The sequence below is a fragment of the Thioalkalivibrio sp. ALMg3 genome (assembly GCF_000381225.1).
Classification (GTDB): Bacteria; Pseudomonadota; Gammaproteobacteria; order Ectothiorhodospirales; family Ectothiorhodospiraceae; genus Thioalkalivibrio; species Thioalkalivibrio versutus.
The window spans coordinates 169,151-397,106 of sequence record NZ_KB906219.1 but is presented as its reverse complement, the minus strand read 5'-3'; the positions used below and the strand labels follow the sequence as shown (position 1 = coordinate 397,106).

The following is a 227,956-nucleotide window of genomic DNA, read 5'->3' as shown; positions in this document are numbered from 1 at the left end:
CGGACGCGTCTGCTACTACTCGCGCTCGCGCCAGGCGTTGTGGCGCAAGGGCGAGCAGTCCGGGCAGGTGCAGCAGCTGCATTCGCTGCACCTGGACTGCGACGGCGACACCCTGCTGCTGAAGGTCGACCAGACCGGCCCGGCCTGCCATACCGGGCGGCGCAGCTGCTTCTACCTGCAGGTCGGACAGGACACCGTCGTGGTGACCAGCGATCCCGAGATCGCCCCCGAGACGCTGTACGGCAAGGACACCGGGCAATGAGCGCGGCCCGGACCCTCACCCTGCACAACACCCTGGGCGGGCGCGACGAGCCGTTCGTGCCCCAGGACCCGGAGCGGGTGACGCTCTACGTCTGCGGCCCCACCGTGTACAACCGCGTGCACATCGGCAATGGCCGGCCGGTGGTCGTGTTCGACGTGCTGTTCCGCGTGTTGCGCGAGCTCTACGGCCCGGATCACGTGGTCTACGCCCGCAACATCACCGACGTCGACGACAAGATCAACAAGGCCGCCGCCGACAACGGCGAGCCCATCGCCGCGCTGACCGAACGCTTCACCCGGGCCTTCCACGAGGACATCGCCGAACTCGGCACGCTCAAGCCGACCCTCGAGCCGCGCGCGACCGAACACATCCAGCCGATGATCGAGCTGATCGAACGCCTGATCGAACGCGGCCATGCCTACGTGGCCGACGACCACGTGCTGTTCGACGTGACCTCCTACCCGGACTACGGCGCCCTGTCCGGGCGCTCGCTGGCGGACATGCAGGCCGGCGCCCGGGTCGAGGTCGCCGACTACAAGCGCCACCCCGGCGACTTCGTGCTGTGGAAGCCGGCCGCGGCGGGCGAGCCCGGCTGGGAGAGCCCCTGGGGCACGGGCCGCCCCGGCTGGCACCTGGAATGCACGGCAATGATCCGCAGCCACCTGGGCCCGATGATCGACATCCACGGCGGCGGCCACGACCTGGTCTTCCCGCACCACGAAAACGAGATCGCCCAGGGCTGCGCGGCCGAGGGCTGCCACGAACACGGCACCCACTACGCCCGTTACTGGGTGCACAACGGACACCTGACCATCGACGGCGAGAAGATGTCCAAGTCACTGGGCAATTTTCAGCTGCTGCACGACCTGCTGCAGCACTACCCCGGCGAGGTCCTGCGCCTGGCGCTGCTGTCGCGCCACTACCGCGCCCCGCTGAACTTCTCGGAAGAGACCCTGACCCAGTCGCGCAACAGCCTGAATGGCCTGTACCGCGTACTGCGCGATGTGGCCGACATCGAGGCCGACGACATTGCTGCCTCCAACACGGCAGTGTTCACGGCGCTGCTGGATGACCTGAACACCCCCGCCGCGATCACCGCGCTGCACCGCATGACCGACGCCCTGGCAACAGCATCCGACGATGCCGAACGGGCCCGCCGCAAGGGTGAACTGCTGGCGGGCGCCGCCCTGCTGGGTCTGCTGCAACAGGACCCAGCCACGTGGTTTCAGGGCGACGCCGGGGACGATGACCTGGCCGCCTGGGTGGAGGAGCGCATCGCCGCACGCAAGGCCGCGCGCCAGGGCCGCGACTTCGCCAAGGCGGATGCCATCCGCGACGAACTCGTCGCGCGCGGCATCGAGCTGGAAGACACGCCGGATGGCACGCGCTGGCAGCGCGCCACCTGAAGCCGATGCATCTGCGCCCCTGGCTCATGCGATTGACGCTGGTTCTGGGTCTGCTCCTGCCGGCCGGCGCGCTCGCCCACCCGCATGCGTGGATCGACCTGCGCATGGGGCTGGTCTTCGACGATGCCGGCAACCTGGCGAGCATGGAGCAATCCTGGCGCATCGACCCGACCTACAGCCACATGCTGCTGGAAGACCTGACCCGGGACCTCGACGGTGCCACCGGCATCGATGCGGCGCTGGAACACGCCGCCGAACGCATGCTCGGAAACCTGGCTGCCTATGACTACTTCACCGAACTGAACCTGGGCGACGAGCGCCTGGACGTGCCGCAGGCCCGCAACGCGCGCCTGACCCTGGAGGACCGGCGCCTGCACCTGCGTTTCGAGCTGCCGCTGGACGAACACGACATCACCGCCGGTGACGCCTTCACCTACCGCGTCTTCGATCCGGAATACTGGATCGAGATCCGGCACGATCCGGACGACATCGTCTTCGTGGAGAATCGACCCGGTTGCGAGGTCGCCGTCACCGAGCCCCGACCGGACCCGCAGCTGATCCGCTACGCCGCCACCCTGGAACGTTCGGACCGCAGCCCGGTCAACGACCTGGGCCGTCACTTCGCGGAAACCGCCACGCTGGAATGCGACTGAGCCCGGTGCTGCCGCGCGATCGGACGCCACGCACACCACACCGCAGACTGAGTGTTATACAGTAACGCCATGCGCACCGACCAAGACCTGTTCCGAGGCCCTTCCCTCAACCTGCTACTTCTGTTGCTGGCCCTGCTGTTTGGCGGCTCCGGACTCGTGCAGGCCGAGACCGGCCACCCGCTGGGCGCCCCCACCGGGGCGCCCAGCGGCAATCAGGCGCCAACCCCACTGGTTGAGCCCCCGAGCCACCTGGAACGCCTGACCGGCTGGATGCTGCAGACCCAGCGGCAGTTGCACCGCAGCCTGACCGAGGGCCTGCACGCCCTGCGCGACGGTCCGACCACACAAACCGCCGGGGCGCTCATCCTGGTCAGCCTGCTCTACGGGATCTTCCACGCCGCCGGCCCCGGCCACGGCAAGGCGGTGATCAGCGCCTACCTGCTGACCCAGCCGCAGAACCTGCGGCGCGGCATCTTGCTATCCACCGCCTCCGCGCTGGCGCAGGGCGTCACCGCCATCGCCCTGGTCGGTGTGTTGATCGGCCTGTTCGGTTGGCTGGCCCGCGACACCCTGGGTCAGGTACGCACCCTGGAAATCGCCAGCTTCGCCCTTGTCGCGCTGCTCGGGCTGTGGCTGATGGTTCGTGCCCTGCGCCATGCCTGGCGGCTGCATCGCGCCCACCGCGCTCAAGCCCACGATCACGATCATGCGCACGAACACGACGCGCACTGCGGCTGCGGCACCCCGCACCACGTGGATCCCAACCAGCGTGGTACCTGGTGGGGCACAGTGCTGGCCGTCGGCATTCGCCCCTGTTCCGGCGCGGTGCTGATCATGGCGGTCTCCACCGCCCTGGGCCTGGCCTGGGCTGGCGTGGCCGCCGTGCTGGCGATGTCACTGGGCACGGCGGCGACGGTCTCGGTGCTGGCGACCCTCGCCGTCTCCGCGCGTGACTGGACCCGTCGCTGGCTGGGCCCGACGCGCATGGGCCGGCTCACCTACATTGGGCCGTCCCTGGGCCTCGCCGGGGGCGGCGTGATCGCCCTGATCGGTCTCAGCCTGGTCCTCGGCGCCATCGCCTACCAGCCCGTTGCCCACCCGCTGGGGATTCGCTAGGTTTGATCCCTCGACAGGTTGTCCACGGGGCCCCGCTTGCCCCGGATGGACGCCTCCTCTAACGTCCGGGTCATCGGACCCTAGCGCGCGAGGCCCTCATGTCGTCGACCACCATCACCCCGGAACAGGCCCCCACCCTGCCGGCGCTGTTCCGCACCCGGGTCTCCATGAGTCGGGATGCCCCGGCCTATCGCCACTTCAGCGCCGACGACCAGACCTGGAAGCAGACCACCTGGGGCGAAATGGCCGCGATGGTGGATCGCTGGCAGGCTGCGCTGGCGCGCGAAGGTTTCAAGCCCGGGGAACGCGTTGCGCTGATGCTCGGCAACTCGCGCGAGTGGGTCGCCCTCGACCAGGCCGCCAGCGAACTGGGGCTGATTACCGTGCCGCTGTACACCGACGACCGCCCCGACAACGTCGCCTACATCATTGGCCAGACTCAGGCCCGCCTGCTCTTGCTGGGCGAGAGCATGCACAACCGCCGCCTGTCCGAACACTTCGAAAACATGCCCTCGCTCAAGCGCATCGTCTGCCTGGGCCACACCGAAGGCGAGCCCGATGACTCGCGGGTGATGGACCTCGACCGCTGGCTGGAGCGCGGCGACCCCGACCACGTGCATCGCCCGGACCTGGACCCCCTGGGCCTGGCGACCATCGTGTTCACCTCCGGCACCACGGGGCGACCCAAAGGCGTGATGCTGTCGCATCGCAATATTCTCGACAACGCCCAGGCCTCTTCCACCGCCGGACCGCTGTCGGATACCGACCGCTTCCTCTCCTTCCTGCCCTTGTCCCACATGCTGGAACGCACCGGCGGCTATTACATGCCCATGCTGATCGGCGCCGAGGTCGCCTTCGCGCGCTCTATCCAGGGTCTGGGCGAGGATCTGATGTCCGTGCAGCCCACTGTGCTGATCTCGGTCCCGCGCATCTACGAACGTGTGCATGGCCGCATCCAGGCCGGCCTGAAGGAGAAATCCGCGATCGGCCGTGGCCTGTTCAAGGCCACGGTGGCCATTGGCTGGCGCCGCTTCGAATACCGGCAGGGCCGTGCATCCTGGTCCCCGGGCTTGTTGCTGTGGCCCCTGCTGGAGCGAATCGTGGCACAAAAGGTGCTGAATCGCCTGGGCGGCAAGCTGCGCTTCGCCGTATGCGGCGGCGCGCCGCTGCCGCCACCGATTGCCCGCTTCTTCATCGGCCTCGGCCTCCCGGTACTGCATGGCTACGGCATGACCGAATCCAGCCCGGTGGTCAGCGTCAACACCCCGGACGACAACCTGCCCGCCTCCATCGGCAAGCCCCTTCCGGGGGTCGAAGTAAAGATCGGCGAAATGGACGAGCTGCTTACCCGTTCCAGCAGCGTCATGCTTGGCTACTGGAAGAACGAAGAGGCCACCGCCTCCACGATCGACCAGGATCACTGGCTGCACAGCGGGGATCAGGCACGAATCGACGACGATGGCCGCATCTTCATCACCGGACGCCTGAAGGACATCCTCGTACTGACCAATGGCGAGAAGGTCCCACCGGCGGACATGGAGATGGCCATCGCCCTGGATGCCCTGTTCGATCAGGTCATGGTGGTCGGCGACGGCCACTCCTTCCTGAGCGCCCTGGTGGTCCCCGAACCCGAGGCCTGGGCGACCTTCGCCGAGGACCACGACCTCGACCCCAGTGCCGCCGGACGCCTGTCGCGTGCTACCGAGCGCGCCCTGCTCCAGCGCATGCAGTACCAGCTACGCGACTTTCCCGGCTACGCCAGGATCCGCCACGTCCACGTGGTGCACGAACCCTGGTCAGTGGACAACGGCATGCTGACCCCGACCATGAAGCTCAAGCGCCCGGTCATTACCAAGCACTACGCCAAAGCCATCGAGGCCATGTACGCCGGCCACGACTGATCTTTTTCTGTCGGTCGCCACGAAGCGCACGAAGGCACCCCAAAAACGAAAAAGGCCCCGCAGCGCAATGCCGCGGGGCCTTGAGGGGCGCGCCAGGCGCGCTGCCGGCTCAGATGAACAGGCAGATATCGGACTCGCCGGCGAACTCGAAGAACGCGGCGGCCCCGGCGTATTCCACGCCGTCGATGAATTCGCTGGTGTCCATGTCGAACAGGTCCACCGTCATCTGGCAGGCAATCATGCGTACCTCGGCCTCCAGGCACAGCTCGCGCAGGTCGCCCAGATCAGAGACGCCCTTCGCCGCCATCTTTTTCTTCATCATCACGGTCATCATCTTCTGCATGCCCGGCAGGGCCTGCAGAAGCACCGGCATCGGCATCGGCATCGGCATGCCCGGATTGCCCAGCGAGGTCACCTGCAGATCCAGTTTCTTGCGCAGCAGCTGCAGGCCGTAGAAGGTAAAGAACACCTCGCAGTCGTAGCCCAGAGCGGCCGCCGTGGAGGCGAGGATGAAGGGCGGATACCCCCAGTCCAGGCTACCCTTCGTGGCAATGATGGCCATCTTCTTTTGATCACTCATTTCTACTTTCTCCTCCAGTGGTAACAGGAATCGGATCCGCCACAGCCCCCTGCGCACGATCCGTCCCCAGTTGGTTAAAGCCCGTGGGTGTCGGGGCGGGAGAGCCTACTGCTCCGACGCCTGACGCCCCCTGCGCCAGTCTCGGATCAGTGCACACCCGGCACAAACCCCCAGCGCTGCCATGCTGGCCCATACCGAGATGGGCACCAGGATCATGGCCAGCGCGAACATAAGCCACGCCAGTATGGTCATCGTTCTCCTCCTGCACAACATTAGCGGCCGGTAATCGCACCCGCTGGTCGTGCTGCTTGCTGCGAGCCGGCGCAGGAGGAGGCATCATGCCTGCCCCTACCCCTAGCGCCTCTCCGGCGCCTCCGGCTCGGCGTAATCGCGGGGCGCATCCGTGCCCGGCGTCGGGTCAGGGACCGGGGCTTCCGGCTCCTTCGGGTTGTAGACATCGCTGGCCGAGGCCCGCCCGCCCTGGCGCGAGACCGGGCTGGCATCCACAAACTGGTTGTTCAGGCGCTGGATGTAGGCCTCGGCGCGGTCGCGCAGCTGATGCAGGCGGCCGATCATCCGCCGTCCCAGACCCAGCGGTGCTCGTCCCATCATCGGGCGCCAGGGACGCGTGTTCTTCTCGAAGGCCGCGCGCCAGTTACCGGCGGGGGTCTCGGTCGGCAGCGTCCGCGCGATGCGGCGCGCCAGCCAGCGGCGATTGAAGAAGTGAATCCCGCCGAGCACGATCGCCAGCACCACGATGCCAAAGACCGTCAGCAACGGGCGCTCGCCCATGGACTGCCAGACGCTGCCATCGGTCCACGGGGCCACACCACCAGTCCACTGGTAGCCAATCAGGCCCAGGATCACCGCGACCACCGCGAACATCCCGGCGTCGAACTGCATGACACGGCGGCGCCAGCGTGCGAGCGCACGTTGCAGCGCCGGCATGACGTCCATCTCGATGGATTCGGCGATCGCCTGCAGCGAGCCAAGGATCCGGTAGGAACGCGAGGAACTGATCTCCTGGATCTTGGCGTGGATCTCCTGACGGTCGCGCCGGGATTTTTCCTCGTAGCGCTCGCGCACCTGAGGATCGCCGATCTCGACCGCCGCACTCTCGTTGTACAGGCAATAGAAGCGCCCGGTGGCATTGCCCTGACGCACCACGGCGCGCTGCCAGGCGGAAACAACCTCTTCCAGGTTGTCCTCGCGCCAGGTGGTGTCGATCTGGTTAAGGATAAACACCAGTTTGGTGAAATCATTGCGTTCGGCGACGCGATTGACCAGGTGCTCCAGGGTGTCGCGCATCGCGCCCGGTTCCGGGTGGCGGGCATCGAAGAACACCAGTACCAGGTCGGACAGATCGATGATGTGGTCGGTCAGCTGCAGGATTGTCGCGCGCTGCTCGTCGGCATCGAACCCGGGAGAGTCGATGATGATGCGCCCGCGCAGATGCTCCGCGCGCGCGGTCTTCATCGCGAGGAAATGATCCACCGTACGCCCGCCACCGTCGGTGATGCGCTCGATCTCGTCGGATACGCGATAGAACGGGAAACGCGGATCGCCGTCCAGCGCGAGCCCCGGCAGCTCCTGCACGTGCTCGCTTCCGCCGTAGCTGATCACGGTGAACTTGTCGTCTACCGCCTGCGAACCGCTGCGCTGCACGGTGGTGCCCACGTATTCGTTGATGAAGGTGGACTTGCCGGCCGAGAACGTCCCCAGCATGGCGATCATCGGCCACCAGGAGATGGTGAAGGCGTAGGAGTCTTCGGTGGGATCCAGCAGACCGGCCGCATAGCCGACCCGGTCCAGATCACGGAAGGGGTCGACCACCCCCTTCAGGACCGGATTCTCTTCGGCAAGGCGGTCGCTGAGCAGCTTGAGCTGCTTGCGTACCCGAGGGCCAGGACGATTGAACATGCGGACTCCGTCAGTCGAAACGCATGATCAGCGCGGGTAATACGGCCCCGGCGAACCCCGGACCGGACCGCTCTGATCGGTGAATGGGTTGAACATGTTCATCATACCCATGGGCGCCCCCACATTGCGATTCAGACTCCACATGTCCTGTTGCATGCCCGTGATCGCGCCCGCCATCACGCTGGTATCGCGCGTCATCGAGCCGATATTGGCATCCATCGAGCGCGTATTGCCCGCGATCACCGCCACTTCCTCGTTCATTACCCGCATGGTGTTGTTGATGTCCGTCATCTGGTGGTCCATCGAGGCCATGTGCCCGGCGATGGTGGACATGTCGCGATCGACCACCTGGGTCATCTGGGCGATCTCCTGGGTCAGCTGGCTGACATCCCGCGTCAGGCTGGTGATCAGCCAGAACCCGTAGATGGCCAGGACCACGAAGGCCAGCAAGGCGGCGTACACAATCAGCTCCACACGCCGGGAGCGGGCATCCGCCTTGTCCGCCTCGTCGCGGACCCTGTTGAAATCACTGTTGCTCTCGTCGCTCATTGAACGCCCTTGGTCGATGCATGGAAACGGGTTCGATACCCCCGTCAGAAGGCGCCGACGGCGGCGCGGTCAATGATTTCCTCCAGTGATTCCTTCACAAAAATGGCCTGCTCGCGCAGATCCTCGGGCAGCGGCCGCCCTCCGTGGATCATCGGCTCCAGATCCAGCGTCATCAGCCACAGATTGCCCTCGGCATCTTCCTGCAGCACGATCCGGCACGGCAGATACGCAGCCATCGCCGGGCTGTGGCGAACCATCTGCGCGGCAATCGCCACATCACAGAACATATAGATCTTCAGGAACGGAAAGTCCTCCCCGGTAACGCTGCGTACCTCCTCCCCCATCGGCAATTCGCCGACGTTGCGGAGATTCAGCTCGTTGGCCACCAGCCGCAGAATATCCTCGACCTCGTCGACCGCCAGGCCCGCGTCCACCTTGCGCTTGTAGACCATGGCCTCCGCGGCGTCGCCGGTCTCCAGCACCGTGCGGGCCATCTGCGAATAGACCTTGGGCGCTTGAGAATCCAGCGAGCGGACCTGACCGAGGTAGGGCTCGAAAGCAAAAATGGCATACCCCACCCCAATCAGTGCCAGCAATCCGATCACGACCAACGCATTGCGTATGAAGCGCATGAAGCTCTCCTGCTCGGTGCCCGCCGTCCGGTGATCACCGGACGCGACACATTATTGTTTCTTGCGGCGGTTGCGCCCGAACAGGGCTACAGCCAGGGCATCCAGCTCGGCGGCGGCCTTGCCGCGGGGCTCCAGTTCGCGCACCGAGAGCCCTTCGCTGAAGGAACGGCGAAAGGCCATGCGCTGCTTCAGCCGCGGCTTCAGCAAGCGGACCCCCTCGATCTGCTGCAGCGCCTCGTGCGTCTCGTCGGTCTCGCGCACGGCCTGGTGCGTATCGGCACGATTGATGAATGCCAGGATCTCGGGACGATCACGCGACCCCCGTTGCTCCTGAATGCGCTGAACGAAGCGATAAGTCGACCAGACGTCCGCCTGGCTGGGCGGCACCGGGATCAGCACACGGTCGGCACCCTCCACCGCTGTCATCAGGGAGGCCATGTCCGACGCACCGACATCGATCAGCACCTCGTCGTAATCGCCCGCGCGGGAGCGGACCGCATCGAGATCACTGACCCCGTCCAGCGCGGGTTCGTAGCCTTCCTCGTGGCGCACCTCCAGCACATCGCTGAGGGTTCGCTGCGGATCCAGATCCACGGTCAGGGCGCGACGACGCCCCTCCAGCAACCACAGGGCCAGGTTAAAGGCCACGGTACTCTTGCCGGTACCACCTTTCAGATTGGCGACGACGGTCTGCATGGCGTCTCCTTCGAGCATTGCGGATTGGCGGCTACGCGCAACCCACCAATCCGCACGGCTCCGAAAAAAAGGGGCCTGCCCGACACCGGGCAGGCCCGAACAGCGACGGGCTTAGTTGCCCTGGCCCTGCTGCTGCGGCATCTGACCCTGCGGGCCATAGCCCCGCGGGCCGTAGCCCGGACCGTAGCCGTAGCCCGGGCCGTAGCCATAACCCGGATGGCCATAACCCTGACCATAACCCCGGCCGTAGCCATCCCCATAGCCATGACCGTAGCCGTGGCCGCGGCCACGACCGCTGGCGGAGAAGTCAAAGTTACCGTCACCCATCATGTCACCCATCATGTCGCCCATGCCGTAATTACGACCGGAGCCGTAACCGGGGCCACCGAAGAACGGCATGCTCGGGCCATAGCCGTAGCCCGGGCCATAGGCGCCGGGGCCATACCCGTAGCCGGGGCCGCCCCACTGGGCGGAGGCCATCATCGGGGCGGCCAGGCCACCCAGGGAAACGGCGAGAACTGCTGCTTTGACCAACTTGTTCATGGTGCTACCTCCTGAAGGAGTCATGCCCTCAATTTGAATGCGTGTACGCGGGGAGGGCTTCCCGAATGCACGCCTTACTGGTCAGGGGAACGGGAAACCGCCCATCCCCCAGGGGAAGACCGAAGACGGCCCGCCCATGCCCGGGTAACCGGACTGCCCCGGATACCCGTATGGATAGCCCCCCGGCATCCCGCCAGGGGGGTGGAACGACGGAGCACCCGGTGTGCCGTACGGGTGTTGCGGCCCGTAGCCGCGGTACGCCGGAGCGTGCTGCGGCGGGCCTGGCGCATCCCGCGATTCGCCCCGCCGTGACGGGTCGTAATCGCGGTCCGGAAAACGCCCGCGCGGGCGTTCCGGGGCCGACCGCTGCACCTCCGGCGTACCGGAGGCCCAGGGGTTGTGGCGATCACTCGCCGCCAGGTCGGCGGCCGGCAACAGAAACCCCGTGGCCAGCAATACCCCGAGTATCGGGGCGTTTCTGACCCGCCTGCGTTTCGGTTGACCGGACTGCCTGCCCTGCATGGCGAACTGCCTCCGTCTGGCTTCCACTCCGACGGGCACCAGCGCCCGTCGGCATGCGATCCCCGATCCGAAGATCAGTACTCGCCTTCTTCCTGCATGGATTCACGACGCTCCTGCATCATCTCCATGCGGCGCTCACGCTGGCGCTCCATCTCTTCCTCGTACGCCGCACGTCCGGCTTCCATCGCCTTTTGACGCGCTTCGCGCATGGCTTCCATCTCTTCCATGCGCTCCTGGCGCTCGGCGTGCTGGGCCTGGATGCGCTCACGCATCTCTTCTGGCATGTCTTCCGGCAGGTTGTCCGGATCGAACTGCTGCATCTGGCCGTAGCCCTGACGCTGCTGCATGCCATAGCCCGGCTGCATCATGCCCGGATGGCCGAAGCCGCCCTGCTGCGGACCGGGGCCGTAACCGGGGCCATACCCCGGGCCGTATCCCGGACCATAGCCCTGATGGCCGCGACCATAGCCCTGGCCGTACCCATCACCGTGACCGCGCCCGTAGCCATGACCCTGACTGCGCCCGGACATGCCGAAGCTGAAGTCACCGGAGCCTTCACGCTGCTGCATCATCCCGCCACCGGGGTGTGCGCCCATGCCGGAGCCGTACGGGGCATGCCCGTAGGGGCCGGGCACCGGGCCCTGCTGGCCCATCGCCGGACCCTGGCCGTAGCCCTGACCCTGGCCCTGTTCCTGGGCCTGGGCGACGCCCAGGGCCAGCACGGATGCCACGGCGGCACTGGCCAGCGTGGTACCAATCATTCGGGAATTGAAACGCTTCTTCATTGCGAACCTCCTCGAGGTCTTGCTTGCATGTTCACTTGAGTCGAATCCCACGTCGGGTGCGGCCCTTGCCGGGTGTACCCGACTTGCCGCTCCCCTTGGGGGTGCTGCCGCTGTCCTTGCGGCCGGTCTTGCTGCTCGTGGTGCCGGTCTTGCTTGTCCCGCCGGCCTTCTTGTTGGATGCCGTCGACGCGCGCTTGTTCGCGCTCGCGCTGCCCGTTTTCCGGGTTCCGGTGCCCTTGCTGGTGCTGCTTGCGCGTCCTTGCGTGGCGTCACCGGACACGGACGTGTCGCCGGGGGTCTTTCTCGCGGCTGCGGTGGACTTGTCCTTCGCGCTTACCGAGGTGCCCGCTGGCGACTTCTTCGTAGCCTTGGTCCCCGCGGTATCGCCAGCACCCCGCGTGGAGCCGGCTTTCCCGGCACGCGACCCGACCGGGGTAGTCGATGCGGTCGTCTTGCCTGCCCCGGCGCGGGACGTGGTCCTGGAGGTGGCCGCCTGTTTCGCAGTCCCCGCGTCGGGCTTCTCAGCCTGAGCGCGGCTGGACGGCACGGCACCGGCGTCCTGGGCTCCGGCATTCCCGGTGGCGGGGGTGGAAGCCGCTCGCTCTGGGGTGCCGGTCGCCTCAGGTGCCTGCGCAACAGGGCCCGACGGCTTCGAGTCCGCCGACGGGTTTTCCGAACGGGACTGCGGAGTCGCCGCAGCCCCGCCGGAACCCGTGCCCGACGCGCCACCGCTCCCCGGGGCACCGCCCGTCGGCCCGCCAGGCCCGGCGGAGGGACCGCCCGATCCGCCGCTGGGCGGCGGGGGGCCGCCATCGCCATTGCGGCGGCGTTCAATGAAAGACCGAATCAGGCGCCCCAGGGCGAGCGCCAGGTCGCGCAGGCCCTCGATGAAAGCCACGACCAGGCACTTGAGATAAAGCCCCGCGTATTGCACGACCTGGGTGACCGGCCCGCCCTCGCGCGGGCCGAACAGGTCATTCCCCTCGCCGGATGCCCCCGGAGACGCACCCTGGGTCGGGCTGGCCGTCACACCGGCATGCACAGCATGGCCATTGCCATTGCCACAGCCCGCCGTGGCCGCACCGTCCTCGTCCAGGCTGGTCGGGCAGAAGGCACGGCGGCCGGAGATACAGCCCAGCGGGATCACCACCAGGGTCAGCAGGGTGGCCACCACCGTGCCGAACATCAGCGAGATCGCCATGCCCTGGAAGATCGGATCGAACAGGATCACGCTGGAGCCGGCCAGCAGGGCCAGCGCGGTGATGATGATCGGACGGGTACGCGCCTGGCAGGCCAGGATCATCGCGTCGCGCACGTCGTGGCCCTCGTCCACCGCCTGGCGACCGAAGTCCACCAGCAGGATCGAGTTGCGGACAATAATCCCCGCGAGCGCGATGAAGCCGATCATCGAGGTCGCGGTGAATTCGGCGTTCATCAGCCAGTGGCCGGGAATAATGCCGATCAGGGTCAGCGGGATCGGGGCCATGATGATGCCCGGCAACACGAAGTTGCCGAACTCCCAGACCACCAGCATGTAGATCAGGATCAGCGCGATCGCGAAGGCGATCCCCATGTCGCGGAAGGTCACGTACGTCACCGTCCACTCGCCGGCCCATTCGAAGGCGGTCGACCCATCATTGGGCGGCGGCCCCAGCCAGTGCGGCTGCACCTGGCTGCCATCCGGAAGACGGTAGTCCTCCAGCTGTTCCTGGACCTCCAGCATGCCGTACACCGGCGCGGCCAGACGCCCGACCACCTCGCCGGTCACGTACTCCACCGGACGCAGGTTCTTGTGGTAAATCGGCTCGTCCTGCGGGCGCTGGACGAATTCGCCCAGCTCGGCCAGCGGGATCGACCCGCCCTGCCGGGTGGAGATCGGCAGCATCTCCAGCTGCCGGATGTCATTGCGCGTTGCCATCGGCAGACGCATCTCGATCAAATGCGGCTCGACCAGCGACTGCGCCTTTACATCGCCCAGGATCTGCCCGCCGATCGCGGTCTCCAGGGTTCGATTGATGGTGTCCACGGTCACACCGCGGCGCAGCGCCTTGTCGCGATCCACATCGAAGTGCCAGACGTTGTGTGGCGCCTGCAGGAAGCTGTCCACATCGGCCACGTGCTCGGCACCGGCGAACATGCCCTCGAGATCGCGGGCTACAACGCGGCGGGTGGCAGCATCAGGGCCGTAGATCTCGGCGACAATCGACTGCAGCACCGGCGGACCCGGCGGCATCTCGACCACCTGGATGCGCGCGCCGGCCGCCTCGGCCAGCGGGGTCAGGCGTTCGCGCGCCTCGGTGGCAATATCGTGCGAGGTCCGGCTGCGGTCGCCCTTGTCCACCAGCTGTACCTGGATGTCCCCCTGCCAGGGTTCGTTGCGCAGGTAGTAGTGCCGCACCAGGCCGTTGAAATTGAACGGCGACGCGGTCCCGACGTAGGACTGCAGAGCCACCACCTCGTCCATCTCGCGCAGGGCGCTGGCCATGTCGTGGCTCAGCGTCGCGGTCTCGGTCAGGGCCGTGCCCTCGGGGAAGTTCACCATCACCTGGAACTCGGGCTTGTTATCCAGGGGCAGCATCTTCACGCGGACGTCCGTGGTCATGAACAGGCTGACCATCAGGAAGAAGATCACGATGACCGCGATCAGAAAGGCGTAGCCGCGCACCCGGTTGTCGGCCAGCCCCGGGATTACCGTACGGTAGAACCGCCCCAGCTTTTCCGCCTGGCGATGTTCCTTGTCGGTGGCCTTTTCCAGATACGCCATGCTCGGGCGCAGGCGCTGGGTGAGCCACGGGGTGAATACAAACGCCGCCACCAACGAGAACAGCATGGCCACGGACCCCAGCACCGGGATCGGCTGCATGTACGGGCCCATCATCCCGGAGACGAAACCCATCGGCAGCAGGGCCGCGATGACCGTGAAGGTGGCCAGGATGGTCGGGTTGCCGACCTCGCGCACCGCATCCACCGTGGTCTCGGTATCGATGCCGCGCTTCATCAGCCAGCGTCGGTAGATGTTTTCCACCACCACGATGGCGTCATCGACCAGGATGCCGATGGAGAAGATCAGCGCAAACAGGCTGACGCGATCGATGGTGTAGCCCAGCAGCCACGCGCTGAACACAGTGAACAGGATCACCACCGGGATCACGATCAGCACCACGACCGCGGCACGAACCCCCAGGAACAGGCCCACCAGGATGGTCACTGCGAAGGTGGCGATGAACAGCTTGAAGAGCAGCTCGTTGACCTTCTCGTTGGCAGACTTGCCGTAGTTGCGCGAAACCGCCACCTCGACATTGTCCGGGATCACGCTGCCCTTCAGACGCTCCAGGCGCTCGAGCACGTCGTTGGCGACGGTCACCCCGTTGCTGCCGGGCTTCTTGGCAATGGCCAGCGTGACCGCCGCGGCGCCTTCCGGTGCCGCATCCGGTTGGGGTGCTGCCGGACCGGAGTAGTGGCGCACGAACCGCTCCAGCTCGCCCGGGCCGTACGTCACCTCGGCCACATCGCGCAGATAGACCGGCTGGCCGTCGCTGACCGCAACCAGGAGTTGCTCAAGATCGGCGGCGCCGGTGAAGAAACGCCCGGTGTACACCGCAGTACTCAGCCCCCCGCTCTCGATGCGTCCTGCCGCGCCCTCGACATTCGCGGACTGCACGGCCTGGGCGATCTGATCCAGGCTGATGTCGTAGCCCGCGAGGCGTTCCGGCAACACCTCGATGCGCAGGCGCTCCTCGCGTCCACTGACCACGAAGCTCTGGTTGGTGTCGGGGACCTCGTTCAGCTGCTGCTGTGCATCCAGTGCGATCTGGCGCAACAGGGCGTCGTCCACCTCATGCGACCAGAAGGTCAGGTTGAGCACCGGCACGTCGTCCGCGCCCTTGACCTTGACCATGGGCTCGCTGACGCCGGGCGGCATCAGGTCGCGATTGGCGATCAGCTTGTCGTGCACCTTGACGATGGACGACTCCATGTCCTCGCCAACGTCGAACTGCACGGTCACCATCGCCTCGCCTCGATGCGACGCGGAGTAGACGTTGTCCACCCCGGACAACTCGCTCATCAGCCGCTCCAGCGGCCGTGCCGCGAGGCTCGCCACCTGCTCGGAGGGCACGCCGGGGTAGGACACCATGATGTCCACCATCGGCACGGAGATCTGCGGGTCCTCCTGGCGCGGGGTGACCATCAGGCCGAGAATGCCGATCGCGATACTGGCAATCAGCAGCAGCGACGACAGCGGCGAATGAATAAAGGCCGCCGCCATGCGCCCGGCAATGCCGGGGTCACCGTGTTTCTGCCGGAAACCGGTCTCGGATTGTTTGTCGTCTTCGGCCATCGAGCTTGAACAGTCCTGTTGTCAGTCTGGCGTCCCGAGCACCGGTTCGGCCGGCGCGTCGCCACCGGTGCACCTGCCAGGGGGCAGCAACCGGCGCTGATAGTCCCGGCCTGCAGCCGGGTATGGATCCCTACATACGGCTCCAGGGGTCCGTGACACCGTCGCGGCGTCCGACGCCCGAATCCGGGGAACCGCGGCCCACGGGCTGGCCGGAACGCACACCCGCGCCCGGTCGGGCCAGGATCTGCATGCCCGGCTCCAGCCCGGAGGTCACCACCACCTGGTCGCCGCGTCCGCCACCCAGGCGCACCATGCGCACGCGGACGTGGCCCTCGCCATCAAGCACGGCCACGCGCGGCAAGGCACCGCCCGGGATCAATGCCGAACGCGGAATCACGACCCGGTTACCGGAAAGCTCGCCCTGCGGCAGATGCACCGCCGCATGCATGCCCGGGCCACCGCGCACGCCCTGCGGCAGGTCGAACTTGACCGTGACGGTGTGGCGCTGCGGGTCGGCCAGGGGGAAGATCCGGGCGACCCGGGCCTCCACTTCGTCACCGGTATCCAGCCGCACCTGTACGTAGTCGTCTTCCTGCAGGCTGCTCACCAGCCGCACCGGCACCTGCGCCTCGACGCGCAGGAATTCGACGTGGCCGAAGCTCACCAGCGGCTGACCGGGCTGGACGGTATCGCCCTCTTCCACGTGCTTGTGCATCACCAGGCCATCGAAGGGCGCCTCGGACCGGGTGTCGCGGATGGCCGCGTCCAGTTCGGTGACCCGGGCCCGGGCCTGCTCCCAGCGCGCCTGCGCCTGATCCACGCCGATGTAGCGGGAATAGAGATCCGTACGGCGATCCAGCGCGGGATCGCCCATGCCCATGACCTGGCCCATCGGCTGGGTGAACATCTGGTCGAACATCGACGGCACGCCCATGCCCGGCATCTGGCCAATGCTGCGCGACTGCGGCGAGACCATCTCGCGGCCGTACTGCATCTGGGCCTCGCGGATCGCGGCCTCGGCGGTGCGCATCTCGGCCTCGGCCGCCTGGCGCTGGGCGCGCAGCCGGTCGTCGCTGATGGCCACCAGCACCGCCCCCTGTTCGAAGCGGTCGCCCTCGGCGCCCGCCACATCCACCACGCGCCCCGCGGATTGCGCGGTCAGGGTGACTTCACGATAGGGGACCACGGTGCCACTAACGGTCTGGGTGGCCGCCTGATCCGGCTCCACCGTGAGGATCGGACCAGCGGCGTGGGCCGCCGAGATGCCGAACAGCGGCAGGGCCAGTGCGGTACCCAGGAGGGTGCGGGCCAGGAGGCGTCGGGAAACTCGCGCAAACATGATCGTCCTACCTCGCGCCGAATGTCGCGATGAAAGAAGGCGCCCGCACCCGGCGCACCTGCGCGCACGGGACCGAGGGCAGGGAATGGACCGCACTCGACCGGACGCCGGGGAAACTAGCGGCGAGGCCCGTCCGGCGACCCGGGTCAGCCGGCTGAAAACCGCAGTGGGTATCCATTACCCAGTATGTAGATGAACTCATGCCCGACTACAAGCAACGTATATGCCAATATATCTACATTCTTATAAAACAATCACTTAATTAGGATTTCCTGATATTCAAGCAATGACTGTTGCAACACCCCCGTTTCGCGCTATAACCGAGACAGGGATTGGCGAAACGGGCCATACCGGGGGTGTTGCAGGCGGCCCCGGGTGTTGCAACACTGCACCGTTTCCGCCGGGCCCTCCAACAAGAAAAGGAGGCGGGATGACCACAACCGAACTGGCCGAAATCTGCATCCGACACAGTCGCGACCCACACCTCATCAGCGACACCCGGGGCCGTGTCCTGTTCGCCAACCCGGCCTTTCACCAGACGCTGCAAATCCCCTCCGATGCCCGCCTCACCCTGGCGAACCTCGGACCACTGAATCTCGAACAACACCTGCAAGAGGCCGCCATTGCCGCCGGTGAGCACGATGCCGACGCCAACAGCACGCCGCACGCCCTGCACTTCTCGCTAATGGCGGAACTGGACGACGAGACCCTCCCGCTGGAGGTGATCAGCCAGCCACTGCGCCTGAACGATGACCAGCGCGCGCTGCGTCTGATCACCCTGCAACCGCAGCGCCGGCGAACAACCGCGGTGGAAACCGTCAGCGAGGACGGGCTCGAGGACAGCCACTTCCATTCCCACGACGCCAGCTGCCGGCCCACGCTGCAGTTCGCACGGCGCGTGGCCGCCAGCGACGTGCGCGTGATGCTCATGGGCGAATCCGGCACCGGCAAGACGCGCCTGGCCCGGGCCATCCACCAGTCTAGCCGCCGCATCCGGGCCCCGTTCGTCGAGATCAACTGCGCGGCGATCCCCGAGGAGCTGCTGGAATCCGAACTCTTCGGCCACGCCCGCGGGGCCTTCTCCGGGGCGGTCAACGACCGGGTCGGGCGCTTCGAGGCGGCCGACGGCGGCACCTTGTTCCTCGACGAAATCGGAGAGATGAGCCCGCGCCTGCAGGCCAAGCTGCTGCGCGCGGTCCAGGATGGCGCCTTCGAACGCGTCGGCGAGAACACCACCCGGCAAGTGGATGTGCGCATCCTTTCCGCGTCCAATCAGAACCTGCGCAGCCGCGTCGAGGCCGGCGCGTTCCGCACCGACCTGTTCTACCGCCTCGCGGTCGCCACGGTGGAAATCCCGCCGCTGCGCGAGCGTCCCCGGGATCTGGAAGCCACCCTGCAGGCCTACGAGGTGCACCACGGCATCCGCATCGCGCCGCATCTGAAGGAACGGCTGCAGGAGCACCCCTGGCCAGGCAACTTCCGCGAGCTGGAGAACGTCTTCGAGTGTCTGACCCTGCACGCCCGCAACGGTCAGGTGGACGACTTTCCCCTGCCCCAGCCGATCCGGATGGATGCCGATGCGGCGGACACGATCCATGCGCCGCGCACCAACCGCCATGACCCGGCCCACGTTCCCGACGGCCAACCGAACAACCGGGCGGGCCACCCGACCCGCGACGGCCAGCCCAGCGAGCATCCGGAGGCCCGGCGCCTGCGCGAGGCACTGGTCGCCCATGCCGGAAACCGCTCGCAGACCGCCCGCGCCCTGGGCATGGATCGCAGCACCCTGTGGCGCAAGCTGCACCGCTACCAGCTAGTCTGAACCTGCGGCTGGCAGACGACCGCCCCCACAAGAAAAGGCCCCGGAGGTGTACACCCCCGGGGCCTTTTCGGTTGCCCTGCCCGCGCCTTCCGCCGGCGCGAAAAGACCTAGCGGTACTGTCGCAGGTGGCGGGCGCCATCGCGGTGGTGGCGGTCATACACTGGCGCCAGGCGCTCGATCATCGAACGCCGCTCGCTCGTCGGCAACAGCCCCAGGGCGCTGTCCCAGGCCCGCATCGCGCCCGCGGCATCGTCAGCGGCATACAGGGCGTTGCCCAGCTCGCCGTAGAGGTCGGCACGCTGCGCCGAGGTGGCCGGAATGTCTTCCAGTGCCGTGCGCAGCACCTCGACCGCCTCCTCGGGTCCGCCCCGCCAGTAGGCGACACGCCCGGCCTCCAGCGCCTCCTGCACCTGCCGCGCGACCTCTTCTTCGCTCATCGGCTCGCCGGTGGCCCGGAGCTGCGCCTGTTGCTGCGGGTCCGGAATCGGGCGCTGTGCGCTGCCCTCGTCCTCACGCTCGTAGGCCTCGCCCGTCATCGGGTCCATGTCGCCCTCCGACAAACGCCCCTCACGCGGCGCTGTTTCGTCCGCTGGGGCCGGGGCATCCTCGGCGACCGCAACGGCCTCGACATCCGTGTCCTCCGGCACCGCATCGGCGCTGGGGGCCAGTACATCGCGCGCCGACCAGGCGATCAGCCACAGCACGATCACGATCAGGATCCAGTAGCGATTAACGAAACTTCTCTGCTTGTTGTCTGCCTGTTCCATGCCTCACCTTTTCCGGTTTTTCCATTGGCGGAGCGACTCGGGCAACACGGATGAATGCATTCATCAGCGCTACTCCGGGGTCTCCGTCAAGCGTTCATTCCATTACCTATTTCTATCCTGCACCGAAACGCCTTCCAGAGCGAACAGGATAATGGACAGCACATCGGCGCCAATTCTCCCTTGTAAGGGGATGCTGATTAAAACACCCGGGCGGCGTGGGTCAGCGCAAACCGAGCACATCCTGATGCCCGACGGTCAGCTCGACCTCGCCGCGGGCGAGCGCCACGGCGCGCGCCTCGCCCCAGGCACGCAGATCCGCCGCCCGGCCCGGGTCGATCGCGCTGGCCGCGGCCACCCAGCCGTCGATCAGGGCCACGCCCAGCGCTGCCTGATGCGCGTCAATCCGCCAGTCACTGGCGCAGGTTTCCACCCGGTACCCCAACCCCTCAAGCCGCGCCGCACAGGCCGGCGCGGCGGTCGGCCCCAGGGCCGGGCCGAACCCCTTGTCCGAGCGCTGGTGGCGATTGACCGCGTCCTCCAACTCGGCATCCAGGGCATGCGGCTGCGACCAGCGAATCCGTCCGTCATAACTCAGTGCGAACAACACCGCGGCGCCCTGTTCGGCGCAGGCCGCAAGCAACCGGTCCAGCCAGTCCTCCGAAACCAGATCCAGCAGCGCCGAACCCGTCACCAGCGATGATCCGCCCGCGAGGGCCGCAGCCGGATCGTCGGCCAGGTCGCTCACGCACCGCTCGAGCTCGATCCCGGCGCCCGGAGCGCCGGCGCGGCCCAGCAGCCCGGTATCGTGATCCACCAGCCGCCAGTGTTGCGGGGACGGCAATCGCGGCGCGAGGTAGCGCAGGTTGGAGCCGGTGCCGCTGCCCAGATCCGTCACCTCAAGGGGGCCGGCGACACGACGCCCAGCCAGATGCGCACGCAGGGATTCGACCAGGGCCTCCGGCCGGGCGGCATGATCGGCTGCCTCGCGCAGGGCCAGCCAGTCGGCGTCGAAGGATTCCGTCATTGCAGCCACGCCTCCAGCGTCTGTTCCAGTGCGGCCACCGCACCATCCCAGTCCGAACGTTCCGCCATCGCCTCGCGTGCCATCCGTCCCATCCGGTGGCGCGCTCCAGCATCGGTCAACAAGGCGTCAATGGCCTCGGCAAGCGCCCCGATATCTCCCGGCGGCACCAGCCGACCAGCCGCCTCCGGCACGGTCGCAGGGATCGCCCCACCGGTGGTACCGATCACCGGCAGGCCGCGCGCCATCGCCTCGGTATAGGCCATGCCGAAGCCCTCGTAAGCGCTGGGCAGGACAAACAGCGAGGCCCGCCCGTACCAGCCCTCCAGCGCCGCATCATCGCATTCGCCGGCCCACTCGATCCGGTCTCCAAGCCCGGCCTCGGTGATCGCCGCCTCCACCCGCTGCACATAGGCCGCGTCCCGCACCCGCGAACCCACCAAGACCGCCCGCCAGTCCGTGGTCCGGATGCACGCCAGGGCCTGCACCAGTTCCAGCTGGCCCTTGCGCGGCACGACCGAGCCCACACAGAGCAGCAGCGGCCGCTCGCCGGGACCGGGCCCCAACGCCTGCGGCCGCGGTTCGATCCCCGGCGGTATCGCCTGGAGCCGCCCGGAAGACACCCCCCAGGTGGCCACCTGCCCGGCGGTGAAGGCACTGGTGGCCAGCACGCCCTCGACCTGACCCACGGCGGCGCGTTCACGCGCCAGCAGGTCATTGGCCCGCGCCGGTTCCAGCCCGGTCTCCAGACCCAGCGGGTGATGCAGCAGATAGATCAGATGCAGGCGCTCGGCGTGGCGGGCCAGCACCCCGGGAAAGGCACCCGCCGCCAGGCCATCCAGCAGCACGGCCCGCCTATCGGGAAAGCCCGCAAGCGCGGCGTCCAGGGCCGACTCGGCCGCCAGATTCGGCCCGGGGAATGCCCCCTCCAGCTCGCGCACCGTCACCGTCCAGCCGCGCTCCCTCAAGCCCGCGACCATGCGCGCATCGTAGCGATACCCGCCGGTGCGCTGCTCCAGCGACCCCGGCACCACCAAGCCGAGCTCACGCATTCGGCTCAGGGTGCCGCCTCGTAGCTGGCCCAGGCGACGTGCGACTCGTTCAGCGTCACGCACACCGCGTCCAGCTCGCGGGCCGATTCGCCCAGCTCGCCGGCATGGATGGCGCGCGCCACGCGCTGGTGCAGTTCATGGGCGAGGAATTCGGTGGTGGTGTTCTGGCCGCGAAAATCCTCACATTCGTCCAGATTCTGGTAGTTCAGGTCGCCCAGGAGGACCTTGACCACCTCGCTGGCGCGGCCGATATCCACCACCAGCCCGTCGGCATCCAGGGCCTGGCGGCGGAAGGTCACGTCGACCACGTAGGTCGCGCCGTGGAGCTTCTGGGCCGGGCCGAAGGTCTCGCCGGCAAAGCTGTGGGCGATCATGAAATGATCACGGACGTTCAGGCTGTACATCGGGCAATTCCCCGCAGGTCGCGTTAATCGGAAAAGGGTCAATAACGGATACGGTGGCACAGCGTGCGTTCGGCCTCGGGCCCGGAGACACGCTGCATCGCCGTCGGCAGGTCGGCGAACGCATCCTCGCCACTGATCAGGGCATCCAGCGCCGGATCGGTCAGCAGCGACAGCGCCAGCGCCAGGCGGCGGCGATAGTCCCAGCGCGCCGCGCGCTCCGGCGGGATGCGTCCGACCTGCGAGCTGCGCAACGTCAGCCGCCGCGAGTGAAAGGCCTCGCCCAGCGGCGCCGGCACCGGCTGATCGCCGTACCAGCTCATCTCCACCACCCGGGCCTCGACCCCGGCGAGGGCCAGCGCCTGCTCCAGCCCGGCCGGGTTGCCGCTGGCATGCACGACCCCGTCCAGGCCCTGGAGGTCCGGATTCGCTTGCGCCGCGTCCGGGGTGCAATGGCTCAACCCCAGCCGGGCCGCCACAGCCTCGCGCTGGGGGTTGGGGTCAATCAACGTCACCTCGGTGCCGGGGATCGCCCGCAGCAGCCAGGCCACCAGCAGCCCGACCACCCCCGCCCCGATTACGGCGATGCGATCCCCCGGACCGGAGTGCGCATCCCAGACCGCGTTGATCGCCGTCTCCATGTTGGCCGCCAGCACCGCGCGCTCCGCGGGCACCGCATCCGGGATCGGGACCACCGCGGCCGCGGGAACGACGTAGGCGCTCTGGTGCGGATACAGACAGAACACCCGCTGCCCCAGCGGCACACCCCCTTCGCCCCCCGCCTCGACCGTTCCGACGCTGATGTATCCGTACTTGACCGGCCCGGGGAACTCGCCCGCCTGGAACGGCGCGCGCATCGCCTGATGCTGGCTCGCGGGGACCCGGCCATGAAAGACCAGCGCCTCGGTCCCGCGACTGATCGCGGAAAACTGCGTGCGCACCCGCACCTCCCCCGACACCGGCTCCGCCAGTGCCTCCGGACGCAGTTCGCCCGTGCCGGGACGGACGACCCAGAAGGCCTGTTCGGGAGCCGGCGTGTTCACCGGAGGCACTGCAAGGTCGGCATGCAAGGCGGCGTCATCATCCGCGCAGTGTGGGCGAAGCGCATTCCAAGCGGCAACTCCCGGCGCGCGGCGTGGTCGCAAGGCAAGGCCCCGGAGACCTCCCACGGAGGGCTACAATCCCCCCCATGGAATCATCCACCGCCAAACGTCGCTCCGCGGCACGGATACGGACCGGTCTCCGCGTCTGGGCGGCCGACGGGCTCGTCGCCGGCCTGCTGGGCCTGGTCGTCACGGCGGCGCTGATGCTGCACGCCGAACTGGGACCGCACGCAATCCTCGGCTTTGTCGTGCTCTGGTTCGTGCTCGGCGCCCTGCTCGCCACCACCACCCCCCCGGACGGACTGGCCCGGGACGGGCGTGGCCCCGGCCCGGCCAACCGGGTCACGCTCCTGCGCGCCGCCCTGACCGCACCCCTGGGGGCCCTGGTATTCGTCCCCCCTGCCACGGGTGACCCATTGCTGGCCCTCTGGGTGATTGCGCTGGCGGGCCTGGCCCTGCTGCTGGACGGGCTCGACGGGGCCGTCGCGCGGCGAACCGACAGCGCCACCGCATTCGGGGCCCGCTTCGACATGGAACTGGACGCAGCGATGATCCTGGCTTTGTCCGTGCTCGCCTGGCAGATGACCGCAGTCGGCCCCTGGGTGATCCTGATCGGGCTGATGCGCTATGCCTTCGTGCTGGCCGCCCGCCCCTGGCCCTGGCTGGCCGGGGCGCTGCCACCCAGCCGCCGCCGCCAGACCGTCTGCGTGCTGCAGACCGTGGTGCTGCTTCTGGTGCTGATCCCCGGCCTGCCCGCCATTGCCGCCATCACCATCGCCCTGGCCGGGCTACTGGCCCTCGGCCTGTCCTTTGCCGTGGATATCCACTGGCTCTACCGCCACCGACCGGAGGTGTGTCATGACTGACGCCCGCAACCACCGCTTTTCCAGCCGCCTGCGCTCCGCGCTCCTGACCTGCCTGCTGACCGCGACCTTCGCCCTGCCCGCTGCCGCCCTGGCCGATGCCGACCGCTGGGTCATCGACCCCGACCACTTCGCAGTCGGTTTCCTGGTCGATCACGCCGGCTACGCCAAGGTCATGGGCATGTTCCTGGAGGCCGAGGGCGAGTTCACCTTCGACCCGGACTCGGGCGAGCTGGAGGGCGGCTTCTTCGTCGTGCAAACGGACAGCGTGTTCACCAACCACGCCGAGCGCGACGACCACCTGCGCAACGAGGACTTCCTGCACGTCGAGGCGTACCCGGAGATGCGCTTCACCGCCACGCGCTACCAGCCCACCGGCGACAACACCGGGCGCCTGAGCGGCGGCCTGGAGCTGCTGGGCGAGACCCGCACCATCCATCTCGACGTGACCATCAACAAGGTCGGGCGCTACCCGTTCCCGCTGGGTGGCCTGTTCGGCCGCCCGTACGTGCTGGGGGCGTCGATGCGTGGCAGCTTCGATCGTTCCGATTTCGGCATGACCTACGGCCTGACCCGCGACATCGTTGGCGACGAGGTCGAACTGATGATCGAGTTCGAGGCGCAGCGGCAGTAACGGACGGCCGCCTGAATGGGTTCACCACGAAGCACTCAAAAAGACGAAGGAAACACCGGGGCGTGTAACCACAGAGGGCACCCAAGGCACGGTGCATGGCAGGCTCCCGGCCTGCCGCGCAGGGCGCGACGGCTCTGGATGGAAGACCGCGTGATCGCGGGGTACGGGGGCATCCGGACGCAGCGGATCCGACACCCGGGACTAGAACACTTCCGCGTCATCCCGGCCGTAGCGCAGAGCCGGGATCTCCAGCCCATGACACCCACGCCGCCGCGCACCCCCGCGAGATCCCGGATCACCGCTTCGCGGTTTCCGGGACGACGCGGGTCGAGATCGCTCCCGAGTGCGATTCGATGGCAAAACGAAAAGGCCCCGGGCAGTAACGCGCCGGGGCCTTGCAGGGCGAAAGGACTGGGGGGCGTCAGGCGGTCGTGTTGATGTTGGTGCCCACGTTTGCCGGCAGACCCTGTGTGGCGGCCTGCATCTCGCCAATGTCGGGCAGTGCCTCCAGCATCGACTGAGCGGCCATCTCCTGCGACTCCATCGCCTTCTTCTGCAGGGCCACATCTTTCTGCATGGCCAGCTGCTGCTGGCTTTGCTGGGTGGCCATTGCGGCAATCGCGCTTGCGTCCATCCTGGTACTCCCGAACTCTGAATGTACAGGCCCTCCTGCGCTCAGGACGACGGACCTGCCCCCGGTGACGGCCGCATCCCGCAAGACTTGAGCCTCCATGCACGATTTTTTCGCACGCGGGAGAATGCTCAACGCACAACCCCATGAACGGCGATCAGCACCGGAACTCCCTTCCCTGCTCCGTGCCCTCTAGGTCCGCTGTGGTGCAAGCCGCCCTTAGCCTTCTTCGAGCCTTCGTGCACTTCGTGGCGAACAAGGCTCTTGACCTTCAATTCCCTGCGTTGCGTCCGGCAGGACCTTCGGGCGCTCGGCAGACCCGCGCGGCAAAGCGCCGCATCACGCCACGGGCCACGCGATCCTCGGGTTCAATGCAGAACCCGGCCTGTTCCACCGCAGCCTCGGTGTCGCGATTCGGATGGCAACCGCCGGTGACGCAGGTCCAGGCCGGCTGCACCCGGTCCTGCGCCCGTCCCAGCAGCGGGCGGGTGTGGCGCACATGCTCCAGCATGCGCAGCGCGCCGCCGTCCGCCAGCACCCGGCGCACCTCGCCCAGGGCCCGCGGCGGGTCCTGGACGCTGCAGAAAACCAGACCGGAGACCACGCTATCGAACACCCCATCCGCAAATGGCAGCGCCTCGGCCTTCGCCACCACCAGCGGGACCGTCGGCGCACGGCGTCGCGCCCACCGCAGCGCGGCCAGGTCCGGATCCATGCCGATCACTTGCGTCGGATCCGCGTACAGCGGCAGATCGCGCCCGGTCCCGCAGCCGACCTCCAGCACCCGGCCTTCGGCGCCCTCGACCAGGCGCCGTCGCCAGCGGCGCAGCCCCAGACGATCGGCACCGGCCATCAGGCCGTCATACAGCCAGGGGATCTGTTCAAGACCGCGCATCGCGACTCCGTGGGTGCCAGGGGGGGGGGGGAGAAATGTGACGCATGCCACATTCTTTCGGCGGGTGGCAGGAACCTGTTTCCACAGTCCCTGTCCACTTATACAAGTTGCGGAAATCATCGGCTCGTGGCAACGGCAGCCGGTGATCCGCCGTTCGGACGCAAACCCTCCATCACACGGGTGTCCGAATGATCTTTGGCCCGGCGTCTTCGCCGGGCCATTTTTTTGCGTGGCCGCTCCGACCGGTACAGGCTGACGCGTTCGCGCCAGCACAGCGTCTCCCTCAGTTGCCGGTACGGCCGATCAGATTGAGGAATTCGCGCCGGGTGCGCCCGTCCTCGCGGAAGGCGCCCAGCATCACCGAGGTCGCCATCGAGGAGTGCTGCTTCTCCACCCCGCGCATGGTCATGCACATGTGCTTGGCATCCACCACCACGCCAACCCCCTTGGCCCCCGTCACCTGCATCAGCGCCTCGGCAATCTCGCGGGTCAGGCTCTCCTGGATCTGCAGCCGCGCGGCGAACATGTCCACGATGCGGGCAATCTTCGACAGGCCGATCACCTTGCCATCCGGCAGGTAGGCGACATGCACCTTGCCGATAATCGGCAGCAGGTGATGCTCGCACAGGGAGTACAGCTCGATATCGCGCAGCAGGACCATCTCGTCGTTATCGGACGAGAACAGCGCATCATTCACGATGGTGTCCAGGTCCTGCTGGTAGCCACGCGTCAGATACTGCATGGCCTTGGCCGCGCGCATCGGCGTGTCCCGCAGGCCCTCGCGTTGCGGATTCTCGCCGAGCCCGGCGAGAATCTCGCGGTAGTGCTCGGCGAGTTGTTCCGGGGCGGCCAGCGGCTGGCCCGAGGCAGGGGTGGCCGTCGGCTCGTCGGCCATGCGGGCATCTGCGTTCATCGATGGTTCCTTGTTCTCGTTCATTCTCGCGTTCTTCCTCTTTCCTGCTCAGGCCGCGATGGTGACCGCGAGGCCGGAGGCCAGGGCCAGCATCGCGCCCACGGTCAGCACCAGGCGCAGACCGAGATAGCCACGGGGCAATGCCCGCCGCTGCAGGCTCAGCCGGTCCACCCACCACACCCCAAGAAACAGCACGGCCAGCGTCATCAAGGCCTGCGGCAGCGGCTGCAGCACCGCCAGCCAGGCCAGGACGGACGGCACCACCGCCCACACCGGCGCCGAAAGCGGATCCACCCGGTGCTGCCGATCCGCCAGATAGATTCCCCAGTGGACCGCCCCCAGGAACGACAGGATCACCGCACCATAGAGCGCCAGGGCCTCCAGCGCGAAAACCTGCCATTCGGGCTGGGCCATCCAGGCCCCGATGCCGAAGAACGCGAAGGGTAGCAGCCCGGCGTACCCGAGCACCTGCAATGCCGGTGCCGGGGTATCCGGTCGCGCACCCTCCCCGCGCGCCTGCAGGGCCCGGTGGCCCAGGTACTCGCGCAGTTCAGGGAGGCCGCCGATCACCCCTTCGCGCGTCACAAACAGCGGCAGCATCGCGGCGCCGGTGGCCTGTTGCAACGCATGGAATTGCTCGCGGTTATGGGCCGAACCCATGCCCCACTCCAGCCGCTGCCAGCGCCCCGGGGCCGTCGCCTTCAGAAGCGCCTCGGCATCCCGGAAATCCGACAGCCCGGAGGTGATGCCCACGATCTCGTGGGTCGTCAGTGCATCGCGCACCTCTGCCGGCCACTCGGGGGCGCCCGCTTGCGCCTGGTTGTCTGTGTTCACGATCCGCGTCTCCCGCTGCACCTGTTTCGCGGTATACCGCCCTCCTATTGGAGGCCGGGGAACTTTTTACCGCCACCATTTACAAAGATTGTACAGTTATTGTATAAGATGTACATCGCCCTGCGGCCCGGAGATCCACCACCATGCAACGCTCGCGCATCGCCGTCATCGGCGGAGGCATCGCCGGCCTGTCCGCCGCCTGGATTCTGCAGACCCGGCACCAGGTCCAACTGTTCGAATCGGAACCGGAGCTCGGCGGCCATGCCCATACGGTGGAGGTACCCGACCCGCAGGGCCACACGGCCATCGATACCGGCTTCGTGGTCTACAACGAGCGCAACTACCCCCTGCTCACCCGCCTGTTCACGGAACTCGACGTCCCCACCCAGGATACGGACATGTCCTTCGGCTATTCACGCCAGCCCGCGGGCGTCGAGTATGCCGGCTCCGATCTGAACACCCTGTTCGCGCAGCGCCGCAACCTGGTGCGCCCGGCCTTCCTGCGCATGGCGAGCGATATCCTGCGCTTCAACCGCCTGGGCAAGGGCCTGTTCGAGCGTGGCGAAGGCCCGGAGGGCACCCTCGGCGCGTTTCTCGCCCGGCACCGACTGGGCCGCGGCTTCACCGAGGACTACCTGCTGCCGATGGCGGCCGCGATCTGGTCCTGCCCGCCCGAGGAGATCCGCGAGTTCCCGGCCGCCAGTTTCCTGCAGTTCTTCCACAACCACGGCCTGCTGGATCTGCGTGATCGCCCGCAGTGGCGCACGGTGGTCGGCGGCAGCCGCGAATACGTCCAGCGGCTCGCGGGGCGCCTGGAACCCGGCAGCGTGATTCACCAACCGGTGCGCGCAGTGATCCCCGAGGCCGACCGGTGGCGGGTCCTGACCCACGATCAGGCAGTGGGGTTCGACGCGGTCGTGTTCGCCTGCCACGCCAACACCGCGCGCTGGCTGCTGAACAAGGCCGACCCGGCCCGCGAGCGTCTGCTCGCCGCCTGCCGCTTCCAGCCCAACCGCGCGGTATTGCACACCGACCCGGCGCTGATGCCCCGCTCGCGACGCGTGTGGTCCTCCTGGAACTATCTCTCCGGGCGCTCCACCCAGGCGCGCGACAGCGTGTCGGTCTCCTACTGGATGAACCGCCTGCATCGCCTGGAACGGCGCCAGGACTACATCATCAGCCTGAACCCCTGGCGCGAGCCGCACCCGAACACCGTGCTCGGCGAACAGCACTGGGAACACCCGGTCATGGACACCGCGGCGGAGAAGGCGCGCCAGCGCCTCGCGGCCACCCAGGGCGAGAACAACCTGTACTTCGCCGGTGCCTGGATGGGCTACGGCTTCCACGAGGACGGGCTGCGCTCGGCGGTCGCCGTCGGCCAGGTCCTGGGCATCCAACCGCCGTGGTCGTACCCGGCGCAGCCCGCGGACGCCCCCGCTCACCCCGGGCGCGAACCGGAACCCGCGATCCATGGCGGCGGGACGGTACCGGTCCACGCGCCGGCCGCGCAATCCCGGAGCGCGTGAATGGACGCCGCCCTGGTCCATGGCACGGTGCTGCACCAGCGGTTCTTTCCGCAGCAATATCGCTTTCGCTACCCGGTAACCAGCGCGCTGTTCGATATCGATCGCCTGGCGGAGACCACCCGGCGCTGCCGTCTGTTCTCGCTGAATCGCTTCAACCTGTTCAGCCTGCGCACCCGGGACCACGGCCCACGCGACGGCCGCGCCTGGCGCCCGTGGATCGAGGCCCACCTGGCCGAACACGCCATCGACCTGGCCGGTGGCCCGATTCACCTGCTGACCATGCCGCGCGTCCTCGGACACGCCTTCAACCCGCTCAGTGTCTGGTACGCCCGGCATGCCGACGGCGACCTGCGCGCCATTCTGCTGGAGGTGCGCAATACCTTCGGCGAGCACCACCACTACCTGCTGCACGAGAACGGCGCCCCCATGGCCCTCCCCGTGCGCCAGGAAAAGAACAAGGCCTTCCACGTCTCACCGTTCATCGACATGCACGCGCGCTACGCCTTCACCCTGACGCCGCCGCGCCTGCAGTCCGGCGCATCGCTGCGCATCGCGATCAACGAATACCAGGACCAGGACCTGATGCTGGTGGCCTCGCAACACGGCCGCCTGCGCCCGTTCAGCGACCGCGCACTGCTGGCCGCCTTCCTGAAGAAACCCTGGATGACCCTCAAGATCCTGCCGCTGATCCACTGGCAGGCTCTCAGAATCTGGTGGCGCGGCGGGCGCTATCACCCACGGCCCGCACCCCCCGCACAGGAGATCGACTAATGGCCCTCGACCACCTCGACACCCCGCAGGAAGGCACGGCCCGGCCCGACTGGGCCCTGCGCCTGGTTGCCCGCGCCCTGAAAGACATCGACACCGGGCAGATCACCCTGATCGGTCCGTCCGGCGACCGCATCACCTTGCGCGGGCGCAAGGCCGGCGTCGAGGCGGTATGGCACTTCCGCCGCCCGTGGCGGGCCATCCTGCGCCTGCTGCGCCACGGCGATATCGGCTTCGCCGAAGGCTTCATCAGTGGCGACTGGATCACCCCCGACCTGCAGACGCTGCTGCGCTTCGCCACCGACAACGAACAGGCCCTGGCGCCGATGGCCGAGCGCCCGACATGGCAGCGTGCCATCGACCGCATGCGCCACTGGATGCACCGCAACAGTCGCCGCGGAAGCCGCGCCAATATTCGCTTCCACTACGATCTCGGCAACGACTTCTACAACCTGTGGCTGGACCGCACGATGAGCTATTCATCGGCACTGTTCACCCGCGGCGACGAGGCCCTGGAACAGGCCCAGGCGCAGAAGTACACCCGCCTGCTGGATCAGCTGAACGCCGAGCCCGGCGCACACATCCTCGAGATCGGCTGCGGCTGGGGCGGCTTTGCCGAGATGGCCGCGCAGCGTGGCTACCGCGTCACCGGCGTGACACTCTCGCAGGAGCAACTCGACTATGCCCGCGCCCGCATCGAACGCGCCGGCCTGAGCGACCGCGTGGAGCTGCGTCTGCAGGACTATCGCGACCTGCAGGGCACCTTTGATCACGTGGTCTCGATCGAGATGTTCGAGGCCGTGGGCGAACACTGGTGGCCGACCTTCTTCGCCAAGGTCCGCAGCTGCCTGCGCCCGGGCGGCCGCGCGGCGCTGCAGGTCATCACCATCGCGGAGGAGGCCTTCGAGTACTACCGCCGCAACGCGGACTTCATCCAGCTCTACATCTTCCCCGGTGGCATGCTGCCCTCGGTCCCGCGCTTCAACGCAGAGGCCGAGCGCGCCGGGCTCACGGTCGAGGACCAGGCCCTGTTCGGCGAGGACTACGCGCGCACGCTGCGCCACTGGCACCGGGAGGTCCGCCAGGCGGAGCCGGTCATCGAGGCGCTGGGCTACTCGCAGTCGTTCCTGCGCATGTGGCGCTACTACCTCGCCTATTGCGAGGTCGGCTTCGACACCGCCCGCGTGAACCTGATGCAGGCGGTTCTGCAAAGTCCCATCCAGCCCGCCGCGCCGGGCCATGACCCCGCGAACCAATGAGGTGAGCACCCTTCGCTGGCCGCGGCTGTTCGCCTACGGCGGGCTGGGCATGCCCCTGGCCGTCCTCGGCCTGCCGCTGTATGTCTTCCTGCCCGCGCACTACGCCGAGCACACCGGCCTGGGCGTCACCCTGGTGGGCGTCTTCCTGCTGCTGGCACGGCTGCTCGATGTCGTCACCGACCCGCTGATCGGCCATCTGTCCGACCGCATCCCCGGCGCCTGGCGGCGGCGCGCGGTAATGCTGGCGGGCGTCCCGTTGCTGCTGATCGCCGCGCCCTTCCTGTTCCGCCCGCCGGCGGATGCCGGCGCTTGGTATCTGCTGCTCTTCAGCAGCCTGGTCTACCTCGGCTGGACACTGGTCGCCCTGCCCTATGCCGCCTGGGGCGCCGAGCTCTCCGGCGACTACCACGAGCGCTCGCGCATCACCGCCGCGCGCGAGGGCTTCGTCGTCCTGGGCACGGTAACGGCCGCCGCGCTCCCCGCGGTCCTGGGCCTGCAGGACGATGCCGGCGCGGCGCTGGCCACCCTTGCAGTCCTGCTGTGGGTGCTGCTGCCGATCGCCTTCGCGGTCCTGCTCTGGCGGGTGCCGGAGCGCCCGGGGCGCCTGGCGCCGGTGCCCTGGCGCGCCGGCTGGACCCTGCTGCGGTCCAACCAGCCGTTCCGCCGCCTGGTCCTCGCCTGGGTCCTGAACGGCACCGCCAACGCCATCCCGGCCACCCTGTTCCTGCTGTTCATCACCCACGTGCTGGAGGCCCCCGGCCACGCCGGGCCACTGCTGCTGGTCTACTTCGCCACCGGCATCCTCGCGCTGCCCCTGTGGCTGCGCCTCGCCCGCCGGCTGCCCAAGCACCGGGTGTGGACGCTGTCGATGCTGCTCGCCTCGACCTTCTTTATCTGGGTTCCGTTCCTCGGTTCCGGCGACGTGCTCGCGTTCTACGCCATCACCGTATTGACCGGGCTCAGCCTCGGTGTGGACCTGGCGCTGCCGGCCGCGATGCAGGCCGACGTGATCGACCAGGACACCGCCGACGGCGGCGGCGAGCGCGCCGGACTCTTCTTCGGGCTGTGGGGCATGGCTACCAAGCTGGCCCTGGCCCTTGCGGTGGGTCTTAGCTTCCCGCTGCTGGGCCTGGCCGGCTTCTCCGCCGCCGGCGACAACGGTTCCACCGCCCTGCTCGTGCTGGCGCTGGCCTACGCCGGCCTCCCGGTGCTGTTCAAGCTCGCGGCGATGGCCCTGATCTGGCGCTTCCCCATCGACGCCGACGCCCAGCACGCCCTGCGCGAACGCATCCACGCGCGCGAACGCGCCGCGCCTTCAGCCCAGCCCGGAGGAACCACCCCATGAATAGCCAAGCCACCCGCCGCGGGACCCTGCTCGCATCCTTGCTGCTGCTTGCACTGTTCCTGACCGTCGCACCCGCCAGCGCCACGACCGAGATCGACGGCGTCCGCTTTGCCGACGCGGTCACGATCGACGACACGACCGTCCCGCTGCGCGCCGGGCGGCTCTATCGCTACACCATCTTTCGGGTCTACGTCGGCGCGCTCTACGTCCCGGAAAACGTCGCTCCGGACGATGTGCTGACGGCCGACGTGCCCAAGCGCCTGGAACTGGAGTACCTGCGCGCCATCAGCGCCGACGACTTCCGCAAGAGCGGCAACCGCCTGCTGGAAGACCAGCAGACCCCGGAAACCCTTGCGGCCCTGTCCGACCGACTCGAGACCTTCAACGCCGCCTACCGCGACATGGAGGCCAGCGACCGCTACGCCCTGGAATACCGCCCGGGCCACGGCACCCGCCTGCTGCAAAACGGCACACCGCTGGTCGAGGTCCCCGGCCACGACTTCGCCACCGCCTACTTCGGCATCTGGCTGCACCCGGACGAGCCCCTGTCCCGCCGCTTCCGCGACACCCTGATCGGCCAACGCTGAATCCGTCGCATCCCGGTTGCCCGCAGTTGCATTCGCGCAAGTGCAGCGCAGGCTCAAACCATGCGCCAAACGTTCACCCGTCATCGCGAGGCGCGAAGCGCCGTGGCGATCGCCCCGCCCTGCCACCCGCACGCGCCCATGGATGGCCGCGCGGCGCGCACAACGACAAAAGGCACCTCCGGTTCATGCACAGTGATTGGTTCGCGAGGCTCACGATCCGCTAACTAACTCACAGGAAGAATGCCCCAACGTAGACTAAACTTTTCCGTTCGGGGCCCAGGGCCAGGAAGGCCGGGGAGCCACTGATCCATCCGTCCGCTCGCGTACGGATCGGGGCTCTCCCTCACGGCGTCCCGACGGAGGATTGCCATGCAACACCGCATCGCCTTCCGGGAGGCCACCTGGCCTGCCGACGCCGAGGCCCTGTCCCAAGTTCGCTGCGAGGTCTTCGTCGAGGAACAGGGCGTGCCCGAACCACTGGAGTTCGACGGTCTGGACGCCGCCGCCCTGCACTGGCTGGCCACCGGGCCGGGGGAGGAACCGGTCGGCACCCTGCGCATGCTGCCCTCCGGCCAGATCGGCCGCATGGCCGTGCGCGAACCCTGGCGCGGACACGGCATCGGCTCGCGCCTGCTGGACTGCGCCGTCCACGCCGCTGCCCGCCACGGCTGGCGCGAGGTCTGGCTGAACGCCCAGAGCACCCGCATCGGCTTCTACGCCCGCCACGACTTCTTCGTCATCAGCGACACCTTCGAAGACGCCGGCATCCCCCACCGCCGCATGCTCCACCGCATCCACTCCCCGATCGCACGACCCAGCCAACCCTGGAGCCGTCCCAACCACGGCCTGGCCGCGCATCCGCTATAGCTCATTCCGGGGCCACGCTCCCCGTGATGCGATTCGCTGCGCTCATCCGCATCCTACGAGGGTCCTTGTGGGCGCCGACTCACCCGCGCGAATCGGCAGCACCCCCACCCCGCAACGCCCACAAACGTAGGGTGCGTTGAGCCCTGCGAAACGCACCACTCACCACGGGGCATACCCCACCCACGATGCGATTCGCTACGCTCTTCGGCATCCTACGAGGCATTCTGTGGGAGCGTGCCTGCACGCGAATCCCCGCCCCGAAACCAACGAATCCAGCCGGCCCCCGACGCCGCACGAAACCACCACCGTACCCAGAGATGCGAACACACCCGCACTCGCCTATGCTGAGAGAAGCACCCAGCACGCGAGCGAAACGCCGATGACCACCCCCGAACGCGACCCGACCCTGATCGACGCCGAGGCCCTGCTGGCCGAACTCCTGGCCGCCACCCGCCGGCGCCTCTGGCTGCATGCCCGCGTCGCGCTGCTGGCCGAGATCGCGGGTGCCGACCTCGGCGCCGAGCTGGCCGGCATCGCGCGCCGCCATCGCCATACCGATATCCGCCTGCTGGTGGACGACGATCTCGCCTTGAAGGAACAACTCCCAAGCCTGGTCGAGAGTATCAAGCGTCTACCCAGCGCCGTCTCGGTGCGCCGGCTGGAGGCCTCAGAGGAAAGCCCGCTCACCGTCACCGCCATCGCCGACCACAGCGGCTGGATGCAGCTCACCCAGGCCGGCGGACGCCGCATCCTGCGCGGCGACGTCGAGGACCGGCCCGGCACCCAGCGCGCAGTCCAGGACTTCGAGGCCAACTGGAGTCTCAGCGATGAAGCCGTCGAGCTCCGCCGCCTCCTCGTCTGACAAGCCCCGCATGGCGGATCGCCGACACTGGCTACGGGCAGCCCTCGCGCTAGCCGCTGGCACGCTCCTACCCTCAGCGGGTTTCGCACGCGACACCCACGCCGAGGTCGCCGTCCTGCCGCTGCAAAACCGCCCGGCCCACAGCCTGCTGCCCGAGCTCCAGGCCCTGTTCGGAGACGCGGCCACCCTGCGCGGCGACGGCTTCCGCCTGCTGGTGCGCGCCGACGCCCGCACCCTCCAGCAGATCCGCGAGGTCGTCACCGAACTCGACGCCCCGACCCAGGACCTCATCCTCTCCGTGCGCCGCCACAGCGACGCCCCGCGAACCGAACGCGGCACCGGCATCGATCTCGAGACCGGCCCGGCCGGCACCGAAGGCCGCGTAACGACCCAGCGCCTGCGCACCACCCGCCGCGACGACCAGACCCAGCACCTGCGCCTGCGCGAAGGCACCGAGGCGATCATCCTGGTCGGCGAGACCCGCACCGCCGGCTTCCGCATTGTCCACGGCCGCGCCGGCGTCGGCGTCGAACCCCTGCTCCAGGACACCGCCCGCGGCTTCCGCGTGCGCCCCCAGGTACAACCCGACGGCCATGTGCGCGTCGCCATTGCCCACCTCCACGAACGCCCCCTCGCGCGCGGCGCCGTGGACCGCGACGCCGTCGACACCCAGCTCACCCTGGAGCCGGGCGCCTGGCACACCCTCGGCGGCGTCCACAGCGAGAGCGCCACCGAGCAACACGGCCTCGCCTCCCGCCGCACCACCGGCGACCGCGACACCCTCACCCTCGAAATCCGCGTCGATCCCGTTCGCTAGCCAGCCCCCATGATGCGATTCGCTTCGCTCATCGGCATCCTACGGGATAGCACCGCCCCGTAGGGTGCGTTGAGCCCCGCGAAACGCACCTCCAACCGCGAGGCATCGACCACCCAACGGGCAGGCCCACGGTCTGGCGCACTTCCACACCGGGCTGATACAGCTGTTTAAACAATGTCTATACATCATGCGGATGCAGCCATGGCCGAGACACGACTGAACATCAAGCGCTGGGGCAACAATCTGGGGGTTCGCCTTCCAGCGGCCATCGCGCGCGCCGCACACCTGGAGGCGGACCAACCCGTCATCGTGTCCGTGGAGGGCAACCAGATCGTGATCCGTCCGGTAACCACTCAATCCATGACCCTCGACGAGCGGCTGGAAGGGTTTGACCCGGATATCCACGGCGGCGAGGTCATGCGCACTGACGTGATTGGCAATGAACGATGGTAAAACGCGCAGCACCCAAGGACTGGGTACCCCTGCGCCGTGATGTCATCTGGATTGACTGCAACCCTCAGGCAGGACGGGAGATGCGAGATATTCACCCCTTCCTGGTCCTGTCACCGACCCAATTCAACGCCCAAACCTCGCTGGTCCTGGGGCTCCCCATGACCACCGCCAACTACAATGCGACCAACCCCTTCGCCGTGGTGGCGGGCACGACGCCGGATGCAAAAACCAGCTACATCCTCTGCCACCAGGTAAAGTCCTTCGACTGGCGGCAACGCAACGCAACGCAAGCCCCCACCCGGCCGGCCAGGTGCCGATGCAGGCCTACCAGGAAGCCTGCGCCGTCCTCAACCAAATCCTCGAACTCTGCCCCGACCCGGCCTGACGCACGCTCGCCACGCGTGCCGACCGGCTCTACCTGCGGATTGCGCAGACCCTCTACGAGCCCCGATACCGTAGATCCCGGCTCTGCGTTGCGCTCCGGCCGGGATGACAACTAAGACCGGATCACCGAAGCCAGCCCAGTCCGTCTCGTAGGGTGCGTTGAGCCCCGCGAAACGCACCAACAACGGCGGGAGTCACCCCATCTACCAGACCTGCCATATGGCACGCCGCCACACCCAATCGTCATCCCGGAAACCGCAACGCGGTTATCCGGGATCCCCCCGCTCGCCATAACCCAGCCCTCCGGCAACAATGACCAGACGGATCCCGGCTCTCCGCTGCGCTCCGGCCGGGATGACAAGGGAGAGCAGGCCCCGCGCAGTGATACCCAAGCCAGTCTGTCTCACCTGACAGGCTGCATCGTGGCACGCAGAACGGGCCGCTCACTACGTGCTGGTCCGGCGTCGCGTGGTGCAATGCGTTCCGCTCAGCCTAGTCTCCCAATACGCAGGTGATGCCCGGACTCGAACCACCAGCCGCAAACGCAAAAAGGCCCCAACGGGGCCCGGTCACGCATAAAAAACGGGGCCCCTGGGGGCCCCGCAAAACAAGCTAAAAACTTGTTGTTATACCGCTTGGTAGCAGTGTCCGTTCTTAGAAGGACACCCGCATGCCGCCACCGACACCGGTGAACGAGATGTCTGAACCATTCATGTTACCAGCGCTATCCATACCCAGGTTGTCCTGGCTCGCGTAACCGACACCAGCGTACGCCATCACGCGGTTGCTGAAGTTATGCTTGACCGCAAGGGCTACATATTCGCGGTCATTGTTGTCATCGCGATCCATCATGCCAATGTTCAGCACGAAATCGTTACGGCCCATCGAGTAGGTACCCGAAAGGAAGACGGTCTGGAAGTCCTGGTTGTTGCCACCACGGTCGGCGTCTTCGAACTCGCCAACAACGCGGAACGGACCGCTTTTCCAGTCCGCACCGATCTTCGTGTTGGCGTAATCGCCACCGCTGACGTTGGGGCCGCTACCGTAGCCATCAGCATTCACGTGCGCGACGTACAGGTCCACCGCACCGAGATCGAAGTTCAGACGACCGGAGAAGGCGGTGTCGCTGTCGTTGCTATTGTCCAGGAACACGCCGAGGTCGAGGCTGACCATGCCGAAGCTGTTGCTGTAACGAATGCCACGATCGACGTAGGAGCCGTTACCGAAACCGCCGTCGCCACCCAGACGGGCGCCGTTGGCACGTGCCTGCATGAAGGTCGCGTTCAGCGGGTCCTTGCCAGCGGTGCTGTAGGAAGAGGACATACGACCGGCGATCACACGGCCGAAGTTGCCGTCCAGACCGACATAGATGTCACGGTTCCCGCTGTTGAAACCAGAGGTATCGTCCTCGCCACGACCAGTACCAGTCTGGAAGTCGCCCTCGAGCTTGGCGAGAGCAGTAAGACCGTTGCCCAGATCGTGGTTGACCATCACGCCCAGGCGGTTCGGGCCGCTGCCGTCAGCCGCGTTGCCCAGGCCACCGGCGTCGTGCTGGCGGAAACCGTCTTCGAAGGTACCAGCGTTCGAGCCGCTGTGGTGAACGATCTGCGTCTGCAGCTGGCCGAACAGGGTGACGTTGGAGTCGGCGGCGGCGAAGGCCGGGACTGCGAAGGCGCCGGCAACGGCGACTGCAAGAATCTGTTTTTTCATGGTGCGTATCTCCCAGGAGAGGTGTGTTGTTCGTTTCTTACGCTGCATCCACGGTCGATGCCGCGAATGACAGGTGTTTTATATACACCACGGTGTCTCTTTTCAACCCCTGGGCGGGAAAAAGTTGCCACAGTTGGGTGGCAAACGTGACGCAGGATGGGTTTCGGAAGATCAAACACTTGCGAGAACAGGCTACAGAAAGGTGCGAGATATCCGGCAACTCGCTGAATAGGGGGGATCATTAGGATCGCCTAACCTTTCTGGGAGCGAGCGAACGGGTGGCTTGATCAGGTTTTTCTTATTTTTTCGGGATTTGCTTCGCGAGGGGGTTTTGCAACGCTCGCAAGGCAGGTCAATGCGATGCAACGCCCGTTGTTTTTTTGCAACGAGGTCGTTTTCGGGTGACGGCGAGGAGGGTGTGTTGTGGAAATGCGACATATCCTTGGACTGTTGAAGTGTGGCCGGGAGTCGACACGTTTGCGCTGATCAGGCTTTGGCAGGGGCTTCGCGGCCGAGGCCGCTCCTACAGGGGCATGGTGGGCGGTTGAAGCGCGGGGGTTCATCCGGAGATCCCGGCTCTTCGCTTCGCTGCGGCCGGGATGACGGTGTGCAGGACTCGTCTCGGGCTCTCTTCGAACAAGACCTCGGCCACCCGCCGCCGTCATCCCGGAAACCGCGCAGCGGTTATCCGGGATCTCGCACGTTCGGGGAGCCCCAATCCCTTGAGGTCCCGGCCCTGCGCTGCGCTCCGGCCGATGACGGGTGGGGTGGACGTGTGGGCGGTATGCCGGGAGTTCGACGAACGGTCGGGGTGACCGGGCGAGGCGGATGGGCGGCGTCGCGGGGACATGGCAGCGTGCCAGGGATCGATGAGGAGGGGTTCCCGAGGCCATGATCCGGTTCGCTGCGCTCAGCGCATCCTACGGGATACCACGGCCCGCCATGCACAGGGTCCAGCGAGCGCTGCCGCACCCGATCCCGGCTCGGACTGCGGTTTAAAGCACTCGTAGGATGTGATGAGCGAAGCGAATCGCATCACCCCGGGCCGCGAACAGCCGGGGTCGCCTTAATCGAGCCCGAAGGCGCGGAGCGCGAGGCGGCGCTTGAGGGGGGTGGCCTGGTCGACCAGGCGAATGCCGAGACCGCGCAGTTCCGGGAGGCCGGCGGCGTGGGTGCCGAAGATCAGGCGGAAGCCGTCCATGGCGCGCTGCATGAAGGCGTTCTCGCTACGGCGGTCGCGGGTGTAGGCGCGCAGGACGGTCTCCGCGCCCGGGTCGCGGCGGGCGGGGCCGTGCAGGCGCTCGACCAGGGCGCGGGCGTCGGCCAGGCCGAGGTTCAGGCCCTGCCCCGCCAGCGGGTGGATGGTGTGCGCGGCATCCCCCGCCAGGGCGACACGACCTGCGTGGTAGTCGCGGGCGTGGCGGGCCACCAACGGGAAGCTGGCGCGCTTCGATGTGGCGGTGATCGCCCCGAGACGGTGGTCGATCACGGCCTCCAGCGCCCGGCAGAAGCCGGCATCGTCCAGCGCCAGCGTGTCGTCGGCCTGGTGTTCGGGCTGGGACCAGACGATGGAGCTGCGACCGTCCGCGAGCGGCAGGAAGGCGACGATCTGGTCGTCGACGAAGCGCTGCCAGGCGGTGTCCTCGTGCGGGCGCTCGGTGGTCACGGTCGCGACCACACCACGGGCGTGATAGTCCTGCTCGCGCACCGGGATGCCCATGCGGGTGCGAAGGGGCGATTGCGCGCCATCGGCCGCGACCACCAGACGGGCGGAGGCCAGCGGCGCATGTTGCGGGCCGTAGAGATCCACCCGATCCGGCCGAATATCGAGGCTCTTCCATTCCGTTTCCGGCCACAAGGCCACGCCGGCGGCCTCCAGCTCGGTCCACAGCACGGCCTCCAGGGCGGCGTGCTCCACGGTCCAGCCCAGTGCCGGCACGCCCAGCTCGTCGGCGTCGAAGCGGATATGCCCGGGTCCACGGGCATCCCACACGGCCATGCCGGAGAAGGCATGGGCGCGGCGCGCCTCGAGGGCGTCCTGCACCCCCAGACGGGCCAGGAACTCCATGGAGGCGATGTTGAGCGTGGCGACGCGCGTCACCGGGGTCGCGTCGCTGAAGGTGGGCGCGGCAGCGCGCTCCAGCAGCCCGACGCGCAGGCCCTGGCGGGCCGCGCCCAGCGCGATGGCACCACCAACCGCGCCGGCGCCCACCACCAGCAAGTCCAGCACGTCGCGGGAACCGGACGCGCTCATGCCCCGCCCCCTGCGTCCGGCCGGGCGAGATGGCGCGCAGTATGGCGCGGCAGCGGGCCAAGGCCCATCGCCGCCTGTGCCAGGCGATCGCGCGCCGGACGCAGGCGGTCGACGGCCATCATCCCGCTGCCCAGCGCGTGCCCGCGCAGGCCCGCCGCGTGCAGCATGCCGCGGGCAAGGAAGTCGGTCGCCGCCACCACACCGTTCACGTCACCGCGCCGGGCCCGGGCATAGACGGCAAGGGTTGCGGGTGCGCCGGGGTCGGCGACAAAACCGGGTGCCCCGCCCTGCCCGCGCCCCTCGCGCAGCGCCCCCAGCAGGGTCGCCACATCGCGCAGGGCAAGATTCAACCCCTGCCCCGCCACCGGGTGCACCGCGTGCGCGGCATTGCCCAGCAGCAGCGCGCGGTCCGCGACCGGCTCCGGGGCATGCAGCCGCTCCAGCGGGAAGCGCACCACGCGGCCCGCCGGGCGCAGCCGCCCCAGGGTCCAGCCGAAGCGGGCCTGCAGCTCGCGCAGGCGTTCGGCCTCGTCCAGTTCCAGGCGGCGCTCGCAGGTCTCCGGCGGGGCTACCCAGACCACGTTCATCCGCCCATCCGCCTGCGGCAGCAGCGCCAGCGGGCCCTCGTCGGTGAAGCGCTCGAAGGCCTGGCCATTGTGCGGCCGCGCGGGCAGGACATCGAAGACCAGGGCATCCGCCGCATAGCGCAGGCGGTTCACCGGCAGGCCCAGGGCCTTGCGGGCGGGCGACTGGATGCCGTCGGCGGCCAGGATCAGGCGCGCCGCCCAAGTGCTCTCGCCTTCGGCGCCGTGGATGCGCAGTGCGCGCTGGCCGTCCGTCACCTCGCCCACGCCCGCCAGCGTCGAGTGGTGGCGCACGTCCACGCCGGCGTCGCGGCAGGCCGCATCCAGCATCGGCTCCAGCGCGACGGCCGGCACCACCTGGCCGAGGGCGTGGCGGCCGTGATCGGCCGCGTTCAGGTGGACGCGCCCCAGGCCACCGCGGCGGCTGACGACAATGGAACGGATCGCGGTCGCCCGTTCGGCCAGCGGCGCCCAATAGCCCAGATCATCGAGGAACTGCACGGAGCCGGCCGCCAGGGCATAGCCGCGGGTGTCGTGCGCGTGGGCGTCCGGCGCCGGCGGTGCGCCGCGCTCGAACAGCGTGACCGCGTAGCCCGCCCGCGCCAGGGTGCAGGCGGCGAGGCCACCTACCGGCCCGCCACCGACGATGGCGATATCGGATCGTTGTTCGGTCATGTCAGCCAAATACCCCGTCGTTGCGAGGGCCCGCAGGGGCCGTGGCAACCTCTGGATGCCTGCACATTGGCGGGATCGGGTGGCAACGGAAGGCGATCGCCACGGCGCTGCGCGCTTCGCGATGACGGGAATGGTGGGTTCCCGTCCATTTGTAACCATGGCCATGCCGGCCGAAAAACACGCAGGCTCCTGATGGACCGTTGGCAAAATACCGCTGCGTAGGATGCGGATGAGCGCAGCGAATCGCATCACGGGGCGCGTGGCTCCGTGGTGAGCGGTGCGTTTCGCAGAGCTCAACGCACCCTACGGTTCCTGACGGGCGGAGCGGGATTGTCGCTCCCCCATTCGCCTGCAAGCAGGCTCCTACGGAGGTTCGTGCATCCTTCCCCCTGTAGGAGCCTGCTTGCAGGCGAAGAGCGCCGGACCGAATCCCCGGCCTTTGATTGCGACGGGCGACGTGGCGGGCGGGCACGTCAGTTCCAGCCCGGGAGGTCGCCGGCCATGCAGGCCTCGATGTCGGCGACGGTCTTGGGACAGTCCACGGTCAGGACCTCGTGGCCGTCGCGGGTGACGGCCACGTCGTCCTCGATGCGCACGCCGATGCCGCGCAGCTCCTTCGGGGCCTCGCTGTAGGGCCCGAAGTAGAGCCCGGGCTCGACGGTCAACACCATGCCCGGTTCCAGCTGGCGCCAGGCGTCGCCGACGCGATAGTCGCCGACGTCGTGCACGTCCAGCCCCAGCCAGTGGCCGGTGCGGTGCATGTAGAACGGACGGTAGGCCTGGTCGCGGATCAGCTTGTCCAGGCGGCCCTTGAGCACGCCCAGCTCCTTGAGCCCGCGGGTCAACTCGCGTACGGCGGCTACATGCGGGGTGTCCCAGTCGTTGCCGGGGCGGACCTGCTCGATCGCGGCGAGCTGGGCGGCCAGCACGCACTCGTAGACCTCGCGCTGGCGCTCGCCGAAGCGCCCGGAGACCGGGAAGGTACGGGTGATATCCGAGGCGTAGCCCTGCACCTCGCAGCCGGCGTCGATCAGGAGCAGGTCGCCGTCATTCAGCTCGGCGCGGTTCTCGATGTAATGCAGGATGCAGCCGTTCTCGCCACCGCCGACGATGGAGGGGTACGCGGTCTCGGTCCCGTAGCGGTGGAATTCGTGCAGCAGTTCCGCCTCCACCGCGAACTCGGTCAGGCCCGGCCGGCAGGCCTGCATCGCGCGCACATGCGCCTGGGTGGAGATGGCCGCGGCGTGGTGCATCAGCTTCAGCTCCGGTGCCTTCTTGAACAGCCGCTGCTCGTGCAGGTGGTGCTCCACCGCAACGAACTCGTGCGGCGCGCGCACGCCGTTGCGGGCCTTGGCCCGGACCTGGTTGACCCAGCCGAACAGGCGCTGGTCCAGGGGCTCGTCGCGTCCGAACGGCGCGGCCAGCACCGCGCGGTTCTCCATCAGCCCCGGCAGGATCTCGTCGATATCCTCGATCGGGAAGGCGCACTCGGCCCCGTACGTCTCCATCGCACCGTCCGGCCCCGCGCGTCGCCCTTGCCAGGTTTCCTGGGTGGGGTCGCGGTCGCGGCAGAACAGGATGTACTCGCCCGCCGGGCGCCCCGGCACCAGCACCGCCACCGCATCCGCCTCGGGGAAGCCGGTCAGGTAGAGGAAGTCGCTGTCCTGACGGAAGGGATATTCGACGTCCCGGTTGCGGGTACGCTCGTGGGCGGCCGGGACGACGATGATCGAGTCCGGCCCGATCGCCCGCATCAACCGCTGGCGGCGCCGGGCAAACTCGCCCTGCGGGATCTCCGGCATCCGGCCCGGCCGGGGGGCTTGTCGCGTTCGCGTCATTGCATCGGGATCCGTTTCGGGTCGTCCGGGGCCAGCTCGTCGGCGATCAGCAGCACGCCCACGCGCACGTATTCGTTGAGTTCCTCGAAGGCCGCCGCGTTGTCCTCGTCATCGTCCGGTTCCAGCTCGATGCGAGCAATCTCGGCGAAGTCACGCAGGATCTCGCTGGCCTCGGCCGAGGGCTTGAGCTTGGCCAGCCGCGGCGTCTGCCCCAGCCCGGCGATGAAGCCGTCCACCCACTCCGACAGGGCCTGAGCCTGCGCCTCGATGGCGTCGTCCTCCGGCAACAGCGGACCGAAACCCAGCTCCACGTCGTAGAGCTGCGCCAGCATCGCGCGGCGGATCGCCTCCACGGTCTTGTCGAAGCGCTCTCCTGCGCCTTCGGTCAGTGGCAGTGCCTCGCCCAGGCTGGCTTCCAGGGCATCCACGTCGGAACCCGGATCGGCTACCAGGCATCCGGTGAACAGCCCGTGGGCCGAGGCCGGCGTCTGCGCATAGCCCATGCTGCGCAGCCCGTGTTCGAGCTGCTCGCGCAGGGCCTCGGGGTCGCGCTCCAGACCGTCCAGGGACTTGGCGTTTCCGGTGCCCGGTGAATGCGTCATCAGAAGGACTCCAGCCGCGCTTCGTAGGGGAACAGCAGGAAGCGGTAGAGATCGTCCCCCACCTGCAGATGGGTGAACTGCGGCTCGCCCAGCTTGATCGCGCTGGAGCCGGTGGAGGACAGCATGTTGAGACCGAAGCGCTTGTCCTCGATCAAGGCGTTCAACAGCTGCTCCAGATCCGGACGCGGCACAGTGCCCGTATTGTCGACAATCCGGCACGGCTTTCCGTTATGGGCCGTACCCTCGATCACGGTAGCGTCGGGGCCGGGTTCGGGTGGCTGGGTCATGGGCGACAACACTTGATGGCTAGGGGATTGCACGTATTGTGGCCAGCGCGGGTGCCAGGCCGCAACAAACCCCGGAATGCCTGGTGCACGAACGCGTACATTGACCGGCGTCTCCCTGTGAGTCACGCAAGTTGACGCTTCGCTCGAACGCCTCCTAGACTCCAGAGATTAATCGACTCGCGGCGACAGCCGCACCTGCCACCCGGGGCCCGAGGCCATGCAGCCGAACGACGATTCAGCGATCGACCCGACCGAACGCCTGGAGGCCGCGATCGCACGCCTTCTGGAAGAGCATGCGGCCCTGCGCGAGGAGAACCACCTGCTGCAGGAGCAGATCCGTCAGCTCAAGGGCGAACGCGCGGCCTTCAAGGAACGCAACGAACAGGCCCGCCACCGGGTCGAGAACATGATCGCGCGCCTGCGCTCGATGGAGCACAGCGAATGAGCCAGTCCGAACCTGTCCGCGTCTCCATCATGGGCAAGGAGTACCAGATCGCCTGCCCACCGGAGGAACGCGCCGACCTGTTTGCCTCGGCGTCGCTGATCGACGAGCGCATGCGCGAGTTGCGCGATGGCGGGCGCATCGTGGGCGCCGAGCGCATCGCGGTGATGGTGGCGCTCAATCTGGCGCACGAGATGCTGGAGTGCCGGCAGCAGAAGGCCGGCGCGGACACCTCCGGAAGCTCGGAACGCCTGGTCGCCCTCGCCGACCGCATCGAGAAAAGCCTCGGCTCGTCGCGCTAACGCGCCTGGCGGCGTCCCGCCGTCTTTTCCCTCCTGCATTCCGCAATACCCGGGTGCGGCCAACCACCCTGATGGCTAGCCCCAGTTCAACATCCGATGTTTACGGTGCCTTCGGTCCGCCGCCTGCCTGGCTGTGGCTGGCCTTGGTTCGTCCTCCGGTGTTTACGGTGGCCTCGGTCTGCTTACTGCCAGGCGCTGACTCGCCAGCGCGCCCCGAGGTCCTTTCTTGCTTGTCCAAGAAAGGACCCAAAGAAGGACACCCGGATTCCGCCCGGGAACCTTGCTCCAGGGCCCTCGGGCCGGCGGCGCTGAACTCGCTACGCTGCGCTCCGCTCAGACATCCAGCGCCTTCTCCCGGCCCGAGGACCCTTCCGCAAGGGGCTCCATACGGGAGGCGAAGGTCAAAACCAACCCTATCCCCACGCCTCCGCCTAACCATAGGCATCGCCGCCCGAAAGCCCCCGGCGCCCGCCGCGCGGGCGCGGCACGCCATGGCCGAAGGCCGAGCGTGCCGAAGATGTCGGAATAGCCTGCCTTCGACTAATGGCGCAGGCCTTCGGATCACAATTGTCTTGACCTACCTCCCCGTTGTCGTCGCGCCGAGTGGAGAGGCTTTTCGCGGGAGAAAAGGCGCTGGATGTCTGAGCGAAGCGCAGCGTAGCGAGTTCAGCGCCGCCCGCGAAAAGCCTCGGAGCGAGGGAAACCCCGGCCCGCTCCGCGGGCCGGGGTCGCGGCAGTCGGGCGTGTTTCTTGGGTACTTCTTTGCACGAGCAAAGAAGTACCTCGCGGTGCGCTCGCGAGAGAGCGCTTGGCAGTAAGCGGACCGAGGCCACCGTAAACACCGAAGGACGAACCAAGGCCAGCCTCCACTGAGCGAAACATGCCCCAGGGCGGACGACACCTCAAACGGCAGCCAGGGAGCCGCGCGGCTTGGTGTACGTTAGCGCTTGACGGTGGCGCGGAGGGCCAGGCGTACCAGGGTCTCCACCGAGTCCGCCTGGTCGCGTACGGCGGCGACCATCTTCTCGGCGCTGGCGCGTTGATAGCCGAGCGACTCCAGCGCGGCCAGGGCCTCGGCTTCCATCGCGGCGGCGGGCGTCGGTTCGCTGCCGCCCGCTCCCCCGGCGGGCGCGCCGACAAAGCCCATCTCGGCAAGGCGTTCGCCCAGTTCCAGCACGATGCGCTCGGCGGTACGCTTGCCGATACCCGGCACCTTGGCCAGGCCGGTGACATCGCCGCCGCTGATCAGGCCCGCCAGCTCGTCGCCGGCGTAGGTAGAAAGCATGGCGAGCGCCAGCTTCGCGCCGATTCCGTTCACACGGATCAGACGCCGGAACAGGTCGCGATCGCGCTTGTTCAGGAAACCGAACAGCTGGTGGGCATCCTCGCGCACGACCAGATGGGTGGCCAGCACGACGGTCTCGCCCGGCTCCGGCAGGGCCGCCAGCGTGGACAAAGGGACGTCAACCTCGTAGCCAACCCCGCCGGCGTCGATCACGACGCCGTTAACCTCGCGGCTGATCAGCCGGCCTTCCAGCCGGGCGATCATGGGCGACCCCCGATCGAGCCGGAGGTGGCGGCCGCCAGACGCGCCTCGTGCTGCTGGGTGTGAGCGTGGCAAAGCGCGACGGCCAGGGCGTCGGCGGCATCGCTGCTGGCCGGTTCGGCCAGGCGTAACAATTGCTGCATCATGTGCTGGACCTGTTCCTTGTCCGCCCCGCCGATACCGACCACGGCCAGCTTGATCGCACGCGGGGCGTATTCGTGTACCGCAAGGCCGGCCTGGGTGGCGGCGCAGATGGCCGCGCCCCGGGCATGTCCCAGCTTGATCGCGGACTGGGCATTGCGCGCGACGAACACCGATTCGATGGCCAGCACGTCGGGCTTCAGTTCATCGATCACCTCGACCACGCCGGCAAAGATCTCGCCCAGGCGCTCGGGGAAGCCCTTGGCCTTGGGCCGGATCACACCGTGCCCGCAGGAGCGGCCGCGGCTGCGATCATACTCGACGACCGCGAAGCCGGTGATCCGGGAACCGGGGTCGATCCCGAGGATACGCACGCCGGTCACGCGGCGGCCGGATCAGTCACCGCTGACCTCGTCGGGGAAGTCGGCATTGGTGAAGACATTCTGCACGTCATCCAGGTCGTCGAGCATGTCCAGCAGCTTGAGGATCGACTCGGCGGTCTCCGCGTCCAGTGGCGCGAGCGTCTCCGGGCGCCAGGTGACCTCGGCATCCTCCGGCTGGAGTTCGCGTTCCGCCAGCGCGGCGCGGACGTCCTGATAGGTATCGGGTTCGGTGATGACCTCGATGGAACCGTCATCCTCGACCTGGACGTCTTCGGCTCCGCCCTCCAGCGCGGCCTCCATCACCACCTCTTCGTCCAGCCCGGGGGCGAAGCGGATCACGCCCTTGTTCTGGAACAGATAGGCCACCGAGCCGTCGGTACCCAGGTTGCCGCCCATCTTGGAGAAGGCGTGGCGCACCTCGGCGACCGTGCGGTTGCGATTGTCGGTCATGCAGTCGACCAGGATGGCCGCGCCGCCCGGACCGTAGCCCTCGTAGCGGATCTCCTCGACGTTGTCGCCGTCGCTCTCGCCCGCGCCGCGCTTGGCGGCACGCTCGATGGTGTCGCGGGTCATGTTGGCGCCCAGCGCCTTGTCGATCGCCAGGCGCAGGCGCGGGTTGGTCTCCGGGTCCGAGCCGCCCTGGCGCGCAGCGACGGTGATCTCGCGGATCAGCTTGGTGAAGAGTTTGCCGCGCTTGGCGTCCTGGGCATTCTTGCGATGCTGGATGTTCGCCCACTTGCTGTGGCCTGCCATTCGGTCACGACTCCTTCGATTGGGTTCGGTTGCAGCGGCCCCGGGATTCCACCGAGCCGCAGGACCCGCACAGTCTAATCGCTGGCGCGGCGGTAATCACGGATGCCTACGCAGTACTCACCCACACCGCCTCTTCCCTCCCCCGTCATTGCGAGGAGCAGAGCGACGAAGCAACCTCCGTCCGGAATCACCGCCGTCGGATAGAGAACGCATTGCCAGCCTTCAAAGATTGCTTCGTCGCTGCGCTCCTCGCAATGACGGGGGCGGCGGTGGGGTCGGGCCGGCTGGGGTTATGGGAGGAACTCGCCCGTTTCCAGGAAATGGAGGGTCTCCTGGACCAGGAGACGGTTGACCAGCATGCCGAAGTGGGAGACCGGCATGGTGAGGTGGCGCGAGACCTCCGGGCCGCGAGTCTCGTCCACCGCGACCGTGCCATCGTGCGGATCCGGTAGCGGCGCGACCCAGGGCCCCGGCCCGAACGGCTTACTGCCGGCGATCATGCCGACGTCGCGACCGCGCAGGACGGGACTGCCGCCGAGCAGGCCACGGTCCAGGGCGGCGCCCAGCCACCAGCGGCCAAGTCGGTTCTGCGCGAGGCGCGCGGCCACACGACTGCCCTGCAGCGGCGAACCCAGCATCACGATACGCCCAGGGCGCTGCACGGGCGCGACCTCGAACAGGTGGCGCACGATCACGCCGCCCAGGCTATGGGCAACCAGGTGCACGAGGTCGCCGGGGACATCCTCGAGAAACGCAGCCAGGGCTCGCGCGGCCTGCTCCGGCGTTTGCCGGCGCGAGGCATAGCGGAACCCGTGAACCTCGTGGCCGGCCGCGCGCAAACGGCGGCCCAGCAGGGCCATCTCCAGGCCCGGCATGTGCCAGCCATGGACCATGACCACACTGCTGCGCATGCCGGTCATGGCGTTCGGCCGGACAAGCGGTTACTCGGCCTGTTGCGTGGCGCTGGGACGCAGACGGATACCCAGCTCGCGCAGCTGCTTCTCGCCGACCGGGGCCGGGGCGTCGGTCAGCAGGCAGGCGGCGGTCTGGGTCTTGGGGAAGGCCATCACGTCGCGGATCGAGTGGGCACCGCTCATCAGCATCACCAGGCGGTCGAGGCCAAAGGCCAGGCCGCCGTGCGGCGGGGCACCGAAGTTCAGGGCATCCAGCAGGAAGCCGAACTTCTCGCGCGCCTCTTCCTCACCGATGCCCAGGGCCTCGAACGCGGCCTGCTGCATCTCGGGGTTGTGGATACGGATGGAGCCGCCGCCGACCTCGGTGCCGTTGAGCACCATGTCGTAGGCGCGGGACAGCGCCTCGCGCGGGTTGGCGCGCAGCGCCTCCGGACTGTCCACCGCCGGGGCAGTGAACGGGTGATGCAGGGCGTACAGGCGCTTGTCCTGATCGTCGTACTCGAACATCGGGAAGTCGACCACCCACAGCGGCTGCCAGCCTGCCTCGACCAGCTCCAGGTCGTGGCCGATCTTCACGCGCAGGGCGCCGATCGCCTCGTTGACCACCGAGGCCTTGTCCGCGCCGAAGAAGATCAGGTCGCCGGCGGCGGCCGCGGTCTTCTCCAGGATCTGCCGGGTCACGTCCTCCGGCAGGAACTTGAGGATCGGCGACTGCAAGCCGCCCGCGAGATCGGCCGGGTCGTTGACCTTGATGTAGGCCAGGCCCTTCGCGCCGTAGCGACCGACGTACTCGGTGTAGACGTCGATCTCCTTGCGCGTGAGCTTGGCACCACCCGGCACGAGCAGCGCGGCCACGCGACCCTCGGGGTCGTTCGCCGGGCCGTTGAAGACCTTGAACTCCACCGCCTGCATCACCTCGGTCAGCTCGGTGAACTCCAGCGGGATGCGCAGATCCGGCTTGTCCGAACCGAAGCGGGCCATCGCCTCGGCATAGGCCATCCGCGGGAACGGATCCGGCAGCTCCACGCCCTGGACCTCGCGGAACAGGTGGCGAATCAGGCCCTCGGTCACCTCCATCACGTCCGCCTCGTCGACGAACGCCATCTCCATGTCCAGCTGGGTGAACTCCGGCTGGCGATCGGCGCGCAGGTCCTCGTCACGGAAGCAGCGGGTGATCTGGTAGTAACGATCCATGCCGGACATCATCAACAGCTGCTTGAACAGCTGCGGCGACTGCGGCAGGGCAAAGAAGCTGCCCGGATGCGTGCGGCTGGGCACCAGGTAGTCACGCGCACCTTCCGGTGTGGCCTTGGTCAGCATCGGGGTCTCGAGGTCGAGGAACTCGCGCTCCTCGAGGAAGCGGCGCATGGCCGCGGAGACCTGCGCGCGCAGGCGCAGACGCTGCTGCATCAACGGGCGGCGCAGATCCATGTAGCGGTAGCGCAGGCGGGTGTCTTCGCCGACGTCTTCGTCGTCCAGCGGGAACGGCGGGGTCTTAGCGGCGTTCAGCACCTCCAGCTCAAGCCCGAGGATCTCCACGGCGCCGGTGGGCAGGTCGGGATTCTCGGTGCCCTCGGGGCGCCGGCGCACGCGGCCGGTCATGCGGATCACGTACTCGGTACGCAGCTGCTCGGCGCGCGCGAAGACCTCCTCGCGGTCGGGATCGAACACCACCTGGACCAGGCCCGCATGGTCGCGCAGGTCCACGAAGATCACCCCCCCGTGGTCCCGTCGGCGGTTCACCCAGCCGCAAAGGGTCACCTCCGAGTCGAGTTCGTTCTCGGTGACACGTCCACAAAGATGAGTTCGCATTGCGCTGTTCCAGCCGAAGGGCATGCCCGCCAGGGGCCTGCACGGTGAGTCGGGAAAACGGGACGAACATGGCGTTCGCACCCGCGAAAAGGCCGGAAATCTTACGATTTGCCCTGCCCCTGCGCAACCGGCGCCGGCGCTTCTTCAGGGCTTCTCATCGGTGTCACGACCCCCATGGACATCACGAACTTGAGACCATCCTCCACCGTCATGTCCAGTTCGATGGCTTCCTCGCGCGGGACCATGATCACGAAGCCGGAGGTGGGATTGGGCGTGGTCGGCACGAAAACGGTGATGACGTCACGCTCGGTGCGGTCCTGCACCTCGCCGACGGCGACACCGGTCATGAACCCCACCGACCACAGGCCGCGGCGCGGATACTCGATCAACATCACCTTGCGAAACGCCTGCCCGCCGTCGGACAGCACGGTCTCGGTGACCTGTTTGACGGCGCCGTAGATCGAACTGACCAGCGGGATGCGGCGGACGATCGATTCGCCCACCGACACCAGCTTGCGCCCAACGATATTGGCCACCACCACCCCGGTCACGAACACCACCACCACCGCCAGTACGATGCCGGCACCCGGGATGGAGAAGCCGAGAATCGCCTCCGGCCGCCAGGGCGGCGGCAGAAGGAGGATGGTGAAATCCAGCAGGTCGACCAGCAGCTTGATAATGAAGCCGGTGACGATCAGCGGCAGCCAGACCAGCAGCCCTGCAATCAGATAGCGGCGCAGGGAGACCAGCATTGATCAGGTTCCGGTCGCGGCGGTACCGGTCTTGGCGCTACCGGAAGATGCGGACTTTCCGGAGGCGTCCGACTTCGTTGAGCTACTGCCGCTGGAACTGGTGGCCGAGCTGCTGCCCTCTTTCAGGTTGCGCTTGCCGTCCTTCTTGAAGTCGGTCTCGTACCAGCCGCCGCCGGCCAGACGGAAGCCGGCCGCGGACACCTGCTTGGTCAGGGCCTCGGCACCACACTCCGGGCAAATGGTGGCCGGCGGATCGGAGATCTTCTGCAGGATCTCGGAGACCTCGCCGCAATCCTTGCACTGGTATTCGTAAATGGGCATGACTGGAATCCTCGGAATGCATCCGCGAAAACACGGGTTGAAGCGTATTATGCGGCCGTTTTCGGGGAATGAAAGGCCTACGCTTCCGACGAACCGTTTTGCTGATCCCGAACGGTATTTCCCAGGCACACGCAAGCAGCCGGCTCGCCTTGCACGCCATCAATGGCATCCCGGCCGACGGTCTGCGCAGAACCGGGATCTCCAGCGCCGTGGCAGTCCCGACCGGAGCGATCCCGGATCACCGCTACGCGGCGTCCGGGAGGACGACAGCGGGGGGCGTCTCTTGATGTCTCCCGTGATGTCTCCCGGCCAATCCGCGCTGGGGTTTGCGCCCAACAGCCGCAGCGCGGATCATTCACCCCCAACTCGACGATACGACCGCGCAAGGACCTGTCATGGCCGAAAAGATCGTGATCATGCTGCTGAACCTGGACCTGGACCGCCCTGGCACGCTGGGGGCGCCCTTCTTCCAGGCCACCGTCGCCGCCGCGATGGATCTCGAGGTGGAGATCTACTTCGCCGCCGGCACCACACGCCTGCTGCGTCAGGGCGTGGCGGAGACCATCTACCCCGGCGAGGCCAGGGAGAAATCCGTCTACAGCTTCATGCAGGACGCCCACGAGGCCGGCTGTGCCTTCTACGCCTGCGCCGGAGCGATGAGCGAGAACGGCCTGACGCTGGACAACGCCGTGCCGGAACTGGACGGGATGCGCGGCGGCGGCGCCTTCATCGGCGAGGTCGTCGAGGACGGCGTCGCCACCCTGACCTACTGAGCGCGCCGCCGTGAGTGACACTGCTTCCCGTGCGGTCCTGATTACCGGCTGCTCCAGCGGCATCGGGGCCTGTACCGCGCGCGTGCTGCGTGATCGCGGCTACCGCGTGTTCGCCACCGCCCGGCGCGGCGAGGATGTCGCCCGGCTGAAGAAGGACGGCTTCGAGGCCTTGCAGCTGGACCTGGACGACTCCGCCAGCATCCACAGCGCGGTCACCGAGATCCTGCACCGGACCGACGGCCATCTGTATGCCCTGTTCAACAACGGTGCCTACGGCCAGCCCGGCGCCGTGGAGGATCTGAACCGCGCCACGCTGCGCGCGCAGCTGGAGACCAACGTCCTCGGTTGGCTGGAACTGACCAACGCCGTCCTGCCCGCCATGCGCCGCGCCGGCGAGGGCCGCATCATCCAGAACAGCTCGGTCCTGGGCCTGGTCGCCCTGCGCCTGCGCGGGGCCTACGTGACCTCCAAGTTCGCGATCGAGGGCATGAGCGACACTCTGCGCCAGGAACTGCACGGCACCAGCATCCATGTCGCCCTGATCGAGCCGGGGCCGATCCGCAGCGCGTTCCGCGCCAACGCGCTGAAGGCCTTTCGCTACCACGTCCAGCGCGAACACGGCCCCTGGCAGGAGACCTACCGCGCCGCCGAGGCCCGCATGGCGAACGCCGAGGCCGATGCACCGTTCACGCTGGGGCCCGAGGCCGTCGCGCGCTGTGTCGTGCACGCCCTGGAGGCCCGCCGCCCGCGGGTGCGCTATCACGTGACCTTCCCCACGCGGCTGTTCGCCTTCCTCAAGTGGCTGCTACCGGCCCGCGCGATGGATGCCGTGCTGCGCGGTGTATCACGCGGGGAGAACCGCTGACCGTGGCACACTGCACCGCATGAACCTGATCTTTCTCGCGCTGATCGTGATCGCCGTGGCGACGGCCGCGATCCGCGAGATCCGCTCCACCGATCCCGACGAACAACCGATGCAGGCCCTGTCCGAGGGCGCGATCGAGGCCGCCGGTTCCGCGGTGGAGCTGGCGCTGGGGCTGGTCGGGGTGATGGCCCTGTTCCTGGGCCTGATGAAGATCGCCGAGGCCGGTGGCCTGCTCACCGTACTGGCGCGGCTGCTGCGCCCACTGATGGTGCGCCTGTTCCCGTCGGTGCCGCCCGAACACCCGGCGATGGGCGCGATGATCCTGAACTTCTCCGCGAACATCCTGGGCCTGGGCAACGCCGCCACGCCGTTCGGCATCCGCGCGATGCAGGAGCTGGAGAAGCTGAACCCGCACCCGGGCACCGCGACCAACGCGATGGCGCTGTTCCTGGCGATCAACACCTCCAGCATCACGCTGCTGCCCACCGGCGTGATCGCCCTGCGCGCCTCGCTGGGTTCCGAGGCCCCGGCCGCGATCCTGCCGACCACGCTGTTCGCGACCCTGTTCGCGACCATCGCCGGCATCGCCAGCGCGCTGATCCTGCAGCGCTACTTCCTGCCACCCCCGGCGACTCGCAGCATTGATCCGGACCAGACGTCCGCGGATGGCGCGAGCGAGCTGGACGACACCATGCGCGAGGCCGGCCGGGAGGCGACCGCCGAGCCGACCCAGGACGCCGACCCGACAGCGGACACGGCCAACCAGCAACCGATGAACATCGAGGTCCCCACCGAGGGCTATCCCGCGTGGGTCTCGCTGACCGTGCTGGCCGGAGTGCTCGCAATCATCCCGCTGACCATCCTCTACGGTCAGGCCATCGCCCCGTGGATCATCCCCGGGCTGGTCGTGGGTTTCCTGTCCTACGGCGTCATTCGCGGCGTACCGGTCTACGAGGTGTTCGTGGAGGGGGCGAAGGAGGGTTTCAATGTCGCGCTGCGCATCATCCCCTACCTGGTCGCGATCCTGGTCGCGGTGGGCATGCTGCGCGAGAGCGGGGCACTGGGGATGTTTGTCGGGCTGGTCGGGCCGTTGACCACGCCGTTCGGCCTGCCGGCCGAGGCGCTGCCGATGGCGCTGCTGCGCCCGCTGTCCGGCTCCGGCGCCTACGGCATCATGGCCGGCATCATGCAGGACCCGACCACCGGGCCGGACACGCATGTCGGCATCCTGGTCTCGACCCTGCAGGGCTCGACCGAGACCACATTCTACGTGCTCGCCGTGTACTTCGGCGCGATCGGCATCAAGCGCGTGCGCCATACCCTGGCCGCCGCGCTGACGGCGGATGCCGTCGCGGTGATCGCGGCGGTGGCAATCGTCGGCTTCCTCTTCCTGTAGGACGACGTGCGCGACGCACTCCCTCGCGGGGTCAACCGTCCGGGCGACTCGCGCGGCAGTGATCCAGCGCCCGCAGGAGGTCACTCGCACCGATCGGCTTGGTCAACAGGTCGTTGAAACCGGCCTGTTCGGCCCGCTGGCGCGTGGCATCCGTGGCATCGGCGGTCACCGCAATTACCGGGATCGCGGCCAGCTCCGGCTCGGCCCGCAACGCGCGCAGCACCTGAAACCCATCCATCACCGGCAGGTTCAGGTCCAGCAGGATCAGCTCGGGCGGATCCCGCAGGGCCATGTCGAGTCCCTCGGCGGCGGATTCCGCCATGCGGCAGTCGGCCGCGCCCTGCTGTTTGAGCATCTCGCGCATCAGACGCTGGTTGGCATCGTGGTCCTCAATGCAAAGCACGCGGCAGTCGCCCGGCGCGCCGGAGCCGCCGGGCAGTGCCGCATCGTCCCCGGTGCCGGACGGCATCCGGTCACGGGCCCGGGGCAGACGGAACCAGAAGGTACTGCCCTCTCCCGGCACGCTGTCGACCCCGATCTCGCCCCCCATCAGGTCGACCAGGTTGCGGGTAACCGCAAGCCCGACACCGCTGCCCTCGATCCCTTGCTCCTCCGCCGCCAGCCGTTCGAACGGCTGGAACAACCGCCGGCACTGCTCCTCGGTCAGGCCCGGCCCGCTGTCACGCACAGCGATCCGCACATCAGCGTCCCCCACCTCGCCACTCACACGCACGCTTTCGCCGGGCCGGTTGTACTTGATCGCATTGGAGAGCAGGTTCAGGAGCACCTGCTTTAGCCGCCGCGGATCGGCCTGCAACATCGCGGTCGGCAGGGCGTCCGGCTCAAGCTCCACGCGACACTCGCGTGCCATGGGCTCCAGCAGGGACAGACACTCCTCCAGGACGGGCCCCGGCGCCACCGGTTCCGGCTCGACCCGCATGCGACCGGCCTCGATTCGGGCCAGGTCCAGGATCTCGTTGATCAGGTCCAGCAGGTGCCGGCCCGCGCGCGTGATCTCCTCCAGGTGGCCACGCTGGTGTCCATCCAGCGCCGGATCGCTCTCCAGCAACTGGGCAAAGCCGAGAACGGCATTCATCGGTGTGCGCAGTTCGTGGCTCATGTTGGAAAGGAAGTCGGATTTGGCGCGGTTGGCCGCCTCGGCCGTCTCGCGGGCCCGATGGAGCTCCGAGCGACGGCGCAATTCGTCGGTAAAATCACTGAAGATGTTGAAGCCGTATTGCGGCTCCCCGCGGGCATCGCGCACCACGCCGATCGTGCTGGCCGTAATAAACACGGCCCCGTTGGCACAGCGCTGGGGCAGCTTGCCCGTCCAGGCCCCGCCCTCGGCCAGCACCTGGTCGATCTCTTGCTCCTCCTTTTTGTTCTCCGCCGGGATGATCCCCAGCTCGTGGAAATCCCGGCCCAGCAACTCCTCCGAACGGTAGCCCAGCATCTCCAGAGCAGCCAGATTGACGTAGACGAAGCGGCCTTCGCGATCCACCACTTCGATCCCCTGTTCGGAGGCTTCGAAGATGCGCTGGAACAACGCCAGGTGTTCCTGCGCCTGGTGCAGCTCGGTGATGTCCTGCAAGCTTCCGCCGACGTGCGTCAATCGGCCGTCGCTATCGAAGCGCCCGCTCGCGATCATGTGGACAAAGCGGATGCGTCCACCGGGCAGCTCCACCCGGTGGTTGATCTCGTGGTGCCGACTCTCGCCAACGCCAGCCAGGAAGCTCTCGACCTGATGGCGGTCCTCCGGGTGAACCAGGTTCAGGTAGTCGTCACGTTCGATTGGCGCGTCTTCGGCATCCAGCTCGAAGATCTCGCGGAGCACCCGGGACCAGGTGATCCGCCCATCAAGCGCATCCATCTCCCAGTTGCCGATACGCGCGAGCCGTTGCGACTCCAGCAGGCGGGTGGACAGGTCGGACAGCGCCAGCTCGGAATTCTTGCGCTTGGTGATGTCCTGCATCACGCCCAGCATGTACAGGATCTCGCCATCCTGGCCGCGCACCACGTCGCCACGTTCCAGCAGCCAGTGTTCCGACCCGTCCGGCCAGATCACCCGGTGTTCCAGCTCGAGGTAGGAACCGCGGCGCAGACTGCTGGCGATGGCGGTGCGTACCCGGGCGCGATCATCGGGATGCACGGCGTCCAAGAAATTGGAGACCGTCGGCTCCAGCCCGCCCTCGGGATAGCCCAGAAGCGGCGGGATGCGCTCCGACCAGCCCAGCGCCTCGCGGTTCGGCGCCCACTCCCAGGTCCCCATGTTGGCGAAGATCTGGCTGGAGCGCAGGCGATGCTCCTGATGCTTCACATGGGTGATTTCGGTGCGGATGGATACGTACTGATACGGCCGGCCGTTGCTTCCAAGATACGGGACTATCGTGGTCTCTACCCAGTACAGCGAGCCGTCGCGCGCGCGATTGCACATCTCGCCCTGCCAGACGCGGCCGGACGCAACGGTAGACCACAGTTCGGCGTAGAACTCCGGTGGATGCTGCCCGGACTTGAGAATGCGGTGGTTACGCCCCATCAGCTCGGACACGGCGTAACCACTGACCCGCGAGAACCGCTCGTTGGCGTAGATGATGTTGCCGGCGACATCGGCAATACTGACCAGGGCGTGTTCGTTGAGCGCGACGTGCTCGCGCTCGCGCTCGTACAGCGCATCGCGATAGGACTGACTGACCCCGTCGATCTGGCGCAACTGGCGCGCCCGAGCGGTGATCGCCGCCGCAACACGGGCCGGTTCCACCGGCTTCAGGAACACACCAGCGACCCCCGGGTGCAGGGTCATCAGGTGGTTCACCCGGCCCGGATCCTCGGTCAACAGAAGCAGCGGGATCGCGCCACCATTGTCCCGGGTGCGCAGCAACGCGACAAACGACTCCACCGGTTCGGCTAGCCCCTGCAGATCCAGGACGACCACATCCGCGCCGGCCTCGCGCAGATGACGTCGGACGACCTCCGGATCGGAGGCGGTGGCTACACCCAGACCGGCGCCAGTCAGGTACGACTCGAGGCCGCCGTCGGCCGCATCATTCTTGACCAGCAGCACGCGGTAGTCCGAATCGACGATCAGGCCGCCGATCTGCATCAACTGCTCGATCAGGGTGTCCGTGGCCAGCGGATGATCGAGACAACGCGCCACGCCTTGGCGCACGCATTCGAGCCGCGCCCCGGAACTCCAGCTGCGCGCAACAGCCAGCACCGGCAGGCCGCTACCCAACGCGGCCCCCAAGCCGGGCAACCCGCCACCGTCCGTGGCCACGGTATCGGCGCACAGCACCACGGCGGATAAAGGGGCGTCCTCAGGGGCACTATCGGTCCCAGTGCCACCCATTTCACCCCGCGTCACGCGAAAGCCCTGCTCGTCGAGCATGCGAGCGATCTCGTCGCCGGCCTCGCCACCGTCGTCGATCAGGCACACCCGCGTTTCGGCCGGGCGCCCGCCCAAGGGCTGCATGCGGGCCTGCGCGACCGGACGCGCACGCTGTCGGTAGGCCTCAACACTCATCGCGAGGCGCCGAACCCCGGCATGGATCAGGTCGCGATCCGGCCCGGCCGGGGCACGACGAACGCCGGCCAGGGCGGCACACAGCGATTCAGCCACCGCGCGAATCAAACCGATATCGAAAATCTGGGCGGCCTGCGCCAGGGTCTGGGCCTCGCGGTACAGCGTGGTCAGCCGGTCGCCATCCTGGGCCGAACCGTCGAGGGCCCGGGACAGCCGCTCCAGTTCCGCAACCCGCTGGGCCAGGGACTCGAGAAACTCGCCCCGCAAACGCGCCAGCCCCGGCGATGCCGGGGCCGGGTTCACGGCCGTTGGCTGTAACGAATGCAACGGGTCAGTTCGGCGGGCCGCCCGGGTTGATGTCCTTGTCTTTCACGATGAAGTAGACCCCGATGGCGGCCAGCCCCATCCACATGAGCAGCGCGAACACCCCGAGGACCTCCCAGAGCGTTACGAAGAAAAACAGCATGATGGCGGCAGCACCAAGGAAGATATTGCCGATCACGAAATTGGACGGCCGGCGGGAATCATTGTCGGGCATGGACGGCTCCGGTGCAGGCGCCTGGAGCGACGCCAGTGAACGCTACTGTTTCTTGTAGGGGGTAAAGTCGAATTCCCCGGCGGTCATGTCGTCCCACAGATCGCTCTGCAGTACGGCCAGCAGCTTGAACAGCTTGCGCAGTTCGGGGTCCTCCATGAAGCGCTGGTCCTCGCTGGCTTTCAGCACCTCGACCAGGGTGGCGCACTGCTCACGGCTGATCCCGAGGACATTCAGGCCGTTCTCTCCCATCTCGACATCCATCGAGCGACTCCCATTCGGTTAGATGGCGCCGATTGTAGCCGGTCGCGCACCGATGGCGAAAACGCCGGACTCCAGCCACGTCATTGCGAGGCCCCGAAGGGGCCGTGGCACAAAAGCGCGAAGCGCGTTGAACGGCCGCAGGCCGGCCCGAAGGGCGAGCGCAGCGAGTAATCTCCCAACGAAACCCCCGACGTCCGACCGGGCTGACGTCGGGGCCGCCCACGGAGATCGCCACGTCGCTGCGCTCCTCGCGATGACCGGTTTGGCTTAGGCCGTCTGGGCGCGGATCAGGTCGACCCGGGTGCGCACGTACAGGTAGTACAGCACCGGGATGATCACCAGCGTCAGCAGCGTGGAGACGAACACGCCGAAGATCAGCGAGATCGCCAGGCCGGAGAAGATCGGGTCGTCCAGGATGAACCCGGCCCCGACCATCGCCGCCAGGCCGGTCAGCACGATTGGCTTGGCGCGCACCGCGCCGGCGTGCACCACCGCCTCGATCACATCCACGCCGCGGCGAATCTCCTCGTTGATGAAGTCCACCAGCAGGATGGAGTTGCGCACGATGATCCCGGCCAGCGCGATCATCCCGATCATCGAGGTTGCGGTGAACTTGGCGTCCATGAAGAAGGCATCCATGAAGGCATGCCCCGGCATCACCCCGATTACGGTCAGCGGGATCGGCGCCATGATGATCAGCGGCACCATGTACGAGCGGAACTGCGCCACCACCAGCAGGTAGATCAGGAGCAGCCCCACCGAGTAGGCGATCCCCATGTCGCGGAAGGTCTCGTAGGTCACCTGCCACTCGCCATCCCACTTCAGCGAGAAGTTGTAGGGATTGTCCGGCTGACTGATAAACAGCTGCTCCAGCGGCTCGTCGTAGGCCATGGGCTGGTCGCGCAGGCCGAAGAACATGTCGAACATGCCGTACAGCGGGCTATCCAGCCCACCGGCCAGGTCGCCCATCACGTAGACCACCGGCAGCAGGTTCTTGTGGTGGATCGAGTGCTCGAGACTCGAGTCGACCACGTTGACGACCTCGGACAGCGGCACCAGCGTGCCGTCGCGCGAGCGCACCTTGAGCCCGAGCACCGGGTCCAGGCTGCCCTTCTCGGCCTGCTCGAACTCCAGGCGCACGGGCACCGCGTACTTTACGTTGGAGCCGTAGAGGTAGGTCACGTCCTCACCCGACAGGGCGGTCTCGATCGCCTGCACCACCGCCTGTTGCGACACACCCAGGCGCGCGGCGCGTTCGCGGTCGACCTGCAGGATCTTCTTCTGCCCGGGATACTCGACCGAGTCGTCGATATCGGTAAGGCCATCGGTGTTCTCGAAACGCTCGCGCACCTGCCGGGCGATCTCGATCTGGCCGTCGTAGTCCGGTCCGTAGATCTCGGCGACGATCGGCGACATCACCGGCGGCCCCGGCGGGACCTCGACCACCTTGACCGCCGCGCCATGCCGATCGGCGATCGCGTTGATCGCCTCGCGCACGCCGAGGGCCACCGCGTGGCTCTTGCGATCGCGCTCGTAGGAATCGACCAGGTTCACCTGAATGTCGCCGACGTGCGAGCCCTCGCGCAGGTAGTACTGACGCACCAGGCCGTTGAAGTTGATCGGCGCCGCGGTGCCCGCGTAGGTCTGCACGTTGTGCACCTCGGGGACCGTCTTCAGGTAGTCCCCCATCTCCGCCAGCACGCGGGAGGTGCGCTCCAGGCTGGTGCCTTCCGGCATGTCCAGCACCACCTGGAACTCCGACTTGTCGTCGAACGGCAGCATCTTCATGACCACCAGCTGGAAGTACGCCAGCGACACCGAGGCCAGAATCAGCACCAGGGTGCCCACCCACAGCGCCAGGCGGTTGACCTTCTTGCGTCCGCCAGCACCAAGGAAGGGCAGCAGCAGGGTGTTGAAGAGCTTCATCAGCCCGGCCGAGGCGCTCTCGCCCTCCGCGCCATGACCACCACTGGCCGGCGCGGCATGCTCGTGCTTCTCGGCCTGGCGACGCAGGACCTTGTAGGTCAGCCAGGGCGTGACTACGTAGGCCACCGCCAGCGAGATGATCATCCCCATCGAGGCGTTGATCGGGATCGGGCTCATGTACGGGCCCATCAGGCCGGTCACGAAGGCCATCGGCAACAGTGCCGCAATCACCGCAAAGGTCGCGAGGATCGTCGGTCCGCCCACCTCGTCCACCGCGAGCGGAATCGCCTCGATGAACTTTTTGCCGCCCTTGGCCATGTGCCGGTGGATGTTCTCGACCACGACGATGGCGTCATCCACCAGTATCCCGATGGAGAAGATCAGCGCGAACAGCGACACCCGGTTAAGTGTGAAGCCGTAGGCCCAGGAGGCAAACAGCGTGATCGCCAGGGTGATCACCACCGCCACGCCAACGATAAACGCCTCGCGCCAGCCCAGCGCGATCCACACCAGGATGACCACCGAGGCGGTTGCCAGGATCAGCTTCTGGATCAGCGTGTTGGCCTTGTCGTCCGCGGTCTGGCCGTAATTGCGGGTAATGGTCGTCTCGATGCCGTCCGGGATGTAGGTCCCGCGCAACTGCTCCAGCCGCTCGACCAGGGCATCGGCGATATCCGGGGCATTGGTCCCCGGCTGCTTCGCGATCGCCACCGTGACCGCCGGATGGCTATCACCCAGGCGCGCGCGATCCCCCGCGGCGGCGCCATGGGCAAAGCGCACATGCTCGGTGGCATAGGCCGGACCCTGTACCACCTCGGCAACATCCGACAGGTAGACCGGGCGATCCTCGTGCATCCCGACCACCAGGCTGGCGAACGCCTCGGGCTCGGTGATGAAGTCGCCGGCCTGGATCAGGATTTCCTCGTCGTCCTGGTACAGCCGGCCAGCATCGCGCGAGAAGTTCGAGGCCTGAAGGCTGTCGCGCAGGTCGTCCACCGACAGGTTGTGGGCCGCCAGGGTCTCCGGCTTGAAGCGCACATGCACCACGTGATCGGGTCCACCGACGGTGTAGATGTCGCGGGTGCCCGGCACCCGCTTGAGCTCGGCCTCGATGCCGTGCGCCACGCGCAGCAGGTCATGCCCGCCGCGCTCGGGGTCCTCGGTCCACAGGGTCACGTTGACGATCGGCACGTCGTCGATCCCCATCGGCTTGATGATCGGCTCGCCGACCCCCAGCCCCTGGGGCAGCCAGTCCTGGTTGGAGAACACCTGGTTGTACAGGCGCACCAGGGCCGCGGTGCGATCCTCGCCGACCTCGAACTGGATGGTGATCTGCGCCATGTTCGGGCGCGAGGTCGAATAGATGTCGTCGATGCCCTCGATCTCCGAGAGCACCTGTTCGGCCGGCGTGGCCACCAGCTGGGCCACCTCCTGCGCGCTCGCCCCCGGGAACGGGATGAACACATCGGCCATGGTCACGTTGATCTGCGGCTCTTCCTCGCGCGGCGTGACCAGGATCGCGAACAACCCCAGCAGCAGACCGATCAGGGCCAGCAGCGGGGTGATCTGGGTAGTCAGGAAGGCCTTGGCAATGCGCCCGGAGATCCCCATGCGCTCGGACGCCCCCTCCGTGCCGGCATCGCTCATCGGTTCACCTGCTGATGTTCCTTCAGATAGATCTGCGCATGCACCGGATCCAGCGCCACGCGTTCATCGTCGTCCAGACCGCCGAGGATCTCGATCATGCCGTCATGCTGGCGCCCGACCCGCACCTGGCGGAACGCGACCCGATCGTCCTCATCGACGACGTACACGGCAATAACCTCGCTGCGATAGACCACGGCCTCCACCGGCACCAGCAGGCGTTCAACGTCCTCCACCACGAAGGCGGTCTTCACGAACATGCCGGGGAACAGGCCCAGGTCCTGCTGCTCCGGCAGGTTCACGCGAATCCGGAAGGTGGAGCTGGCCGGGTCGGCATAGGGGAAGATAGTCAGGCTCTCGGCCGCCACCCGGTCCCCGTTCAGCAGGACCTCGGCACTGCGCCGCTCGCGCACGTTGTGGATCAGGCGCTGCGGCACATCCACGGCAACGCGCAACTGATCCAGGCTGATCCCGGACAGCAGCGGTGAACCCGGGCTGACCGATTCGCCGACCTCGACATGACGCTCGGTGACGATCCCGGAGTACGGCGCATACACCTCGGTGTAGCCGAGCTGCTCGCGGGCCTCCTCGACCCGGCCTTCGGCCGAGCGCAGGCGGGCACGCGCCGAACCCAGCGCGGCCTCGGCGCGGTCGAACTCGGAGCGCGAGACCACCCCCCGCTCGAACACATCCTCAATCCGGTCGAACTCCGAACGCGCCTCGTTGAAGCGGGCGCGGGCGTCGGCCAGATCGCCCTCTGCCTGGCTCACACGAGCCTGCTGCTCGGTATCGCTGACCCGAACCAGGAGCTCGTCGACCTCGACGAAGTCATCCACGTCCGCGTAGATCTCGCGGATGCGCCCGGACGTCTGGGCGGAGATCGTGGACCGCTGCACCGCCTCGACGCGGCCATCCAGGATGCGTTCCTGGGCAATCGTCTGGCGTTCCGCGGTGGCCGTGTCGAACGGCAGCTCCGCCTGGGCCGCAAACGGCAACAGCAGCAGGGCCCACAGGGTGTGGCGCATCCGGATTCGTGTCATGGGGTCTTTCCTTGCTTGGTGAGGTCGCCGGGGATGGGCCGTCTCGCACTCGTCCCGGCTCCATATATTAGCTTTTTCTAATTTATTATTTCCTGATGCTGAACGCAATCCGGGCGCATCCTCCCGCGACCGGTCCGCTCCCTCGCAGCGAGTATAGCCACCCTGACAAGGGTTTCACCCACCCCGGCGACTCGCCGGGACGCTGCAGCGCACCCGCGCTCCCCGTATCATGGCGACCGATCCGGGAACCACACAAGATCTGGAAGACGCCATGCCGCTGCTGCGAGTCGAGACCAATACCGCCCTGCCGGACGATGCCACCGGCCTCAGCCAGCGCCTGTCCGCGCAGGTCGCCGACTGGCTAGGCAAGCCCGAGGGCTACGTGATGGTGGCCTGCACGCATAATCCGGCCATGTGCTTTGGCGGCAGTACCGATGCGCTCGCCTACTGCGAGCTCAAGAGCATCGGCCTGCCCGAGGGCCTGACCCGCGAGCTGTCGCGCAAGCTGTGCGACGCCCTGCAGGCAGAGCTGGGTATCGAACCCGCCCGCGTGTACATCGAATTCGCCGACGCCCCGCGCCACTTCTGGGGCACCAACGGCACCACGTTCTGAACCCTTTCCAGCCATCAACCACGGACTGCCCCCGATGCGCGTCTCGCAATTCCCGCTGAACACCCTGAAGGAAACCCCGGCCGACGCCGAGATCATCTCCCATCAGCTGATGCTGCGTGCCGGCTACATCCGCCGGCTGGCCTCCGGGCTGTACACCTGGCTGCCACTGGGGCTGCGCGTGCTGCGCCGGGTCGAGGGCATCGTGCGCGAGGAGATGAACCGCGCCGGCGCGCTGGAGGTACTGATGCCGGCGGTGCAGCCCGCCGAGCTGTGGCAGGAATCCGGCCGCTGGGACTTCTACGGCGCCGAGCTGCTGCGCCTGAAGGACCGCCACGACCGCGACTTCTGCTTCGGCCCGACCCACGAGGAGGTCATCACCGACCTGGTACGCCGCGAGGTCCGCAGCTACCGCCAGCTGCCGATCAACTACTACCAGATCCAGACCAAGTTCCGCGACGAACGCCGCCCGCGCTTCGGGATCATGCGCGCGCGGGAATTCCTGATGAAGGACGCCTACTCGTTCCATATCGACAACGCCTCGCTGGCCGAGACCTACCGCCAGATGCACGCCGCCTACACCCGCATCTTCGAACGCTGCGGGCTAGACTTCCGCGCGGTGGAGGCCGACACCGGCGCCATCGGCGGCAATGCCTCGCACGAATTCCACGTCCTCGCCAGCTCCGGCGAGGACGCCATCGCCTTCTCCCCGGCCGGCTTCGCCGCCAACGTCGAACTGGCCCCCTGCCCGAAGCCAGACCCGGCCCCGGCACCCGGCGCGGAGATGGCGAAGATCGCCACGCCCGACGTGCACACCATTGACGAACTGGCGGGGTTCCTGAACATCCCGACCGAGCAGACGGTAAAGACCCTGGTGGTCGCCGCCTCCGACGAGATCGACGCCGACCTGGTCGCCATCGTGTTGCGCGGCGACCACGAGCTGAATGCGGTCAAGGCCGAGAAGCACCCGTGGATCGCGGAGCCGCTGCGCATGGCCGAGGCGGCCGAGATCCGCACCGCGTTCGGCGCCGACCCCGGCTCGCTGGGCCCGGTGGGCAGCCCGATCCCGGTGCTGGCCGACCAGGCGATGCTGGGCATGGCCGACTTCGTGGTCGGCGCCAACGAGGACGGCCATCACCTGACCGGCGTGAACTGGGGCCGTGACCTGCCGCAGCCGGAAACCGCCGACCTGCGCAACATCACCGAGGGCGAACCGGCCCCCGACGGCTCTGGTCCCATCGAGATCCGTCGCGGCATCGAGGTCGGCCACATCTTCCAGCTCGGCGACAAGTATTCCCAGGCCCTGGGCGCCCGGGTACTGGACGAGGACGGCCGCGAACAGGTCGTGACCATGGGCTGCTATGGCATCGGCGTCTCGCGCGTCGTGGCGGCGGCCATCGAGCAGAACTCCGACGAGCGCGGCATCTGCTGGCCCACCGCCATCGCGCCCTTCGATATCGCGTTGTGCCCAATCGGCGCGAAGAAATCCCAGCGCGTGCGCGAGGCAGCAGAGAAGCTCCACGACGACCTGCAGGCGGCCGGCTTCGAGGTCCTGCTGGACGACCGCGGACAGCGCCCTGGCGTGATGTTCGCCGACATGGAGCTGATCGGCATCCCGCACCGCATCGTCATCGGCGAGCGCGGCCTGGACGCCGGCGAACTCGAATACCAGGACCGCCGCGACCCCGAGGCCGAACACCTGCCACTCGACAACCTGATCGACGCCCTGCGCGAACGCCTGCGGGGCTAGGGTCGGCCAAAAATACGTGGGCCTTGCGGACTATTAACGCACCGCGTTAATGTCAATGCATGATCAGGAGCTACCGTGGCAAGGAAGCCGAACGCGTGGCGCAGGGCGAGTCATGTCGCCGAATACCGGCCGATATCGTACGCCGCGCGCGGATGCGGCTGGCCCGCATCCATGCCGCCACCCAACTGGACGACCTGAAGGTTCCGCCGTCGCACCACCTGGAACGGCTCAAGGGAAACCGGGGGGGCCAGTACAGCATCCGCATCAACGCGCAATGGCGGATCTGTTTTGAATGGCACGACGGTCATGCATACAACGTCGAGATCGTGGACTATCACCGATAGGCGGGACGCTGGAGGCGACCATGAATCATGAAAATTCGCATAACCCGATCCATCCAGGGGACCACTTGGCCGAATTCCTGGAAGAGACAGGGATCAGCCAATACCGCCTGGCGCTGGATATCAGCGTCCCACCCCGCCGGATCAACGAGATCGTTCGCGGCAAGCGCGCCATCACCGCCGACACAGCCCTTCGTCTGGGCCGATACTTCGGCACCTCGCCCGAGTTCTGGATGAATCTTCAGGACCACTACGAGCTGGCGTGCGCTCAACAGGCGCTGGGCAATCGGCTCGACCAGGAAGTTCGCCCGCACGTCGCCTGAGCGAAGGTAGCGGCCGCGCCATGCACTCCCATGAAACATTGAACAGGAACCGCGTCGTGCGCGGCGGTCGCTAACTGCAGTGGAAAACATAAGCTTCACGCTGGAGATGGGGATCGTGTTCGGCCTGCTGGGGCTGACGATCCTGCTGTTCGTGACCGAGGTGATCCGGATCGACCTCGCGGCGCTGAGTGTGCTGTTCCTGCTGGGGATGGTCGCGCTGGTGCCGGGGGTCGCGCCGATCGTCGAGGGCGAGGCGCTCTTCTCCGGCTTTGCCTCGAACGCGGTCATCGCGATCATCGCGGTGATGATCATCGGCACGGGGCTGGACCGCTCCGGAGTGATGAACCGCCTGGCGGACCTGATCCTGCGGTTTGGCGGGAAGACGGAACGCCGGGTGATGGCGACCACCTCGGGCGCCGTGGGCATCGTGACCAGCTTCATGCAGAACATCGGCGCAGCCGCGCTGTTCATGCCGGTGATCAACCGCATTGGTGCCGCCGCCCGCATCCCGCGCTCGCGCCTGCTGATGCCGATGGGTTTTGCCGCGATCGTCGGGGGCACACTCACGCTGGTCGCCTCCAGCCCGTTGATCCTGCTCAACGACCTGCTGCCCGGGGATGTCGAGGGCTTTGGCCTCTTCGACGTGACGCCCATCGGGCTGGCTCTGCTGGCCACCCTGATCCTGTACTTCGCGGTGCTCGGGAAATGGGTTCTGCCCGCCCGCGATCCGCAGACGGAAGACCCGGACGAGAGCCGGGTGCAAACCACCTCCGCCTGGTTCCGCGAGGTCTATGGCATGGACTTCGGCGTGCGCGAGGCGCGCCTGGGCGAGGACAGCTCGCTGGCCGGACGCACGGTGGGCGATTTCGAAGCGGCCTTTGGCGTACACGTCGTCGGCGTGACCAGCGATGACGAGACCCGCATCGAGCCCAACCGCGACGTGGAACTGAAGCGCGGGGCGCACCTGGCCATCCTCGGACCGGTCACCACCATCGAGAAGACCTGCGACAGTACCGGGACCGTCCTCAAGGACGAGCTGGATGTGTTTGCGCGCGTGCTGTCGGCCCGCCATGGCGGGATCGCCGAGGTCATCGTGCCGCCCGGCTCGGAGCTGATCGGACAGACCGTGCGCGACAAGGGCATGCGCCGCACCTACGGCATCTCGGTCCTGCGCATCCAGCGCGGCGACGACCTGATCATAGAAGAGGTCCCGGACACCCCGCTGAAGGCCGGTGACACGCTGGTGGTGCATACCCCATGGGAACACCTGCAGGCGCTGGAGGACAACCGCGACTTCGTGGTGGTGACCAGCCGCTATCCGCGGCGCAAGCAGGAGGCCTCGAAGACCCACCGGCCGCTGGCTGCGCTCGGGTCGCTCGCGCTGGGGCTGGGGCTCGTGCTGTTCACCGACCTGCCGCTGGCGCTGGCCCTGCTGGGCGGCGCACTGGGGATGATTTTCAGCGGCGTCATCAGCATGGACGAGGCCTATCGCGGCATCAGCTGGAAGACGGTGTTTCTGCTGGCCTCGCTGATCCCGCTGGGGCTTGCGGTGGAGAACTCCGGCGCCGGGGAGTGGATCGCGACCAACGGCATGCAGCAGCTGGAGGGGATGCCGGTCTGGGTATTGCAGGTCGCGGTCTTCCTGTTGACCACCTTCTTCACGCTGGTGATGTCGAATGTCGGCGCCACCGTGCTGCTGGTGCCGCTGGCGGTCAGCTTCGCGAGCGTCGCCCAGGGCATGGGCATCGACGCCGATCCGCGGGTCTTTGCACTGATCGTCGCGATCGCCGCCTCCAACTCGTTCATCCTGCCCACCCACCAGGTCAACGCCCTGATCATGGACCCCGGCGGCTACCGCGTGGCCGACTACCTGCGCGCCGGCTCCCTGATGACCGTGCTCTTCATGGTCGTCTCGCTGCTCGTGATCAACCTGATCTTCTGAGCCCGGTTCAGCCCCGATACAGCCTGGACGGAGAGACTGGCGGCAGCGCCCCTGCACCGGAACCCGATATGGCCGAAACCCTTCATCGAATGCTCCCCTTGGCAGCCGCATCCATGGTGCTGCTTCTGGCCGCCTGCAGCCCGCGGATCTACGGGGTAAGCGAGGAACAGTGGGGCACGATGGGCGAGGCCGAGCGTGTCGAGGCCATCCGCGCCTGGGAGTCGGTGCAGAAGGCGCGCGAGGCGCGCCTGCAGGCGGAGGCCGAGCAAGAGGCGGCGCTGGCGGCCGAACGGGCGGCGCAGGTCGCCGCGATCCGCAGCGGCGATGCGGGACTGCCGGGGGACCTGATCCGCGTCAGCCTGCGCGGCGGGACCCTGAGCATCGGCGGTCGCGAACGGGCGCTGGAGCCGACAAGCTTTACCCTTGCCAATGGCGAGACCCGCAGCATCGAGGTCCACGCCGAGCGCTATCGCAGCGAGCTCGACGTCGCCTATGAAGACGGCCTCTTGCTGATCGACCTGCCGCGCCATTCCCGCACCGGGGCCGCACGCGTCGCCTGGGACGGCGACTGGATGCAGGGGGCCGAGTCCCGCATTCGTTCGGACGGGCCACACCGGCTGCGCGACGTGCGTGCCTTCGTCCAGGTCATTCCGCCACCGGGCCGCCCGCTGCGGCGCTACTGACGCGCCATCGGGTCAACCGGTGGAGAAGTCTCCCGGCGCCGGGTCGGGCGGCGGCAACTCCTCGGCCTCAACCGCGTCGACCCGCGCCATACGCGGGCCGTCCGCCAGCCACTCCTCCAGCGCGTCCAGTGCCTTGCGCGGACCCACGGCCAGCACCTCGACGCTGCCGTCCGGTTCGTTGCGGGCATAACCGGTCAGGTGCAGGCGTTGCGCCTCGTCGCGGGTGGACGCGCGGAAGAACACGCCCTGTACCTGGCCGCTCACACGCCAGCGGCGGGCATGGTTATCATTGGTCTCCGTCATTTGTCGTCCTCCGGAGTGGATTCATGTCCGATGCCCCTACGCTGTACCACAACCCGCGCTGCAGCAAGTCGCGTGCGACCCTGGCGCTGCTGCGCGAACAGGGCGTGGAACCGCAGATCGTCGAATACCTGAAGACCCCGCCGGACGCGGCCACCCTGCGCGCGATCGTGGACAAGCTCGGCATTGCGCCACGCGACCTTCTGCGCACCGGCGAGGCGGAGTACCGCGAGCTGGGCCTGAAGGATGCCGAGATGGACGACGAGGCGCTGATCCAGACCATGGTCCAGCACCCGAAACTGATCGAGCGCCCCATCCTCGTCCACGGCGACGTCGCCCGTATCGGGCGCCCGCCGGAACAGGTCCTGGAGATCCTGTCGTGAGCGCCGCCCCCGAGATCCTCGTGCTGTACTACAGCCGTTATGGGGCGACGGCAGAACTGGCCCGCCACGTGGCCAGTGGCGTGGAGCGCGCCGGTGCGGTCGCCCGCGTGCGCACCGTACCGCCGGTGAGCACCAACATCACCGGCGACGCCCCGGCGGTCCCCGCCGACGGCCCGCCCTACGCGGAGACCCGCGACCTCGAAGAATGCGCCGGGCTGGTGATGGGGTCGCCCACTCGCTTCGGCAACATGGCCGCGCCGCTGAAACACTTCCTTGATGGCACCAGCGGTCTCTGGGCGAGCGGCGGGCTGGTGGATCGGCCGTTCGGGCTGTTCACCAGCACGGCTACCCAGCATGGCGGGCAGGAGACCACCCTGCTGACGATGGCCATGCCGCTGATCCACCAGGGGATGCTGTGGGTGGGCTTGCCCTACACCGTGCCGGAACTGAGCACCACCACGAGCGGCGGCTCGCCCTATGGCGCCAGCCACGTCGCGGGGGGGCAGGGCGAACACCCGGTCACGCGCGACGAGCAGCGCATTGCCGGCGCGCTGGGCGAACGCGTCGGCCGCATTGCCCTGCGGCTCCAGGCCGGAGACGACGCATGATCCTCGCGGCCCGCGCGCTGGCGCTGATCGCCTACTTCGGCCTGCTGGGCGTGATCCTGATCTGGACGACCTGGATCGACCCGCCGGAGATCGTGCCGATCGCCGTGGCGCTGGTCGTGCTGGTCCTGCCGCTGATGTTCCCGCTGCGCGGCATGCTGCACGGACGCCGCTACACCCACGCCTGGTCCAGCCTGCTGGCGCTGGCCTACATCACCCTCGGTATCACGCTGGCCGCCGCGGCGGACGCCCGACTCTACGGCGTGCTGATGACCACCGCCAGCCTCGCCTGGTTCGCCGGCTGCCTGCTCTACGTCAAGCTGGACGCCCGCCGCGCCCGTCAGATGGCTTCCTGACTTTTCCATCCACCACGAAGCGCACGCAGAAGGGCAAGGGCGTCTCACAGGAAATAAGGCGGTTCTGGATGGGGCGCCGCGGGCGCAAGGACCTTCAGGGCTGCCGCCTCCGTTGCCGGTCATCCCGGCGGCCGGAGCGCAGCGCAGAGCCGGGATCTCCGGCGCAGGACAACCAGATCCCGGATCACCGCTGCGCGGTGTCCGGGATGACGGACATGGGCGGGGCACTGCACACCGCGATGGCGTTCCGGGCGATCGACTCCAAGCAATAATTCCGTTCTTCTGCCCTTCCCTTCTGCCTGTGAATCGCCCTTGCCCTTCTGCGTGCGCTTCGGGGTGACGATCAGAAACGCGCGAGCTGGTCGCGGACGAAGGGGATGGTCAGGCGCCGCTGCTCGGCCAGGGCGGCCAGGTCCAGGCGGTCCAGCAGCTCCAGTAGCGCCACCAGGTCGCGGCGGTAGTGGCGCAGCAGGTATTCGGCCACCGCCTCCGGCAGCTCCAGCCCGCGCAGCACCGCGCGCTGGGCGAGGATGCGTTTGAGATCCTCCTCCTCCGGCGCCTGTATGCGGAACACCGGCCCCCAGGCGAGGCGCGAGGTCAGATCCGGCAGGCGACTGCCCAGCCCGTCCGGCGCGTGCGCGGCCGCCAGCAGCACCCGGCAGCCGCCATCGCGAAGTCGATTCAGCAGCCCGAACAGGGCCTCGTCCCAATCGCCCTGCCCGACCACCGCGTCGAGATCGTCCAGCGCAACCAGGCGGGCCCGCTCCAGCCCATCCAGCACCGCCAGCGGCGGCGCGGTCACCAGTTCGGCCAGCGGCAGATAGGCCACGGGTTCGCCGCGTTCGTGGCCCTGATGGCAGGCGGCCTGCAGCAGATGGGTCTTGCCCAGGCCCGCCGGGCCGTGCAACAGGATCTGTGGCTCGGTTATCCCGGTCCCGATCGAGAGGGCCTCCACCGCGTCCCGCGCGAGGCGGTTGCCGCCCGGATAGAAGCTGGCAAAGCGCGAGGCGTCGCGCAGGCGCAAATCCAGCGGGAGCTGGCGCTGCGGCGCAGCATTGCCGCCCTGCCGCCCCGTCGTCATGAGCCTCCGCCCCCTGTATCCGCATCCGCGGGCGCATCCCCCGCATTCAGCCGCCGGTAGTGCGCCAGGGTATGGCGCACACCCACGGCCAGGACCGCCGCCACCGGCAACGCCAGCAGCACGCCGAAGAACCCGAACAGCTGGCCGCCCGCCAGTACGGCAAAGATCACCGCGACCGGGTGCAGCCCGGTACGGTCCCCCACCAGCCAGGGCGTCAGGACCATGGACTCCAGCACCTGGGCAATGGCGAAGATCACCAGCACGATCAGCAGCAGGCTCCAGCCGTCGCCCTGCACCAGCGCCGCGGCGGTGGCCAGCAACACGCCAACGATCACGCCGACGTAGGGAATGAAGCTCACCAGCCCCGCGATCAGGCCGATCGCCAGCCCCATCTCCACGCCCACCACGGTCAAGGTGACGGCGTAGAACAGGCCAAGCGCCAGCATCACCAGCAACTGCCCGCGCAGGAAGGCCCCCAGGGTCTCGTCCGACTCCGCGGCGAAGGTCAGCACCGCCGGGCGCCAGGCCTGCGGCAGTAGATCCCGCAGGCCGTCCAGCAGCCGCGGCCAGTCGCGCAGCAGATAGAAGCTCACCACCGGGATCAGCACCACGTTAAGCACCCCCAGCACCAGCGCGCCGGTCGAGCTGCCGATCCATTGCAGCACGCCCCCGGCCAGCCCGCCGGCCTCGCGCCAGTGGTCGGCCACCAGCCCCTGCAGCGCGCTGGCATCCAGCGGCGGCAGGGAATCCCCGGCCAGATCCTCCAGCCGCGGGCGCACCTGATCGTCGAACCAGCCGAGGATTTGCGGCATCGCCAGCGTAAGCCGCTCGAACTGGGCGATCGCCAGCGGGATCAGGATCAGGATCAGCGCCGCCAACCCCAGCATCACCAGCAGGAAGATCACCACGGTCGCCAGGGTGCGCGAGCGCCCCGTGCGCGCAACCAGCCGGGTCACCAGCGGGTTGAACAGGTAGCCGATCAGCAGGGCTGCGACGAAGGGCGTGAGGATGGGCGCCAGCAGGTACAGCGCTCCGCCAAGGACCAGCAGCCCAACCAGGGCAGCCAGAGGGGCGGCCGAAAGCGGCCAGACATGGTCGCGGGTATCCGGATTCATGGCGTCCTCCCCGAGGTCCCTGCCGGATTCGTGTGTCCGTGCAGGTGACGCCAGGCATAAAACCCCCATTGCACGGTATAGGCCAGCCCGCTGGCCACGGTGGTGAAGGCCACGACGATCACCAGCAGTTGCACCCAGATCGGATCCAGCGCCAGCAGACCGACCTTCACGATGGCGACCAGTACCAGCGTGATCTGCAAAAAGGTGTTCACCTTGCTGATCAGCAGCGGCCGGATGGCCAGCGGGCCCACGAACACCCGATACAACGCGGAGCCCACGGTCAGCCAGACATCCCGCCCGACCACCAGCACCAGCAGCCACAACGGCAGTAGCCCGGACAGCGTCACCGCGACGTAGACCCCCAGCATCAGCAGCTTGTCCGCCGCCGGGTCCAGCCAGGCCCCGAGCCGCGTGTGCCAGCCGTAGCGCCGCACCAGCCAGCCATCCAGGGCATCACTCAGCCCGGCGATCGTCAGCAGCACCACCGCCACCACGTAGTACTCCAGCGCCAGCAACCACACGATCGGCGGAATCAGCGCGATCCGGCCAATGGTGACGGCGTTGGGGATCTGGTGGCGAGGGAACATTCGATGAAAGTGGGCGCGAACCGAGACCGGCGCGGATTAGCGCCGGTCCAGCCAGGCATCGGCACCGGCGGCGTCCTCGGGCGTCTCGGCCCGCGCGAAGCCGGAGCCACGCAGCAGATCGATCAGATCGTCCTGCTCGAGTCCAGTACGGACCTGCAGCACCACGCTATCGCCGGCCAGGGAATCCAGGCGCGCGGTCTCCACCGCCTGCAACCGCGTCAGCTCGGCGCGCAGGCGCTCGAAGGCCCCATAGCCCTGAACCCCGGCAAAGCCCAGACGCAGCCATTCCGGCTCGGCCGCCACCCGCGCCAGGCGTTCGGCCACCTGATCCAGCCCTCGCGCCACCGCGTCGTGCGCCGCAGTACCGGGATCCTCCCCGCTCGCCGCGCTGCGATATTCGCGGCCATCGTGCACGGCAATCGCCCGCGCCTCCGCCCCGCTCGTGGTCTCGCGCACATGCAGCAGCACGACGCCATCGGCGTCGTAGCGACGCGCCGCCTCCACCAGCGGCTCGGTCACGCCGCCGACAATGTCGGACGGCTGGGCCGCGCGGCGGTCCTGAAGGTCGCCCAGGGGGAACAAAAGCGGCATGTCGCGCGCCGCGGCCAGATCCCCCAGCGCGGAGAGAATGCCCGGACCGTCCACGGCATCCCCGAGCAGTTCGCGCTGCCCGCCCCGCTCGTGGACGGCCCACACCAGCAGCCCCGGACGCTCCCCGAGCACGGATGGCACCCCGGCATCGCGCAGCGCGGTGCGCAGACGGAAGCGGTCGAACTCCAGGCGGTAGGAATCGTCCTCGACCTGCTGCCGGCGTTCCAGGGCCGCGATCCAGCCCGCGTCGTCACGGGCGTCCAGCAACGCCTCGACCAGTTCCAGTACCGGCTCCGAGCGCAGCCCGGCCAGACGCACCAGCGCCTGTTCCAGGCCCTGCTCCAGGGCCGTGGACTCGTCCTCGGCCGTGACCGTCACCACCACCGGGCCACCGGCTGCGGCCGCCGGGGTCAGCACGAGGAGGAAAAGACCCAGCAGCATAGCCAGGCGCGAATGCGTTCGGGGGTGCAGTGACATGGTTGCGTTCAATTGTTCGACAAGCGCCACAAAATACCACAGGCCACCGCGCCGAAGTCCCTGAGGAAAGCGGCCCAATGCGGCCCGGGCCGGACCGTCTTCTTTGCACGCCCGCACCCGGCTCGCTACCATGCCGGGTTCTGCGAGACCGCCGCAGCGCGCGGTCATCAAACATCGGGGAACCCATGTCCGAATCCCGTTCAGGCCTGACCTACCGCGAGGCCGGTGTCGACATCGAGGCCGGTGCCGAACTGGTCGAACGCATCAAGCCGCACGCGGCGCGCACCCGGCGTCCCGGCGTCATGGCCGGACTGGGGGGCTTCGGCGCCCTGTTCGAGCTGCCGATGGATCGCTACAAGCAGCCGGTTCTGGTCTCCGGCACCGACGGCGTCGGCACCAAGCTGCGCCTGGCCCAGGAGACCGGTCGTCACGACAGCATCGGCATCGACCTGGTCGCGATGTGCGTGAACGACATCGTGGTCCAGGGCGCCGAGCCGCTGTTTTTCCTCGACTACTACGCCACCGGCCACCTGGACGTGGACATCGCCGCCGACGTGGTCACTGGCATCGCCGAGGGCTGCGAACAGGCCGGTTGTGCGCTGATCGGCGGCGAGACGGCCGAGATGCCCGGGATGTACCAGGGCGAGGACTACGACGTGGCCGGCTTCGCGGTCGGGATCGCCGAGAAGGCCGCCCTGATCGACGGCAGCCGGGTCACCGCGGGCGATGTGGTCCTGGGCCTGGAGGCCAGCGGGCCCCACTCCAACGGCTATTCCCTGATCCGCCGCGTGCTGGAACACTCCGGCGCCGGCCTGGACGCCCCGTTGCCGGGCGCCGACGGGGTCTCCCTCGGCGAGGCGCTGATGGCCCCCACCCGGATCTACGTACGCCCGCTGCTGGAGCTGCTGCAGCAGTTCCCGGTGCACGCGATGGCGCATATCACCGGCGGTGGTCTGACCGAGAATATTCCGCGCGTGCTGCCGGATACCCTGGGGGCGCGCATCGACCCGGACAGCTGGGCGCGCCCGCCGGTGTTCCAGTGGCTGCAGCAGGCCGGCGACATCGCCGACGAGGAGATGCTGCGCACCTTCAATTGCGGCATCGGCATGACCGTGATCCTCCCCGAGGACCGGGTCGAGGCCGCCAGCTCGCAGCTGGCCCGCGCCGGCATCCGCAGCTGGCCGATCGGCGTGATCCAGGAACGCGAGGACTACCAGCCAAGCGTCTCCTACGCCGCCGCATGAGCGTCCCCGCCGGGCAATCGGCCGCGACCCCGAAGCGCCTGGTGGTGCTGATCTCCGGGCGTGGCAGCAACCTCGGCGCACTGATCGAGGCCTGCGAGCAGGACCGCATCCCGGCGCAGGTCGTCGGCGTCATCAGCAACCGCCCGGATGCCGCCGGGCTGGGCTTTGCCGAACAGCATCACATCCCGCACCGGGTACTGAACCACCGCGACTACCCCTCGCGCGAGGCCTTTGACGCCGACCTGGCCACCGCCATCGAGGACTATGCCCCCGACCTGGTCATCCTGGCCGGCTTCATGCGCATCCTGACCCCCGGTTTTGTGGACCGCTTCACCGGTCGGATGCTGAACATTCACCCGTCGCTGTTGCCGAAGTACCGTGGTCTGGATACCCATGCCCGCGCCCTGGCCGATGGCGAGCCCGAACACGGCGCCAGCGTTCACTTTGTCACCCCGGAGCTGGACGGCGGCCCGGTCATCATGCAGGCCCGCGTGCCGGTCGACCCCAACGACACGCCCGACACCCTGGCCGCCCGCGTGCAACGGGCCGAGCACCGGCTGTACCCCGAGGCCGTGCGCCGGGTGTGTTCAGGTGAAATTCAGTGGTCCGGGCGGATCCTGCAGGCCGACGGCTCGCCGCTTGAGGCGCCGCTGCAACTCGACGAGGACACCCACGATGTTTCAGGCCCTGACGCCCGGAGCCGCCCACCGCACCCGGTCGGCTAGAACCCCCATGTTCCGACTCGCAATCGCCCTGCTGCTGGCACTGCTGGCCGCCCCCGCGGCTGCGGAGCGCGACCTGAGCCCGATCCCGCCGTACACCGCCAGTTACGAGGCGAACGCCATGGGCAACACGCTCAAGGCGCGCATCACCCTCAATCACGAAGACGTGCAGACCCGCATGGCGATGGACGCCCATGTCTCCGGCTTTCTGCGCATCCTCGGGCGTTTCGAGCTGAGCCGCGAGGCCCTGATGAACAACCGAAACGGCGATTTGCAGCTGGTGCAATCGCGCAGCCAGCAGATCACCCCGCGCCGCGAGCGCAAGGTCGAGACCCGCTTCGACTGGGAGACCAACCGCGCGATCGGCACCATCAACGGCGAACGCTTCGATCTCAAGGTGCCGCCGCAGACCCTGGACTTCCTGGGCTCGCTGTACCTGATGATGCAACGCCTGGAGAGTGGCGAGCTGTCCAGCGAAGGCGACCGCGAAACCATCCAGGCCCTGGAACGCGACCGCCTGCGCGAATACCGCTTCGAATACGCCGGGCGCGAGACCATGGACTCCCCGATCGGCCGGGTCGAGACCATCCGCATCGATCGCCGCACGGACGACAGCGATGTCGCCCTGTCCGCCTGGTTCGCCCGCGAGCTGCGCCATGTGCCGGTGCGCTTCGACTACGAGGCCGACGGCCGCGTGTTCGAGCTGAACCTCACGCAGCTGGAATGGCACGACCCGATCATTGATCTGACCGACGAGTAACCACCATGAGCGAAACCTTTGACCTGGCCATCATCGGCAGTGGCCCCGGGGGCTATCGTGCCGCCGTCCTGGGCGCCCTGCGCGGACTGAACGTCGTCATCATCGAAAAGGCCGACTGGGGCGGCTGCTGCCTCAACCGCGGCTGCGTGCCCAAGAAGGACTGGTACCACACCGCACGCACGGTTGCCGCCCAGCGCCACTTCGAGGCACGTGGCATCAGCGGCCGCCTCAGCGCCGACATGGGCAAGGCCTGGGACCATCAAAAGGACGTGGTGACCGAGGTGCGCAACTCCTACCTCGGCTACATGAAGCACCTGAAGATCCAGTACCGCCACGGAGCCGCGAGCTTCCGCGACGCCGAGACCCTGGAGGTCGTGACCGACGATGGCACCGAGACCGTGCAGGCCCGGCACACCATCATCGCCACCGGTGCCACCGCCAGCGTGCCCGCGCCCTTCGAGGCGGCGCCCGGCCGCGTCCTCACCACCGACATGCTGTTCGACGACAAGCCGCCGGCCGGTCAGCGCGTCGCCATCATCGGCTCCGGCGTGGTCGCCACCGAGTTCGCCTGGATCTTTCACCACCTCGGCAAGGACGTCACCTGGCTGAGCCGCTCGAAGCCGCTGTCCGGCCAGAAATTCAGCCCCCAGGCCCTGGGCACGCTGAAGGAACGCCTGGCCGAGGACGGCGTCGAGCCCACCCGCGTCAAGGGCTACGAGAAGGTCGAGATGTCCGACGACGGCGTCACCATCACCGACAGCGAAGGCAACACCTTCGAGGTCGACTGGGTCCTGCTCGGCACCGGACGCACCCCGCACACCGAAGGCCTGAACCTGGATGCGATCGGGGTGAAGACCGACCGCCGCGGCTTCGTCCAGCGCCGCCCCACCCTGCAGACCGACGTCGACAACATCTACGTCATCGGCGATGTCGCCAGCGAGTGGCAGACCGCCAACCACGCCCTGGCCGACGCGACCATCGCGGTCGAGAACATCCAGAACGGCAACACCCGCGAACAGGACGAGCGCTTCGTCCCGATCGCGATCTACTCGGCCGTCGAGATGGCGCGTCTGGGCATGGACGAGGACGACGCCGAGGACGATGAACTGGAACCCGCGGTCGGCTTCGCCGCCTTCGAGACCTCCCCGCGCGCCCTGGGCCAGGACGAGCCCGAGGGCTTCGTGCGCCTGATCGGCGACATGGATACCGGGGCCCTGCTGGGCGGCGAGGTGATCGGCGCCGAAGCCGGCGAGCTGATCCACATCCTGTCGCTGGCCCCGAACCGCGACACCGCGCTCGCCTGGATCGCCAAGGGCCAATGGAACCACCCGACCCGCGCCGAGGAGTTCCTCAACGCCACCGAGACCCTCGCATCCAAGTGGAACCTCAAGTCCGAGATCTTCGGTCTCTGACCCGGCCTTAAGCCACCCGGAAGTCCTGGGCTAGCGTTCAGCCCGGGTACGTTTGGCGGCCAGGAGCTCGGTATCCGCGCGGTGGACGAGGTGCTCGAGATGGGTGTCGTCGGCGAGAAAGCCGGCCGCGCCGACACTGATGGAGATGTCCGCCCGTTCCTGCACCCGCGCCTGCAGGCGCTCGGCCATCCGTCGGGCATCCGCCAACGGGGTATGCGGAAGCAGGACGACGAATTCGTCCCCGCCATAGCGTCCGAGGAGGTCCGCGTCGCGCAGGGTTGCCTGCGCGCTCGCGGTGACCCGCTTCAGCATGGCGTCGCCGGCCGCGTGTCCCACTTCGTCGTTGATCCGCTTGAAGCCGTCGAGATCGAACATCAACAGCGAAAGGGGGCTGCCGTGGCGGCGGGCGCGCTCCATCTCGCTCTCGGCCCGTGCCTGAAAGTGCCGGCGATTGCCAACCCCGGTGAGGGGGTCGCAGGACGCGAGTTTTTCCAGCCGCCGATTGGCCTCCTCGAACTCGCGGTTGGCCTGGTTCAGGGCCTGCGTGCGCTCCTCGACCACGGCCTCCAGGTTGTGGCTGTAGCGCTCCAGATCCTCACGCGCCAGGCGCAACTCGGTGACATCCTGGGAAATTCCGAACAAGTGCGTGATCGCGCCCTGCGTGTCATGCACGGGCAACAGCAGGGTGAGCCAGTGCCCTTCCTTTTCGACTCCATCGCCGTCGCGAAAGGCCGCATGTTCCTCGTAGCGCAGGGGCGCATCCTGGCGCAGGCAGTCGCGGTAATGTGCGACCACCTGCTCCGCGACCGGCCACGGCAGGATGTCGTGCAGGCGCCGACCGGTACAATCCTGCGCGAACAGCTGTTCCATCTTCGCGTTGGATGCCTCGACCACGAAATCCGGGCCTTCGACTCGAATCAGGAACATGTTCTCCGGAAAATGCTGCCAGATCTCCGCCAGCACGCTGGTCTGCGCCAACTCGTGCAGAAATCCTTCCCTCGCCGTTCTATCGTCCGTCATCGAATACCCTTCTGGTACGCCAGGGACACGCGGCCCCACATACGCGGTCGCCCTCGAGTCGATCTTTCGTGCTGACAAGGCGTGGTGAGCTCAGTGTAGCCGAGCTTTCGTCGCGAACCGCAACGCCGTCAGTGGGAACATTGGCCGAAGCCAGGCATTCAATGACTTGCGGCGTTGATGCCCCGCGTTCATCGATCCGGAGTTACGCACCACGGGTGGCAACCGGCCGGAAGAACCGCGTCCACCCTGCGCAACACATGGAGCGCCGACGCGGGCGTGGACAAGGGCCAGCGTCGCCCTAACGCATGTACCCGTAGCCCTCCTGCTGTTGCAGACGGACGATTTCGGCATCGGCCATCGGGACGACGCTCGCGAAGCCGTGGAAGTCCTCCGGGGCGTAGCCGCGACGAGCGGCGCCGGCCGGGCAGATGCGATAGTCGATCACGCCAGCCCGCGTTCCAGCGTTATCGGCGTCTCGTGCCCGGAAAGGTGCTCGCGAGGGCGCCTCTTCGGCGTGCACAGTGGCCATCGGACCGGCCAGCCGAATCGGTCTTGCATCCACGCAGCGACGCCGCCTCGGAACACAACATCACTCCAACCGCCCCATGGAGTGATCGTACGGCGCGCACGCCCAGGCCATTCTCCCCATCCACCGCGGTCCATGCATGCCAACCAGGGCGCGGATTGGTCGTAGAATGATCGGCAATGCTGCGCGCGGTCCAATACCCGAGCGCCCTCGTCCCTACCCTTCAAGCCGACGTTTACCGCATGCGCCGATCTCCGGTCCTGGTCCTAGTCCTGATACTTCTGCTCTGCGTGACGGCACACGCCAGCGAGGACATCGGCGCCGGGGAATCCGGTCAGCAGTGGCTGCACCAGACACGCGAGGGCACGCGCGACCTGACCTACTGGCTGGTCCGCAACGTGGATGGCTGGTTCGGTGACAAGCCGTTCGACGACAGCGGCGGCGAGGCGGGTGGTCGCATCCAGATCGGCGGGCTCCACCGCGAGGACAAGGGGTTCAAGGCCTCCACGCGGTTCCGGCTGGACGTGACCATGCCCAACGTGAACGAACGGGTCTATCTGTTCGTCGGCCGCGGCGCGGAGGACGAACTGGTGCAGGACCAGCCGGAGACTTTCTCGCGCGCGCAGCTCCTGCTGCCGGAGGACCGTGACGCGGACCAGACCTATTTCGGCGGGCTCGGCTATCACCTACGCGAACATGTCGACCTGCGTCTCGGCATCCGCGGCGGCTACAAGCCGTATGCCCAGGCCCGTTATCGCCGGATCTTCTGGCCGACCGACGCCACCACGCTGGATTTTCGCGAGACCCTGTTCGTGTCCACCGGCGACGGTATCGGGGCAACCAGCTCGCTCGACCTGGCCCATGCACTCACCGAGCGCCGCGCGTTTCGCTGGCGCAATTCCGCGACCGTCAGCTCGGAGACACGTGGAGCGGCCTGGTCCACCGCCATGGGGGTGTTCCAGACCTTCGGACCGGAGCGGGAGATCTCGCTGGAGGTGCTGGCGAATGGCGAAACCGCCCGACCGGTAAAGGTGCGTGAATATGGCCTGCGCGGGATCTATCGCCAGCCCGTCTACCGCGACTGGCTGATCGGCGAGGTCATACTCGGGCATTTCTGGCCCCGCGGCGATCGCGATCCGGACCGGCGCGAGGCCTGGGCCCTGGGCCTCGGGATCGAGATGATCTTCTGATCCGGGAGCCAACACGATCGCTTGCATTCATCGGCGTCTCGGAACCACGTCACGGGGGCTTCGTCACGCCAAACGGCGTATTAGGTGCACGCTCACTCGCGATTTGGAACCGCAGGGGACATCCCGCTCCGCGCGCCCTGATCGCAATCGAGCAGGAGGGGGAGTTGCCTCCCGCGTCCTCTCACACCACCGGGCAAACGGATCCGTACCACGGCGGTTCTTGCCTCCCATTATTGGGTTGAGCTTCGCTCCAATGAATTCCCCCGCCGCCTGTGTGCTGTGAGCGCTTCGACAGTCTTTGGGCTTCCGACCCGCCATACCGTTCCTCGCGACGGACACCCTAGCTGTTCAGCTAGCGGTTCCCACTATCAGGGTCCATAGGGGACTCTCACCCCGAGTCATCCAGCCAGCCACCACGGCTAGCCGGATAGCGCCTAAACGACGCTACGCGCCATGCCTGGCGCACCACAAAAAAAGCCCCGCACTAGGCGGGGCTCTCTCAACCTGGCGCTTGCGCGCCGGGGTTGTCTTACTGAGCTTCGACGTTCGCGGCGGCCGGGCCCTTCTGGCCCTGCTCGACGTCAAACGAGACGCTCTGGCCTTCTGCCAGCGACTTGAAGCCGCTACCCTGGATGGCGCTGTGATGGACGAAGACGTCCTTGGAGCCATCAGACGGGGTAATAAAGCCAAAGCCTTTTTCGTCGCTAAACCACTTCACTGTACCTGTAGCCATTTCGGTTACCTCTGCTTGTTCATAATAGATTGGGTTTTCGAGGGGAGGAGAGACTGGAGGGCAACCGAACGACGATGGAACTTGATCGTGATTCTACGCGGCCCCAAACCAACCGGGACCGGAACTGCGAATCTTAACGCCCCTTTCGGGGTGTCGCCTGGTGCTGCATGGAGCCTGTTACCGTTACCTCGCAGCTATTGTCCTCCCAAACCGCTCTCAATTGAAAGTGTTTTTTCGGATTTTCTTGATGTACGCCCGGAAAATCGTTTGTTATCCGTCGCTTGAATGGGAATTTAATTTGGATTCAGGCGCTTATTTCCCACGTGGAAGCGGTTTCAAGGCGTTACCGACCGGAACCGACACGCCTTGAGGGGCATCGGCCGCACCCTCATGCGCACGCCGCCCGCTACTCCAAACCATCAAACACCCCCTCCGATGCCAGCGGCAACGGGACGTGCAGCGACGCCGCCATCACTCGCAGCAGCTCAACCTCGGCCGGCACCACCTGCCCGCCATGGCTGACGGTGGTCACCATCGCCCGAATCAGCGGGTCCTTGTCGCGCATGCGCAGGGCATCCAGCTGTTCCATCACGCGGTCCAGCACATTCGCCCATGCGCGCGCACCGGCCGCCCCGGTCAGGGCCTCCGGGATCTCAACCGCCAGCGGCAGCGCCCCGTCCAGGCTGCCAATCCCGGCGGTCAGCGCGGCCCGCGCCGCCGCCGGGTCGTCCGGATGGCCATGGTGGGCCAGCACCGCCAGCAGGTAATGCGCGCTCTGCTTGTGGGCGTCCAGCGTGGCAGTCCCGGGGCGGGACGCCGCGGCAGGATCCTGCACATCCCGCAACTGGCAGCTCAGCATACGCCCAAGGGCATACTCGAATACCGCCACCCGGCCATCGGCATGAATCAGCCGCTCCACCAGCCCCTGCAGGCGCGCGCGCTCCTCGGCTGAAAGCCGCCGCAGCATCGGGAAGCCCAGCTCCAGAAGCGGCAGGCGCAGGTCCTCGCGCAGCGCAGGTTCCGCTACCTGTAGACGTCGTACAGCCTCTCCGCGCGCCTCGCCCAACGCCTCGGCAATCATTATCCGCTGCCGCTCGCGCACATCCGGGTCCGCATGCAACAGGAGATACAAGACCACCTCGATCGCCCGCGCATCCGAGCGCGCGGCCCAGGCCAGCGGCCCCGGAATCGCAGCAAGCAACCTGCCGGCACCGAGGATATGGGTCAGTGCCGGGTGGCCGCCGAGGGCATCCCCCACGGCCTCGGCGCCCGGCAGGCGCCCCTCGCGTTCGCGCTGCATGCCGTCCACCGCGCGCTCGTGCGCCCGCTGCCGCACCCGGGCATTGAGCTGGTCGCGCAGGCGCTGCAGATCCCGGGGCTCGAAATGCGGCTGCAAGGTGCGGATGCGATCCAGCAGGGGTGGATGGGTCTCGAAGATCTGGCCGATCGCGTCGCTGGCAAACAGCATGTGAGTGATCTCCTCGGTATTGCCATTCAGCCCGGCATAGCGGGCCGCGACCTTCTTCAGCGCACCGGCCAGGCCGTCCGGCTCGCGGGTGAACTGCACGGCATGGGCATCCGCGAGGTATTCGCGCTGACGCGAGATGCCGGCCCGGATCCAGCGCGCCAGGGCCAGCCCGGCATAGCCCACCGCGATCAGGGTGACGCTGAGCACGCCCACCCCGGTATCGGCCATATCGCCCTTGTGTCGACGCCGGCGTCGCGCCAGCCCGCCCTGCCCCAACAGCGCCAGAATCTCGATCCCGTAGAGGATGCCGATCAGGCGCATGTTGAGGCGCATGTCTCCATTGAGGATATGTCCGAACTCGTGCGCGACCACACCCTTCAGCTCGGCGCGCTCCAGGCTGTCCAGCGCACCGCGGGTCACGGCGATCACCGCATCGTTCGACGCAAAGCCGGCGGCGAAGGCGTTAATACCGAGGTCCTGCTCCAGCACGTAGATATCGGGCACCGGCACCCCGGAAGCAATTGCCATCTCCTCGACCACGTTGCGCAGCTGCCGCCGCTGCGGATCCGCCGGATTGCCATCCACCCGGATGCCGCCCATCTCCTGCGCGATCAGCCCACCGCCGCCGGCGCGCAGCCGCCAGCCCCGGTACAGACTCGCAAGGACGATCAGGCCCGCGGTGATCCCCATGGTCCAGGCGATGGCCTCGGTGCCGCCCCCCATGGCCCAGACAATCAGGCCCAGGGCCCCGACGATCACCAGCACGGCCAGGCCGAACAGGGCCAGTAGCCAGCGCGTCCTGCGCTGTGCCTGCTCTTGCTGCTCGAAGAAGTTCATGGCCGCTCCTCGCCACCGGGATACGACCGTATTGCGGAGGGCGGACGGTCGCGCGTCACGGGGCCATGCAGCCCTAGGGAGACGCTGATGTAATCGCGCGCTCGTTTAATCGCGCGCTCGCGCTCGAGTCGCTTTTGCGTGCGAACAAGGCGCGGTGACTGCCGTGCAGTCACTCTGCACAAAGGAACCGCAACGCTGTTCGCGCGCAAAAGCGGCCGAGCCCGCTCTTTCAATCACTTGTCGGGTTGGTGCCCCCTGTTCGCCGATCCTGCGTTGCGCCGCTTGCGGGTAGAACCACTACCCGCTGCACGACGCGCCTTGTCTCGGAAAACAGGGGGCACCAACGCGAGCGCGCGATTAAATCAGCGTCTCCCTAGGCGAGAGTAGCAGGGTGGGTGATGCGGGGAAACGGCCGGTCATGCCCGCACAGACAGACCGGAAAGAGCCGTTCAGTCGCCGGCCACCATCATGGATTCAACCAGGATGGAACCGGTGTGGATGTTGCCGCGGCGGTCGACATCGGTGCCCACGGCCGCCATCCGCTGGAACATGTCCTTCAGGTTACCGGCGATGGTGATCTCCTCCACCGGATACTGCAGCTCGCCGTTTTCCACCCAGAAGCCGGCGGCCCCGCGGGAATAGTCGCCGGTCACCGGGTTCACCCCCTGGCCGATCAGCTCGGTGACCAGGAAACCGGTCCCCATCTCGGCCAGCAGGGCGGCGAAGTCCTTGTCGCCCGGGGCCACGGTCACGTTGCGTGCACCCCCGGCGTTGCCAGTGGCCTCGAGGCCCAGACGTCGCGCGGCGTAGCTGTCGAGGGTATAGCTCTGCAGCACGCCGTCGGCAATCAACGGGCGATTGCGGGTGCGCACGCCCTCCCCGTCGAACGGGGCGCTACCCAGCGCGCGCGGGGTCTGCGGGCGTTCCTCGATCTGCATCCACCCGGGGAACACGTTCTCGCCGATGGCATTCAGCAGGAACGAGCTCTCGCGGTACTGGGACGGGCCGGCGATCGCACGGGTGAAACTGCCGATCAGGGTGCGCGCCATCTCCGGGGCAAACAGCACCGGGCAGTTGCGGGTCGACAGCTTGCGCCCGCCTAGCCGGCGCACGGTGCGCTCGGCGGCCTCGCGCCCGACCTGCTCGGCGGCGGTCAGGTCCCCCGCGTGGCGTGCGACGGAATAGGCGTAGTCGCGCTGCATGCCTGCTGCGTCGCGCGCGACCAGCGCGCAGGACAGGGAATGCCGGGTGCTGCGATAGCCGCCCATGAACCCCTGGCTGTCGCCGAGAAACGCAATGGCCCGCCGCGTGCTGACGCTGGCACCCTCGGAGTTCTCGATCCGTTCATCCGCCGCGAAGCCGGCGGCCTCGATGGTACGGGCCAGCTCGGTCGCCTCGGCGGCGCTGCAGCCCCAGGGGTGATCCAGGTCAAGGTCGTCCCACTCGCTCGCCTTGAACGCGGGATCGGGCATCCCGGCGTACGGGTCCGGCTCGGTGTAGCGGGCGATGCGGCAGGCCGCCTCGACGGTGTCGATCAGGGCCTGGTCACTGAAATCGGTGGTAGAGGCGGCCCCCTTGGACTGGCCGAAATAGACGATCAGCGAAAGACTCTGGTCACGCTCGTGCTCCAGGGTTTCGATCTCGCCCTTGCGCACCCCCAACTCCAGCCCGACGCTGTGACTGACCACGGCCTGGACGTCCGAGGCACCGCGCGCGCGCGCGGCCTCCAGCGTGCGCTGAACTCTCGTCTGCAGGGAGTCCGGCGAATGAGAAAGGGCCTGGACCCCGTCTTCCTGGGACACGGGTTCCGGGATGGCGCGTTCGGGAGATGTACTCATGCAGGGTTCCGCTACTCGATGACTGATCTGGGGGCGATACAAGGACACCCCGGGCCGGATGGCCCGGGGAAGGGATGACTAGTCGACCCGGGCGCCGTGCTTGTGGACCGCGCCGGCGTTACCCCAGCGCTCCAGGTCGTCGACGTGCACACCGACCCAGTAGAGCATGCCGACGCTGTCACGCGTCCAGCCGCCCACCAGGTCCTGCCCTTCGCTCAGCTCCACGTGGTGGGCGAACTGCTCGGCCTTGTCGCGCGCGCGAAAGACATGCCACTGGACGATCTTGTCGTGGCCATGCCCTTCCGGCAGGGAACGTTCCTGTTCGAGAAAATCGAGATTCATCTGTGCCTCCTTGGTTGCATCGGGCCCCGCAGCCCTCAGGCTGCCTGGGTACCGCCCACGGTCATGCCGTCAATACGCAGCGTGGGCTGTCCCACGCCGACCGGCACGCCCTGGCCCTCCTTGCCGCAGGTGCCGACGCCGGAATCGAGCTTCATGTCGTTCCCGATCATCGACACCCGGGTCAGGACATCCGGGCCATTGCCGATCAGGGTCGCACCCTTGACCGGGTACGTCACCTTGCCCTTCTCCACCCGGTAGGCCTCCGAGGCGGAGAACACGAACTTGCCGGAGGTGATATCCACCTGCCCGCCACCGAAGTTGACCGCATACAGGCCGTCGTCCACCGAGGCCAGGATCTCTTCCGGATCGGCGTCGCCACCGAGCATGTAGGTATTGGTCATGCGCGGCATCGGCAGCCGGGCGTAGGACTCGCGGCGGCCATTGCCGGTGGACTGCGTACCCATCAGGCGGGCATTCATCTCGTCCTGCATGTAGCCGCGCAGCACGCCATCCTCGATCAGCACGGTCTGCTGAGTCGGATTGCCTTCGTCGTCCACGTTCAACGAGCCGCGGCGGCCCTCCAGGGTGCCGTCGTCGACGATGGTGATGCCCTTGGCCGCCACCTGCTCGCCGATGCGTCCGGAGAAGGCCGAGGTCCCCTTGCGGTTGAAGTCGCCCTCCAACCCATGGCCGATCGCCTCGTGCAACAGGATGCCCGGCCAACCGGGCCCGAGCACCACCTTCATGCTGCCGGCCGGCGCGTCGCGCGCATCGAGATTCACCAGGGCCTGGCGCACCGCCTCGCGGGCATAACCGGCGGCGCGGCCATCCTCGCGGAAGTACTGGTAGCCGTGACGACCGCCGCCTCCGGAGGTGCCGGATTCGCGGCGCCCGCCCTGCTCGACGATCACCTGGACGTTCAGGCGCACCAGCGGGCGCACGTCAGTAGTCATCTCGCCGCGGGCATTCAGTACCAGCACCACCTCGTGCACCCCGGCCAGCGAACACATCACCTGGGTCACGCGGGAATCCTCGGCGCGGGCGACGGCATCCACCTCCTTCAGGAGGTCGATCTTGGCCTGCTCGCCCAGCGAATCGAGCGGATTGTCGGGGGCGTACAGCGCCGGCCGCGAGGACGCGCGCGAGGCAACCGCAATGCGCCCGCTCTGCCCGGCACTGGCAATGCTGCGCGCGGTCTTCGCGGCCTCCAGCATGGCCGGCATCGCGATGTCGTCGGAGTAGGCGAACCCGGTCTGCTCGCCGCGCACCACACGGATGCCAACGCCGCGTTCGATGTTGAAGCTGGCGGATTTCACGATGCCGTCCTCCAGCGACCAGCCCTCCTGGCTGGAGAACTGGAAGTAGCAGTCACCGCCATCGATACCGTGACCGAAGGTGGTGCCCAGAAGGGCGCTCAGCTCGCTTTCGCCAAGGCCGGCGGGGTCGAGCAGGGTCTGTTGCGCAAGGCGGTCGATCATGAAGTCCTCTCGGGTTCCGTAAATCCGCTGTTCCGTGTCCATCATGGGGGAGCAGCTGTCGGCCTTCAGTATGGAGCTTGGGGCACGCCGTTCGCTTTCAAGCGCGCGGCCGTTGCGGGTATATCGCCACCCTGACCCAGGCCAGGGTGCGGGGTCAGGTGGTTTTGGGGCACGGCAGGCGGCGGTGGTCCACTGCCGGGAAGCTGCTCCGGATGCGCGCGGCCTGGGTCGGGTCCAGATTCGCCAGCAGTACCCCGGGGTTGCGCTGCAACTGACCGACCACCCGACCCCAGGGGTCCACCAGCGCGCTATGGCCGTAGGTTTCGCGGCCGTTCACGTGGAAGCCGCCCTGGGCCGCCGAGAGCATGTAGTACTGGTTCTCGATTGCGCGCGCCCGCAGCAACACGTCCCAGTGCGCCTGCCCAGTCTGCGCGGTGAAGGCCGCCGGCAGGGCGACCCATTCCGCATTCTTGTCCAGCAGGGCCCGGAACAGTTCGGGGAAGCGCAGATCGTAGCAAATCGCCAGGCCCATGCGGCCGACCGGCGTATCGACGACCACCACCTGATCGCCCCGATCGAAGACCTTGGACTCGGTATAGGCCTCGGTGCTGTCCGGCAGGCACACGTCGAACAGGTGGATCTTGTCGTAGCGCGCCACCTGCTGCCCGCGGTCGTCGAACACCAGGCAAGCCGAACGCACCCGCTCGGAGTCCGGGGTCTGCAGCGGGATGGTCCCGCCAACAATCCACAACCCCAGGCGCCGGGCCTGCTCCGCGAGAAAGGCCTGCAGCGGGCCCGCGCCATCGGCGACCTCCGCGATCCCGAGGATGTCCGTCTCCTGCATGCCCATGAAGGCAAAGTTCTCCGGCAGGACGGCCAGGCGGGCGCCCTTGTCGGCGGCCTCCTGCAGCAGTCGTTTCGCCTCCAGAAGGTTCGCCTGGGGCTGGGGTCCGGAGGCCATCTGGATGGCCGCTACCTGAGTCATGTCGCTCCGATCATCTGGTTACCGGGGCCGGTTATGGCGCCCGTAACGCCGATCCCTGCCGGCGTTAGTCGTTATCAGTCCCTTCGGCACCTGCGGCCGGTTGCACCAGCACGCGCACCTGCGGGTCGTCCCAGGGGCCCGTCACCGAATATTCGACACGGGCCGCCTCTTCTATCTGATCCCCAATCCCCAGCACGCGTTCCGCAAGCAGCACCACGACCCCGGTCACCGGTCCGCCCACCAGCGCCCCGACAATCGGCAGCGCGGTACGCAGGCTGGGCACGACCACGATCTCGTGATCGTAGTCGCGCGCCACCAGCCCGGTGCGGCCACTCAGGCGCACGCGCGCCGAGGGACCCTCCATGCGCAGAGCCGGCACGTAGAGATCACCATCGCGCAGTGTCGCCTCCGCGGTCAGTTCGCTGAAGGTCAGGCCTTCGGTGAACACGTCGCGGAAATCCAGCCGCAGCCGCCGCGGCAACACGTCCAGGCTCACCAGGCCGAGCAGGCGGCCGGCGCCCGGCTCGACATCCGCCAGACGCCCGTCCTCCAGGGAGAGTTCCATGGAGCCCGCCAGCTGCGCGAGGCGCGGGGCATACAGCGGCCCCGGCCAGGTCAGCGACAGCGAACCGTCACCGCTCCCCCCGACCATCGCACGCGACAACCCCGCCGACTCGAGCGCCCGGCCCCAATCACCGCCGGAGAGGCTCACGTCCAGGCGTGTCTCCGGCAGACCACCGGTGGTCACCCGCCAGGCCCCGACGGCGTCTGCGTGCAGGTCACCTTCCGGGGTCCGCAGCTCCAGGTCCCGGACGACCAGTCCGTTCGGCTGCGGCTCCAGCCCCAGCTCGATGTCCGCGAAACGGTAATCCCCCAGCGCCAGGCTGTCGAGGGTCAAGTCCACGGCCGGCCACACGCGCGGGTCCTCGAAGCCCCCGACTGCGACAGGGTTCACCCCGGGATCGGGGTCCGGCTCGCCGTCCCACTCAAGATCCTCCAGGACCAGGTGGCGCACATGCGCCTCCCAGCGGTCGTGCCCGCCCGCACCCATCGGGCGCCAGCGTGCCTCGCCCGCCAGCCAGTCGGAAGTGGCCTCCAGATCCCAGCCCGCATCCCCGCGTCGACCGAGAAAGCGCACACCGGGAAGGTCCTGCTCGCCCCAGCGGATCCGGTCGCGGATATCCAGTTCCAGGCGGGTCAACGCGACCGCTCCCGCGGTTTCCCCGGCATTCTGGCTGGCCGCGCCCAGATCCACATCGCCGCCCCAGGGGGCCTCGCTCAGGGCCTTGAGCCAAGGGTCGACCGCCAACTCCGGCAGGCGCGCCCGCACCGAGACCCCCGCCCCCGGCAAGGCCAGGGCACTGGCGCGGGGCGCACCGATCTCCAGCGCCATGGCCTGCAACCCGATCCCGCGCGCGGCCGTACGCGGCTCGGCACCCCGTACGGCCGGGTCCTCGGGCGCGGCCGCCGGTGACAGGCGCAGGTGTGCGCGCAGGACCTGCCCCAGCGTCAGGTGGCCGATACCGGCGCCGTCATGCCCGAGCGGCAGTGCCAGCTCCAGCTCGCGGGCCGCCGCCGCGGACTTGCCGATCGGCTCCGGCCAGTCGATCGCGACCCCGACCAGGTCCGAGCGCAACTCCAGACGAACCCCGTCCACCGCCGGCCCCAAGCGCAGCTGGGCATCCCAGTGCGCCGCCCCGTCGAGATAGGGCGCAAGCTCCGGGAAATCCTCCAGCCACGGGGCCAGGGGTTGCGGACCGCGCGCCGTCAACCGCGCCGTCTCGCCATCCAGCGGCCAGTCCGCCCCCAGCGTCACCGTCTCGCCGTGGACCCGCGCGGTGACCCCATCGGCCGTCACGCGATCCCCGGTATCGAACTGGACCCGTCCCTCCACGGCCTCGAGAATGGTCGGCCAGCCCGAGACCTCGGCGCGGATACCCCGCAGGTCCAGCTCACCGGCGACGCGGGTCGCGGCCATTCGGCCCGCCTGCAGCGGGAGGTTCAGGGACAGACCCAGCCGGGTCGGCCCGTCCAGCCGCGCCTGGTCACGGAGTTCGGCCGCCTCCTCCAGCAACTCGGCCTGGCGCAGGTAGGCCAGAAGATCCGCCGCATCGCCCTCTGCCGTGCCTTCCAGTTCGAGGACCGCATGCTCCATGTCCTCGATCCCGATCCGGGTGTCGCGCACCTCGGTGTCCAGAATGCGCCCGCGCGCACCCTCGGCGCGGAAGCTCGCGTTGTGGAACAGGAGCCGGCCACTGAGGTCCTCGGCCCGCGGCCAGCCCTCCTGATAGTCGAGGATGCCCGCCTCGACATCCGCCCAGAGATCAAACACACCCTCGTCGCCGGCGAACGGGAAGTCTTTCCCGCGCCCGCGATAGGCCATGCCGCCGCCGGAGGACGTGCCCGTAACGATGCTGTCCACCAGCCACTGGTAGGTGTTGTCCGGCAGGTGGTAAAGCGGCAGGTAGCGCGCGGTGTGATCACCGTCGGCACGCAGAATGTCCATCGCAATATCGACCCGGGGTCCGGCCGCGTGACCATCCAGCAGTACCCGCAGGCGGCCGCGAACCGCGGCATGGGCATTGGCGGCATTCAGGCCCTCGCCCGCCAGGCGCCAGTGTCCGGCATCATCGCGCTCGGCACGCAGCCGTCCACGCACCGTATCCAGCGGCACCGGATCGGCCAGCACACGCGGCAGGTCGATCTGCAGGTCGCGGCTGTCCAGCAGCAATTCCACACCGCCACGGCGCCATTGCATATACCCCGAGGCACCCTGCACCCCAAGCCCGTGATCCCCCGCGCGCCAGCCAAGGTCGTGCACATCGGCCTCCGCCCAGACAGGCTGCAGACGGCCATCCGCGCGGCGGGCCTCCAGCCGGGCGAAGTCCAGGGTGCCGCGCGGATGCAGGTCCGCGATCCGCTCCGCCAACTCGGGCGCCGCATCCTGAAGCAGCGTGAGCAGCGGCGCGTAAGGTTCCACTTCGAGATCGCGCGCGGCCATTTCCACCGCGTCCACCACCAGCCCCTCCGGCTTGCCCTCCAGGCGGTAGGCAAGGCGCAGATCGCCGGACCCGGGCTGGGTCCCGCTCCAGGACGAGCGGTGGCGATCCTCCTGCACCCGCCAGTCGAAACGATGTCCGATGGCCGGGCCGACCGGTTCCCCGGCCAGATTGAGGGTGGTTTCGTGCTCCCCACGCAGCCAGGCCATGCGCCCCTCGTCGAGCGCGCCCCACAGACGCAGCGCGGCCGTGCCCTCGGGCGCGGGCCAGCCGAGGTAGGCCAGCCACGGCTGCCAGGCGGTCAGGTCGACCGCATCGGCCCGCAGGAAGAAGCGCGCATCACGCAAATCCGCTGCGGGGGCCTTCAGCCCCAATTCGAAGTGCCCGCCCGCGGCCTCGCCATCCAGCACCCCTTCGAGGTGCATCCGCAGCGACCCGTCATGCGCCGTGCGCAGGGCGGCCCGGTCCAGCCACGCATCGGACTCCAGGCCGGCGCTGCGATCGTCCCAGACCAACCGAATGGCCTCGGCCTCGACATCCGGCCACTGCTCCACGGGGAGCGTGAACAAGCGGCCCTCGCCCATGCCAAGCTCGCGACCGTGCAGGGAAAAGCGTCCGTCGGCGTGGCGTACCAGGCGCAGCTCGACGCCCCGAACGTGCACTGTGAAGGATGGATGGCGACTGCGCAGACTGGCCCCGACGCTCAGCGCGACCCCGAGGTGGTCGATGGCGACCGGTTCACCATCCGGCATCGCCACGCGGACATCGCGCGCCACCAGCGCCGGCGACCAGCCGGTCCAACCGAGCTCGATACCTGCGGCCGTGACCTCGCGCTCGAGCTGCTCGCTGGCGGTATCCTCCACCCAGGCGTGCAGACCATCCCAGTGCGGAAGCACCAGGCGCAGCAGCACGATCACGATGACCAGCGCCAGGAAGGCGCCCAGCGCCACCCTCAGGAGTTGTGACAGGCGTCTCATTTCTCCACCGGGAAGCCGCAATCCGACCCGCCCGGCCGACCGGGACCCGTATCCGTGCTGGGTCCGCACTGGCGATTCATCTTCGCGCCTCTTCCTCCCTGACGGAGACGGGGACCGGGTGCCTGTCTACTTAATCTACTTGTAGATCAGACGAAGACCACGTCGAACTGTTCCTGGGTGTACAGCGTCTCCACCTGGAAGCGGATCGGGATGCCGACAAAGCTCTGCAACTCGGCCAGGCTGGCAGATTCCTCGTCCAGCAACAGGTCGATCACGTTCTGCGAGGCCAGCACGCGCAGCTCGCGCGCATCGTACTGACGCACCTCGCGCAGGATCTCGCGGAACAGCTCGTAGCACACCGTCTCGGCCGACTTCAGATAGCCACGCCCGCTGCACACCTGGCAGGGCTCGCACATCTGGTGCTCCAGGCTCTCGCGGGTGCGCTTGCGGGTCATCTCCACCAGGCCCAGCGGCGACACGTCGCAGGTCTGGGTCTTCACATGATCGCGTTCCAGGGCCTTTTCCAGCGCGCGGATCACCTGGCGCTTGTGCTCGTCGTCCTGCATGTCGATGAAATCGATAATGATGATCCCGCCGAGATTGCGCAGGCGCAGCTGGCGACCGATCGCCTGCGCGGCCTCCAGATTGGTCTTGAAGATGGTCTCTTCGAGCTTGCGATGGCCGACGAAACCGCCGGTGTTGATGTCCACCGTGGTCATCGCCTCGGTCTGGTCGAAGATCAGGTAGCCACCGGATTTCAGTTCCACCTTGCGCTCCAGGGCACGGTGGATCTCCTCCTCGACGTTGAACAGGTCGAAGATCGGGCGCTCGCCCGGATAGTGTTCGATCCGGCCGATCAGCTCCGGCAGGTAGCGCTCGACGAAGCCGCAGACCTTCTGATAGGTCTCGCGCGAATCGATGCGGATACGCTCGATATCGCCCCCCACCATGTCGCGCAGGATGCGCTCCACCAGCGGCAGATCGGCGTAGACCTCGGTCCCCGGCGGGGCTCCGACAGCCTGCTCCTGCAGGGTATCCCAGACCTTCTTCAGGAACGCCGTGTCGTTATACATGGCCTCGTGGTCGGCCAGCTCTGCGGCCGTGCGCACGATAAAGCCGTGCTGCGGCGCCAGCTCGTCACGCAACTGCTCGATGGATGCACGCAGCCGTGCGCGCACGCCCTCGTCCTCGATGCGCGTACTCACACCGACATTGGACTGGTTCGGCATCAGCACCAGATTGCGCGACGGCAGGGTGATATAGGTGGTAAGCCGCGCGCCCTTGGAGCCCAGCGGGTCCTTGACTGCCTGCACCAGGACCTCCTGCCCCTCGCGCAGCAGCTCGCGGATACCCTCGCGCACCACCGGGGCCGGCGTGCCAGTGCCATTGCCGCCGGCCACGGGCGCCGCAGGGGCGTCGCTGGCAGACGGGCCGTTGCCATTGAGCTCCTCGCGCTCCACCGGGGCCACGTCGGAGGCATGCAGAAAGGCCGTGCGTTCCAGCCCGATATCGACGAAGGCCGCATCCATGCCCGGCAGTACCCGCACCACCCGGCCCTTGTAGATGTTCCCCACGATCCCGCGGCGGCGGGCGCGCTCCAGGTGCAGTTCGGTCAGGACGCCATTCTCCACCAGGGCCACTCGGCTCTCCTGGGGCGTCACGTTCATCAGGATCTCGGTTCCGGTCATGCGTTCTTCTTGTTCTTGATGTCACGGGCAGACCGCCGAACCCGCACACGGGCGGGCCGGCGATCAGGGATGTCGGGCTACTTGGTGGCGGCTTCGGCCGCGGCGGCCGCCGGCTCTCCAGAGGACTCCGGCGGCGGCCGCTGGGCGCGCGGCCAGGACTTGATCACCGCATGTACCAGCGTCGCCAGCGGGATGGCAAAGAATACCCCCCAAAGCCCCCAGATGCCGCCGAACACGAACACCGCGGCGATGATCGCCACCGGGTGCAGGTTGACGACCTCCGAAAACAGCAGCGGCACCAGCACGTTGCCGTCGATGAACTGGATCACCCCGTAGGCAATCAGTACCCAGGCGAACTCGGAGCTCAGACCGAACTGGAAGTATGCGACCGCCGCCACCGGGATGGTCACCACGGCCGCGCCGATGTACGGAATGATCACCGAGATGCCCACCATGAACGACAACAGCACGGCGTATTCCAGCCCGAACCAGTTGAAGGTAAGGAAGGTGACCGCCCAGACGATCACGATCTCGATGAATTTGCCGCGCACGTAGCTGGCGATCTTCAGATTCACCTCGGTCCAGACCTCGCTGGCCAGGTGGGTGTCCTGGGGCATGAAGCCGCGGATCCAGTTCAGGATCAGATCGCGGTCCTTCAACATGAAGAACACCATCAGCGGGACCACGATCAGGTAGATCACCACGTCCACCAGGTGCCGTGCCGAGGACAGCGAGAACGACACCACGCGTTGCCCCAGCAGGGTCGCCTCGGCGCGAATGGCCCCCATCAGCTCGAACACCTGATCGTCACTGATCAGTTGCGGGTAACGCTCGGGCAACTGCAACAGCAGGTTCTGGCCCTCGGAGATCATCCCCGGCAGCTCGCGCACCAGCTGGGTCACCTGGGCCGACATCAGCGGCACCACGCTGAACAGCGCCGCCACCGTCAGCGCCAGGAAGGCCAACAGCACAAGGGTGACCGCGAGGATGCGCGGGATGTGCAAAAAGACCAGCTTGCGCACCGCCCCCTCCAGCAGGTAGGCAATGATCAGCGAGGCCAGCAGCGGCGCCAGGATACGCCCGGCAAAGACGATGATCAGGAATCCCGCGAGCAGCAGAAACGCCAGGATCACCACCTGCGGGTCGGTGAAATGGCGCTGGTACCACTGGCGCAGGATATCGATCATCGCGAGGGTTCCCCCGACTCCCCTCCGTTATCGGGATTCGCCTGGCGGGCCGGATCCTGGACGACGGCCTTCTCGTAGTGGGCACGAAAGACCCCCTCCAGCTCGTCGATCACCTCCACCGCCGGGCGCCCCTGCATCACGTGCTGCCCCATCAGGGCCGAGGTCTCGTTCAGCAGCTTGGAGCGATCCAGCATGGGATAGGTCGCGGAAAGCCGGCGCATCGCCTTGATGACGGACTCGCTCTCCGGACGCGGGATCGGCTCCGGCTCGGGGACCGGTTCCGGCGCTGGGGCCGGCGACTCCTGCTCCAGAAAACGGGCGAATTTCAGCAGGCTGGCCTGATCCTCGGTCGACAGCCGCGCGGCGATCTCGGCGATCGCCTTGGCCGGGTCCTCCCGGCCCTTCTTGCGCGCACCGCCGAGCACCGACCCGAGATCGCCCCCGGACAGGCCCCCCTCGTTGCCCATGCCCAGGGGTGGGATCATCCCTCGTCCTCGATCTTCAGGCTGAACACCGGCATCTTGCGGCGTTCCTGCATCAGGCCCAGCGTCTTCACCAGGGCCACCAGCACGTCTTCGGTCACCTTCTGCATCTCGCCCCATTCCATGCGCGCCTCGCCCAGGAGCTCGCCCATGTTCGGCGGCGGATTGTGCCGCGCCTCCATGATGATGTCCTCGAGCATCCCGGGCTTCACCTCGGGTCGGAACAGCATGCCATAGGTCAGCTCGTCCGGCCGGATCGCCAGCCAGTCGCCGTCGTCGTCCACCAGGATCGGCTGCACGTCCTCCGGCAGGTCGACGCGGCCGTTGACCAGCTGCAGCACCCGCCGGCCATCCAGGGCCTCGGCCAGTGCGTCGCCTTCCCCGGCCGCGGTCTTGTGCGCGGTCACGAAGCGGGCGCGGTACATCGGGTCCTCGTGCGCCGTGCCACCGGCCTGCTCGGCCACCAGCAGCCCGCCCATACCGACGCCCACCACCGGACGCTTCGAGCGGCGGAAGATATCGATCAGCGACAGCTCGTCCGGGACCTGCGGATTCTCCTCGTGATCCGCCGTCGGCCAGGCGCCGCCCAGCAGCCACAGCCCGTCGAACTGGGCCGCGGAGCCCGGCAGGTCCTGACCCACGAACGGTCGGTAGTAGGAGAAGCCGATGTCGCGCTTCTCCAGCTGCGACTCGATCAGGCCGAGAAACTCGGAATAGGTATGCTGCACCACGCAGTAGTTCTTCATGTCACGTCAATCCTGTTTGAGTTCTGATGCGGGGGCGAGCGGACGCTGACCGGTGCAGTACCCGCGCAGGAACTGCATCAGCACCTCCAGCGTGGGTACGCGGAACTTCTGCCGCGCGTGCACCAGCGAGATCGGCCGTTCCAGCGGCGGCGACAGCGGCAACGCCACCAGCTCGCCAAGGGCCAGCTCCTTCGCCACCACCGCCTCGGACAGCACCGAGACCCCCATGCCGGCCACCACCGCGCCCTTGATCGCCTCCGGGCTGCCCAGTTCCATGCAGCCGCGCAGACTGCTGCGGTCGTATCCGGCGCGCCCAAGGTACTCCATGATGACCTCGCGGGTCCCGGAACCCTCCTCGCGGCATATGAATGGGCGTTCGATGAAGTCGGCGACGGTCACCGTGTCGCGCCGGGCCAGCTCGTGTTCCGGCGGCACGATCAGCCGCAGCTGGTCCACCAGACAGGGCTGGACCTGCAAGCTACGGTGGGTCACCGGGGCCTCGACGATGCCGAGATCGACACTGCCCTCCTCGACCATCACCACGACATTCTCGGTATTGCCCACCCGCAGGCGAATGCCGATATCCGGATGCTCGCGGCGGAATGCACCCAGCAGCGCCGGCAGCATGTATTCCGCCACCGTGGTACTGGCGCCGATCACCAACGCCCCGCCGTCCGCGCCCTTCAACTCGCGTAGCGCGGCCTCCATCTCGCCATAGGTGTCAAAGATGCGTTCGGCATATCGTTGTACCAGCCGTCCGGCATCAGTCAGGGTGACTCGATTGTGGTTGCGGTCGAACAGTCGGGTATCCAGCTGTTCCTCCAACTGGCGCACCTGAAAGGTGACCGCGGGCTGCGTCATATGCAGCACCTCGGCGGCGCGGGTGAAGGACAGCAACCGTGCCACCGTAAGAAAGACCTGCAAACGCCGATCGGCCATGCCGCTCCGCCAAGTAGAAGGTTCCAGACAATCAGGGAAACCCTGGTCGAGGAATGCTACCAAGCCCCCGCGACCGGCAACAGCGACCACTTCTCGCGACGCGGCGATTCCCGACCCTGCACGCAAACCGGCCCACTACGTCGATAACCGTGGCGGCACCCGAATGGCACAAACCGAAGGAACCGGAATGGCGCCGACCCCGTTTTCCACCTGGTCACATGCCCGCTCACAGGGGATCCCCGGAGGCTGGCGACTCGCCGGGGCCGCTGCCGTCCCGCTCCTGATGGCGCTGGTCGCGCTGATCGTATACGAGACCGGCGGCACCTCCACTGCCTACCTCAACTTCATCCTCATCCCGGTGCTGCTGGGGGCCGCCCTGTTCGGGCTGTGGGGCGGGCTGGCCTTCGGGCTGCTGGCGGGGTTGCTCCTGGGTCCGTTCATGCCCCTGGATACCGCCACCGGGGCGGCTCAACCCGCATTGAACTGGCTCACGCGCACCGGCATCTACATCGTCCTCGGGGGATTCTCCGGCTGGCTGTTCGACACCCTGCGCCGCCACTCGGAACGGCTTCTGGAACAGGCCTACAACAACCCCGTGACCGGCCTGCCCAATCGCGAGTCGCTCGAGCAGTATGCCCGGCAACTGATGACCCAGGCCGACGCCCCGCACGCCGCGGCCACCCGCGTGTTCGTCATCAGCCTGCAGATGGACAACTACCCGGACAGCATTGGCGCCCTGGGCTTCGCCGCCGAGCGCCCCCTGCTGCGGTCCATTGCCGAGCGCCTGCAGGCAGTGGCCGAGCCCGCCGGGGCGTCCGTGTTCCACATCCACGACGATCACTTCGCCCTGATCCTGCCCCACCGCAGCCGCAAAGAGACACTCGCCGTCACACGCGCCGCAATCGAATGCCTGCAAACACCTTTCGAGGTCTTCGAGATCCCGGTCTACCTCGGGGCCCACGCGGGCGTCTCCTCCTTCCCCTTTCACGAACAGGATGAACCCTCCCGACTGCTGACCAAGGCCTGGATGGCGATGCACGAGGCCAGTCACTCGGGGCGCCGCTATCGCAGCTACAACCGCCGCAGCAACGAGCACAGCCTGTACACCGTGGAACTCCTGGGCGAGTTGCAAAGCGCACTGGACGACGGCCAGCTAAGCCTGCACTACCAGCCGAAGGTCAATCTCGCGAGCGATCAGGTGATGGGCCTGGAGGCCCTGCTACGCTGGAAACACCCGGTTCGCGGCCGCATCGCTCCCGACCAGTTCATCCCGCCGGCCGAGCGCACCGGACTGATCCACAGCCTCACCGACCGGGTCCTTGATCTCGCACTGGCCGACATCGCCCGCCTGCGCGTCGAAGGCCTGGACATGCCGGTCAGCGTGAACATCTCGGCGCGCAACTTCCTCGACCCCGGATTTGCCGATCGCCTGCTGGAGAAGGTTCGCGTCTCGGGGCTTCCACCCTGCGCCCTGGAACTCGAGTTCACCGAGACCGCCCTGATGGCGGACCCGGACGAGGTGATCCGGGCCCTGCGTCGCCTGACCGAGTCCGGACTGGAACTCGCCATCGACGACTTCGGCACCGGCTATTCGTCGCTGGCATACCTCAAACGTATGCCGGTGACGACTCTCAAGATCGATCAGGCCTTTGTACGGCAAATGCTGGAGCACCCGGTCGACGAGCAGATTACCCGCGCCAGCATCAGCCTGGCCCGGGATCTGGGCCTCAAGGTGGTCGCCGAGGGGGCCGAGGACGCGGCCACCCTGGCGCGGCTGCGCGACTACGGATGCAACGCGGCTCAGGGCTACGGCATCGCCCGCCCGATGCCGCTGGAGGAGATTATCGCCTGGGCCCACGACCGAGGCCTCGTTCCCGGCCTGTGCCCGGAGACCGATGAGCGAGCGGCCCTCAAGCGAGCAAACAACCGCTAACCGGATCGTTCACGTTCACACTCGAACCGATTGGCCTTTCGGGACGCGGCGTCCTGCTCCAAAGCCGCCGCGAATGTTCCCGAATTGATCAGCGCCTCCCTTGCACCCGCCCCGGGGCTACGCTATAGTCCGCCGTCTTTCTGGTAGACCCAAATTCCGGAGTCCCCCGATGGCCCGAGTATGTCAGGTGACCGGCAAACGCCCGGCGACCGGTAACAACGTTTCTCACGCTCACCGCAAGACGCGGCGGCGCTTCCTGCCCAATCTGCATTTCCACCGTTTCTGGGTGGAGAGCGAGAACCGCTTCGTACGCCTGCGCCTTAGCTGCAAGGGCATGCGAATTATCGACAAGCGCGGCATCGACGCGGTCCTGGCGGACTGCCGTGCCCGCGGTGAAAAGGTCTAAGGAGGCTTCACGATGGCTGCCAAGTCCGCACGCGACAAGATCCGCCTGGTGTCCTCCGCCGGCACCGGGCACTTCTACACCACGTCCAAGAACAAGCGGAACATGCCCGAGAAGATGGAGATCAAGAAGTTTGATCCCGTCGTCCGCAAACACGTGATGTACAAAGAAGCCAAGATCAAGTAATCGCGCCCATCGGCTCGATTGCCTGACAACAGGCGAAAAAAGGCCCGGCCCGCCAACGCGGTTCCGGGCCTTTTTTGTGTTGGCGCGCGCGGTCCGTACCGGAAAACGCATTCGCGTTAACGCACCGTTTCCCACTTGCCACTCGGCTCATGGGGCTCGGCCACGCCTCGCTCAACGCGCCCGGTCGGCGCTCGAGATCATCTCGAGCGCGTCTGCATCCAGCCATATCCCCCGTTGACGCGGGCTCAGACCGGATCCGGCTGCCCGCCATCCCCTGGCGTCGCGGCCCCCTCGGCGGCGGTTTCTGCCCAGCGCGTCATCACGCGGCCCCAGCGGTGAGCCGTCGCCGGGTCCAGTTCGATCTTGGTATAACGCCCGCCATCGCGGATAATAACCCGCAGCAGCGGGACCCCCGAGTCGTGCAGGATCTGGCGCAACTCCACGACTTCTCCAAATGGCGCATCAATCGAATCCATGGTGCTTATGTCCCTCCCGAGCCGGCCTGCCGCACGCAGTCGTGGCCGCCCATCCGTTTTTGACCAAGGGAAACACTGATTAATGTACACGCTCGCGTTGGTACCCCAGGTTTTCCGAGACCCGGCGCGTCGTGCAGCGGGGAGTGACTCCACCCGCAAGCGGCGCAACGCAGGATCGGGGAACCTGGCGCGCCAACCCCGCAAGTTATTGAACGCCGAGGCTCGCACGCCCGTTGTTGACGAAAACGGGCGTGCGCACGGCGTTGCGGCTCCCTTGTGCAGAGTGACCGCACGGCAGTCGCCGCGTCTTGTTCGCACACCAAAGCGACTCGAGCGCGAGCGTGTACATTAATCAGTGTTTCCCTAGCGCAAGCATGCAACCAATTTTTGTCGGCCGGCAACCCATCTTTGACGATCAGGAGAATCTGGTCGGCTTCGAGCTCCTGTTTCGCGCTGGGCACCTGGATGCCGCTTCGGTCACCGACGGCGACCTGGCCACCTCCGATCTCCTGCGCAGCGCCTTCATCGACATCGGTCTCCAACACCTGGTCGGCGAACACCTGGCCTTCGTCAATCTCACCCGCGGCTTTCTCGAACACGAGGTCATCACCAGCCTGCCACCGGAACAGGTAGTGCTGGAGATCCTCGAGGATATCGAGATCGACGCCGAGGTCATCGCCGCGGTACGCCGACTGAAGGGCCGGGGCTTTCGCATCGCACTGGATGACTACCAGTTTCAGGAGAGCCATTCCGAGCTGGTCGAACTGGCGGATCTGGTCAAGCTCGATGTGCTCGCCCTGGGCGGCCAGCGCCTGGAACAGGAAGTCACCACCCTGGGCGCCTTCGACGTGGAACTGCTGGCCGAGAAGGTCGAAACGGCCGAGGCCTATGCTCGCTGCCAGGCCCTTGGCTTCAGCCTGTTCCAGGGCTTTCACCTGTCCTTCCCCCACGTGATCGAGGGGCAGCGCCTGGAGAGCCTGGAAGTGGCCCTGCTGCGCCTCCTGCGGGCGCTACAGGCGCCGGATCCGACGCCGGCCGAGCTGGAGGAACTGATCGCCGCCGAGCCCGGGCTCGCGATCCAGCTGCTGCGCATCGCCAACAGCCCGGCCTATCGCGGCTCTCGCCCGACCGATTCGCTCTACAACGCGATCCTGCGCCTGGGCCAGGGGCGCATCAAACGCCTGGCGATGCTGATGGTACTGCGTGGTACCGGCAATCCCACCCACGGGCTCGAGCAGGTCATGATCCGTGCCCGTATGGGCATGCTGATGGCGCGCGCCCTGGGCCTGCACCCCGAGGAGTGCGAACGCTACTTCACCCTCGGCATGCTCTCCGGGATGGATCGCGTGCTGGGGGTACCGCTGCGACACATCCTGGGCGAACTCCACCTGTCCACCGAAATGGAACAGGCCCTGATGGAAGGCGCAGGACCGCTGGCACCGCTGCTGGCGACCATCGCCGCCTTCGAAGGCCCGACACCCCCGCTGGACAACACGAATGCCCCGGTCCCGGCGCCGGTCTCCAGCCGCCTTTACCTGGAGGCCGTACGCTGGACCGAAGATTTGCTCGCCTCGCTGGCGGAGAACTAGATGCCCCCCCTTACCCTGCGCAGCCAGCTCATGCCGGAAGCCGCCGCCGGCCCCGAAACGGGAATGCACATCCGGCTGCGCGAACCCGCCGGGATCGACAGCGGGCCCGGCCACCTGGAGATCCGCCCGGGCCTGCGCCCCCTGGCGCCGGATCACTATGTCGAGTACTGGACCGCCAGCGGCACGCCAACGCCGATCCACGAGGGGCCCGTCCGCCTGCTGGAGCACAAGGACGTCCTCTTCGCGACCTGGAGCGGACCGGATAACGGCCTCCGGGAGCAGACCGAACACGCCTACCGCGCACTGCTGGCCGCCTGCCGAGCGCGCGGCTTCGAGCATTTGGCACGCGTATGGAACTACTTTGGCGACATCCATGCCGAGGAGGACGGGCTGGAACGCTATCAGGCCTTCTGCATGGGCCGCGCCACCGCGCTTGAGACCCTGGAGATCCCGCTGGCCAGCATGCCCGCCGCCACGGCCATCGGGAGCGACCAGCGCCAGCTGGTCATCTACCTGATCGCCACTCGCACCCCGGCCGAGTCCCTGGAGAACCCGCGTCAGGTCAGCGCCTATCATTACCCGGCGCGCTACAGCCCGAAGAGCCCGACCTTCGCCCGCGCGACCCGCCTGGAAACCGCGGACGGCCCACTCATCCTGCTCTCCGGCACCGCCAGCATCGTCGGCCACGAGAGCCGTCACCCCGACGACGTCGTCGCCCAGACACGCGAGACCCTGGCCAACTTGCGGTCCCTGCATGACACCGCCGGCCACGAACTGCCACGCCCGGCCTGGCTGCGCGTCTACCTGCGACATCCGGAAGACCGGCCCAAGGTCGCCGCGGTCCTCGCCGAGCACTACCACGACGCCCATCCGGGGCCGATCGTCCAGTGGGTCCGCGGCGACGTCTGCCGGCGCGAGCTGCTGCTGGAAATCGAGGGCGTGCATGCCTGAACTGCCCGAGGTCGAGACCACCCGGCGCGGGCTCGCCCCCCTGCTGGCCGGGCGCCGCATCACGGCCTTCGAGGTCCGCGAGCCGCGCCTGCGCTGGCCGGTGCCGCCGGAGCTGGTGCAGCAACTGGCCGGCGCCCGGGTCCGCAGCCTGACCCGGCGCGCCAAGTACCTGTTGCTGGAGACCGATCGTACGGGCCTCCTGCTGCATCTCGGGATGTCCGGGAGCCTGCGCCACTGCACGCCCGAGACGCCGCTGCGCCGGCACGATCACCTGACCCTGCACCTGGACAACGGCTACCAGGTTCGCCTGCACGACCCGCGCCGCTTCGGCTGTTGCCTGCCGCTCCCCGAGGGCGGCTTATCCCACACCTTGCTGGCCAACCTCGGCCCGGAGCCCCTGGACCCCGAATTTAACGGCGACTATCTGTCCCGCCGCAGCCGCGGCCGCCGGGGCCCGGTCAAAGCCTTCATCATGGACCAGGCCATCGTAGTGGGAGTAGGCAACATTTACGCCACCGAGGCCCTGTTCCTCGCCGGCGTTCGGCCCGGGCGCGCGGCCGGACGCGTCACGCGCGCCGAATACGAGCGCCTGGCAAGCCACATCAAGGCGGTGCTGGCGGCGGCCATTGAACAGGGCGGGACCACCCTGCGCGACTTCCTGCACGAGGACGGCACCCACGGCTACTTCCGCCAGTCGCTGCGCGTCTACGGCCGCGCCGGCGAGCCTTGCCCGGTCTGCGCCGAGGTATTGCGCACGCGCCGCATCGGCCAGCGCGCCAGTAGCTACTGCCCCGCCTGCCAGAAGTAGATCGACCCCACACGGGTCAGCAGAGCGGAAAGGCCGTTGTTCACCGCACAGGGCACGGAACACACGCAGAGAACACCAGGAAAGGATTCGCTACGGTAAGCGACCCGCAACCGCCAGACGGCGGCCATGCACCGCACAGCGCGGGCGGGCTTACAGATAACGCGAGACGCGCGGCACGGCATCCAGCAGGTGGCGGGTGTAGTCGGCCTGCGGATTGGCCAGCACCTCGGCGGTAGCGCCGATCTCCTCCATGCGCCCGTCGTGCATCACCAGCATGCGGTCGGAGAAGTACTCGACCACGCCCATGTCGTGGGTGATGAAGATCATCGCCAGACGTCGCTCCGCGCGTAGCCGGCCCAGGATCTGCAGCACCTCTGCCTGGACGGATACGTCCAGCGCGCTGGTCACCTCGTCGCAGATGATTACGTCCGGGTCCAGCACCAGGGCCCGCGCGATCGCGATACGCTGGCGCTGACCACCGGAGAACTCGTGCGGATAGCGCCACAGGGTGTCCTCCGGCAACGCCACCTGATCCAGCACCTTCCCGGCCAGGGCGATTCGCTCGTCCTGATTGGCGCCGATGCCATGCACCGCCATCGGCTCGGTCAGCAGCGTCAGCACGTTCAGGCGCGGGTTCAGCGACGAGGCCGGGTCCTGGAACACCACCTGCAGGTGCCGCCGCAGCCGGCGCAACGGCTTGCGTGCCATGTGGGTCAACGACTCGCCCCGGTAGCGGATCTCGCCACCGGTCGGCTCGATCAGGCGCAGGATCGCGCGGCCCAGGGTGGTCTTGCCACAGCCGGACTCCCCCACCACGGCCAGCACCTCGCCATTCTCCAGCTCGAAACTGACGTCATCCACCGCCCGCACCACATCCACCTGGCGACGCATTAGGCCCTTCAGCACCGGGAAGTGCACCTGCAGGCCGGACACCTGCAACAGCGCTTCGCGCCCCGCGCCCGGCACCGGCGGCAGCGGTGGCAGGTTCTCCGGCAGCGCCTGGATCAGCTTGCGGGTGTAGGCGTCCTGCGGAGCGCGCAACAGCGGCAGGCACTCCCCCTGCTCCACCAGGCGCCCCTGGCGCATCACCGCCACGCGATCAGCCACCGAGGCCACCACGCCGAAGTCGTGGGTGATCAGCAGGACCGCCATGCCGTTCTTCTCGCGCAGGTGGTCGATCAGCTTCAGGATCTCGGCCTGAATGGTTACGTCCAGCGCGGTGGTCGGCTCGTCCGCGATCAGCAGATCCGGTTCGGCGACCAGGGCCATGGCAATCATCACCCGCTGGCGCTGGCCGCCGGAGAGCTTGTGCGGGTACTCGTCGCGGCGCTGTTCGGGGTTCGGCAACTGCACCTCGCTCAAGACCTCGAGGGTGCGCGCCGCGCGCTGCTCCGGACTCATCTGCGGGCGATGCAGGCGCAGCACCTCCTCGATCTGATCGCCCACCTTCAGCACCGGGTTCAGGGAGGTCATCGGCTCCTGGAAGATCATGCCGACGCGGTCGCCGCGCACATGCTGCATCACCGCGCTGGGAAGCCCCAGCAACTCCTGGCGGCCTTCGCGTCCGGCCAGCCAGGCCTCGCCCGAGGGCCTTTCGAAGCCCGCATCCAGCAGACGCATGATGGCCAGCGCCGTGATCGACTTGCCGGAGCCCGACTCCCCGACCAGGGCAAACAGCTCGCCCTCGCGGATGGCGAAGCTCACATCCTCCACCAGCGCCGCCTCGCCGTCGCGGTGGCGAATCTGCAGATTGCGCACCTCCAGCATGGTCAACGCACCCCGCCACTGGTGGCGCTGGTGGCACCGGCCGCCGGGCGTGCACCATCATCGCGATTGGCGGTGCGCGCCGCGGAGCGGGCATGCGGGTCCACTGCGTCACGCAGGGCCTCGCCGATGAGGTTGTAGGCGAACACGGTCAGGAAGATCGCGCCCCCGGGGAAGGCCGCCATCCACCAGTTGAAGGTGGAGCTCTGCACCGCCTGGTTCAGCATCTGGCCCCAGGAGGGGTCATCCACCAGTCCGAGGCCGAGGAACGACAGGGTCGCCTCGGCGAGGATCGCGGAGGCGACGCCAAAACTGGCCGCGACCAGGATCGGGGCGATGCCGTTCGGCAGCATGTGCCGGAACAGGATGGACGGCAGCGACAGCCCCGAGGCGATGGCCCCCTGCACGAAGTCCTGCTGGCGCAGGCGCAGGAACTCGGCACGCACATAACGGGCGTAGCCGGACCATGAGGTCAGGCCGATGATCAGCATCATCAGGTACAGCGAACGGCCGAAGAAGGCGACGAAGGTCAACAGCAGGAACAGCGTCGGGATGGCCTCGAAGATCTCCACCAGGCGCATCCCGATCATGTCCACGATCCCCGAGAAATAGCCCATCAGCCCACCCAGGATCACCCCGATCCCCAGCGCAATCCCGGTCGCGATGAAGCCTATGGACAGCGCGATGCGCGTGGCGTGGATCATGCGCGAGAGCACGTCGGCGCCGGTATCGTCCGTACCGAACCAGTGCACCCGATCCGGGGACTCGCGCGGGGCCTCCAGCCCGGTATCGGCGTAATCGCGCAGGTAGTCGCGCGGCGAGTACGGGATCGGCGCACGGATTACCCGCTGATACTCGCCCATCACCTCGGCCTCGCGGTACTGCTCGTGAATCACCAGCGACGGCGGCGACACCGTCTGCCAGGCCACCACGCCCAGCACCGCGCCCAGCACCGCCCAGAGACCGAAGCGCCGCCACGGCCGCCCAGGCAGACGCCAGAAGATCAGAGCCAGCACCAGCAAACCAAACAGGGTGACGTCCGCCGCCGTCAGGTAGCGCAGAAACGGCAGCGCCCACGTGCCGTCGGCGGTCTGCACCAGCAGCGGGTGGGAATTCGCCAGCACTGGCGCAAGGACCGCGACCAGGGTCAGCAGCGCGATCCAGCCAATCCCGAGGCGGGCACCCCAGCGCAGCAGGATCTCGCCCACCACGCGCCGGGCCCAGGAACGGCTGCGGCGATCCGCCTGCTGCGCGTTGTGCGCGGTCTCAGTCATAGCTCACCCGCGGATCGACGATGGCGTAGGCCAGATCCGCCAGCAGATAGCCCACCAGGGTCAGCACGCCCGAGATCAGGGTAATCGACAGCACCAGCTCGCGGTCGCGCGTCTGCACGGCCTCCACCGCCAGCTTGCCCATGCCATCAATGGAGAAGATCGCCTCCACGATCACCGAGCCGGCCAGCAGCGAGGGCAGCAGCGTGGCCGACACGGTGATCAGGGGCAGCAGGGAATTGCGGAACACGTGACGCCACAGCACGTCGTGCTCGGCCACCCCCTTGGCGCGCGCCGTACGCGCGTAATCCGAGGTCAGGTTCTCCAGCACCGCCGAACGCGAAAGCTTGGCCAGGAATGCCAGCCCGCCGTAGGACAGGCACAGCACTGGCAACACCAGGTGCCAGGCCCGGTCCAGCAGGAAGCCCGGCACCATATGGCCCGGCGCCAGGCCCAGCGCCAGCGCCAGCCCGGCACCCAGCCCCAGGGTGCCCAGATAAAACCCGCGCAGGACGCCCCAATCACTGTGCGCCATCATCCAGCCCACTCCGCCCCCGAGAAGCACGGCCACTGCGGTACTGACCATCCCGGCCGGTGCCAGATCGCGGAACATCAGCCAGCCGCAGACGGCCCCGAGTGCTGCCCCGACCCCGCCGCGGATACGGGCGGGCAGGTAGCGCGCAAGGTAGATCCCCAGCGCCACCCCCAGAAACGGCAGTATCAGCAACAACGGCAACGCCCAGACCACCTCCACCGTGGGCAGGAAAGTCATGTCCAGCGCCGCGCGCTGGCTGAGCCCCCCGGTGGGGAACCACTGCCAGAACTGGTCGGAGGCAAAGAAGCCGATCAGCAACACGCCGGCCAGCATGGTCGGCACCGACCACAGGGCCAGCAGCACGACGCCAGACTGCGAATCGAAGGCCTGGCCATGCTGGGTGGCCGCGCGCACCCCCACCGCAACCGCGACGATGTAGATCAGCGGGATGGAGAGCACGTTCAGCAGCAACGTGATCGGCAAGCGTTCGGCCACCAGATCGATCACCGGCCGGCCATAGCGGAAACTGGTGCCCAGATTGGGGACCTTGAAGTGTGGCCAGCCGGTGAGCGAGCCGTCCGCGTCCTGGGCAAATCCGATCGGCGAGATGTTGTTCAGCCAGCGCCCGAACTGCACCGGGGCCGGCTGATCCAGCCCGTAGAGCTGGTTGTAGTAGTCCTCCATCGCCTTCTGTGCCTGGGGCTCCAGGCCCTGGCCTTCGACCAGCGTCAGGGCGCTGATCCCACCGGGTGCGGCCGCCATCACCGCAAACACGACCACGGTGATCCCGAACAGGGTCGGCACCATCAGCAGCATGCGGCGCAGGATGTAGGTCAGCATCGCGTGCGGCGCTCCCCTGCCGCTTCAGCTTCCATGGGCATCGCCGGCTACTGCCCGTACCGTTGCGATTCGAACGGGACGTAGATCTCCAGCGGCACCGCCCCCAGGTTGAGCCCCAGCGCGGTCTGCTCCAGGTTCTGGATGCGTCGGTCGATGAAGGCCAGGGTCTGGCGCCGCATCAGGAAGGTATACGGCTGGTCCTCGTGCAGGATGCGCTCGGCCTCGCGCCAAAGCTCCATGCGCGCGGGCTCGTCCACCTCGCCACGCGCCGCCTCGATCACCGCATCCAGCTCGGGATTCTGGTAGTGGATGAAGTTGTCGCCACCGGAAACCACCTGACTGGAGTGGAACATCTGGTAGATATCCACCTCCACACCGCTGGTCCAGCCCAGGGTGATGGCATCGAAATCCTGGCGGGTGAGTTGTTCCAGCATCACCGACCACTCGGTCGGCGACGGGCGCATCTCGATCCCGGCCCGCGCAAAGAGGTCGCGCAGGAACAGCGCGATGCGGCGGGTGTCCTCGTTGTCCTGGAAATACGACAACTCGAAGGAGAACGGCTCGCCGTCCTCGTTGACCAGAACGCCATCGCGATTGCGTTCGCGGAAGCCGGCCTCGGCCAGCAGCTCCAGGGCGCGCTCGACATCATAGGGGATCGGATCGAGATCCGGATTGTGCTGATCGCTGCGCGGTGAAAACGGGGAGATCGCGCGCTCCGCATACCCCAGCATGACCTCCTCGATCAGCCGGTCAACGTCGGTCAGGTAGCTCATCGCCTGGCGCACCCGCGGATCGGCGAAACGCGTCGGCTCGCCATCGCGCTGCTGGTTCCAGGCAATGTACGAATAGCCGGCCGTGGGGCTCATGTACTCGTGGGTATCCGCGCGCTCGCGCAGGGCCTCGTCGTCGCGCAACCGGGCATACTCGCGCGGGCGCGCCCCGTAGACGTCGATATCCCGATTGCGGAAGGTGGTCAGACGCGCACTGTCATTCTGAATGACCCGCCACACCAAACGATCCAGCGGCGGCTCCACCGGCCCCCAGTAACGCGGGTTGCGCTCCAGTTCGATACGGCCGGCATCCGGGGTCCAGCCGGTCGGATCCTCCATGCGGTAGGGTCCGGACCCCAGCAGGATGCCGCGCGACTCGTTGAAGGTCTCCGGATCCTCCAGGTAGCGCCCATAGAAGTGTTCCGGCAGGACATCCAGGCCACCCGCCACCCGCATGGCGTCGAAGTATGGCTCCTCGAACACGAACCGCACCGTGCGCTCGTCGACGGCCTCGACCGCCTCGATCTTCTCCAGGAAGGCCCTCGCCCTCGGCACCGCGATGGCGTCGGTCATCAGGAAATCGAAGGTGAAGCGGATATCCTCGGCCGTCAGCGGCTCCCCATCGGAGAACTGCAGCCCCGGGCGCAGGCGGAAGGTCAGCTCGGTACCGGTATCGTCGAACTCCCAGGATTCGGCCAGCAACCCCTGCCACTCCAGCGTCTCCGGGTCGCGCACCACCAGCGACTCCAGCACGTAGTTCTGCACCTCGGAGGCATAGGCATCGGAGGAGACATACGGCGTGATGGTCGCCAGGCCCGTGCCAAAGGCCTGCACCAGCCAGTCACCCTCGGCGTAGTCCTCCTGCTCGGCCGCCCGCGCCGCTCGCCGGAACGCCGAGGGGACATCGTCCGCCCGCGCGGCACGCTCGCCATCCATCCCGGCGAAGCGCCCGGAGGCAAGGTCGGATTCCAGGCCCTGCAGGCTGCGCCGCAATGCACGGAGATCCCGGGCCTGCTCGGTCATGGTGCTCTGCATGGAGGCCATGCGTTGCCACTGGCGGTCGATCTGGACCATCACCAGCAACAGCAGGATACCCAGCACGATCAGGGTCACGATCCAACCAAAATGACGACTCACAAGGCCTCCGGGTTGCTGCGGTGGCAGTCCGGCAGGCCCGATTCCGGGGCGCCGGGTGGGCGGCCCTGAAGACCGCAAGTGTTCGCACTATAGCAAGCCGCTCCCTCCGGCTCATCGGGTGCTGGCCGCACTTGCGGCACATCGGTATGATCCCGAAGACAGTCGCGTCCGTCCCCGGTTCCGCTCGCGGTCGGGCGCCGTCGAGACGACCCGCCCGGGTGCGTCGGCACGGATCAGAATCAAGGAGTTTTACATGGGTTTTCTCAAGGGCAAACGCGCACTGATCGTCGGCGTGGCCAGCAACCGTTCCATCGCCTACGGCATTGCCGCGGCCATGCATCGCGAGGGCGCCGAACTCGCCTTCACCTACCAGAACGAACGCCTGCGCGATCGCGTCGAGAAGCTGGTTGCGGATTTCGATTCCGACATCCTCGTGCCCTGTAACGTCGAGGACGATCGCGAGATCGAACAGGTCTTCGAGCACCTGGACAATTACTGGGACGGCGTCGACATCCTGGTGCACTCGGTCGCTTTCGCGCCCAAGGAGCAGCTGGAGGGGGACTTCCTCGACAACATGACCCGCGACGGCTTCCGCATCGCGCACGATGTCAGCTCGTACAGCCTGGCCGCGCTGGCCAAGGCCGGGCGCGGCATGATGAAGGACCGCGACGCCTCCATCCTCACCCTCAGCTATCTGGGTGCCGAGCGCTCGATGCCCAACTACAACGTGATGGGCCTGGCCAAGGCGAGCCTGGAGGCCAATGTGCGTTACCTGGCCTACACCCTGGGGCCGGAAAGCACCCGGGTGAACGCGATCTCCGCGGGTCCGATCCGCACCCTGGCGGCCTCCGGCATCGGCGACTTCAAGCGCATCCTGGATCACGTCCAGGCCAACGCGCCGCTGCGCCGTAACGTCACCACGGATCAGGTCGGCAACGCCGGCGCCTTCCTCTGCTCCGACCTTGCCTCCGGGATCACCGGCGAAGTGATGTACGTCGACTCCGGCTACAACACGGTCGGCCTGGGCGCCGCCGAGATCGGCCTCGAAACATAAGGCGACCCTGCGGTACCCGGGCGATCCCGGGTACCAGAAAAAAGCCCGGCACCGCGCAAGCGGGCCGGGCTTTTTCGTGGTCGGGAGCGCACCAAGCGCCCCCTCACGGTTCTGCGGCGACTAGTCCAGCGCGTCGGGGAAGCGCTTGATCTCCGCCTGCTCTTCCAGCCATGCGAGATAGGACCGGAATTCGGCACTCCCGTAGGCGTTGCCAATCTGGTCGCGCGCCTGCTGGCGCGCCGCGGCATCCACTGCGTCCTCGCCCATGCGTACGGCTTCCAGCACGGTCACCGCGAAGTCACCATCCCCGACCCGGGCGCCGGCAATCTCCACCGCGCCCTCGCCTGGCGCCGGCAGCCGGAACAGGTGGTCCTGCAACCCGGTTGGCAGATCGCCCGTCCGTTCACGGGTGATCTCGACCGACCGACTCCATTCTCCGTTCTCCACGGCCTCGGCGGTCCAGTCATCGGCTTCGCGCAGTTGCTCGATCAGGGCCTCTCCCGCCTCACGCGCGGCATCCGCGGCGGCCTGACGCTGCAGGCGCTCGCGGATCTCGTCCTCCACCTCCGCCAGCGGGCGCACCTCGGCCGGCTCGTGCTCATCGACACGCAGGATCACGGTGGAACGGTCCTGCAGGTCGATCGCCTCGCTGTTGTTGCCGTCTTCCAGTACCCGCGGGTCAAACGCCGCATCGCGGATGGAACGATGGCGGGCGATGCCATCGCCCGAGCCGCGGGAGAACCAGTCGCTGGTCTGGACCTCCAGGCCCGTTGCGTCGGCGGCCGGCTCCAGAGTGTCCGGAAACTCGATTGCCAGTGCCATCAGGTCGTCCAGAGCGTCGATCTGCAGCTGTTCGGCCGTCCGGTCGCGCAGATCCTGCTCGACCTCCTCGCGCACCTCTTCGAACGGCTGCGCCCGGGATTCCTGGATCGCGGTCACCTCAAGGATGAACCAGCCACGATCCGTTCGTACCGGCTGACTGATGAGGTCCTTCGGCAGGGTGAAAATGACGGTCTCCAGGGTGGAATCCAGATCGCCCCGGGCGACCTCGCCCAGGCTGCCACCACGGTCGGCCGTCAGGCTGTCTTCGGAGTATTCCTCCGCCAGGTCGCCGAAGTCCTCGCCATCATCCAGGCGACTACGCAGTTCACGGATACGCGCCTCGCCATCCTCGTCGGTATCCTGGATGCGGATCTGGCGCACCTCGCGCAGTTCCGGCTCTTCGTAGCGACTGCGATTGACCCGGTAGTGTTCGCGCACCTGATCCTCGGTGACATCGACCCCGGCCTCCAGGCCTTCCGGGTCCAGGCGCAGATAGCTCACCCGCACCCGTTCCGTGGTCGTGAAGTCTTCCGGATTGGCGTCGTAGTAGTCGCGGATCGCGTCGTCATCCACCACATCCGGACGATCAAAGTCGTCTGCGGCGAAGACCTTCCAGCTCGCAACCCGCGTCTGGTTGCGCAGGCGGCTGTAATCCTCCACCAGGGCTTCCGGCACCACGCCCGTGGCCTGGATGCCACGCTGAATTTGCGACATCACAATACTGCGGGCGATGTCCTGCTCGAAGTCGGCCGGGCTGATGCGCTGGGCATTCAACAACTGGCTGTAGCGTTCGCGGCTGAAGCGGCCCTCCTCCTGAAACACCGGCATGCCGCGGATCTCGCGCAACACGCTGTCGCCCGCCGCCTTGAAGCCGGCGGAATCGGCCGCCTGGCGCAGCAGTTCCTGGCGGATCAGGGTCTCCATCGCCTGCAGGCGGATGCCCTGCTCGTCCAGGACGTCATCCGGGATCTCGCCGCCAAACATGCGCGCCATCTCGTCGCGCTGGGCGCGGGCCTCCTGGTGCACGTCGCGCACCGCGATATCCGTGCCGTTCACCTCGGCGGCGACCAGCGGGCCCGCCCCGCCGAAATACTCGCCCAGGCCCCACAGGGCAAAGGGGATGGTGATCAGGCCAATGATCACATAGGCGAGCCAGCCGCTCGCCCGGTCACGAATCGCTTGCAACATGATGGTCTCTGCTCACTCCGGCAATTAGGAGGAAAACGGGAATCAGCGGCCGATGGTAGCAGGCACGCCCGCGCGCGTCTGCGCCTGGGCTCGGGTGTCTGCCACGCAGCGCGCGCTGGCAAGAAGAAGGGCCCGACCAAGAGCGTCTACCGGAAGATCAGAAGACTCGATGGGAGGCGGGGCGAAACTGGACTGGTCTCCTCGCATGAAGCCTTGCGCACTCTCGTGCCGGCGCCGATCGCTGGGGACATACCTCGGAGCCGTCGGCCCGGAGGATCGGACCTCGCATTCGATGCGCTCGCGCGATGACAGTGCCCGGCCCCGGACTCCCGGAAATGCCTCTCGGGCTTTGTTCCGCCCTTCCCACGTTCCGATCGACTACTGTGGACCTTGGTCTGGCCCAAAGACGTGGCTTCGAGCGCTCCGTGGTAGCCAACAAAGAAAAAGGCGCCACAAGGGCGCCTTTCTCAAAGATGGCGGAGCGGACGGGACTCGAACCCGCGACCCCCGGCGTGACAGGCCGGTATTCTAACCAGCTGAACTACCGCTCCGTATTCGTGCAGCGCAACCAGGGTCAGGGTTGCACTTGGTGGGTGCTGACGGGTTCGAACCGCCGACATTCGCCGTGTAAAGGCGACGCTCTACCAACTGAGCTAAGCACCCCATAAAGCGCGCTAGTTTACTCGATCCTTGAGCGCTTTACCAGCCTTGAACGAAGGCGTTTTCGACGCGGCAATCTGAATGCTCTCACCGGTACGCGGGTTACGGCCGGTGCGGGCTTCGCGCTCGCGCACCAGGAAGGTACCAAAGCCCACGAGGGAGACCTGGTCACCCTTGGCGAGGGTATCGCCGACCACACTCACCAAGGCATCCACGATGTTGCCGGCCTGGGCCTTGGGAACATCGGCTTCCGCCGCGATCGCGTCGATCAATTCGGATTTATTCATGAAGCGCTTCCTTATCTCAGTGGTGACTCAGGCTTTCTGCCGGACGGGGCCTAGCTTACACCAGCCGGGGACCTTTTCTCCATGGCCCCGCGACTGCCCTCGGCACGAAATCAGATGATGCGCATGGGGTTATAGCAAGCCCCCCGAAAAAGTGTCAAACGCCCGCCCGGCGGGGCCCTCGGGCCGGCTTGAACCAACACACAAAAAACCGCGGGCGCCGATGAATCCAGCGGCCGCGGTTTCGCACCAATTACAGATGCTTAGTGATGCCGGACCCGACGGCGACCGGATTCCTTGGCCGGCTTGACGACTTCCTCGACCTTCTCCGGCGTTTCCCCGGCCTTGCCTTCCGGCATGTGGGTCAGCGCGAGCTCGAGGACCTCGTCGATCCAGCGCACCGGACGAATATCCAGCTTCTGCTTGATGTTCTTCGGGATGTCGACCAGATCCTTCTCGTTCTCTTCCGGGATCAGGACGGTGCGAATCCCTCCGCGGTGGGCGGCCAGCAACTTCTCCTTCAGGCCCCCGATCGGAAGAACCTGGCCACGCAGCGTGATCTCGCCGGTCATCGCGACATCCGCACGCACCGGGATACCGGTCAGTGCCGAGACGATCGCGGTGCACATGCCGATGCCCGCGGACGGGCCATCCTTCGGCGTCGCGCCCTCCGGCACGTGGATGTGCAGGTCCTTCTTCTCGTGGAAGTTCTCCTCCAGGCCCAGGGCCTCGGCGCGCGAGCGAACCACGGTCAGGGCGGCGTGGATGGACTCCTGCATTACATCGCCGAGCTTGCCGGTCTGCTGGGTCTTACCCTTGCCCGGGACCACGCTGGCTTCGATGGTCAGCAGCTCGCCGCCGACCTCGGTCCAGGCGAGGCCCGTGACCTGACCGACCTGATCGTTTTCCTCGGCCAGGCCGAAGCGGAAGCGACGCACGCCGAGATATTTCTCCAGCGTCTTGGGTGTGACCGAGGTGGTGCGTGCCCGCTCCTTGTCGCTGGCCAGCAGACGCTGCTTGGCCACCTTGCGGCAGACCTTGGCAATCTCGCGCTCCAGCGAGCGCACGCCCGCCTCGCGGGTGTAGTAACGCACCATGTCGCGCACCGCCGAATCGGAGATCTGGATCTCGGCCGGCTTCAGGCCGTTGGCCTTGATCTGCTTGGTCAGCAGGTAATTGTGCGCGATGTGGACCTTCTCGTCCTCGGTGTAGCCGGACAGGCGGATGACCTCCATGCGGTCCAGCAACGGCCCGGGGATGTGCATGCTGTTGGCCGTGGCCACGAACATCACGTCCGACAGGTCGAAATCGACCTCCAGGTAGTGGTCGCTAAACGTGTGGTTCTGTTCCGGATCCAGCACCTCGAGCATCGCCGAGGCCGGGTCACCGCGGAAGTCCATCGCCATCTTGTCGATTTCGTCCAGCAGGAACAGCGGGTTGCGCACACCGACCTTGGCCAGGTTCTGGATGATCTTGCCCGGCAGCGAGCCAATGTAGGTCCGGCGATGGCCGCGGATCTCGGCCTCGTCGCGCACGCCGCCCAGCGCCATGCGCATGAACTTGCGATTGGTCGCACGCGCGATGGACTGCCCCAGCGAGGTCTTGCCAACCCCGGGCGGGCCGACCAGGCACAGGATCGGGCCCTTCAGCTTGCGCACGCGGGACTGCACCGCGAGATACTCGAGGATGCGTTCCTTGACCTCTTCCAGGCCGTAGTGGTCCTCGTTGAGGATCTTCTCGGCGCGCGTCAGGTCCTTGCTGACGCGGGTCTTTTTCTTCCACGGGACGTTGACCAGCCAGTCGATGTAACTGCGCACGACGGTGGCCTCGGCCGACATCGGAGACATCATCTTCAGCTTGTTCAGCTCGGCGGTGGCCTTCTTCTTGGCCTCCTCCGGCATCCCCGCCTTCTCGATCTTGTCGGCCAGGTCTTCCTGCTCGTTCGGCGCGTCCTCGAGATCCCCCAGCTCCTTCTGAATGGCCTTCATCTGCTCATTCAGGTAGTACTCGCGCTGGGATTTCTCCATCTGCTGCTTCACGCGGCCACGGATCTTCTTCTCGATCTGCAGCACATCCATCTCGCCCTCGATCTTGGCGACCAGGTGCTCCAGACGCGCGCGCACATTGGCGATCTCGAGGACTTCCTGCTTTTCCTCCAGCTTCAGCGACATGTGCGCGGCAATGGTGTCGGCCAGGCGCGAGGTGTCGTCGATCCCGGCCAGCGAGGTCAGGATCTCCGGCGGGACCTTCTTGTTCAGCTTGATGTACTGCTCGAACTGATTCAGCGCGGAGCGGCCGAGGATCTCCAGCTCCTTGTCCTCGGTGTCGTATTCCTCGTCGATCAGCCGGATGTCGGAGACGAAGTAGTCCTCTTCCTTCTCGACATTGCCGGTAGTGGAGATATCCATCACATGGGCGCGCTGGGCGCCCTCCACCAGCACCTTGATGGTGCCGTCGGGCAGGCGCAGCAGCTGCAGGATATTGCCCAGGGTGCCAATCTGATGCAGATCGCCGGCCTCTGGCTCGTCGACCTCCGCGCTCTTCTGCGCGACCAGCAGCACCTGCTTGTTCTCGGCCATGGCCGAATCCAGCGCCCGGATCGACTTCTCGCGACCCACGAACAGCGGGATGACCATGTGGGGATAGACCACGACATCGCGCAGCGGCAGCACCGCGACGCGCTTGACGGGGGAGTCCACCTCGTTCTGGGAGGAGTGGGTATCGGTCATGTTGCCCCCTAAGGGCTGGACGAATGTACAGGAGGAAGTGGGGGCGGCGGCGCCCGTTTCAAGGGCGCCGCGACACTTCCGCTCAGGAATCCGCGGCAGCCTGCTTCTTGGCGAACGAGTCGTTCTCGTAGACCAGGTACGGCTCGGCATCGCCACGGATCACCGCCTCGTCGATCACCACCTTGCTGACCCCCTCCATGGAAGGCAGCTCGTACATGGTGTCGAGCAGGATGTTCTCCATGATGGTGCGCAGACCGCGCGCACCGGTCTTGCGGGCCATCGCCTTGTGGGCGATCGCGGACAGGGCATCGTCGCGGAACTCGAGCTCCACGCCCTCCATCTCGAACAGACGCGCATACTGCTTGATCAGGGCGTTCTTCGGCTGGGTCAGGATCGTGATCAGTGCGTCCTCGTCCAGCTCGTCCAGCGTCGCCTGCACCGGCAGACGGCCGACGAACTCGGGGATCAGGCCATAGCGCACCAGGTCATCGGCCTCCAGCTGCTTCAACCACTGGCCACCGGACTTGGCCGCCTCGGTGGTGCGCAGCTCGGCGCCAAAGCCGATCCCGCCCTTCTCGGCGCGCTGCTGGATCACCTTCTCCAGCCCGGAGAAAGCACCGCCACAGATGAACAGGATATTGCTGGTATCGACCTGCAGGAATTCCTGCTGCGGGTGCTTGCGCCCGCCCTGCGGCGGCACCGAGGCGGTGGTGCCCTCGATCAGCTTCAGCAGGGCCTGCTGCACGCCCTCGCCCGAGACGTCACGGGTGATGGACGGGTTGTCCGACTTGCGCGAGACCTTGTCGATCTCGTCGATGTAGACAATGCCGTTCTCGGCCTTCTCGACGTCGTAGTCGCACTTCTGCAACAGCTTCTGGATGATGTTCTCGACATCCTCGCCCACGTAGCCGGCCTCGGTCAGCGTGGTGGCATCGGCGATGGTGAACGGGACATTCAGCACCCGCGCCAGGGTCTCGGCCAGCAGCGTCTTGCCGGAGCCGGTCGGTCCGATGAGCATGATGTTCGACTTGGACAGCTCGACATCGTCCTTGCCGGCCCGGGCCTGCAGGCGCTTGTAATGGTTGTAAACCGCGACCGAGAGGATCTTCTTCGCGGAGTTCTGGCCGATCACGTAGTCGTCGAGGATCGCGCGGATCTCGTGCGGGGTCGGCAGGGAATCACGCTCGGCGTGACCCACTTCCTGCATCTCCTCACGGATGATGTCGTTGCACAGCTCGACGCACTCGTCGCAGATGAATACGGATGGCCCGGCGATCAGCTTGCGCACCTCGTGCTGGCTCTTTCCGCAGAAAGAACAGTACAGGAGCTTGCCGTCGGCGGGGGGGGTGGTTTCGTCGCTCATCCGTTTGCCTCGGTTGCGATTTCAGTGTTCTTCAGAACATGCCCCGTTTGCCTGGCAGTTGCAAACGAGCCAAGCGGAAGTCCGGTATTGACGCCCCCGCCCCGAAACGGTGCTCGGGGGCGGGCTTGCGAACAACGCGGACTCAATCGCTCGCGGAGTCGCGATGGGTCAGCACGTGGTCGATCAGGCCATATTCCTTCGCGTCGACCGCGGTCAGGAAACGGTCACGATCGGTGTCCTCCGCGATCTTGTCGATCGACTGGCCGGTATGATGGGCCAGCACGCGGTTCAGCTCATCGCGGATCTTCAGGATCTCGCGAGCGTGGATGTCGATATCCGAGGCCTGGCCCTGGAAGCCGCCCAGCGGCTGATGGATCATCACGCGCGAATGCGGCAGGGCATGCCGCTTGCCGGCGGCACCGCCCGCCAGCAGCAACGCGCCCATGCTGGCCGCCTGGCCGACACACAGGGTGCTGACCTCGGGCTTGATGAACTGCATGGTGTCGTAGATCGCCATGCCGGCGGTCACCGCGCCACCCGGAGAGTTGATGTACAGGCTGATTTCCTTGTCCGGGTTTTCCGACTCGAGGAACAGCAGCTGGGCCACGATCACGTTGGCCATATAGTCCTCGACCGGACCCACGCAGAAGATCACTCGATCCTTCAGCAGGCGGGAGTAGATGTCGTAGGCGCGCTCGCCGCGGGCGGTCTGCTCGACCACCATCGGTACCAGGTTCAGCCCCTGGGCGTGTTGTGCGCCCTGGTCGGCCATATCGTGGCTCATTCAGTCGACTCCTTGTTCGGATTCATCACGTCCTGGAAGCTGGTTTCCTTCTCGGTGACCTTGCCCTGCTCGAGCACCCAGTCAACCACCTGATCTTCCAGCACCAGTGACTCCAGGTTGCTCTTCGCCTGGGGATTGGAGCGGTAATACTGCTTCACCTCTTCCGGATCCTCGTAGGTCGCCGCCATCTCCTCGAGATCGCGTTCGACCCGCTCGGCGTCCACCTCGAACCCCTTCTGTTCGATGATGGCACGCAGCGCCAGACCCAGACGCACGCGACGCTTCGCCTCTTCCTCGAACAGGCTGTCCGGCAGCGGCTGCGTCTGCTCGGCGCCGCCGAAGCGCTTCTCGGCCTCTTCGCGCAGGCGGTTGACCTCCGACTTCACCAGGGCATCCGGAAGATCGAAGTCGTGCTTGTCGACCACGGCCTCCAGTACCTGCTGCTTGACCCGGCCCTTCAGGGCCTGGCGCAGTTCCCGCTCCATATTGGACCGCACATCGGCGCGAAGTTTCTCGACCGAGCCGTCCTCGATCCCGAATTTCTTGGCGAACTCCTCATCCACCTCCGGCAGCTTCGGCCCCTCGACCTGCTTGATGGTCAGCGCGAACTGCGCGGTCTGGCCCTTCAGGTTCTCCGCCGGGTAGTCATCGGGGAAGGTCACATCAATGGTCGGCTCCTCGCCGGCCTTCACGCCCGTGAGCTGCTTCTCGAAGCCCTCGATCAGGCGCCCGGCGCCGAGCTCGATCTGGAAGTCTTCGGCCTTGCCGCCCTCGAACTCCTCGCCGTTCAGGCTGCCGACGAAGTCCAGCGTCACCCGGTCGCCTTTCTTGGCCTTGCGCTTGACCTCGGCCCACTCCTTGTTCTGCTCGCGCAGGGAGTCGATCACGCGATCGATGTCCTCGTCCCCGACCTCGGCCACCGGGCGTTCGATCTCGACGCCGCTGAAGTCAGCCACGGCCACTTCCGGGAACACCTGAAAGCTGGCGGTGAACTCGATCGCGTCGTCGCCTTCCAGATTGGTCGGCTCGATGCTCGGGTTACCGGCCGGCTCCAGGCCCTCCTGCTGCACCGCCTCGCGGTAGCTTTCCTGCAGGACCTCGCTCATCACCTCCTGGTACACCCCGGAGCCGTAGCGCTGGCGCACGACCTTCAGCGGGACCTTGCCCGGGCGGAAGCCGTCCAGCTTGACCCTTTTGGCGAGGGACTTCAGGCGATTGTCGACCTCGGTATCGATCCGCTCGGAGGGGACCTGGATGGTCATCTTGCGTTCCAGGTTGCCGGTGGCTTCAACAGAAACTTGCATGGAGGGCCTCGTCATAGTTCGGTAATCGGTCATCCCTGCCGATCGCAGTGGTAACCTTCATGGCTGGTCGGAATGCAGACAGTGGTGCGAAAGGAGAGACTCGAACTCTCACGGGTTTTACCCCACTGGGACCTAAACCCAGCGCGTCTACCAGTTCCGCCACTTTCGCGATCTTGCAGAAAACTCTTGTTGCGTTCGCGCGTTAGCCGCGCATTCTAGCGTGTTCCCCACCCACAAACACAAAGAGCCCGTATAGACGGGCCCTTGTGCCGGTGCGGGGACCGGAGAAAATGGTGGGTCGTGTAGGATTCGAACCTACGACCAATTGGTTAAAAGCCAACTGCTCTACCAACTGAGCTAACGACCCTTTTCGGTTCGGCCCGGAGCGAACATCTGGATCACCCTGGCCGTTGCAAAGTCGAAGGCCCGGGATCGCCGGGCCTCCAGTGCCGCGTAGTTTACGGCGCGACGGGGAAAACGCAAGACGCGCCCCCGTCGCTATGCCATCAGATGGCTTCCAGCTTGCGCATGCCGCCCGGCAGCAGCTTCATGTCCACCAGCGAGGTGATCAGCGCCTTGCCGAAGCTGGCCTCGTCTTCGTAGACCATCTTGTAGTACTGGATCTTCATGGTCAGCGCCGCGCCGAAGACGATCATGACGAACGTCAGGAAGCCGCCCAGGGCCAGCGTGGAGATCCCGGTGATGCCCTGGCCGATGGTGCAGCCCATCGCCAGAACGCCGCCGAAGCCCATCAGGATCCCGCCGATGAAGTGGTTCACGAAGTCGCGCACCGAAGCGAACCACTCGAAGCGGAAGGCACGCGTGACCAGGGCCCAGAAGAAGGAACCCAGGATCACGCCGGCCAGCGCCATCACGCCGAAGTACAGGACGGTGCTGTCGAAGCCGGTCGACACGTAGCGCAAGCTCTGTCCCATCGGGTTAATGAAGGTGAACGACTGGTTGGCCCAGGGGGCACTCTCGGCCGGGCGCTCACCCGCGTCGGCATCCGCCACGAAGTCCCAGTCCGAGACATAGGCTTGCGGGGTGTAGGTGTCCATGCCGTCGTCGACCTGGATGTTGCTGGTCAGCCACCAGGCGCCCAGCACCACCAGACCGATCACCAGCCCCCCCAGGATATTGTCAAAGCTGCGACGGAAGTCCGCGGCCTTGAAGATCAGGGCCAGCAGCAGCACGCCGATCACGAGACCCAGCACCAGGCGCGCGGTCAGGCCGTTCTCTTCACCGGCCACCAGCGTGCCCAGATCCTGGCCCGCCGGGGTGGAGATCGCCAGCGCGGTGGTCCAGTCCATGAACAGCAGGGAGTACAGGGTGTCGGAGGTACCCGGCAGCGGGCGAACCATGTAGAAGGCGATGATCGCGATCACGATCAGTACCATCAGCGACTTGATGTTGCCGCCGCCCACGCGCACCAGGGTCTTGTTACCGCAGCCGGAGGCATAGGTCATGCCGATCCCGAACAGGAAGCCGCCCAAGGCGTGCTCGACCCACTGGAATTCGGTCATGCGATAGTTGGGGAAGGAGCCATCCGCGCTCAGCACGCCGAAGAACTCGAGGATCGCCACGCCCAGCATGGCCACGGCAATCGCCAGCAACCAGGAACGCATGCGTCCGGTATCGCCCATGTTCACCCAGTCGGACACGGCGCCCATGGTGCAGAAGTTGGTCTTGTTCGCCACGGCTCCCATGATGAAGGCGAGGATGAACGCCCCACCCAGGAACGCCATTGCGGCAGTCGAAAAACTGGAGAATTCCATCACGTATCCTCTCGATGAAAGATTTCAGGGCACGCCTGCACCCATGGGGTGCGCAGCATACATCGGACGCTAGACGAGATCGAGCCCGCTTTCATTCCTGCCCGAGGCATTCCGGGGCCGCGGCTCAGTCGGGGACATAGCGAGTCGGGTCGGGGACACCGGCGGCCGCGAAGCCCTCGCGGCGGATGCGGCAGCTGTCGCAGCGCCCGCATGCGCGGCCGTCGGCGTCGGCCTGGTAGCAGCTGACCGTCTGGCTGTAGTCGACCCCGAGGCGGACCCCGGCCTGGATGATCTCGGCCTTGGACCAGTGCATCAGCGGCGCCCGCACCTCCCAGGGCGTGCCCTCCACCCCGCTGCGGGTCGCCACCCGGGCGAGGTCGCGGAAGGCCTCGATGAAGGCCGGACGACAATCCGGGTAGCCGGAGTAGTCCACCGCATTGGCCCCCACATACAGCAGGCGCGCGTCCAGGGTCTCGGCAAACCCCAGGGCGAGCGCCAGAAACACCGTGTTGCGTGCCGGCACGTAGGTCACGGGGATGCCCTCGGTCGGTGCCGTGGGCACGGCGATCGCGGCGTCCGTCAGTGCGGACCCACCAATCGCGCTCAGATCCACCGCCACTACGCGGTGATCCGTCACGCCCTGGGCGGCGGCTACGCGCCGCGCAGCGTCCAGCTCCGTGTGATGGCGTTGACCGTAGTCGATCGACAGGGCGTGACAGTCCAGCCCCTCGGCGCGGGCCATGGCCAGGCAAGTCGCCGAGTCAAGCCCGCCCGAGAGCAGCACCACGGCCTTCTCCGCGCGCTCACTCATGTCAGCGCCCCGGCTGGTCGCCCCAGAGGAGCTTGTGCAGCTGCATCTGAAAGCGAACCGGGAGACGTTCCGCGATGATCCAGTCGGCCAGGGCCCTCGGTTCCAGTTCGCCGTACACCGGCGAGAACAGGACCTCGACCTCCGGGGCCAGCCCCAGACGCTCCAGCTCGGCTCGCGCCCAGTCAAAGTCCTCGCGCCCGGCCAGCACGAACTTCAGCTGGTCGCCGGCCCTCAGTCGAGGGATGTTCTCGGGGTGGTTGCGAGCGGATTCCTGCGACGCTGGCGCCTTCCAGTCCATCACGATGGCCACCCGCGGATCGACACCCGCGATCGCCATCGCCCCGCTGGTCTCCAGCGAAACGCTGAAACCGGCATCGCACAGGCCCTCCAGCAGCGGCAGGCAGCCCGGCTGCGCGAGCGGCTCGCCGCCCGTCACGCAGACATGCCGAACCCCGGCGCGCCCGACCCAGTCGAGGATCGTCGCCAGCATCAGGGCCTCGCCACCCTCGAAGGCGTATTCGCTGTCACACCAGCGACAGCGCAGCGGGCAACCGGTCAGGCGCACGAAGGCGGTGGGCCAGCCCACCTGCGCCGCCTCCCCCTGCAGGGAGACGAACATCTCGGTGATCCTCAGCCGCACCGCGGCCGGATCGATCACCCCGGCGCCCCGGGCATCGCGCAGCGTGTCCGTGGTCATTGGCTGTCTTCGATCCGCCGCAGGCGCTCACGGGCCAGGCGATCCAGGGTGGTCCCGCCGTAGTCGGCCCGTACCGCCTCCAGCGCCTCGCGCGCCGCGTCGAAGTTCTGCAGTTCGTAGTGGGCGTAGCCAATCTTCAGCAGGGCATCGCCACCCTTGTCGCTTTCGGGGAAATCCTCGCGCAGCCGCTCGAAATCCTCCAGCGCTGCTTCGAACTCGCCGCTGGCGTATTTCGCCTCGGCCAGCCAGTACCAGGCATTGGCGGTGAAGTTGCCCTCGGGGTAGTCCTCGATGAACTGTTCCAGCTTGCGCATGGCCGTGGTGTAATCCCCGGCCATCAGGTCGTCAAACGCCGACTGATAGGCGGCCTGCTCGTCCGCTTCCGGCAGGTCCAGTTCAACCACCTCCTCCCGCGGCGCGGCATCCGTGGCTACCGCCCCGCTCTCGAACGCGCCCACCCGCTCATCCAGGTGACGGAACTGATCACGCTGGCGGGTGCTGAGACGGTTCACCTCGTGGCGCAGGGTTTCCACCTCGCCGCGCAGTTCGCGCAGATCCCGACTCAGCGACTCGGAGACCTGCAACAATTCGTTCATCGCACTGGAATCCAGCACCCGCTCGACGCGCTCGAGGCGGCGTTCGAGCTGGCGGATCTGCGACTGGGTGGCGAACACCGTACCGTCCTGGGCCCCGGCCGTGCCCGGCACCAGGGCCAGCGGGGCCAGGGCAAAGGTTACGGCCAGAATGGCGCCAAGAAGAAGGCCCGGACGTCCCGGGCACCGAAACAGAAATGCCCCCGAGGGGGCATTTCCGCAAGACTTGTCGAGCTTTGATTGCATCTGGCTTCCCGTCGCTTAGCGCCGGGATTCGTAGACCAGCTCGACCCGGCGATTCTTGGCCCAGGCCTCCTCGTTCTGCTGGAAGGCCACCGGCATCTCTTCACCATAACTGATGACCTCGAGCTGGTCATCCGAGGCGCCGTTCAGATTCAGCACCCGGCGCACCGACTGCGCCCGGCGTTCGCCCAGAGCCAGGTTGTACTCGCGCGTACCGCGCTCGTCGGTATGCCCTTCCAGACGCAGGCGCGCACCCGAATTCTGCGAGAGGTAGGCGGCATGCGCCTCCAGCATCGGCATGTATTCGGACTTGACCTCGTCGCGGTCGAACTCGAAATACACCAGGCGTTCGGCCAGCGGGCTTTCCGGGTCGTCCAGGGCCGCCGCGTCGAAATCGCGATCTCGACCCAGGCCGCGGGCCTCGGCGGCCTCGCGTTCGGCACGCGCCTGTTCGGCGGCCGCCTCGCGCTCGGCGGCTCGTTCGGCATCCTCGGCATCGCGCGTTGGTGTGGCACAGGCCGACAGGGCCGCAATGACGACAGCCGCAAGGGCCAGGCGAAACAGGTTATTCATGGCTTTCGTTTCCTCGAAAAAGGGACAGTAAATAGGTCCGGGGACATCAGTTCAGGGGCGACCAGGCAGGTTCGCGCACCTCGCCTTCGCGGGCGGCCAACCGCTGGTGCACCTGGCCGTCGCGACTGACCGAGCCGAGCACGCCTCGCCCCCCATCCGTCATGGCATACAGGATCATGCTGCCATTGGGTGCAAAGCTTGGCGACTCTGCATCGCGCCCGTCCGTGAGGCGCGTCACACGGCGATCATCCAGATCGAGACGCGCCAGCTGAAATCCGCCATCGCCCCCATGGACGTACACCAATGAGCGGCCATCCGGGGAAATCGTGGCCGCCGCCGCGTAGCCGCTCTCGAAGGTGAGACGGCGCGCATTGCCACCGCTGGCCGGCTGGGCATAGATTTGCGGCGCGCCCGCACGATCCGAGGTGAAGTAGATGGTGTCGCCGTCGGGCGACCAGACCGGCTCGGTCTCGATCGCGCTGGAGCGCGTCAGTTGACGCAGATCGCCTGAGGCCAGATCCATCACGTAGATATTCGGCGAGCCGTCGCGCGAAAGGCTCAGCGCCAGCTGGCGGCCGTCCGGGGACCAGGCCGGGGCGCTGTTAATGCCGGTAAAACTCGCGATCCGGTTGCGCTCGCCGGTCTCCACATTCTGACGGAACACCTCGGAGCGGCGATTCTCAAAGGAGACGTAGACCAGCTCACGACCGTCCGGCGACCAGTCCGGCGACATGATCGGATCCTCAGACCGGAACAGGGTACGCGGATTGGCGCCGTCGGAGTCCGCGACCTCCAGGCGAAACTCGCGCGAGTCGTTGCGGCGCTCGACGCTGACAAACGCGATACGCGCACTGAAGGCACCCGGGTCTCCGGTGATCTGCTCGTAGACGATATCCGACACGCGATGCGCGCCGCGGCGCAGCATGTCCGCCGGCACCGGGATACGCCAGCCGCCCAGGCGTTCCTCGGCCAGCACGTCGAACACGTGGAACTCGACCATCACGTTGTCGCCGTCGGGGCGCATCGAGCCGACCACCAGATACTCCAGACCCGCCTCGGCCCAGGGCTGAGCAAGGAAGTCGGCTGGGCCCGAGGGTGCTTGGGGCAAACCGTCGCGTTCGACGTCAAACAGCCCGCTCCGGGTCAGGTTCGCGGCCAGGATCTGGTCCACATCCTCGCCCGGACGCCCGTCGCCATCCCAGGTGAACGGAGCCACGGCCACCGGGATCGCACCCGTCACCCCCTCGGTTACCGTCACTTCCAGTACCGCCTGGGCCTGCGCCGACCAAAGCAGCGCCAACCCCAGCAGCATCGTATGAATCATTCGTTGCATGTGTTTCCTCGTGGACCGGCTTGCGCCGGCCCGGTCAGTCGGGCTCGAAGCGGATGAGCACCCCGCCGCGCACGGCATCCGCATCCGGTGGGCGCGGCAGCGACGACAGGCGATCCATGGTCTGACGGACCGAGTCGCAGAAGGCGGGCCCGCCGGAGCAGCTCTCGATGTCGAAATTGATGATACGCCCGGTCTCGTTGACGCGCACGAGAACGATGGCACGATCCGAGGCATCCAGCCCCGATGGCTGGCGCCAGCGTCGCTGCACCACTGACTGCACCTGCGCGCGCCATTCGTTCAGCTCGCGATCCGCCTGTGCCTGGCGTTCCGCGGCCTCGCGCCGGGCCTGCGCCTCGGCCATGCGCTCCTGCTCGCGCTCCATCGCCTCGCGGCGGCGCTGCTCTTCCAGTTCGCGCTCCTGCTCGGCGCGACGCTCGGCCTCTTCCCGTTCGCGGCGTTCGGCCGCCTCGCGCTCGCGGCGCTCCGCCTCTTCCTGCGCCTGACGCTCCGCTTCCTCGCGCTCCCGCCGTTCCGCCGCCTCACGCTCGCGCGCCTCCTCGGCCTCACGCCGGGCCTGTTCCGCAGCCTCGCGCTCCTGGCGGATACGCTCGCGTTCGGCCTCGGCCTCCTCGCGCGCCTGGCGCCGCTCCTCCTCGGCCTCGCGGCGGGCCTGTTCGGCATCCTCCAGGGCCTGCTGGCGCGCGCGCTCCTGTTCCTCGCGGCGGCGTTGCTCCTCGGCCTGGCGGCGCTCTTCCTCGCGCCGGGCCTGTTCCTCGGCGCGGCGGCGTTCCTCTTCGGCGCGCAGCTGTTCGGCGACCTGCTCCTGCTCGGCGACTTCGCGCTGGTGTTCGATACGATCGAAGGTCTCGGCATCCACCGCGACCGCGTCGATCACCTCGATATCCTCCTGCACCGCGATCTCGACAGCGGCACGGGTGGAGGTCGGCGAGACGAGGCTGACATTCAGCAACAACGCCGCGAACAACACGCCATGCAGAAGCAGGACGAGGACCAGGCTCAAGGGATGACGGCGCAGGAGCTCGAACACGGCGGGGCGGCTCAGTCCTGGTTGTCGCGCGGCGGCTCGGTGATCAGCCCGACCCGGCCGCCTCCGGCACGCTGCAGGGCAACCATGGCATCGATCACGCGGCCGTAATCGACATTGCGGTCACCGCGCACGAAGGTCTGGGTACCCGGATTCTCGGCGAGGAACTCGCGCACGATCTCGGTCATCTCCTGCGGCGCCAGCGGCTCGTTCACATAGGGCCCCTGGTTCAGGCTCATGGCGCCGCCGGCATCCACCGTGACCACCAGCGGCTCGGCCGCCTGCGGGTCCTCTTCCATGGCCTCGGCATCGGCCTCCGGGAGGTCGACCTCCACGCCCTGCTGCAGCATGGGCGCGGTGATCATGAAGATGATCAGCAGAACGAGCATCACGTCGATGAACGGCACGACGTTGATCTGCGACATGGGCCGCCGCAGGCGGCGACTGTTGCGACGCGACTCGGCCATGGCTTAGGCCGGCGCCCCGGCGGCACCCTCGGCAGGCTTGCCCGCCCCCTGGCGATTCAGCAGGGCTACGAACTCGTCGCCGAAGTTCTCCAGGCGCGAGGCCACGCGGTCAACATCCCCGGCGAAGCGATTGTAGGCGATCACCGCCGGGATGGCGGCGAACAGGCCAAGCGCGGTCGCGATCAGGGCCTCGGCAATCCCGGGGGCCACCATCGCCAGTGTGGCCTGCTGCACCCCGGACAGCCCCAGGAAGGCATGCATGATGCCCCACACCGTCCCGAACAGGCCGATGTACGGGCTGGTCGAACCGACCGTGGCGAGGAACTGCAGGTAGCGCTCCATCTCGTCGGTCTCGCGCGCGATGGCCACACGCATCGCGCGGTGCGCGGGCTCGCCGGGCGCCATGCCGTGCTGGCGGGCCCGCAGGAATTCCTTGAAGCCCGAGGAGAAGACATGCTCCATGCCGGACATCTCCGACTTGCGCCGCACCCCCTCGTACAGATGCGACAGATCGGCGCCGGACCAGAAGCGCTCCTCGAATTCATCGCTGGCGCGGTGGGCCGCGTTGAGGGAACGCGCCTTGATGATAATCACCAGCCAGGAGAGCACCGAGGCGACCACCAGGATCACCATGACCAGCTGCACGATCAGACTCGCGTCCATGATCAGCTGGTACATTGAAAAGTCGACTGTCACTTGTCCATCTCCCGTTATGCCTTTGTTCCATCCGCCGCACGCAGCGCGTGCGTCACTTCATCGGGGATTGCCACCGGCGCCTGCCGGGCCACGTCCACACAGGCAATGCCGACCTCGCCGGTCACCAGCACCGCCGCGTCACGCTGCACCGCCTGCGCGAATTCGATGCTGGCGCGGCGCAGACGCTGCACCCGGCAGGTCACCGTCAGGGCCTCGTTGAAATGGGCGGGGCGCTGCATCTCCACAGACAGACGCCGCACGGCGAACACAATTCCGTACTCGGCGCGCAGCCGGTCCTGCTCGAAGCCCAGCGCACGCAGCCATTCGGTCCGCGCGCGCTCCATGAATTTCAGATAATTCGCGTGGTAGACCACGCCACCGGCATCGGTGTCCTCGTAATACACCCGCACCGGCCATGCGAAATCCGTCGTCATGGCTGGCGCGCGCCCTCGGCCATCGGCGTCAGCAGGTCACCCTCCTCCGTGCGCGCCAGACCAAACATGGCCAGCGTGCGGCGAGTCGCCTGGCGCCCGCGCGGGGTGCGCTGCAGATAGCCCTGCTGGATCAGGAACGGCTCGACCACATCCTCCAGCGTGCCGCGGTCCTCGTTCATCGCGGTGGCCAGACTCTCGACCCCGACCGGGCCGCCATCAAACTTCTCCACCAGCACCTCCAGCAGACGGCGATCCTGGGCATCCAGCCCCGAGGCATCGATCGCCAGCAGGTCCAGCGCCTGCGCGGCCACATCGAGCGTCACCACGCCATCGGCCCGCACCTGGGCGAAATCGCGCACCCGCCGCAACAGACGATTGGCCAGACGCGGCGTGCCGCGCCCGCGGCGCGCGATCTCGGTCGCGCCCTCGGCCTCGATCCCCACGCCCAGCAAGCCGGCGGCGCGATTCACGATATGCGCGAGATCGGGGACAGTGTAATGATCGAGGCGCTGGACGATACCGAACCGGTCACGTAACGGGGCCGAGAGCAGCCCGGCGCGGGTGGTGGCCCCCACCAGCGTGAACGGCGGCAGGTCCACCTTGATTGAACGCGCGGCCGGACCCTCGCCGATCACGATATCCAGCTGGCCATCCTCCAGGGCGGGATACAGGATCTCTTCCACCACCGTCGGCAGGCGGTGGATCTCGTCGACGAACAGGACATCGCGCGGCTCCAGCGCGGTGAGGATCGCCGCCAGGTCGCCGGCGCGCTCCAGCACCGGGCCGGAGGTCTGACGCAGGCCCACCCCCAGTTCGTTGGCAATGATATGCGCGAGGGTCGTCTTGCCCAGCCCGGGCGGGCCGGCGACCAGCGTATGGTCCAGGGCCTCGTCACGCCCGCGGGCGGCCTCGATGAACAGCCCCAGCTGCTCGACCACGCGCGGCTGACCGGTGTAGTCCGCGAGCCGTTTCGGGCGCAGGCTGACCTCCGCCCGCTCTTCCTCGGACCGACTCTGCATATCCACCAGACGTGATTCCATAGCCTCGCAGTATGCATCGCCACCGGCGCCGTTTACAGGGCCTGCTGCCGGGTTTTCGGACCGGGGTCCGGGCGCGGGTCGGCGTGGTCAGGCGCTGGCGGGCAAGTCGCGGGCGTAGACCAGGAACACGCCATGCCCGCCGGCCTCGAACTCCAGCCAGATCATTGGCAGGTCCGGGAAGGCCGCCTCCACCGCGGCCTGGCTGTTGCCGACCTCCACGATCAGCGCGCCGTCCTCGGTCAGGTGCTCGCGGGCCCCGTCCAGGATGCGGCGCACGATATCCAGCCCGTCGCCCCCGGCAGCCAGTCCCAATGCCGGCTCGTGGCGGTACTCCTCCGGCAAGGCCGCCATGTCCTCGGCATCCACGTACGGCGGATTGGACACGATCAGGTCATAGCGGTCACCGGCTTGCAGCCCATCGAACACGTCGGACTGCAATGCGCGGACTTGTTCGCTCATCTGGTGGCGCTCGATGTTGATCCGAGCCACCGCCAGCGCATCCGGCGAGACATCCGCCAGGTCCACCTGCGCCTGCGGCAGGGCCAGCGCCATCGCGATACCGATGCAGCCACCCCCGGTGCAAAGATCCAGGGCCCGAGTCACCCCATCGGGATCCAGCCACGGCTCGAAGCCCGCGGCGATCAACTCCGCCAGGGGCGAGCGCGGCACCAGCACGCGCTCGTCGACATAGAACGGCAACCCGGCAAACCAGGCCTCGCGGGTCAGGTACGCCGCCGGCTTGCGGGTGGCGATGCGCTCGCGCAACACCGCCACGACCCGCGTGCGCTCGGCCTCGCTCAGGCGCGAATCCCACCACGACTCGGGTAGATCCAGCGGCAGGTGGAGGGTGTGCAGCACCAGCCAGGCCGCCTCGTCAAAGGCGTTGTCGGTGCCATGGCCGAAGGTCAGCCCGGCGCCGCGAAACTGGCTGGCGCCGAAGCGAATGAAGTCGCGCAAGGTGCGCAATCCGGTGGTTGAATCCATGCCCGGTCTTTCCGTTGCGTGCGGGGGCGGTCATCATACCGCCTCGATGTCACTGTGTACGCCCGAACGAGATCCCGCATGAGCAAGATCGACCCCTGGCTGGCGCGCCTGTCGCACCTGCTGCCACAGCACGCCCTGTCGCGCGTGGTGCATCGTCTGGCGCGCATCGAGTCGCCGCAGCTGCAACCGCTGCTGCGCGCCTTCGTGCGCCGCTTCGGCCTGAACATGGACGAGGCCGCGGAACCGGACCTGACCACCTACCCCAGCTTCAACGCGCTGTTCACCCGCGCCCTGCGCGAGGACGCACGGCCACTGGAGGGGGACGCAAATACCCTGGTCAGCCCGGCCGATTCCCGGGTCAGCGCCGCCGGGCGCATCGAGGGCGGGCAGATCTTCCAGGCCAAGGGACATCACTACACGGTCCGGGAACTGCTGGGCGGGGAGGACGAGCTCGCGGAGGCCTTCCGTCACGGGCACTTCGTGACCCTGTATCTGTCACCGCGTCACTACCACCGACTGCACATGCCGCTGACCGGCACCCTGACCCACATGATCCATGTGCCCGGACGGCTGTTCTCGGTCGCCCCGCGCATCGTGCGTCACGTGCCGCGGCTGTACGCGCGCAACGAACGGGTGATCGCCTTTTTCGACACCCCGGTGGGGCCGATGGCCATGGCCTTGATCGGCGCCCAGAACGTCGGTTCCATCGAGACCGTATGGGCTGGCGAGGTTACCCCGCCCCATGGTCGCGAGATCAGCGTCAGCGAGTATCCGGACCGTGCCGTCACCCTGGAGCGCGGCGCGGAGATGGGTCGCTTCAACCTGGGCTCATCGGTCGTGCTGCTACTGCCCGATCACCCACTAAAACTCGCGGAACACCTGACGCCCGAGACCGAAGTCCAGGTCCGCGCGGCGCTCGGCCAGTTCTACTGAGTTTTCAGTACGAAGCACACGCAGACAGGAAGAAGTTCAAGGGCGATTCACAGGAAGACGGGAAATCAGAAGAGTTCTTGAACGCTCACACCCAGCCCCAGTGCCTGGCGCGACGCTGTCGTCCGCAGTTCTCCTCAATGCCCCCGGAGCAAAAACGCCCCGCCTTCCCGCCGACCTGGAAAGGCTTTTCGCTTTGGACCTGGCCCTTCTTCATGTCTTCGTGCGCGTGGTGGTGAACAAGGCACCTCAGGCCTGGGCGTGGGCCCCGCCCTGCTGATTGAAGTAGGCGGCCTTCCAGCTTTCGTAGTCGGCGACGAGCCGCTCGACATCGGCGGCATCGAACGCGCGCAGCCCGCTCAGCACGAGGTGCTTGCTGCCGTCGGCAACCACCGACTGGTCGATGACCAGTTCGTAGTCCAGGCGAATCTCTCCGCGCTTGCCATTGACCGTCATCACCGCATCCTTCAGACGGGGCTCCGGCACCCCGGCGCTGGCTGCCAGCGGCTCGGGCAGATGAAAACCCATGCGCTCATACATCACCAGTGGGCGCTTGGGGTTCACCATCACGCCGTGCTCCTCCATCAGCGGCACCAGCACGTGCGGGAAATTCTGCCCGGAAAAGCCGACATAGCTGCGGATCAGGGATCCGATCGCACTGGGCTCGTCGATCACCGCCCCCGAACGCTCGACCTCGATTACGCTCTTGCCACTCTCGTCGGTAATGGCAAAGGCCGCGCCCGGGTTTTCCGGAAAGATCAGGGGCACATTGCCTCCCACCATGCCGGTGAAACGGAAGAGCATGTCCGCGCTCGCGCCGTAGGTGTCCAGCACCAGGGCAAACAGTAGATCCCCCGGGACACAGAAGCGCCGGTTGTCGGCATCGTGGATCGGATTGAAGTCGCCCGCGAGGGTCTTGGCGAAGTCGCTGCCCTGCTCCGGGGTTACGACCAGCTGACCGTCGCGAAGGCGGTAGAAATCCTCAAGGAAGCGGGTATCGGTCACGCGGTCTCCCCGAACGCATCATTTGGTGTGGTTTTTCGCACCACTATAGCCCGAAATGCCCCTCGATGGCCTTGATAAAGGCATCGCCGTAGCGTTCCAGCTTGTGCTGCCCGACCCCGGAGATCCCGGCCATCTCGTCATGGGTGCGCGGCGCGGCCGCCACCATCTCCAGCAATGTGGCATCGCTGAAGATCACGTAGGGCGGCACCCCCTGATCCCGCGCCAGCTCGGTACGCAGGCCCCTCAGCGCCTCCCACAGGGAGCGATCCTCGGTGTCCATCGCCGCGACTGTACGGGCCGTATCACGCCGTGCCGGGCTGGCGCTACGTGCCCCCTTCTCCGGACGGGCCGCCTCCTCGCGCAGGTGAATCCCCTCCTCGCCGCGCAGAACCGGGCGGCAGGCCGGATCCAGCTTCAGTCCGCCGTAGCCCTCGTCATCCAGGCGCAGCAGCCCACGCGCCAGCAACTGCCGGACCACGCCGCGCCACTGCGCCTTGTCGAGTTCCTTGCCAATGCCGAAGGTGCTCAGACGATCGTGCCCCAGACGGGTCAGGCGCTCACTGGCCGAGCCGCGCAGCACGTCGATCACATGCCCGGCGCCGAAGCGCTCGCCGGTTCGATAGATGCAGGACAGGAGCTTTTGCACCGGCACGCTGGCATCCCAGGTCGCCGGCGGCTCCAGACAGTTGTCGCAGGCCCCGCAGGGTTCCGGCATGTGCTCGTCGAAATATCCCAGCAGGGCCTGGCGGCGGCAGCTGGTGATCTCGCAGAAGCCCAGCATGGCCTCCAGCTTTTGCTGTTCGACGCGCTGACGCTCGGCCCCGGCCTGCGACCCCTCCAGCATCTGGCGCAAGGTCACGACATCCTGCAACCCAAAGACCATCCAGGCATTGGCCGGCAGGCCATCGCGGCCGGCGCGGCCGGTCTCCTGATAGTAGCCCTCCAGACTCTTCGGCAGGTTCAGGTGGGCGACAAAGCGCACATTCGGCTTGTCGATGCCCATGCCGAAGGCGATGGTGGCGACCATCACCACCCCCTCCTCGCGCAGGAAGCGGGTCTGGTTCGCCGCGCGGGTCGCGGCCGGCAGGCCGGCGTGATACGGCAGGGCGGTGACACCCTGCTCCGCCAGCCATTCGGCCACGGCGTCCACCTTCTTGCGTGACAGGCAATACACGATCCCCGCCTCCCCGGCGTGTTCCTCGCGGATGAAGCGCAGCAGCCGATCACGTGCCGAGCCGCCCCGGCCGCCGTCTGCCTGGGCGATGCGGTAGCGGATATTGGGGCGGTCGAAGGAACTGACGAAGGCGCGCGCCTGATCGAGGCACAGCCGTTCGCGGATCTCCTGGCGGGTCGGGCCGTCGGCGGTCGCGGTCAGGGCCAGGCGCGGCACCTGTGGAAAACGCTCGGCCAGCACCGCCAGTTGACTGTATTCGGGGCGGAAGTCATGCCCCCACTGCGAGACGCAGTGCGCCTCGTCAATCGCGAACAGGGCAAGGTCGATGCCTTCCAGGCGTTCCAGCATGCCCGAGGCAAACAGCCGCTCTGGCGACATGTACAGGAGGTCCAGTTCGCCGGCGTGCAGGGCCGCCAGCACGGAACGCGCCTCGTCCGCCTTCTGGCCGGAGTCGAGACTGGCCGCGGCCACGCCGTTCTGGCGCAGGGCGGCGACCTGGTCCTGCATCAACGCGATCAGGGGCGAGATCACGATGCCGCAGCCGGGCCGTGCCAGCGCCGGGATCTGGTAGCAGAGCGACTTGCCGCCGCCGGTGGGCATCAGCACCACCGCGTCGCCACCACCGGTCACGTGTTCGACGATCGCCTGCTGCTGGCCGCGAAATTCCGTATAGCCGAAGGTCTCGCGCAGGATCTCCAGTAGCGCCGCCGCCGGAGCGCTTCCCTGCGCTTCTCCAGCTGCAAGACCCGAGGGTTCCAATGGATACACTCCAAACAATATGACAGGCGGGCAAGACTGCCGAATGCCCGGCACCGCTGCAAGCGACAGGCGTCGGAATCACCCTGCGCCGCCCGCAACCGACACCTGCAAGAAGACGCTGATTCGGGCTTTTGCGCCTTTCCGCGATAACACTCGCCACGCTAAACTGCCGATCCAGCCCTCCTTTTCCGGAATCCCAATGCCGACATCCACCCGCCTCCTGCCCGTTGTCTGTCTCGCGCTCCTGACGCTCGCCGCCTGCTCCGAGGCCCCGGATTCGGACACCGGGGACGCGGCCGCGCAGGCACCCGCCAGCGAGTCGAACGCGGCCTCGGGCTCCACGGCCCAGCTCGACTACAGCCTGCCGCCGGAGGGTTTCGCCGCTGACCCCGAAGCCGGGCGCTCGCTGTTCCGGTCCAACTGCATGGAGTGCCACGGCGAGGATGCCCGCGGCACCGACCAGGGGCCGCCGCTGATCCACCGCATCTACGAGCCCTCGCACCACCCGGACATCACCTTCCATCGCGCGGTGGCCCTGGGCGTGCACCAGCATCACTGGGAGTTCGGCGACATGCCGCCGGTGGCGGGCGTCACCGGCGAGGAGACCGCCCACATCATCGCCTGGATCCGCCAGGAACAGCGCGCCGTCGGCATCGACTGAGCGGAGCCGGCACATGCATCCCCTCGCTCGGATGCGGTCCGCCAGACGGTGCGCGCCTGCCTGGACGCCAGGCTGCGCCACCACGACCTCGAGCAGGACCGGGGCGGGTTACCGTATCCATCGCTGATAGTTCCGGCGACGTAGCAGATCCCGCCGGGGCCGGAAGCCGCTACCGAACGCGCGCCCACGTGCGAAGCCAGCGGCAAGCCTCTAAGGTAGGCGACCTACCCAGCCCCGGATTCCCCCATGCGCGGTCATTCCAGCGTGCACGATGCGCCCGACGAGGCGATTAACTGGCGCATCGTTCGCTCCCTGTTCCCCTATCTCGCGGAGTTCCGCGGGCGGCTGTTCCTCGCCCTCGGGCTGATGGGCCTGGCCAAGCTGGCGACCGTGCTGGTCCCGCTGGCACTGAAATACATCGTCGATCACTTCGAGGATTCCGGCACCGACGCGCTGGTGGCAGTACCGGTGGCACTGGTGGTGGCCTATGGCCTGTTGCGCTTTGGCGGCACCCTGTTCGGGGAGTTGCGCGACGCGGTCTTCGTGCGGGTGGCCGAGCGCGCCATGCGGCGCGCGGCCCTGCGCGTGTTCGAACATCTGCATCGGCTGGAGCTGAGCTTTCATCTGGCGCGCGAGACCGGCGGCCTGGCCCGGGACATCGAGCGCGGCACCAGCGGTATCAGCTTCCTGCTGCGCTTCATGGTGTTCAACATCCTGCCGACGATCATCGAGATCGCGATGGTCGCGGTCATCCTGCTGATCGCGGTGGGCCCGGTATTCACCCTGACGGTGATCATCGCGGTGGCGGCCTACATTGCCTGGTCGGTGTGGATTACCGAGTGGCGCACCCGCTTCGTGCGCGAGGCGAATCAACGCGACAACGAGTCCAACACCCGCGCGATCGACAGCCTGCTGAACTACGAGACGGTCAAGTACTTCGGCAACGAGGGCTTCGAGGCCCGGCGCTACGACGAGGGCCTGGCCACCTGGGAACAGGCGCGCACCAAGAACGTGCTGTCGCTGGTGCTGCTGAACTCGGGGCAGGCCCTGATCATCGCCGGCGCGATCACCGTGATGATGCTGCTGGCCGCCAGCCGCGTGGCCTCGGGGCAGATGTCGCTGGGCGACCTGGTCATGGTCAACGCCTACATGATCCAGCTGTTCATGCCGTTGAACTTCCTCGGCTTCGTCTATCGCGAGATCCGCCAGTCGCTGGCGAACATCGAGCGCCTGTTCGGGCTGCTGGAGAAGCCCGTGCAGGTCGAGGACCGCCCGGACGCACCGGATCTCGAGGTCACCAGCGGGCAGGTGCGCTTCGAACAGGTCGCCTTCCACTACCAGCCGGAGCGCCCGATCCTCGCGGACGTCTCGCTCGAGATCCCCGCCGGGCACAAGCTCGCGGTGGTCGGGCCCAGCGGGGCCGGCAAGTCGACGCTCGCCCGGCTGCTGTTCCGCTTCTTTGACGTGACCGACGGGCGCATCACCATCGACGGACAGGACATCCGCGAGGTGACCCAGCAGAGCCTGCGCCGCGCGATCGGTGTGGTCCCGCAGGACACCGTGCTGTTCAACTCCAGCATTCGCTACAACATCGCCTACGGGGACCCGGAAGCGTCCGAAGAGGCGATCTTGCGCGCGGCCCACCTGGCGCACCTGGACGACTTCATCGAGCGCCTGCCGGACGGCCTGGACACGGTGGTCGGCGAACGCGGGCTCAAGGTCTCCGGCGGCGAGAAACAGCGCATCGCCATCGCCCGCATGCTGCTGAAGGACCCGCCGATCCTAGTGTTCGACGAGGCCACCTCGTCACTGGATTCGGGCTCAGAAAAGGCCATCCTGCAGGCCCTGAACGAGGTCTCGGCGCGGCGCACCACGCTGGTCATTGCCCACCGCCTGTCCACCGTGAAGGACGCCGAGCAGATCGTGGTGCTGGACCAGGGCCGCGTGGTCGAACGTGGCACCCATCGCGAACTCCTCGCCAGGAACGGCGCCTACGCCCGCCTGTGGCAACACCAGCAGGAACACGAACCCACCACCGCCAACGCAAGCCCGAACGCCGGGGACTAAACCCTTGTTCACCACGGAGGGGGCAGAGAAAACAGGGAAGTGGGAGTGAGATACGGGTATTGATTGCAGCCTGGGTTACTGCCGGTTAACCGCCGCTGCTTCGTGCGCTTGGCGGCACCCCGCACCCTTGACGGATCGTTCACATCAGAGCCTTTCGAATTTCTCCGTGTCCTCCGTGCTGAATACGCCCTTGAATTCCGTCATTTCTTCGTGCGCTTCGTGGTAAACCGAAAAGTGAATCAGTCCGGGTCGACGCGGCCGCGCAGGGCCTTCTTGCGGCCGCGCTGGGTCTTGCCCTCCAGGCGGCGCAGCTTGGAGGCGCGGGTCGGCCGCGTGGCCTTGCGCGCCTTGATCGGGCGGCCGGCCTCGCGCAGCAGCTCCGCCAGGCGTTCGAGCGCGTCCTCGCGATTGGCCTCCTGGGTACGGTACTGCTGCGCCTTGATGACGATCACGCCCTCCTTGCTGATGCGCTGATCGCGGCGGCGCAGCAGGCGTTCCTTGTAGACATCGGGCAGGCCGGAGGCGCGGATATCGAAGCGCAGGTGAATGGCCGAGGCGACCTTGTTGACGTTCTGGCCGCCAGCCCCCTGGGCACGGATCGGAATCAGCTCGATCTCGTGCTCGGGGACGCTCACGCTGTTGGAGATTTGCAGCATCGCGGGATCAGCGAAACTCGCCGCCACGGATACGATTTTCGTCGTCCAGATCGGCGAAGAACCGGCTGTGATCGGTGCGGTATTCCTGGGTCACGATGTCGCCGGGCAGCACCAGCATCACGTCGGGGTAGACGCGCCCGAATTCCGCGGGTGTCGGGCGGCTCTCGAGAAAATGCAGGAACGGGTTCATCTGCTCGACCGTGCCCGGACGCGGCTCGGGCCCATCACCCCGGGTCTCGGTCTTGTGCACCGAACAGGCACCAACGCCCAGCGCCAGCACTACAACCACCAGGGCCGGGGTCCATCGGAAATTCAACGCCATGCAAACCTCCTGCGCAGGCCAGATGCAACGTCATTGCGAGGCGCCGAAGGCGCCGCGGCACCCTCCAGAAGCTCGCACCCCAGCTAGATCCGATAGCCCACGGGAGATTGCTTCGTCGCTTCGCTCCGCGCAATGACGGGCCAATGTCCCGCGCGCCGAGGGAGTAGTTAGGAGTAGTCAGGAGCGCAGAGGTTACTCCGTCGGTTGGCCGTGCTCGCGGGTCGACTGGAAGCGGATCTCCGGCCACTTCTCCTGCGCCATCTGCAGGTTCACCCGGGTCGGGGCGATATAGACCAGATCGCCGCCGTGGTCGATGGCCAGGTTGGTCGCCGCCTTCTCCTTGAACTCGTCGAATTTCTTCGGATCATCGCTTTCGACCCAGCGCGCCGTTTGGACGTTCACGTTCTCGAACTGTGCCTCCACCTTGTACTCGGTGCGCAGGCGTTCGGCGACCACCTCGAACTGCAGCACGCCGACCGCCCCCAGGATCAGGTCGTTGTTGGTCAACGGGCGATAGAGCTGGGTTGCGCCCTCCTCGCACAGCTCCTGCAGCCCCTTGGCGAGCTGCTTCATCTTCAGCGGGTCCTTCAACTGCGCGCGGCGGAACAGCTCCGGGGCGAAGTTCGGCACGCCAGTGAAGGTGAGGTCCTCGCCCTGGGTGAAGGTATCCCCGATGCGGATGGTGCCGTGGTTGTGGATGCCGATGATGTCGCCGGGATAGGCGGTCTCCACATGCTCGCGGTCGGAGGCCAGGAAGGTCAGCGCGTCCGGGATCTTCACGTCGCGCCCGATGCGCACGTGGCGCAGCTTGGCGCCCTTGTCGAAGGTGCCCGAGCAGATGCGCATGAACGCGATGCGGTCGCGGTGGTTCGGGTCCATGTTCGCCTGGATCTTGAACACGAAGCCGGTGAACTTCTCCTCGGTCGGCTCTACCTTGCGCGAGTGGGTCGGGCGCGGCAGCGGGCCGGGAGCGTACTCGACGAAGTCGTCCAGCAGCTCCTCGATCCCGAAGTTGTTGATCGCCGAGCCGAAAAACACCGGGGTCTGCGCACCGCTCAGGTAGGCCTCCGGGTCAAATGCGTGCGAGGCGCCCTGCACCAGCTCCAGTTCCTCGCGCAGCTCCCCGGCCTGCGGCCCCAGCACCTCGTCCAGGCGCGGGTTGTCCAGGCCCTCGATGATCTCGCCGGTGGACTTCTTGCCACCCTCTTCGGGGTCGTAAAGATGCACCGCGTCGCGGCGGAGGTGATAGACGCCACGGAAGCGCTTTCCCGAGCCGATCGGCCAGGTGATCGGGGCGCACTGGATCTTCAGCACTTCCTCGACCTCGTCCAGCAACTCGATCGGATCGCGGCCCTCGCGGTCCATCTTGTTCACAAAGGTCATGATCGGCGTATCGCGCAGCCGGCAGACCTCCATCAGCTTGATGGTCCGTTCCTCGACACCCTTGGCGGCGTCGATCACCATCAGCGCGGAGTCCACTGCGGTCAGCGTGCGATAGGTGTCCTCGGAGAAGTCCGCGTGTCCCGGGGTGTCCAGCAGGTTCACCATGCGGCCCTTGTACGGGTACTGCATGACGGAAGAAGTGACCGAAATGCCACGCGATTTCTCCATCTCCATCCAGTCGGAGGTGGCATGGCGCGCTGACTTGCGCCCCTTGACCGTACCGGCGAGCTGGATCGCGCCGCCGTACAGCAGGAGCTTTTCGGTCATGGTGGTCTTACCGGCGTCCGGGTGCGAAATGATCGCGAAGGTCCGGCGTCGGCGGGTTTCCTCGATAAAGGACATGAATACGGGCCGCTTGAATCAGCCCGTAAGTTTAACGCGAAAGCGCGGGTCCGGTTCATCTTTCCGGGGGCCCAACATGCAAACGGCCCCGAAAAACGGGGCCGTTTGCATGGGTTCCGGCGCTGCCCGATCAGCGCGCCGAGGCCGCCTGAAGCGCGGCGTTCTGTTCCTTGAGGCGCCCCTGGGCAGTCACCAGGTCACGGTTGTTCATGCGGGTCTCCAGCGAGGCCAGGCGTTCCCGGTCGTCCGCCATGCTGTACCAGACATGCGCCTGCACCAGATCACGTTCGACCCCGCGACCGTTCTGGTGCAGGCGACCCAGCCCGATCTGGGCATGCCGGTAGCCCTGCTCCGCTGCAGCGGTATACCAGCGCGCGGCGGCGGCCGGATCACGCGTGGTGCCCTGACCATTCTCGTGCATCAGCCCCACATAATACTGCGCGGCAGGCAGTCCCTGATCTGCCGCCTTGCCCAGCCACTCGAGTGCGGCGGCCGGATCCTGCTCGCCATTGGCCAGATGGCTGCCCAGCCAGTACTGGGCATCGGCATGACCCAGTTCCGCCGCGCGTGAGTAATGTTCGTGACTGCGTTCGGCGTCGGCCGAGGTGCCCTTGCCGGTCGCGAAGAGGTAACCCAGATAGTAATGCGCACTGGCGTGGTCGGCATCCGCAGCGCGAGCAAACCAGCGCAGGGCCTGATCGTAGTCCACCGCCGTGCCGCGCCCGGCGTAGTTCGCCATGCCCACGTCGAACATCGCCGCCGTATTGCCCTTCTGTGCGTTGCTTTCACGGATCTCGTACCAGACTTCCAGCAGCTCCTGCTGGCGCTCGGCCTCGTCGTAGCCGAAGGCCTGCTGGGCATGGGCAAGCCCTCCGGTAGCCAGGAGCGGCAGCGCCAGGGGGAGCGAAACAAACAATGCACGTAGGGATCGGGACATGGGTTACCTCATCCGGAGTCGGGGCCAATACCGAGTTCGATCATAGACCCGGGGGGTGACCGTCACAACGCGGAGGTCCCGGGACGAGAACCCAAGGCGGCAAAACCCGACCGGGTTACGGATTTTGCACCCGACGCTGTGACTGACTTCACACTCCGGCGCTGAACCGACGAGTCAAGACCCGGCGGGCGCGGCGCAGCGACGCGTCAGCACCCAGGCATCCTCGCGGCCGCTGGGGAGCGGGTAATAGCGCGGACGGGTGCCGATATGCTCAAAACCCTCGGAGCGGTAGAGCTGCACCGCCGCCACATTGGATGGGCGCACCTCGAGGAACAACGCCTCTGCGTCCTGACTGCACACATAGTCAAACAGGCGACGGACCATGAAACGGCCAAGCCCGTTGCCCTGCCAGCGCGGGTCCACCGTAAGGTTGAGCAGGTGGGCCTCGCCGGCGGCCACCGTCAGCACACTATGCCCCACCTGGCGACCATCCACCGCCAGCACCCAGCAGTCGTAACCCACCCGCAGGCAGTCCTCGAAGATGCGGGCGGTCCAGGGGTACACATAGGCCTCGCGCTCCACGCGCATCACGCCTTCCACATCGGCCACCTGCATGCGGCGCAACTCGGGCTGGACGCGGGGTTCGGCACTCATGACGCAGGCTTCTCCAGCAGCAGTGAAGGAAAGGACGGGGCGAGGTGTCGTTGGTTCGGAACCCGGCGACTCGGCCAAGGTTCCCAATCCCTCAATCAGTGAGCGGTTCTGACAGACAGGTCCGGGCGCGCTGCAGGTCCTGCCAGGCACGGGCCTTGTCACCCGGCTTTCGCAGCAGGTAGGCCGGATGGTAGGTCACGATCAGAGGAACGCCCTGGTAGCGCTGCTCCGTGCCACGCAGCCGACCGAGAGGCTCGTCCGTCGCCAGCAAGGCGTGGGCCGCTACACGCCCCAGCGCCACAATGACCTCCGGCTGGATCAGTTCGATCTGGCGATCGAGAAACCCGCGGCAGGCCGCGGACTCCTGGGGTTTCGGGTCACGGTTTCCGGGCGGGCGGCACTTCAGCAGATTAGCGATGAAGACATCGCGGCTCCGGTCCAGGCCCAGCGCCAGCAGCATGTTGTCCAGCAGCTGCCCCGCACGACCCACGAAGGGCTCGCCACGGCGGTCCTCTTCCGCACCCGGGGCCTCGCCGACGAACAGCCAGCGCGCGCGCGGGTCGCCCACCCCGAACACGGTCTGCGTGCGTTCGCGGGCCAGCTCGACGCAGGCATGGCAGCCACGCACCCGCGCCTCCAGGGCCTCCCAGTCCAGGGTATCGACCGCGGCGCCCGGCGCCCCGGCATCCACGACCTCGGCGTGCTCGCCCGCCACAAGGGCGGATTCCGCCGGAAGCGCCGCGGCCTCGGTCTTGTCCTCCAGCGCGATGCGCGAGCGCCACACCGGAATGCCCATGTCCGCGAGGATGCGGCGCTGGCGCACCGACAGCAACACGCGGCTACTCCCCCGACGGCGCCCGGCGACGATGCCGGCGCCAGCGCTCCAGGGTCAGCAACGGTCCGGACAGGGCATAGATGACGAAGGCCGCCAGCAGGACCTTGGGCGGATCCAGGGCCAGCAGCATCAGCGCCAGCACCACCCCGACAATCGCCAGGAAAGGCACCCGGTGCTTGAAGTCCATGTCCTTGAAGCTGAAGTAGGTCAGGTTGCTGACCATTGCCGCCCCGGCGAGCACGGTGACCACCAGGATGCCCACCAGATAGGGGTCGGCCAGCTCCGCCGGGATGCCCCAGTCCTCCAGCACCCAGACCATGCCCACCAGGATCGCGGCGCTGGCGGGGCTTGGCAGCCCCTGGAAAAAACGCTTGTCGCTGACCGCGAGCCGGCTGTTGAAGCGCGCCAGCCGTAGCGCCGCGGCGGTGGCAAAGAAGAACGCCGCCACCCAGCCGAAGTTGCCGAGGTCGTGCAGTTGCCAGAGGTAGACCACCAGCGCCGGGGCCACACCGAAGGACACCAGATCCGACAGCGAGTCGTACTGCGCGCCGAACTCGCTCTGGGTATCGGTCATGCGCGCGACGCGGCCATCCAGGGTGTCCAGCACCATGGCCACGAAAATCGCGATGGCGGCGGTGATGTATTCGCCGTTGATCGCGGAGACGATGGCGAAGAACCCGGAGAACAGCACCCCGGTGGTGAACAGGTTGGGCAGCAGATACACCCCGCGCCGGCGCCGGCGATGGGGCGGCTGGTCGTCAGCGACGGTATCCTCGCCCTCGATGTAGTCCGGCTCGGGATCCGTCCGTCGGTCGCCTTCGTCCCCTGCACTCATTGCAGCACCTCCGCCGCGCTCTCGTCGTCCCCGGTCGCCTCGGATTCGGGTAACCCGCCGAGCAAGGCCGAACCCGCCAGGACCCGCTGCCCCGGCTCGACCATCACCTGCGCGCCGACCGGCAGCCAGACCTCGAAGGTACCACCAAAGCCGGCGAAGCCCATGCGCTTGCCGCGTCCCAGGCGGTTGCCAGGGACGTTGTTCTGCATGCGCACCATGCGGGGCCAGTGATCGACGCTGAGTGCCAGGGTCAGCCGGGTGCCCTCGTCGGTCTCCAGCGCATAGGCCAGACGCCCCTCCAACTGGGCATCCGGCGCCTCGTCGGTCTCCTTGCCGGGCCAGACCCGTTCGCGAATTTCGGCCTCCTGCGGGGCGTGCACGTTGTATTCGCCCAGGCGGCGCTGACGCAGGCGGATGCAGACCGCCGGCTTTTTCGTAAACGGATCCCGGGTCTCGGTAATCGACTCGATGGTGCCATCGGCCGGGGCGATCACGCCCAGGGCCGGTGCCGGGGCCTTGCGCCGCACGTTCCGGAACAGCCCCATCAGGGCCACGGTGAGGATCACCATGAACAGGCCCAGCTCCGCCTCCCCGACCAGCAGCGTAATCACCGTCATCCACGCGGCGATGATGACGAACAGACGGCCTTCGGGAGCTAGCGGAAACAGCATCGGGTGCTCGAGAGAGAGGACGCCCTGCGACAGACCGGAATGTCCATCGCAGGGCCTCGCATCAGTTGCGGGACTTGTCGACCAGCTGGTTGGCCGTGATCCACGGCATCATGGACCGCAGACGCTCGCCGACCTGCTCGATCTCGTGGGCGGCGTTCAGGCGTCGGTTGGCGGTCATCGACGGGTAGTTCATCGCGCCTTCCAGGATGAACTGCTTGGCGTACTCGCCGTTCTGGATGTTGCGCAGGGCCTCGCGCATGGCCCAGCGCGACTCTTCGTTGATCACCTTCGGGCCGGTCACGTACTCGCCATATTCGGCATTGTTGGAGATCGAGTAGTTCATGTTGGCGATGCCGCCCTCGTACATCAGGTCGACGATCAGCTTGAGCTCGTGCAGGCACTCGAAGTAGGCCATCTCCGGTGCATACCCCGCCTCGGTCAGGGTCTCGAAGCCCGCCTTGACCAGTTCCACGGCACCCCCACACAGCACGGCCTGCTCGCCGAACAGGTCGGTTTCGGTCTCGTCCTTGAAGCTGGTCTCGATGATGCCAGTACGCCCGCCGCCGATCGCCGAGGCGTAGGACATCGCGATATCGCGCGCCTTGCCGGAGGCGTCCTGCTGGATGGCGATCAGATCGGGGATGCCGCCGCCACGCACGAACTCGGAACGCACGGTGTGGCCCGGGGCCTTGGGCGCGATCATGATCACGTCCAGGTCCTTGCGCGGCTCGATCTGGTTGTAGTGGATCGCGAAGCCGTGGGCGAAGGCCAGGGTCGCGCCCTGCTTCAGGTTCGGCTCCAGCACATCGCGGTACAGCGCGGCCTGGTACTCGTCCGGGGCCAGCACCATGATTAGGTCGGCGCCGGCGGTCGCGACATCGACATCGGCCACCGTCAGGCCGGCCTCTTCGGCCTTGGCGCGCGAGCTGGAGCCTTCGCGCAGGCCGACGGTCACGTCCACGCCGGAGTCCTTCAGGTTGTTCGCATGGGCGTGGCCCTGCGAACCGTAGCCGATGATGGCCACCTTCATGCCCTTGATGATGGAGAGATCGGCGTCTTTGTCGTAGTAAAGATTCATCGCAATTTCCTTGATATCAGCCCCCAGCGGGGCCCATGGCAAACAAACGGGCCCCGCCCCCGCAACGGGGGCCGGGCCCGGGGATTCAGATTTGCAGGGCGACGTCGCCCCGGGCGATGCCCATCACGCCGGAGCGCACGACCTCCAGGACAGTAAACGCGTCGAGGGCCACGAGGAAGGCGTCCAGCTTGGAGCCCTCGCCGGTGATCTCGATCACGTAGCTGTCATGGGCCACGTCGATGATCCGGCCGCGGAAGATATCCGCCAGGCGCTTGACCTCCTCGCGCTCGGCGGCCTCCGGCACACGCACCTTGACCAGCGCCATCTCGCGCTCGATGTGCGGATAGGCGGTCATGTCCAGCAGCTTGATCACGTCGATCAGCTTGTTCAGCTGCTTGGTGATCTGCTCGACGATCTCGTCGGAACCGCTGGTGACGATGGTCATGCGCGACAGCGACGGGTCGTCGGTCGGCGCGACAGTCAGTGATTCGATGTTGTAACCCCGTGCGGAGAACAGCCCGGCCACCCGCGAGAGGGCACCGGATTCGTTTTCCAGCAGGACACTAATGATATGACGCATACGGCTCTTCCCTGTACCCGGCTCAGACCAGGATCATTTCGTTCTGGCCGGCACCGGCCGGGATCATCGGATACACGTTCTCGGACTGGTCGGTAATGAAGTCCATGAACACCAGGCGGTCCTTCTGCGCCAGGGCCTCCTTGATCGCGCCCTCGACGTCGCCCGGCTGGGTGATCTGGATACCGACGTGGCCATAGGCCTCGGCCAGCTTCACGAAGTCCGGCAGCGCATCCATGTAGGACATGGCGTAGCGGCCCTGATAGAAGAACTCCTGCCACTGCCGGACCATGCCCAGGTAGCGGTTGTTCAGGTTCAGGATCTTCAGCGGCAGCTGGTACTGGAAGCAGGTCGACAGCTCCTGGATACACATCTGGATGCTGGCCTCGCCGGTAATGCAGCCCACCGTCGCCTCCGGATGCGCGAACTGCACGCCCATCGCAAACGGCAGACCCACGCCCATCGTGCCCAGGCCACCAGAGTTGATCCAGCGATTGGGCTTGTCGAAGCGATAGAACTGCGCCGCCCACATCTGGTGCTGGCCGACATCGGAGGTCACGTAGGCATCGCCCTCGGTCAGCTCCCAGAACTTCTGCACCACGTACTGCGGCTTGATCAGCCCGGAGGTCTGGTCGTACTTCAGGCAGTCCTGCGCCTGCCATTCCGCGATCTGTTTCCACCAGGTGGCCAGGGCCTCGGCGTCCGGCTTGCTGCCGGCCTCGTTCAGGCCCTTGATCAGTTCGCGCAGCACCGGCTCCACCTCGCCGACGATCGGCACATCCACCTTCACGTTCTTGGAGATGGAGGACGGATCGACGTCCACATGCACGATCTTCGCATGCGGACAGAACTTCTCGATGTTGCCGGTCACGCGGTCATCGAAGCGCGCGCCAATGGCGATCAGCACATCCGCGTGGTGCATGGCCATGTTGGCCTCGTAGGTGCCGTGCATGCCCAGCATGCCCAGGAACTGCTTGTCCGACGCCGGATAGCCACCCAGCCCCATCAGGGTGTTGGTGATCGGATAGCCAAGCTGGCGGGTGAACTCGGTCAGGGCCTCGGAGCCACGCCCCAGGATCACGCCGCCGCCGGTGTAGATCATCGGCTGCTTGGCCGACAGGATCAGGTCCACCGCCTTGCGGATCTGGCCGGTATGCCCCTTCGTGGTCGGGTTGTAGGAGCGCATGTGGATGCTCTCCGGGTACTCGAACACGCAGGTATCGGCCGTCACGTCCTTCGGGATATCGACCACCACCGGGCCGGGGCGCCCGGTGGTCGCCACGTAGAAGGCCTTCTTGATCGTGGTCGCCAAGTCCTTCACGTCCTTGACCAGGAAGTTGTGCTTCACGCAGGGACGCGTGATCCCCACGGTATCCACTTCCTGGAAGGCGTCGTTGCCGATCATGCTGGTCGGCACCTGGCCGGTGAACACCACCAGCGGAACCGAATCCATGTAGGCATCGGCAATCCCGGTAATCGCGTTGGTCGCGCCGGGGCCCGAGGTGACCAGGGCCACGCCCGGCTTGTAGGAGGACTTGGCATAGCCCTCGGCCGCGTGCACCGCACCCTGCTCGTGGCGCACCAGCACGTGGGAGACCTTGTCCTGCCGGTACAGCGCATCATAGATGTGCAGTACCGCACCACCGGGATACCCGAATACGACTTCGACGCCCTCGGCCTGGAGGCTGCGACAGAAGATTTCGGCGCCGGTGATGGCGGTGGCGGAGCTTGCGGACTCGGACATGGTGGTCGACTTCCTTACCGGGGGCTTGTGCACGATCGTCGGGTGATCACGCACCACAAATCAAAATAGCCCACCATCCTAATATGAAATCGCCCCCATTTCACGCCATAAAGCGGATGGGCACGCGGCAGACGTCGCGAGGAGCCAGCGATGTAGCCACCTGCAAACGGGGCTGGCTGACCCCGCCGGCCTGCCGGTCCCGCGAGATTGCCACGGCCCCTGGCGGGGCCTCGCAATGACGGGGTTGCGAGCACCGTCATCGCGAGGAGCGCAGCGACGTGGCGATCTTTTTGGGCGGCCCCGACGTCAAACCGAGCGGGCGCGGCAAGGTCAGCTGTGCTCGCCCCCGGCCTGCGCGGTGGGCAGCTCGGCGAAATGCTCGCGGGCCCGCGCCACCAGCTGCGGTGGCAGGCCGTTCTTCTCGGCGATGGTCAACCCGAAGGAGACCCCCGGCTCGCCGATCAGCAACCGATAGGTGGGCGAGAGGGTCTCCGCGTCGAACTGCATCGAGGCATTCACGATGCCCGCATGCTGCGCCGCGTAGTCCTTCAGCGGTGCCAGGTGGGTATTCACGATCCCGCGCGTACCGCGGGCGCGCAGCTCGTCCAGCATCGCCATGGCGAGGGCTGCACCTTCGTCGGGGTCGGTACCGGTACCCAGCTCGTCCAGCAGGATCAGGCTTTCGGAGCCAGCATGGTCGAGGATCCGCTTGAGCACCTCCACATGCCCGGCGAAGGTCGACAGATGGTGGAACAGGCTCTGGTGGTCACCGACATCGACCATGACCCGATCAAAACGGCCGATGCGGCAGTCCTGCTCGGCCGGGATATGCAGCCCGCACCAGGCCATGGTGACCAGCAGGCCCAGGGTCTTCAGCGCGACCGTCTTGCCGCCGGTGTTCGGCCCGGTAATCAGCAACAGCGGCTGTTCGCCATCCAGCCGGATCGACAGGGGAACCGGCTGCGGGCCGTTCCCCTCGGCGAACTGCAACAGCAGCAGCGGGTGGTAGGCCTCGATCAGCTCCACGCCGGCCTCGGGCTCCAGCCTCGGGGCGTGGGCATTCATCTGCGCCGAAAGCTGTGCGGCGGCCGAGGCCAGATCAATCCAGGTCAGCGCGGTCAGCATCAGGTCCAACGGCTCGCCATGCTGGCGCACCCCATCGGTCAGCTCGCGCAACAGACGCTGCTGTTCGGTGTTGATCTGACTGTTGACCGTATCGAGCTGGTTGTTCAACGGGACCGCCTCGATCGGCTCCACGATCTGGTCGCGCCCACCCATCGCGGTGCCCCGACGCACACCCTTGACCGCCCCGGCCGCGTCGCCGCGCAGCACCATGACTGCGCGCTCCTGGTGCCACTGCACCTTCAGCGCATCCTCGCCCTTCTGCGCAAGATCGGAGTCCGCCAGGCGCTTTTTCACCACCGCCTCGACCTCGTCACGCAGCCGCCCGCGCTGCCCGAAGGCCTCGACCAGCTCGGCGCTGGCGTCTTCGCGCAGCGAGCCGCCGGGGTTCAGGCAGGCAGCCAGGCGCTGTTCCAGCGCCTCGGGTGGGTACAGCTTGTTCAGATCCGCCGGATAGATCTCCGGGGTGTCGGCCAACTGATCCGCCAGTTCACGAGCCTGGCGCATGATGACCTGGAGATTGTGCAGGGCCTGTACCGGCAAGGCCGAACCGGGGTTGGCCGCCTGGCGCAGCGCGGCACGCACATCCGGCAGCTGGCCCAGCCGGGGCAGCGTGCCGGCATCCAGACGCTGGCGTGCGACGGTCACCGCCTTTTGCAGCGCCCGCGCCGCATCCAGATTCGGCGCCGGTTCCAGCCCGCGCGCGGCGTCGGCGCCATAGGGCGTGGCAGTCAGGCGCTCCAGCAGACGCTGGATCGCGGGGAATTCGAGGGCCTTCAGATCAACCTGCATGGCATACCCTTGTACATGAAATCTCTGCCGGAACCTTGTGGGAACCGGCTTTCCGGCGAAGCCCCTGCCCGCATCCGGCTTTGGCAGGGGCTTCGCGTGCAAGCACGCTCCTACAAGGAAGGGCGAGGATCCTGGTTACTCCTCGGCCTTCTTGAACATGCCGAGATAGGCCTTCTTGTCCATCATCGGCTCGCGCATCACCGCCAGCATGTCGTCCAGGTGTTCCGGCGTGCTCATGCCGACCAGCGAGGTGCCCAGACCCGGCGTGGAGCGGTTGAACTGCAACGCGCGCTGCGCCGGGTTGGGCAGGCTCGCCAGTTGCTGCTCGACCACCTCCACCGACTGTTTCGCCAGATGCCCCTTCAGCATGGAATGCGAGGCGATCATGTACACCTCCAGCTGGTGCGCGGCCTGCAGCGGGCTGGCCACATTGCCCTGCCCGGTCGCGGTGTTGAAGCGGGTAAAGCCTTCCAGCATCACCTGGTTGAACGGCAGCATGGCGATCTTGAAGTGGTGCCGCGCATGGTCGTCGCCGGTCACCGTCTGCGCGGCGCGTTCGGCCAGGCCCTGCATGGAGGTGAGCGACTGGAACACCGCCGCGTCGGTCTCCTCGCGGAAGCCCTCGAAGGTGGAGATGCCGTAGGTGCGGATCTTCTTTTCGAGTACCGCCCGCTCCAGCATCTCGAACACGGGCTCCAGCTTGCGGTTGGTCGGCTCCTTGCCGATCTCGTGGATGTGCACCTCGGGCTGGTCGATCAGGAACGCGTCCAGCGTCTCCACCCCCATCAGCGAGCGTGACAGCTCCATCTGGTAGTGGAGGTATTCCGGCGTCAGCAGATGCGCGCCCTTGGCCAGATCATCCTTCGTGCCCATGCCCTGGGCCTCGATCTCGCGCTGGAACCAGGCCTCCATGTCCTCCGGAGGCCCACCGCGCAGGGTCAGGAAGCCGCCCTTGGAGATCAGGAACATCGCCTCGCGCGGAACCCCGGCCTCCAGCGCGGTACGCACGCCAGCCCCCACCGCGGCCAGCGACCGGCCGTAGCGGTAGTGCGCGCCGGTATCGACCACGTTGACGCCCTCGGCCAGGCCACGCGCAACGATCGCGGAGATCTGCGCGTCGACCTCGGCGGTGGCTGCCCCGCCGAAGGTGCCGATCCCGAGGCTCGACAGGCGCATCTTCGCGCGCGAGAACTCGCTGTAATGCCCCTCGGCGGCCTTGCCCTCGGACACGAACTGCTCTGCGTAACGACGCGTCGCCTTGGCATTGGCGTATCCGGGTATCAGTTTCTGCACGGGCTGCATGCGTCTCCTCGATTGGTCGCGGGTCCCTGGTGACGGACTCAGGGAAGCCCCGAACCCTCACCCACCCGATGAGGGGGAGAATCGTACGTCAGCGGACGGGATTTGCGAAAACCCGCAACGCGAGCGGGCCACTACCGGCGGCATTGTACGGCCGCACAAACAGCCGCGCCCTGGCATGTGCCAGGGCGCGGGGCAGAGGCCGACCCGAGCCGGAAGCCAGGGGGCGGCAGAGGAAAGCAGCGGAGGCTACAGGCCCGGGGCCGAATGCCGATAGCGGCGGAAGGCCCCCAGCATCACGAGCCCAAGCCCGATCAACCAGACCGGCCCAGGGAGCGGAACCTCGGTCGTGGTGGCGAACCGACCGCTGAGATAAAGCTCCTCGAAGCCATTGTTCAGGTCGTCCATAAAGAAATCGATCCCGAACAGATAGCCTTCGCCGGAGAACAGGCCGAGATCCATGGTCGGGGCAAACACGATGTAGTCCAGCTTGCCGCTTCCCTTGTTGGCATCGGCCTCGTACACCTCGCCCGAATCGCCAATCACCTCGACCTCGCCGGGCGAGAGAACCGGGCCGCCATTGCCGTCGTCAAAGATCCAGCGAGCCACGCGTTCCCCGGTGACGGGGTCGTAGATAAAGACCTCGGCCTGGACCCACAGATCGGGGGCTGAGCCTGTCTGGTTGTGATCGAAGATGAACGTGGGGATTGTGGCCCCCGGGTTAATCGCATCCAGGTACGCCAGGAGGTTGTCCACCAGCACAGGCCCGTTGGCCTGGGTGCCCAGCCCCCAGTCACCAGTGAAGTCGGTCGTACCGCCACCCGGCAAGGGCATGGGGTCCTCGAAATTGTAGCTGCCGCCGGGCCCGATACCCTGGTTATCCGCGCCACCAGCACCCGTGCCCACAATCAGATCCAGCGTGCCGGTGCCCTGCCCGGTAAACTGGTCATTGGACAGGAAACCCCACTGGTTCAGCAACGAGCCGGAGTAAGAATAGAAATCGTTGTACTGAATGGCGACCGGGATCCCGTCATAGGTCTCGTCGACGTCCGGAAGCTCGATAATGGCCGCGTTCGCCACCGAGCCTGCGAGCATTACGCCCGCTAGCACCACCACCTGTTTACTCCACCACTTGCGCATCACACTCACCTCCGGCTCCCGGCCTGTTGACCGCTCAGGGCGCCTTTCGCCCTCTCGAGCAACTACGAAGCAAGACACGCGCCAAAGCCGCTAAAGACCTGTTTGATCGCGAGTTTTTCGCAAACCCGATTCGCCGCGAAGGACCTCGTGTAAACCATTCCGACATTTTTCGGGAAACCGGCCCGAAACCCCGTCGGAAAGCTTTACACCCGATGGGCGCCCCAGGAGACGCGGAGCCACAATCCAGGCTCGGTATCGTCTGTGCCCGCAGTCACGGGCCGGTGATGGGTCAGCGTCTCTTCACTACCCGCGCAACAGCGGGTGTGTATGGAAAAGCCGCTCCAGGCGGTCCTCGAGTTCGGGGCGCACGGGGCCGGAACGGTCGGCGTCCAGGCGGGAGACGAACAGGTTCGCGTACCACGCCTCTTCCTCGTCCATGTCCCAGTCGACCTCGCGCAGCAAGGCCTGGCCGGCCGCGGGGATCGCGGCGGGGAGGTCGCGACCGGTCAGCAGGGCCCAGACGCCGGTCCAGCAGCGGGCGAGCGCGAGGGGGTGATAGCCGCCACCGCCGAGGACCAGCAGCTTCGGCGTGCCATCGGCGTGGCGCGGGCTGGTTTCGATCACGTCGTCGATACAGGCAAGGAAGCACTGGGTGGAGATCCCGAACTTGCCGAGCGGATCCGGCAGCAGGGCATCGGTGCCCGCCTGGACGACGATCACGTCCGGCTGCCAGCGATCACGTACCGCGTCCCAGACCCGGGTGAAGGCAGCGCGGAACTCCGTGTCGTTGGTCTCCTTCGGCAGTGGCACATTCACCGCATTGCCGAGCGGGCCCGTGTCCTCGATGCGCCCGCCCTGGAAGGGGTAGCCGTATTCGGTGTCCATGTGCAGGGAGACGGTGAGGACATCCGGGTCGTCGGTGAACGCGGCCTCGACGCCATCACCGTGGTGGGCGTCGATGTCGAGATAGAGCACCCGCTGGCCGGCCTGGCGCAGGCGCAGGATCGCGAGCGCGGGGTCGTTGAAGTAGCAGAACCCGCGCGCCTGGTCGGGAGCGGCGTGGTGCATGCCGCCAGCCGGATTAAAGGCCATCTGCCCGCCCAGCACGACCTCGGCGCCCTGGATGGAGCCAAAGGTGGCAGTGGCCGGGGTGGCGAAGAAGCCGGCGAAGAACGGGTTCTCGAAGTTGCCGATGTTGTGGCGGTCGCGGTAGCGCTGGAAGACCTTGCCCAGCGCCTCGGCGCGCTGCATCGCGGAGACGTACTCGCGGGTGTGGAACCATTCGAGCTCGGCCGGCTGCGCACGGCGCGTGACGGCCATCTCCCCGGGGGTGATCGCGTCATAGGCCTCGATCAGGTCAATGGTCAGCGAGACACGCGGGATACCGAGGGGATGGTTGTCGCCGTAGCTGTGCCCGCGATAGCGCGGCGCATGCAGCAGGGTCGCGTGGCGACGGGCCGGGGCGCGCTCCGACCCCGGGGCTGTGGCGGCCGGAGCGATGGCTTCGGGGGTGGCATTCACTGGCGCAGCCTCAGGTAGATCTCGGGCAGACGGCGCGGCAGCTCGTCCACGTGGTCGATGATGGTGTAGTGCCCGGGGCCGAAGATGGCCGGCAGGTACTCGGACCCGGACGGGTCCAGGGTGATGCAGAAGGGGTGAATACCGGCATCCACCGCCTCCTTCATCGCCATGCGGGTGTCTTCGTGCAGATAGCGCTGGTCACCGCCATCGTCGTAGTCGGCCGGGCGCCCATCGGTGAGGATCAGCAACAGGCGGCGCTGGCTGGAGTTGCGCTTGAACGCCTCCAGCGAGTGACGGATGCCCGCCCCCATGCGCGAGGCCAGGCGCCCGGACACCCCGGCGATGCGGGCGCGCACGGTGTCGTTCAAGTCCTCGTTGAAATCCTTCAACCAGTAGTAGTTGACCTGGTCGCGCTGCTTGGAGGCAAAGCCGGCGAGCGCGTAGGGGTCGCCGACCTTTTCGATGGCCTCGGCGAACAGCATCATCCCTTCGCGCACACGGTCGACGATCTTGCCCTGCCCGCTTGGGTGGCGCGCCATGATGGAGGTGGACATGTCCGCCAGCATCAGTACCGAAGTGTCGCGATGCTGCACCGCGCGGCGGCGGTAGATGAAGGCCTTGGGCGAGAGCCCGGCCTTCTTGTCGGCGATGTAGTCGATCACCGCTTCGGTATCCAGCTCGTCGCCGTCCAGCTGCTTGCGCTGCGGCGCCAGGCGCATCGGGCGCTGCATCTCCAGGCCGCGGGTCAGACGCTTCAGGGTGTCCGCGTTCTCGGACAGGATGGTCGCCGCCAGCTCCGGGTTCTCGTCGTCCAGCACGCGCTCGTAGAGGTTCACCCACTCGGAGATGTAGCGCTGCTCGCGGTAGTCCCACTCCGGATACGGGATGCCGTCCTTCCGCGGGGTGTAGGGCGCGGCGCGTTTGGCCACCTGGGCCGGCTGCGGGATGCCGGTGCCGATGCGCCCGCCGGTGCCGGAGGTCTCCTGCTGCGGGGTCTGGATATCCGCGTCCGGGTCCTTCTGTGCCTGCTCCGGGGCCTGCTGCGGCTGTTCTTCCTGCTTCTGGTGCTCGAGCTTGTGCTCGTCGTGCGCCTCGTGGTCGCGGAAATCAGCCAGGCTGCCGTCGCGCTTGCGCTGCGGGTAGACGGGCAGCGACTGGTTCAGCGACAGCCCGGGCAGATAGGCCTCGGCGCGCTCCTCGATGGTGATCTCGGGGAAGGCCTCGTCGGCGAACAGCTCCTCGCCCACGGACCAGGCAGTGACGATATCGGCGTCCGGCTCCAGCATCCGCGCCAGGCGCGGGTCCTGCGGCTCGCCCCGTAGCAGGGCCTGGTGGGCGCGCAGGGCGAAATCGTAGTAGCTGCCGGCCGCACCCTCCGGACGCTCGTGGGCCCGGGCAAGCTCCACCAGGCGCGGCAGGAAATTCGGGATGCGCGGGGCCAGGCGCGCGTTCACGCGCAGGTCTTCGGCCAGGTCGAACAGCACCTGGAAGCGGAACATGCGCGCCTCGAATGGCGCGAACAGCGGGCGCCAGGTGATGCGCGACTTGTCGTCCAGCGGCGGATGCTCGGCGCCCGCGCGCTCGAACAGCCGTTCGACGTCGGTGTGCGCATAGGTGTCGAAGGCCAGATGCGCGGCCGCGTGCTGGGTGGCGACGATGGCCTCCTCGCGGGAATCCATCACCGCCGGCATGAACAGGCGCCGGCCATCGGTCTCCAGCATCGGGCGGCCCTCGCCCGGCTTCCAGCTGGAGTCCGCCAGCGGGATGTCGGCGTCCAGCCAGGCCATCAGCACCAGGCGCAGGAAGCGCCCGTGCATGCGCGGGCGAAAGCCCGGCAACGCCTCCAGCAGCAGCTTCAGGCTCTCGTCGCTCTCCAGGCGAAAGTACGCCTCGCCGCGCGAGCGCCCGGCCTTCAGCAGGTCCGCGCCGCGCCGCGCCCACGACAGCAGGCCCTGGTCGCCGACCAGGTTGCGGGCGATCGGGGCGCCCTCGAGGTAGGCGTCCAGAGTCAGGCCGCGTTCGTCGAACAGGGTCTCGGCCGGCTCGATCAGCGCGCGCAGGCCGTCGATGCCACGCCCGCCGGCGAGCTTCTCGAAGTCGGTCTCGAAATAGGCCCGGGCATCGGGCAGGCTGCGTGCGCACCAGCGCAGGCCGATCTCGGCCCACTCGCGTTCGCCGGCCTCGCCCCAGGCGCCGTACACGCGATCGGCCTGGGCCATGAAGCCTTCCAGCGCATAGTTGGAATTGACCCACTCCTTGAAGCGGGCCGCCTGCTCCAGCCACAGCTCCACCGTCTGCATGTGCTCGGCGAGTCGCGCCGAGTGGCGCATAAAACTCTTGCCCGACTCGCGGTCATGGAAGAACAGGTCGCGCGCGGTCTCGATCCAGCGCCGCGCGATGGTGGCACCGAACGGCCGGATGGTCGGCAGGGCCTCCTTGGTGTCGCGATGGGCGACGAAGCTGATGTCCTCCAGGTGCTGGAGGATCTCCTCGATCTCGACGAGCTCTTCCGCCTCCGGTTTCGCGCCGCCGTTGGTTGCGGTATCGCTCACGCGGCTTCGGACTCGGGGAAGTGGGCGTCGAAGATCTCCTCCAGTGCCTGGATCAGCTCGGGGTCATCGGTGATGGGGGCGATCATCGCGGCGCGGCAGGCGACACGCGGGCTCAAGCCCGCCTGCATCAGTTCGCCGGCGTAGGCCAGCGCACGGGTGGAGGTGGCCTCTTCCAGACCGTGATCCTTCAGCGCGCGCGCCTTGCGCCCGGCGGCGACCAGCTTCTCCACGCGATCGGCGTCCAGCCCACCGGATTCCTTGGCCACGATCTCGCGCTCGACGTCCTCCTCCGGGTAGTCGAAGTGGATACCGACGAAGCGCTGCTTGGTCGAGGGCTTCAGGTCCTTCAGTACGGTCTGATAGCCCGGGTTGTAGGAGATCACCAGCATGAAGTCTTCGTGCGCATCGATGATCTGCGACTTCTTGTCCAGCGGGAGCTGGCGGCGGTGGTCAGTCAGCGGGTGGATCACCACGGTGGTGTCGGTGCGCGCCTCGACGATTTCGTCGAGGTAGCAGATCGCACCCTCCTTGACCGAGCGCGTCAGCGGGCCGTCCTGCCAGACGGTTTCCTCGCCCTCCAGCAGGAAGCGCCCGACCAGGTCGGAGCTGGTCAGGTCCTCGTGGCAGGACACCGTCACCAGCGGCTGGCCCAGGACGTGGGCGATGTGCTCCAGGAAGCGGGTCTTGCCGCAACCGGTCGGCCCCTTGAGCATCACCGGCAGGCGCTTCGAGTAGGCCGCCTTGAAGATCTCGATCTCGTCGCGCTGGGGCTTGTAGAACGGGGCGTCACCCGCGTCCCCCGGTTTCTCGATGACGTCGCGTTCCACACCGCGGATGCGGTTGATCAGGTTCTTCATGGGATCTCCGATGTCGACCGCGGGGTCGGGACTGACCGCGGGGCCGGGACTGGTGTATGCGCGGGGGCGGCGTTACCCTGCTGCGCGTTGGGCGGGCCGCCAATCGTGTTCCCGCAGGCTTTGTTGTATCATTCTCTGTTTCTATTCTATCGAACCTGCGCACTTGCATGAACCAAACGCCCCACGGCAGCGGGGTTGGTCTTGCGGATGCGCCCGTCACTCGGATTCAGCGCTTCAATAGAGGACCCGGTATGAAACTTGTCAAGCTCGTCAAGCTGAACAACCTGCAGTACAACCCGAACCGCGACCCGAACTTCTACCGCCGTCCGGTCAACGAGGAATTCCGGCTGCAGGCCGTGCTGAACGGCTCCGGCAGCGCCCAGTGCTCGTTCTCCGTGGAAGGCGAGACCCTGTGCGAGGGCAGCGTGTCCCTGCCGGGCACCTTCGACTGCAAGTTCAGCTACGACACCGCCGGCACCCGCATTGGCGACCTGGTGATCGAGGGCAATGGCGAGACCTTCCACGAGAAGGTCCGCATCGACGTGCTGGAACACGCCTGGATCGGCTGATCCAGTCCGGCCAGCGCGGCCCCGCTCCATCGGGGACGGCAACAGCGAAAGGCCCCGCGGCAACCTGCCCGGGGCCTTTCGCGTTTCGGGTCCAGCCACAACCGTCCATTGCCATCTCCTGCCGCACGCCCCCGTCATCCCCGGCCGCACGCCCCTCGTCATCCCCGGCCGCATACCCCCTCGTCATCCCGGCCGCAGCGAAGCGGAGAGCCGGGATCTCCCGGGCGAGCCCCGGACGTCCGGGTGATCTCCAGCAGTGGCGATCCCGGATAACCGCTGCGCGGTTTCCGGGATGCCGAGGGAGGGGCGTCTTCATGGTGACCGGAGAATGCCGACAAGGTGTTCCGATCGACCCGTCGCTCGCCCCCGAATCGGGCTTCTGCGTACTGTTTGTGTCCTCCGTGGTGCAACCGCCTTGGCCCTTCTTCGTATCTTCGTGCGCTTCGTGGTTAACAATGGAGTCGGGGCCCCAGACGAAGAAAGCCCCGCCGGAGCGGGGCTTTCGGGCATGGCCATGGCCTGCGGTGATCAGTCGATCACACCGGTCACCCAGTACTGCACGTACTTCGGGTTGTCCTCGATAAAGCGATCCACGGCCTCCGCGTAGGAGTTTTCCTGGGCGTAAAACATCGCGTCTTCCAGGACCTCGAGATCCAGGTGCATACGCGAGATCATCATCGCCACGTCGTGGTACTCCTCGGCGAAGCCTTCACGAGCCAGGGCATGGATCCGTTCGAAGCTGCCCAGGGCACCTTCCGGGTCTTCGAGGTAACGCAGATCATGGGCGCCGAATTTCCAGTGCGGGCTCCAGCCGGTCACCACGATCCACTCGTCACGACGGATGGCGCGTTCCAGCGCGGAGGTCATACCCGCCCCGGAGGAGATCTGCAGGTTGTAGCCATCCAGGCCGTAGGTCTCCATGGCCTCTTCCGACAACCGCGTCAGGCCCGCGCCCGGGTCGATCCCGGTGATGCGGCCATTCAGCTTGTCCCGTACGGAGTCCTTCTTCAGGTCCTCGATGGAGCCAAGCTCGTCCTCGGGGATATAGTCCGGCACCACCCAGCCGAGGCGGGCGTTGCCATACAGCGGCCCCAGGTTCACCACGTCCTGACCCACACGATCCATGTAGTCGGCGTGGGTCCCTGGCAGCCAGGCCATCAGCATCATGTCGATGTCGCCGGAGGCCAGACCCTGGTACTGCGGGGCGATATCGGTCTGGATCAGCTCCACCGAGTAACCCATCTCGTCCTCGATGACGCGCTCGGCCAGCCGGGTCACGAATTCGGCATCGGACCATGCAGTCCAGCCAATCTGGATATCGTCGGCCTGGGCCGTGGAGAGGCCCATGGAGGCGGCCAGCACGCCGCCCAGCAGGGTTGAAGTCAGTGTCTTGTTCATCGTGCTACTCCTTCCTTCGAGTGAAACGGATAGCGCGACGCGAGGGCCGGTCAACTGCTCGCCTTGCGCCGCAGTCCTACGCTCTGAGTGATCCGGTCGAGCAGGATGGCGAGGATCACGACCCCCAGGCCGCCCTCGAACCCCAGCCCGACATCGAGCCGCTGGATACCGGTGAGCACGGTGTTGCCAAGCCCGCCGGCACCGATCATCGACGCGATCACCACCATGGAGAGCGCCAGCATGATGGTCTGGTTGATGCCGGCCATGATCGACGGCATCGCCAGAGGCAACTGAATCTTGGTCAGGAGTTGGCGCCGATTGCAACCGAAGGCCAGCCCGGCCTCGATCTGCTCGCGGTTTACCTGGCGGATGCCGAGATTGGTCAGACGCACCACCGGCGGCATACAGAACACCACCGTGGCGATCGCGCCGGGCACCGTGCCCAGCCCGAAGAAGATTGCGGCGGGGATCAAGTAGACAAACGGAGGCATGGTCTGCATCAGATCCAGCACCGGACGAATCGAGGCCTCGAGCCAGTCGCTGCGCGCCATCGCGACCCCGACCGGCATGCCGATCGCCAGCGCCACGGCGGTGGCCGCCAGCACCAGCGACAACGTCTTGATGGTGGGCTCCCACAGGTCCATCCCGAGGATCAGGCCCAGCGCCACGATAGCGAAGATGCCGAAGCGCCAGCTGACCCGCCACCAGCTAAGCCCCACCAGCACCAGCACCAGCAGCCAGGCGGGGATCGCGAGCAAGGCCCCCTCGAAGGAATTGGTCAGTAGCCCCAGGAACCAGGCAATACCGTCCAGCGCCGGCTCCAGGTTATCGAGGATCCAGTCGACTCCGCTCTCGATCCAGTCGCCCACCGGGATATTGATGCGCCCTTCCATGTCAGTAATCTCCGTTCGCGGCGGCCGCGTTGCGGCTGCGGTCCAGGGCCTCGACCAGGCGCTGCAGGGTCACCAGGCCGCGGAACCGGCCCTCGCCATCCACCACCGGGATGGATACCGGGCTCTGCGCGGCCCGCCGCGGCAGGTCGGCCAGCGCCGTATCCTCGGGGACCGGCTCCACCTCCACCGCGACCTCGCTGGCGGCGCGATCCAAGGTAAGCTCGCCCAGACGCTTGGCCTGGACGACGGACTGGAAGCGCCCGCCGGCATCGACGATCACGGCCTCGTTACCCGGCACGTGGGCAATGCGGTTGCGCGCCTCACCGGCCGTGGTATCGGCATCCAGTACCGGGATGTTCTCGCTGTCCATGATGTCGCAGGCCTGGAATACCTGGGTGATGTCCACGCCGTGGAAGAACGAGCGCACGTATTCGTTGGCTGGGTGCGTGATGATTTCCTTCGGCGTACCGACCTGCACTACCTCGCCACCCTGCATGATGGCGATGCGATCCCCGATCCGGATCGCCTCGTCGAGATCGTGGGAGATGAACACGACCGTACGTCGGTGTTCGCGCTGCAGGTCCAGCAGGCGGTCCTGCATCTCGGTGCGGATCAACGGGTCCAGCGCCGAGAAGGCCTCGTCCATCAGCATGATCGAGGGGTCGGTGGCCAGCGCACGGGCCAGGCCCACACGCTGCTGCATGCCGCCGGAAAGTTCATCCGGATAGCTGCGGGCATGGGCCTTGAGACCCACCTGGTCCAGCGCCTCCTGGGCACGTTCACGGCGCCGGGTGCGGCCGACCCCGGCGATCTCCAGACCCAGCGCGGCGTTGTCGATCACGGTCTTGTGCGGCATCAGGGCGAAAGACTGGAACACCATCGCCAGGTCCTCGCTGCGCAACCGGATCAGATCGCGCTGGCTCATACGCGTGACGTCACGCCCACGGACCTCCACGGTGCCGGCAGTGGGCTCGATCAGGCGGTTAAGCAGACGCACCAGGGTGGACTTGCCCGATCCGGACAGCCCCATCACCACGAAGATCTCACCCTCGGCGATATCGAGGTTGCAGTCCTTCACGCCCACCGTGTTGCCGGTGCGCTCGAAGATGGTGTCCTTGTCCAGGCCGTCCTCGATCAGGCGCAGGCCTTCCTGCGGGTTCGGCCCGAAGACCTTGTACAGCTCGCGCACCCGGATGATGGGTTCCATGCCACGATCTCCCTGTAACGCTGCGTCCGACCCTCGGGCCGGACCGGGGTCCGTTACCAGTCGTACTGGCGAATGAACTCGGGAAGCTTGTCGATCATTTCGTCGCGCCCGAAGAAACGATCGGCGCGAGCCAGGCGCATCTCGTCCTGGATGTCCTGATCCCCGCCGAAGCAGAATACCGGAAGATTGATCTGGTATTCCATGCGCAGCATCCGGATCACGTCCAGCGGGTCGAAGGCCTCGATCTCGTCGAGATCCAGCAGCAGGAAGCGATACAGCAGGATCTCGTTCCACGGACCGAGCTCATCCAGGTCGGTCACCCGGTGCAACTGCCAGCCCTGCGGCAGTTGGGCCTGCATGCGCTCGGTCAAGCCGGCATCCTGCGTCATCAGGATGACGCGTTTCTCCAGGCGGCGTTCGATCGTCGGTTCGGACATACGGCATCTCCGGCGTTCGTGGGTAACGAAATGGGCGGGTCAGGCCGCCGCGATTCCGCGATAGAGCCCGTCGATGCGGGCACTGATCTCGTCGACCATGCGGGCATCGAGCTGGCCGTTCAGGCGCGAGCGCACGCGCAGGCGCTCCGGGGACTCGCCAATCAGGTGCTCCTCGAGGATGGCGGTGGTCGCCGGGTCCTCGCACCAGACCCGTGCGATGTGCGAGCCCTCGACGTGCAGACGCAGGCGCCCACAGGCCCCGCGGGTCTCGAACACGTGGTTGTCGCGGTTCACGCGGATCCCGTCGCGCACCGCAGGCGCCCCCTGCCCGTCGGCCAGATCCTCGAGCTCCTCGCGCCCGGCCGCCAGCCACTGTTCGATGGTGTCTCTGTCCGGCTCGATCACCCGCACCGGCACGCCGAAACGGCGCTCCAGGACCGCGCGCAGGGCGGCCTCGACCTGCGCGGGCTCGGGCGGCTCCGGGCACTGACGGGCGCAATCCGTCATGCCGGTCTCCAGCGCCGGGCGCAGCCAGTCGCGGTAGCCCTCGCTAGGGGCATGGACACAGGCGAGAAAACGCTCGACCGGGAAGTGCCGCAGGAAGCTGGCCCCGAACACGCAGCCCTCGTCGAGCGTGGCCGCGCCGGTGCCCATGATCTTGCGCCCCTGGACCCAGACATCCTGACCCCGCGCCTCCACGCCCTCCAGCCCAACCTCACGCAGGACATCCATCGCAATGCCCAGGCCCATGGCGAACAAGTGGCGATGCCCCCGAGCGAGGACATGACGCGGCTGGATCAGGAAGAAACAGGCCTGATCGGCATCCACCCAGACCGAGCCACCGCCCAGCGGGCGTCGCACCACCGGGACGCCCTGCTCCGCACAGGCCGCAAGGTCCAGATCGGACGCGGCATCCTGGCTGGCGCCGACCGATATATGTGGCTCGCGGGCGTGCGTCCAGAGTACGCGCGGGGGGGCGTCCGGCGAGGTCATGCTCGCCAGCCCCGCATACAGCGCGTGGAGTTCCTCGGCGGAGCGAGCCCCGGCGTCGATCCACTCCGGGGTCACCGTCGATGCGACCAAGTGTCAGCCCTCGGTCTTGTCCTGGCCGGCAGCGGGATCGTCCGCCTTGTCCTCCTGGCCGGGCTGGTAGAAGTAACGGAAATAGAAGTCGCTGCGCGAGAGATCCTCGTACAGCTTGGCACGTTCCTCGACCCCACTGCGCATGATCTCGACCATGGCCATGGCCTGCTCGCCGTCGATGATATGGATGCCGCCGGACAGCTCCTGGTCGGTGTCGAGAAAGTGCGCGGCCAGCTCTTCCGGCTCCTGGATGTAGACCAGGAAGGACTTGCACTCGGCATCCTCCAGATCCAGCGGCTGCATCACGATCTTGCCGAGCCAGGCCAGGCGCGCGACCTGGTTGAACTGATGGATATCGAGCTTCTTGCCCTTCTTGTACTTGTTGAGTTCGTTGCGGATCTCGCCAATATTGGCGATCTTCATCGATTTCATGGATGTGCATCCTGCCGCGAGTGTTGCGGGAGCATAAAACAACTGCGTGCCCGGGCCGTAAAAAAACCCCGGCAGACCGGGGTTCTTGAGTGGGGTACGCGGGAATTCCGCCACCCCTTGCGCCATTCCATGGCGCGAACGGATTATAGCGGGGTTACCACTCGAATCCGCTATCTTCCTGCTCCTGGTGGCCGGCGACCGCCTTCAGGGTCTCCTCCAGCGCGCCGGGCGAGCTGCGCAGACGCATGAAGCTGTTGTCCCCCAGCATCCGCAGATCCGGGAAATGCAGCGCCTTGCGGAAGCGCATGTGCAGCGCCTCCACCTCGCCCCCGCGGACCATGATCTCCAGCGGCACGGTCGCGGTATGGCGGAACTCGCCCACATCCACGATGCCGAGCTGGTGCAGGTCGGCCGAGTCCTGGTCGGCCCCGTCGGCCTCGCGCACGGCCACGCCGATCACGGTGACGTCCTGCCCCGGGATGTCCACCCGGTAGACCTCGCTGACCCCGGCGACACGGGATGCGAGATTGCCATCCAGCTCGTTCAGCGCCGCCCGCCGGGAGCCATGACTCGCCAGCTCGTACGGGGCATCAAAGCGCTCCATGCCAAAGGTATAGCGATAACGGCTGAGATCACGTTCGCTCAGCCCGTCCTCGGAACCGTACTCGCGTTCGGCACCCAGAGTGCTGGACAGGCGGTTGGCAACACCCGTTACCGGACGATCCAGGCGATAGGCGTGACGGAAGTACTCCAGGTTGTTGTAGCTCACCTGCAGCTCGCCATCGACCGCGGTTACGGCCACGCGGATCGGGGCGATATAACCACCCCGCTCCTCCGAGCCGGCGACGGACAGCAGGTCATCGTGGGTGACCACGACCACGTGTCGGTCATTGCTGACGGGGTATTCGCCCAGAAACCGGAAATCGGCCCCCTCCAGGCGTTCCCGCACACTGGCAGCCTCGCCGGAGACATCGGTCCCCGATTCGGTGTAGGCCAGTACAAACGGGCGATAGGTATCGGCCGCCACGGTCTGGCTCGCCGCGAACAGCGCAACCGCCGCGACCATGCCGACCGCACGGACGCTCCCGCGCAAGGCGTGGATTGCTCGCATGGCATCCTCCTTTGAATTCACTAATAGGTTCGAGCGGAATGCTCGGCAGGAAGAAGGGCCCGGAATGCACCCCCCGGTGCGTCACGAACTCCAGAATCACCCGCCCTCCCTGGCGGATCCGGCCTTCCCCTCAAGACCGGCGCGCCCCTCCCAGGCGCGCAATACCAAAGCCCCGCGGCGGTCAGGCGACCGCCCCGGGCCTCCCGATCAGAACCGGTACGCGTACCCGATCTCGAGCTCGTACTGCTTCATCTCGATCTTGATGTCCTGCGCCGGGTTCATCATGTTCGGGCCAGTCACACTCTGGCTTGGGGCGTACATGGCTGCAAAACTCAGCTCATGCTGCTCGCCAAAGGCCTTGGTAAAGCCAAGCGTATAGTGGTGTTTCATAACGGCTGGCGCAATCACGTTAAAAGTCACGTCGCTCGATCGAATCGGATTCTGACCTCGGTTGTAGCCCACACGCCAGGTCCAGTCATTGCCTGTTTCAAACTGCGCACCGAGCTTAAAGACATTGATGTCGCGCCAGCCGAAACCTGCCCCATTGCTTGCACCAAGTGCACCCTCTGGCCCCAAGGAGAGGTTGGATCCCGGATTTGAAATAGCATCGACATCAGAGTAATTGATGCGCTGGTAATCGGCCGATACGGTGATGGCGGGAGTCACATCTACCGAAACGCCCAGCCCGTAGGTAGAGGGGATATCGAACTCTCCACCATTGGCGAAAAGCCCTCGATAGTCGTCAAAATCGCCATTACGGATCTTGGAACGATAGTTCGCCCCGACGGTAACACCGTCCGCAACGTCCGCCTGGAAGCCGACCTGACCTCCATATCCCCAAGTCGAATCCGTACCGTTGTCGCTAACGTACTCCGGTGCAACGCTGAAGCCAGCGAAATCACCCAGTCCCTCAGCTTTGAAACGTTGATAACTGATGATCGGGCTCACCCCGACTCGAACGCGCCCCTCGGCAAAACTCTGGGCGTAGGTCGGAATGATGGCGAGCTGCTCAAGATTGACACCGGTCGTTGCCCCCGGCGGGTTACCGCTCTGGTTGAAGATCGGCTGGGGATAGTCGGTATTCATCCCCCCATTGCCCAACAACGTGATGCCCCAAGACCGGGTCTCATCAATCTGCTGAACATAACCGAGGGACGGGATGAAGAAATTCTTGCTCCCACTGTCGATCGTCGGTTGACCTTCGAAAGTCACAGAACGCTCGGGACGGAAGTAGGTGAGGGAGCCGTCGATGCGGGTCTCCATGCCGGCGATGCCGGCGGGGTTGATGCCCGGGGCGTAGGAATCCTGGGAGATCGCCATGCCGACGCCCCCCATGCCCTTGGCCTTGGTGCCGTAGCCGTGGGCGAAGTAGCCGTTGGTGGCGTGCGCGACGCCGGCGGAGCCCATGGCCAGGCCGACCGCGATCGTCACCAGGCTGCGGCGAATGAAGCGTGCTTCCATCTTTTATCTCCTTTGGTGGTCTTCTTGTTGTGTTGTGCGAACACCCCGGTTCCGCGCGGCCCCCTTGTATCGCCGCCGGTCCGGTCTTGGTGGTGTTCCCACGGCCCGCGCCACGGTGACCGACTGTGGCGCGAGTTTTTCGGCAGGTGTGTTCAAGGGCACTCGGGCGAATGGCCTTGATAACCCTGCTCGAAACCTGAATATTCAAAAAGTCTTATTGATCCCCTGACGTGCGAAAGCCCCGGGGGTGCCGGGGCTTTCGCTGGATACTACCACTATCGTTTTCAGGCTGTCTTCTCGTCTTCTGTCTCGTCGGCGTCGAAGTCGAAGGTGCCGACATCCTCCCCGGCCATTTGCCGCTGGACGAACCCGACATCGGTCGAGTTGAGAGCAAACGGGAAGGACAGGATGTCCGTCGGGCTGGAATCGCCGTACGGGCGGTTACAGGCCGAGACCTCCTCGTCCGACTTGCCGGGGCAGCCGGAGGTCTGGAACGGCTTGCCGGAGGCGATCAGTTCCTCGACCTCCGACTGCGGCAGACCGAAGTCCACCACCTGGCCATCATTGTTGAACTTCATGTCGTCGATACGGCCACCGGCGTAGTCGATCACGAAGCGGCCCAGCTGCACGCGGCGCCACTGGTCGCGCGGGACCGGGTTCCAGTCTTCCATCAGCGAGCCCTCTTCCGGGAAGAAGGCGAACATGTGGTTGTGGCCGCCCAGGTCGCGGATACGCTGGCAGACCTGCAGGATCTCTTCCTCGGTCTCGCCCATGCCGCAGATCAGGTGCGCGCCGAACTTTTCCGGCCCGAAGATCTCGGCGGCCCACTCGATGGACTGCCAGTACTTGTCCCAGGTGTGCGGGCTCTCCACCGACTTGCCGCGGGTGCGCTCGAAGATCTCCGGGGTCACCGCGTCCAGCGCGACGGTGAAGATGTCCGCGCCCTTGTCGCGCAGGAGCTGGAGGTCTTCATAGCTCATGGTGGTCGGATTGGACAGGATCGACACCGGGATATGGTTGACCTCGGCGACCCAGCGCTCCAGCAGCTCGACGGTGTCGGCGTCGGAGTTCGGGTGGGTGATCATGGAGATGCACATGCGCTCGAACTGGCCGGCGTCGGCATGGTTCTTCACGCGCTCGATCACCTCGTCGTACTTGGCGGTGGGCCAGTCGACGCGGATGAAGTTGCGGTCGGCGTAGTCGCGCGATTCCTCGCGGTGGCGGGCCAGGCCGCAGTAGGAACAGTTGGCGCGGCAGCCTTCCGGGTAGGTCACCAGGAGGTTCAGGCAGTGCGTGCAGGACGTGCGATGCATGGTGCCCGGCACTAGGCCCAGCGTGATCGCGGCCGCGGTGGACATCTGCACGTACTCCGGCGAACGCATGTCCGGGGTCTTGATGTGATAGTCGGGCCGGTAAAAGTTGATCGGCGCGACCATCTCCTCTGCACTTGCACTCATGGAATTCCTCCAGCGTTGTCTCGGGGATGCCAGGCATCCGTCGACCGGGTCCGATTACGCGGCCCGGTCACCATCGTTGAAATACTCGGAAAATGCAATCCATCCGCGGCGCTGAGTGGCATCTTCCTGCGCCCGCGGGGTTCGCCAGTGTTCGTTGAGGAAGGCGCGCCGCTCGCAGGCGCGATCCAGCGCCGGCCCGTACTGGTCGCGCATGTCCTCGTCGTAGTCGGCCAAGGCCTCGGCGTCGCCTTCCAGGTGGCCGATCGCGGCCTCGCCGGCGGCCTCGCCCGAAACCACCGCTGCGGCAATACCGGCCCCGGTAATCGGGTGCGTCAGGCCACCCGCGTCGCCGACGAACAGCACGTCGCCGGCCACCAGCGACTCCCGAAGGCCGCCGACCGGGATCGCCCCACCGGTGCGGTAGCGGATCTCCTCGCCCAGCAGGCCCTGATCGACCAGCTGGGCATGCAGGGACTCCAGCGGCGCCTTGAGATCACCGGCAATGCGCTTGTCCGCGCCCAGGCCAAGATTGGCCCATTGGCCCTTGGGGAACAGCCAGGCGTAACCGCCCGGGTAGTCATCGGACAACCAGACATCGGTGGCGGTGTAGGGCTTGTTCAGCGGCACGGTGTACTGGCGGGTCTGCACCGTCGGCAGGGCCGGCAGGCCCAGCGATTCGGCGACCGGCGAATGCGGCCCATCGGCCGCGATCAGCACGCGGTAGCCGATCTCGTGTTCGTCACCGGCGTGTTTCACCCGGGCGGTATGACGTTCCGCGTCCACCGCCACCAGCGGAGTCGAGGTCACCAGCTGCGCCCCGTTCGCCTCGGCGGCACGGATGATGGCGCGATCAAACTCGCCGCGATCCACCATCAGGCCCGGGAAGTCGGAATGTTCCACCGCGCCGGAGGGCAGGAAGCTCTGCATCGCGTCGATCCGCTGCAGCAACACGCCGTCGGGCTGCGCGTACGCGCCCATCGGGTTGGGAATGAACTCGGCGCACTGCACCGGCTCGCCGAAGGCCTTGTTACGCTCGACCGCGAGCACCGACAGCCCGGCCTCGGCACACACACGCGCGGCCGAGGCCCCGCCCGGGCCCAGACCAACGACCAGCACATCCACCGCGGCGGGCAGCATTAGCGAAAACCTCGCGTTCCGTTCATCATTCCGCGACCGCTTCGACCTCGGCCTGCGCCAGCGCCGACTGGATAGCGGCGATGAAGTCATCCGCGCTCAGCTGGAGCATCTCGACGTCGCGCTCGGCGAAGAAGGCGCGCACGCGCTCTTCCATCTCCGCCTGCGGCGTATCCCGCAGGGCTGCCTCGAGATCGGCGATCGTGCGGGCCGGTTTCACGAAGATGTCCCCGGTAATCCACAGCTGCTTCAGACGCTTGCGCTCCGGGTCCAGCGCCACGCCCACCCGCATCAGCCCGCCATCGGACTTGGAGATACTCTCGAACATCGGGGCATCGGTCGCCGGACGGTTGCGCTGATACACCCACTCTTCGGTATCGATGTCCGCCAGCGCCTCGTCGAAGGCGCGGCGCTCTTCCGGGAGTACGTCGGCGGCTTCGGTGCGCACCCCGAACTCCTCGGCGAAGGCGCGCGCAATGGCCTCCTTGACCACGTCCAGTGCGGGCATCTCGTCGAGCAGCGTGGCGAGGTTCACCACCCGGTCGCGCGCGGACTCGATGGCCTTGTTGGAAAGCTTCTCCGCCGGTATGCGCAGGATGCGCAGCATGTCCTCGACATCGAACTCGATCAGCAACGTGCCCTGGTACATGATCGAATCGCCGTCAAAGGCGCCGCCGGTACCGGAGATCTTGCGACCATCCACTTCGATATCGTTGCGCGGGCGGAACTGCGCGTCCACGCCCAACGAACGCATGCCGGCCGCCGCTGCGTTACAGATGCGCGCGGCAATCTGACCCATGTCGGCCGAACCGAGAAAGCGTTTGTCCAGATACAGTTCCCAACCGAGCTGGGTGGCATCGAAATAGATCGCACCACCGCCGGTGATCCGGCGCTGGATGGCGATGCCGTTCTCCTGGCAGTACTCGGTGTTGATCTCCTGGTCCACGTTCTGGTGGAACCCCACCAGGGCACAGGGCTGGAACTGCAAAAAGCGCAGGGTATGCGGCGATGCACCTTCCTGATGACATTCCAGCAGGGCGCGGTTGAACGCCATGTTCTCGGCGGCCGGGCGCAGCCCGGTATCGAGGATGCGCAGGGTCGTCTGGTCGCGCTCAGGCATGACAACCACCTCCGGCTGCAACCTCGCCCCCCTCGGTGACGATGCGAATGCCGCCCAGCCCCTGGCGCGCCTTGCGCTCCTGCTCGCGACGGCGGGCTTCCTCGGCCACGATGGTGTCCAGGTCCAGTTCGACGCCACTGGCGGCGCCGGCGTCTTCGGCCATCACCTCGTCCCCGACAGCGATCGAGCAACAGGCCGGAGTCACGCGCACCTTCTTGCCCAGGCGCGCGGCGAGTTCCACCACCCCTTCCGCCGGGTGGGCGATCCCGGACAGGCCCGCCATCACGGCGTAGCTGTCGATCTGGCTCTTGGCCTCGCCCGGTGGACGGGCGCAGCCCAGCAGCAGCGAGGTATCACCCAGGCGCGCGCGGGCGTCGTGGAAGAAGCGTCCCACCGCATGCACATCCGGGGTCTCGAACGGGCGACTGGCCGGCGCGTAGAACGGCATGACCACCACCAGCACCACGGCATCCGGCAGGTGGCGCGCCAGCATCTCGAGCGCATTCCATTCGCCCAGCAGCTTGCCGTAGTGCAAGCCGATCACGATATGCGGGACCACCTTCATGTTGGTGTTCACCAGGCTCTCGAGCGTGCGCTCGAAGTCGTCCACGCTGCGCCGCAGGTGATAGACCTGCGTGATGGTGTCCTGGGCACCGATGACGTCCATCATCGCCGCATCGATTCCCGCCTGCTCCATGGACAGCGCAATGTCGTCGTCCACCAGTGCGGTATGCATGGCAATGCGGAATTCGGGGAACTCGTCCTTGATGCGCCGGATGGTGGAGTAATACGGGTCGTATTCGACCTCGTTGCGATGATTCGAGCCACCGGTCAGGAGCATGCCCTGGGCGCCGGACTCGATCACACCATTCACCTGGCGCCAGAGATCCTCCGGGGTGCGGACGGGGATCATCGGGTCCAGGATCTTCGCCTTGCAGTGGTCACAGGCCAGCTTGCAATCACCACCGGTGATGGACATCGCAGGCCATGCACTCTTGCCACAATCGGCCAGCTCGCTGGACTGGTAGGACTTGAAGGTCGGGGTATAAAAGTGCACCGAACCCGGATCCCCGGCGTGTTGCAGGCTATGCTGGAGGTCATCAACCAGCAACGGATCGACGGGGACGTCCTCGAGGGGCTCTACCCGCTGGATTACATCGTTCCAGCTTGTCATCGGCGGTCTCCGGGTCGGCGCATTTCTTGAAGGTTTTACTCGGGTATTACCGAAAAAAAGAGGCCGCCAACCGCAACGGGTCAGCGGCCCGGACCGGATCGGGGCTTAGCAGCCGCCGAAACCGTCCGCTTCCATCTTGGCTTCGAAGGCCGCATGGGCGTCGGAACCGGTCTTCAGATCGCCGATTTCGCCATCCCAGTCTTCCGGCTTCAGCTTGATCAGCCAGCCTTCCCCGTAGGGATCTTCGTTGATCAGGCCCGGGTTACCCGCAACCTTGTCGTTGGTCTCGGTGACTTCACCGGTGACCGGGGTCTTGGCCGGACCCACCCACTTGCCGGATTCGACGGTGGTGCAGGACTTGTCCTTCTTGACCGTCTTGCCGACCTTCTTCGGGGTGTAGGACACAATCGTGCCCGCCAGCGAACAGGCGTAGGACGTCAGACCGACGGTGGCGGTACCGTCGCTTTCCTTGCGCACCCAAACGTTGTTTTCAACGTTGTACATCAGATCTTCCGGAATATCACAACCCCGAACTGCACCCATGTCTTCCTCCAGGAATATTCAAATAAAGCGGGAAAATTAAAACGTTATCGTTTTATCACTGCGTAGTATCAGGTCGGCTAACTCGCTCGCCCGATTCACTTCATCGACATCGTCGATGAGATCCGAAGACGCGTCGATTCTATACCCCGGCAGAGCGGGCTGGCAAACGTGCAAGCGCACGCCTGCGCGTTTTGCGTCCTGGATAAAGTCCTTGATCAACTTGCCGTCTTCCATGGCCCGCAGATCATCCGCTACACCCTGCTCCATCAAGCGCACGCCCTCCATGGTGAAGAAGATGTGCACGTCCACATCCATCGAGGCCATGACCGCGCCGAGATAGAACGGCGTGGCGCAACGGCCGGGCGTCGACGGGCCCGAGGTCATGATGATCACGACCGTCTGCTCGTCGTTGTCCAGGTAATAATCGTCGTCGATATCAGCCATGGTCCCGCTCACCGCAGCTTTCGCTGGCACTGGATGTCATCGTCCTTGGCCCGCTTGCAGTAGCCTTCCTCGGCCTTGTCCCCGGTCAGGAACACCTCCAGCGCGGACTCGATCCCGTTGGTGGGCTCGACTCGGGCAATCCAGGCATTGTAGGGATCCGAATTCAGCAGCACCGGGTTCTCCAGCACCTCCTCGTTCCCCTCCACGATCTTGCAGTCGATGAAGTTGGGGATCGGACCCGCCCACTTTCCACTTTCGATCGTGGCAACCGGCTTGCCCGGCGGTCGCCGCGTACCCGGCCGCCGCACCCGCACGTGGATGATCTTGCCCGCAATCGTCTGCGACAGGTCGGTCATGCCCACGGTCAGGGTGTCGTCGTCCTCGCGCCGAAGCCAGATCTGGAATTCGTCGTCGTAGAACAGTTCAGGGTGAAACTCGCAGCCGTTGCAATCCATGTTTCGCCTCATTCCCGGGACCGCGGGGACCCGTGCCTACACAAAAAAACGGGCGCCAGGCGCCCGTCTTCCAAAGTCTTCGATGGGCCATGCCGGGCATGGGTCCAGGGATCAAATGACCCCCTTCTCCTTCAGCAGGCCAATCGAGTCACTCACGTTCTCGTGAATGCCCAGTTTCCGCGCGGACAGGCCCATGGCCAGACCCAGCAACTGGGTGAAGTACAGCACCTTCACATCGGTCTTGATGCCGAACTCGGTCTCGGCACGAACCTGGTGCATCTCCAGACCGGAGTGACAGGTCGGGCACTCGGTGGCGATCACTTCCGCACCGGAGTCTTCCGCCGACTGCAGCAGGTTCAGCACCAGCTGGGTCGAGGTATCGGAATCGGACAACGTGTGCGCACCACCGCAGCAGGACGTCTTCAACGGATATTCGACGTTCACGGCACCCGCGGCGCCCAGAAGGTCATCCATGAAGTGCGGCTGATAGCTGGAGTCGGAGCCCGGGCCATTGTCCTTCTCCGGGAAGATCTGGCGCGGACGGGTGTACATGCAGCCGTAGTAGTTCGCGACCTTGATGCCGTTCAGGCTCTTGGTCATCTTCTGCTTGATGCCTTCCGGACCGAGTTCTTCCATCAGCCACTCGAGCAGATGCAGGGTGCGAACGTCGCCGCTGTAGACCGGGTCATCCGACTGACGCGCAAGATCCTGCACGGTGTTCATCGCGTCTTCCGACGTGGCAGTTTCGAACTCGGCTTTCTTCAGGTTGTGATAGCAGCCGTTACAGGGGGCCATCACGGTGTCCATGCCCATCTGCTCGGAGGCGATCGCCATGTTCCGTGCGGACAGGTAGGTCTGCAGCATGGGGTGAACGTTCTTCACCTCCATCGCGCCACAGCAGTTCCAGTCGCGCAGGTTCTCCATCTCGAGCCCCAGCGCCTTCACCAGCACGCGGGTGGAGCGATCGTACGGCCCACCGGAGCCCTCAAGTGCGCAACCCGGATAGTAAGCAACCTTAGCCATGAGCGGCCTCCTTCTGTTCGCGCACGTAACTCTTCAGCACGTCCCCGGTCTTGCCCCAGGACTTGGTGCGCGGCGTATGAATCGTGTTGAAGCCCATCGCCATCAGGTGTTTCACCGGGAGGTGCTTCATCATGCGGAAGACGAACACCTTCAGCCATTCCTGCAGAAGCGGCTGGCCGGTCTTCTTGAAGAAGTTCTGCATGACCTTGCCGTCTTCGATGCGGCCGGTCTTGTAGATCTGATCGGCGAACTCTTCATCGAAGATGCTGGACGGGGTCTTTTCGGTGATCCCTTCCTCTTCCATCCAGTGCGCCAGCGCCTTCATCACGCCTTCCGGCTTCACGTCCTTCGGGCAGATGTTCGTGCATTTGTTGCAAGAAACGCACTGCCAGATGATGTCCTTGTCCTTGACCAGCTCTTCCTTCATGCCAAGCCGGGTCAGGTAGATCCAGTAGCGCGGATTGAACTGCACATTCTGCGCGTACATCGTGCAGGAGTTGGTGCAGGACCCGCACTGCCAGCAGCGGTGCACGTTCTCCGCACCCGTGTAGGTCTGGATCTTCGCCTCGAAATCGTCGTCGTAATCGCGAACCGTGCGCGGGGCAATCATGGTGTTCCAGTGACCGGAAACATCCACCCCGTCGACCACCAGCTCGTCGTGCTGCTGGAGTCGTTCGTCCTCGATCAGTGCTTTTTCATGTATTGCCATGACGTCTCTCCGAAAACCTGTCTTGCCAGGCTCAAGTTCGTTCCGTTATTCAATGCAGCGACGCATCGGTTCCTTTCAGGCGACCTTCCGGGGAATCGATCCCCAGCATCTTCACCGCCAGCTCGAGCGGATCCTGCTTGCCACCAAACTGGTTGTCGATCATCCCTAAACTCATCGACAGCGATCGGGCGTAGTCCGAATAGGCCTGGACCCAGACCAGATCCGTTACAAACGGCAGGTCACGGTAAAAGCCCTCTTCCGCCAGCGCCTCGTAAAACCAGCGCCGTGCCCCCTCGATCGCACCGACTGACTCCCCGATCGGGATTGACCGAAGCGTGTCGTTGGCGCGAATGAACTCGCGCAACGACCCAGTCGTGGTCGACGTATCCCAGACCCAGCGGCAAGCCAGTGGCACAGCCTCGGGATCTGCAAAATGCAGGATCTCGGCACCGAAGTCCCAGATCGCCCGGCGCAGTTTCTTGTCATCTGCCGCCAGGTCCGCGAATGCGGCGAGGCGGTCGTTGACATCAACATCCGGGTGGACCAGGGCACGCACCCCGTCCACCAGGGCCCCTTGCCGTTCCGCCATCAGGGTGACCAGCTTCCGGCGAACCGAAAAGACCAGCCCCCCAAGGGCCCGAACATCCTCTGCATCGATCTCGTCGCCCTTGGCCACGATCGCCGCAAAGACTTCGTGCTTCGAACGCAAGGCCTCGATGAACGTCTCCAACCCATCGACACCGCCCGCTTCGGCGATAGCCCCTTTCAGGGTGGAGAGCTTGGACGCGAGGATCTCCTTGTCAAAGGTAACCTCAAGCGGCTCCGGGGCGAGCCCCGAAGCCGCCTCGTCGCTGACGACCTCAGCCGGCTTTCTGAACCAGCGCATGCAGATCCGCAACCGCGCGGCCACCGGCGGCGGCACCCTGGGCGATCGAGTCGTCGATCGTCTCGGGACCGTAGGCCGCACCGCAGGAGTAGATTCCCTTGCGGGTGGTGCCACAGGTGTTGGTGTACTGCTCGGCCTTCTCGATGAAGCCGTGCTTCTCGAGGCCGATACCGAACACCTGGGAAAGCTCGGGGTTATCGGCGTTCGGATCCATGCCAATGGCATGCACGACGATATCGAACGGGATGATGATCGGGCGCTTGACCAGGGTATCTTCACCCTTGACCAGCAGGCGACCATCGCCCGAGGCCGTCACTTCCGCGATACGGGCCTTGACGAACTTGGTTTTGAACTCTTCCTGGGACTTCCAGTAGAACTTGTCTTCGTACAGGCCGAAGGTCCGGATGTCCATGTAGTAGATGAACACGTCGGTTTCCGGTGAGATCTCCTTGATCTCCATCGCCAGGTTGGCGGAGACGGTGCAGCAGATCTTGGAGCACCATTCGCGACCGATCTGACGGTCACGGGAGCCCACGCACAGCAGGATGCAGACACGCTCCGGCACACGGCCGTCGGACGGGCAGGCGATCTTGCCACTGCCCACCATCTGTTCCATCTGGGTGGTGGTCAGCACGTCTTCATACGTGCCAAAACCCCACTCCGGCTTGTTGATGGAGTCAAAATGGGTGAAGCCGGTTGCCAGGACCACGGCGCCCGCCTGGACGGATTCGCCGTTGGTCAGCGTGGCGGTGAAGTTACCCGCCTCGCCTTCCAGCTTCTCGACCTTGGCGCTCTTGTGCACGGTCGAGTTGGCGTCGTCTTCCACGCGCTTGACCATGCGACCAATGGCGTCCTTGGCCCACTCGCCGGAAGGCACCAGCTTGGCGTAACCCGACAGGATCGGGGCGCCGCCGAGGACGTCTTCCTTCTCGACCACCACGGCCTTGTAGCCGGCCGAGTTGACATTGGCGGCAGCGGCCAGACCGGCCGGCCCACCACCCACTACTAGAACGGTATCTTGCTGCATCAGACCTTGCCCCCGTAAGCGAGTTCAGGATTGTAGAGGTATTCGATATTGCCGGCTTCGACTTCCTTCAGGTACTCCTGGAAGGTCTTCTTGGCCTCGGACCAGGACATGCCCATCTTCTCGACCAGGTCCTCGCAGGGCGACGCGTGCCACTGCAGCTGGACGATCTTGAACGGGTCCGCACCGCAGGCCAGGGCCGCGAACTGGACTTCCGCCATGATCGGGATCTGGAAGTTCTGGTTATGTGCCTTGCCGATCCACTGGTTCTTGTCCATGGTCGTGACACAGCCGGTATCGTTGGCCAGCATCACGTCGGCGTTGGCTTCCTCGCGGGCCACGCGGATCTTGCGATCCATCGTGAACGAGCGAGTGAATTCGCGCTCGGAGATGATGTGGCGGAAGCCGAAGCCGCAGCAGTCGTACCAGGTCGAATAGTCAATCACCTGCGCACCCAGAGCCTGGGCGGTGGAGGTAATGATCGCGGTACGGTTGCCGCCCAGCACGGTGGGATCGTACACCGCGTCCTCGTGGACCATCTTGTAGTAATGGCAGGCCACGTGGGCGGTGGTGCGGATGTTGGAGACGTCGATGGTCTGCAGCTCGGAGGCGATACGGTTACGCATCACGTGCACCCACTCGGAGTAGTGGATGATCTCTTCCGGGATGACCAGCTTGCCGTCGACCAGGCGACCCAGCTTGCCGAGGATCTTGGTGACCTTCTCGCGCAGTTCGGCGGACTCGACCAGATACTTGCGGATCTCCTTGTAGTTACCGAAGGAGGTGCCGCAATGGACCAGCGGGTAGAAATGACCCAGCTCGTGGCCGTGCTGCTTGCCGGAGACGTAGGCCTGGTGGAAGTTGCGCAGGAACACCGCAGCGAGCGACTCGACGTTCCCGATACCGGAGCCGTGGTAGTTCCACGCGGTGCAGGAAGTCTGGTCGGTTTCGTCGAGGTAGTCCTTGCCCGGCTCGAAGCCGAACTTGTTCATGAACCACAGCAGCGAGGTCGGGTAGCCAGGAATGTTCCCGCACTGGCCACAGGACTTGTGGTGCCACAGCTGCTTGGTCGGGACCTTCTTGTCCCAGCCGAACAGGGTCTTCACCGACATCGGCTCGTGTTCATCGTTGATGCGATGAATGATGATCTGGCCGTCCTTCTCGAGCTCGTACATGTGCTCGCGGACGTCGTCCATGCGGTCGCCAAGGTCGACGGTGCGGCGGTCGACGTGCTTGCGCACCCAGTCGGTGGCCTTGACTGCGTCTTCCTTCGACAGATCGGTCGACTGGAAGAACGAACCGTGACCGGCGATGCCCTGCCCGTCAGTGTTGTGGGAACCGGGCTTCATGGTGCCGGCGCCAGCGCCTTCACCATTCTGGTTGTGATTGCCTGGGGTCTGTTCACTCATAACGCTTCTCCTGATGTCTTGGATGCGGGAATCGGTGGACGACTTACTCGTCGTCTTCCTCTTCCTGCTCCTCGAGCCAGTCTTCGTAGTCCTCGCGCTTCTCGTCGATGAAGTCTTCGATCACGTCGAAGAGATTCTCGTCCATCAGCTCGAGGGACTTCAGGACTCCGGTCATTTCCCAGATGGTGTACATCTCCACCGAGGTCTTCAGGGACACTTCCCAGGCGGTCTCGACCGTCTGCAGCGTCTTCACCGGAATCGCCTTGCGCAGGATGCGCAGATCACCTTCCACCTTCTGGATGTTGGGGCCCCAGTCAGGGAAGTGATCGGGCTGGATCATATCGGGAGACAGCTGGTTCCCCGTGGTGATCAGCTTGAGCATGACGCGGCCGAACGGACGAAGCACGTCCTTGGCGGACTGCATCTCGTGCTTGATGGCCACTTCGCGCATGATCGCGACCAGGCCACCGGGGGAGTTCTTGAACGGGCAGCGCGCCGCACAGGTCATGCACTGGGCGCAGGCCCAGATCTTTTCCTGCATCGCGTCGTAGATCTGCTCGACGTTCTCGGTCCAGAGCAGCTGCACGATCTCGCGCGGCGAGTAATCGTAGAACTGGGCGGACGGACACGTGGCCGTGCAGATGCCGCAGTTCAGGCAGCCGTTAAGCTCGTGGTCGTAGCGAAAATCTCCACGAATATCGTCGAAGATTTGCTGCATCTCAGCGTATGTCGCCATATCTCACACCTCTTCGCTTTAGGCGATGCAGGTTTCTTGTGAACCTTGCGCAGCCAGCCTAGACCTCGTCCAGGCACCAATCCAGTTACCGCATGGCAACCATCGTTATTCAGGATTCGGGGCGGCAACCCTTGCGAATTGCCGCCCCGAATCAAGCACTTGAAGCGCCTTAGCCCTTCTTGATCAGGAAGTAGAACTTGCCGCCTTCTTCCTTGTGCTCCATCAGCTCGTTGCCGGTCTGCTTGGAAAACGCCTGGAAGTCCTTCACGGCGCCCGGGTCGGTCGCGATGATGTGCAGAACCTGGCCGGCGTCCATCGCGGCCAGCGCCTTCTTGGCGCGCAGGATCGGCAGCGGGCAGTTCAGGCCGGAAGCATCGAGTTCTTGGTCAAAGTTGGCCATCGTTTCTCTCCTTTGAGTGCGTTTTATCAGTCGTGTACTGCGGTTCGGTTGGGCCCCGTGCGCTGCAGCCATTACCGAACGGTAATCAACCGAATTCCCCCTTATAGGCGAATCGGCATCGGAATACAACCGAATTCTAATCCGGGCTTACCACCGGTTTTCCGGTCTGGGCCCACCCGACAATGCCGCCGCGCAGGCTGCTTGCACAGTCCACGCCCTGTTGGGCGAGAAAGGCGCAGGCCTGGGCGGAACGCGCCCCACTCTGACAGTAAATGACCACCGGCGCATCGCTACCGGTGAACTCGTCCTTGCGCAGCGGCAAAGTGGCCAGCGGGACAAGCTCTGCCCCCGGGATAACGCCGCGACCGGTCTCGCCCGGCGAGCGCACATCCAGCAAACGAAAGCTCTTGCCCTCGTTGCGCCACTGCTCCAGTTCGTCCGGGGTGATCTCGGTAAATCCGTACACGCTGCGCTCCGGGTCTTTCACTTGCGGGGGATGCCGTACTCGTCGCGCGAGCTCTGACCGGCGGCCGCTCTACGCAAGGAGTGGGCGCGGAGCATAGCGAAACCGATCGGAAATGCAAACAAGACCAAGCGAGGAGAGGTGGATGGTCGCCCGGGACGAAAAGTTCTGCTATCGTCGCCCACGCTTAAGAAAACGCTGATGCAGAGTCATCAGCTTCATTGCTTCGCGGAGGATATCCCGGTGGACAAGAGCGAATTCCAGGTCGACGGCCACTATGCCGTCACGCTGAAAGACGAGAACGGCAAGCTGCGCCCTGCCAACATCTACGTGCACGACATGCAGGACAACTACATGATCGCGCGGCGCACCTCCGGCGGCGACGTGGGCCTGCTGTTCAAGATGGACTATGACGACGTGATCAAGCTCGTCCGCACCCACAAGGTGCTGGACCGCAAGAAGTTCATGGTGCCTGCGGCGATGCTCAAGCCGAAGCTGTGGGAAACCCGCGACAGCATGCGCACCTATTCGTCGGCCCCGGGGCTTGGCAAGTAACGACCGCCCCCGGCATGCCCACACCAGAGGGCCGGCGCCCGCCGGCCCTCGCGGCATGCCTTCTATTGTCCATTTCCTGCTCGCCGCCCTTCTGGTGGTGGCGAGCCTGGCGGTACCACCCGCCCACTCCAGTGGCGTTTCCCTGCCCGACTTGGGCGAGGCCTCCGGCGGCGTACTGACCCCGGCGGAAGAACGCGAGCTCGGCCGCTCCCTGCTGCGCGAGGTCCGCCGCAGCGCCCCCCTGGTGACCGATCCCGAGATCGTCTTTTATGTCGACTCCCTGGGACGCCAGTTGTTGGCCAACGCACCCAGCGCCGATGGGCCGTTCTACTTCCTGACCATCGACAACAGCCAGGTGAACGCCTTCGCGATGCCCGGGGGCATTATCGGCATCCATGCGGGTCTGATGCTGGAGGTCCGCGACGAGGCCGAACTGGCCGCCGTGGTCGCACACGAAATCGCCCACGTTACCCAACGGCACCTCGCGCGCATGTTCGCGCGCGGGCGCGACGTCAATTTCACCACCGGCCTCGCCATCCTGGCGGGCATCCTTGCCTCGGCGGTGGACCCCACCCTGGGCTCGGCCATCATTACCGGGGGTGTGGCCGGCGGCATCCAGCAACAGATCAATTTCACCCGCGCAAACGAGGCCGAGGCGGATCGTGCCGGGATGCAGATCCTGCAAGGCACCGGCTTCGACCCCAATGCGATGGCCGATTTCTTCGAACGCCTGCAAGAGCTCTCGCGCGGGGTAGGCGACCAGGTGCCGGAGTACCTGCGCACGCACCCGGTCACCCTCGACCGGATCACCGACGCCCGCAACCGCGCAAACCAGATGGCTGCCAGCGACACCCGCAACCGCGGCCCCGAATTCCAGTGGATGCAGGCGCGCATGCAGGCGCTGCAGGATCCACGGCGAACCCTGGAACGCTTCCGCGCAACGGACACCCCCTCGCCCCAGCAGCGCTACGGGGCGGCGGTCGCCTATCTCGAACGTGGAGAACCCGGCCGCGCCCGCGAACAGCTCGAACGCCTCGATGCGGCGGACGCCCCCGGACTGACCCTCGAACTCGCGTTCGCAGCACTGCTGCGCGAGGAAGGCGAACACAGCGCGGCGCTGGAACGGCTGGAAGATCTGGACGCGGTGTATCCCGGCCACCCGGTGATCCGCGAACGCCTGGCCCGGGTCCACCGCGACCTCGGGCAGCCCGACCGCGCCATTCGCATCCTGTCCGACATGATCCGCCGCGAGGCGGCCCCCAATCCGGAGCTCCTGCGCCTGCAGGCGGACATCGCGGACGCGGCCGGGTATATTGCAATCAGCCGCGAGGCCATGGCCGAATACTTCTTTCATCGCGCCCAGTACGAGGAGGCCGTGCGCCAGTTCGAGGCGGGAATGGACGCCTCGGATGCCAGCGAGCGCGACCGTCAACGCATCGAAGACAAGCGCGACACGGCCCGAGAGACCGCACGCGAGGCGCGCGAGGACCGGCGATAGAAACCGCGTACGCGGGGAATGTTCCCGCAGGACCATTCGTCTACCGACAGTCATAAGAACTGCCCGAAAACCCACCACCAATACACCCGGACAAGAGAGGTAGAACTCCTCATGCACATCTCACGCCGAGAATTCATGCAGTTACTGGCCGCCGCCAGCGCCGCCGGTTTCCCCCTGGGCACCGCCGCCTGCAGCAACAACAAGGGCGGCACTGCGGGTGATCCCTACGACACCCTGGATCGCTTCGGCAATGTGCACCTGCTGCACTACACCGACTGCCACGCCCAGCTGAAGCCGGTGTACTTCCGCGAGCCAAACGTCAACCTCGGCGTGGCGGACATGCGTAACCGTCCGCCGCACATCGTAAGCGAGCACTTCCTCAAGCATTACGACATCGAACGCGACAGCATCTACGCCCACGCCTATACCAACCTGAACTTCATGGAAGCGGCCGAACAGTACGGTCGCGTAGGCGGCTTTGCGCATCTGAAGACGCTGATCAACAAGCTACGTGACTCGCGACCGAACGCCCTCCTGCTGGACGGCGGCGACACCTGGGGCGGCGGCTCCGGCTCCGCGCTGTGGACCAACGCGCAGGACATGGTCGATGCACAGAAACTGCTGGGCATCGACGTCATGACCGGTCACTGGGAATTCACCTACGGCGCGGACCGTGTGGAAGAGGTCGTGAACGGCGACTTCGCCGATGCCGGCATCGACTTCGTCGCCCAGAACGTCCGCGACGTGGACTGGGGTGACCGCATCTTCAAGCCCTACGTGATCCGCGAGATGAACGGCGTGAACGTGGCGGTGGTGGGCCAGGCCTTCCCCTACACCCCGATCGCCAACCCGCGCTGGATGGTCGAACAGTGGTCCTTCGGCATCCGTCCGGACGACATGCAGGAGACCGTCAACGACGCGCGTGCCGAAGGCGCCGAGATCGTCGTTGCCCTGTCGCACAACGGCATGGACGTGGACATCAAGATGGCCGGCATGGTCGAGGGTCTGGACGCCATCATGGGCGGCCATACCCATGACGCCGTGCCGCAGCCGATGCCAATCGAGCGCCCCGACGGCGGAACCTGCCTGGTCACCAATGCCGGCTCCAACGCCAAGTTCGTCGGCGTGCTGGACTTCGATTTCCGGGACGGCGCAATCAAGGACTGGGAATACCGCCTGGTGCCGGTGTTCGCCGAGATGCTGCCGGAAGACCCGGCAATGGCGACGTACATCCACAACATGCGCAACAGCGAGGTCACCTGGAAGGGCGAGACCTTCAACATGGAGGAGAAGCTGTCCGAGGAACTGGCGGTCACCGAGGACCTGCTGTTCCGCCGCGGCAACTTCAACGGCACCTTCGACCAGCTGATCTGCGATGGCCTGATTGAATACAACGATGCGCAGATCTCGTTCTCCCCGGGCTTCCGCTGGGGCACCACCGTGCTGCCGGGCATGCCGATCACCTTCGAGCACGTGATGGACCAGACCGGTCTCACCTACCCGGAGATGACCCGCAACGCCTTTACCGGGGCCCAGATCAAGGACATCCTGGAAGACGTGGCCGACAACCTGTACAACGCCGATCCGTTCTACCAGCAGGGTGGCGACATGGTCCGTGTCGGCGGCCTGAAGTACGCCATCGACCCGAGCGCCAGTGCCGGCAACCGGATCTCCGAAATGGAACTGGACGGCAGGAAGCTGGACGCCGACAAGGAATACGTCGTCGCCGGCTGGGCCAGCGTGCAGCAGAGCGTGCCCGGCGGTGTCGGGGTCGACATCTGGGACGGCGTCGCCGACTACCTGCGCAGCCAGGACGGCAATGTGCGCATTAGCGACCTCAACGAACCGAAGGTCAAGGGCATCGGCGAGGACAACCTCGGCTACGTCCCGACCACCGAGGACATGTACCGCAGGTCCTGATCGGTTCGCGCCCCCTTCCGGGGCCAACCCCGGAACGAGAAAGCCCCGCTCATGCGGGGCTTTTTTATGGCCGTCTTCCGGGTGACCCGTCTCGGGACAAGTCGCCCGGGGCACTGGGGCTCTCTCTAAACATCCACCCAGCGCCCGCTGGCATCACGGCAGGCCGTGCCGTTAATCGTTTCGGGGTAGCCGTCCATGGTGGCCTGCACCTGGTACTCGCGGCAGTCCTGCCCCGAGGAGCGGTAGGTCCGGGTCGGTGTGGCGTGGTACTGATGCCCGGTATTCGGGTTGCGCCAGGTCGAGCTCTGGCGATCCGGGACCGTCTCCAGCGTACGCGACACGCGCATCCGGTCCACGTCATCCATGCTCCGCCCCACCGAACCGCCAACCGCCGCACCCGCCAGGGTCCCGGCAATAATCGCCGCAGTACGCCCGCGCCCGCCGCCGATCTGACTGCCGATGACACCGCCGGCCGCACCCCCGATCAGGGCCCCGGTCTGCTGCTTGCTCACCGTCTGGCACCCCGCCAGGAGGGCCACCAAACCCGCCAGCATCAGGATCATTAAAATTCTGCCTGTCATCTTTCCAGCCTCCCGACGGCACAAACCGCACTGATACACGAACACGCAAACAGACTACGCCCGCGCATCTGAACGGAAGGTGAAAGACCTGGAGATATGCCGCCCCATCCTTCGCCACACCGAAAACGGCAAAGGGATCCGCTACACGCCTGCGGCGCTATTTGAGATCAATCGGGAAAAGCGGGAAAGAAAATGGTGGGCCGTGTAGGAATCGAACCTACAACCAATGGATTAAGAGTCCACTGCTCTACCAATTGAGCTAACGGCCCCCGGAACAAAAAAGGGGGTGGGGTGACCGATGGGACTCGAACCCACGACAACCGGAGTCACAATCCGGGACTCTACCAACTGAGCTACGGTCACCACCGTGTCACTGTACAGCTACTTGCGCGAAGGGCGGCCCTGGCGCGCCCGGCAGGACTCGAACCTGCAACCGTCGGCTTAGAAGGCCGATGCTCTATCCGGTTGAGCTACGAGCGCGTTACCGCCGAGCATTGAGGCCATGGCGCCTGATCCGAGCCTGCCGGAAAACCGTGGCCGGGAGCCATGGTCGGGGTAGAGGGATTCGAACCCCCGACATCCTGCTCCCAAAGCAGGCGCGCTACCAGACTGCGCTATACCCCGTCGAGCCGTCCCCGCTAAAGGGCCTACACAGCGAGCGCAGGATGGTAGCCCCGCGAGGGGTTCGCGGTCAACATTCATCAACAGATTCCGCCTGCAATGCCCTCCCCTCGGGCGCGGCCCCGTGCTAACGTCGGCTCGGGACGTTCGCAGGGTCGCGAGCGCGGAGGGGACGGATGCTCGACTGGGTAGCCAACACAGCCATTGTATTGGGGGCAAGCGGCCTCCTGTATGCCCAATGGACACTCGCCCGGCTGCTGCGCGAGCTCCCCGAGAGCCGAGTCCGCACCGGCTGGAAGATGATGTTCTTTCTGGTCCCGGTCTTTATCCTCGGCTATTTCGGCTACATCCCGCTGAACTGGGGGCTCTACGAGGGCCTGCCCGACCTCCTGGTGCCAGCCATCTTCCTCCTCGGGGGCTGTTTCGTCTGCACCGTGGTCGGTCTGACCCATAGCTCGGTGGAGAAGATCCGCCACATTACTCGGCTGGAACACGAATCCATCACCGACCCGCTGACCGGCCTGTTCAACCGCCGGCACATGGATCGCCGGCTGGACGAGGAAGTATCCCGCGCCCGGCGCTACGGCCAGCCATTGTCCGTCGTGATGCTGGATATCGACCAGTTCAAGCCGATCAATGACCGCCTGGGCCACCTGATCGGGGACTACATCCTGACGACCCTGGCCGAACGCATGCAGCAAGTCCTGCGGCGCTCCGACCTTGCCGCGCGCTTCGGCGGGGAGGAGTTCGTCGTCGTCGCCCCGCATACCGACCTCAAGGCAGCCATGGCGCTGGGCGAGAAGCTGCGCGAAGCCATATCCGGCCACCCGATCACCCTGACCGGGCACCAGGCCGCCCCGCCCTGCGCACCGGACACCCTGACGGTCACGGTCAGCGTCGGCATCGCCAGCCTCGACGCGAACCCGAAATCCAGGGACACCGCCGAGACCCTGATTGCCCGTGCCGACGACGCGCTCTATCGCGCCAAACAGGACGGGCGCAACCGCTGCGAGGCCAGCGCGCCCGCAAGCGGCCTCTCGGCGGCCCTGTAGCCAGGCACCTCCGCTGGCCGAGGCATCCGCCTCGCCCCCATGCAGATTCCGCCCGGCAAATCGCTTGAGCCCCCGCGCCCGCCATGGGAAGATCGCGGGCGTTCCCCCGGAGGCGAGACCCCATGACGGCCCAGATCATCGATGGACGCGCGATTGGCCAGACCCACCGCGCAAGAATCGCGACCGAGATCGAATCCATGACCGCCCGCGACCTGCGTCCGCCGGGCCTCGCCGTGGTGCTGGTCGGGACCAACCCGGCCTCCGAGGTCTATGTGCGCAACAAGCGCAAGGCCTGCGAACAGGTGGGTGTGGTCTCGCACTCCTATGACCTGCCCGCGGGCACGCCGCAGACCGATCTGCTGGCGCTGATCGACCAGCTCAATGCCGACCGCACCATCGACGGCATCCTGGTCCAGCTGCCGCTGCCGGATCACATTGACCCCGAGACGGTGATCGAGCGCATCTCCCCGGCCAAGGACGTGGACGGCTTCCACCCGTACAACGTCGGCCGCCTGGTGGCGCGCGTGCCGCGCCTGCGCCCCTGCACCCCCTGGGGCGTCATCCAGCTGCTGCGGCATATCGAGGAACCGTTCAAGGGCCGCACGGCCTGCGTGATCGGCGCCTCCAATATCGTCGGCCGACCCATGGCCCTGGAACTGCTGCTGGCCGGTGCGACCCCGACCATCTGCCATCGCTTCACCCCGGATACCGCCGCCATTGCACGGCACTCCGACATCGTGGTCGCCGCGGTCGGCAAGCCCGGCCTGGTCAAGGGTGACTGGATCAAGCCGGGCGCCACGGTGATCGACATCGGCATCAACCGCCGCGACGACGGCACCCTGACCGGCGACGTGGAGTTCGACGCCGCCGCCGAGAAGGCCGCCTGGATCACGCCCGTGCCGGGCGGGGTCGGCCCGATGACCGTGGCGATGCTGCTGGACAACACCCTGCGCGCCCGCGCCTTCGGGACCCACGAAGCGGCCTGAACGATGGCGCCCGCCGCCCGCCTGCGGGCGGGCGCTTCCTCCTCGCGGATTCAGCCCGCTGCGTGACGACGCGCGGCCTCCAGGCGCAGACGCACGCGCTCGCGCCCCAGATACTCCCAGATACGCGGCAGCTCCGGCCCAAAGGTCTGCCCGGACAACGCCGCCCGCAACGGCATGAACAGCTTGCGCCCCTTGCGTTCGGTGGCCTGCCCCACCGCCTTGGCCAGCGCGGGAAAATCCTCGGCCGCATCCAGCGCCTCCAGCCCCGCGCTAAAGAACTCCGCGCCGGCGGCCGTCAGTTCCTCGCGCGCGGCCGCGCTGTACGGCGCCGGATCGGCGGCGAACGCCGCGACCCACAGGGGCGCCTCATCGGCGCGGGTGATGTTGTCGCGCAGCAGCCGCGCCAACGCCGGGCGCTGCTCGGCGGCCACCGCCTCCAGCACCCCCGCCGCCTCCAGGTAGGCCTGCATCTCGGCATCCGAAAGGCTGCGCAGGGCCTCTGACTGCCAGTGATCCAGCTGCTGCGGATCATGCCGCGCCGCGCTGTGACCAATACGCTCGGGGCTGAATCCGGCCGCCAGCTCCGTGGGCGACAGCAGGGCATCGCTCTCGTAGCGATGCCCAAGACGCGCCAGGTGGTTCAGGATCGCGACCGGCAGATAGCCCTTCGTCCGCAACTCCTCGACGCTCGCGGAACCATTGCGCTTGGACAGCGGCGCCCCGTCCTGCCCCATCACCAGCGGCAGGTGGTGATACGCGGGTGCCGCGAGGCCCAGCGCCTCCAGCAGCAGCATCTGCCGCGGCGTGTTGGCGATATGGTCCTCGCCGCGCACCACGTCGGTCACGCCCATCAGGGCATCATCGATCGCGTTGGAGAAGAAGAAGGCCGGCGTGCCATCGGAGCGGCGAATCACGAAATCACCGATCTCGTCGGTACGGAAGCTGACCGGCCCACGCACCCCGTCCTCGAAGCGGATGGTCCGGCCCAGTGGCACACGAAAACGCAGCGTGGGCTTTTGCCCCTCGGCCTCGCGCCGGCCGACCTCCTCCGCACTCAGATGGGCACAGGTCCCGGGATAGCGCGGCGGCTTGCCCTGGGCACGCATGCGCTTGCGTCCGCGTTCCAGTTCTTCCGGCGAGCAGAAACAGGGATAGGCGAGCCCCTGATCGATCAGCTGGCGGTAATAGCCCGCGTAGAGTTCGCCGCGCTCGGACTGCGCGTAGGGGCCGGCATCGCCTCCGGCACCAAAGCCTTCGTCCCAGTCCAGCCCGAGCCAGCGCAGATCGCGCTGCAGCGCGTCAACGAACTCCGGGCGCGAGCGCTCGGCGTCGGTGTCCTCGATGCGCAGCAGGAAATGCCCTCCGCGCGAACGGGCCCGCAGGGCGCTGAACAGCGCCGTGCGTACATTGCCCAGGTGCAACAGGCCGGTGGGACTGGGGGCGAAGCGGGTTCGGATTATCGAGTTCGTCATCGCGCGCATGGTAGCGGAGCGTCCACCGGCTCACCAGCGCCTCGCCCTCACGCCCACACACACTTCCGGCATGCTGGCAGGCCTTGCCAGTGGCGGGTACCATTGCCGGTCTTATCTTCCGGAGGTCAGTCCAATGCAACGCATCCGCACCCGGCTCGGCGTCGTGCTGGCCACCCTGCTGATCACCCTCTTCACCTCAGGAGCCCTCATGGCCGACACCCATCCGCAGGTCGCAATCGAAACCAACCACGGCCGCATCGTGCTGGAACTCAACGCCGAAGCCGCCCCGGAGACGGTCGCCAACTTCCTCTCCTACGTGGATGATGGCTTCTTCGACGGCACGATCTTTCACCGCGTGATCCCGGGCTTCATGGTCCAGGGCGGCGGCTTCGACAAGGATATGAACCAGAAGTCCGCGGGCGAGCCGATCCGCAACGAAGCGGACAATGGTCTGAAGAACGAGGTCGGTGCGATCTCCATGGCGCGTACCCAGGACCCGCATTCCGCCACCGCCCAGTTCTTCATCAACGTGAACGACAACGACTTCCTGAACCACACGGCCCCGAACGCGCAGGGCTGGGGCTATGCCGTGTTCGGCAAGGTCTCCGAGGGCATGGACGTGGTGCGCAAGATCGAGGCCCTTCCCACCGGCCGCGCCGGCATGCACCAGGACGTACCGCAGGAGCCGGTCGTGATGGAAAGCGTCAAGCGCGTCGAGGACTAACCTCTTCGTGAGTGCCCGCGCGCCGGCCCTGGTCATCTCCGACCTGCATCTGGATCGCGAACCCGGCCCCCTGCTCGAGGCCACGCTCGCCTTCCTCGAAGGGCCGGCGCGCGCGGCATCCTCTCTGTACATCCTCGGCGACCTGTTCGAGTACTGGGTCGGCGACGACGCCGGCTTTCCCGCTGCCGAACGGCTCGCCGCAGGCCTGAAGACCCTGGACATCCCGGTGGCCTTTATCCATGGCAATCGGGATTTTCTCGTGGGCGAGGCCTACGCCGCGCGCGCGGGGATGCAGTTGGCTCCCGACCCCCTGCATGCGGCACTGCCCTGCGGCCCCGCCGTGCTCCTGCACGGTGACTCCCTGTGCACGGACGACACCGAGCACATGGCGTTTCGTCAGCAAGTACGCAGTGGAGAATGGCAACGGGCGTTTCTCGCCCATCCGCTGGAAGAACGCATCCGCCAGGCCGAAGCCATGCGCGCCGCCAGCCGCGACAGCGGCCAGATGAAGGCCGCCGCGATCATGGACGTCAATGCCGAGGCAGTCGCCGACACCTTCCGCGACGCCGACGTCCCGCTGATGATCCACGGCCACACCCATCGCCCGGCGATCCACAAGCTGACCGTCGACGGCCAGCCACGCCAGCGCTGCGTCCTGCCCGCCTGGGACGAACACCCGGGATACCTGGAGATCGACGCGACGGGCCCCGTCCTGCGCCAACTCGACGGCTCGCCCTACCCCGAACACCTCCTCTGCACCTAAGCGAATCCGACACAGCGAGTGTTGTGGGAGCGGGCTTGCCCGCGAACGCCCCCACCAAGCCCTGACAGAAAGCCCGCAGGGTCCCGATGAGCACAGCGAATCGTTTCGACGCATCGATAACCCCGCATATTGAGGCTGGTCCTGGATCGGCATCCGGTGTTTACGTGCCTCCGGTCCGCCGCCTGCCCGGCGCTCTCTCGCGAGCGCACCGCGAGGTACTTCTTTGCTCGTGCAAAGAAGCACCCAAGACACACGCCCGACTGCCGCGACCCCGGCCCGCTGCGCGGGCCGGGGTTTCCCTCGCTCCGAGGCTTTTCGCGGGCGGCGCTGAACTCGCTACGCCTTCGGCTTCGCTCAGACATCCAGCGCCTCTTCTCCCGAGAAAAGCCTCTCCACTCGGCGCGACGACAACGGGGAGGAAGGTCAAGACAACAGCGGTCCCGACCATATTGCTCATGGATGGAGGCTAGGTCTTCGAACATCTCGGGCACGCTCGGCCTTTGGCCATGGCGTGCCGCACCCGCGAAGCGGGTGCCGGGGGGCGTAGGATGTGATGAGCGCAGCGAATCGCATCAGGGTTTCGCACGGCGCGGGGAATGGTGCGTTTCGCTGCGCTCAACGGCACCCTACGGGGTACCGTTTGTTTTGACCTTCTCCCCCGTATGGAGCCCCTCGCGGAGGGCGTGATGGGCCGGGAGAAGGCGCTGGATGTCTGAGCGGAGCCGAAGGCGTAGCGAGTTCAGCGCCGCCGGCCCAGCGCGTCCGGAGCGAGGTTCCCGGGCGAAATCCGGGGGCCCTTCTTTGGGTACTTTCTTGGGCAAGCAAGAAAGTACCTCGCGGCGCGCTCGCGAGAGAGCGCGTGGCAGGCGGCGGACCGAAGGCACCGTAAATACCGGAGGACGAACCAGGGCCAGCCTTAGTGCGCAAGAGAACGCTCGGTATTGATGCGATTCGCTGCGCTCATCGGCATCCTACAGCGAGGTCGGGGCGGCCTGGGCCTCCAGTTGGGCCATCTCGGATTCGGTGAAGCCGGCGGCGCGGCGTGCCGCGTGCGCGAATGGTGGGCGCACGCGGCCGGGCATGTATTCGGCCAGCAGGTCGAGGAACAGCGGCTCGGGATCGAGACCGCGTGCCCGGGCCAGCTCGCGGAACCAGTGCGTACCGATCGCCACGTGCGCGACCTCCTCGCGCTGGATGATCTCCAAAAGACCTACGGTCGCGTGATCGCCCGCCGCGGTCAGGCGCTCGATCATCCCGGGCGTCACGTCCAGCCCGCGCGCCTCCAGCACCCGCGGCACCAACGCCATGCGCACCATCACGTCGTGGCCGGTCGCCAGCGCCGCCTCCCACAAGCCGTTGTGGGCGGGCAGATCGCCATAGTCGGCACCCAGCTCGAGGAGACGCTCCCGCAGCAACCGGAAGTGCCGCGCCTCCTCTGCCGCGACCTGCAGCCAGTCGCTGACGAACGGCGCCGGCATGTCGCGGAAGCGGTACACGGCATCCAGCGCCAGGTTGATCGCATTGAACTCGATATGCGCCACCGCATGCACCAGCGCGACCCGCCCGGCGGTGGTGTGCAGCCCACGCCGCGGCAGCTCCTTCGGATGCACCAGCACGGGCCGCTCAGGCCGCCCCGGCACCTCCATGCGTTGCGGCGCGGGGGCATCCGCGCCCTCCAGCTCATCCGCCCACCAGGCGCGCGCCAGCTCCAGCACACGCTCGCACTTGCGCTCCGGGTCGCGCTCTCGCAGCGCGACCTCGGCCTCACGGTAGACGGCCGGGTGCGGCCGCGGCTTTTCGGTCATGCCGTTCCTTCCCTTGTCATCGCGGCCCGTCAGGCCCGGACGCGCACATTCACCATCATGTTGTTGTCCTCGTGCTCCAGATTGTGACAGTGAAACACGTAGAGCTGATCGCCATCGTAGTGATGGGTGAAGTCGATCGCGATGCGCACGGTCTCGCCCGGCCACAGCAGGACCGTGTCCTTCCAGCCCAGGTCCGTGACGGTCAGGCCTTCATCGTTCACGGCCTGCTGGCGCACGAAGTCCGGACCGCCCGAACGTGACAGCACCTGGAACGAGAAGCCATGGATATGCATCGGGTGCGGCATGCTGCGGTCCGCATTGCGGATGGTCCAGACCTCCCGGGTGTTGGCATCCACCTCGATCGGCACCCGGTCAGGAGCGTACGTCTCTCCGTTGATGCGCCACTGCATCGGCGCCATGTCCAGACGGATATCCCGCTGGCCGGCATCCGTCACGTCGATGGGCTCAATCCGCGACAAACGCTCGGGCACCTCGGCGGTGACCGCCTCGCCCTCGCGGACCACGAATTCGAGCAATGCGAGCGGATCGCCATCGTGCATGCCGCCACCCATCATGCGACCCATGCCACCGCCCATGCCACGCCCCATCATTCCGCCGCCCATGCCGCCACCGGCCATCGGGTCGAATTCCAGGCTGTGCAGCTCGACCCGGTCGCCTCCGGCAAACGCGGCGAAGTCGACCAGGACCTCCAGGCGTTCTCCCGGCGACAGGAAGGCCTCCCGGGCCTCCCGGGGCGAGTCCAGCAGGCCCGCGTCCGTGCCAATCACCCGGAACGGGACCGCCTCGCCGTCCACTCGCAGGGCCAGGCGGTAGATCCTGGCGGTCGATCCGTTCAGCAGGCGCAGGCGATGCAGGCGCCGCGCCACTTCATGGGTCGCCGACGGTGTCATGTTCACCAGCACCTCGTCGCCGAGATAGCCCATCATCCGCTGCATCGGGTTCGGCTGGTACACCAGATGGCCGAGCCGGTCGAAGCGCTTGTCCTGCAGTACCAGCGGCAGGTCGGTCGTGCCGAGTTCCAGCCCCAGCGCCTCGTTCAGCGCGTCGTTGTCGTCATCGCTCACCAGCAGGAAGCTCGCCAGCCCCTGGTGGGCCTGGCGCGCGGTCCGGTGATGGGCATGGGTGTGATACCAGTAGGTACCGCCACGGTTGGTCACTTTAAACCGGTATTCGTACTGCTCACCGGGGTCGACCGTCTGCATCGGATGCCCGTCCACCCGGCCCGGAACATGCAGGCCATGCCAGTGGATGATCGTGCCCTCGTCGAGCTGATTGTCCAGGGTCACGTCCAGTTCATCGCCGGTGCGCAACAAGAGGATCGGATTCTGGTATTCATGGCCGTTCATCTGCGTCCGGTACCAGAGGAACGGGGTCTCCTCGCGCCCCGGCACCGGCAACCACCCCTGCTCCGCGACCAGAGTGAACGGCTCGTTGGGTGCGAGCACCGCAAACGGGCCGTCCGCGCCGGGCAGAAACAGGGCATTGTCGAACCGGGGGGCAGACACCGCGTGGTTGAACAGGCTCCAGCCGCCGAATGTGGTGATCACGGGAAGTGCCACGGCCAGCCCCAGAAACTGACGTCGTTTCATCATTACTTTTCTCCAGTACGGGATGCCGGCATGCTCCGGCGCAGCAGAATGGAATTGCCGATCACCGAGAGCGAGCTGGCGGTCATCGCGACCACACCGATCATCGGGTGCAGCAGCCCGGCCGCGGCGATCGGGATCGCGGCGCTGTTGTAGCCCCAGGCCCAGAACAGGTTCTGCACGATCTTGCGGAACGTCAGCCGCGACAGCTGGACGGCCTCGACGACCTTGGTCAGCTCCCCGCGCACCAGGGTCACGTCCGCGGCCTCGATCGCGACGTCGGCGCCGGCCCCGATCGCGATCCCGACATTCGCCTGCTGCAGGGCCGGGGCGTCGTTGATGCCGTCGCCGACCATCGCCACGTGCTCGCCGTACTCCTTTTGCAACTCGCGGATGGCCTCGACCTTGCCCTCCGGCAGCACCCCGGCACGAACCTCGTCGATCCCCACCTGGGCGGCCACCGCATTCGCGGTGCGCTCGTTGTCGCCGGTGACCATCACGCAGCGGATACCGAGGTCATGCAGTTGTTCGATCGCGGCCTGCGACTCTTCCTTGAGCGTGTCGGCGACCGCGACAATGCCGGCCGCCTGGTCGCCAATGGCCACCAGCATCGCGGTCTTGCCGGCATCCTCCAGTTCCCGCAACGAACCCAGTAGAGACGACGGGTCCAGCCCCTGCTCCTCCAGCAGGCGCTGGCTGCCCACCAGCACCCGCTCGCCGTCCAGGTGGGCCTCCACTCCACGAGCGGTATGCGACTGGAACTGCTCGACCTCGGCGACCTCCAGCTCCCTGTCGCGCGCCCCTTGCACAATGGCATCGGCCAGTGGGTGTGCGGAACCGGCCTCGACGGCCGCCGCCGCCCGCAGCACTCGGGACTCGTCGAAGCCCTCGGCCGGGATGACATCGGTCAGCGCCGGCTTCCCCCGCGTGATAGTGCCGGTCTTGTCGAGCACGATCACCGCAATGTCCTTGAGCGTCTGGATCGCGGAGCCCGAGCGGATCAGCACGCCGCGCTCGGCCCCCATGCCGGAGCCGACCATCAGCGCAGTGGGCGTGGCCAGCCCCAGCGCACAGGGGCAGGCAATGACCAGAACGGCGATCGCCGCCAGGATCGCCAGCACCAGCGGCGGACGTTCGGAATCGACCCAGGGCAGAAAGCCCTCGCCCCAGATCAGGATCGGCTGCAACGCCCCGGAGAACGCCAGCCAGGCCGCGAAAGCGGCCAGCGCGATGACCAGTACGGCCGGCACGAAGCGTGCGGTGATGCGATCCGCCAGTTCCTGCACCGGCACGCGCGAGCCCTGCGCCTCGTTGACCAGGCGGATCACCTGCGACAGGAAGGTATCGGCCCCGACGCGGGTGGCGCGCACCTTCAGCCGGCCCTGCTGGTTCAGGGTGGCGCCAAGCACGGTGTCGCCCTCGCCCTTGTCCACCGGGACCGACTCGCCGGTGGCAATGGACTCGTCCACGGTGCTCTCGCCGGCCACCACCTCGCCATCGGTCGGCACCTTCTCGCCCGGGCGCACGATCATCACGTCGCCCACCTGGAGCGACTTGACCGACACCTCGACCTCCTCGCCATCACGCTCGACCCGGGCGGTCTTCGCACCCAGATCCAGCAGCTTGCGGATCGCCGAAGACGCCTCGCCCTTCGCGCGGTACTCCAGATAGCGCCCAAGCATGTGGAAGGCCATGATGGTCGCGGCCATCTCGATGAACGAGGTCATCGGATAGACGAAACCAACCAGCCCGATCAGGTAGGGCGGCAGCGAGCCCATGGAGATCAGCACGTCCATGTTCAGATTGCCGCTTTTCAGCGAACGCCAGGCGGAGCGATGCGTGGCCGCGCCCCCCGCCAGGAACACCACCGGGAAGGCCAGCAACGCAATGATCAGCAGATAGCCGGGGATCGGCTGCCAGAACATGTGCGGCATCATCAGGACCATGATCGCGATGGTCGGCACCATCGCGAACCACAGACGGTTCCAGGCCTGCTTCACGTAGGCGGCGTCGATCGCCGCGTCGTCCGCCTCGCTGGCGGCGTCGTCGGTCTCCACCGCCGCCACGTCGTAGCCGGCCCCCTCCACAGCCGCGCGCAGGGCCTCGCCATCGGGCCCGTCCGGCGTCACCTCCACCGTCACCCGGTGGTCCGAGATGTTGGTGCGTATGGATTCGATCCCGGCGAGCTTCTCGATCGCCGCGCGCACGATGCCGGCGCAGTGATCCGAGCCCATGCCCGGCACCACCAGCCGCACCGAACCGGATCCCCCGGCCCCGCCCTCGACCTGCGCGACGTCGTAGCCGGCGCCTTCCACCGCGGCGCGCAGCCCCTGCGGGTCGACCTGGTCGGGGTCATACCCCACCGTCACCCGGTGCCGGGCGATATTGGTCCCCACCGAGGTCACCCCCGGGGTCTTTTCCAGCGCCGCGCGCACGATGCCCCCGCAGTGGTCCGACCCCATGCCGGGGACGATGACCACCGCCTCGCGGGCGGTCGCCGGCTTCGTTTCTGACGTCGTCATCGCGTGACTCCTTACCGGCCACCGAACAAATACTTGATCAACGCGGCGATCGCGAGGATCAGCAGTACCAGGACCAGAAGCCCGATCAGGCCTCCGCCCAGACCCATACCGCCCAGCCAGCCAAAACCTTGTTCATTCATCATGATGGAGTCCTCCCAAGGACTTAAATTCAACGGCGATACGCGGTTTCGCGTATCGAGGGGGCGATCCGCAATCGCCCGGGGCCGGGCGGACGCCCGGCCAGGGAGGACTCAGAGAGGGGGACGCAGATCCGGGCCCGAACGGGCGCCGGGACCCATGGCCACGGCCCCCGGAACGGGGCGGGACAGCGATGCTGTGACCGGCTTGGTCACGGAGGAAGGCAAGGCGGAGACCCCACAGATACCGCAAACCGCGCACGGCATCTCGCAGCCCGAGAAGTCCGCCTGAACCGCGGGGTCCAAAGGCAGGGGGTCCGAGGGCGAGGTGGCGCCTTGATCCGGACAGTGGCCCGGCGTGGCGATTGCCGCCCCGTGATCCCCATGCATCATGCCCGCACCGGCGATCGGCGCCAGCAACAGCGCGGCGGCAATCAGCAGAGTCAGCAGATGGGACAGGGCTCGCGACACGGGCAGGCCTCGAAAGAGCATTCTTTTTACAAGTCTAGCAGCGTCGCGGACCGTTCACATGAGATAGATCAAGCAGGGAAGCACAAGAACATTACAGCACCGGCGCCAGCAGGTAGGCGGCACGCGCGGCCACGCGGCGCCAGAGCGGAAGATCGTTCACGTCCTGCGGAGTCATCTCGCGGGAACGGGCAAAGTCGGCCTCGAACATGCGCGCCGTCTCGCGCGCGAAGGCCGGGTCCAGCACCAGTGCCGTGACCTCGAAGTTCAGCCGGAAGGAACGGTTGTCCAGGTTCACGGTACCCACGGCCGCGCCCATGTCGTCCACCACGAACGCCTTGCCGTGCAGGAAGCCTTCCTCGTAACGATAGATGCGCACGCCGGCGTCCAGCAGCGGCCCCAGGAAGGCGTAGGCCGCATGCGTGGTCAGCGGGTTGTCGGTGACCTCGGGAATCAGCACGCGCACGTCGACGCCGCTCAAGGCGGCCAGCTTGAGCATGCCCTGCACGCCCTCGTCGGGCACGAAGTACGGGCTGGCGATCCAGATGCGCCGGTCCGCCGCGTGGATCGCCTGCTGCATCATCAGGCTGGCGGTCTCGAATTCGTCGGCCGGACCGGAGGGCAGGATCAGCACCGGCACCCCGTCCTCCGCCATGGTCGCCGGCTTCCATTCCAGCTCCGGGACCGCCTCGGTGGCCCAGTGCCAGTCCTCCAGGAACACCGACTGCAACGCGAGGGCGGACGGCCCCGCAATGCGCAGGTGGGTGTCGCGCCAGGCACCGATTGCCGGATCGCGGCCCAGGTACTCGTCGCCCACGTTCAGCCCGCCGACCCACGCCTGTTCGCCATCGGCGACCACGATCTTGCGATGATTACGGAAGTTCAGCTGGAAGCGATTGCCGCGTCCGCGGGTGGAGTGAAAGTGCTGCACATGGACGCCCGCCTCACGCAGGGTGTCCAGGTAGCTCCCGGGCAGGCGGTAGCTCCCGATCTCGTCATACAGGAAATAGACCTCGATACCGGCCTCGGCACGCTCCACCAGCCGGCGCTGGAGTTCGCGCCCGATCGCGTCGTCACGCACGATATAGAACTGCACCAGCAGGTAGCGTTCGGCCTGCTCGATGCCGCGAAAGATGCTGTCGAAGGTCGCCTCGCCGTCCACCAGCAGCTCGACCTCGTTGCCGTGGAGAAACGGCCAGCGGGCGAGCTGCTGTACGCCATCCAGGTGCTTGCTCGGTTCCTGCGCGACGTACTGGTGCGACCACAGCTCCTCGGTCTTCGGCTGCAGCGCGCGGGCCAGGCTGGAGTCCTCGTCGCGGCGCGCCACGACATAGCCGCGAAACTCGCTGGCGCCGAACACCCAATAGGCCGGGACAGCCACATACGGCACGGTGTTGAGTGAAACGATCCAGGCCACCGCGCCCTGCGATGTGCGGGTGGACATCAGCGCATCCAGCGAGGACAGGAAGCCCAGCAGGTGGAACGCAATGACCACAGTCAGCAGGACGCGCCAGCGCGGGCGCCGCCGGCGCGGCTGCGAACGGGCCTCCCCGCTGGAAGCCGACATACCCGTCTCAGCCCAGGGCGTCGAGGCCGCGCGCCAGATCGCGCTGGATATCGGCGACGGCCTCGAGCCCGACCGCGACCCGCACCAGGGCCTCGGTAATGCCCTGGGCCTCGCGCTTCTCCGGGTCCACGCGACCGTGGGTGGTGGTGGCCGGATGGGTAATGGTGGTCTTGGCATCCCCCAGGTTCGCGGTGATCGACAGGAACTGCGTGGCGTCGATCACCGACCAGGCGGCGTCGCGTCCGCCGGCGACCTCGAAACTCAGCACCCCGCCGAAGCCACTTTGTTGCTGCTTCGCGATCGCGTGCTGCGGGTGATCTTCGAGGCCGGGGTAATGCACGGCCGTGACCGCGGGGTGGGATTGGAGCCACTGCGCCAGATTGAGCGCGTTATCGCTATGCGCGCGCATGCGCAGGGGCAGCGTCTCCAGCCCCTTCAGGAACACCCAGGCGTTGAACGGCGACAACGTCGGACCCGCGGTGCGCAGGAAGCCGTAGACCTCCTTGCCCACCCGCTCGGCGTCGCCCACCACGGCACCGCCGAGGCAGCGGCCCTGGCCGTCAAGGAACTTGGTCGCCGAGTGGATAATGATATCGGCGCCCAGATCCAGCGGGCGCTGCAGGATCGGCGTGCAGAAGCAGTTGTCCACCGCGAGTAGCACGTCGTGGCGATGGGCGATGTCGGCCAGCGCACGGATGTCCACCACCTCGCCCAGCGGGTTCGATGGCGTCTCGCAGAAGTACAGCCGCGTGTTCGACTGCGTCGCCTGTTCCCAGGCCTCGAGGTTCGACAGCTCGACGTAGGTCACCTCGACGCCGAAACGCGCCAGGTAGTTGTTGAACAGCACGGTGGTGGTCCCGAACACCGAGCGCGAACAGACCACGTGATCGCCCGCCTTCAGCAGGCCCATCATGGTCGCCAGGATCGCGGACATCCCGGAGGCGGTCGCCACGCAGGCCTCGCCGCCTTCCAGCGCGGCCAGGCGGTCCTGGAACGTGCGCACGGTGGGGTTGGTGAAGCGCGAATAGATATTGCCCGGGACCTCGCCACCGAAGCGCGCGGCGGCCTCCGCGGCCGAGCCGAACACGAAGCTCGAGGTCGGGAAGATCGCCTCGGAGTGCTCGCCCTCGGGCGTGCGCTGGTAGCCATAGCGGATGGCGACGGTCTGCGGGTCGTATTCGCTGGGATCGAAATCGGTCATTGGGGTCTCTCGGGCCACGGATTGCTGACCGGACAGTGTACCCGGCGTTTTCGTCAGTTTCCGGGCTGCAGCCGGTCCGCCACGCGCGTGAGCACGTCGTAGCTGATGGTGCCCGCCGCGCGGGCGACCCGCTCCACCGGCAGGCCCTCGCCCCACAACGTCGCCATGGCACCGACCTGCACCTCCGGCAACCCGGACAGGTCCACCGCCAGCATGTCCATGGAGACACGCCCGATCAACGGGCAGAGCCGGTCCTGCACAAGGATCGGCGTGCCCGACGGGGCATGCCGCGGGTAGCCATCGGCATATCCCATTGCCACGATCCCGGCACGGCCCGGAGCGGCGGCGGTCCAGGTCGCGCCATAGCCCACCGTACTGCCAGGCTCGAGAGGCTGGGTGGCGATGACCGGGGCGCGCACGGTCATCGCCGGGCGCAGATCGCCGTCCGGGCCCTCCGGGAGATGCTCGACGGGGACCGAGGCCGGATGCGCGCCGTAGAGCATGATGCCGGGGCGTGCCCAGTAATCGCCGGGCGCCGCCGACGCCCCGCCCTTGCCCCAGCCGGCGAACAGGGCCGCCGAATTGGCCACGCTACGGAGCCCCGGGAAAGCGGAAACCGTCGCGCCGAATTGTTCCAGCTGGCGGGCATTCTGCGGATGCCCGGGCTCGTCGGCGCACGCCAGGTGCGTCATCCAGTGCAGGCCACCGCACCCGTGTCCGGCGGCCTGCAAACGCGTGGCGACGCGCTTTGCCACCTGCGGTGCGAACCCCAGGCGATTCATGCCGGTGTTGAGTTTGACCCAGACCACGGGAAGCACCACGCCAGCGGCGTCGAGATGGTCAAGCTGCGTCGCGTCGTGCAGCACGGGCTGCAGGTCGAACTCGGTACAGGCACGCGCCTCGGAGACGTCGCGCGGCCCCTGCAACACGAGGAGTGGGCCGCCGAAGCCGGCAGCGCGCAAGGCGCGGGCCTCGCCGATCTGAGAGACCGCCAAACCATCGCTCGTCTGCGCAAGGGCCTCGGCCGCCCACAGCAGACCATGGCCGTAGCCCTCGGCCTTGATGACCGACCACATCGGAACGCCCGGCGCCAAGCGGCGCGCCACACCCAGGTTGTGTCGGAGCGCCTCGGGATGAAGGTGGATGCAGGCCGCGCGTCTCACGTCGTGCCTAGTGGCCGATCTCGCCGTAAACGTCGGGGGCGTAGTTCTCGAAGCGGGTGAACTGCCCGTGGAAGGTCAGGCGCACGGTCCCGATGGGGCCATTACGCTGCTTGGCGATAATGATCTCCGCCGTGCCCTTGTCGGGCGACTCTTCGTTGTAGACCTCGTCGCGATAAACGAAGGCGATGATGTCCGCATCCTGTTCAATGGCCCCGGACTCGCGCAGGTCGGACATCACCGGGCGCTTGTTCGGACGCTGTTCCAGCGAACGGTTGAGCTGCGACAACGCGATCATCGGCACACTCAGCTCCTTCGCCAGGGCCTTCAAGCCACGCGAGATATCCGAGATCTCGTTGGCGCGATTCTCGCTGCTGCCGGGGGATTGCATCAGCTGCAGGTAGTCGACCACGATCAGGCCCAGGCCCTTGTGTTCGCGCATCAACCGCCGGGTCCGTGCTCGCAGCTCGGTGGGCGAGAGCGCCGGGGTATCGTCGATGTACAGCGGGGCCTCGGACAGCATCTGCACCGCGCTGGTCAGGCGCGGCCAGTCGCCATCCTCCAAGCGTCCGGACCGCAGCTTCTGCTGGTTAATCCGCCCCATCGAGGACAGCAGGCGAATGGCCAGCTGCTCACCCGGCATCTCCATGGAGAAAATCGCGACCGGCTCGGAGTTCTTCATCGCCACATACTCGGCAATGTTCATCGCGAACGAGGTCTTCCCCATCGAAGGCCGCCCGGCCACGATCACCAGATCGCCCGGATTCAGCCCCGAGGTCAGCGCATCCAGATCCTGGTAACCGGTGGCAATCCCGGTGATCGGATTCTGGCTTTCGTAGAGATACTCGATCTGGTCCACCGCCGCCGTCAGCAGTGGCTTCATCCCGCGAAAGCCCTGAGCCCCGCGCGCACCCTGCTCGGCGATGCGGAAGACCTTCTGCTCCGCCACGTCCAGCAGTTCCTTGGAACCGCGGCCGTCCGGGGTATAGGCGGAATCGGCGATCTCGGTACCTACCGAGATCAGCGAACGCAGGATAGAGCGCTCGCGGACGATATCCGCATAGGCCACGATGTTGGCGGCACTCGGCGTCTCGGCGGCCAGCCGTCCGAGATAGGCCATGCCCCCGGCCGATTCCAGCTCGGTCGTGCGATCCAGCTGCTCCGACACGGTGACCATGTCGAACGGGGCATTACGATCCGCCAACGCGGACACCGCCCGGAAGATCAGGCGGTGATCATGGCGGTAGAAGTCGTCTGCAGTGATGCGGTCCGCCACCCGGTCCCAGGCAGCGTTATCCAGCATCAACCCTCCGAGGACCGCCTGCTCGGCCTCCTCGGAATGCGGGGGGACCCGCGGATTCGGGATCATGGGCGAGTTCATGCGACGAACCCGCCCATGTGCCGGGTATCAGCGACCCGGTGGGGCCACCCTCCCGACATCCGGCGGATCACTCTTCGCCGATCACGACGACGCGGATGTCGACGTCCACGTCCGAGTGCAGGTGCAGGCCGATTTCGAATTCACCGGTGGTGCGCAGCGGACCTTCCGGCATGCGCACTTCGCGCTTTTCGACTTCGGTACCCTTGGCGGTCAGCGCGTCGGCGATGTCCGCCGGGCCGATGGAGCCGAACAGCTTGCCTTCGCCACCGGACTTCGCGGTGATCTCGAGCACGGTTGCGTCCAGCTTTTCCTTGCGGGCCTCGGCCGCAGCCAGGGCCTCGGCCGCCGCCTTTTCCAGTTCGGCGCGACGCGCCTCGAATTCGGCGATGTTCTCGGCGGTGGCAAACTTGGCCTTGCCCTGCGGCAGCAGGAAGTTGCGCGCAAATCCCGGACGCACGTTGACGCGGTCGCCCAGGGTGCCCAGGTTATCGATCTTTTCCAGCAGAATGACTTCCATCTTTGGTATTCCTGTAACGTTTGATCAGCCCCCGAAGGGGCGCATTCTACACCGGTCTCGGACCGGTCTCACGGATTGTTGTCACTGTCCTGCCCGCCCTGCGCGGAACCGGGGCCCAGTCGCGAGCGGATATCCGCCCAGGCGTCGATCACCCCGATGGTGGCCAGCAGCAGAAACATCTGCGGCATGGCCAGGGCCAGAAGCACGTACATCCCCACCAGCCAGAAGCTGCTCATCCCCTGCCGGAAGGTCAGCGCGTGCATCAGCGCGATCCCCTGCAGGAAGAACAGCACCGCCAGGATGAACGCCAACTCCGTGGCCACCGGGACCGGGCCCAGATGCCCGATACCGGCCAGCAACAGCGTGACGGCACTCAGCATCCGCCCGAACTGCAGCCCCCGGAACTCCTCGCCGAACGCCCCCGGGTTGTACAGCAGTGCCTGCCAGTAGCGACCCAGCAGCACGGCCAGCGTCAGGCTCAGCAGCAGGATCCCGGCCAAGAGCCCGGTCAGGTACGGCGCCGCGCGGCGCAGCCCCGCCTCCAACTCCTGTGGCCCGGTCTCGCTGCCCTCGACCAGAGGCCCCAGCAGGGCCATGCCCGCCTCGGCCCAGGTGGACTCCAGATCCGGCACCAGCAGGTGCACGGCCAGCACGCCGATCCCGGCGACCGCGGCGGCGACCTGCAGCGTCATGCGCCACGAGATCGTGCGCCGCAGCAGCTCGGCGAGCAGCGCCACTGGCGCCCACTGCACCACCCCGGCAACCACCCCCGCGAACAGCGGGGCCTCCGGGATCAGGACAAACATCGCCACCCCGAGCACCACTGCGGAAAGCACCATCACCAGGAGTGCCTGGCGCAGGCCGATGCGCAGCCCCACGAGGGCGATCAGCGCACTGCTGAGTAGCGCCACCGGAGGCAGGAACAGGCCCGCCACGCCAAAGCCGGAAACCGCGCCTACGGCGCGGCTCCGGCTTTTCATCGCAAATTCGGCCAGTACGCGCATGGCGACGGCCCCGGCGAACCGGTGCGGGACTTAGTGGTTATCGCTGTACGGCAGCAGGGCCAGGAAGCGCGCACGCTTCACCGCCGTGGCCAGCTGGCGCTGATACTTCGCGCTGGTGCCGGTGACACGGCTGGGTACGATCTTGCCGGTCTCGGTCACAAACCCCTTCAACAGATTCAGGTCCTTGTAATCGATGTACTCGATGCCTTCGGCGGTGAACTTGCAATACTTGCGGCGACGCGGAAAACGGGCCATGTCAGATCTCCTTCAATGATTCGGTCAACGAACGGGCGGGATTTACTCGGCGGAAGCCGAGTCGTCGGAGGCGCCTTCGCCACCCTCGTCGTCACGCTCGCGGCGACGGCCCTTGCCACTCTCCTCTTCCTGGCCCTTGGCCAGCGGGGAGATCTCGGTCACGGCCTCTTCCATGCGCATTGCCAGGTGGCGCAGCACGGCATCGTTGAACCGGAAGGCACTGGCGAGCTCTTCCATCGCCTCTTCCGAGGCCTCGATGTTCATGAGCACGTAGTGGGCCTTCACCAGCTTCTGGATCGGGTAGGCCAGCTGACGGCGGCCCCAGTCTTCCAGGCGGTGGATCTTGCCTTCATGACCTTCGACCAGACCCTTGTAGCGCTCGATCATCGCCGGGACCTGCTCGCTCTGGTCCGGGTGGACCAGGAATACAACTTCGTAATGACGCATCGGGAACTCCTTGCGGGTATCAGCCTCCCGTCAAATGCGGTGAGGCAAGGGTTCGACCCAGCGGACGCAGCCGCAGGGCAGAAAGGCGCGACACGATAACCGAAGCGGGCGCCAACAACAAGCAGGGAGCCGGCGAAACAGGGGTTTGCACCGCCCATGGGAAGGCTACCAGCTACGCAGAACCAGCCGGCGGACCTTCGCGGCGCTGACGGACCGCCTCGAACATGGTGACGCCGGTGGCGACGGAGACGTTGAGGCTTTCCACCGCGCCCTGCATCGGCAGGGCCGCGAGGTGGTCACAGGCCTCCCGGGTCAGACGCCGCAGGCCCTCGCCCTCGGCCCCCATGACGATCGCGGTCGGCGGGCGCAGGTCCAGGTCATAGAGGCTCTCACCCCCCTCCCCGGCCAGGCCTACGGTCCACATCCCGGCATCCTTCAGGGCTGCCAGCGTCCGCGCGAGATTGCCGACCGTCACCACCGGCACGGTCTCGGCGGCCCCGGACGCCACCTTGATGGCGGCGGGGGTCAATGCGGCGCTGTGATGGCGCGGCATGACCACCGCCCCGGCCCCGGCCGCATCCGCGGTCCGCAGGCAGGCCCCGAGATTGTGCGGGTCGGTCACCCCGTCGAGCACCAGCAGCAGATCCAGGCCATCGCGCACCCGGGTGATCAGGGCCTTTTCGTCCAGCAGCGGACGCGGCGTGCAGTGCACGACCACACCCTGGTTCTGGAACCCCGGAAGCTGCTGATCGAGCCGCTCGCGGCCTACCCGCTCGATCGAGATGCCCCGTGACTGCGCCAGCGCTCGCAGGCGCTCCAGGGCGGGTTCGATGGGGTCGGTCGCCAGCTGCAACCGCTTGACCCGCTCCGGGGCCCGCTGCAACACGGCGGCCACTGCGTGGATGCCACCAAAAGTCTCGGCGCGGCTACCCTTGCCCCCCTTGCTCATCGCGGACCTCCGGCACGGCGATCCCGCCACGGGTCAACGCCCCGGCGGACACCGCCTGAGCGGCCCCCGAGCAAGCGGGGAAACAGACGCGGGTTCACCCGGCGCCTCAGGACGAGGACGGACGTCGACGACGGCTGCGGCCACGTCCGGACCCAGAGGATTCCTTGGCCTTGGCCTTGTCCTTGGCCGGGCGATCCGCACTCGGCTCGACAATGGTATTTCCGTCCTTGTCGGCCTCGGGGCGCGGCGGCGGAACCGCCTCGTTGCCCGGTTCCGGGGCATCGCTGTTGCCTTCATCCGGCGCGTTCCGCGGGCGGCGTGCGTTGCCCCGGCCACGTCCGCTGCCCCGACTACGTTCATTGCCTGGGCTTGCTTCATTGCCCGGGCTTGCTTCATTCCCTGGGCTTGCTTCATTGCCCGGGCTTGCTTCATTCCCTGGGCTTGCTTCATTCCCTGGGCTTGCTTCATCCCTCGGGCTCGCTTCATTCCCTGGGCTCGGCTCTTTCCCCGAGCTCGGTTCTTTCGCCGGGCTCGCCTCATTCCCCGGGCTCGCCTCATTCCCTGGGCTCGCCTCATTCCCTGGGCTCGGCTCTTTCTCCGAGCTCGGTTCTTTCGCCGGGCTCGGCTCGGCAGCAGGGCTCGTGTCGCCACCGGCGGCCCCACGGCGGCGGCCACCACGACGGCGGCGCTTCTTCTTCGGCGCCGGGGCATCATCGTCGGCCGCGGGCGCCTCCGGCCCGGCTGCTGTGGGTTTTGCCTCAGGCTCGGGCGCTGCTGCGGTTGGTTCGGCGGCGGCCTCGACCGGCGCCGCATCGGCATCCTTGCGGCGCTTGCTACGACGGCTGCGCTTTTTCGGCGGCGGAGCGGCGGGACTCGGCTGGCCCGCTTCCTGGGCCAGGGCCAGATCGATCTTGCGATCATCCAGGCTCACCCGGGCCACCTGCACCTGGAGCTCGTCGCCGATACGGAACACCCGGCCACCGCGTTCGCCGGTCAGGCTGTGGCGTGCCGGGTCAAAGTGGTAGAAGTCGTTGTCGAGGCTGGTCACGTGCACCAGACCCTCGATGTAGACGTCCTTGATCTCCACGAACAGACCGAACCCGGTGACTCCGGAGACCACGCCGGGGAAGGTCTCGCCGACCTTGTCCTGCATGTACTCGGCCTTCAGCCAGGCCACCGCGTCGCGGGTCGCGTCGTCGGCGCGTCGCTCGGCCATCGAGCAATGCTCACCCAACTGCTCCATGTCGCCATGCGAGTACGGAAAGGCCTTGCCACTGCCCTTGCGCAGCACATGGCGAATACCGCGATGCACCAGCAGGTCCGGATAGCGGCGGATCGGCGAGGTGAAGTGCGCGTAGTCGTCCAGCGCCAGACCAAAGTGGCCATCGAGCTCCGGGGCATACACCGCCTGGCTCAGCGAACGCAGCAGCACGGTCTGGATCAGCTGCTGGTCGGTGCGCTGGCGCGCTGCCTTCAGGACTTCGGTGTAGTCGGCGGGGCTCGGCTCGTCACCACCGCCCAGGCTCAGACCCGCGCCATTGAGGAAGTCGCGCAGGTCATCGATCTTGTCCGACGGCGGCTGATCATGGATGCGGTACAGCGCCGGCACCTTGTGCTTCTTGAGGAAGCGCGCGGCGGCCACGTTGGCCATGATCATGCACTCCTCGACCAGGCGATGCGCATCATTGCGCACCGTCGGCACGATCTTCTCGATCTTGCGGTCCTCGCCAAAGACGATCTTGGTCTCGGTGGTGTCGAAATCGATCGCGCCCCGGCGATTGCGCGCCGCGTGCAGGGCCTTGAAGGCCTGGTGCAGGGTCTCCAGGTTCGGCATCACATGCGCGTTCTGCTCACGTTGCGCCGCGTCGCCGTCGAGCATCGCGGCCACGTCCTCGTAGATCAGGCGGGCGTGCGAACGGATCAGTCCCTCGTGGAAGCGATAGCTCTTCAGCGCCCCGCGCGCACCGATCTCCATCTCGCAGATCATGCTCAACCGGTCCACGTTCGGATTCAGCGAGCACAGACCGTTGGACAGGGCCTCCGGCAACATCGGGATCACGTTGTTCGGGAAGTACACCGAGGTGCCGCGCGTGCGCGCCTCGCGATCCAGCGCGGCGTCGCGCTGGACGTAGTGCGACACGTCGGCGATCGCAACCCACAGCCGCCAGCCCTTGCCTTCCGGCTCGCAGTACAGGGCGTCGTCGAAGTCGCGGGCGTCATCGCCATCGATCGTGACGAACGGCTTCTCGCGCAGGTCCAGGCGCTCCTTCTTGTCTGCCTCGGCCACCTCGGCGCCCAGCTCGTCAGCCGCCGCGGTGACCTCGTCCGGCCACTCGTGCGGCAGGGCGTGAGCGCGGATCGCGATGTCGATCTCCATACCTGGCGCCATGTGCTCGCCCAGGACTTCCTGCACGTCCCCACGCAGGCGCGCCGTGCGTGACGCGGATTCACGGATGCGCACGACCACAATCTGGTCGTCCTCCGCCTCGCCCAGGCCGTCCGGCGGCACCAGGATGTCGTGGGTGATGCGCTTGTTGTCCGGGGTCAGGATGCCGACACCGTCCTCGATCTTCAGGCGCCCGACCACCTGGGTGGTGTTGTGCTCCAGGACCTCGACAATCCCGCCCTCGCGGCGGCCGCGACGATCCACGCCCATGACCCGGGCCAGAACCCGGTCGCCATGAAATACCCCGCGCATCTGCTTCGGCGACAGGAACAGGTCGTCATCCTGCTCGTCCGGCACCAGGAAACCAAAACCATCCGGGTGACCGATCACGCGCCCACGGATCAGGTCTTCCTGGTTGACCGGCAGATAGGCACCGCGACGGTTGCAAAGGGCCTGCCCATCGCGCTCCATCGCCTTCAGGCGGCGGCGCAGGGCCTCGAGGCGATCGTCGTCGTCGATCTTCAGACGTTCCGCGATCTCGTCGTAGGACAACGGATTGTCGGCTTCCTGCAGAAGCCCGAGGATGAACTCGCGACTGGGGATGGGGTTGTCGTATTTCTGCGCCTCGCGCTCGAAATTGGGATCGGCGGGGGTCTTGCGACGTTGTCTTGGCATTCAGTGAACTCTGTGGATGTTGCAATGGGCAGCCCCTCGCCGGGAATCCGGCTGGGCGCGCAAAGCGCCCATTATGAGGCATGCGGAATTTTGTTGCGCAGGGGACGCGTTTGCGCGCCCCCTGCCGACCACACCGGAGGGAAACATTCCCGCTCCGGGGCGTTGACAGCCCCCCAGCCGCGCACTATATTGCGCGCTCCTGAAGCGCAGGACACACGGTTTCCTCATTGTGTGTCGTCCCTCGTGCCGAGGTGGCGGAATTGGTAGACGCGCTAGCTTCAGGTGCTAGTGGGGGTAACCCCGTGGAGGTTCAAGTCCTCTCCTCGGCACCATTTTTCAGCTGTATTCGAATCCCTGTTATACGCGAAGCGACACCCGTGAGGGTGGCGTGTTTTCTGCGTGGCGAATCCCGCCTGCTCCACCACTCGGCTCGCCGGAGCCCGCACGGTGGTGCGCGCCCCGGCGTGCCCAGGGAGACAGTCAATCAGCTGTCGAACGGGTCGCGCAACACCAGGGTCTCGTCACGATCGGGCCCCGTGGAGACCATGTCGACCGGCACCCCGACCACCTCGCTCAGGCGCTCCAGATAGGCGCGGGCATTAGCCGGCAACTGGTCATACTCGCGGATCCCGACCGTGGATTCCGTCCACCCCGGCATCTCCTCGTAGATCGGCGTGCAGGCCGCATAGGCCTCGGCGCCGGACGGCGGCGCCTCGCGGGTCTCGCCATCGCAGTTGTAGCCCACGCAGATCTGCACGTTCTCCAGGCCATCCAGCACATCCAGCTTGGTCATGCACAATCCGCTGATGCTGTTCACCTTGACTGCTCGCTTCAGCGCGACGGCATCGAACCAGCCGCAGCGCCGTGCGCGCCCCGTGGTGGAACCGAACTCATTGCCCTGCCGCGCCAGGTGTTCACCCATGTTGTCGAACAGCTCGGTCGGGAACGGTCCGGCGCCCACCCGGGTCGTGTAGGCCTTGGTGATCCCCAGCACGTAGTCGAGGTCGCGCGGCCCCACACCCGACCCGGTGGACGCACCACCCGCGGTGGTATTCGACGAGGTCACGAACGGATAGGTGCCGTGGTCGATGTCCAGCAGCGTGCCCTGGGCCCCCTCGAACATGACGTCCTTGCCCTGCTCGCGCAGCTTGTGCAGGCGGCCCGCCACGTCGGTGACCATCGGCTGCAGGCGCTCGGCGTGCGCCAGGCACTGCTCCAAGACCTCTTGCTGGTCGATGGTCGGGGCCTTGAAGTAATGCTTCAGCGCGAAGTTGTGATAGTCCATCACCTCGCCCAGCTTGGCCGCCAGGCGTTCGCGGTGGAACAGGTCGTCCAGGCGCAGGCCCCGGCGCGCAACCTTGTCCTCGTAGGCAGGACCAATGCCGCGCCCGGTGGTCCCGATCGCGGCCTTGCCACGGGCCTTTTCGCGCGCCAGGTCGAGGGCTACATGGTAGGGGAGGATCAGCTGGCAGGCATCCGACAGGCGCAGACGGTCCGCCACCGGCACACCCTTGGCCTCCAGTTCTTCCATCTCGGTGATCAGAGCCTCGGGCGAGAGCACCACGCCATTACCGATCATGCATTCCACGCCCTCCCGCAGGATGCCCGACGGGATCAGGTGGAGCACGGTCTTCTCGCCATCGATCACCAGGGTATGCCCGGCATTGTGCCCGCCCTGGAAGCGCACGACGGCCGCGGCATCCTCGGTCAGACGATCGACAATCTTGCCCTTGCCCTCGTCACCCCACTGGCTGCCCAGTACGACTACAAAACGTCCCATCGCCATCAATGCTCCACTACTGTCCATTCCCCGGCGCGCTGCTCGAGCCGCGCGCCCCCGGGTACCTCGTTGTCCTGGCCTTCCAGCTCGCGCACTACGCGCACGCCGCGGGCACGGAGATCCGCAATGGCCGCCTCCAGCGCCACATCGCCGGTGGCCGGTGCCAGCACCGTCTGACGAGGCGCCATCGGCGCCCCGGCCTCGCGGCGTACGAAGGCGCGCAAATCGGTGCTGAAACCGGTGGCCGCCCGTGCGCGGCCGAAGACGCGACCGATCTCGTTATAACGGCCACCGCGCGCGATCGCCTGACCGGAGCCGGGCACGAAGGCCGCGAACACCAGACCGGTGTGATAGGCATAGCCGCGCAACTCGGCCAGGTCCAGGTGCAGGTCCAGGCCCGGCTCGCTCGCCTCAAGCCGTGCCACCACTGCCTGCAGGTGATCCAGCGCCACCGCCACCTCGGCGGGTGCACCGGCCAGGGCGCGACGGGCAGCGTCGAGTACCGTGGCATCGCCATTCAGATCCACCAGGGAGCGCAGCCGCGCACAGGCCGCCGGATCCATGCCGCCGGCCTGCCAGGCCGCGAGGGTCTGTTCGATCTCGGGCACGCTCTTGCGCTGGAGTTGATCGAAAAATTCCTGCTCCTGGCTCGCATCCAGACCCGCATCCTGCGCCAGGGCACGATAGATCCCGACGTGGCCGAGATCCATGCTAGGACGCTCCACTCCGCAGGCAGCCAGGGTCGCCAGCATCAAGCGGATAATCTCGAGATCACTATCGATCCCGTCATGACCAAACAGCTCGGCCCCGGCCTGGAGCGGACTGCGTGAACCCGACCATTCATCTGCCCGGGTACGCAGCGCACTGCCCACGTAACAAAGCCGATTCGGGCCCTGGACACGCAGACGGTGAGCATCGATCCGCGCCACTTGCGGGGTCAGGTCGGCGCGCACGCCCATCATGCGGCCAGTGAGCTGATCCGTCAGCTTGAAGGTCTGCAAATCCAGTGCGTGCCCGGCACCAGTCAACAGGGACTCCAGATACTCCGCCAGCGGCGGCATCACCAGGTCATAGCCCCAGGTGTCGAACTGGTCCAGCACGCGCCGGCGGAGGTCCTCCAGACGGCGCGCAGCATCCGGAAGGGCCTCCTCCAGCCCGTCCGGCAGCAACCAGCGGTTGATATCGGTCATCTCGTCCCTGCTCTTGTGCTGTGATCCGCCACGCCCGAGTGGCGGCCCGGCAAAAATCGGGCCCGGAATCTTCCGGGCCCGTTGCAAACGGCCACCTTCGAGGCGGCCACGGCGGACCGCCTCCGCCCCTCCTTTACCGGGTCGGCAACGGCGCCGGGCGTTCGCCACCGGGGGCGTTGAAGAACTGGAAGAACTCGGAGTTCGGTTCCAGGATGAAGGTGCTGTTCTCGCCACTCATGCTATTGCGGTAGGCGATCAGGCTTCGATAGAAGCGGAAGAACTCCTGATCCTCGCCAAACGACCGGCCGAGGGTCTCGGTGGCGATCGCATCACCGGCACCGCGGATCTCTTCCGAGTCCCGATAGGCGTTCGCCAGGATGACCGTGCGTTCACGGTCGGCGCGCGAACGGATGCGCTCGGCCTCTTCCTGACCACGGGCGCGGAAGTCCTGGGCGACCCGCTGACGTTCGGCGCGCATGCGCTCGTACACCGACTCGGACACCTCTTCCGGCAGGTCCATGCGGCGGATGCGGACATCAACCAGGTCGATCCCCAGCTCCTGCGCGGTCTCCAACGCAGTCTGGCGCACCGCACCCATGATCGTCAGGCGTTCGCCAGCGACCACGTCCTGCAACTCGAAGCGCGCAAACTCGTTACGCATCCCGTCGCGCAGGATCTGGGCCAGGCGCTCCTCGGCCAGACGCTCGTCACCACGGGTGGCACGGTAGAACTGGCCGACATCGTCGATCCGCCACTTGGCGTAGAAGTCGACAATGATGTTCTTCGCCTCGGAGGTCAGGAACCGGTCCGGCGGGATATTCAGCGTCATGATCCGGGCGTCGAACTTCTCGACGTTCTGGATCAGCGGGAACTTGAAGTGCAGCCCAGGGGCCGGGTCGACCTCCCGGATCTCCCCGAGGGCGAACTTGATCACGCGGTCACGCTCGTCGACGGTGTAGGTCGACAGCGCGACCACGATCCCGAGCACGACTACGGCAATACCGACGATGCGTAACATTAGCGAACCTCCCGCGAACGCTGGGCGGCCGGGCTGCGATCGCCCAGTCGGTTCGTGCCCGTGCCACTGTTGCCGAACGTGCTGCGGCTGGTATCCAGCGGCCGCGGTGTTGGCGTGTCACCGGAATTAGTGGTGGAGCGCTGCCCCTGGAACAGTTGATCCAGCGGCAGCATCATCAGGTTGTTACTGCTGCCCACATCCAGCATGACCTTGCGGGAATCCTGCAGCACGGCCTCGACGGCCTCGAGATACAGACGGTCGCGAGTCACATCCGGCGCCTGCTGGTATTCGGCCAGCAACTGATCGAAGCGCGAGGCGTCACCCTCGGCGCGCGCGATCACCTGGTCCCGGTAACCCTCGGCCTCCTCGATGATACGGGCGGCCTGACCGCGTGCCCGCGGAATCACACCGTTGGCGTAGGCCTCGGCCTCGTTGCGGAAACGCACCTCGTCCTCGCGGGCACGAATCGCGTCGGCAAAGGCCTCCTGCACCGGCTCCGGCGGCTGCGCCTGCTGCATGGACACGGCCGTCACGATAATGCCCGCGCCATAGGAATCGAGGTTTTCCTGCATCACCACTCGCGAGGAGGATGCGATCTCGCCACGCCCCTCGCCGAGAATGAAGTCCAGGTTGTTCTTGCCGATACGCTCGCGGATCGCCGACTCCATCACCTGGTTCACGGTGGTGTCGGGGTCGCGCACGTTGAACAGGTAGTCGACCAGATCGAGGACGCGGTACTGCACCGCGATGTCGACATCGATGATGTTCTCGTCACCGGTCACGATCAGCGCACGGTGGGAGAGCGTACGCACGTTGTCGACATTCTCGATCTCGACGCGCTCGATCGGGTACGGCAGGTGCCAGCCCGGCCCCGGATTCTTCACTTGCTGGAATTCGCCGAAACGCAGCACGACGCCGCGCTCGCCTTCCGAGATGATATGGAATCCGGAGGCCAGCCAGACAACCACGGCAATGATCAGGCCGAGGCTGACCAGGGCCTGCGTGCCGCGCCCCATGCCGCCGCTTCCGGAACCGCCGGAGCCGCCACTGCCGCCCCCGCCGAAGATGCCGTTCAGCTGACGCGACAGCTTGCGCATCATTTCTTCGAGATCGGGCGGCTGGTTACCGCCTCCGCCGCCACCGCTACCGCGCTGGCCGCCACCACCCCCACTCCAGGGGTCGCGGTTGTTGTTTCCCGGTTCGTTCCAGGGCATGGAGTGGACTCCGTCGCTCGCTCAGGGCTGCGCCCGACGCGGAATCCATGGAGACCGGCGGGCATAAGGGGTCACATTCTAGGGAGGCGCCTCCGGGCGGGCAACCACGTCCGGAGGGAAATGGGGGTTTCTCGGTGCGCATACCGGCCGGCTCGGCCTCAATCACGACAAACGCCTGGGCGTAATCGCGCTCGTCGCTGATGCTGAGATGGATGGTCCCGGCGCCCAGACGCTCGGCCGTGGCGCGGGCACGCCCCTCCAGCACGAACTCCGGCCGACCACGGGCATCATGGGTCACGCCGGCTTCGGCCAGTGCCATATCCGCCCCGATGCCGCAGCCGAGCGCCTTGGACAGGGCCTCCTTGGCGGCGAAGCGCCGGGCGAGAAAACCGGCCGGGTGTTCGGGCGGCAGGTCCGCGCGCTCCAGCGGGTGCAGGATACGTTCCGCCAGGCGCGCACCGTGGCGCTCCCACATGCCCTGCATGCGCGCGACCTGCACCAGATCGGTGCCGATGCCCAGGATCATCCGGCGCTCAAACCGGGTACTGACCGGGCGGCAGACCCTGGCGCGCGGCATCCATCAGGCCGCGCATATGGCTGACCGCCTCGGGCAGGCCGGTGAACAGGGCCCGCGCCACGATCGAATGCCCAATGTTCAGCTCGTGAAACACCGGGTTGGCAGCAATCGGCCGCACGTTGTCATAGTCCAGCCCGTGCCCCGCGTTGATGACCAGCCCCATGGCCCGGCCGGCCGCAGCGGCCCCGTTGATCCCGCCCAGGAGCCGCTCGCGCTCGGCGACATCGCGGGCATTCGCATAGGCGCCGGTGTGCAGCTCCACCACAGGGGCGCCGATGGCCACGGCGGCCTCCAGCTGGCGCGCATCCGGCTCCACGAACAGCGAGACCTCGATCCCGGCGGCGGTCAGCGGCGCGACAAACTCGCGCAGCCGCTCCAGCTGGCCCACGGCATCCAGGCCGCCCTCGGTGGTCAACTCCTCGCGCTTTTCCGGCACGATGCAGCACGCCTCCGGGAGCAGCTTCAGGGCGATCGCCTGCATCCCCTCGGTGGCTGCCATCTCCAGGTTCATCGGGACCTTCAGCCGCGGCTTGATCCCGAACACGTCGTCATCCTGAATGTGGCGCCGGTCCTCGCGCAGATGCAGGGTGATCGAATCCGCCCCGCTGGCCTCGGCCAGGCGCACGGCCTGCATCAGGTCCGGGTACGGCGTATGCCGCGCCTGGCGGATGGTGGCGATATGGTCGAGATTGACCCCGAGCTTCAGCGGAGCAGGATGCGACATGATGCGATGCCCTTGTATGGCTGCGGTCCGGGCCACTACAGCAGACCCCGGGTCCGCAGCGGCCGCCCGGCCAGATGGGTGTCGATCAGCCGACGCATGAAGTCGCGGCTGACGCGGGCCTGATTATCCGGCACGTCGCAGGCGCTGGCCAGCGCCTGCAGCGCGACACCGGGGATCGCCTCGCTGCGACCGGCGGCCACACGCTCGACCCCCGCCTCCGGGTCGTAGCGGTACCAGGCATCGGGGTCCAGCTCGGCCGGGTCCACGTGTTCGAGCCCGGAATCGAGTGGTGCGAGCAGGGCCCATTCCGCGCGGCGCAGGACCGTATCGGCGCGCTCGCGGGCGGCCAGCCGGGCATAAGCGGATAACAGCGCCGGGAGGGCCTCCGGGATCGGTGCGTCGCGTGGGTACAGGCGCAGGATCAGTTCGTTCAGGTACAGCCCGCAGACCAGGGCCCGCCCGGTCAGCGGGAAGACCCGCTGCTGCTCGGCCACATTCAGCGTCGGCAGCTCGCCGCGCCCACGCCAGGCGAGATCCAGCAGCACGAAGGGCTGCACCGATCCGGCCTTGCCGCGCACCACTGCCGACAGGCGCCCGGCCTCGGCGGTGAGCAGGTCGAGCACCCGGCTGTTCTCGCGTAGCGGGCGGGCGTGCAGGACCACCCCCTGGGTGAGCCCGGCGGTCGCGCTCACCGCGATTCTTCGATCCCGAGGTCACGCAGGGCGCGCGGGTTGCGGGTCCAGTCGGCCTCGACACGCACGGTCAGGCGCAGCATCACCTTGCGCTCCAGCAGCGCCTCCAACTGGACGCGTGCGGCCTGGCCGATGCGCTTGAGTCGCTGCCCGCCCTTGCCGATCACGATGCCCTTCTGGCTGTCGCGCTCGACTAGGATCACGGCATCAATGTGAGTGGTGCGCGGCTCGTCCGCCCATTCCTCCACGCGCACCGCCACCGAGTACGGGACTTCCTGCCCCAGATGCTCCAGCATGGACTCGCGGATCATCTCTTCGGCACGAAAGCGCTGCGGGCGATCCGAGAGCTGATCCGGGTCGTACAGGAACGGTCCCTCCGGGATATGCGCCCGAATCTCCGCAATCAGACCGTCCAGGTTGGATCCGGTCTTCGCCGAAAGCGGTACCACGCCGACATAGCCGAAGGCCGCGGCGCGGGCCTCGATGAACGGCAGCAGTTCTTCCTTCTCCCGACACTGGTCCACCTTGTTGATCACCAGGAGTGCCGGACGCCCGGAATGACGGATGGTCTCCTCGATGCGCTCGTCGCCGGGGCCGAACTCTCCAGCCTCGACGATGAAGCAGACCAGATCGGCATCCGCCAGCGCCTGACTGGCCGTGCGATTGAGGACCCGGTTCACCAGCTGGGTACGCTCGGTATCGATCCCCGGGGTATCCATCAGTACGACCTGGTCCTGCCCCTCGGTCACGATGCCGAGGATGCGATTGCGCGTGGTATGCGGCCGGCGGGTCGTCGCCGCCAGCTTCTCCCCAACCAGGCGGTTCATCAGCGTGGTCTTGCCCACGTTGGGCCGGCCAATCAGTGCGACCAGCCCGCAGTGCGTGGTGGCGGGTTCGGGGACTACGGTTTCACTCATTGTTCCTGTACCTGTTGCAGGCGTTTCAGGGCCGCCTCGGCCGCGGCCTGTTCGGCGCGACGGCGCGAGGAGCCTTGGCCACGTTGGCCCCAGCCCTGGGTGGGCAGGTGGACCGCCACGGTGAACTGGCGCTTGTGATCGGGGCCGACCACCTCCAGCACCTCGTAGACCGGCAGATCCGCATTGCGGCCCTGCAGTTGTTCCTGCAGCCGGGTCTTGGGGTCCTTCAGCGATTCGGCCGACGGGAGATCGTTCAGGCGCTCGACATACAGCGCCAGGGTAAAGTCGCGCGCGGCCTCCATCCCGGCCTCGCGGTAGGTCACCCCGATCAGGGCCTCCACCGCATCGGCCAGGATGGAGTCGCGGCGCTGGCCGCCACTCTTGCGCTCGCCCTGCCCCAGGTTCAGCGTGCCCTCGAGGCCGGTCTCCCGAGCCAGATCCGCCAGCGACTCGCGATTGACCAGGGCCGCACGCAGGCGGGTGAGATCCCCTTCCGGGGCGTCCGGGAGCTTCTCGTACAGGGCGTCGGCGATCACCAGCCCAAGGACGGCGTCACCCAGGAACTCCAGGCGCTCATTATTGCGCCCGCCGGCGCTGCGGTGGGTCAACGCCTGGTCAATCCCGTCGCCGTCGCGCACGGCCGCGGGCAGCAGACTGCGAAAATCCCGGCTCACGAACCCACCCGACAAAGCATGCAAGGAACCGACGCTGACCCCATCAGGGGGCCAGCGTCTCGCTGTTCGAGAAGCGCGCCACCACGTCCACATTGCCGAGGAATTCCCGGCGCACCTCGTACTGCAGATGCAGCTGGCGGCTGGCGCCATTCTCGGTCACGCTGAAGTCCTCCTCGCCGATCCCGTCGTATACGGAATTGATCTGGAAGCGGCGGTTGATCTCGCGCCACAGTTCGCGTTCGCTCTTCTCTGCCGCGCCGGCCTGAGTGGCGACGTCCTGCATGATCGAGCGCACGGTGAGGAACTGGGTGTACTGCGTGCCCATCTTGATCACGAAGGTACCGACCAGCAGCGCCAGGAAGATCAGCGCGAGAATGGTGATCGCGCCCGCGCCCTGCATCGAGTGTCTGGAATGTTGCATGAAAACCCCGTCCCTGTTTGCCCGCCCCCGCGGGGCTACTAGCGAATCGCCTGGCCGATCCGGGAAAAGTCCCGATGGCCTTCATTGTAATCCCAATGCAGCCAGATGAAGAGCGCACGCCCAACCAGATGCTCCTCGGCGACAAAACCCCAGGACCGGCTGTCGTTGGAATTATCGCGGTTGTCACCGACCATGAAGTAGTGCCCGTCGGGCACGGTGACCGATCCATCCAGGCTGGCCTGCTGCTCGCGCATCAGGGTGTTATACGTGCGCCCGTCCAGGGTCTCCTCGAAGATCGAGGCACCCGACATCACCTGCCCCGAGCCCTCGCCCTCGAAGGTCCCGACGCGCTCGGCCGACTGCGGCTCCCCATTCACGTACAGGACGCGGTCGCGGAACGCGATGGTGTCGCCCGGCAGGCCGATCACACGCTTGATGTAGTCCTCGGCCGGGTTGCGCGGGTACTTGAACACCACCACCTCGCCCCGCTCCGGTTCCCCGGTGTCGAGAATCTTGGTACGCGTCACCGGCAGACGAATGCCGTAGGAAAACTTGCTGACCATGATGAAGTCGCCCACCAGCAGGGTGGGCATCATCGAACCCGAGGGGATGCGAAAGGGCTCGGCCACGAACGAGCGCAGGATCAGCACGATCAGCAGGACCGGGAAGAACGAGCGCGAGTAATCGACGAACCAGGGCATTTCGCGCTGGCGCTCGGGGCTCCGACGCCGCCGCAGGATCACCCAGCCCAGCCAGATCAGGCCGGTCACGGCGGTTGCCAGCACCAGGATCAGTTCGAGATTTGCCATGCCGTGTCCTCTGTTCCCGGTCCGCCGGGGATCGCCCTGCGACCCGTCCGGGCCGCAGGCCTGGTTGTTACTTCTTGTCGTCGTCTACCGACAGCACCGCGAGGAAGGCTTCCTGCGGGACATCCACCCGGCCGATCGACTTCATGCGTTTCTTGCCGGCCTTCTGCTTTTCCAGCAGCTTGCGCTTGCGCGAGACATCCCCGCCGTAGCACTTGGCCAGCACGTTCTTGCGCATCGCCTTGACCGTGGAGCGCGCGATGATCTTCGACCCGATCGCCGCCTGGATCGCCACCTCGTACATCTGACGCGGGATGATCTTCGCCATGCGTTCGATGATCTGGCGCCCGCGCGACTCGGCGTGGTCGCGATGCACGATTGCCGACAGCGCATCCACCCGGTCGCCGTTGATCAGGATATCCACACGTACCAGCGGCGCCGCCTCGAACCGCAGCGGCTGATAGTCGAACGACGCATAGCCACGGGTCGCGGACTTCAACCGATCGAAGAAGTCCAGCATCACCTCGGACATCGGCAACTCGTAGGCCAGCTGCACCTGGCGCCCCAGGTACTGCATCTTGGTCTGCGACCCACGCTTTTCCACGCACAGCGTGATCACCGCGCCGACATACTCCTGCGGGACCAGGATATTGGCCTCGATGATCGGCTCGCGGATCTCGCCGATCTCGTTGTTCGGGGGCAGCTCCGAGGGGTTGTGCACCATGACCACCTCGCCGTCGCTTCTTTCCACCTCGTAGACCACGGTGGGCGCGGTGGTGATCAGGTCGAGGTCGTATTCACGCTCCAGGCGCTCCTGCACAATCTCCATGTGCAGCATGCCGAGGAAGCCGCAGCGAAAGCCGAAGCCCAGCGCCTGCGAGGTCTCCGGCTCGAAGGACAGCGCGGCATCGTTCAGGCGCAACTTGTCCAGGGCATCGCGCAGGTCGTTGAAGTCCTCTGCACTGACCGGGAACAGCCCGGCAAACACCCGCGGCTGAACCTCCTGGAAGCCCGGAACGGGTTCGGAGGCCGGGTTGTTGAAGTCCGTGAAGGTATCCCCGACCTTGGCCCCGGAGATGTCCTTGATGGTCGCGATCAGATAGCCGACATCGCCGACCTCCAGGGTCGCGCGATCCACCGGCTTGGGCGTGAACACCCCCACCCGGCTGACCTCGTGGGCACGCCCGACCGACATCGCCTTGATCTTCTGCCCGGCGCGGAAGCGTCCGGCCTTCACCCGCACCAGCGCGACCACGCCCAGGTAGTTGTCGTACCAGGAGTCGATCACCAGCGCCTTGGGTGCAGCCTCGGAATCGCCCTCCGGCGGCGGGATACGACGCACGATCTCTTCCAGCAGTTCGGCCATCCCCTCGCCGGTCTTCGCGGAGACTCGCAGGGCGTCGGTGGCCTCGATACCGATCACATCCTCGATCTCGGCCGCCACCCGATCCGGCTCGGCGGCCGGCAGGTCGATCTTGTTCAGGACCGGAACGACCTCCAGGCCCTGGTCGAGCGCGGTGTAGCAGTTCGCGACGCTTTGCGCCTCCACCCCCTGCGACGCATCGACCACCAGCAGTGCACCCTCGCAGGCGAACAGCGAGCGCGACACCTCGTAGGAGAAATCCACGTGCCCCGGGGTGTCGATGAGGTTCAGCTGGTAGCGCTGACCATCCTGGGCGTCATAGAACAGCGACACGCTCTGCGCCTTGATGGTGATTCCGCGCTCGCGCTCCAGATCCATCGAGTCCAGCACCTGCTCCGACATCTCGCGCTCGGTCAGGCCGTTGCAACCCTGGATCAGGCGGTCCGCCAGCGTGGACTTGCCATGGTCGATGTGCGCGATGATGGAGAAATTGCGGGTAAGGCGGGTTTCGGTCATGCAGGGGCCAGTAGGTCCAGCAGTGCCTTTCGGTCGAGGAAATGGCAGCAGAGAATGTCGTCGTCGACCGCGAGCACCGGGACCTTGACGTTGAAACGCGCCTGCAGGTCCGTGTCCTCGTCGATGTCGACGACCGTAAGCGCGAAAGTATAACGGCTTTTGAGGGCCATGATCTCGGCCAGCATGTCATGGCAGAGACCGCAGCTCTCGCGATGATAAAGGGTCAGTTCGGTCATCCAGAAACGATTGGGAGGGCTGCCGAACCCGCCGGCAGCCCTCCCGTTCTCCATTGCTGCCCCGCAGCACCCGCGCCGTTGGACCCGCGCGAGCGCAGCACGAGGCGGTTTCAGTCCCGCGGAACGCGCAGGGCGATATAGGTCGGATTGCCGCCACGGTACACCAGTACCGGCACCGTGCGCCGCTCACCCACCTCTTCGATCCGCTTCTCCAGGCTCTCCACCGAGTCGACCGCATGGCCGCCAAACTGGACGATCACGTCGCCGGAGCGCACCCCGGCCGAGCGCGCCGGATTGTCGGTGACGTCCCGGACCACCAGGCCGCCATCGACGTCCAGCTCTGCGGCACGCTCGGCATCCAGCGGCTCCAGGACCATCCCCAACAGGCTTTGCGGCTCGGTCCGCTCCGGGGCCTCACGCTGCGGCCCGCCGCGCTGGGCGGAGATATCCTCCGGCAGACGCTCGATCTCGACGATGATGGTACGAGTCTCGTCACCACGGCGCACCTCGACCTCGGCCTCGACGCCCACCGGCGTGCGCCCGACAATCGGCGGCAGTGCGGACGAGTTCGGCACCTCGATGCCGTTGAACGACAGGATTACGTCCCCGGTTTCAAAGCCGGCCTTCTGCGCCGGACTGTCCGGCTGCACGCGCGAGACCAGCGCCCCGGCCGGCTTGTCCATGCCGAAGGAGTCGGCCAGCTCGCGGGTCACTTCCTGGATCAGCACACCCAGCCAGCCACGCGTCACCTCGCCGTGCTCGCGCAACTGCTGTACCACGTCGCCCACCATCTCGATGGGCACGGCAAAGGACAGCCCCATGAAACCGCCGGTCCGGCTGTAAATCTGCGCGTTGACGCCAATCACCTCGCCATCCAGGTTCAGCAACGGCCCCCCGGAATTGCCCGGGTTAATGGCCACATCGGTCTGAATGAACGGCACGTAATTCTCGCTCGGGAGGCTGCGCCCCTTGGCACTGACGATGCCGGCGGTCACCGAGTGGTCGAAGCCGAACGGTGAACCGATCGCCAGCACCCATTCGCCAACCTTCAGATCGGACGAGGAGCCCAGTTTCAGAGTGGGCAGGTTCTCGGCGTCAATCTTGAGCAGGGCCACATCACTCTGCGGGTCCTTGCCAACGATCTCGGCGTCGAACACGCGCCGGTCGGACAGGTGCACGACAACCTCCGAGGCGCCCTCCACCACATGGTTCGCGGTGATGATGTAGCCATCTTCGGTATAGATGAACCCGGAACCCAGCGAGTTGCGCTCGAAGCGCTCAGGCCCGCGCGGGCCTTCGCCCCCGGGGCCCCCAAAGAAACGTTCGAACAGGTCCTCGAAGGGCGAGCCCTCGAAGTCCGGCATCTGACTGCGATGCGGGTTCTCGCGCTCGCGGGTGGTCGCGATATTCACCACCGCCGGGCTGTGCTCCTCCGCCAGCGGCACGAAGTCCGGCAGCATGCGCGCCGAGGCCGGCAGCGACAGGGCGAGAAAGGTCAGGGCCACCAGTGCCCATTGCATCGGTTTCATCATCATCCAGCCCGCATTGGGAAGTCGTAGGTTCATGGCTCTAGAAAGCCGGCCCGGCCACAAGTTCCCGACGACCGGCGCGAAGATTCAGGGCCGGGGCGCAGCCATGGGTGCCGCAGCGCGGTGGGTTCCCGTGGCCGGATGGCGCTCCAGCAGCACCGGCGCCAGATCCGGGGCGCGCCGGCGCAGCCAGGCGCGCACGCCGAGCAGCCCGCCCGCGAACCCCAGGGCCCCGGCCAGCAAATGAAAGCCCTCCCCGAGGCCGGGCACGACCAGCATCAGCAGTGCCGGCGCCGCCACCAGGCCGGCGAGCGGCAGCAGGTACATCGCCAGGGCCCCCGAAACCAGCGCCTGATCGCGAATACCCAGGGTCACGGTATCTCCCGGCTGCAGCGAGCCGGGATGGCCGATGGACACCTCCACTGCCTTGCGGCCCAGCACCTCGGACAGGACGCCGCTGCCGCAGCCCGTCCGGGCCGAACAACTGCCGCAGGTCGAACGACGCTCGATACGCACACGCGCCGCGTAGCCCTCCACCGAGAGCACGGTTCCCTGTTCGCGGATCCATTCACTCATGCTTGCGGGCCCATGTGGCGATTCAATTGCCGGGGTGATGCACCACGGCGTCCAGCACGCCCCGCACCGTCGCCTGCGGGACATCGCCCACCGCAGTGACCTGGTGCCCCGCGATCGAACGCGCGGCCCCGTGCGTGGCCCCGGCACGTGTCGTGCCCTCGAACATCTGCTCGCCGCTGGCCTTCTCGATATAGACCGAGACCGAGGCCAGGCCGTCGCTCAACACGAAATGACGCAGGCTGGCCTGGTCGTCTCCGACACGGCGTTCGGACGCGGCAATCGCGGAAAAGCCATCCGGGAGGTTGGCAAAGCTCCAGCCGTCCATGCCGGTCTGCTCGTCCCAGTCGGGCTTCTTGTGCCCATGGTCGGCTCGCACCTCGACATGCTCGGCGTCCTCGCGGGTCGCCTCGAGGGCGGTTTCCGCGACCTCGTCAAGATGCTCAAGATCGGTAAAGGCCAGGCGCTCAAGCAGCGCCCCGTGACCGTCGTACAGTTCGCTGAGCAAGGGGAGCGCGGTCGCGGTGTGCAGGCAGTAGCGATGGCTGTAACGCAGCATATCGCGGGCACGCGCTAGGATCATGCGGCACTCGAGTCCGGCGACTCGGTCCACGCCCATGTCTTCCAGGGCGTAGTGATCGTGATGCTCGAGCAGGAAGACCGGCGCTCCGGCCGGCCAGTGCGGGGCCCCTCCACCACCTTCGCCGGCTGCGGCCCGGGCTCCCTTCAACGCGCTCAGACGGTCGACCGACCGCAGGATCTCGCGGTGGCTTCCGGTCAGGGTTTCCAGGCGCTCGCGGTAGCCACCGTTCTCGGCGGCGTGCACCACACGAATGGCGTCCAGTCGGTCATCCCGCTGGAGCACGAAAGTTCCCTGGTAACTCTCCGAATGCAGGCTACTGGTCATCCGCTGCAGCCAGTCTGCCGGGGATTGATCCCCGGCCAGAACCGGCAACGGAACACAGCAAAGTGCAGTGGCGGCAACCAGGACGAACGGCAGGCCGCGGCGCATCACGCGTTACTCGTCACTCACCGAGTAACGAACCCGGCCCAGGGCGGTAGAACCCGGCCCGGTCAGTTCCGCGTGATTTTCGAGGTAGCGGGCAAAGCGTGGGTCCAGCGACTCGCGTCCGGCGGCCGGGGCCTCGACGTCGGAGGTACTGGCCCGCTGCACGCCATCGGCGACCTGTGCCGGGGTACGGGTCTCGCTGGCGACCGGAGCGGCCTCCTGCGTGCCCGTGTCGGGCCCCAGCATCTGCATCCCGACCAGGGTCACCATCGCGACCGCGGCGGCCACGCCGGTGCCCGCAACCGGCTTCAGCCAGCGCGGCTGCGCCGGCTTGTGGGCAGCCGACAGCGGCGCCTCGTCAGCCAGGGCCGCATGGACACCGTCCATGAAGTTCGCGGGGGCCGTGCGGCGCATCCCGCCGCGCAGACTATCGCCGATCAGGTGATAGCGTTCCCACTGGCCGCGGTCCTCTTCGGACTTGACCAGTTCATCCATCAGGCGACGCGTCTCGAAGTCATCCGTTTCTCCGTCCACCAGGGCCGAAAGACGTTCATTCTTTGAGACTTGCTCTGTCATGGCGCTACTCGTTCAGTTGTTGTCTAACAAAGGACGCAAGGTCCGGTCGATGGCCTCGCGGGCCCGGAAGATGCGCGACCGGACCGTGCCGATCGGGCATCCCATCGTCTGCGCGATTTCCTCGTAACTCAGTCCCTCGATCTCGCGCAGTGTGATGGCCATCCGAAGGTCGTCGGGCAGTTCCTCGATAGTGCGACGCACCGCCCCTTCAATCTCTTCGGACAACAGCTCCCCCTCCGGGGTTGCACTGTCCTTCAGGGCGGAGTCACCGCCCATCTGTTCCGCGTCCTGCGCATCGATTTCGGCCTCGGGCCGCCGCCGTCCCTGGGAGACAAGGTGATTCTTGGCCGTGTTGATGGCGATGCGGTAGAGCCACGTATAGAACGCACTCTCGCCACGAAAGTTCGCCAGCCCCTTGTAGGCCTTGATGAAGGCCTCCTGAGACACGTCCAGGGCCGCTGCATGGTCATGGACATAACGCCCAACCAGGTTGACGATCTTGTGCTGGTACTTCAGCACCAGGACGTCGAAGGCCGCCTTGTCGCCCTTCTGAACTCGCTTGACCAGGGCCTCGTCGGAAGCCTTCTCGCTCATGCGGGGACTCCCGCCAACACGCCAGTCTCCGGTATTCTATGTTGCATGGACCGCCTGACTCGCATTAAGTTCGCTTTGCGCACAACACTGTTGCGCAAGGGCCACAATTCGCTCTGGCAACAAGCGCAGCACGTTACCTGACCCATGGGGACAGTACAACAACCGCGCCTGGCGGACGTCCTCGTGATCGGAAGCGGCGCGGCGGGGCTCTCCGCAGCCCTGCATCTGGCCCCGCACCGTCGCGTCACCGTGATCAGCAAGGGCCCGGTGGACGAGGGTTCTACCCGCTATGCCCAGGGCGGGATCTCGGCAGTCCTCGACCGCACCGACTCCTTTGATGCCCACATTCAGGACACCCTGGACGCGGGCGCGGGCCTGTGTGACCCGGACGCCGTGCGCCGCACCGTGGCGGCGGGCCCCGAGGCGATCCACTGGCTACTCAACCTCGGCGTGCCGTTCACCCGCGAGCCGCTCGAGGGCCGCAGCCGGCTGCACCTGACCCGCGAGGGCGGGCACAGCGCCCGGCGCGTCGCGCACGCCGCCGATGCCACCGGGCGAGCCATCGAAGAAGCCCTGGTGCGCAGCGCCTCGGGCCAGGGCAGCATCGAGGTGTTCGAACGCCACGTGGCCGTGGACCTGATCACCCAGCCGGTGGACGGCACCCGCCGCGTGGTTGGCGCCTACGTGCAGGACGCCAAGACCCGCGAGGTGGAGACCATCCTCGCCCCGACCGTAATCCTCGCCACCGGCGGCGCCAGCAAGGTCTACCTCTATAGCTCCAATCCGGACGGCTCCACCGGCGACGGCATCGCGATGGCCTGGCGCGCCGGCTGCCGCATCGCCAACATGGAATTCATGCAGTTCCACCCGACCTGCCTGTTCCATCCGCGGGCCAAGTCGTTCCTGATCTCCGAGGCGGTCCGCGGCGAGGGTGGTGTCCTCCTCCTGCCGAACGGCGAACGCTTCATGCCGCGCTTCGACGAGCGCGCCGAACTGGCCCCGCGCGACATCGTCGCCCGTGCCGTCGACCACGAGATGAAGCGCCTCGGCATCGACCACGTGAACCTCGACATCAGCCACAAGCCGGCCGAGTTCATCCGCGAACACTTCCCCACCATTCACGAGCGCTGTCTGGAATACGGTTTCGACATGACCCGCGAGCCGCTGCCGGTGGTGCCGGCCGCGCACTACACCTGCGGCGGCGTGATGGTGAATCACTTCGGCCAGACCGACCTGCCGGGGCTGTACGCCGCCGGCGAGGCCTCCTACACAGGCCTTCACGGCGCGAACCGCATGGCCAGCAACTCGCTCCTGGAGTGCCTGGTGTATGCCCGTGCCGCGGCCGACCACATCCTGTCGCAGACCGATCTGCCCGCCCCCGAGAAGCTCCCCGTGCCGCCGGCCTGGGACGAGTCCCGAGTGACCGAGTCGCAGGAAGAGGTGGTGGTCGCCCACGACTGGGACGAGCTGCGCCGGCTGATGTGGGATTACGTCGGGATCGTGCGCGCACGCGAACGCCTGCACCGCGCCGAGCGGCGCATCCGCATCCTGCAGGAAGAGATCCACGAGTATTACAGCCACTTCCGCATCTCCCCGGACCTGCTGGAGCTGCGCAACCTCGCCATGGTCGCCGAGATCATCGTGAAGAGTGCCCTGTCGCGCAAGGAAAGCCGCGGGCTGCACTTCATCCGCGACTACCCGGACACCGACCCGGCCCTGGACGGCCAGCCGACCATCCTCGCCCCCGAAAACGCCCTGCGCCCGGGCGACACCCGCCGGCCGTAATCCTTCTCGGTTCGAGCACCGCGCCTGCCTTCCCTCCCGTCATTGCGAGGAGCGCAGCGACGAAGCACAAAAGCAGCGAAGCTGCGTTGAATGGCCGCAGGCCGGCCCGAAGGGCGAGCGGAGCGAGTAATCCCCCCCACGCTGGCAAAGCGCTGGGATCAGGTGGCCGAGCACATCGATTGCCACGTCGCCTGCGGCGACTCGCAATGACGGGTTCAGCTAGACACGCGGCGCGTTACCACCACTTCTCGTATTTCAGCTGCGCCTCGGGGATGCCCCATTCCGCCAGCAGGGTGGCCATGTCCTCGATGAACTCGCGCGAACCACAGAAGTAGAACAGCGCATCGCGCGGCAGATCGAGCGACTCCAGCAGCCGATGGCTGATACGTCCGGTGTGACCCAGCCAGTCCTCGGCCTCGCGGGTCACGGTCAGGCTGACGTCGATATTCGGCGCCTTGGCCATCGCCTCCAGCTCCTGCGGGAACAGCACCTCGTCCTGGTGCGCCACGCTGTACACCAGATGCGCATAGACCTCGGGCATGTCGGCATGGATCGCGCGCAGGATGCCGAACAGCGGCGTCACGCCGATGCCGGCCCCCAGCAGCACGACATTCCTTGCCATGCCGGGCTCGAAGAAGAAACTGCCCTGTCCCGGCGTGATGTACACGGTGTCGCCTTCCTGCGCGACCGCGTGCAGGTGATGCGTCGCGTGGTGGTGGTCAGCGTACTTGATGGCCAGTTGCAAACGGCCATCCCAGCGCGGCGCGGACACGACCGAATAACCACCGACGAAGGGCTTGCCCTCGGGTTGCGGGATCACCAGATCCAGCCACTGGCCGGCCTTGCTGGTAAAGCGCTGCGGGTCCGCGGCCAGGGTGAACACCTTGATCAACGGGGTGACCTGCTCGATCGTCTCGATCCGGGCCGGCAGAAAGTGGTCGGGCAGTTCGACGGCGTCGCTCATCTCGGGTCCTTGGTCTCGGATTCGTCGTAAGGCTGGCGCTCGCGGCGCCGCGCCTCCTGATAAAGGGTCTCCTGGGCCGCGAAGTCCAGCGCCCCCAGGGTCTCGCCGCGCGCGGCGGCCAGGGCCTCCATATGCCGGAAGCGGGCCTCGAACTTGCGCGTACTTCCGCGCAGCGCCCCCTCCGGATCCACACCCAGGTGGCGCGCCCAGTTACTGACGGCAAACAGCACGTCGCCGACCTCCTCGGCGATGCGCGCCTCGGCCTCGCCCTGATCCACGGCCTCCTGTACCTCGGCCAGCTCCTCGTGGATCTTGGCGACCACCGGCGCCGGATCGTCCCAGTCAAAACCGAGCCGGGCGGCGCGGCGCTGGCTCTTCACCGCTCGCGACAGGGCCGGCAGAGCCAGCGGGATGTCGTC

The 227,956-nt window shown here is 66.8% G+C and carries 213 protein-coding genes, 9 tRNA genes and 3 pseudogenes (2 of these 225 cut by a window edge); 58 read left to right on the top strand and 167 right to left on the bottom strand.

The window, feature by feature from the left end; translation table 11 throughout:
• From hisI to F622_RS0101910, 5 genes are all read left to right on the top strand, one after another.
• Positions 1-262 carry the 3' portion of a phosphoribosyl-AMP cyclohydrolase gene (gene hisI / locus F622_RS0101930; protein ID WP_018649809.1) on the top strand. 179 nt of this gene lie to the left of the window's left edge, so only the last 262 of its 441 coding nucleotides appear in the window; its start codon lies beyond the left edge, outside the window; it ends in the stop codon at positions 260-262.
• Positions 259-1,668 (top strand): cysteine--tRNA ligase, encoded by a 1,410-nt coding sequence (gene cysS / locus F622_RS0101925; RefSeq protein ID WP_018649808.1) that lies wholly within the window; start codon positions 259-261, stop codon positions 1,666-1,668. The genes hisI and cysS overlap by 4 nt, the downstream gene beginning before the upstream one ends.
• Before the next feature lie 5 nt (positions 1,669-1,673).
• The gene (locus F622_RS0101920) at positions 1,674-2,321 is read left to right on the top strand and encodes a DUF1007 family protein (RefSeq protein WP_018176013.1); all 648 of its coding nucleotides are present in this window, start codon (positions 1,674-1,676) and stop codon (positions 2,319-2,321) included.
• Between the two features lie 69 nt (positions 2,322-2,390).
• A complete protein-coding gene (locus F622_RS0101915) occupies positions 2,391-3,437 on the top strand; it encodes a nickel/cobalt transporter (protein WP_019571214.1) in 1,047 nt (348 codons plus the stop codon).
• A gap of 98 nt (positions 3,438-3,535) precedes the next feature.
• Entirely contained in the window at positions 3,536-5,338 is a 1,803-nt protein-coding gene (locus F622_RS0101910) for a long-chain fatty acid--CoA ligase (RefSeq protein WP_018937886.1), read from the top strand.
• A 109-nt stretch (positions 5,339-5,447) separates the two neighbouring features.
• On the opposite strand, the gene F622_RS0101905 is transcribed toward F622_RS0101910, so the two are convergent.
• From F622_RS0101905 to F622_RS0101860, 10 genes are all read right to left on the bottom strand, one after another.
• Complete coding sequence (locus F622_RS0101905; protein ID WP_018144415.1) at positions 5,448-5,918, bottom strand: DsrE/DsrF/DrsH-like family protein; 471 nt, start codon at positions 5,916-5,918, stop codon at positions 5,448-5,450.
• 105 nt (positions 5,919-6,023) lie between these two features.
• Entirely contained in the window at positions 6,024-6,170 is a 147-nt protein-coding gene (locus tag F622_RS14090; RefSeq protein ID WP_018144416.1) for a hypothetical protein, read from the bottom strand.
• Between the two features lie 102 nt (positions 6,171-6,272).
• Positions 6,273-7,838, bottom strand: a complete 1,566-nt coding sequence (locus F622_RS0101895; protein ID WP_018937887.1) for a dynamin family protein — start codon at positions 7,836-7,838, stop codon at positions 6,273-6,275.
• Between the two features lie 27 nt (positions 7,839-7,865).
• A complete protein-coding gene (locus F622_RS0101890; protein WP_018144418.1) occupies positions 7,866-8,387 on the bottom strand; it encodes a hypothetical protein in 522 nt (173 codons plus the stop codon).
• 44 nt (positions 8,388-8,431) lie between these two features.
• Complete coding sequence (locus F622_RS0101885) at positions 8,432-9,019, bottom strand: DUF302 domain-containing protein (RefSeq protein ID WP_018176017.1); 588 nt, start codon at positions 9,017-9,019, stop codon at positions 8,432-8,434.
• Positions 9,020-9,070: 51 nt separating this feature from the next.
• Complete coding sequence (locus tag F622_RS0101880) at positions 9,071-9,715, bottom strand: AAA family ATPase (protein WP_018144420.1); 645 nt, start codon at positions 9,713-9,715, stop codon at positions 9,071-9,073.
• Between the two features lie 111 nt (positions 9,716-9,826).
• Entirely contained in the window at positions 9,827-10,258 is a 432-nt protein-coding gene (locus tag F622_RS0101875) for a sulfur globule family protein (protein WP_018951035.1), read from the bottom strand.
• 596 nt (positions 10,259-10,854) lie between these two features.
• Positions 10,855-11,565, bottom strand: a complete 711-nt coding sequence (locus F622_RS0101870; RefSeq protein ID WP_018176020.1) for a sulfur globule family protein — start codon at positions 11,563-11,565, stop codon at positions 10,855-10,857.
• A 31-nt stretch (positions 11,566-11,596) separates the two neighbouring features.
• Positions 11,597-15,904, bottom strand: a complete 4,308-nt coding sequence (locus F622_RS0101865) for an efflux RND transporter permease subunit (protein WP_019571213.1) — start codon at positions 15,902-15,904, stop codon at positions 11,597-11,599.
• A gap of 130 nt (positions 15,905-16,034) precedes the next feature.
• The gene (locus F622_RS0101860) at positions 16,035-17,243 is read right to left on the bottom strand and encodes an efflux RND transporter periplasmic adaptor subunit (RefSeq protein WP_019571212.1); all 1,209 of its coding nucleotides are present in this window, start codon (positions 17,241-17,243) and stop codon (positions 16,035-16,037) included.
• 430 nt (positions 17,244-17,673) lie between these two features.
• On the opposite strand from F622_RS0101860, the gene F622_RS0101855 reads away from it, so the two are divergent.
• Positions 17,674-19,065, top strand: a complete 1,392-nt coding sequence (locus F622_RS0101855) for a sigma-54-dependent Fis family transcriptional regulator (protein ID WP_019571211.1) — start codon at positions 17,674-17,676, stop codon at positions 19,063-19,065.
• A gap of 107 nt (positions 19,066-19,172) precedes the next feature.
• Here the strand turns inward: F622_RS0101855 and F622_RS0101850 are convergent, their stop codons facing one another.
• The 5 genes from F622_RS0101850 to F622_RS0101830 form a co-directional block, all read right to left on the bottom strand.
• Positions 19,173-19,832, bottom strand: a complete 660-nt coding sequence (locus tag F622_RS0101850) for a hypothetical protein (RefSeq protein WP_018168527.1) — start codon at positions 19,830-19,832, stop codon at positions 19,173-19,175.
• Positions 19,833-20,052: 220 nt separating this feature from the next.
• A complete protein-coding gene (locus F622_RS0101845) occupies positions 20,053-20,856 on the bottom strand; it encodes a hypothetical protein (protein ID WP_019571210.1) in 804 nt (267 codons plus the stop codon).
• On the bottom strand, positions 20,853-21,905 hold the full coding sequence (locus tag F622_RS0101840) for a glycosyltransferase family 4 protein (protein WP_019571209.1): 1,053 nt from the start codon (positions 21,903-21,905) through the stop codon (positions 20,853-20,855). The genes F622_RS0101845 and F622_RS0101840 overlap by 4 nt, the downstream gene beginning before the upstream one ends.
• A gap of 5 nt (positions 21,906-21,910) precedes the next feature.
• Complete coding sequence (locus tag F622_RS0101835; protein WP_019571208.1) at positions 21,911-22,309, bottom strand: 6-carboxytetrahydropterin synthase; 399 nt, start codon at positions 22,307-22,309, stop codon at positions 21,911-21,913.
• Between the two features lie 38 nt (positions 22,310-22,347).
• Positions 22,348-23,358 (bottom strand): zinc-binding alcohol dehydrogenase, encoded by a 1,011-nt coding sequence (locus F622_RS0101830; protein ID WP_026331521.1) that lies wholly within the window; start codon positions 23,356-23,358, stop codon positions 22,348-22,350.
• A gap of 137 nt (positions 23,359-23,495) precedes the next feature.
• Between F622_RS0101830 and F622_RS0101825 the strand changes: the two genes are divergently transcribed.
• Entirely contained in the window at positions 23,496-24,275 is a 780-nt protein-coding gene (locus tag F622_RS0101825; RefSeq protein WP_018649798.1) for a CDP-alcohol phosphatidyltransferase family protein, read from the top strand.
• A complete protein-coding gene (locus F622_RS0101820; protein ID WP_018649797.1) occupies positions 24,268-24,906 on the top strand; it encodes a YceI family protein in 639 nt (212 codons plus the stop codon). The genes F622_RS0101825 and F622_RS0101820 overlap by 8 nt, the downstream gene beginning before the upstream one ends.
• Positions 24,907-25,327: 421 nt before the next feature.
• On the opposite strand, the gene F622_RS0101815 is transcribed toward F622_RS0101820, so the two are convergent.
• The 4 genes from F622_RS0101815 to F622_RS0101800 form a co-directional block, all read right to left on the bottom strand.
• Complete coding sequence (locus tag F622_RS0101815; protein WP_018937902.1) at positions 25,328-25,540, bottom strand: putative motility protein; 213 nt, start codon at positions 25,538-25,540, stop codon at positions 25,328-25,330.
• Between the two features lie 268 nt (positions 25,541-25,808).
• Entirely contained in the window at positions 25,809-26,432 is a 624-nt protein-coding gene (locus F622_RS0101810) for a class I SAM-dependent methyltransferase (RefSeq protein WP_019571206.1), read from the bottom strand.
• A gap of 283 nt (positions 26,433-26,715) precedes the next feature.
• Complete coding sequence (gene folE / locus F622_RS0101805; RefSeq protein WP_018168518.1) at positions 26,716-27,369, bottom strand: GTP cyclohydrolase I FolE; 654 nt, start codon at positions 27,367-27,369, stop codon at positions 26,716-26,718.
• Positions 27,370-27,393: 24 nt separating this feature from the next.
• Entirely contained in the window at positions 27,394-28,200 is an 807-nt protein-coding gene (locus F622_RS0101800; protein ID WP_019571205.1) for a DUF3429 family protein, read from the bottom strand.
• A gap of 122 nt (positions 28,201-28,322) precedes the next feature.
• Between F622_RS0101800 and F622_RS0101795 the strand changes: the two genes are divergently transcribed.
• The 10 genes and pseudogenes from F622_RS0101795 to F622_RS13605 all read left to right on the top strand — a co-directional run bounded on the left by F622_RS0101795 (position 28,323) and on the right by F622_RS13605 (position 37,048).
• Positions 28,323-29,705, top strand: coding sequence for an NAD(P)/FAD-dependent oxidoreductase (locus F622_RS0101795; RefSeq protein WP_019571204.1), 1,383 nt, complete (start codon positions 28,323-28,325; stop codon positions 29,703-29,705).
• Complete coding sequence (locus tag F622_RS0101790; protein ID WP_019567990.1) at positions 29,706-30,476, top strand: DUF1365 domain-containing protein; 771 nt, start codon at positions 29,706-29,708, stop codon at positions 30,474-30,476.
• Positions 30,476-31,732, top strand: a complete 1,257-nt coding sequence (locus tag F622_RS0101785) for a cyclopropane-fatty-acyl-phospholipid synthase family protein (protein ID WP_019571203.1) — start codon at positions 30,476-30,478, stop codon at positions 31,730-31,732. Before F622_RS0101790 ends, F622_RS0101785 begins: the two co-directional genes overlap by 1 nt.
• Positions 31,713-33,077 (top strand): MFS transporter, encoded by a 1,365-nt coding sequence (locus F622_RS0101780; protein WP_038096001.1) that lies wholly within the window; start codon positions 31,713-31,715, stop codon positions 33,075-33,077. Before F622_RS0101785 ends, F622_RS0101780 begins: the two co-directional genes overlap by 20 nt.
• Positions 33,074-33,664: a chalcone isomerase family protein gene (locus F622_RS0101775; RefSeq protein ID WP_019571201.1), complete on the top strand. Its 591-nt coding sequence runs from the start codon at positions 33,074-33,076 to the stop codon at positions 33,662-33,664. Before F622_RS0101780 ends, F622_RS0101775 begins: the two co-directional genes overlap by 4 nt.
• A 369-nt stretch (positions 33,665-34,033) precedes the next feature.
• Positions 34,034-34,531, top strand: a complete 498-nt coding sequence (locus tag F622_RS0101770; protein ID WP_018951055.1) for a GNAT family N-acetyltransferase — start codon at positions 34,034-34,036, stop codon at positions 34,529-34,531.
• A gap of 379 nt (positions 34,532-34,910) precedes the next feature.
• Positions 34,911-35,393: a hypothetical protein gene (locus tag F622_RS0101765; RefSeq protein ID WP_019571200.1), complete on the top strand. Its 483-nt coding sequence runs from the start codon at positions 34,911-34,913 to the stop codon at positions 35,391-35,393.
• Entirely contained in the window at positions 35,359-36,210 is an 852-nt protein-coding gene (locus tag F622_RS0101760) for a hypothetical protein (protein ID WP_019571199.1), read from the top strand. The genes F622_RS0101765 and F622_RS0101760 overlap by 35 nt, the downstream gene beginning before the upstream one ends.
• Positions 36,211-36,411: 201 nt before the next feature.
• Entirely contained in the window at positions 36,412-36,663 is a 252-nt protein-coding gene (locus F622_RS0101755) for an AbrB/MazE/SpoVT family DNA-binding domain-containing protein (protein WP_019571198.1), read from the top strand.
• A gap of 80 nt (positions 36,664-36,743) precedes the next feature.
• Positions 36,744-37,048, top strand: a pseudogene (locus F622_RS13605) (type II toxin-antitoxin system PemK/MazF family toxin).
• A 653-nt stretch (positions 37,049-37,701) separates the two neighbouring features.
• Here the strand turns inward: F622_RS13605 and F622_RS0101750 are convergent.
• The 6 genes from F622_RS0101750 to F622_RS0101725 all read right to left on the bottom strand — a co-directional run bounded on the left by F622_RS0101750 (position 37,702) and on the right by F622_RS0101725 (position 44,997).
• A complete protein-coding gene (locus tag F622_RS0101750; RefSeq protein WP_019571197.1) occupies positions 37,702-38,757 on the bottom strand; it encodes a porin in 1,056 nt (351 codons plus the stop codon).
• A 1,066-nt stretch (positions 38,758-39,823) separates the two neighbouring features.
• On the bottom strand, positions 39,824-41,011 hold the full coding sequence (locus F622_RS0101745; RefSeq protein ID WP_019571196.1) for an FAD-dependent monooxygenase: 1,188 nt from the start codon (positions 41,009-41,011) through the stop codon (positions 39,824-39,826).
• Positions 41,008-42,270, bottom strand: a complete 1,263-nt coding sequence (locus F622_RS0101740) for an FAD-dependent monooxygenase (protein ID WP_019571195.1) — start codon at positions 42,268-42,270, stop codon at positions 41,008-41,010. Before F622_RS0101740 ends, F622_RS0101745 begins: the two co-directional genes overlap by 4 nt.
• A gap of 473 nt (positions 42,271-42,743) precedes the next feature.
• On the bottom strand, positions 42,744-44,072 hold the full coding sequence (gene pepP / locus F622_RS0101735; RefSeq protein ID WP_019571194.1) for a Xaa-Pro aminopeptidase: 1,329 nt from the start codon (positions 44,070-44,072) through the stop codon (positions 42,744-42,746).
• Between the two features lie 32 nt (positions 44,073-44,104).
• Positions 44,105-44,710: a UPF0149 family protein gene (locus F622_RS0101730; RefSeq protein WP_019571193.1), complete on the bottom strand. Its 606-nt coding sequence runs from the start codon at positions 44,708-44,710 to the stop codon at positions 44,105-44,107.
• Positions 44,710-44,997 (bottom strand): hypothetical protein, encoded by a 288-nt coding sequence (locus F622_RS0101725; RefSeq protein WP_018938740.1) that lies wholly within the window; start codon positions 44,995-44,997, stop codon positions 44,710-44,712. Before F622_RS0101725 ends, F622_RS0101730 begins: the two co-directional genes overlap by 1 nt.
• Positions 44,998-45,214: 217 nt before the next feature.
• Here F622_RS0101725 and F622_RS0101720 point away from each other — a divergent pair, with 217 nt between their 5' ends.
• Both F622_RS0101720 and F622_RS0101715 read left to right on the top strand, forming a co-directional pair.
• Positions 45,215-45,442, top strand: a complete 228-nt coding sequence (locus F622_RS0101720) for a hypothetical protein (RefSeq protein ID WP_018143884.1) — start codon at positions 45,215-45,217, stop codon at positions 45,440-45,442.
• Positions 45,439-45,741: a cell division protein ZapA gene (locus F622_RS0101715; protein WP_018143885.1), complete on the top strand. Its 303-nt coding sequence runs from the start codon at positions 45,439-45,441 to the stop codon at positions 45,739-45,741. Before F622_RS0101720 ends, F622_RS0101715 begins: the two co-directional genes overlap by 4 nt.
• 333 nt (positions 45,742-46,074) lie before the next feature.
• Here F622_RS0101715 and F622_RS14180 read toward each other — a convergent pair whose 3' ends face one another.
• The 8 genes from F622_RS14180 to F622_RS0101680 form a co-directional block, all read right to left on the bottom strand.
• Positions 46,075-46,260, bottom strand: a complete 186-nt coding sequence (locus F622_RS14180; RefSeq protein ID WP_081620959.1) for a hypothetical protein — start codon at positions 46,258-46,260, stop codon at positions 46,075-46,077.
• Positions 46,261-46,681: 421 nt separating this feature from the next.
• Positions 46,682-47,290 carry a Holliday junction branch migration protein RuvA gene (gene ruvA / locus F622_RS0101710; RefSeq protein WP_018168502.1) on the bottom strand — a complete coding sequence of 203 codons (609 nt, stop codon included), beginning with the start codon at positions 47,288-47,290 and terminating at the stop codon, positions 46,682-46,684.
• Positions 47,287-47,802 (bottom strand): crossover junction endodeoxyribonuclease RuvC, encoded by a 516-nt coding sequence (gene ruvC, locus F622_RS0101705; protein WP_026181986.1) that lies wholly within the window; start codon positions 47,800-47,802, stop codon positions 47,287-47,289. The genes ruvA and ruvC overlap by 4 nt, the downstream gene beginning before the upstream one ends.
• Positions 47,803-47,823: 21 nt before the next feature.
• Complete coding sequence (locus F622_RS0101700) at positions 47,824-48,564, bottom strand: YebC/PmpR family DNA-binding transcriptional regulator (RefSeq protein ID WP_018168501.1); 741 nt, start codon at positions 48,562-48,564, stop codon at positions 47,824-47,826.
• Positions 48,565-48,854: 290 nt separating this feature from the next.
• Positions 48,855-49,484 carry a triacylglycerol lipase gene (locus F622_RS0101695; protein ID WP_018143889.1) on the bottom strand — a complete coding sequence of 210 codons (630 nt, stop codon included), beginning with the start codon at positions 49,482-49,484 and terminating at the stop codon, positions 48,855-48,857.
• Positions 49,485-49,505: 21 nt separating this feature from the next.
• The gene (gene aspS, locus F622_RS0101690; RefSeq protein ID WP_019571191.1) at positions 49,506-51,290 is read right to left on the bottom strand and encodes an aspartate--tRNA ligase; all 1,785 of its coding nucleotides are present in this window, start codon (positions 51,288-51,290) and stop codon (positions 49,506-49,508) included.
• A gap of 101 nt (positions 51,291-51,391) precedes the next feature.
• Positions 51,392-52,042, bottom strand: a complete 651-nt coding sequence (locus F622_RS0101685; RefSeq protein ID WP_018168499.1) for a DUF502 domain-containing protein — start codon at positions 52,040-52,042, stop codon at positions 51,392-51,394.
• A 3-nt stretch (positions 52,043-52,045) separates the two neighbouring features.
• Positions 52,046-52,363: an FmdB family zinc ribbon protein gene (locus F622_RS0101680; RefSeq protein ID WP_018143892.1), complete on the bottom strand. Its 318-nt coding sequence runs from the start codon at positions 52,361-52,363 to the stop codon at positions 52,046-52,048.
• 395 nt (positions 52,364-52,758) lie between these two features.
• Here F622_RS0101680 and F622_RS0101675 point away from each other — a divergent pair, with 395 nt between their 5' ends.
• Genes F622_RS0101675 through F622_RS0101665 form a run of 3 tightly spaced genes read left to right on the top strand, consistent with a single transcriptional unit; the run spans position 52,759 to position 55,397 of the window.
• Positions 52,759-53,136, top strand: coding sequence for a DsrE family protein (locus tag F622_RS0101675; RefSeq protein ID WP_018143893.1), 378 nt, complete (start codon positions 52,759-52,761; stop codon positions 53,134-53,136).
• A 10-nt stretch (positions 53,137-53,146) separates the two neighbouring features.
• Positions 53,147-54,001 carry an SDR family NAD(P)-dependent oxidoreductase gene (locus F622_RS0101670; protein WP_018649777.1) on the top strand — a complete coding sequence of 285 codons (855 nt, stop codon included), beginning with the start codon at positions 53,147-53,149 and terminating at the stop codon, positions 53,999-54,001.
• A 19-nt stretch (positions 54,002-54,020) separates the two neighbouring features.
• On the top strand, positions 54,021-55,397 hold the full coding sequence (locus F622_RS0101665) for a nucleoside recognition domain-containing protein (protein ID WP_019571190.1): 1,377 nt from the start codon (positions 54,021-54,023) through the stop codon (positions 55,395-55,397).
• A 31-nt stretch (positions 55,398-55,428) separates the two neighbouring features.
• Here F622_RS0101665 and F622_RS0101660 read toward each other — a convergent pair whose 3' ends face one another.
• The 5 genes from F622_RS0101660 to F622_RS0101640 all read right to left on the bottom strand — a co-directional run bounded on the left by F622_RS0101660 (position 55,429) and on the right by F622_RS0101640 (position 64,311).
• Positions 55,429-59,220 (bottom strand): PAS domain-containing protein, encoded by a 3,792-nt coding sequence (locus F622_RS0101660; protein ID WP_019571189.1) that lies wholly within the window; start codon positions 59,218-59,220, stop codon positions 55,429-55,431.
• 28 nt (positions 59,221-59,248) lie between these two features.
• Positions 59,249-59,455 carry a hypothetical protein gene (locus tag F622_RS0101655; protein WP_018143899.1) on the bottom strand — a complete coding sequence of 69 codons (207 nt, stop codon included), beginning with the start codon at positions 59,453-59,455 and terminating at the stop codon, positions 59,249-59,251.
• 42 nt (positions 59,456-59,497) lie between these two features.
• Complete coding sequence (locus F622_RS0101650) at positions 59,498-59,716, bottom strand: hypothetical protein (protein WP_018143900.1); 219 nt, start codon at positions 59,714-59,716, stop codon at positions 59,498-59,500.
• A 267-nt stretch (positions 59,717-59,983) separates the two neighbouring features.
• Positions 59,984-63,289, bottom strand: coding sequence for an efflux RND transporter permease subunit (locus F622_RS0101645; protein ID WP_019568007.1), 3,306 nt, complete (start codon positions 63,287-63,289; stop codon positions 59,984-59,986).
• Positions 63,286-64,311: an efflux RND transporter periplasmic adaptor subunit gene (locus tag F622_RS0101640; protein ID WP_019563469.1), complete on the bottom strand. Its 1,026-nt coding sequence runs from the start codon at positions 64,309-64,311 to the stop codon at positions 63,286-63,288. Before F622_RS0101640 ends, F622_RS0101645 begins: the two co-directional genes overlap by 4 nt.
• Before the next feature lie 286 nt (positions 64,312-64,597).
• On the opposite strand from F622_RS0101640, the gene F622_RS0101635 reads away from it, so the two are divergent.
• The 6 genes from F622_RS0101635 to F622_RS0101610 all read left to right on the top strand — a co-directional run bounded on the left by F622_RS0101635 (position 64,598) and on the right by F622_RS0101610 (position 69,975).
• Complete coding sequence (locus F622_RS0101635) at positions 64,598-64,939, top strand: phenylpyruvate tautomerase MIF-related protein (RefSeq protein WP_018649775.1); 342 nt, start codon at positions 64,598-64,600, stop codon at positions 64,937-64,939.
• A 34-nt stretch (positions 64,940-64,973) separates the two neighbouring features.
• Positions 64,974-66,686: a proline--tRNA ligase gene (locus F622_RS0101630; RefSeq protein ID WP_018649774.1), complete on the top strand. Its 1,713-nt coding sequence runs from the start codon at positions 64,974-64,976 to the stop codon at positions 66,684-66,686.
• A 59-nt stretch (positions 66,687-66,745) separates the two neighbouring features.
• Positions 66,746-67,030 (top strand): type II toxin-antitoxin system RelE/ParE family toxin, encoded by a 285-nt coding sequence (locus tag F622_RS0101625; protein WP_018649773.1) that lies wholly within the window; start codon positions 66,746-66,748, stop codon positions 67,028-67,030.
• Between the two features lie 20 nt (positions 67,031-67,050).
• Positions 67,051-67,350 carry a HigA family addiction module antitoxin gene (locus F622_RS0101620; RefSeq protein ID WP_018649772.1) on the top strand — a complete coding sequence of 100 codons (300 nt, stop codon included), beginning with the start codon at positions 67,051-67,053 and terminating at the stop codon, positions 67,348-67,350.
• Positions 67,351-67,429: 79 nt separating this feature from the next.
• Entirely contained in the window at positions 67,430-69,292 is a 1,863-nt protein-coding gene (locus F622_RS0101615) for an SLC13 family permease (protein WP_018649771.1), read from the top strand.
• A 68-nt stretch (positions 69,293-69,360) separates the two neighbouring features.
• Positions 69,361-69,975, top strand: a complete 615-nt coding sequence (locus F622_RS0101610; RefSeq protein ID WP_019571188.1) for a hypothetical protein — start codon at positions 69,361-69,363, stop codon at positions 69,973-69,975.
• 12 nt (positions 69,976-69,987) lie between these two features.
• Here the strand turns inward: F622_RS0101610 and F622_RS0101605 are convergent, their stop codons facing one another.
• Positions 69,988-70,278 (bottom strand): acylphosphatase, encoded by a 291-nt coding sequence (locus F622_RS0101605; RefSeq protein WP_018649769.1) that lies wholly within the window; start codon positions 70,276-70,278, stop codon positions 69,988-69,990.
• A 23-nt stretch (positions 70,279-70,301) separates the two neighbouring features.
• On the opposite strand from F622_RS0101605, the gene arsC reads away from it, so the two are divergent.
• From arsC to F622_RS0101590, 3 genes are read left to right on the top strand one after another with little or no spacing between them, the layout of a single operon-like run.
• Positions 70,302-70,658, top strand: a complete 357-nt coding sequence (arsC, locus tag F622_RS0101600) for an arsenate reductase (glutaredoxin) (protein WP_018649768.1) — start codon at positions 70,302-70,304, stop codon at positions 70,656-70,658.
• Positions 70,655-71,266 carry an NAD(P)H:quinone oxidoreductase gene (gene wrbA / locus F622_RS0101595; RefSeq protein WP_018649767.1) on the top strand — a complete coding sequence of 204 codons (612 nt, stop codon included), beginning with the start codon at positions 70,655-70,657 and terminating at the stop codon, positions 71,264-71,266. Before arsC ends, wrbA begins: the two co-directional genes overlap by 4 nt.
• Positions 71,263-71,619 carry a DUF2069 domain-containing protein gene (locus F622_RS0101590; RefSeq protein ID WP_018143910.1) on the top strand — a complete coding sequence of 119 codons (357 nt, stop codon included), beginning with the start codon at positions 71,263-71,265 and terminating at the stop codon, positions 71,617-71,619. The genes wrbA and F622_RS0101590 overlap by 4 nt, the downstream gene beginning before the upstream one ends.
• Before the next feature lie 343 nt (positions 71,620-71,962).
• Here F622_RS0101590 and hda read toward each other — a convergent pair whose 3' ends face one another.
• The 4 genes from hda to F622_RS0101565 are packed head-to-tail and all read right to left on the bottom strand — an operon-like array spanning position 71,963 to position 75,470.
• Positions 71,963-72,700 (bottom strand): DnaA regulatory inactivator Hda, encoded by a 738-nt coding sequence (hda, locus tag F622_RS0101580; protein ID WP_018168485.1) that lies wholly within the window; start codon positions 72,698-72,700, stop codon positions 71,963-71,965.
• Entirely contained in the window at positions 72,697-73,815 is a 1,119-nt protein-coding gene (locus tag F622_RS0101575; protein WP_018168484.1) for an AI-2E family transporter, read from the bottom strand. The genes hda and F622_RS0101575 overlap by 4 nt, the downstream gene beginning before the upstream one ends.
• Entirely contained in the window at positions 73,812-74,402 is a 591-nt protein-coding gene (locus F622_RS0101570; protein WP_018168483.1) for a CDP-alcohol phosphatidyltransferase family protein, read from the bottom strand. Before F622_RS0101570 ends, F622_RS0101575 begins: the two co-directional genes overlap by 4 nt.
• Before the next feature lie 36 nt (positions 74,403-74,438).
• On the bottom strand, positions 74,439-75,470 hold the full coding sequence (locus F622_RS0101565) for a DUF2066 domain-containing protein (protein ID WP_026331520.1): 1,032 nt from the start codon (positions 75,468-75,470) through the stop codon (positions 74,439-74,441).
• Between the two features lie 185 nt (positions 75,471-75,655).
• On the opposite strand from F622_RS0101565, the gene purM reads away from it, so the two are divergent.
• From purM to F622_RS0101545, 4 genes are read left to right on the top strand one after another with little or no spacing between them, the layout of a single operon-like run.
• Entirely contained in the window at positions 75,656-76,714 is a 1,059-nt protein-coding gene (gene purM, locus F622_RS0101560) for a phosphoribosylformylglycinamidine cyclo-ligase (RefSeq protein WP_018649764.1), read from the top strand.
• Positions 76,711-77,439, top strand: coding sequence for a phosphoribosylglycinamide formyltransferase (gene purN, locus F622_RS0101555; protein WP_018649763.1), 729 nt, complete (start codon positions 76,711-76,713; stop codon positions 77,437-77,439). The genes purM and purN overlap by 4 nt, the downstream gene beginning before the upstream one ends.
• 7 nt (positions 77,440-77,446) lie before the next feature.
• A complete protein-coding gene (locus tag F622_RS0101550) occupies positions 77,447-78,196 on the top strand; it encodes a DUF3108 domain-containing protein (RefSeq protein WP_018649762.1) in 750 nt (249 codons plus the stop codon).
• Between the two features lie 5 nt (positions 78,197-78,201).
• Positions 78,202-79,608, top strand: a complete 1,407-nt coding sequence (locus tag F622_RS0101545; protein ID WP_019571187.1) for an NAD(P)/FAD-dependent oxidoreductase — start codon at positions 78,202-78,204, stop codon at positions 79,606-79,608.
• 30 nt (positions 79,609-79,638) lie between these two features.
• Here the strand turns inward: F622_RS0101545 and F622_RS0101540 are convergent, their stop codons facing one another.
• Together F622_RS0101540 and F622_RS14010 are read right to left on the bottom strand one after the other, a co-directional pair.
• Complete coding sequence (locus F622_RS0101540) at positions 79,639-80,628, bottom strand: diguanylate cyclase (RefSeq protein WP_051080583.1); 990 nt, start codon at positions 80,626-80,628, stop codon at positions 79,639-79,641.
• A gap of 298 nt (positions 80,629-80,926) precedes the next feature.
• On the bottom strand, positions 80,927-81,073 hold the full coding sequence (locus F622_RS14010; RefSeq protein WP_018176051.1) for a hypothetical protein: 147 nt from the start codon (positions 81,071-81,073) through the stop codon (positions 80,927-80,929).
• Positions 81,074-81,333: 260 nt separating this feature from the next.
• On the opposite strand from F622_RS14010, the gene F622_RS0101530 reads away from it, so the two are divergent.
• On the top strand, positions 81,334-82,344 hold the full coding sequence (locus F622_RS0101530; protein ID WP_018176052.1) for a hypothetical protein: 1,011 nt from the start codon (positions 81,334-81,336) through the stop codon (positions 82,342-82,344).
• Positions 82,345-82,873: 529 nt separating this feature from the next.
• Here F622_RS0101530 and F622_RS0101525 read toward each other — a convergent pair.
• The 12 genes from F622_RS0101525 to F622_RS0101470 form a co-directional block, all read right to left on the bottom strand.
• The gene (locus tag F622_RS0101525; protein WP_018143924.1) at positions 82,874-83,077 is read right to left on the bottom strand and encodes a cold-shock protein; all 204 of its coding nucleotides are present in this window, start codon (positions 83,075-83,077) and stop codon (positions 82,874-82,876) included.
• A 406-nt stretch (positions 83,078-83,483) separates the two neighbouring features.
• Positions 83,484-85,382, bottom strand: a complete 1,899-nt coding sequence (locus tag F622_RS0101520; RefSeq protein WP_018176053.1) for a M48 family metalloprotease — start codon at positions 85,380-85,382, stop codon at positions 83,484-83,486.
• A 449-nt stretch (positions 85,383-85,831) separates the two neighbouring features.
• The gene (gene pmbA, locus F622_RS0101515) at positions 85,832-87,220 is read right to left on the bottom strand and encodes a metalloprotease PmbA (protein ID WP_018176054.1); all 1,389 of its coding nucleotides are present in this window, start codon (positions 87,218-87,220) and stop codon (positions 85,832-85,834) included.
• Positions 87,221-87,298: 78 nt separating this feature from the next.
• Complete coding sequence (locus F622_RS0101510; protein WP_018143927.1) at positions 87,299-87,562, bottom strand: hypothetical protein; 264 nt, start codon at positions 87,560-87,562, stop codon at positions 87,299-87,301.
• A gap of 35 nt (positions 87,563-87,597) precedes the next feature.
• Positions 87,598-89,040: a metalloprotease TldD gene (gene tldD / locus F622_RS0101505; protein ID WP_026305890.1), complete on the bottom strand. Its 1,443-nt coding sequence runs from the start codon at positions 89,038-89,040 to the stop codon at positions 87,598-87,600.
• Positions 89,041-89,194: 154 nt separating this feature from the next.
• Complete coding sequence (locus F622_RS0101500) at positions 89,195-90,025, bottom strand: carbon-nitrogen hydrolase family protein (protein WP_018649757.1); 831 nt, start codon at positions 90,023-90,025, stop codon at positions 89,195-89,197.
• A gap of 64 nt (positions 90,026-90,089) precedes the next feature.
• Complete coding sequence (locus F622_RS0101495) at positions 90,090-94,001, bottom strand: YhdP family protein (RefSeq protein WP_038095995.1); 3,912 nt, start codon at positions 93,999-94,001, stop codon at positions 90,090-90,092.
• A 146-nt stretch (positions 94,002-94,147) separates the two neighbouring features.
• The gene (locus F622_RS0101490) at positions 94,148-95,689 is read right to left on the bottom strand and encodes an Rne/Rng family ribonuclease (RefSeq protein WP_018143931.1); all 1,542 of its coding nucleotides are present in this window, start codon (positions 95,687-95,689) and stop codon (positions 94,148-94,150) included.
• A gap of 77 nt (positions 95,690-95,766) precedes the next feature.
• Positions 95,767-96,876 carry an AI-2E family transporter gene (locus tag F622_RS0101485; protein ID WP_018951100.1) on the bottom strand — a complete coding sequence of 370 codons (1,110 nt, stop codon included), beginning with the start codon at positions 96,874-96,876 and terminating at the stop codon, positions 95,767-95,769.
• Positions 96,873-97,361 carry a hypothetical protein gene (locus tag F622_RS0101480; protein ID WP_019571184.1) on the bottom strand — a complete coding sequence of 163 codons (489 nt, stop codon included), beginning with the start codon at positions 97,359-97,361 and terminating at the stop codon, positions 96,873-96,875. Before F622_RS0101480 ends, F622_RS0101485 begins: the two co-directional genes overlap by 4 nt.
• Positions 97,358-98,104 carry a type 1 glutamine amidotransferase gene (locus F622_RS0101475; RefSeq protein WP_018143934.1) on the bottom strand — a complete coding sequence of 249 codons (747 nt, stop codon included), beginning with the start codon at positions 98,102-98,104 and terminating at the stop codon, positions 97,358-97,360. Before F622_RS0101475 ends, F622_RS0101480 begins: the two co-directional genes overlap by 4 nt.
• 6 nt (positions 98,105-98,110) lie before the next feature.
• Positions 98,111-99,043 carry a LysR family transcriptional regulator gene (locus F622_RS0101470; RefSeq protein ID WP_018143935.1) on the bottom strand — a complete coding sequence of 311 codons (933 nt, stop codon included), beginning with the start codon at positions 99,041-99,043 and terminating at the stop codon, positions 98,111-98,113.
• A gap of 187 nt (positions 99,044-99,230) precedes the next feature.
• On the opposite strand from F622_RS0101470, the gene F622_RS0101465 reads away from it, so the two are divergent.
• The 3 genes from F622_RS0101465 to rpmG all read left to right on the top strand — a co-directional run bounded on the left by F622_RS0101465 (position 99,231) and on the right by rpmG (position 101,565).
• A complete protein-coding gene (locus F622_RS0101465) occupies positions 99,231-100,976 on the top strand; it encodes a bifunctional diguanylate cyclase/phosphodiesterase (protein ID WP_018176060.1) in 1,746 nt (581 codons plus the stop codon).
• Between the two features lie 169 nt (positions 100,977-101,145).
• Complete coding sequence (rpmB, locus tag F622_RS0101460) at positions 101,146-101,382, top strand: 50S ribosomal protein L28 (RefSeq protein ID WP_018143937.1); 237 nt, start codon at positions 101,146-101,148, stop codon at positions 101,380-101,382.
• A 12-nt stretch (positions 101,383-101,394) separates the two neighbouring features.
• Positions 101,395-101,565, top strand: a complete 171-nt coding sequence (rpmG, locus tag F622_RS0101455; protein WP_017941410.1) for a 50S ribosomal protein L33 — start codon at positions 101,395-101,397, stop codon at positions 101,563-101,565.
• A gap of 245 nt (positions 101,566-101,810) precedes the next feature.
• On the opposite strand, the gene F622_RS0101450 is transcribed toward rpmG, so the two are convergent.
• On the bottom strand, positions 101,811-102,041 hold the full coding sequence (locus F622_RS0101450; RefSeq protein WP_018143938.1) for a hypothetical protein: 231 nt from the start codon (positions 102,039-102,041) through the stop codon (positions 101,811-101,813).
• Positions 102,042-102,415: 374 nt separating this feature from the next.
• Between F622_RS0101450 and F622_RS0101445 the strand changes: the two genes are divergently transcribed.
• From F622_RS0101445 to mutM, 3 genes are read left to right on the top strand one after another with little or no spacing between them, the layout of a single operon-like run.
• On the top strand, positions 102,416-103,630 hold the full coding sequence (locus F622_RS0101445) for an EAL and HDOD domain-containing protein (RefSeq protein WP_018168465.1): 1,215 nt from the start codon (positions 102,416-102,418) through the stop codon (positions 103,628-103,630).
• Positions 103,631-104,581, top strand: a complete 951-nt coding sequence (locus F622_RS0101440; RefSeq protein WP_018649754.1) for a hypothetical protein — start codon at positions 103,631-103,633, stop codon at positions 104,579-104,581.
• Positions 104,574-105,389, top strand: coding sequence for a bifunctional DNA-formamidopyrimidine glycosylase/DNA-(apurinic or apyrimidinic site) lyase (gene mutM / locus F622_RS0101435; protein WP_019571183.1), 816 nt, complete (start codon positions 104,574-104,576; stop codon positions 105,387-105,389). The genes F622_RS0101440 and mutM overlap by 8 nt, the downstream gene beginning before the upstream one ends.
• A 150-nt stretch (positions 105,390-105,539) precedes the next feature.
• On the opposite strand, the gene F622_RS0101430 is transcribed toward mutM, so the two are convergent.
• The 4 genes from F622_RS0101430 to F622_RS0101415 are packed head-to-tail and all read right to left on the bottom strand — an operon-like array spanning position 105,540 to position 111,706.
• Positions 105,540-107,156, bottom strand: coding sequence for an ABC transporter ATP-binding protein (locus F622_RS0101430; RefSeq protein ID WP_018649752.1), 1,617 nt, complete (start codon positions 107,154-107,156; stop codon positions 105,540-105,542).
• Positions 107,157-107,158: 2 nt separating this feature from the next.
• Positions 107,159-108,427 (bottom strand): ABC transporter permease, encoded by a 1,269-nt coding sequence (locus tag F622_RS0101425; protein WP_018649751.1) that lies wholly within the window; start codon positions 108,425-108,427, stop codon positions 107,159-107,161.
• A complete protein-coding gene (locus F622_RS0101420) occupies positions 108,420-109,799 on the bottom strand; it encodes an ABC transporter permease (protein WP_018143944.1) in 1,380 nt (459 codons plus the stop codon). Before F622_RS0101420 ends, F622_RS0101425 begins: the two co-directional genes overlap by 8 nt.
• Positions 109,800-109,846: 47 nt before the next feature.
• The gene (locus F622_RS0101415; RefSeq protein WP_018176065.1) at positions 109,847-111,706 is read right to left on the bottom strand and encodes a peptide-binding protein; all 1,860 of its coding nucleotides are present in this window, start codon (positions 111,704-111,706) and stop codon (positions 109,847-109,849) included.
• A gap of 253 nt (positions 111,707-111,959) precedes the next feature.
• Here F622_RS0101415 and F622_RS0101410 point away from each other — a divergent pair, with 253 nt between their 5' ends.
• On the top strand, positions 111,960-112,760 hold the full coding sequence (locus F622_RS0101410) for an enoyl-ACP reductase (protein WP_018143946.1): 801 nt from the start codon (positions 111,960-111,962) through the stop codon (positions 112,758-112,760).
• Between the two features lie 120 nt (positions 112,761-112,880).
• Here the strand turns inward: F622_RS0101410 and F622_RS0101405 are convergent, their stop codons facing one another.
• The 22 genes from F622_RS0101405 to prmB form a co-directional block, all read right to left on the bottom strand.
• Positions 112,881-114,770: a SurA N-terminal domain-containing protein gene (locus F622_RS0101405; protein ID WP_018176066.1), complete on the bottom strand. Its 1,890-nt coding sequence runs from the start codon at positions 114,768-114,770 to the stop codon at positions 112,881-112,883.
• 474 nt (positions 114,771-115,244) lie between these two features.
• Positions 115,245-115,321, bottom strand: a tRNA-Asp gene (locus tag F622_RS0101400).
• A gap of 36 nt (positions 115,322-115,357) precedes the next feature.
• Positions 115,358-115,433, bottom strand: a tRNA-Val gene (locus F622_RS0101395).
• Positions 115,434-115,444: 11 nt separating this feature from the next.
• Positions 115,445-115,717, bottom strand: a complete 273-nt coding sequence (locus F622_RS0101390; RefSeq protein WP_018143948.1) for an HU family DNA-binding protein — start codon at positions 115,715-115,717, stop codon at positions 115,445-115,447.
• A 260-nt stretch (positions 115,718-115,977) separates the two neighbouring features.
• A complete protein-coding gene (lon, locus tag F622_RS0101385) occupies positions 115,978-118,443 on the bottom strand; it encodes an endopeptidase La (protein WP_018168458.1) in 2,466 nt (821 codons plus the stop codon).
• Between the two features lie 82 nt (positions 118,444-118,525).
• On the bottom strand, positions 118,526-119,806 hold the full coding sequence (gene clpX, locus F622_RS0101380) for an ATP-dependent Clp protease ATP-binding subunit ClpX (RefSeq protein WP_018168457.1): 1,281 nt from the start codon (positions 119,804-119,806) through the stop codon (positions 118,526-118,528).
• Between the two features lie 142 nt (positions 119,807-119,948).
• A complete protein-coding gene (clpP, locus tag F622_RS0101375) occupies positions 119,949-120,590 on the bottom strand; it encodes an ATP-dependent Clp endopeptidase proteolytic subunit ClpP (protein ID WP_018143951.1) in 642 nt (213 codons plus the stop codon).
• A complete protein-coding gene (tig, locus tag F622_RS0101370; RefSeq protein WP_018168456.1) occupies positions 120,587-121,894 on the bottom strand; it encodes a trigger factor in 1,308 nt (435 codons plus the stop codon). Before tig ends, clpP begins: the two co-directional genes overlap by 4 nt.
• 82 nt (positions 121,895-121,976) lie before the next feature.
• A tRNA-Leu gene (locus F622_RS0101365) sits at positions 121,977-122,063 on the bottom strand.
• A gap of 122 nt (positions 122,064-122,185) precedes the next feature.
• Positions 122,186-122,261, bottom strand: a tRNA-Lys gene (locus tag F622_RS0101360).
• A gap of 139 nt (positions 122,262-122,400) precedes the next feature.
• Positions 122,401-123,669: a YeeE/YedE family protein gene (locus tag F622_RS0101355; RefSeq protein ID WP_026304764.1), complete on the bottom strand. Its 1,269-nt coding sequence runs from the start codon at positions 123,667-123,669 to the stop codon at positions 122,401-122,403.
• 124 nt (positions 123,670-123,793) lie between these two features.
• On the bottom strand, positions 123,794-124,480 hold the full coding sequence (queC, locus tag F622_RS0101350) for a 7-cyano-7-deazaguanine synthase QueC (RefSeq protein WP_018168454.1): 687 nt from the start codon (positions 124,478-124,480) through the stop codon (positions 123,794-123,796).
• Position 124,481: 1 nt separating this feature from the next.
• Positions 124,482-125,177, bottom strand: a complete 696-nt coding sequence (gene queE, locus F622_RS0101345) for a 7-carboxy-7-deazaguanine synthase QueE (protein WP_018168453.1) — start codon at positions 125,175-125,177, stop codon at positions 124,482-124,484.
• The gene (ybgF, locus tag F622_RS0101340; RefSeq protein WP_018168452.1) at positions 125,174-126,016 is read right to left on the bottom strand and encodes a tol-pal system protein YbgF; all 843 of its coding nucleotides are present in this window, start codon (positions 126,014-126,016) and stop codon (positions 125,174-125,176) included. The genes queE and ybgF overlap by 4 nt, the downstream gene beginning before the upstream one ends.
• A gap of 15 nt (positions 126,017-126,031) precedes the next feature.
• Positions 126,032-126,586: a peptidoglycan-associated lipoprotein Pal gene (gene pal, locus F622_RS0101335; RefSeq protein WP_018168451.1), complete on the bottom strand. Its 555-nt coding sequence runs from the start codon at positions 126,584-126,586 to the stop codon at positions 126,032-126,034.
• Positions 126,587-126,632: 46 nt separating this feature from the next.
• Positions 126,633-127,919 carry a Tol-Pal system beta propeller repeat protein TolB gene (gene tolB, locus F622_RS0101330; RefSeq protein ID WP_018168450.1) on the bottom strand — a complete coding sequence of 429 codons (1,287 nt, stop codon included), beginning with the start codon at positions 127,917-127,919 and terminating at the stop codon, positions 126,633-126,635.
• A gap of 34 nt (positions 127,920-127,953) precedes the next feature.
• Positions 127,954-128,967, bottom strand: coding sequence for a cell envelope integrity protein TolA (tolA, locus tag F622_RS0101325; protein WP_018176068.1), 1,014 nt, complete (start codon positions 128,965-128,967; stop codon positions 127,954-127,956).
• Between the two features lie 11 nt (positions 128,968-128,978).
• On the bottom strand, positions 128,979-129,431 hold the full coding sequence (gene tolR / locus F622_RS0101320; protein WP_018143960.1) for a protein TolR: 453 nt from the start codon (positions 129,429-129,431) through the stop codon (positions 128,979-128,981).
• Positions 129,432-129,434: 3 nt separating this feature from the next.
• Positions 129,435-130,109, bottom strand: coding sequence for a protein TolQ (gene tolQ, locus F622_RS0101315; protein ID WP_018168448.1), 675 nt, complete (start codon positions 130,107-130,109; stop codon positions 129,435-129,437).
• Between the two features lie 32 nt (positions 130,110-130,141).
• Complete coding sequence (ybgC, locus tag F622_RS0101310; RefSeq protein ID WP_018176069.1) at positions 130,142-130,561, bottom strand: tol-pal system-associated acyl-CoA thioesterase; 420 nt, start codon at positions 130,559-130,561, stop codon at positions 130,142-130,144.
• Complete coding sequence (gene ruvB, locus F622_RS0101305) at positions 130,558-131,601, bottom strand: Holliday junction branch migration DNA helicase RuvB (RefSeq protein WP_026313016.1); 1,044 nt, start codon at positions 131,599-131,601, stop codon at positions 130,558-130,560. The genes ybgC and ruvB overlap by 4 nt, the downstream gene beginning before the upstream one ends.
• A gap of 87 nt (positions 131,602-131,688) precedes the next feature.
• The gene (gene prmB / locus F622_RS0101300; RefSeq protein WP_018176070.1) at positions 131,689-132,585 is read right to left on the bottom strand and encodes a 50S ribosomal protein L3 N(5)-glutamine methyltransferase; all 897 of its coding nucleotides are present in this window, start codon (positions 132,583-132,585) and stop codon (positions 131,689-131,691) included.
• Between the two features lie 78 nt (positions 132,586-132,663).
• Between prmB and asd the strand changes: the two genes are divergently transcribed.
• Entirely contained in the window at positions 132,664-133,518 is an 855-nt protein-coding gene (gene asd / locus F622_RS0101295) for an archaetidylserine decarboxylase (RefSeq protein ID WP_018176071.1), read from the top strand.
• A gap of 246 nt (positions 133,519-133,764) precedes the next feature.
• Here asd and F622_RS0101290 read toward each other — a convergent pair whose 3' ends face one another.
• Together F622_RS0101290 and recQ are read right to left on the bottom strand one after the other, a co-directional pair.
• Positions 133,765-134,520: a DUF3581 family protein gene (locus F622_RS0101290; RefSeq protein WP_018168443.1), complete on the bottom strand. Its 756-nt coding sequence runs from the start codon at positions 134,518-134,520 to the stop codon at positions 133,765-133,767.
• A gap of 43 nt (positions 134,521-134,563) precedes the next feature.
• Entirely contained in the window at positions 134,564-136,453 is a 1,890-nt protein-coding gene (gene recQ, locus F622_RS0101285; protein ID WP_018176072.1) for a DNA helicase RecQ, read from the bottom strand.
• 199 nt (positions 136,454-136,652) lie between these two features.
• On the opposite strand from recQ, the gene F622_RS0101280 reads away from it, so the two are divergent.
• Positions 136,653-137,114 carry a cytochrome c gene (locus F622_RS0101280; RefSeq protein ID WP_018176073.1) on the top strand — a complete coding sequence of 154 codons (462 nt, stop codon included), beginning with the start codon at positions 136,653-136,655 and terminating at the stop codon, positions 137,112-137,114.
• Positions 137,115-137,360: 246 nt separating this feature from the next.
• Positions 137,361-139,181: an ABC transporter ATP-binding protein/permease gene (locus F622_RS0101275; protein ID WP_019571182.1), complete on the top strand. Its 1,821-nt coding sequence runs from the start codon at positions 137,361-137,363 to the stop codon at positions 139,179-139,181.
• Positions 139,182-139,420: 239 nt separating this feature from the next.
• Here F622_RS0101275 and arfB read toward each other — a convergent pair whose 3' ends face one another.
• From arfB to F622_RS0101190, 17 genes are all read right to left on the bottom strand, one after another.
• The gene (gene arfB, locus F622_RS0101270) at positions 139,421-139,837 is read right to left on the bottom strand and encodes an alternative ribosome rescue aminoacyl-tRNA hydrolase ArfB (RefSeq protein WP_018143971.1); all 417 of its coding nucleotides are present in this window, start codon (positions 139,835-139,837) and stop codon (positions 139,421-139,423) included.
• A 7-nt stretch (positions 139,838-139,844) separates the two neighbouring features.
• Positions 139,845-140,159 (bottom strand): hypothetical protein, encoded by a 315-nt coding sequence (locus F622_RS0101265; RefSeq protein ID WP_018143972.1) that lies wholly within the window; start codon positions 140,157-140,159, stop codon positions 139,845-139,847.
• Positions 140,160-140,351: 192 nt separating this feature from the next.
• On the bottom strand, positions 140,352-141,944 hold the full coding sequence (locus F622_RS0101260; protein WP_018143973.1) for a peptide chain release factor 3: 1,593 nt from the start codon (positions 141,942-141,944) through the stop codon (positions 140,352-140,354).
• A 130-nt stretch (positions 141,945-142,074) separates the two neighbouring features.
• Complete coding sequence (locus F622_RS0101255; RefSeq protein ID WP_038084332.1) at positions 142,075-142,881, bottom strand: tetratricopeptide repeat protein; 807 nt, start codon at positions 142,879-142,881, stop codon at positions 142,075-142,077.
• Between the two features lie 174 nt (positions 142,882-143,055).
• Positions 143,056-143,535 carry a ribosomal protein S18-alanine N-acetyltransferase gene (gene rimI, locus F622_RS0101250; RefSeq protein WP_018168436.1) on the bottom strand — a complete coding sequence of 160 codons (480 nt, stop codon included), beginning with the start codon at positions 143,533-143,535 and terminating at the stop codon, positions 143,056-143,058.
• Positions 143,536-143,626: 91 nt separating this feature from the next.
• Complete coding sequence (locus F622_RS0101245; RefSeq protein ID WP_018168435.1) at positions 143,627-144,370, bottom strand: uracil-DNA glycosylase family protein; 744 nt, start codon at positions 144,368-144,370, stop codon at positions 143,627-143,629.
• 4 nt (positions 144,371-144,374) lie between these two features.
• Complete coding sequence (gene pssA, locus F622_RS0101240) at positions 144,375-145,205, bottom strand: CDP-diacylglycerol--serine O-phosphatidyltransferase (protein ID WP_018176075.1); 831 nt, start codon at positions 145,203-145,205, stop codon at positions 144,375-144,377.
• Positions 145,202-145,876 carry a phosphatidylserine decarboxylase gene (locus F622_RS0101235; RefSeq protein ID WP_018168433.1) on the bottom strand — a complete coding sequence of 225 codons (675 nt, stop codon included), beginning with the start codon at positions 145,874-145,876 and terminating at the stop codon, positions 145,202-145,204. Before F622_RS0101235 ends, pssA begins: the two co-directional genes overlap by 4 nt.
• Positions 145,877-145,937: 61 nt before the next feature.
• Positions 145,938-146,954: a ketol-acid reductoisomerase gene (ilvC, locus tag F622_RS0101230; protein WP_018176076.1), complete on the bottom strand. Its 1,017-nt coding sequence runs from the start codon at positions 146,952-146,954 to the stop codon at positions 145,938-145,940.
• Between the two features lie 85 nt (positions 146,955-147,039).
• Complete coding sequence (gene ilvN / locus F622_RS0101225; protein WP_018143980.1) at positions 147,040-147,534, bottom strand: acetolactate synthase small subunit; 495 nt, start codon at positions 147,532-147,534, stop codon at positions 147,040-147,042.
• Positions 147,535-147,556: 22 nt separating this feature from the next.
• A complete protein-coding gene (ilvB, locus tag F622_RS0101220; RefSeq protein WP_018168431.1) occupies positions 147,557-149,275 on the bottom strand; it encodes a biosynthetic-type acetolactate synthase large subunit in 1,719 nt (572 codons plus the stop codon).
• A gap of 330 nt (positions 149,276-149,605) precedes the next feature.
• Positions 149,606-151,189, bottom strand: a complete 1,584-nt coding sequence (locus F622_RS0101215) for a DNA mismatch repair protein MutS (RefSeq protein ID WP_018176077.1) — start codon at positions 151,187-151,189, stop codon at positions 149,606-149,608.
• A gap of 135 nt (positions 151,190-151,324) precedes the next feature.
• Positions 151,325-152,491, bottom strand: a complete 1,167-nt coding sequence (locus F622_RS0101210) for an aldo/keto reductase (RefSeq protein ID WP_018176078.1) — start codon at positions 152,489-152,491, stop codon at positions 151,325-151,327.
• 246 nt (positions 152,492-152,737) lie between these two features.
• Complete coding sequence (locus F622_RS0101205; protein WP_018168428.1) at positions 152,738-153,628, bottom strand: PEP-CTERM domain protein; 891 nt, start codon at positions 153,626-153,628, stop codon at positions 152,738-152,740.
• Positions 153,629-153,931: 303 nt separating this feature from the next.
• Positions 153,932-155,149: an acetoin utilization protein AcuC gene (locus tag F622_RS0101200; protein WP_018176080.1), complete on the bottom strand. Its 1,218-nt coding sequence runs from the start codon at positions 155,147-155,149 to the stop codon at positions 153,932-153,934.
• Positions 155,146-157,701, bottom strand: a complete 2,556-nt coding sequence (locus F622_RS0101195; protein ID WP_019571181.1) for a nitric oxide reductase activation protein NorD — start codon at positions 157,699-157,701, stop codon at positions 155,146-155,148. Before F622_RS0101195 ends, F622_RS0101200 begins: the two co-directional genes overlap by 4 nt.
• The gene (locus F622_RS0101190) at positions 157,698-158,558 is read right to left on the bottom strand and encodes a CbbQ/NirQ/NorQ/GpvN family protein (RefSeq protein ID WP_018168425.1); all 861 of its coding nucleotides are present in this window, start codon (positions 158,556-158,558) and stop codon (positions 157,698-157,700) included. The genes F622_RS0101195 and F622_RS0101190 overlap by 4 nt, the downstream gene beginning before the upstream one ends.
• 251 nt (positions 158,559-158,809) lie before the next feature.
• On the opposite strand from F622_RS0101190, the gene F622_RS0101185 reads away from it, so the two are divergent.
• Positions 158,810-159,127, top strand: coding sequence for a hypothetical protein (locus tag F622_RS0101185; protein ID WP_018143988.1), 318 nt, complete (start codon positions 158,810-158,812; stop codon positions 159,125-159,127).
• A gap of 528 nt (positions 159,128-159,655) precedes the next feature.
• On the opposite strand, the gene F622_RS0101180 is transcribed toward F622_RS0101185, so the two are convergent.
• The 23 genes from F622_RS0101180 to F622_RS0101070 all read right to left on the bottom strand — a co-directional run bounded on the left by F622_RS0101180 (position 159,656) and on the right by F622_RS0101070 (position 180,129).
• On the bottom strand, positions 159,656-160,525 hold the full coding sequence (locus F622_RS0101180; protein WP_018176082.1) for a glycine betaine ABC transporter substrate-binding protein: 870 nt from the start codon (positions 160,523-160,525) through the stop codon (positions 159,656-159,658).
• 50 nt (positions 160,526-160,575) lie between these two features.
• On the bottom strand, positions 160,576-161,418 hold the full coding sequence (locus F622_RS0101175; RefSeq protein ID WP_018143990.1) for a proline/glycine betaine ABC transporter permease: 843 nt from the start codon (positions 161,416-161,418) through the stop codon (positions 160,576-160,578).
• Position 161,419: 1 nt separating this feature from the next.
• Positions 161,420-162,625, bottom strand: a complete 1,206-nt coding sequence (proV, locus tag F622_RS0101170) for a glycine betaine/L-proline ABC transporter ATP-binding protein ProV (protein ID WP_018176083.1) — start codon at positions 162,623-162,625, stop codon at positions 161,420-161,422.
• 53 nt (positions 162,626-162,678) lie between these two features.
• Positions 162,679-163,062 carry a hypothetical protein gene (locus F622_RS0101165; RefSeq protein WP_018143992.1) on the bottom strand — a complete coding sequence of 128 codons (384 nt, stop codon included), beginning with the start codon at positions 163,060-163,062 and terminating at the stop codon, positions 162,679-162,681.
• A 39-nt stretch (positions 163,063-163,101) separates the two neighbouring features.
• Entirely contained in the window at positions 163,102-164,145 is a 1,044-nt protein-coding gene (locus F622_RS0101160; RefSeq protein WP_018176084.1) for a lipoate--protein ligase family protein, read from the bottom strand.
• Between the two features lie 3 nt (positions 164,146-164,148).
• Complete coding sequence (locus tag F622_RS0101155; protein ID WP_018143994.1) at positions 164,149-164,577, bottom strand: hypothetical protein; 429 nt, start codon at positions 164,575-164,577, stop codon at positions 164,149-164,151.
• Positions 164,578-164,731: 154 nt separating this feature from the next.
• Positions 164,732-165,688: a hypothetical protein gene (locus F622_RS0101150; RefSeq protein ID WP_018176085.1), complete on the bottom strand. Its 957-nt coding sequence runs from the start codon at positions 165,686-165,688 to the stop codon at positions 164,732-164,734.
• A 207-nt stretch (positions 165,689-165,895) separates the two neighbouring features.
• Positions 165,896-167,149, bottom strand: a complete 1,254-nt coding sequence (locus F622_RS0101145; protein ID WP_018176086.1) for an OmpP1/FadL family transporter — start codon at positions 167,147-167,149, stop codon at positions 165,896-165,898.
• A gap of 284 nt (positions 167,150-167,433) precedes the next feature.
• On the bottom strand, positions 167,434-168,606 hold the full coding sequence (locus tag F622_RS0101140) for a radical SAM protein (protein WP_019571180.1): 1,173 nt from the start codon (positions 168,604-168,606) through the stop codon (positions 167,434-167,436).
• A 54-nt stretch (positions 168,607-168,660) separates the two neighbouring features.
• On the bottom strand, positions 168,661-169,743 hold the full coding sequence (locus F622_RS0101135) for an NAD(P)/FAD-dependent oxidoreductase (protein WP_018168418.1): 1,083 nt from the start codon (positions 169,741-169,743) through the stop codon (positions 168,661-168,663).
• A gap of 25 nt (positions 169,744-169,768) precedes the next feature.
• Positions 169,769-170,860 (bottom strand): lipoate--protein ligase family protein, encoded by a 1,092-nt coding sequence (locus F622_RS0101130; protein WP_018168417.1) that lies wholly within the window; start codon positions 170,858-170,860, stop codon positions 169,769-169,771.
• Positions 170,853-172,034, bottom strand: a complete 1,182-nt coding sequence (locus tag F622_RS0101125; protein WP_018144000.1) for a radical SAM protein — start codon at positions 172,032-172,034, stop codon at positions 170,853-170,855. Before F622_RS0101125 ends, F622_RS0101130 begins: the two co-directional genes overlap by 8 nt.
• A gap of 105 nt (positions 172,035-172,139) precedes the next feature.
• Positions 172,140-172,577: a glycine cleavage system protein H gene (locus tag F622_RS0101120; protein WP_077276997.1), complete on the bottom strand. Its 438-nt coding sequence runs from the start codon at positions 172,575-172,577 to the stop codon at positions 172,140-172,142.
• A gap of 36 nt (positions 172,578-172,613) precedes the next feature.
• Entirely contained in the window at positions 172,614-173,021 is a 408-nt protein-coding gene (locus F622_RS0101115; protein ID WP_026287984.1) for a DsrE family protein, read from the bottom strand.
• Between the two features lie 8 nt (positions 173,022-173,029).
• Complete coding sequence (locus tag F622_RS0101110; RefSeq protein WP_018938849.1) at positions 173,030-173,476, bottom strand: glycine cleavage system protein H; 447 nt, start codon at positions 173,474-173,476, stop codon at positions 173,030-173,032.
• Between the two features lie 111 nt (positions 173,477-173,587).
• On the bottom strand, positions 173,588-174,499 hold the full coding sequence (locus F622_RS0101105) for a CoB--CoM heterodisulfide reductase iron-sulfur subunit B family protein (RefSeq protein ID WP_018144004.1): 912 nt from the start codon (positions 174,497-174,499) through the stop codon (positions 173,588-173,590).
• On the bottom strand, positions 174,492-175,208 hold the full coding sequence (locus F622_RS0101100; protein ID WP_018938848.1) for a 4Fe-4S dicluster domain-containing protein: 717 nt from the start codon (positions 175,206-175,208) through the stop codon (positions 174,492-174,494). Before F622_RS0101100 ends, F622_RS0101105 begins: the two co-directional genes overlap by 8 nt.
• A 49-nt stretch (positions 175,209-175,257) precedes the next feature.
• Entirely contained in the window at positions 175,258-176,130 is an 873-nt protein-coding gene (locus F622_RS0101095) for a hypothetical protein (RefSeq protein ID WP_018938847.1), read from the bottom strand.
• A complete protein-coding gene (locus F622_RS0101090; protein WP_018168414.1) occupies positions 176,069-177,097 on the bottom strand; it encodes an FAD-dependent oxidoreductase in 1,029 nt (342 codons plus the stop codon). The genes F622_RS0101095 and F622_RS0101090 overlap by 62 nt, the downstream gene beginning before the upstream one ends.
• Before the next feature lie 23 nt (positions 177,098-177,120).
• Positions 177,121-178,527: a heterodisulfide reductase-related iron-sulfur binding cluster gene (locus F622_RS0101085; RefSeq protein WP_018938846.1), complete on the bottom strand. Its 1,407-nt coding sequence runs from the start codon at positions 178,525-178,527 to the stop codon at positions 177,121-177,123.
• A gap of 43 nt (positions 178,528-178,570) precedes the next feature.
• Positions 178,571-179,245, bottom strand: coding sequence for a 4Fe-4S dicluster domain-containing protein (locus F622_RS0101080; RefSeq protein ID WP_017941141.1), 675 nt, complete (start codon positions 179,243-179,245; stop codon positions 178,571-178,573).
• A gap of 187 nt (positions 179,246-179,432) precedes the next feature.
• On the bottom strand, positions 179,433-179,663 hold the full coding sequence (locus F622_RS0101075; protein WP_018144009.1) for a sulfurtransferase TusA family protein: 231 nt from the start codon (positions 179,661-179,663) through the stop codon (positions 179,433-179,435).
• A gap of 136 nt (positions 179,664-179,799) precedes the next feature.
• Positions 179,800-180,129, bottom strand: coding sequence for a rhodanese-like domain-containing protein (locus F622_RS0101070; RefSeq protein WP_018144010.1), 330 nt, complete (start codon positions 180,127-180,129; stop codon positions 179,800-179,802).
• 198 nt (positions 180,130-180,327) lie between these two features.
• Here F622_RS0101070 and F622_RS0101065 point away from each other — a divergent pair, with 198 nt between their 5' ends.
• The 3 genes from F622_RS0101065 to soxB all read left to right on the top strand — a co-directional run bounded on the left by F622_RS0101065 (position 180,328) and on the right by soxB (position 184,099).
• A complete protein-coding gene (locus tag F622_RS0101065) occupies positions 180,328-180,681 on the top strand; it encodes a hypothetical protein (RefSeq protein WP_018168412.1) in 354 nt (117 codons plus the stop codon).
• Between the two features lie 55 nt (positions 180,682-180,736).
• A complete protein-coding gene (locus F622_RS0101060) occupies positions 180,737-182,179 on the top strand; it encodes a M48 family metalloprotease (RefSeq protein WP_019571179.1) in 1,443 nt (480 codons plus the stop codon).
• Positions 182,180-182,290: 111 nt separating this feature from the next.
• Positions 182,291-184,099 carry a thiosulfohydrolase SoxB gene (gene soxB, locus F622_RS0101055; RefSeq protein WP_018938844.1) on the top strand — a complete coding sequence of 603 codons (1,809 nt, stop codon included), beginning with the start codon at positions 182,291-182,293 and terminating at the stop codon, positions 184,097-184,099.
• 125 nt (positions 184,100-184,224) lie between these two features.
• On the opposite strand, the gene F622_RS0101050 is transcribed toward soxB, so the two are convergent.
• From F622_RS0101050 to F622_RS0101030, 5 genes are all read right to left on the bottom strand, one after another.
• Complete coding sequence (locus F622_RS0101050) at positions 184,225-184,680, bottom strand: RT0821/Lpp0805 family surface protein (RefSeq protein WP_038038336.1); 456 nt, start codon at positions 184,678-184,680, stop codon at positions 184,225-184,227.
• A gap of 193 nt (positions 184,681-184,873) precedes the next feature.
• Positions 184,874-184,949 (bottom strand) — tRNA-Lys (locus F622_RS0101045).
• Between the two features lie 18 nt (positions 184,950-184,967).
• A tRNA-His gene (locus F622_RS0101040) sits at positions 184,968-185,043 on the bottom strand.
• A gap of 40 nt (positions 185,044-185,083) precedes the next feature.
• Positions 185,084-185,160 (bottom strand) — tRNA-Arg (locus tag F622_RS0101035).
• 67 nt (positions 185,161-185,227) lie between these two features.
• A tRNA-Pro gene (locus F622_RS0101030) sits at positions 185,228-185,304 on the bottom strand.
• 173 nt (positions 185,305-185,477) lie between these two features.
• Here F622_RS0101030 and F622_RS0101025 point away from each other — a divergent pair.
• Together F622_RS0101025 and folD are read left to right on the top strand one after the other, a co-directional pair.
• Positions 185,478-186,353, top strand: coding sequence for a GGDEF domain-containing protein (locus tag F622_RS0101025; protein ID WP_018938842.1), 876 nt, complete (start codon positions 185,478-185,480; stop codon positions 186,351-186,353).
• A gap of 122 nt (positions 186,354-186,475) precedes the next feature.
• A complete protein-coding gene (gene folD / locus F622_RS0101020) occupies positions 186,476-187,339 on the top strand; it encodes a bifunctional methylenetetrahydrofolate dehydrogenase/methenyltetrahydrofolate cyclohydrolase FolD (RefSeq protein WP_018144036.1) in 864 nt (287 codons plus the stop codon).
• A 50-nt stretch (positions 187,340-187,389) separates the two neighbouring features.
• Here the strand turns inward: folD and gltX are convergent, their stop codons facing one another.
• On the bottom strand, positions 187,390-188,820 hold the full coding sequence (gene gltX, locus F622_RS0101015; RefSeq protein WP_019571178.1) for a glutamate--tRNA ligase: 1,431 nt from the start codon (positions 188,818-188,820) through the stop codon (positions 187,390-187,392).
• 199 nt (positions 188,821-189,019) lie between these two features.
• On the opposite strand from gltX, the gene F622_RS0101010 reads away from it, so the two are divergent.
• The 3 genes and pseudogenes from F622_RS0101010 (at position 189,020) to F622_RS14270 (ending at position 191,014) form a co-directional block, all read left to right on the top strand.
• Positions 189,020-189,535 (top strand): peptidylprolyl isomerase, encoded by a 516-nt coding sequence (locus F622_RS0101010; protein ID WP_026182001.1) that lies wholly within the window; start codon positions 189,020-189,022, stop codon positions 189,533-189,535.
• 7 nt (positions 189,536-189,542) lie between these two features.
• A complete protein-coding gene (locus F622_RS0101005) occupies positions 189,543-190,298 on the top strand; it encodes a UDP-2,3-diacylglucosamine diphosphatase (protein ID WP_019571177.1) in 756 nt (251 codons plus the stop codon).
• A 459-nt stretch (positions 190,299-190,757) separates the two neighbouring features.
• Positions 190,758-191,014, top strand: a pseudogene (locus F622_RS14270) (hypothetical protein).
• A gap of 255 nt (positions 191,015-191,269) precedes the next feature.
• Here F622_RS14270 and F622_RS0100995 read toward each other — a convergent pair.
• The 15 genes from F622_RS0100995 to rnr all read right to left on the bottom strand — a co-directional run bounded on the left by F622_RS0100995 (position 191,270) and on the right by rnr (position 208,379).
• Positions 191,270-192,103 (bottom strand): ferritin-like domain-containing protein, encoded by an 834-nt coding sequence (locus F622_RS0100995; RefSeq protein ID WP_019571175.1) that lies wholly within the window; start codon positions 192,101-192,103, stop codon positions 191,270-191,272.
• 29 nt (positions 192,104-192,132) lie between these two features.
• On the bottom strand, positions 192,133-193,716 hold the full coding sequence (locus F622_RS0100990) for a multicopper oxidase family protein (protein WP_019571174.1): 1,584 nt from the start codon (positions 193,714-193,716) through the stop codon (positions 192,133-192,135).
• Entirely contained in the window at positions 193,716-196,232 is a 2,517-nt protein-coding gene (locus tag F622_RS0100985; protein ID WP_019571173.1) for a heavy metal translocating P-type ATPase, read from the bottom strand. The genes F622_RS0100990 and F622_RS0100985 overlap by 1 nt, the downstream gene beginning before the upstream one ends.
• An 11-nt stretch (positions 196,233-196,243) precedes the next feature.
• Entirely contained in the window at positions 196,244-196,375 is a 132-nt protein-coding gene (locus F622_RS14235; RefSeq protein WP_017925682.1) for a hypothetical protein, read from the bottom strand.
• A gap of 108 nt (positions 196,376-196,483) precedes the next feature.
• The gene (locus F622_RS14175; RefSeq protein ID WP_231365730.1) at positions 196,484-196,840 is read right to left on the bottom strand and encodes a hypothetical protein; all 357 of its coding nucleotides are present in this window, start codon (positions 196,838-196,840) and stop codon (positions 196,484-196,486) included.
• Between the two features lie 91 nt (positions 196,841-196,931).
• Positions 196,932-198,404, bottom strand: coding sequence for a cardiolipin synthase (gene cls / locus F622_RS0100970; RefSeq protein ID WP_018952221.1), 1,473 nt, complete (start codon positions 198,402-198,404; stop codon positions 196,932-196,934).
• A gap of 7 nt (positions 198,405-198,411) precedes the next feature.
• A complete protein-coding gene (locus F622_RS0100965) occupies positions 198,412-199,605 on the bottom strand; it encodes an O-succinylhomoserine sulfhydrylase (RefSeq protein ID WP_018952220.1) in 1,194 nt (397 codons plus the stop codon).
• A gap of 53 nt (positions 199,606-199,658) precedes the next feature.
• Complete coding sequence (gene alr, locus F622_RS0100960) at positions 199,659-200,768, bottom strand: alanine racemase (protein WP_026331519.1); 1,110 nt, start codon at positions 200,766-200,768, stop codon at positions 199,659-199,661.
• A 7-nt stretch (positions 200,769-200,775) separates the two neighbouring features.
• Positions 200,776-202,134, bottom strand: coding sequence for a replicative DNA helicase (dnaB, locus tag F622_RS0100955; protein ID WP_019571171.1), 1,359 nt, complete (start codon positions 202,132-202,134; stop codon positions 200,776-200,778).
• A gap of 79 nt (positions 202,135-202,213) precedes the next feature.
• Complete coding sequence (rplI, locus tag F622_RS0100950) at positions 202,214-202,663, bottom strand: 50S ribosomal protein L9 (RefSeq protein ID WP_018144047.1); 450 nt, start codon at positions 202,661-202,663, stop codon at positions 202,214-202,216.
• A gap of 68 nt (positions 202,664-202,731) precedes the next feature.
• Positions 202,732-203,667, bottom strand: coding sequence for a hypothetical protein (locus F622_RS0100945; RefSeq protein ID WP_018649735.1), 936 nt, complete (start codon positions 203,665-203,667; stop codon positions 202,732-202,734).
• Between the two features lie 30 nt (positions 203,668-203,697).
• Positions 203,698-203,922, bottom strand: coding sequence for a 30S ribosomal protein S18 (gene rpsR, locus F622_RS0100940; protein ID WP_018144049.1), 225 nt, complete (start codon positions 203,920-203,922; stop codon positions 203,698-203,700).
• A gap of 42 nt (positions 203,923-203,964) precedes the next feature.
• Positions 203,965-204,369, bottom strand: coding sequence for a 30S ribosomal protein S6 (rpsF, locus tag F622_RS0100935; protein WP_018168152.1), 405 nt, complete (start codon positions 204,367-204,369; stop codon positions 203,965-203,967).
• 172 nt (positions 204,370-204,541) lie between these two features.
• A complete protein-coding gene (gene rlmB / locus F622_RS0100930) occupies positions 204,542-205,318 on the bottom strand; it encodes a 23S rRNA (guanosine(2251)-2'-O)-methyltransferase RlmB (protein WP_019571170.1) in 777 nt (258 codons plus the stop codon).
• 106 nt (positions 205,319-205,424) lie between these two features.
• Positions 205,425-208,379, bottom strand: coding sequence for a ribonuclease R (rnr, locus tag F622_RS0100925; protein ID WP_019571169.1), 2,955 nt, complete (start codon positions 208,377-208,379; stop codon positions 205,425-205,427).
• A gap of 245 nt (positions 208,380-208,624) precedes the next feature.
• Between rnr and F622_RS0100920 the strand changes: the two genes are divergently transcribed.
• A tRNA-Leu gene (locus tag F622_RS0100920) sits at positions 208,625-208,711 on the top strand.
• Positions 208,712-208,863: 152 nt separating this feature from the next.
• Here the strand turns inward: F622_RS0100920 and F622_RS0100915 are convergent.
• The 18 genes and pseudogenes from F622_RS0100915 to rpoE form a co-directional block, all read right to left on the bottom strand.
• Entirely contained in the window at positions 208,864-210,165 is a 1,302-nt protein-coding gene (locus F622_RS0100915; RefSeq protein ID WP_018144053.1) for an adenylosuccinate synthase, read from the bottom strand.
• Positions 210,165-211,349, bottom strand: a complete 1,185-nt coding sequence (locus F622_RS0100910; protein WP_019563359.1) for an ATP phosphoribosyltransferase regulatory subunit — start codon at positions 211,347-211,349, stop codon at positions 210,165-210,167. The genes F622_RS0100915 and F622_RS0100910 overlap by 1 nt, the downstream gene beginning before the upstream one ends.
• A gap of 133 nt (positions 211,350-211,482) precedes the next feature.
• On the bottom strand, positions 211,483-212,367 hold the full coding sequence (gene hflC / locus F622_RS0100905) for a protease modulator HflC (protein WP_018938413.1): 885 nt from the start codon (positions 212,365-212,367) through the stop codon (positions 211,483-211,485).
• On the bottom strand, positions 212,367-213,581 hold the full coding sequence (hflK, locus tag F622_RS0100900) for an FtsH protease activity modulator HflK (RefSeq protein WP_018144056.1): 1,215 nt from the start codon (positions 213,579-213,581) through the stop codon (positions 212,367-212,369). The genes hflC and hflK overlap by 1 nt, the downstream gene beginning before the upstream one ends.
• A 154-nt stretch (positions 213,582-213,735) precedes the next feature.
• A pseudogene (acpS, locus tag F622_RS13340) lies at positions 213,736-214,107 on the bottom strand (holo-ACP synthase); the annotation flags it as partial.
• Positions 214,108-214,114: 7 nt separating this feature from the next.
• Positions 214,115-214,882, bottom strand: a complete 768-nt coding sequence (locus F622_RS0100890; protein ID WP_019571166.1) for a pyridoxine 5'-phosphate synthase — start codon at positions 214,880-214,882, stop codon at positions 214,115-214,117.
• A gap of 35 nt (positions 214,883-214,917) precedes the next feature.
• On the bottom strand, positions 214,918-215,574 hold the full coding sequence (locus F622_RS0100885) for a recombination protein O N-terminal domain-containing protein (RefSeq protein ID WP_018168144.1): 657 nt from the start codon (positions 215,572-215,574) through the stop codon (positions 214,918-214,920).
• Positions 215,571-216,491 (bottom strand): GTPase Era, encoded by a 921-nt coding sequence (gene era / locus F622_RS0100880; protein ID WP_018168143.1) that lies wholly within the window; start codon positions 216,489-216,491, stop codon positions 215,571-215,573. Before era ends, F622_RS0100885 begins: the two co-directional genes overlap by 4 nt.
• The gene (gene rnc / locus F622_RS0100875) at positions 216,488-217,165 is read right to left on the bottom strand and encodes a ribonuclease III (RefSeq protein WP_026289529.1); all 678 of its coding nucleotides are present in this window, start codon (positions 217,163-217,165) and stop codon (positions 216,488-216,490) included. Before rnc ends, era begins: the two co-directional genes overlap by 4 nt.
• Before the next feature lie 43 nt (positions 217,166-217,208).
• On the bottom strand, positions 217,209-217,565 hold the full coding sequence (locus tag F622_RS0100870; RefSeq protein ID WP_018144062.1) for a DUF4845 domain-containing protein: 357 nt from the start codon (positions 217,563-217,565) through the stop codon (positions 217,209-217,211).
• A gap of 59 nt (positions 217,566-217,624) precedes the next feature.
• The gene (gene lepB, locus F622_RS0100865; protein WP_018144063.1) at positions 217,625-218,395 is read right to left on the bottom strand and encodes a signal peptidase I; all 771 of its coding nucleotides are present in this window, start codon (positions 218,393-218,395) and stop codon (positions 217,625-217,627) included.
• A 67-nt stretch (positions 218,396-218,462) separates the two neighbouring features.
• A complete protein-coding gene (lepA, locus tag F622_RS0100860) occupies positions 218,463-220,271 on the bottom strand; it encodes a translation elongation factor 4 (RefSeq protein ID WP_018144064.1) in 1,809 nt (602 codons plus the stop codon).
• Positions 220,268-220,507, bottom strand: a complete 240-nt coding sequence (locus F622_RS0100855) for a glutaredoxin family protein (RefSeq protein ID WP_019571165.1) — start codon at positions 220,505-220,507, stop codon at positions 220,268-220,270. Before F622_RS0100855 ends, lepA begins: the two co-directional genes overlap by 4 nt.
• Positions 220,508-220,617: 110 nt before the next feature.
• Positions 220,618-222,042 carry a DegQ family serine endoprotease gene (locus F622_RS0100850; protein ID WP_019571164.1) on the bottom strand — a complete coding sequence of 475 codons (1,425 nt, stop codon included), beginning with the start codon at positions 222,040-222,042 and terminating at the stop codon, positions 220,618-220,620.
• A gap of 81 nt (positions 222,043-222,123) precedes the next feature.
• Entirely contained in the window at positions 222,124-222,612 is a 489-nt protein-coding gene (locus F622_RS0100845) for a SoxR reducing system RseC family protein (protein ID WP_018144067.1), read from the bottom strand.
• Between the two features lie 22 nt (positions 222,613-222,634).
• Positions 222,635-223,621, bottom strand: a complete 987-nt coding sequence (locus F622_RS0100840; RefSeq protein WP_018144068.1) for a MucB/RseB C-terminal domain-containing protein — start codon at positions 223,619-223,621, stop codon at positions 222,635-222,637.
• Between the two features lie 6 nt (positions 223,622-223,627).
• On the bottom strand, positions 223,628-224,194 hold the full coding sequence (locus F622_RS0100835; RefSeq protein WP_018144069.1) for a sigma-E factor negative regulatory protein: 567 nt from the start codon (positions 224,192-224,194) through the stop codon (positions 223,628-223,630).
• Positions 224,195-224,206: 12 nt separating this feature from the next.
• The gene (gene rpoE, locus F622_RS0100830; RefSeq protein WP_018168138.1) at positions 224,207-224,788 is read right to left on the bottom strand and encodes an RNA polymerase sigma factor RpoE; all 582 of its coding nucleotides are present in this window, start codon (positions 224,786-224,788) and stop codon (positions 224,207-224,209) included.
• Positions 224,789-224,932: 144 nt separating this feature from the next.
• Here rpoE and nadB point away from each other — a divergent pair, with 144 nt between their 5' ends.
• Positions 224,933-226,573 (top strand): L-aspartate oxidase, encoded by a 1,641-nt coding sequence (nadB, locus tag F622_RS0100825; protein ID WP_019567746.1) that lies wholly within the window; start codon positions 224,933-224,935, stop codon positions 226,571-226,573.
• 235 nt (positions 226,574-226,808) lie between these two features.
• Here the strand turns inward: nadB and F622_RS0100820 are convergent, their stop codons facing one another.
• Together F622_RS0100820 and mazG are read right to left on the bottom strand one after the other, a co-directional pair.
• On the bottom strand, positions 226,809-227,537 hold the full coding sequence (locus tag F622_RS0100820; RefSeq protein ID WP_019571163.1) for a ferredoxin--NADP reductase: 729 nt from the start codon (positions 227,535-227,537) through the stop codon (positions 226,809-226,811).
• A protein-coding gene (gene mazG / locus F622_RS0100815; RefSeq protein WP_019571162.1) for a nucleoside triphosphate pyrophosphohydrolase crosses the window boundary here: on the bottom strand, positions 227,534-227,956 show its 3' end. 492 nt of this gene lie beyond the right edge of the window; 423 of the gene's 915 nt are visible here — the last part of the coding sequence; the start codon falls outside the window, past its right edge; the stop codon is at positions 227,534-227,536. Before mazG ends, F622_RS0100820 begins: the two co-directional genes overlap by 4 nt.

What these genes read in the sequence shown, in the direction of transcription:
- cysS (WP_018649808.1), top strand. Translation starts at nt 259, where the DNA reads ATGAGCGCGGCCCGGACCCTCACCCTGCACAACACCCTGGGCGGGCGC.
- F622_RS0101920 (WP_018176013.1), top strand. Translation starts at nt 1,674, where the DNA reads ATGCATCTGCGCCCCTGGCTCATGCGATTGACGCTGGTTCTGGGTCTG.
- F622_RS0101915 (WP_019571214.1), top strand. Translation starts at nt 2,391, where the DNA reads ATGCGCACCGACCAAGACCTGTTCCGAGGCCCTTCCCTCAACCTGCTA.
- F622_RS0101910 (WP_018937886.1), top strand. Translation starts at nt 3,536, where the DNA reads ATGTCGTCGACCACCATCACCCCGGAACAGGCCCCCACCCTGCCGGCG.
- F622_RS0101905 (WP_018144415.1), bottom strand. Translation starts at nt 5,918, where the DNA reads ATGAGTGATCAAAAGAAGATGGCCATCATTGCCACGAAGGGTAGCCTG.
- F622_RS14090 (WP_018144416.1), bottom strand. Translation starts at nt 6,170, where the DNA reads ATGACCATACTGGCGTGGCTTATGTTCGCGCTGGCCATGATCCTGGTG.
- F622_RS0101895 (WP_018937887.1), bottom strand. Translation starts at nt 7,838, where the DNA reads ATGTTCAATCGTCCTGGCCCTCGGGTACGCAAGCAGCTCAAGCTGCTC.
- F622_RS0101890 (WP_018144418.1), bottom strand. Translation starts at nt 8,387, where the DNA reads ATGAGCGACGAGAGCAACAGTGATTTCAACAGGGTCCGCGACGAGGCG.
- F622_RS0101885 (WP_018176017.1), bottom strand. Translation starts at nt 9,019, where the DNA reads ATGCGCTTCATACGCAATGCGTTGGTCGTGATCGGATTGCTGGCACTG.
- F622_RS0101880 (WP_018144420.1), bottom strand. Translation starts at nt 9,715, where the DNA reads ATGCAGACCGTCGTCGCCAATCTGAAAGGTGGTACCGGCAAGAGTACC.
- F622_RS0101875 (WP_018951035.1), bottom strand. Translation starts at nt 10,258, where the DNA reads ATGAACAAGTTGGTCAAAGCAGCAGTTCTCGCCGTTTCCCTGGGTGGC.
- F622_RS0101870 (WP_018176020.1), bottom strand. Translation starts at nt 11,565, where the DNA reads ATGAAGAAGCGTTTCAATTCCCGAATGATTGGTACCACGCTGGCCAGT.
- F622_RS0101865 (WP_019571213.1), bottom strand. Translation starts at nt 15,904, where the DNA reads ATGGCCGAAGACGACAAACAATCCGAGACCGGTTTCCGGCAGAAACAC.
- F622_RS0101860 (WP_019571212.1), bottom strand. Translation starts at nt 17,243, where the DNA reads ATGTTTGCGCGAGTTTCCCGACGCCTCCTGGCCCGCACCCTCCTGGGT.
- F622_RS0101855 (WP_019571211.1), top strand. Translation starts at nt 17,674, where the DNA reads ATGACCACAACCGAACTGGCCGAAATCTGCATCCGACACAGTCGCGAC.
- F622_RS0101850 (WP_018168527.1), bottom strand. Translation starts at nt 19,832, where the DNA reads ATGGAACAGGCAGACAACAAGCAGAGAAGTTTCGTTAATCGCTACTGG.
- F622_RS0101845 (WP_019571210.1), bottom strand. Translation starts at nt 20,856, where the DNA reads ATGACGGAATCCTTCGACGCCGACTGGCTGGCCCTGCGCGAGGCAGCC.
- F622_RS0101840 (WP_019571209.1), bottom strand. Translation starts at nt 21,905, where the DNA reads ATGCGTGAGCTCGGCTTGGTGGTGCCGGGGTCGCTGGAGCAGCGCACC.
- F622_RS0101835 (WP_019571208.1), bottom strand. Translation starts at nt 22,309, where the DNA reads ATGTACAGCCTGAACGTCCGTGATCATTTCATGATCGCCCACAGCTTT.
- F622_RS0101825 (WP_018649798.1), top strand. Translation starts at nt 23,496, where the DNA reads ATGGAATCATCCACCGCCAAACGTCGCTCCGCGGCACGGATACGGACC.
- F622_RS0101820 (WP_018649797.1), top strand. Translation starts at nt 24,268, where the DNA reads ATGACTGACGCCCGCAACCACCGCTTTTCCAGCCGCCTGCGCTCCGCG.
- F622_RS0101815 (WP_018937902.1), bottom strand. Translation starts at nt 25,540, where the DNA reads ATGGACGCAAGCGCGATTGCCGCAATGGCCACCCAGCAAAGCCAGCAG.
- F622_RS0101810 (WP_019571206.1), bottom strand. Translation starts at nt 26,432, where the DNA reads ATGCGCGGTCTTGAACAGATCCCCTGGCTGTATGACGGCCTGATGGCC.
- folE (WP_018168518.1), bottom strand. Translation starts at nt 27,369, where the DNA reads ATGAACGAGAACAAGGAACCATCGATGAACGCAGATGCCCGCATGGCC.
- F622_RS0101795 (WP_019571204.1), top strand. Translation starts at nt 28,323, where the DNA reads ATGCAACGCTCGCGCATCGCCGTCATCGGCGGAGGCATCGCCGGCCTG.
- F622_RS0101790 (WP_019567990.1), top strand. Translation starts at nt 29,706, where the DNA reads ATGGACGCCGCCCTGGTCCATGGCACGGTGCTGCACCAGCGGTTCTTT.
- F622_RS0101785 (WP_019571203.1), top strand. Translation starts at nt 30,476, where the DNA reads ATGGCCCTCGACCACCTCGACACCCCGCAGGAAGGCACGGCCCGGCCC.
- F622_RS0101780 (WP_038096001.1), top strand. Translation starts at nt 31,713, where the DNA reads ATGACCCCGCGAACCAATGAGGTGAGCACCCTTCGCTGGCCGCGGCTG.
- F622_RS0101775 (WP_019571201.1), top strand. Translation starts at nt 33,074, where the DNA reads ATGAATAGCCAAGCCACCCGCCGCGGGACCCTGCTCGCATCCTTGCTG.
- F622_RS0101770 (WP_018951055.1), top strand. Translation starts at nt 34,034, where the DNA reads ATGCAACACCGCATCGCCTTCCGGGAGGCCACCTGGCCTGCCGACGCC.
- F622_RS0101765 (WP_019571200.1), top strand. Translation starts at nt 34,911, where the DNA reads ATGACCACCCCCGAACGCGACCCGACCCTGATCGACGCCGAGGCCCTG.
- F622_RS0101760 (WP_019571199.1), top strand. Translation starts at nt 35,359, where the DNA reads ATGAAGCCGTCGAGCTCCGCCGCCTCCTCGTCTGACAAGCCCCGCATG.
- F622_RS0101755 (WP_019571198.1), top strand. Translation starts at nt 36,412, where the DNA reads ATGGCCGAGACACGACTGAACATCAAGCGCTGGGGCAACAATCTGGGG.
- F622_RS0101750 (WP_019571197.1), bottom strand. Translation starts at nt 38,757, where the DNA reads ATGAAAAAACAGATTCTTGCAGTCGCCGTTGCCGGCGCCTTCGCAGTC.
- F622_RS0101745 (WP_019571196.1), bottom strand. Translation starts at nt 41,011, where the DNA reads ATGAGCGCGTCCGGTTCCCGCGACGTGCTGGACTTGCTGGTGGTGGGC.
- F622_RS0101740 (WP_019571195.1), bottom strand. Translation starts at nt 42,270, where the DNA reads ATGACCGAACAACGATCCGATATCGCCATCGTCGGTGGCGGGCCGGTA.
- pepP (WP_019571194.1), bottom strand. Translation starts at nt 44,072, where the DNA reads ATGCCGGAGATCCCGCAGGGCGAGTTTGCCCGGCGCCGCCAGCGGTTG.
- F622_RS0101730 (WP_019571193.1), bottom strand. Translation starts at nt 44,710, where the DNA reads ATGACGCATTCACCGGGCACCGGAAACGCCAAGTCCCTGGACGGTCTG.
- F622_RS0101725 (WP_018938740.1), bottom strand. Translation starts at nt 44,997, where the DNA reads ATGACCCAGCCACCCGAACCCGGCCCCGACGCTACCGTGATCGAGGGT.
- F622_RS0101720 (WP_018143884.1), top strand. Translation starts at nt 45,215, where the DNA reads ATGCAGCCGAACGACGATTCAGCGATCGACCCGACCGAACGCCTGGAG.
- F622_RS0101715 (WP_018143885.1), top strand. Translation starts at nt 45,439, where the DNA reads ATGAGCCAGTCCGAACCTGTCCGCGTCTCCATCATGGGCAAGGAGTAC.
- ruvA (WP_018168502.1), bottom strand. Translation starts at nt 47,290, where the DNA reads ATGATCGCCCGGCTGGAAGGCCGGCTGATCAGCCGCGAGGTTAACGGC.
- F622_RS0101700 (WP_018168501.1), bottom strand. Translation starts at nt 48,564, where the DNA reads ATGGCAGGCCACAGCAAGTGGGCGAACATCCAGCATCGCAAGAATGCC.
- F622_RS0101695 (WP_018143889.1), bottom strand. Translation starts at nt 49,484, where the DNA reads ATGACCGGCATGCGCAGCAGTGTGGTCATGGTCCATGGCTGGCACATG.
- aspS (WP_019571191.1), bottom strand. Translation starts at nt 51,290, where the DNA reads ATGCGAACTCATCTTTGTGGACGTGTCACCGAGAACGAACTCGACTCG.
- F622_RS0101685 (WP_018168499.1), bottom strand. Translation starts at nt 52,042, where the DNA reads ATGCTGGTCTCCCTGCGCCGCTATCTGATTGCAGGGCTGCTGGTCTGG.
- F622_RS0101680 (WP_018143892.1), bottom strand. Translation starts at nt 52,363, where the DNA reads ATGCCCATTTACGAATACCAGTGCAAGGATTGCGGCGAGGTCTCCGAG.
- F622_RS0101675 (WP_018143893.1), top strand. Translation starts at nt 52,759, where the DNA reads ATGGCCGAAAAGATCGTGATCATGCTGCTGAACCTGGACCTGGACCGC.
- F622_RS0101665 (WP_019571190.1), top strand. Translation starts at nt 54,021, where the DNA reads ATGAACCTGATCTTTCTCGCGCTGATCGTGATCGCCGTGGCGACGGCC.
- F622_RS0101655 (WP_018143899.1), bottom strand. Translation starts at nt 59,455, where the DNA reads ATGCCCGACAATGATTCCCGCCGGCCGTCCAATTTCGTGATCGGCAAT.
- F622_RS0101650 (WP_018143900.1), bottom strand. Translation starts at nt 59,716, where the DNA reads ATGGATGTCGAGATGGGAGAGAACGGCCTGAATGTCCTCGGGATCAGC.
- F622_RS0101645 (WP_019568007.1), bottom strand. Translation starts at nt 63,289, where the DNA reads ATGAGCGATGCCGGCACGGAGGGGGCGTCCGAGCGCATGGGGATCTCC.
- F622_RS0101640 (WP_019563469.1), bottom strand. Translation starts at nt 64,311, where the DNA reads ATGCGCCACACCCTGTGGGCCCTGCTGCTGTTGCCGTTTGCGGCCCAG.
- F622_RS0101635 (WP_018649775.1), top strand. Translation starts at nt 64,598, where the DNA reads ATGCCGCTGCTGCGAGTCGAGACCAATACCGCCCTGCCGGACGATGCC.
- F622_RS0101630 (WP_018649774.1), top strand. Translation starts at nt 64,974, where the DNA reads ATGCGCGTCTCGCAATTCCCGCTGAACACCCTGAAGGAAACCCCGGCC.
- F622_RS0101625 (WP_018649773.1), top strand. Translation starts at nt 66,746, where the DNA reads ATGATCAGGAGCTACCGTGGCAAGGAAGCCGAACGCGTGGCGCAGGGC.
- F622_RS0101620 (WP_018649772.1), top strand. Translation starts at nt 67,051, where the DNA reads ATGAATCATGAAAATTCGCATAACCCGATCCATCCAGGGGACCACTTG.
- F622_RS0101610 (WP_019571188.1), top strand. Translation starts at nt 69,361, where the DNA reads ATGGCCGAAACCCTTCATCGAATGCTCCCCTTGGCAGCCGCATCCATG.
- F622_RS0101605 (WP_018649769.1), bottom strand. Translation starts at nt 70,278, where the DNA reads ATGACGGAGACCAATGATAACCATGCCCGCCGCTGGCGTGTGAGCGGC.
- arsC (WP_018649768.1), top strand. Translation starts at nt 70,302, where the DNA reads ATGTCCGATGCCCCTACGCTGTACCACAACCCGCGCTGCAGCAAGTCG.
- F622_RS0101590 (WP_018143910.1), top strand. Translation starts at nt 71,263, where the DNA reads ATGATCCTCGCGGCCCGCGCGCTGGCGCTGATCGCCTACTTCGGCCTG.
- hda (WP_018168485.1), bottom strand. Translation starts at nt 72,700, where the DNA reads ATGACGACGGGGCGGCAGGGCGGCAATGCTGCGCCGCAGCGCCAGCTC.
- F622_RS0101575 (WP_018168484.1), bottom strand. Translation starts at nt 73,815, where the DNA reads ATGAATCCGGATACCCGCGACCATGTCTGGCCGCTTTCGGCCGCCCCT.
- F622_RS0101570 (WP_018168483.1), bottom strand. Translation starts at nt 74,402, where the DNA reads ATGTTCCCTCGCCACCAGATCCCCAACGCCGTCACCATTGGCCGGATC.
- F622_RS0101565 (WP_026331520.1), bottom strand. Translation starts at nt 75,470, where the DNA reads ATGTCACTGCACCCCCGAACGCATTCGCGCCTGGCTATGCTGCTGGGT.
- purM (WP_018649764.1), top strand. Translation starts at nt 75,656, where the DNA reads ATGTCCGAATCCCGTTCAGGCCTGACCTACCGCGAGGCCGGTGTCGAC.
- purN (WP_018649763.1), top strand. Translation starts at nt 76,711, where the DNA reads ATGAGCGTCCCCGCCGGGCAATCGGCCGCGACCCCGAAGCGCCTGGTG.
- F622_RS0101550 (WP_018649762.1), top strand. Translation starts at nt 77,447, where the DNA reads ATGTTCCGACTCGCAATCGCCCTGCTGCTGGCACTGCTGGCCGCCCCC.
- F622_RS0101545 (WP_019571187.1), top strand. Translation starts at nt 78,202, where the DNA reads ATGAGCGAAACCTTTGACCTGGCCATCATCGGCAGTGGCCCCGGGGGC.
- F622_RS0101540 (WP_051080583.1), bottom strand. Translation starts at nt 80,628, where the DNA reads ATGACGGACGATAGAACGGCGAGGGAAGGATTTCTGCACGAGTTGGCG.
- F622_RS0101530 (WP_018176052.1), top strand. Translation starts at nt 81,334, where the DNA reads ATGCTGCGCGCGGTCCAATACCCGAGCGCCCTCGTCCCTACCCTTCAA.
- F622_RS0101525 (WP_018143924.1), bottom strand. Translation starts at nt 83,077, where the DNA reads ATGGCTACAGGTACAGTGAAGTGGTTTAGCGACGAAAAAGGCTTTGGC.
- F622_RS0101520 (WP_018176053.1), bottom strand. Translation starts at nt 85,382, where the DNA reads ATGAACTTCTTCGAGCAGCAAGAGCAGGCACAGCGCAGGACGCGCTGG.
- pmbA (WP_018176054.1), bottom strand. Translation starts at nt 87,220, where the DNA reads ATGAGTACATCTCCCGAACGCGCCATCCCGGAACCCGTGTCCCAGGAA.
- F622_RS0101510 (WP_018143927.1), bottom strand. Translation starts at nt 87,562, where the DNA reads ATGAATCTCGATTTTCTCGAACAGGAACGTTCCCTGCCGGAAGGGCAT.
- tldD (WP_026305890.1), bottom strand. Translation starts at nt 89,040, where the DNA reads ATGATCGACCGCCTTGCGCAACAGACCCTGCTCGACCCCGCCGGCCTT.
- F622_RS0101500 (WP_018649757.1), bottom strand. Translation starts at nt 90,025, where the DNA reads ATGACTCAGGTAGCGGCCATCCAGATGGCCTCCGGACCCCAGCCCCAG.
- F622_RS0101495 (WP_038095995.1), bottom strand. Translation starts at nt 94,001, where the DNA reads ATGAGACGCCTGTCACAACTCCTGAGGGTGGCGCTGGGCGCCTTCCTG.
- F622_RS0101490 (WP_018143931.1), bottom strand. Translation starts at nt 95,689, where the DNA reads ATGACCGGAACCGAGATCCTGATGAACGTGACGCCCCAGGAGAGCCGA.
- F622_RS0101485 (WP_018951100.1), bottom strand. Translation starts at nt 96,876, where the DNA reads ATGATCGATATCCTGCGCCAGTGGTACCAGCGCCATTTCACCGACCCG.
- F622_RS0101480 (WP_019571184.1), bottom strand. Translation starts at nt 97,361, where the DNA reads ATGATCCCACCCCTGGGCATGGGCAACGAGGGGGGCCTGTCCGGGGGC.
- F622_RS0101475 (WP_018143934.1), bottom strand. Translation starts at nt 98,104, where the DNA reads ATGAAGAACTACTGCGTGGTGCAGCATACCTATTCCGAGTTTCTCGGC.
- F622_RS0101470 (WP_018143935.1), bottom strand. Translation starts at nt 99,043, where the DNA reads ATGGCCGATCGGCGTTTGCAGGTCTTTCTTACGGTGGCACGGTTGCTG.
- F622_RS0101465 (WP_018176060.1), top strand. Translation starts at nt 99,231, where the DNA reads ATGGCGCCGACCCCGTTTTCCACCTGGTCACATGCCCGCTCACAGGGG.
- rpmB (WP_018143937.1), top strand. Translation starts at nt 101,146, where the DNA reads ATGGCCCGAGTATGTCAGGTGACCGGCAAACGCCCGGCGACCGGTAAC.
- rpmG (WP_017941410.1), top strand. Translation starts at nt 101,395, where the DNA reads ATGGCTGCCAAGTCCGCACGCGACAAGATCCGCCTGGTGTCCTCCGCC.
- F622_RS0101450 (WP_018143938.1), bottom strand. Translation starts at nt 102,041, where the DNA reads ATGGATTCGATTGATGCGCCATTTGGAGAAGTCGTGGAGTTGCGCCAG.
- F622_RS0101445 (WP_018168465.1), top strand. Translation starts at nt 102,416, where the DNA reads ATGCAACCAATTTTTGTCGGCCGGCAACCCATCTTTGACGATCAGGAG.
- F622_RS0101440 (WP_018649754.1), top strand. Translation starts at nt 103,631, where the DNA reads ATGCCCCCCCTTACCCTGCGCAGCCAGCTCATGCCGGAAGCCGCCGCC.
- mutM (WP_019571183.1), top strand. Translation starts at nt 104,574, where the DNA reads ATGCCTGAACTGCCCGAGGTCGAGACCACCCGGCGCGGGCTCGCCCCC.
- F622_RS0101430 (WP_018649752.1), bottom strand. Translation starts at nt 107,156, where the DNA reads ATGCTGGAGGTGCGCAATCTGCAGATTCGCCACCGCGACGGCGAGGCG.
- F622_RS0101425 (WP_018649751.1), bottom strand. Translation starts at nt 108,427, where the DNA reads ATGACTGAGACCGCGCACAACGCGCAGCAGGCGGATCGCCGCAGCCGT.
- F622_RS0101420 (WP_018143944.1), bottom strand. Translation starts at nt 109,799, where the DNA reads ATGCTGACCTACATCCTGCGCCGCATGCTGCTGATGGTGCCGACCCTG.
- F622_RS0101410 (WP_018143946.1), top strand. Translation starts at nt 111,960, where the DNA reads ATGGGTTTTCTCAAGGGCAAACGCGCACTGATCGTCGGCGTGGCCAGC.
- F622_RS0101405 (WP_018176066.1), bottom strand. Translation starts at nt 114,770, where the DNA reads ATGTTGCAAGCGATTCGTGACCGGGCGAGCGGCTGGCTCGCCTATGTG.
- F622_RS0101390 (WP_018143948.1), bottom strand. Translation starts at nt 115,717, where the DNA reads ATGAATAAATCCGAATTGATCGACGCGATCGCGGCGGAAGCCGATGTT.
- lon (WP_018168458.1), bottom strand. Translation starts at nt 118,443, where the DNA reads ATGACCGATACCCACTCCTCCCAGAACGAGGTGGACTCCCCCGTCAAG.
- clpX (WP_018168457.1), bottom strand. Translation starts at nt 119,806, where the DNA reads ATGAGCGACGAAACCACCCCCCCCGCCGACGGCAAGCTCCTGTACTGT.
- clpP (WP_018143951.1), bottom strand. Translation starts at nt 120,590, where the DNA reads ATGAGCCACGATATGGCCGACCAGGGCGCACAACACGCCCAGGGGCTG.
- tig (WP_018168456.1), bottom strand. Translation starts at nt 121,894, where the DNA reads ATGCAAGTTTCTGTTGAAGCCACCGGCAACCTGGAACGCAAGATGACC.
- F622_RS0101355 (WP_026304764.1), bottom strand. Translation starts at nt 123,669, where the DNA reads ATGGAATTCTCCAGTTTTTCGACTGCCGCAATGGCGTTCCTGGGTGGG.
- queC (WP_018168454.1), bottom strand. Translation starts at nt 124,480, where the DNA reads ATGAGTGAGCGCGCGGAGAAGGCCGTGGTGCTGCTCTCGGGCGGGCTT.
- queE (WP_018168453.1), bottom strand. Translation starts at nt 125,177, where the DNA reads ATGACCACGGACACGCTGCGCGATGCCCGGGGCGCCGGGGTGATCGAT.
- ybgF (WP_018168452.1), bottom strand. Translation starts at nt 126,016, where the DNA reads ATGCAATCAAAGCTCGACAAGTCTTGCGGAAATGCCCCCTCGGGGGCA.
- pal (WP_018168451.1), bottom strand. Translation starts at nt 126,586, where the DNA reads ATGAATAACCTGTTTCGCCTGGCCCTTGCGGCTGTCGTCATTGCGGCC.
- tolB (WP_018168450.1), bottom strand. Translation starts at nt 127,919, where the DNA reads ATGCAACGAATGATTCATACGATGCTGCTGGGGTTGGCGCTGCTTTGG.
- tolR (WP_018143960.1), bottom strand. Translation starts at nt 129,431, where the DNA reads ATGGCCGAGTCGCGTCGCAACAGTCGCCGCCTGCGGCGGCCCATGTCG.
- tolQ (WP_018168448.1), bottom strand. Translation starts at nt 130,109, where the DNA reads ATGTACCAGCTGATCATGGACGCGAGTCTGATCGTGCAGCTGGTCATG.
- ybgC (WP_018176069.1), bottom strand. Translation starts at nt 130,561, where the DNA reads ATGACGACGGATTTCGCATGGCCGGTGCGGGTGTATTACGAGGACACC.
- ruvB (WP_026313016.1), bottom strand. Translation starts at nt 131,601, where the DNA reads ATGGAATCACGTCTGGTGGATATGCAGAGTCGGTCCGAGGAAGAGCGG.
- prmB (WP_018176070.1), bottom strand. Translation starts at nt 132,585, where the DNA reads ATGGATTCAACCACCGGATTGCGCACCTTGCGCGACTTCATTCGCTTC.
- asd (WP_018176071.1), top strand. Translation starts at nt 132,664, where the DNA reads ATGAGCAAGATCGACCCCTGGCTGGCGCGCCTGTCGCACCTGCTGCCA.
- F622_RS0101280 (WP_018176073.1), top strand. Translation starts at nt 136,653, where the DNA reads ATGCCGACATCCACCCGCCTCCTGCCCGTTGTCTGTCTCGCGCTCCTG.
- F622_RS0101275 (WP_019571182.1), top strand. Translation starts at nt 137,361, where the DNA reads ATGCGCGGTCATTCCAGCGTGCACGATGCGCCCGACGAGGCGATTAAC.
- arfB (WP_018143971.1), bottom strand. Translation starts at nt 139,837, where the DNA reads ATGCTGCAAATCTCCAACAGCGTGAGCGTCCCCGAGCACGAGATCGAG.
- F622_RS0101265 (WP_018143972.1), bottom strand. Translation starts at nt 140,159, where the DNA reads ATGGCGTTGAATTTCCGATGGACCCCGGCCCTGGTGGTTGTAGTGCTG.
- F622_RS0101260 (WP_018143973.1), bottom strand. Translation starts at nt 141,944, where the DNA reads ATGTCCTTTATCGAGGAAACCCGCCGACGCCGGACCTTCGCGATCATT.
- F622_RS0101255 (WP_038084332.1), bottom strand. Translation starts at nt 142,881, where the DNA reads ATGTCCCGATCCCTACGTGCATTGTTTGTTTCGCTCCCCCTGGCGCTG.
- rimI (WP_018168436.1), bottom strand. Translation starts at nt 143,535, where the DNA reads ATGAGTGCCGAACCCCGCGTCCAGCCCGAGTTGCGCCGCATGCAGGTG.
- pssA (WP_018176075.1), bottom strand. Translation starts at nt 145,205, where the DNA reads ATGAGTGCAGGGGACGAAGGCGACCGACGGACGGATCCCGAGCCGGAC.
- F622_RS0101235 (WP_018168433.1), bottom strand. Translation starts at nt 145,876, where the DNA reads ATGCTGTTTCCGCTAGCTCCCGAAGGCCGTCTGTTCGTCATCATCGCC.
- ilvC (WP_018176076.1), bottom strand. Translation starts at nt 146,954, where the DNA reads ATGAATCTTTACTACGACAAAGACGCCGATCTCTCCATCATCAAGGGC.
- ilvN (WP_018143980.1), bottom strand. Translation starts at nt 147,534, where the DNA reads ATGCGTCATATCATTAGTGTCCTGCTGGAAAACGAATCCGGTGCCCTC.
- ilvB (WP_018168431.1), bottom strand. Translation starts at nt 149,275, where the DNA reads ATGTCCGAGTCCGCAAGCTCCGCCACCGCCATCACCGGCGCCGAAATC.
- F622_RS0101215 (WP_018176077.1), bottom strand. Translation starts at nt 151,189, where the DNA reads ATGCAGGTTGATCTGAAGGCCCTCGAATTCCCCGCGATCCAGCGTCTG.
- F622_RS0101210 (WP_018176078.1), bottom strand. Translation starts at nt 152,491, where the DNA reads ATGCAGCCCGTGCAGAAACTGATACCCGGATACGCCAATGCCAAGGCG.
- F622_RS0101205 (WP_018168428.1), bottom strand. Translation starts at nt 153,628, where the DNA reads ATGCGCAAGTGGTGGAGTAAACAGGTGGTGGTGCTAGCGGGCGTAATG.
- F622_RS0101190 (WP_018168425.1), bottom strand. Translation starts at nt 158,558, where the DNA reads ATGAAGAACCTGATCAACCGCATCCGCGGTGTGGAACGCGACGTCATC.
- F622_RS0101185 (WP_018143988.1), top strand. Translation starts at nt 158,810, where the DNA reads ATGAAACTTGTCAAGCTCGTCAAGCTGAACAACCTGCAGTACAACCCG.
- F622_RS0101180 (WP_018176082.1), bottom strand. Translation starts at nt 160,525, where the DNA reads ATGAACAAGACACTGACTTCAACCCTGCTGGGCGGCGTGCTGGCCGCC.
- F622_RS0101175 (WP_018143990.1), bottom strand. Translation starts at nt 161,418, where the DNA reads ATGGAAGGGCGCATCAATATCCCGGTGGGCGACTGGATCGAGAGCGGA.
- proV (WP_018176083.1), bottom strand. Translation starts at nt 162,625, where the DNA reads ATGGAACCCATCATCCGGGTGCGCGAGCTGTACAAGGTCTTCGGGCCG.
- F622_RS0101165 (WP_018143992.1), bottom strand. Translation starts at nt 163,062, where the DNA reads ATGTCCGAACCGACGATCGAACGCCGCCTGGAGAAACGCGTCATCCTG.
- F622_RS0101155 (WP_018143994.1), bottom strand. Translation starts at nt 164,577, where the DNA reads ATGAAATCGATGAAGATCGCCAATATTGGCGAGATCCGCAACGAACTC.
- F622_RS0101150 (WP_018176085.1), bottom strand. Translation starts at nt 165,688, where the DNA reads ATGCGAGCAATCCACGCCTTGCGCGGGAGCGTCCGTGCGGTCGGCATG.
- F622_RS0101145 (WP_018176086.1), bottom strand. Translation starts at nt 167,149, where the DNA reads ATGGAAGCACGCTTCATTCGCCGCAGCCTGGTGACGATCGCGGTCGGC.
- F622_RS0101140 (WP_019571180.1), bottom strand. Translation starts at nt 168,606, where the DNA reads ATGAGTGCAAGTGCAGAGGAGATGGTCGCGCCGATCAACTTTTACCGG.
- F622_RS0101135 (WP_018168418.1), bottom strand. Translation starts at nt 169,743, where the DNA reads ATGCTGCCCGCCGCGGTGGATGTGCTGGTCGTTGGTCTGGGCCCGGGC.
- F622_RS0101130 (WP_018168417.1), bottom strand. Translation starts at nt 170,860, where the DNA reads ATGCCTGAGCGCGACCAGACGACCCTGCGCATCCTCGATACCGGGCTG.
- F622_RS0101125 (WP_018144000.1), bottom strand. Translation starts at nt 172,034, where the DNA reads ATGACAAGCTGGAACGATGTAATCCAGCGGGTAGAGCCCCTCGAGGAC.
- F622_RS0101120 (WP_077276997.1), bottom strand. Translation starts at nt 172,577, where the DNA reads ATGGGTGCAGTTCGGGGTTGTGATATTCCGGAAGATCTGATGTACAAC.
- F622_RS0101115 (WP_026287984.1), bottom strand. Translation starts at nt 173,021, where the DNA reads ATGGCTGATATCGACGACGATTATTACCTGGACAACGACGAGCAGACG.
- F622_RS0101110 (WP_018938849.1), bottom strand. Translation starts at nt 173,476, where the DNA reads ATGGATTGCAACGGCTGCGAGTTTCACCCTGAACTGTTCTACGACGAC.
- F622_RS0101105 (WP_018144004.1), bottom strand. Translation starts at nt 174,499, where the DNA reads ATGGCTAAGGTTGCTTACTATCCGGGTTGCGCACTTGAGGGCTCCGGT.
- F622_RS0101100 (WP_018938848.1), bottom strand. Translation starts at nt 175,208, where the DNA reads ATGGCAATACATGAAAAAGCACTGATCGAGGACGAACGACTCCAGCAG.
- F622_RS0101085 (WP_018938846.1), bottom strand. Translation starts at nt 178,527, where the DNA reads ATGAGTGAACAGACCCCAGGCAATCACAACCAGAATGGTGAAGGCGCT.
- F622_RS0101080 (WP_017941141.1), bottom strand. Translation starts at nt 179,245, where the DNA reads ATGCAGCAAATCTTCGACGATATTCGTGGAGATTTTCGCTACGACCAC.
- F622_RS0101075 (WP_018144009.1), bottom strand. Translation starts at nt 179,663, where the DNA reads ATGGCCAACTTTGACCAAGAACTCGATGCTTCCGGCCTGAACTGCCCG.
- F622_RS0101065 (WP_018168412.1), top strand. Translation starts at nt 180,328, where the DNA reads ATGCAGAGTCATCAGCTTCATTGCTTCGCGGAGGATATCCCGGTGGAC.
- F622_RS0101060 (WP_019571179.1), top strand. Translation starts at nt 180,737, where the DNA reads ATGCCTTCTATTGTCCATTTCCTGCTCGCCGCCCTTCTGGTGGTGGCG.
- soxB (WP_018938844.1), top strand. Translation starts at nt 182,291, where the DNA reads ATGCACATCTCACGCCGAGAATTCATGCAGTTACTGGCCGCCGCCAGC.
- F622_RS0101050 (WP_038038336.1), bottom strand. Translation starts at nt 184,680, where the DNA reads ATGACAGGCAGAATTTTAATGATCCTGATGCTGGCGGGTTTGGTGGCC.
- F622_RS0101025 (WP_018938842.1), top strand. Translation starts at nt 185,478, where the DNA reads ATGCTCGACTGGGTAGCCAACACAGCCATTGTATTGGGGGCAAGCGGC.
- folD (WP_018144036.1), top strand. Translation starts at nt 186,476, where the DNA reads ATGACGGCCCAGATCATCGATGGACGCGCGATTGGCCAGACCCACCGC.
- gltX (WP_019571178.1), bottom strand. Translation starts at nt 188,820, where the DNA reads ATGCGCGCGATGACGAACTCGATAATCCGAACCCGCTTCGCCCCCAGT.
- F622_RS0101010 (WP_026182001.1), top strand. Translation starts at nt 189,020, where the DNA reads ATGGCCGACACCCATCCGCAGGTCGCAATCGAAACCAACCACGGCCGC.
- F622_RS0100995 (WP_019571175.1), bottom strand. Translation starts at nt 192,103, where the DNA reads ATGACCGAAAAGCCGCGGCCGCACCCGGCCGTCTACCGTGAGGCCGAG.
- F622_RS0100990 (WP_019571174.1), bottom strand. Translation starts at nt 193,716, where the DNA reads ATGATGAAACGACGTCAGTTTCTGGGGCTGGCCGTGGCACTTCCCGTG.
- F622_RS0100985 (WP_019571173.1), bottom strand. Translation starts at nt 196,232, where the DNA reads ATGACGACGTCAGAAACGAAGCCGGCGACCGCCCGCGAGGCGGTGGTC.
- F622_RS14235 (WP_017925682.1), bottom strand. Translation starts at nt 196,375, where the DNA reads ATGATGAATGAACAAGGTTTTGGCTGGCTGGGCGGTATGGGTCTGGGC.
- cls (WP_018952221.1), bottom strand. Translation starts at nt 198,404, where the DNA reads ATGTCGGCTTCCAGCGGGGAGGCCCGTTCGCAGCCGCGCCGGCGGCGC.
- F622_RS0100965 (WP_018952220.1), bottom strand. Translation starts at nt 199,605, where the DNA reads ATGACCGATTTCGATCCCAGCGAATACGACCCGCAGACCGTCGCCATC.
- dnaB (WP_019571171.1), bottom strand. Translation starts at nt 202,134, where the DNA reads ATGATCCCGAATCCGCGGGTCCCCCCGCATTCCGAGGAGGCCGAGCAG.
- rplI (WP_018144047.1), bottom strand. Translation starts at nt 202,663, where the DNA reads ATGGAAGTCATTCTGCTGGAAAAGATCGATAACCTGGGCACCCTGGGC.
- F622_RS0100945 (WP_018649735.1), bottom strand. Translation starts at nt 203,667, where the DNA reads ATGCGCGTACTGGCCGAATTTGCGATGAAAAGCCGGAGCCGCGCCGTA.
- rpsR (WP_018144049.1), bottom strand. Translation starts at nt 203,922, where the DNA reads ATGGCCCGTTTTCCGCGTCGCCGCAAGTATTGCAAGTTCACCGCCGAA.
- rpsF (WP_018168152.1), bottom strand. Translation starts at nt 204,369, where the DNA reads ATGCGTCATTACGAAGTTGTATTCCTGGTCCACCCGGACCAGAGCGAG.
- rlmB (WP_019571170.1), bottom strand. Translation starts at nt 205,318, where the DNA reads ATGAGCAAGGGGGGCAAGGGTAGCCGCGCCGAGACTTTTGGTGGCATC.
- rnr (WP_019571169.1), bottom strand. Translation starts at nt 208,379, where the DNA reads ATGCCAAGACAACGTCGCAAGACCCCCGCCGATCCCAATTTCGAGCGC.
- F622_RS0100915 (WP_018144053.1), bottom strand. Translation starts at nt 210,165, where the DNA reads ATGGCGATGGGACGTTTTGTAGTCGTACTGGGCAGCCAGTGGGGTGAC.
- F622_RS0100910 (WP_019563359.1), bottom strand. Translation starts at nt 211,349, where the DNA reads ATGACCGATATCAACCGCTGGTTGCTGCCGGACGGGCTGGAGGAGGCC.
- hflC (WP_018938413.1), bottom strand. Translation starts at nt 212,367, where the DNA reads ATGTTACGCATCGTCGGTATTGCCGTAGTCGTGCTCGGGATCGTGGTC.
- hflK (WP_018144056.1), bottom strand. Translation starts at nt 213,581, where the DNA reads ATGCCCTGGAACGAACCGGGAAACAACAACCGCGACCCCTGGAGTGGG.
- F622_RS0100890 (WP_019571166.1), bottom strand. Translation starts at nt 214,882, where the DNA reads ATGTCGCATCCTGCTCCGCTGAAGCTCGGGGTCAATCTCGACCATATC.
- era (WP_018168143.1), bottom strand. Translation starts at nt 216,491, where the DNA reads ATGAGTGAAACCGTAGTCCCCGAACCCGCCACCACGCACTGCGGGCTG.
- F622_RS0100870 (WP_018144062.1), bottom strand. Translation starts at nt 217,565, where the DNA reads ATGCAGGGCGCGGGCGCGATCACCATTCTCGCGCTGATCTTCCTGGCG.
- lepB (WP_018144063.1), bottom strand. Translation starts at nt 218,395, where the DNA reads ATGGCAAATCTCGAACTGATCCTGGTGCTGGCAACCGCCGTGACCGGC.
- lepA (WP_018144064.1), bottom strand. Translation starts at nt 220,271, where the DNA reads ATGACCGAAACCCGCCTTACCCGCAATTTCTCCATCATCGCGCACATC.
- F622_RS0100855 (WP_019571165.1), bottom strand. Translation starts at nt 220,507, where the DNA reads ATGACCGAACTGACCCTTTATCATCGCGAGAGCTGCGGTCTCTGCCAT.
- F622_RS0100850 (WP_019571164.1), bottom strand. Translation starts at nt 222,042, where the DNA reads ATGATGATGAAACCGATGCAATGGGCACTGGTGGCCCTGACCTTTCTC.
- F622_RS0100845 (WP_018144067.1), bottom strand. Translation starts at nt 222,612, where the DNA reads ATGAGTGAATGGATCCGCGAACAGGGAACCGTGCTCTCGGTGGAGGGC.
- F622_RS0100840 (WP_018144068.1), bottom strand. Translation starts at nt 223,621, where the DNA reads ATGCGCCGCGGCCTGCCGTTCGTCCTGGTTGCCGCCACTGCACTTTGC.
- F622_RS0100835 (WP_018144069.1), bottom strand. Translation starts at nt 224,194, where the DNA reads ATGACAGAGCAAGTCTCAAAGAATGAACGTCTTTCGGCCCTGGTGGAC.
- rpoE (WP_018168138.1), bottom strand. Translation starts at nt 224,788, where the DNA reads ATGAGCGAGAAGGCTTCCGACGAGGCCCTGGTCAAGCGAGTTCAGAAG.
- nadB (WP_019567746.1), top strand. Translation starts at nt 224,933, where the DNA reads ATGGGGACAGTACAACAACCGCGCCTGGCGGACGTCCTCGTGATCGGA.
- F622_RS0100820 (WP_019571163.1), bottom strand. Translation starts at nt 227,537, where the DNA reads ATGAGCGACGCCGTCGAACTGCCCGACCACTTTCTGCCGGCCCGGATC.